The sequence below is a fragment of the Telluria mixta genome (assembly GCF_029223865.1).
GTDB lineage: Bacteria > Pseudomonadota > Gammaproteobacteria > Burkholderiales > Burkholderiaceae_D > Telluria > Telluria mixta.
Genome location: NZ_CP119520.1, coordinates 5,199,175 through 5,429,860, shown reverse-complemented (window position 1 = coordinate 5,429,860; position 230,686 = coordinate 5,199,175). Strand labels below are relative to the sequence as shown.

Below are 230,686 nucleotides of genomic sequence, written 5' to 3'. Positions count from 1 at the left end.
CAACGTGCTGCGCGGCTGCCGCGCCTGGGCCAACACGGACGACGGCTATGACTTCATCAACGCCGGCTCCGTCGTCACCGTGGAGAACTCGTGGGCCTGGCGCCACGGCTATTATCCGGGCACGACGACCTCGATCCCGGCGGGGAACGGCAACGGCTTCAAGGTCGGCGGCTTCGGCGGCGCATACCAGGCGAACGCGCCGCAGCACATCGCGCGCTTCAACGTCGCGTTCAACAACAAGGCGTCCGGCTTCTATGCGAACCACCATCCGGCCGCGAGCTACTTCTACAACAATACGGGCGTGAACAACCGGCCGGACTTCAACATGCTGGGCGTCGATGCCTCCGGCGCGGCCGTCGCACAGGGCATCCTGCGCAACAACCTCGCGTGGCAGGGCACGCTGGTATCGAACGTGGCCGGCGCGGACGTCGCCAACAACAGCTGGAACCTCGCGAACGTCTCCGTCACGAGCGCGGATTTCCAGGGCACGTCGCTCGATGGCTGGGACGCGCCGCGCCTGCCGGACGGCAGCCTGCCGCAGTTGCCGCACTTGAGGCTCGCAGCCGGCAGCGACCTGCTGGACAAGGGCGTGAACGTGGGCCTGCCCTACTCGGGCGCGGCGCCGGACCTGGGCGCGTTCGAAGGCAGCGCACCCGTCACGCTGTTCGCGGACGCGGGACCGAGCATGAAGGTGGTGCAGTCGGGCCTCACGCTGAACCGCACGACGCAGCAGATGAGCGGCACGATCGCGTTCACGAACCAGTCGACCACGACGTATGACGGCGTGCTGATGCTGCGGCTCGACGCGCTGTCCGACGGTGTCGCCCTGGCGAACCGCAGCGGCAGCCAGGGCGGTGCGCCCACGCTTACCTTGAGCTCGACACGCCTCGCGCCGGGCCAGACGGTGACGTTCCCGCTCGTGTTTACGAATCCTTCCCGCGTGGCCATCGGCTACACGCCACGCCTGTTCGCGGGGCAGCCATGAAGCGCCTGTTCGGTATCCTGGCCCTGCTGTTCGCGTGCGCCACGGCCAGCGCCGGTCCGGGTTATCACGTGGTCGTCGACACGCAGGCTTACGCCGGCCAGTCCGGCTACCTGGATTTCCTGATCCTCGGCCAGGCAGCGGCGAGCCCCCTGCACGCGACGCTGTCCGGGTTCTCGGGCATCGTGGACGATGGCGGCGGCGCGGCCATCTTTCTCGGCGACGTAGGCGGATCCATTGCGACCGGCGTCGTGCTGGGCAACGCCGAAGGCTGGAACGAGTTCGGGCAGTGGACGCGCTTCGGCGGGCACCTCGTGTTCGACGTGTCGTTCGACATCGACCCGCAGCCCGGTGCAGGCAGCACGCTCGAACTCGCATTGCTGGATCGCGACCTGAACTACCTGCAAGCGGCCGGCGATGCGATCGCATTCGCCACGCTGCCCGGCCAGGACCCCGTGGTAACGCACACGGACGCCGTGCGCCTGCCCGAAGCGCCGGCCCCGGCCCTGTGCCTGACGGGCCTCGCGCTGCTCGGGCTGGCGCGGCGCCGCCGGGCGTGATTCGGCGCGCCCACTGGCCAACGGGACGGGAACGCTGTTAGCATGGCGGCACGCGGGCTTGCCCCGTGCCGCTTTTCCCTTCCCGTATCAACGACTACAAATGACGAAACCATTCAAACGCATCCTGTTCACCGGCGCCGCCGGTAACCTGGGCCGCCGCCTGCGCGAGCGCCTGCACGAATTCGCCGACATCGTACGGCTGTCCGACGTGGCCGACTTCGGCCCCGCCGCGCCGCACGAGGAAATCGTCCTGTGCGACCTGGGCGACCGCGACGCCGTCATGCGCATGTGCGAAGGCGTCGACGCCATCCTGCACTTCGGCGGCATCTCCACCGAAGAGGAATGGGCGCCGATCATGCAGGCCAACATCCTCGGCATGGTCAACCTGTACGAGGCCGTGCACAAGCTGGGCATCCGCCGCGTCGTCTTCGCCAGCACGAACCACACGATGGGTATGTACAGGACGACGGACCTCGTCGACGCCACGATGCCCCCGCGTGCGGACGGCTATTACGGCGTATCGAAAGTGTTCGGCGAAACGCTGTCGCGCTATTACTGGGACCGATTCGGCGTGGAGACCGTGTGCATCCGCATCGGCTACTGCTGGCCGGAGGCGACCAACTACCGCCAGATGGTCACCTGGCTGTCGCTCGACGACCTGATCCAGCTGCTGCACCGCTCGCTGACGACGCCGCGCGTGGGCCACACGATCACGTTCGGCATCTCGAACAACGAGGGCCGCTGGTGGGACGACCGCCATGCATCGTTCCTGCGCTACAAGCCGAAGGACAGCTCGCAGCAGTTCGCGGACAAGCTCCCGGCAGAAGTCCAGTATCCGCCCGCGGATGACATCACGACGTTCTACCAGGGTGGCGTGTTCCTGCACAATGGACCGAAATACCGGCCATAACACGCCCGATATCGCGCATCGGCACGTCGGATGTCGTCTGACGTCCGATGTCGCCCGGCGTAGTGCCAGGTTTTTTTGCAAACTTGTCCGACAAGTGAGTCCGCAGGGCTATAATCGTGTCCTGGACCCACTGTATACAACGCCCGCATGAACTCGCCGACCGCCCTGCTGCCCGCCCGTAAAAAATACCGCAACCTCGCCCAGGGCGTCGTGGAAGAACTGAGCGCGCGCATCCGCCGCTCCGAATTCAACCCGGGCGACAAGCTGCCGCCGGAAGCGGCCATCATGGAGGAATACGGCGTGAGCCGCACCGTGGTGCGCGAGGCGATCTCGCAGCTGCAGGCGGGGGGCCTCGTGCAGACCCGCCACGGCATCGGCACCTTCGTGCTGGAACCGCCCGCGACCACGCTCGGCATCGGCACGGACAGCGTGGTGACGGTGCGCGACGTGCTCGCGATCCTCGAACTGCGCATCAGCATGGAAACGGAAGCCGCGTGGCTGGCGGCGTCGCGCCGCACCGACGAACAGGTGGCGCAGATGGGCGAAGCGCTGGGAGAGATGCAGCGCGCCCTCGAGAACGGCCGCACCTCGGTCGAAGCCGACGTGCGCTTCCACCAGCTCATCGCGGAAGCGACGGACAACCGCTATTTCGTCGAGCTGCTGGGCCAACTGGGCAGCGCGATCATCCCGCGCGCCCGCCTCAACACGCCCGGCCTGGGCGAAGACAAGCCGGCCGACTACCTCGAGCGCGTGAACCGCGAGCACGAGGACATCTATAAAGCGATCCTGCGGCGCGACCCGGAAGCGGCCCGCGCCGCGATGCGCACGCACCTCTCGAACAGCCGCGAACGGCTGCGGGAAGCGCAACAGCGGCTGCAGGACAAGCCGCGCGCCTGATCAGCGGTACTGCAGCGCCACGACTTGCGCGGTACGGCGCGGCTTGCCGGCCAGCGCCGGCCGGGCGCCATGTGCCGCAGCCGCACCCGGTGCCCGCTCCAGCGTGAAGATGCCGACGGCCTGCAGCAGCGCCTGCGCCTGTTCCTTCAGGCTTTCCGCCGCCGCCGCGGCCTCTTCGACGAGCGCCGCGTTCTGCTGCGTGATGCCGTCCATCTGGTGCACGGCGCTGCTCACTTCCGCGATGCCGTGACCCTGCTCCGCGCTGGCGCGGGCGATGTCGCCGAGGATGCCGGACACCTGGCGGATCGCATCCATGATCTCGTCCATCGTGCTGCCCGCTTCGTCGACGAGATGGCTGCCCGTCTCCACGCTGTGCACCGACGCGTTGATCAGGTCCTTGATCTCCCTCGCCGCGCCGGCGCTGCGCTGGGCCAGCGCGCGCACTTCCGCCGCCACCACCGCGAAGCCGCGGCCCTGTTCCCCGGCCCGCGCCGCTTCCACGGCGGCGTTCAGCGCCAGGATATTGGTCTGGAAGGCGATGCTGTCGATGACGCCGATGATGTCGGCGATGCGCGCCGAGCCGTCCTTGATTCGCGCCATCGTCGACACCACCTGGGCCATCACGTCGCCGCCCTTGCCGGCCACGGTCGACGCGTGCGCCGCCAGTTGATTCGCGTTCTGCGCGTTGGCCGCGTTGCGCTGGACGGTCCCGGTCAGCGTCTCCATCGCGCTGGCGCTTTCCTCCAGCGACCCGGCCTGCGCCTCCGTGCGCGCCGACAGGTCGGCATTGCCCGTCGCGATTTCATCCGTCGCCGTCGCCATGTTTTCCGTGCTCGTGCGGATCTTGGCCAGCATGTCGTGCAGATTGCCGTTGATGGTGGCGATGGCTTTCATCAGGCGGCCCACCTCGTCGTCGAATTCGACGGCGACTTCACCCGACAGGTCGCCGGCGGCGATCCGGTCGGCCGCAACGACAGCCTTGTTCAGGCTGCGCATGATGTAGCGGTAGACCAGGTACAGTGCGGCGGTCGTCGACACGAGCGACAGCACCATCAGCGCGATGGCGGCGGTCATCGCCGTGCCGGTGGCCTGGTGGGCGTCGGCGACAGCGGCGCCGGTGCGCTCGTCCAGCAGGCGCAGGAAGTCGTTCAGCGGCACCATGATGCGCGCCTTGTTCCGGTGGTACGCGGCGTCGTGCATGATCGAACGGGCGAATTCCGGATTCGGTTCATCCTTGCGCGTAAAACCGCCATGGCCGTCATCGAACAGGCCCTTCAAGGCGTTCATCGCGGCGACTTCCGTCTTGACGAGGGCGTCGGACACATCCTGCGCTTCCTTCAGCTTGGCGAATTCCTGCTCGCTGAAGCCGGCCTTGCGCATCAGTTCCTGCAGCGGGACGGCCTGGCTGCCCGCCGGCGGCACGGCGACGCCGCCCGCGGCGAGGTCCCAGTAGATGCGCTCGTAGTGCTCGGGCCGAGGCTTGGTGCCGTTGCGGATGGCGAGGATGTCCTGGTATTGCTGTTCGTAGCGGCTGTCGCCCGTGACGACGTACGTGCGGGCGAGGCGCGTGAGGTCGTCGGAACTCTGGCGCAGTTCGTCGGCCAGCAGGTAAGACCGGTAGCGCGCGTCGCTCGCCTCCGTCGCGCGGCTTTGCGCGACCGACACGCGCTGCAGCGCGACGAGCATGAGGCCGGCCATGAGCAGGGTCAGGGCCAGCAGGGTGATGAATGTTTGTTTGATTGTAAGATACCGCATGGTTGTCTCCTCCTCGACACTTACAATCTATCCAAATCTCACCCGACAAAACAGTCGGAATGCATAATATTCGGAAATATGTTTTTTATGCGCAACATTCATTGAATATGAGAAACGTCGTTCCCGCGGAAGCGGGAACCCATACAAAAGCGATCGGGATGCTCAGCATGGGTTCCCGCCTGCGCGGGAACGACGTGGGCTGTTAGAAGGCCATGCGCACACCCGCACGGTACGTGCGGCCGATCACGTCGTACAGCGCCGGATTGATGCCGATACTGAGGTTCGTCTGCGGCACCAGCACCGGACCGCGGTCGGCCAGGTTGTCGATCTTGAAGTACAACATCGAGTCCTTCGCGAAGGTGTACGTTGCGCCGAAGTCGATGTACGTGGCACCCGGGAGGTGGTTGTCGTAGATCGTCGGATGCGCAGCGGTCGGCAGCGGGCAGTTGGCCTGGCATTCGATGAACTCGTTGCTGAACACACCGGCGCTGACCCAGCGCTCCGTCAGGCTGAGACCCAGCTTGCCGTTCTCCCACGACTGGGTCACCAGCGCCTTCCACTTCGGCGTGCTGCCCGCCATGTTGCCCGCGCCCTCGCTCGGCGTCGTGCCCGGCACGCCCGGGTCGGACACCGAGTGGATCGTCCGCGTGGCCATGCCGCGCAACGTGAAGGTACCCGGCAGGCCGTAGTCGCGCAGGTTCGTGCGGTAGGCCGTCTCGATGTCGACGCCGCGCGTGTGCAGCGACGCGAAGTTGAAGCTCTGCGCCAGCACGTAGTTCGTGCCGGCCGGACCGTTGATCGACACGGCGCTGCACACGTTCTGGTAGCCCGCGTAGCACAGGTCGACCTCCTGCTGGGGGCCCAGCGAGTTGATCACGTTCTTGACCTTGATGTCGTAGTAGTCGACCGACAGGTTGAAGCCGCGCGCCCAGCTGGGTTGCGAGAGCACGATGCCGAACGAATTGTTGCGGGCGACTTCGGGCTTCAGGTCCGGATTGCCCACGTTGCGCTGCTGGATCTGGATCGATGAACCCTGGTTGTTGTTGACCGCCTGGTTCGTCACCGTCATCGCGGCGTACAGTTCGGACAGGTTAGGCGCGCGCACGTCCTTGGAGCTGACGGCGCGCAGGCGCAGGCCGTCGACCGGCGTCTTCCACGTCGCGCCGATCTTCCAGGCGCTGGCGTGGCCGGCCGTGCTGTACTTCTCTTCGCGGTCGGCGATGTTCAGGTTCGCTTCGCCCCACGTGGCCGACTTCAGGAACGGGATGTTGAATTCGAGGTAAGCCTCCTTCACGTTGAATGCGCCGCGGCCGTTGTGGTAATTCCCCGCGAACCAGTTGTCGCCGCCCGTCGACAGGGTCGTGTCGAGCGGATAGCTCGGGGCATAGCGCGACTGCAGGTCCACGCCGGCGCCGTACGGATCGCCGTACACCGAGTACTCCTCGCGGCGCCATTCGAGACCGGTTGCCATCGAGATCGGCCCGGCCCAGCCTTCCATCACGTCCCCGTGGACGTTGGCGCTGACGACGTTCTGGCTCGAATCCGTGTGCTGCATCGGTCCGTTCTGCGGCGCGATGTACGACCAGCCGGCCATGTTGATCGGCACGTCGCCGAGGATGTTGATCGGCTGGCAGCCGTTCGCGCGCGCGCTGGCGTCGCGGCAGACGATGTTGCCGCTGGCGTCGCGCACGGCGTCGATCGCGTAGTTGTAGCGGCGGTTCAGGGTGATGTCCTGCACGTGGATCACGGTCGTGTTCTCGCCGTGCTCCGCGTACGCGTCATACGACCAGTCCTTGCCGAACAGGTTGAACCGGCCGTCCGCGCCGACGACGAAGCGGCGCTGCGTGCGGGTCGGGTGCACGGAGATATTGGCCGGGAATTCCGCGTTCGCGGTACCGACCTGCATCACGCCGGTCGGATAGCCGGACGCGCAGTCGGCCGCGATGGACGCCGGCAGGTACGCATTGTCGCACCGGATGTTGAGGTTGGCCTGCTTGGCCGCGCCCGGGTTCGGCGAGAACACGGATTTCACCTGCGCCCAGTTGCCGGTCACGTAGATCTCGTTGTCCGCGTCGATATCCCACGACACACGCGTGTAGCCGACCTGGCGCTTGAAGTTCATCGCGAGGTTCGTGCCCGCGCCGACACTCCCCGACAGGTCCCCGCCGACGCAGAAGTTGCCGACGCAATCGGTCCCGTACTGGAACGGGTACGGGGCGCCGCCCGGACCGAAGGCCGTGCCCTTCAGCGGACCGTTCGTGATCAGGCCATACTTCGCATACTGGATGTGCTGCGCGTGCTGGATGCTTTTATAGCGCGGGGCGCCCGCGGCCTGCATCGCCTTCGTCGATTCCTGCAGCGCCGGGTTCTTGTACCAGTCGCGGCCGTTCGCGCCGACTTCGCCGAAGCCCGGCGAATCGATACCGTTCTCCTTCGTGAACTCGCCGCTCGCCGTCACGTGCAGGCGGTCGTTCATGAACCCCTTGCCCCACGCGGCCTGCAGGGTGCCGTTCTTGTCGTCGTGGTACTGCGTCATGCCGCCTTCGGCATTGAACTTGAATCCGCTGAATTTTTTGTCGGTGATGAAGTTTACGACGCCGCCCACCGCATCGGAACCGTACGACGCCGACGCGCCGCCCGTCACGACGTCGACGCGTTTGACCAGCAGTTGCGGGAACTGGCTGACGTCCGTGACACCCGTGACGTTCGCGCCGACGACGCGCTGGCCGTCCAGCAGGGTCAGGGTGCGGATCGTGCCGAGGCCGCGCAGCGACAGCGACGACAGGCCCTGCACGCCGCTCGACGTACTGTACGTGAACGTCGTGCGGCCCGTGCTGCCCTGCAGCGCGGGCAGTTCGGCCAGCGTGTTGAACAGGTTCGGCTTGGCGGATTTCGCCAGGTCGTCGGCCGTCAGGGTCGTCGTGGGCGTCGGCTGGCTGAAGCCGCGCGCGGCGATGCGCGAGCCAGAGACGACAACGGTATTCACGCCGTCCTGCGGGGCCGGGGTCGCGGCGGGTGCGGGTGCCGGTGCGGGTGCCGGTGCGGGTGCGGACGCGGGATCGGCGGGTGTGGTGGTGGTCTCCTGGGCGTGGCCAGGAAGGGCAAGGACGCCGCAGGCACTGGCGACGGCGAGGTGGATCAGGGTCTTGCGAAACTGCGTTGGCATGTTGTCTCCGTTTTTGTTTTATCGGGGTGGTCCGGTGGCGAACCGCGATGCCCGGCTGGTGCTCTCTTCACCTCATCCCGGTCCGCTGCCTCTGCTCTACGCGGTGGTAACGCTATCTGTTACCGCTATCATTGCGTAAAATGCATTTTGAACCGCATCGTAAATATGCGTCCAATAACTTTTTTCAATCGCTCGATGTCAAAACCGGTATCAGCCTGTATGCAGCCCCGGCAATTTTGTGCTTGCCCTTTTGACGGCTCACTTGTACGATGACTGACAATTGTTGCCACACTATCGCGCCTGCGCGTCCTTCCCTGGAGACCCAATGAATCCGCAAGAACTCAAGCAAGTCATGTCGTCCGGCCTGCTGTCCTTCCCCATCACCGATTTCGACGCCGAAGGCAACTTCCGCAAAAGCACCTACATCGAACGCCTGGAATGGCTGGCCCCGTACGGCGCCACCGCCCTGTTCGCGGCCGGCGGCACCGGTGAATTCTTCTCGCTGACGCATGACGAGTACTCGCAGGTGATCAAGACCGCTGTCGACACGTGCGCCGGCAAGGTGCCCATCCTCGCCGGTGCCGGCGGCCCGACGCGCGCGGCGATCGCGTTCGCCCAGGAAGCCGAGCGCCTCGGCGCGAAAGGCATCCTGCTGCTGCCGCATTACCTGACGGAAGCGAGCCAGGACGGCCTCGTCGCGCACGTGGAACAAGTCTGCAAATCGGTCAAGATCGGCGTCGTGGTGTACAACCGCGCGCAGTGCCGCCTCACGCCGGACTCGCTGGAAAAGCTGGCCGACCGCTGCCCGAACCTGATCGGCTTCAAGGACGGCATCGGCGACATCGAGCTGATGGTGTCGATCTGGCGCCGCATGGGCGACCGCTTCAGCTACCTCGGCGGCCTGCCGACCGCGGAAGTGTATGCCGCGGCGTATAAGGCGCTGGGCGTGCCGGTGTACTCATCGGCCGTGTTCAACTTCATGCCGAAGCTCGCGATGGAGTTCTACCACGCGATCGCGAAGGACGATCACGCGACGACCAACCGCCTGCTCGACGAATTCTTCCTGCCCTACCTGGCGATCCGCAACCGCAAGGCCGGCTACGCCGTGTCGATCGTGAAGGCGGGCGCACGCCTCGTCGGCCACGACGGCGGCCCGGTGCGCGCACCGCTGACCGACCTGACGGACGAAGAATCCGACATGCTGCACAAGCTGATCGTCGCCCAGGGCGGCCAATAAGAAAGGAACGACAATGACGATTCAAGGTGAAATGATCATCGGCCGCCGCGTGGTGCGCGGCGGCGCCGGCACCACGCGCGCCTTCAACCCGGCTACCCGTACGCAGATGGAACCGGAATTCGGCCTCGCGACGGAAGACGACGTCGTCGCCGCGTGCACGCTGGCCGAACAGGCATTCGACACGTACCGCAACCTGCCGCTGGAACTGCGCGCCCGCTTCCTGGAGACGATCGCCGACCGCATCATGGATATCGGCCCGGCGCTGATCGAGCGCGCTTCCGCCGAATCGGGCCTGCCGACGGCGCGCCTGGAAGGCGAGCGCGGTCGCACGTGCAACCAGCTGCGCCTGTTCGCCAAGGTGGTGCGCGACGGGTACTTCCTCGAAGCGACGCTGGATTCCGCCCTGCCCCAGCGCACGCCGCCCCGTTCGGACCTGCGCATGCGCAAGATCCCGCTGGGCCCCGTCGCCGTGTTCGGCGCGTCGAACTTCCCGCTCGCCTTCTCCGTCGCCGGCGGCGACACCGCGTCCGCGCTGGCGGCCGGCTGCCCGGTCGTCGTGAAGGCGCACAGCGCCCACCTCGGCACGTCGGAACTGGTCGGCAAGGCGGTGCGCCAGGCCGCCGAGGATTGCGGCATGCCGGACGGCGTGTTCTCGATGCTGATCGGCGAAGGCCGCGTGGCCGGCCAGGCGCTGGCCGCGCATCCGGGCATCAAGGCCGTCGGTTTCACCGGGTCGCGCCAGGGCGGACTCGCCCTCGTCCGCACGGCAAACGCACGCAAGGAACCGATCCCCGTCTATGCCGAAATGAGCAGCATCAATCCGGTGTTCATGCTGCCGGGCGCTCTCGCCGCGGGCGGCGCGAAGCTGGCCGGCGCGTTCGTCGATTCGCTCACCCTGGGCGTGGGCCAGTTCTGCACGAACCCGGGCCTCGTCATCGCCCTGGCCGGCAATGACCTCGACGCCTTCCGCGCGTCCGCCGCCGAAGCGCTGGCGGCCAAGGGCGCCGGCACGATGCTCACCGCGGGCATCCACCAGGCGTACGTGGACGCCGTCGGCCGCCGCACGGGCATCGAAGGCGTGCAACTGGTCGGCCAGGGCAGCGCCGAAGGCAACGGCTGCGCCGCGCAGGCCGCGCTGTACGCGTGCGACGCCGCCACGTACATCGCCAGCCCGGCGCTGGACGAAGAGATCTTCGGGCCGGCCTCGCTGGTCGTCGCCTGCCGCGACGAAGCGGAGATGCTGGCAGTGGCGCGTCACCTGGAAGGCCAGCTGACGGCAACCGTGCACGCCACGGCGGCCGACCGCGAACTGGCCGGCAGCCTGCTGCCGACCCTGGAGCGCAAGGCCGGCCGCGTGCTGTTCAACGGTTTCCCGACCGGCGTCGAAGTGTCGCACGCGATGGTGCACGGCGGCCCGTTCCCGGCCACGTCGGACAGCCGCTCGACATCCGTCGGCGCCACCGCCATCGAGCGCTTCCTGCGCCCCGTGTGCTACCAGGACGTGCCGGCCGAGCTGCTGCCGGAAGCCCTGCGCGACGACAATCCGCTGGGTCTCGCGCGCCTGGTCGACGGCACGCTGCAGCTCGCGAAATGATCAGCATGTAGACCGCAGTAACCTACGGGCGGCTGGTACGATGTGCCGGCCGCCCGCAACGGCCGGAGGAGACGCCGGCCAAGCGATCGTCAGCAAAAACCATAGACAAGGCCTGACCATGACCCGCAATCGCACCGGCGACGCCGCAGTCGCCAGCCCCGCCGCCCGCCCCGCCGGCGGCAACTACCGGTGGACCATCTGCGCGCTGCTGTTCTTCGCCACCACCGTCAACTATCTCGACCGCCAGGTGCTGAGCCTTCTCGCGCCGTCGCTGTCGAAGGAATTCGGCTGGTCCAACACGGACTACGCCAACATCGCCGCCGCGTTCCAGTTCGTATATGCGATCGCGCTGCTGTTCGCGGGCCGCATCGTCGACCGCCTGGGCACCAAGACCGCGTACATCCTCGCCATCGTCGTGTGGTCCGCCGGCGCTGTAGCCCATGCGTATTCGATTGAACTCGGTAACGGCCTGAAGTCGCTGCTCGGTCTCGCCGTGCCGGCCTCCGTCATCGGCTTCATCGTCGCGCGCACGATTCTCGCGATCGGCGAAGCGGGCAACTTCCCGGCCGCGATCCGCGCCACGGCCGAATACTTTCCCAAGTCCGAGCGCTCGTTCGCCACGGGCATCTTCAATTCCGGCGCCAACATCGGCGCGATCCTGGCGCCGCTGACGGTGCCGGTGCTCGCCGCCATCTGGGGCTGGCAGGCCGCCTTCATCTGGATCGGCGCCGTGGGCTTCCTGTGGGTCGTGTTCTGGGCCTTCCTGTTCGACGAGCCGGATCGTCAGCGCCGCCTGTCGCGCCAGGAGCTCGAGTACATCCGCAGCGACGACGCCGCCACCGCCGCAGCCGGGTGCGCCGTCGTCCCGGCCGGCCCGGCCCCGAGCTGGCGCACGCTGCTCGGCCTGCGCCAGACGTGGGCCTTCGTCGTCGGCAAATTCATGACGGACGGCGTGTGGTGGTTCTTCCTGTTCTGGCTCCCGAAATACCTGACCGATAAATACGGCATGGCGACGTCGGACCTGGTCCTGCCGCTGGCCGTCCTGTACAGCATGACGATGTTCGGCAGCATCGGCGGCGGCGCACTGCCGTCGCGCTTCATGCGCCGCGGCGATGCCCCGTACGACAGCCGCATGAAGGCGATGCTCTTCATTGCCTTCTTCCCGCTCGTCGTCCTGCTGGCGCAGCCGCTGGGCCACCTGGGCTACTGGGTGCCCGTGATCCTGATCGGCATCGGCGCGTCCGCCCACCAGGCGTGGTCGTGCAACGTGCTGACGATCACGTCGGACCTGTTCCCGCGCCATTGCGTCGCTTCCGTCGTCGGCATCGGCGGCCTGGCGGGCGGCATCGGCGGCGTGCTCGTGACCAAGATCGGCGGCAAGCTGTTCGACTACTACGGCGCGCAGGGCCAGATCCAGACGGGCTACATGATCATGTTCGCGTTCTGCGCGCTGGCCTACCTGGCCGCATGGGGCATCATGAAGGTACTCGTGCCGACGCAGGACATGGCACGCCTGCCGGAGGAGCTGGCGCATGCCTGAAGCAATCGTCGAAAGCGTCCATGGCGTCAGCTGCGCCGTGGGCGAGAGCCCCGTCTGGCACGCGGAGGAACAGGCCTGGTACTGGGTCGACATCCCCGCCCGCCGCATCTGGCGCCTGGACCATGCGTCCGGCGCGGCGCGGCACTGGACGGCCGCGGAGATGGTCGCCTGCATCGCGCCGCGCGCACGGGGCGGCCTGATCGCCGGGATGGAGACGGGCATCTTCGCCGTCGAGCTGCTGGGCGACGGCACGGTGCGGGCGGAACGCCTGGCTGCGCCGGCCGAACTGGCGCCCGGCATGCGCTTCAACGACGGCCGCACCGACCGCCAGGGCCGCTTCTGGAGCGGCACGATGTGGATGGACATGGCGGCCGCGCTGCCGATCGGACGGCTGTACCGCTACGACGGTGCCGGCCTGTCGGCGCCGCTCGTCTCCGGCCTCGTCACGCAGAACGGCCTCGCGTGGTCGCCCGACGGCCGCACGATGTACCTGTCGGATTCGCACCCGACGCGCCGGCGCGTGTGGACGTTCGACTACGACGTCGACGCGGGGGTACCGCACAACCGGCGCCTGTTCGTCGACATGGCCGCGTACGCCGGACGTCCCGACGGCGCGGCGATGGACAGCGACGGCTGTTACTGGGTCGCGGGCAACGATGGCGCCAGCCTGTTGCGCTTCACGCCGGCCGGGAAGCTGGATCGCGAACTGAAGCTGCCGGTGGCGAAGCCGTCGATGCCTTGCTTTGGCGGGCCTCGGCTTGATACCTTGCTGATCACGTCGATCGTGCAGCCGGGGCGTGAGGATCATTCGTTGGCGGGGGCGGTGTTGATGGTACGGCCTGGGGTGACTGGGGTGCCGGAGATCCCATTTGCTGGTTGAACGCGTGGACGGGGAACCCGTCCACCCTACGCCGGGGCGTCTCGCACAATCGGTTAGTTGCAGATGACCGACGCCTGCACGGATGGCCGCGATGCGGTATCGTGTTTGTATGAACGACATCCATTTCTACGAACCGCGCGCCGGCCACGGTCTGCCGCACGATCCCTTCAATGCCATCGTCGGCCCCCGCCCCATCGGCTGGATTTCCACGAAAAGCCGCGCCGGCACCCTGAACCTCGCGCCGTACAGCTTCTTCAACGCGTTCAACTACACGCCCCCGATCGTGGGGTTCGCCAGCATCGGCTACAAGGACACCGTCCGCAACGTCGAGGAAACGGGACAGTTCTGCTGGAACCTGGCCACGCGCGCCCTCGCCGACCGCATGAACGCCACCTGCGCGATGGTGCCGCCCGAGGTCGACGAGTTCGCGCTGGCCGGCCTCACGCCCGTCGCGTCGCGCCTCGTGGACGTGCCGCGCGTGCTCGAAACCCCGGTCTCGTTCGAATGCAAACTCACCCAGCTCATCCGGCTGCAGGACGCGGACGGACAGCCGGCGCCGAGCTGGCTCGTGCTGGGCGAAGTCGTCGGCGTGCACATCGCCCGCGCCCTGCTCCGGGACGGTGTTTACGACACGGCGCACGCGGGCCACATCCTGCGCGGCGGCGGGCCGGCCGACTATTTCGAGGTCGGTCCGGACCAACTGTTCCGGATGTTCAGGCCACAGTGATATACGTAATATCTGGCGAAGTAAGCAACATCGCCCGCGATCACGTATGATCGCGTATCGCCGTGGACACGGCGCCCCCGACCGCGCCCGCGCCAGGAGCGCGCGCACAGCCCCGGCCACCACGCCGTCCGGGCACTGGAGGCGCACCACCACCGCTGCCGGATCGAAGCGCAGCGGATATCCCGGCATGCCTCCCCGCATGGTCCCTGCCGTGCGCCGGATGGCCGCAACGAATCCATAACATCGTCCGCGCAAAGCGGCATAGGAGAAATCATGAGTACCGAAAGCAGCCTGAACGAGGCTAAAGACACCCAGTTGCGCGCCGACGCGCTCGAGTACCACCGCAGTCCGGCACGCGGGAAGATCGAGGTCGTCGCCACGAAACCCCTGTCGAACCAGCGCGACCTGTCGCTTGCCTATTCGCCCGGCGTCGCCTACGCCTGCGAGGAAATCGCCGCGGACCCCGCCACCGCCGCCGATTACACCTCGCGTGGCAACCTGGTTGCCGTGATCTCGAACGGCACCGCGGTGCTCGGCCTGGGCAACATCGGCCCGCTGGCATCGAAGCCCGTCATGGAAGGCAAAGGCTGCCTGTTCAAGAAATTTGCCGGCGTCGACGTGTTCGACCTGGAACTGGCCGAAAACGATCCCGATAAACTGGTCGATGCGATCGCGATGCTGGAGCCGACCGTCGGCGGCATCAACCTGGAAGACATCAAGGCGCCCGAATGCTTCTACATCGAGAAGAAGCTGCGCGAGCGCATGAACATCCCCGTCTTCCACGACGACCAGCACGGCACCGCGATCATCTCGAGCGCGGCACTCCTCAACGCACTGAAAGTCGTCGGCAAGGACATCGGCCAGGTGAAACTGGTGGCGTCCGGCGCCGGCGCGGCGGCCATCGCCTGCCTCGACATGATGGTGAGCCTGGGCGTGAAACAGCAAAACGTCTACGTTGCCGACTCGAAGGGCGTGATCTGGCAGGGCCGCGAAGCGAACATGGAAGCGAACAAGGCCCGCTACGCGCAGGCGACGGACGCGCGCACGCTGGCGGACATCGTCAACAAGGCCGACGTGTTCCTCGGCTGCTCGACCGCCGGCGTGCTGACCGCCGACATGGTGAAAACGATGGCCGACCGCCCCATCATCCTGGCGCTCGCGAACCCGGAACCGGAAATCCGTCCGGAAGTGGCGAAGGCCGCGCGTCCGGACTGCATCATCGCGACGGGCCGTTCGGACTATCCGAACCAGGTCAACAACGTGCTGTGCTTCCCGTACATCTTCCGCGGCGCGCTCGATTGCGGCGCCACCCGCATCACGGAAGAGATGAAGCTCGCCTGCGTGAGCGCGATCGCCGACCTGGCCGAAGCGGAAGCCAATGACGCCGTCGCCGCCGCCTACGCCGGCCAGGACCTGAACTTCGGCCCCGACTACATCATCCCGAAACCGTTCGACCCGCGCCTCATCGCCGCCATCGCACCCGCCGTTGCCAAGGCCGCGGAAGCGTCGGGCGTCGCCACGCGTCCGATCGCGGACATGGACGCCTACCGCGACAAGCTGGGCGAGATGATCTACCACACCGGCTTCTTCATGAAGCCCGTGTTCGCGAAGGCCAAGGCCGCGCCGAAGCGCGTCGCGTTCGCGGACGGCAGCGAGCCGCGCGTGCTGCGCGCCGTGCAGACCGTCGTCGACGAAGGCATCGCCAAGCCCGTGCTGATCGGCCACGCGGGCGACGTCGAGAAGGCCATCAAGCAGTCCGGCCTGCGCCTGAAGGCGGGCGTCGACTACACGCTCGTGGAAGCGGAAGGCGACACGACGTTGCAAGGCGCGCGCCTGCTGAACGCGGGCCAGGTCGACTCGCTCATCTGCGGCATGACGGGCAGCTATGACAGCCACCTGGCGCACGTGAAGAACGAGATCGGCCTCGCGCCGGGCGCCGACGTGCTGGCCGCGATGAACGCGCTCGTGCTGGACAAGATGACCCTGTTCATCACCGACACGTACGTCAACGACAACCCGTCGGCCCAGGAACTGGCGGCGATCACGAAGCTGGCCGCGCAGGAGATGCGCCACTTCGGCCTGGAGCCGAAAGCGGCCCTCGTGTCGCACTCGATCTTCGGTTCGTCGCAGCGCCCGTCCGCGCAGCGCATGCGCGACGCGCGCGCCCTGCTCGCCTCGAGCGCGCCGGAGCTGCCCGTGCTGGGCGAAGTCCATGGCGATGCCGCGCTGTCGGAAGACATCCGCCGCATTTATCAGTCGAAGGACGATTTCGGCGGCAGCGCCAACCTGCTCGTGATGCCGTCGCTGGATGCCGCCAACATCCTGTTCAACGTGCTGAAGGTCACCTCGGGCAAGGGCGTGACGGTGGGCCCGATCCTGCTGGGCGCGGCGAAGTCCGTGCACATCCTCAGCCCCAGCGCGACCGTGCGCCGCATCGTCAACATGACGGCACTCGCTGTGGCCGAGGCATGACCTTCGCGCCGACCGGCAAGCTGCGCGCCGCGATCAACCTCGGCAACCCGATCCTCGCGCATGCCGTGGGTGAAGGCGGCGCGGGGGGCGTGTCTGTCGACCTCGCTCGCGAATTCGCACGGCGGCTCGGCGTGGACCTGGACCTCGTCGTCGTCGACACGGCCGGCAAGTCGGTGGATGCCGTCGCGAGCGAACGCGCGGACATCGGGTTCTTCGCCATCGATCCCGCGCGCGGCGCCGACATCGCGTTCACGGCGCCGTACGTGCTGATCGAGGGCAGCTACCTCGTGAAGGACGATTCGCCCATCCGCGCCAACGGGGACGTCGACCAGGCGGCGCACCGCGTCGTCGTCGGCAAGGGCAGCGCGTACGATTTGTTCCTGACCCGGGAACTCCGGCAGGCGCAGATCGTGCGCGCGCCCTCCTCGCCCGCCGTCGTCCCCACCTTCCTCGAGCAAGGCGCGGATGTCGCGGCGGGCGTGCGCCAGCAGCTGGAAGCGGACGCGCGCGGTAAGCCCGGCCTGCGCCTGCTGGACGGCCGCTTCATGGTCATCCGCCAGGCGATGGGCGTGCCGAAATCGCGCGGCGACGCTGCCGCCGCGTTGCTTACCGCATTCGTCGAAGAGATGAAGGCGAGCGGCTTCGTGGCGGACGCGCTGAAGCGCCACGGGATCGAAGGCGCATCCGTCGCCCCGCCGGGGTGATTCTTTGCTAAGCTGTCGGGCTGAAACCGATTTCACACCCAGCCCGACAGCATATGCCCACTCCAACGAAAACCGCCACGGCGCTCGCCCGCTCTTGCTCACTCTTCTGCGCCCTCACGGCCGCAGCACAAGCAGCCGACATCCCCATCCACACCCTCGACAACGGCAGCGTACGCGCGACCGTCACCGACGCCATCGGCGGCCGGCTGCTGTCGTTCGCGCTGGCGGGCCAACCCAGCTTCCTGAAGGCCGACCTCGCGGCCGGCGATCCGCATGCGGCTGTCGGCGCGACGACGGACAACGTCGGCTGGCTCGGCCACGAGATCTGGGTCGGCCCGCAGAAGGAATGGTGGTCGCACCAGGACGTGAACCCGTCACGCGCCGGTCTGCCGTGGCCGCCCGATCCGTGGCTGAGCCTCGCCCGCTACAAGGTGGAGGACAAGCGCCCGGACGCCGTCACGCTCGCGAGCCCGGCCAGCCCCGTGAACGGCCTGCAGCTGGTGAAACGCTACAGCCTCGTGCCGGGCAAGCCGCACAGCCTGCGCCTGGACGTGGACGCGGCCAACACGCGTGCGAAGCAGGTGGCGTGGGACATCTGGTTCAACACGCGCACCCACGGCGACACGCGCGTCTACGTGCCCGTCGCGCGCCGCGAGGACGTGCGCCAGCAGGCCATCGAGCCGAAACCGGACATGGTGCCGCTGACGTGGACCCTGGCCGACGGCCTGTTCTCGCTGGACGCCTACCCGGCGGGTAAAGGCAAGCCGCACCGCAACGGCAAGATGCTGCTGCAGCCGTCCGCCGGCTGGATGGCGGGCTTTTACAAGGGCCAGGTGCTGGTGATCCAGTTCGCGCACCAGCCGCGTACGGCCATCCATCCGGACCAGGGCCAGATCGAGCTGTACAACGACTGGCAACCGGAGGCGCCGGAACAGGGATTGATGGAGATGGAGGTGCACGCGCCGTACGTGACGCTGGCGCCGGGCCGGCACATGCAGGCGTCCGAGCAGTGGACGCTGCTGCCCTACGGCGGGCCGGATACGCGCGCGGCGCAGGTGGCGTTCCTGCGGGCGCATGCGAAGGAGTTGGGGCTGGAGGGCCTGTAGCCCGCAGCCCAAGAACGTCGCCCCCGCCTTCGCGGGGGCGACGGTTCATGCGTTACCTGCTACGTACTTAGAAGCTGTAACGCATCTTGGCCGTATAACGCGGACCCGACACGAACCACGCGCGGCCCATGAAGCCGGTGCTCTGCTGCATGAGCTGGCGAGCCTTGGAGTCGGTCAGGTTCTGCGCTTCCAGGCCGATCGACAGGCGGTCCGACACGTTGTAGAAGATCGAGCCGTCCAGCTGGCCATAACCGTCCGCCCACGTCGGCAGCGCCCAGGCCACGTTGTGCTGGCCGAAGGTCGGGCTGGCCGGGTTGCTGTCGGTGCCGTCGCCGCCGTTGGTGCCGTTGACGTTCACGTTCTGCAGGTTCTTCGAACGCCAGTTCCAGGCCAGGCGCGCCGAGATCTTGCCCTGGTCGTACATCAGGGCCAGGTTGTACGACTGGCGCGACAGGCCGATCAGCGGCAGGTCGTTGAACGTGGTGCCGTTCGTGTCGCAGCCGTTCAGGTTCAGGTTGAAGTTCGCCGCCGAGTTGCTGCCCGTGCAGTACACGGAGTGGACCGGCTGGTGCAGCGACGTCTTGCTGTCGACGTACGTGTAGTTCGCCTGGACGCCGAAGCCCGACAGCCAGCCCGGCAGGAAGTCGAAGTACTGCTGGAACGCGATCTCCGCGCCGCGTGCATGGCCGTCCGCGCCGTTCACCGGGCCCGTCGTCGTGAAGGTGTACGACTTGCCGGTGCTGTCCGCGAGGTCGTAACCGTACGACTGCTTGATGATGACGTCCTTCAGCTGCTTGTTGAACACGCCGAACGTCAACGAGCCCGTCTTCGCGAAGTACCATTCCGCCGTCAGGTCGACCTGGTGCGAACGGACCGGACGCAGGTTCGGGTTGCCGGTGCCGGTACCTGTGTAGGTCACCAGGCCGCTGGAATTGTCCACGTTCTGCGACAGCGTCGTGTAGCCCTGCAGGTCGCTGAAGTCGGGACGCGAGATGCCGGTCGACAGGCCCATGCGGAACTGCAGCGCGTCGCTGGCCTTCATGCGCAGGTTCAGGCTGGGCAGCACGTTGTTGTAGCTGTTGCTGAAATCCTGCTTCTTGGAGAACGCCGCGAATTGCGGGATGCCGGCGCCGGTCGACGTGCTCGGGGTGAACACGGTGTAGCCGTGCGCCGTCATGTCGGTCTTCACGTAGCGCAGGCCGATGTTGCCGTCGACCGGGTACTTCAGGTCGTCGAAGCCGAAGCGCAGCTGCGAGTACAGTGCACCGGTCTTCTCCTTCTGTTCGTTCACGCCGGCCGGGTCGGTCCCGAACGTGGCCGGGTTCCACGACGTGCAGTTATTGGTGCCGTTGTTGCACAACATGTTCGGATACGTGTGCAGCTGCGCATACGTGCCCGGATAGCCGGTGGTCAGCGCCACGGCCGGGAACACCAGTGCCGGTACCGACGTGTTGTTGTTGAAGAAGTTGTTGAACGAGTGGACCTGCACCTGGTTGTTGAAGCGCGGATCGCCCAGGTAGGCGAGGCTCGACAGCGTGTTGGTCGGGCCGACCTGCCACGTCTGCGTGATGGCCGCCCAGTTGTAGCTCGGGTTCGAGTTCTCGTTGCGGGAATCGCGGTCCGTCAGGCGGATGCCGAAGCGGATGTCGCGCAGCACCGGGTGGTCGAAGTCGTACTTCGCGTCCGTGCGCCATGCCCATTCGCCGGCCTTGCTGCGGTCCTGGTGTTCCATCGTGAACGCCCAGTAGTAATTGTTGGGGTTCGCGAGGTAGGCGCGGTCGGCATCCGTGAACGACAGGGTCGGCACGTCGCCGCGCAGGTCGATCGTCTCGCTGGGCATCTGCACGCCGGTGGCGACCGTCGAGTCGAAGCTGCTGGTTGTGGCGCGGATGCGCTGCAGGTCCGTGCTGATGGTCCAGCGGTCGTTCGGGCGCCAGCGCACGTTCCACGAAACGTCCGTCGTTTCCGACGTGCGGTCAGCCGAGCGCGTGTCGCCGCCGAAGTTGATGCCGCCGTCCTGCGGATCGGTCAGCGTGCCGGTCAGCAGCGCGCCCTTCGAATTGAACGTCGCATCCTTGCTGACCTGGATGTTGTAGGGGCTCGACTGGGCGAAGATCGCCTGCTCGTCCCAGTGCATCTTGTAGCGCGACTTGAAGAACGTCAGCGAGGAGCTCAGCGAGTTATCCTTCTTCCACTGCAGCGCGCCGTACGCACCCTTGCGCTTGCGGTCGAACTCCAGCGTACGCCATTGCGAGCCCTTCGGCACCCATACGGTCTTGCCGGCCACGACGTCATTGCGCGGATAGTACGGCTCGACCTGGAACGCATCGGTGCGGGTGCCGCTTTCCGAATACGCCAAATCGACGAGGGCGCCGATCTCGCCGAAGCCCGTCTTCCAGCGGTCCGAGAACATGAACGAGCCGGACGGCTGGCGCTTGCCCCGCTTCAGTTCGGAATACGTGTCTTCCAGCGACACGGCCATCTTGCGGCCCTTGAAGTCGAACGGCATCGCCGTGCGCAGATTCACGAGACCGCCGACGGCGCCCTCGATCTGTTCTGCCGACGGGTTCTTGTAGACGTCGACGCCGGCCATCAGCTCGGGCGGCACGTCTTCGAAGTTGAGCGAGCGGCCGCCGTTCGCGGAGAACGAGTCGCGGCCATTCAGTTCCGAACGGACGTAGGACAGGCCGCGCACGTTCACGCCCGAACCTTCGACCGAATAGTGTTCCGGGTCGCCTTTCGACATCGTGCGGTCGATCGTCACGCCGACCACGCGCTGCAGCACTTCCGTCACCGAACGGTCCGGCAGCTTGCCGATGTCGTCGGCGACGATCGAATCGACGATCTCGTCGGAATTCTGCTTGATTTTCTGTGCGGACTGCAGCGCGGCGCGCTGGCCCGTCACGACGACGACGCTGGAACCGGAAGCGTTCTGGCCTGCTTCGGTCTGCGCCAGCGCATAACCGCTGGCGAGCAGTGCGATCTGGCCGGCTGCCACGGCGATCGCGGTTCTCTTGAATCGAATCATGGTGTCTCCTGTGCTCTGTGTTTGATGCTCCGCTTCCACGACGGAGCTGGTTGCAACTGCAATGAAAACGGTCGCCCTGCGGCGGCCGCGAAACTATGACGAGTTACGCTGCGGGGTAACGCGGCGATGCCAGAACGACGGCTGGAACGGACCGGCAAATCGCGGTCGGATCGGAATGAATGAGGACGGCTGATGAGGTCGGCATTTTTGTCTCCACGCTTTATTTATTGCGTTGGCGATGTAGTCGTTATGGTCATGTAATCGTTTTCATGAGTGTAGATATTTTGAGTGATTTTTGTCAAACCCCATAACATCACTGTTGCACGCTAACATCGAAGGTATTCATTATTTACAAAAAAGTATGCTGAAAATCGATAGCTCAGCAATTCGTCCGATATCCGCAACAGGCACGGCAGCCGGACACGGCCATATCGAATTACGCACTACTGGACAATTGATTAGGACATATCCGGTATGACAGGCATAACCCGGCACGGGCGCCGTCGACGCACATTCCGGCCAGGTCGCCATGGCGCGGATGCAAGCAGATCGGCACGGGATCCATGATGTTCGACACACGTATGTACAAAGGGTATCGTAGGTAGCGCTATCAGAGAAGTAGCCGCCCGCTTGAAAACCTACGATCCGCCCATGAATCTCTTTTATGCAATGGGCCCGATTCAGCGCTATCATTTGGTAGCGCAATCAATTAAATCCTTAAATGACTCATGAAAAGATTGGGCCACTACCATTACGCATCGGTAATCAAATGCAGTGGTATCTTGTCGCTATCCGGCACAGCATTTAGAGTCCATAACATTTATTTCGATACCGCGATTCAATTCAAAATATGGATCGCCATTAAAGACATGACGGATTTTCAGAAGTTCCAGAAACGTATTCGCCGCGGCGCCCGATCCGGCCGCCGGGAGACCGCATGAACGCGCCGGTCGCACCACCCAAGCGAACCCGGCGCACGAAGGGCGGCCTCACGCTGGTCGACGTGGCGCGCGTGGCCGGCGTGGCGCCGATCACGGTGTCGCGCGTGCTGAATTCGCCGGAGAAGGTATCGCCCGACCTCGTGCAGAAAGTGCGCGCCGCGATCGAACGGACGGGTTACGTGCCGAACCTGCTGGCAGGCAGCCTGGCGTCGACGAAGAGCCGCATGGTCGCGGCGATCCTGCCGACGATCGCGGGCTCCGTGTTCATCGATACGGTCCAGGCGTTGACGGAGAACCTCGCCGCCGCCGGCTACCAGCTGATCCTGGGCCAGTCGGGCTACGAAAATTCGCGCGAGGACGAGCTGCTGGAAGCGATCATCGGGCGCCGCCCGGACGGCATCGTCCTCGCCGGCATCATGCGCTCGGAGCAGGGACGGCGCCGGCTGCAGGCGAGCGCCATCCCGCTGGTCGAAACATGGGACCTGACGCCCACGCCGGCCGACATGCTCGTCGGTTTTTCGCACGAAGACATCGGCCAGGCGGTGGCCGAATTCCTGTACCAGCGCGGACGGCGCCGCGTGGGCGTGATCAGCGCGTCGGACGAACGCGCCCAGCGCCGCAACCGCGCGTTCCTGCAGGCCGCCGTGCGGCTGGACATGCAGGGGGCGGACGGCAAGATCCCGTTCCACACGATCTCCGCACCGGGCACGGCGGCAGGCGGACGCGCGGGCCTGCGCGCGCTGCTGGCGGACCATCCCGACCTCGACGCCGTGTTCTGCAGCTCGGACATGGTCGCGCTCGGCGTGCTCACGGAAGCGCACAAGCTCGGCATCGACATTCCGGGCCGGCTGGCCGTCGTCGGCCTCGGCGACCAGCCATTCGCCGCCGAGACGTATCCCGCCCTCACGACGGTCCACCTGGACGGCCGCAAGATGGGCCAGATCGCGGCGCAGTTCATCATCGACCGCATCGCGGGCACGCCCATCCCCGAGGTCGTGCGCAATATCGGCTTCACCATCGTCGAGCGCGAGAGCGCCTGATAATTCGGGGTCAGAGCACTTTTTGGCGCACTGGCTCCGAAGCATTTTCCCGTCTCCTTCCGCCCCCGCTGCCCGTCATCCGCGCGCCATCGCCTGCGCGCTCTCCAATCCGTCCAGACATTGATCAGAAATGTGCTCTGACCCCGAACTTGCAGCCCGCAGGCCAAAAAAAGGGCGCCACGCGGGCGCCCTGAAGTGATATCGAGAGTAAGTAAGTCGAGGCCGTGCTGATGGCCACCACGCCACCGCACGAGCCACCATCGTAACGCGCCGCAGCATGCCGCGCCCATCATTTATTCGCCATTTGCTATCGGTTTTTGATATAGGCGACGGGGCCCTACCAACCCGCCAGACCCCATTCCCGGCACGGTCGCCCGCCCGGTGTACAATCCTCTGTTCCAGGAACACCTGCACGGCCGCAATCCGCGCCACTGCCGGGTTCCCGATACCGATCGTGCATCCACTACGAGCTGACATGGCCACCACCGGGACACCACAACGCCGCCAGGCGGACCGCGACCGCAGCGCCCGACGCGCGCGGACGGCCGTTGGTGCGCCCCCGCTGACGCCATCCCCCACGGCGCCGCTACCCGGCCACAAGCCGGTACGCCTGGCGCCCACCAGCCGCACGCATGCCGCCCCGACCCGCGGGAGCTGCGCCGCGCAATCGTACCGCCCTGCCCGGCCCGGCCGCATTCCCGCCGGGAGCCGGCAACCACCTCAACTTCCTAGATCCAGAACAACATGCAGACCCACTCGACAGAAGCAGACAACGGCCTCCCCCTCGACATGATCATCTTCGGCGGCATGGGCGACCTTGCCATGCGCAAGCTGCTGCCGGCCCTGTACATGGCCTTCCTGCACGGCAATCTGCCGCCGACGACACGCATCCTGTCCACCGGCCGCCAGGACTTCACCCGCGAAGCCTATCTCGCCCACATCGAAGCGAACTCGCGCTCGTTCATCGCAGCCAGCAACTTCAACGAGAAGACCTGGGACGGCTTCCTCAAACTGCTCGAGTACGTCCGCCTGGACGTGCAGGCCGCACCCGACTTCTCGGCCCTCGCGCAAGCGTCGCGTGCCGGCGCCCAGCGCGTGTTCTACCTGTCGACGGCACCGTCGCTGTTCACGACCATCTGCGACAAGCTGGCCGCGAGCAACCTCGTCGATGCCAATGCCCGTGTCGTGCTGGAAAAGCCGCTGGGCACGGACCTCGCGTCCGCGATCGCCATCAACGAGGACGTCGGCCGCCATTTCGCCGAATCGCAGATCTATCGCATCGACCACTACCTGGGCAAGGAAACCGTGCAGAACCTGATGGTGCTGCGCTTCGGTAATTCGATCCTGGAACCGCTGTGGCGCGCGCCGAACATTTCCAGCGTGCAGATCACCGTGGCCGAGGAAGTGGGCGTCGGCAGCCGCGCCGGCTTCTACGACGGCGCCGGCGCGATGCGCGACATGGTCCAGAACCACCTGCTGCAACTGCTGTGCATCGTCGCGATGGAACCGCCGACCTCGCTGTCGCCGGACGCCGTGCGCGACGAAAAGCTGAAAGTGCTGCGCTCGCTGCGCCGCCTGTCGCTGGCCGACATCGCGCGCGACACCATCCGCGGCCAGTACATCCGCGGTGTGTCCGGCAACCAGGAAGTGCCCGGCTACCACGAAGAGAAGAATGTCCCGCAGGAGAGCAAGACGGAAACGTTCGTCGCCCTGCGCGCGTTCATCGACACGTGGCGCTGGTCCAAGGTGCCGTTCTACCTGCGCACCGGCAAGCGCATGGCGCGCCGCTCGTCGAAGATCGTCGTCGAGTTCGCCAATCCGCCGTTCCCGCTGTTCCCGCAGACCGCCGGCGCCGTCGCCAACCGCCTCGTCATCGAGTTGCAGCCGGAAGAAGCGATCAAGCTGCAGATCATGGCCAAGCAGCCCGGCAGCGGCATGGAGATGCAGCAGGTCGCGCTGAACCTCGACCTGCAGTCGGCATTCCAGCAGCGCCGTGCGGAAGCGTACGAACGCCTGCTGATCGACGTCGTGCGCGGCCGCCTGACCCACTTCATGCGCCGCGACGAGCTGGAAGCGGCATGGGAATGGGCCGACCCGATCATCGAAGGCTGGCAGACTCTGGACGAGAAGCCGCATCCGTACGCGGCCGGCTCGTGGGGTCCGGCGGAGTCGTTCGCGCTGCTCGCGCGCGACGGCCACAGCTGGGTCGAGTAGGAGTGTCCGGCGGCGGACGGTGCGCCGCCGCCTGTTTTAATCGTGCACAATGGCCTGCTGGCATCGTGCACGCGTCCGCGCAGTTTCATGCTTAATACTGCGCAAACGGTCGCCACGTTCTCCATGAACACGATTGGAGACAGGTGGCAAGTGGCGTAGAGTGCGATGTCTCTCAACTCTGACCTCGGACGAATCGCCATGCAGGCAAGCAACTGGAACACCGCCATGAGCGCGCTGGGCGCACTGGCCCTGAAGGACATGGACCGCCGCCGCAAGGCGCGCGGCGAGATGCTGGAACGCGTGGGCTACGGCCCGCAGCAGACGCCGTCGACGGTCCTCTACACGGAACCCGGCCTGAACGTGCGCCGCTACGGCGCCCCGGCCGACATCACCCCGAACGGCGGCCCGGCCGTGCTGATCGTGCCGGCCCCCATCAAGCGCCCCTACATCTGGGACCTGGCGCCCGAAGTCAGCGTCGTGCGGCGCTTCCTGGAGCATGGCTACCGCGTCTACCTGGCCGAATGGCTCGCGCTGCCGGACACGCACGACCACTTCGGCCTGGACGACTACGGCGATCACCTGCTGGCCGCCTGCCGCCGCGCCATCGCGGCCGACGGCGGGCCGGACCAGGTGGTCGTCGCGGGCCACTCGCTGGGCGGCATCCTGGCCGCGATCCACAGCTGCCTGCACCCGGAGGCCGTGCGCGCGACGATCCTGCTGGAATCGCCGCTGCACTTCACGCCGGCATCGAGCTGCTTCGCGCGCCTGATCGACGCGACGCCGCACGCCCGCCCGATCGCCGACACGTTCCGCCAGGTGCCCGGGGTCTTCCTCAACATGATGAGCGCGATGGCCGAGCCCCAGGCGTTCCAGTGGGAGCGCTGGACGGACCGCATGCTGTCGATGACGGACCCGCAGGCCCTCGTCACGCACATGCGCGTGGAGCGGTGGACGCACGACGAGTTCCCGCTGCCGGGCCGGCTGTTCACGGAGATCGTGGAATCGCTGTACCGGCACGACGCCTTCATGCAGGGCAAGCTCACGCTCGGCAACCGCACGATCGGCCCGAGCGACCTCACGTCGCCGCTGCTGTCCGTCGTCGACCCGCGCAGCAAGCTGATTCCGCCGGACGCGCTGGTGCCGTTCCACGAAGCGACGGCCAGCCCGCGCAAGCAACTCCTGCACTACGAGGGCGACGTAGGCGTCAATCTGCAGCACGTGGGCGTGCTCGTGGGGCGCAGCGCGCATGCGCGCCTCTGGCCCCGGATCTTCGACTGGCTCGACGGGAAGGACGTTCCCGCCGCCTGACTCTAGAGATCCAGGACCAGCAGCGGCGAACGGGCACGCGAACAGCACGGCGCGAACTGGTCGTTGGCCGCCCGCTCCTCGTCGGTCAGGTACAGGTCGCGGTGGTCCGGCTCGCCGGCCAGCACGCGCGTAAGGCAGGTGCCGCAGACGCCTTCCTCGCACGAATAGGGGATGTCCACACCCTGCTCGGCCAGCACCTTGAGCACCGTCCGGCCCGCCGGGATCGTCACGACCTTGCCGCTCGACGCCAGCTGCACGTCGAACGGCCGGTCGTCGCCGGTGTCGACTGCCGCTGCGCCGAAATATTCGGCGTGCAGCTGCGGCGCCGGCCAGCCGTGTGCCCGTGCGCTGTCCAGCACGTGGTCGATGAAGCCCTGCGGGCCGCACACGTACAGGTGCGTGTCGGGTGCCGGCGCCGCCAGCAGCGCGGCCAGGTCGAGCCGCTGGTCTTCCGCGCCGCTGTCGTAATGCAGGTGAACTTGCCCGGCGAACCTGCTGGCGCCGAGGCGTTCGACGAACGCGGCGCGCTCAGGTGCCCGCGCACAGTAATGCATCTCGAACGCCGCCCCGTTGTCCGCCAGCGTCTCGGACATGGCCAGGATCGGCGTAACGCCGATGCCGCCCGCCAGCAGCAGCGACCGCGCTGCGTCGACCAGCGGAAAATGGTTCTTCGGTGCGCCGATGGTCAGCACCGTGCCGGCATCGACGTCGTCATGCATGGCTTGCGAACCGCCGCGCGACGCCGCGTCGCGCAGCACGGCGATGACGTAGCGGTGCGTTTCGCCGGGCGCATTACACAGCGAATACTGGCGCACGAGACCGTTCGGCAGGTGGACGTCGACATGGGCGCCCGCCGCGAACGAAGGCAGCGGGGCACCATCGGCACGCACCAGTTCGTAGCTGCAGATGCCTTCCGCTTCCCGGGTCTTGCGCGCTACGCGCACTTCGAAAGTGCTCATGCCGCGGCCTCCACGGCAGCTTCGCGCGCCAGCCAGGCATCGATGATGCGGCGCGATTGCACGCCGCCCGCGTCGATGTTGAGCATCAGGAGCTTGCGCTCCGGATGGCGCAGCAGGTTCTGCTGCTGCAGTTCGAGCATGGCGCGGTCTTCGCTGAAGATCTTGCCCTGCCCTTCGCGGATGGCCCGGGTCAGCGCCTCGTCCTGCGGCTTGAAATTGCGCGCCATGCCCCAGAAGTACCAGTGCGAGGTTTCCGTCTCCGGCGTGATGAAGTCGACCACGATGGAGGACGCCTTGTGCGCCGGATCGGCATGGTAACCGCCCTTGCCCGCATGGGCGACGCCGACCTCGATCATCACGTGGCTCGGCGCGCTGAAGCGGCAGATCTGCCAGCGGTCGACCGGCACGTCGTCCGCCAGACCGTTGCCGCGCAAGGCGGCCTGCCAGAACGGCGGCGGCATGATGTTCTCCATGAAGCGGCTCGTCACCACCTGTTCGCCTTCGACCTTCGTCGTGACAGGCGCCTCGTCGATTTCCTTCTGGCCGATGCTCGAGGCATGCACGTACGTCTCGTGCGTCAGGTCCATCAGGTTGTCGATCATGAGGCGGTAATCGCAGCCGATGTGATACAGCCCGCCGCCATAGGCCCACTCCGGATTGTCCGCCCACTCGAGATGGTGGATCGCGGCCGGATCGGCCAGTGCCTTGTCGCCCGGCCAGACCCAGATGAAGCCGTAGCGCTCCTCGACCGCATAGCTGCGGATGCAGGGAAAGCCGCGCACGCGCTGGCCCGGCATGCTGGCGGCCTTGCCGTCGCAGCCCATCTGCAGGCCGTGGTAGCCGCACACCAGGTGGCCGTCGCGCACGAGCCCCAGCGACAGCGGCGCGCCCCGGTGCGGGCAAAAATCCTCGACCGCGGCGACCTTGCCCTGCTCGCCACGGTAGAACACGATCTTCTCGCCGCAGACCTGGCGGCCCAGGGGTTTGCCATCAATTTCGTCGGGGGTGCAGGCCACGTACCACGCATTCTTCGGGAACATCGTTTGTCTCCTGTCGTTTAATATTCAGTGCACTGAATGTCGGGAAAGTATCGCGCGCATCCATGGCGAAGTAAACTGGTGTCCCGACTATTTCGATGGTGCGCCGCACCACAAGCAGACTCACATGCCAAGCACGCTCGACCTGTACCAACACCCCGGCCACCTGCTGCGCCGGGCCCAGCAGATCTCGGTGTCGCTCTTCCATGACGAAATGGGAGGGGAACTGACGCCGGTCCAGTATGCGATCCTGAGCCGGCTGGCCGAGCATCCCGGCATCGACCAGGTCTCGCTGGCGGGACTGGCCGCGATCGACACCTCGACCGGCGCGACGGTGTGCGCACGCCTCGAAGAAAAAGGACTATTGGAACGCAAGGTGATTCCGCACAACCGGCGCCAGCGCGCGCTGACCATCACACCAGCGGGCACGCGCCTGCTGGCCGCGCTGGAGCCCGGCGCCCAGCGCCTGCGCGACCGGCTGCTGGCCCCGCTGAGTGCGCGCGAACAGGACGTGTTCATGGGCCTGCTGGCCAAGCTCGTCAACGGCAACAACGACCAGAGCCGCGCGCCGCTGGCACTGCCCGACGCAGCGGGCGACAAATAGCACGGAGGGGGCGTCAAGCCTCGACGCGCTCGATCGCGAGCGCGATCCCCTGCCCCACGCCGATGCACATCGTGCACAGGGCAAAGCGGCCGCCGGTGCGCTCCAGCTGGTAGGTGGCCGCGGTGACGAGCCGCGCGCCGCTCATCCCGAGCGGATGCCCGAGGGCGATCGCGCCGCCGTTCGGATTCACGCGCGAGTCGTCGTCGCGCAGGCCCAGCAACCGCAGCACGGCGAGGCCCTGCGATGCGAACGCCTCGTTCAGCTCGATCACGTCGAACTGGTCCAGCGTCATGCCCGTCTGTGCCAGCAGCTTCTGCACGGCTGGTGCGGGGCCGATCCCCATCACGCGCGGCGCCACGCCGGCCGTCGCCATGCCGACGATGCGGGCGCGCGGCGTCAAGCCGTATTGCGTCGCCGCCTCCGCATTCGCCAGCAGCAGCGCGCACGCGCCGTCGTTCACGCCCGACGCATTGCCGGCCGTGACCGTACCGTCCGGCCGCACGACCGGCTTCAGCTTCGCCAGCGTCTCCAGGCTCGTCTCGCGCGGGTGCTCGTCCTTCGCGAAACGCAGCGGATCACCTTTCTTTTGAGGGATCAGTACCGGCACGATCTCCTGCTCGAACGTCCCGTCCTGCTGCGCGCGGGCCGCCTTCGCCTGGCTCGCCAGCGCGAACGCGTCCTGGTCGGCGCGCGAGATCTTGTAATCGTCCGCCACGTTCTCCGCCGTCTCCGGCATCGCATCCGTGCCGTACAGCTTGTGCATCAGCGGATTCGGGAAGCGCCAGCCGATCGTCGTGTCGTAGATGTTCGCGCTGCGGGAAAACGCGGACTCCGCCTTGCCCATCACGAACGGGGCGCGCGTCATCGACTCCACGCCGCCCGCGATCATCAGGCGCGCTTCTCCGCTCTTGATGGCGCGGGCGGCGCTGCCGACGGCGTCCAGTCCCGAGCCGCACAAGCGGTTGATGGTGGATCCCGGCACTTCATGCGGCAGGCCGGCCAGCAGCGCGGCCATGCGCGCGACGTTGCGGTTATCCTCGCCGGCCTGGTTGGCGCAGCCGTAGATCACGTCGTCGATCGCGGACCAGTCGACGTCCGGATTGCGGCGCATGAGTTCGCGGATGGGAATGGCGCCCAGGTCGTCCGCGCGCACGTCCTTCAACGCGCCGCCATAGCGGCCGATGGGGGTGCGGATGGCATCGACGATGAATGCGTCGGTCATGTTCGTTCTCCTTTTTTATTCGGTGGGCGCCAGCAGCGGCGCGGCGGTCACGGCCTGCAGGTCGGCCAGCGTGAGGCCGGGCGCCATTTCGCGCACGCGCAGGCCCTGCGGCGTGACGTCCAGCACGGCCAGGTCAGTGTAGATGCGGCTGACGCAGCCAATGCCCGTCAGCGGATACGTGCAGCGCTCGACGATCTTGCTTTCGCCCGTCTTGGTCTGGTGTTCCATCATGACGAACACCTGCTTGGCGCCGATCGCGAGGTCCATCGCGCCGCCGACCGCGGGAATCGCGTCCGGCGCGCCCGTGTGCCAGTTGGCGAGATCGCCCGTGTGCGATACCTGGAAGGCGCCCAGCACGCAGATGTCCAGGTGCCCGCCGCGCATCATCGCGAACGAGTCCGCGTGGTGGAAATAGGCGCCGCCCATCAGCAGGGTCACCGGCTGCTTGCCCGCGTTGATCAGGTCCTCGTCCTCTTCGCCCGGCGCGGGCGCGGGGCCCATGCCCAGCAGGCCGTTCTCGCTGTGCAGGAAGATTTCCTTTTCCGGCGGCAGGTAGTTCGCGACCTTCGTCGGCAGGCCGATGCCCAGGTTGACGTAGGCTCCTTCCGGGATGTCCTGGGCGACGCGCGCGGCCATCTGGTCGCGGGAATAACGACTGGTACTCATGCTGCCTCCTTGACGACGCGCTGGACGAAGATGCCGGGGGTGACGATCGCTTCCGGATCGAGCTCGCCGAGCGGCACGATCTCGGCGACTTGCGCGATGGTGGTCTTCGCGGCCATGGCCATGATCGGGCCGAAGTTGCGCGCCGTCTTGCGGTACACGAGGTTGCCCCAGCGGTCGCCCCGCAGCGCCTTGATCAGCGCGAAGTCGGCGTGGATCGGCGTCTCGAATACATAGTTGCGGCCATTGATCACGCGGGTCTCCTTGCCCTCGGCCAGCAGGGTGCCGTAGCCGGTGGGCGTGAAAAAGCCGCCGATGCCGGCGCCGGCCGCACGGATGCGCTCGGCCAGGTTGCCCTGCGGCGTCAGTTCCAGCTCGATTTCGCCGGCGCGGTACAGCGCGTCGAAATGCCAGGAATCGGCCTGGCGCGGGAACGAGCACACGATCTTCCTCACGCGCTTTTCCTTGATGAGGGCGGCCAGGCCCGTGTCGCCGTTACCGGCATTGTTGTTCACGATGGTCAGCTCGCGCGCGCCGTGCGCGATCAGCGCGTCGATGAGGGCGGACGGCATGCCGGCGTTGCCGAAGCCACCGATCATGACGGTGGCGCCGTCGTGGATGTCGGCCACGGCCTGCTGCAGCGAGTCACAGGTTTTGTCGATCATGGGTTGTCACCTTGGTCAATTTTGTGCGATTATCGAACACATGCTCGTCTACCGCACAAAAAGTGTACGCCCGGGCCGCGCCGCGCGTCAAGCGCTTCCTGCCGACCCATCCCCATCGATTAGAATTCCGCCATGCCATCCACATCCGACACCCCAGCCGCCCCGCGCACGATCGCGGAAGACATCGACGCCCTCGCCGATCCCGACTTCATGACGTCGCTGGCACGCGGTCTCGCCGTGCTGCGTGCGTTCGCCGACTCGCGCAAGCCGCAGACCATCGCCCAGATCAGCCTGCAGACGGGCATCCCGCGCGCGGCCGTGCGCCGCTGCCTGCACACGCTGCGGCAGCTCGGCTACGTCGACGCGGAACTGAACAATTTCAGCCTCAGGCCGAAGGTGCTGACCTTGGGGTATTCGTATTTGTCGTCGACGCCGCTGACGGCCGCCGCGCAGCCGTGCCTGAACGGCGTCAGCAAGGCGCTGGGCGAATCGAGCTCGCTCGCCGTGCTGGAGGAAGACCAGGTGCTGTACGTGGCGCGCGCGGCGACGTCGCGCGTGATGTCGGTGTCGCTGTCCGCCGGCAGCCGCCTGCCCGCGTATTGCAGCTCGCTGGGCCGCGTGCTGCTGGCGCACCTGCCGCAGGACGAGCTGGAGGCCTACCTCACGCGCACCACCTTGACACCCATGACGGAACGCACGGTGACGGACAAGGACAGCCTGCGCGCGATCCTCGCGCAGGTGCGGCGCGACGGCTATGCCGTCAATAACGAGGAACTGGAGCTGGGATTGCGCTCGATCGCCGTGCCCGTGCGCGGCGCGTCGGGCCGGGTGCTGGCGGCGCTGAACGTGGGTGCGCACGCGGCGCGCGTGACGCCGGAGCGCATGGTGGAAGAGTTCCTGCCCGTGCTGCGCCAGGGCGCGCAGGAACTCGCGATGCTGCTGCCCTGAAGGGCGTCAGAAGCCGTCGACGGCCGCCGCGTAATGCGTGACGACGGGCGCGCCGTCGAAGCAGTGGCCGACGAGGCGGCGCCATTCCTGGAAATCGTCGCTCTCGCGGAAGTGGACCATGTGGTCCTCGACCGTGTTCCAGTCCACGAGCAGGCGGTAGGCGCGCGGATTCTCCACGCCCCGCTGCAGGCGCATGCTTGTACAGCCGCGGGCCCGCTGGAACAGCGGCGCGGCGGCGCGCACGCCCGCTTCGAATTGTTCTTCCATGCCGGCCTTGACGAGGATTTCGGCGCTTTCGACGACCATGTGCTTCCTTTCGATGGGAGTTGGGGTGACGACGATTATGCCACCCCGCGCGCCGTCTCGATGGCGTTGAAGCTGAACGGCGCCATCGGCAGCTCGGCATTGGTCGGCAGGCCGCGCGCGACTTCCAGCATCACGCCGCGCAGCCAGATGTGGCACGGGTCGTTTTCCTGGAAGCGGTGCCATTGCAGGCATTCCGCCAGCGGCGGCAGGTCGTACGGCAGCGGCAGCACGCGGATCGGCAGCCGGCGCGCGCACGCGAGCGCGAGGCGCGTGTGCATGGTCGCGACGAGGTCCGTGCCGACGAGTGCCGTCGCCATGCTGTAGAAATCGCTGGTGATCACGCGGATGCGGCGCTTGACGCCTTGCGCCTGCAGCAGCAGCTCTTCCATCGTCGGCGAGCGCGGCCGGCCCAGCATCGGCGCGATATGCGACAGGCGCTCGTACGTCGCGGCGTCGAGGACGTCGCCCACCTGCGTATTCCCCTCCCAGATCACGGTGCAGTAATGGTCTTCGAACAGCGTGCGCTGCGGGTGCTCGGGGTCGAGGAAATGGCGCGGGATGATGAGGAAGTCGTTCTCGCCGCGGCGCAGCTTTTCCGCCGCGTCGTCCGCGAGCGGCACCAGTTCCAGCGTCATGTTGGGCGCGTCGCGCAGCACGCGCGCCACCACCTGGTTCAGGAACACCTCGGTCGCGTAGTCGGACACCATGATCTTCATGCAGCGCGTTTCACGTGCCGGATCGAACGTCACGCGGATGCCCACCGTCGCGTGCACGTGCAGGATCAGGTCGCGCACGGGGCCGACGAGCTGGCGGCCCAGCACCGTCAGCTCCATGTTGCGGCCGACGGCGGCCAGTAGATCGTCTTCGAAGAATTCGCGCAGGCGCGCCAGCATGCCGCTCATGGCGGACTGGCTGACGTTCACGCGCGCCGCCGCGCGGGTGATGTTCTGTTCCTCCAGCAGCGCGTCGAGCGCCAGCAGCAGGTTCAGGTCCAGGCGGTTGAAACGCATCGATTGTCTCCTTGTTATCGTATGGCCCGTGTGGCCTTCGTATCCTTTACTTTAGGGAGTTTTCATGCGGCTGTCACGCACGAAGGCCAGCAGGGGCGCCGCCAGCGCGTCGTCGCCGCTGTTGATCGCATGGACCTGGCTCAGGTGGTTGTGGTTCGCGACGACCCCGATGCGCGGCTGGAAACCGTGGCGCGTGACGAGCCGCGCGAACAACTCCCCGGCCTGCGCCTGCATCTGGACCGGGTCCAGTTCCGCGTACGTGATCGCGAGCGGGAACGGCGCGGCGTCGATAAGTTCCACGGTCGACATCGCGCGGTAGCTCGCGAAATCCGTGCCGAAGTAGGCCTCATTGCGCGGATCCGGCGTCGCGATGCCCAGCTGCGCGCGTGCCAGGAATTCCAGCTCCGCGTTGTAAACGCCCGACGCGAGGAACGCGCCCGCGATGTTCAGGCCCTCGGGCGGATGGAAACGGGAGACGAGCGTCGCGGCCGCCACGTGCGCCGCGCCCGCCGATTCGCCCGCGAGCACGATGTGGTCCGGATCGCCGCCGTGCGCCGCCACGTTGGCGCGTGTCCACGCCAGTACCGACGACACGTCCTCGGCCCCGGCCGGCCACCGGTGCTTCGGGCCGAGACGGTAATTCGGCAGCACGGCCACCACGCCATGCCGCGAAAAATAATGGCCGACGGCTGCGCGATCGGCCTTGTCGCCGCGGATGAAGCCCCCGCCGTGCAGGAACACGACGACGGGCGCCGGTCCCGTCGCGCCGGCCGCAGCGTACACGTCCAGCCGGTGGCGTTCGTCGTCCCCGTAGGCGATGTCGCGCAGCGGTTCCGCGCCGCGCGGCATGTCGGCCAGCAGCGGCGCGTACAGGGCCTTCGCGGCCGGCGGGTCGATCACGGGGCCCGCGGCGCGGACCGCGCGCAGGATCTCCATATGCTTGTCGCTCAACGTCATCCGTACTCCTTACAGCGCGGCCAGCGCCGGATCCTTGTGGAAGCGCCCATCCTTCATGATGGCGCGCAGGCGCTTGCGGTCCTGCAGGATCGTCACATCCTGCGTCGGATCGCCGTCGACGAGCAGCAGGTCGGCGAGGAAGCCCTGCTTCACCTGCCCCAGCTCGTCGCCCATACCCATCAGCTCACCGCCCAGCAGGGTGGCGGCGGACAGCGCTTCTTCCGGCGTATAGCCCAGCAGGTTCACGAACAGTTCCAGGTCGCGCGCGTTGCGGCCGTTCGGGTTGAACGGGAAGCCGTAGTCGCCGCCCGGCAGCACGCGCAGGCCGCGCCGGCGCAGTTCCGGCACCAGCTTCCTCTGCAGGTCCAGCACTTCCGCCGCGCTCTTCTTCATGTGGCTCATGTCGAAGTGCGGGGGCGGGGCCGCGTCCAGCGTGGCCTGGATGATGCCGATGGCGGGCGCGATGAACACGTCGTCGCGGCGCGCTTCCAGCATGTCCAGCGCTTCCTCGTCCGCGTACGTGCAGTGGTACAGCACGCGGAAGCCCGCGCGCAGCCCCATCTTGACGGCGTCGGACGCCTGCGCATGGCACGCGAGCCACACGCCGGATTCGCGCGCCTGCTCGCCGGCCGCATCGGCCTCTTCCTGCGTGTACATCAGCTGCTGCGACGCGCCCGGCTTCAGCGCGTCCTCGCCGGACAGCAGGAATTTCACCGACTTGGCGCCAATCGCCGCGCAATCCTTCACGAAGGCGCGCACGGCATCCGGGCCGCGGCCATGCTCGGCCACCTTGCCCGGATCGAGTTCCTCGATGGTCGGCGGTTCGCGCTCGATCGACGACGCGACGAGGCGCGGCCCCGGCATGCCGCCGCTCGTGATGAAGGTGTTCAGCACCGTCTCGACGGACTTGGACAGCGCGCCGGCCGAATAGGCGCTCGTGAAGCCGTGGTCGAGCAGGATGCGCGCGTTGCGGGCCGTCGTCAGCACGAGGTCTTCCGGCGGCAGCGCCATGCCGGGCACGAAGCGCTCGACGGAGCTGGGCCACGACAGATGCGCATGCGCTTCGACGAGGCCCGGCATCAAGGTGCCGTTCCTGCCGTCGATGACGCGGTCGCCGGCCAGCGCCGTGATACCGCGCGTGCCGTCCGCCACCTCGGCGATGCGGTTGCCTTCCACGCGCACCGCGCCGATCCCCGGGCGCATCTGGCTGCCGTCGAAGATCCTTACGTTTTCAAAAATGATACCGCCCACGTTGTGTCTCCCTGTTGTTCACATCAGATAGGCTCAGCTTATCGGCTGAAGTGGTCCGACCAAAGCCTATTTTGGCGATACCTGCTATCGCCGGTTCAAGCGGTAATGCCGTTCGCCTGCGCGATCTTTCCGAGCACGCGCGCGCTCGGTTTCACCGTGCGCTTCATCGTCGTACGGTCGACGCCGATCAGCCCATAGTGCGGGCCGTAGCCGAAGATCCACTCGAAGTTGTCGAGCAGAGACCAGTGGATGTAGCTCTTCACTGGGATACCGTCCTTGAGGCAGTTCGCGACGCCGGCCACTGCGGTCCGGATGTAGGCGATGCGTTGCGTGTCGTCGTCCGTCGACATGCCGTTTTCCGTCACGTAGATCGGCACTTTCACATGTTGCGCCGTGTAGCGGATCGTCGCCTCCAGCGCCTGCGGGTAGTACTCCATGTGCGCCGACGTGAACGTCGCATCCTTGGGCGGCGGCCGCACGCCGTCGGGCCCGATCAATTCGCGCGTATAGGTCTGCACGCCGATGAAGTCTCCGTGTTCGGCGATCGCGCGGAACCACGGCTCGTACGCGATCGCGCGCTTGCGGTCGCGCATTGCCTCGCCGCCGTCGACGGCCTGGTCGTCCGCGATGGCGATCGAAAAGCCGACCGGCAATGCGGGGCGCACGGCCTTGATGGCCTGGTAGCCCGCGGCATGCGCGCGCAGCAAACCCGCCTCGATCTTCGCGAAGTCGCCGAAGATCCACGATGACCACTTGCCCGTGCCCGCCAGCTGCCCCGCCTTCGCCAGCATCTCCTTCATGCGCGGGTTGTCGGCCATGCCGGACAGCGGGCCGGGAATGCCGAACAACAGGCGCGGCAGGTTCGGTTCGTTGAACGTCGTCGCAACATCGATCAGGTCGCCCAGGTGGCGCGCGACCTTGTCGCAATAGCGGGCGTACAGCTGCGCCGAACCGTCCGCTTCCCAGCCGCCGCGCGCCGCGAACCATGCGGGCGTGACGAAGTGGTTGAAGCTCACCATCGCCTTCACGCGATGCTTGCGGCAGGACAGCAGCACGTCGCGGTAATGCTCCAGCGCCGCCACCGAGAACATGCCTTCGACGGGTTCCACGCGCGCCCACTCGATCGAAAAGCGGAACGTGTTCAGGCCCAGCGACGCCAGCGTCCCGATATCCTGGTCGTACAGCCGGTAATGGTCGACGCCGGCGCCCGACGGTTCCTTGAATTCCGTCGGCTGGATGTTTTCCAGCAGCCACGCGTCGCTCGCGACGTTGTCGCCTTCGGCCTGGTGGCCCGCGATGGCGGCGCCCCACAGGAAGCCTTTGGGGAACGTTCCCCGCGAGGCTGCGGCATGCGCGGCGGCCGGCAGCAGCGCGGCGCCGGCGAGTGCCGTGCCCAGTCCCAGCAAGGTACGGCGGCGTGCATCGTGATTCATGTTGTCTCCTTTGTTATGTGTTAATGCAGTGTGTTCGCCAGGCCGGCCACGAGGTCGTACAGTGCAGGCCCGCTGTCGGCCACGCCATAGACGTAGTGATCGGGCCTGACGATGGCCGCATGGCAGCCGTGGCGCGTGAACCAGCTGGCCAGCACGCCGTCCAGTTCATCCGCCTGCATGCGGTGTGGCCCGCTCGAGAACCCGGCGGCATCGGACGGGATGCTGATCAACATCCCCAGGCGCTCCGCCAGAACCAGAAGGCCAGGCGGCAGCTGCGCCGTGCGCAAGTCCGTCACGATGCGCCAGCCGGTACCGGCCAGCTCGTCCAGCAGCGCCGCGCCGGCGGGTCCGTTCACGCGCGGCTGCGGGAACAGCGTGCCGGTGCCGGCGCGCCCGCCGGACGCCAGCAGCCCTTCCATCAGCGGCGGGATGATGTCCTGGCGCGGCACGGTGCGAATGGTGCCGCCCGCCGCGTCGATCAGGGCGGCGTCGCGGGCCTGCGCGCGGGCGGGATCGCGCTCGCAGATGACGGCGCCGATTTCCTTGATGCGCGTGGTGAGCCGGCGCACGTGCTCGCGCCGCTCCGCCGTGTAGGTGTCGAGCAGGCTGTCCGGCGCTTCACCGCCGAGCACCGCGCGCAGCTTCCACGTGAGGTTGACGACGTCGCGCACGCCCTGGCACATGCCCTGCCCCAGGAACGGCGGCTGCTGGTGCGCGGCGTCGCCCGCGATGAACACGCGGCCCACGCGCCATTCACGTGCGACGAGCGCGTGGAAGCGGTAGCTGGCCTGGCGCCACAGGGTCGCGTCCTCGGGGCCGATCCACCGCTGCAGCACGCTCCACGCGCCCTCTTCCGTCGCCATGTAAGCGGGATCCTCGCCCGGCAGCAGCGAGATCTCCCAGCGCCGGTGGTTGCCCGGACCGATCACGTACGTGCACGGACGCCGGGGTTCGCAATATTGAACGCTGGTTGCCGGCAGCTTGGCCAGGCCCTTCTCGTTGACCTGCACGTCCACGACGAGCCACGGCTCGTCGAATTCCAGGTCTTCCAGGGTGATGCCGACGGCGTCGCGCACGGCGCTCGATGCGCCGTCGCAGCCGATCACGTAGCGGGCGCGCACCGAACCCTCGTCGAAGTGGACGGTGGCCCCGTCCGCATCCTGCTCGACGCCGGTGAAACGCCGGCCCAGGACGACGTCGACGGCCGGCAGCCCCTGCACGTGGCGCCGCAGTGCCGCTTCCACGGGCGGCTGCGTGAAGACCATCGACGGCGTATGGCCCAGCGGGTAAGGCGGTTCGACGGTGGCGAGACGCTTGATCAGGCGCCCGTCGGCGCCGTAGTACTCGGACGGCGTGAACGGTTCGCAGTGCGGCGACACTGCATCCGCGAGGCCCAGGTTCTGGAACACGCGCATGATCTCGTGGTCGAGGGCGATGGCGCGCGGCTTCGGGTAGACCTCGTGGGTGCGGTCGACGACGAGCGTGCGCACGCCGGCCTGCCCCAGCAACGCGGCCGCGACGGCGCCGGACGGGCCGAAACCGACGACGACGACGTCATAGTCGCCGTTCATGGCTGCTCGTCCTCGATCGTGTTGACGAGCAGGCCGACGCCTTCGATCTCGACCTCGATCGTGTCCCCGGCCTTCATCCACACCGGCGGCGTGCGCGACTGGCCGACACCGGCCGGGGTGCCCATCGCGATCACATCGCCCGGCTCCAGCGTCAGGCATTCGGTCAGCAGCGCGATGGTCTCGGCCACGTCCCAGATCATGTCCTTCGTGTTCGCATCCTGCATGACCCGGCCGTTCAGGCGCGACCGGATAGCCAGGCCCGCGCCGCCGGCCGGCAGTTCGTCGGCGGACACCAGCACGGGGCCCAGCGCGCCCGTGCGGTCGAAGTTCTTCCCGATGGTCCACTGCGGCGTGCGTTTCTGGTAATCGCGCACGGAGATGTCGTTGAAGCACGCATAGCCGAACACGTAGTCCAGCGCATCCTCGCGCTTGACGTGGCGCGCGCGCTTGCCGATGACGACGGCGAGTTCGGCTTCGTAGTCGAATTTTTCCGACACGCGCGGGCGCGGCGACGCTTCGCCGTGCGCCAGCAACGACGTCGTCCCGCGCAGGAAGAACCACGGGTACACGGGCTTCTCGCGGCCGCTCTCGGCGGCGTGGTCGTAGTAGTTCAGGCCCAGGCACACGGTCTTGCCGGGTTCCGGCACGACGGGCGCCAGCGCGACGGCGGCGAGCAGCTGGCGTTCGGCATTGGCGTCGAGCGCGCGGCGGCCCGCCGCGACGAGGTCCACGCCGCCCGCCAGTGCGGCGCGCACGTCGGCCGGGACGTCCGGCACGGCACGGTTGATATCGACGATGTGGTCGCCGTCGACGACGGCCAGGCGGTTTTCTTTACCGTTGCGGTAGGTGACGAATTTCACTGCTGCTCCTTATTGTTCGATGAAACGGATGGTTTTCTGCGCCTGCTTGATGCGGTCCGACGGCGGCTGCGACACGCCCCACTGGTCGAAGCGGCCCGGCGGCCACTGCCAGTCGGACGGCCCGCCGACCTTGTACGTGTCGTCCACCTGCAGCACGTCGGCCGTGTATTCGATGACGAAATCGTCCGGTCCCACGAAGTAGGCAAAGACGTTGTTGCCGGGGCCGTGGCGGCCGACGCCCCATTCGATGGGCCAGCCGGCGTCGCGCATGCGGCCGGCACCGCGCATCACGGCGTCCAGGTCCGGCATGACGAAGGCGATGTGGTTCAGCGTGTCCGCATTGCTGTCCGCGAGCGCGATGCTGTGGTGGTCGCTGTTGCAGCGCATGAAGGCCATGATCTTCGTGCGGTCCGACAGGCGGAACCCGAGCGCCTCCTCGAAGAAGCGCTGCGCGACCGCCACGTCGGCGCTGTTGAACACGACGTGCGTAATGCGGCTCGGCGCGTCCACGTGCGCGCTTTCCGCGTGGCGTACGTCGCCGTGCACGAAGCGAAGGACACGTCCTTGCGGGTCGGCGATCGTGACGGCCGTGCCGCCGCCCGGCTCGTCGACGTCGAATGGACCGGCCAGCACGCGGCCGCCGGCACCCGGCGTGCGCGCCGCGATGGCATCGAGATCGGCACGCTCCGCCACGCTGAACGTGACGTTGCGGACATCGGGCCTGGCACTGCGGTGCAGCGCGAGAATATGGTGAAACTGGCCGGCGCCGCGCAGGTAGACGGCATCCTGCGTCTTCGCGACGGTCTGCAAATGCCAGGTATCGTTGTAGAAGCGCTCGGCGGCGTCGAGGTCGGTGACGCCGATGGCGATGCTGCGCAGCTGGCCGGCGGGGGATGCGGGCATGTTGACTCCTTGTTAAAGCCCGAGGAAACGGGCCGCGTTATGGGTGACGAGTTGCGCGCGTACGTCCGCATCGGCGACGGCCGCGGCGATGCTGTCGACGGGGCGCGCGTCGTGGAAGGCGAACGGGTAATCCGTGCCGATCATCAGTTGCGACGCGCCGAAGCGGTCGATCAGGTGCCGCAACGTCGGCGCGTCGAACACGAGCGTGTCGTAGAACAGCTTGCGCGCCTGCGCCGACGGGCTCTCCGGCATCGCGTCGCGCAGCGCCGGGAACACCTGGCGCGCCTGTTCCAGGCGCGGCAGCAGCGCCGCGAGCGTGCCGCCGCCGTGGCTGAACGCCATTTTCAGATCCGGATGGCGGCCGATCAGGTTCGAGGTCAGCACGGAAGCGGCGGCCAGGCCCACGTCGGTCGGATATGCCAGCGCTGGCAGCAGCTTGTCCGGACCGACGAGACGGTCGGCGCCGGCCGGTTTCAGCGCATGCACGAACACGGCGACGCCCTTCCCGGCGCAGGCCGCGAAGAACGGCGCGAATTCCGGGCTGCCGATCGCCTTGCCGTTGATGTTGCTGCCCACTTCGATGGCCTTGAAGCCCAGCTTGTCCGCGACGTGGTCCAGTTCCGCCAGCGCGAGGTCCAGGTCCTGCAGCGGCACGGCGCCCATGCCGACGAGGCGTCCGCCGGACAGCGCGGCCATGTTCGCGATCTGCTCGTTCATGTAGCGCAGCAGCTGGGAGGCCGCCTGCGGCTCCATCCAGTACGACAGCAATTCCGGCATCGGCGAGATCGCCTGCACGGCCAGTCCCATCGGGTCCATGTCCTCGATGCGGCGGCTGGCGCTCCAGGCGCGCTCGGACACGGTGCGGTACACGCTGCCCTGGATGACGACGTGCCGGTGGCACGCGTGAGCGGGTGCCATGGCCGGCCAGTCAGGCGGCAGGCGGTTGCCGACGTAGCGCGGCAGGTCGTGCGGGATCACGTGGGCATGCACGTCGATCCCGCACGCGCAGCCGGGGGTGTGCGCGACGCTCATGCGGCCACCAGTCCCGCCGCGTTCACGCCCGCCGCGCAGATCGCCTCGTCCTGGGCACCCGTGCCGCCGCTGGCGCCGACGGCGCCCAGCAAGGTGCCATCCGCCGCGCGGATCGCAACCGCGCCGGCCTGCGGGATGAATTTTCCCTGGCTGGACGAGGCCAGCGCATTGAAGAACACGGGATTGTCCTGCGCGCGCTGGTGCAGCACGCGGCTGGCGACGCCCATGCCGGCGGCGGCATAAGCCTTGCCGATGGCGATGTCGACACGCAGCGGCGTGGCGCCGTCCTCGCGCTGCAGGGCGACCGTGTGGCCGGACGCGTCCAGCACGGCAACGGCCACGGGCGGCAAGCCGTCGGCGCGCGCGGCCGCGAGCGCCGCAGCGAGGATCGCGCTTGCCTGCGCCAGGGTGAGTGGATTGGATGGGTTCATGTTGCCTCCTTCAGGGATGGGTGGGCGCGGCGCGCCACGAGGGCGAAGCACAGCGTGGCGCCGAAGCCGACCAGCACGGCCAGCGCCGCCTGGCCGCCGAAGCCGGCCCGCATGGCGACGGCGCCGGCCAGTGCGGGACCGATCGCGGAACCGGTCATCATCATCGCGGGCGTCGAGGCCAGCGCGCGGCCGCTCGGGTCCAGCCGGGCGATCAGGCCGAATAAAAAGGTGTGGGTGAAGATCAGCACGGCCGGGTAGACGGCACCGGCCAGCGCATACGGCAGGAAGTCGCCGGACAGCGTGACCACCAGCGCCAGCGCGGCCTGCAGCGGCGCCGCGACGAGCGCCACCCGCAAGGGATTCAGGCGTTTCTGCAGCATGCCGGCGATGGCGGCCGGCAGCAGGTTGACGAGGCCGCATACGACGAGCAGGCCGTTCACCTTGTCCTGGCCGAAGCCGCGCAGCACGCCGATGCGGTCCAGCATGCTGAACGTGAGCGCCTGGTTCAGCGCCATGCACGCGACGCCGAGGATCGCGCACCAGGCGGCGCGCGGCAACGGCGCCGCCACCTGGGCGCGACCGCTTGTCACAACCTGTGGAAAACCGACAGCACACGCCAGCGCCGCCGCGCCCATCAGGCCCGCGAACACGAGGAACAGCGTCGGCCCGCCATGTGCCGCGACGGCCGGCGGCACGGCGCCATAGAAGATCACGGCGCCGATACCCAGCGCCGTCCCGGCCATGGCGAAGAGGCGGTGCGGATTGGCGCTGCGCCCGATGGTGCCGTGGGCGACCGACAGCGCGGTGCCCGTCGCGAGGCCCGCCACCACGTGCAGCGCGGCCAGCGCGCCGAAACCGGCGACGCGCGACGCGCCGAGGAACGCCAGCGCCGCCACGGCATAGCCGCCGAACGCGCAGGCCGCGCGAGGCAGCCTGTTATAGAGCGGCGCCGCCACGAGGCTCGCGCCGACGGCGCCCAGCAGGAATGCGGTGACGATCATGCCGGCGTGTTCCAGGTCGAAGCCGTAGTGCTGGGCGAGCGTGCCCACCCAGACGGGCAGCGCGACCAGGTCGACCATGCCGGCGAAATGGCAAAGCATGAGCGTGGCGCGGCCGCGGCCCGCCTCGGGGGTGATGTGCATGGGATGTCTCCTCGCGTTTTTTTGTGTGAAAACGATAGCAGCGCACCCCGCCAACCCGAAGGCCAGAGTTTCGATAGGACGTATCAGCGAATCCGATCGATCAGCCGCCTGATCATCACCCGCGAACGCAGATAGCAGGTATCACGGAATACGGCTTTGGGATGCCCGACGTGCGTCCCTATACTCGATTCGCCTGAACACAACAGGCCGGCAGGTGACCGGCCCACACTAGGAGACAATATGCACGCACCCCGCACCCCGTCGGCGATCGGTTCGCTCACGATCCTGTCCATGAGCCTCGCCGCGATCTGGAACCCGGCTTCCGCCCAAACCGGCGACAGCGGCGCCAGCCCTGAAGCAGCCGCCAGGATCGAGAAAGGCATCGAGACCGTCGTCGTCACCGCGCAAAAGCGCAGCCAGAGCATCAAGGAAGTCCCCGTCGCCATCACGGTCGTCAACGCCGCGCAGCTGGAGCGCGCCGGCGTCAAGGACATCGGCGACCTCGCCAGGACGGCGGCCTCGCTGGAATTCGGCGACCAGTCGGCCGGCGGCGCCGGCGGCAGCGCGTCGATCCGCGGCATCGGCACCGCCGTGTTCACCCTGTCGGCCGAGAGCTCGGTCGGTGTCGTCGTCGACGGCGTGCCGCTGGGCGCCACCGCGAGCGGCCTGATGCTGGACATGGCCCGCGTCGAAGTGCTGCGCGGACCGCAGGGCACCCTGTTCGGCAAGAACGCGTCCGCCGGTGTGCTGAACATGGCCACGCAGGCGCCGATCATCGGCGACCATGGCGGCAACGTGCAGGTGGAATTCAAGGGCGACCACGGCGCGGCCGTGCGCGCCACGGGCAACATCCCGCTGAACGACATCTCGGCGCTGCGCATCTCCGGCATCGCGGAGCGCAACAAGGGTGTCTACCACAACGTGCTGACCGACGAGGACAGCGTCACGGACAATGGCGGCGCGCGCATCCGCTACCTGCTCAAGCCGAACCGCGACGTGGCCGTCAACCTGATCGCGGACGCGTCCAACACGCGCAGCGAGAACGCCGTGTTCTTCGCGCCGTCCGTCGCCTACGCCACCAACACGGCGGGCAACCACCAGCCGGCGGCGGAATTCGCGTCCTGCGGCGTGACCGTCTCGAAGACGAACAACCAGGTCTGCTCGGACGGCGACGAACTCACGCGCGCGAAGGTGCGCGGCTTCTCCGGGCAGGTCGACTGGACGCTGGCCGGCGGGAATACCCTGACGTCGATTACGGCCTACCGCACGCGCAAGCAGGGCCCGGAGAGCGTCAACATCGGCATGTCGACGACGTACGACAAGGTCTCCAACCACGATCCGTACAAGAACGCGCGCCAGGTCTCGCAAGAGCTTCGTATCGCCTCGCCGGGCAAGCAGACGCTCGACTACGTGGCGGGCCTGTTCTATGCGGATTCGACCAACGACAAGAACGCCAACGTGCTGATCGAGCCGAATCCCGTGCTGCCCTCGCCGCCCGTGCCCCGCTCGATCGCCACCAACAACCTGCAGCATGCGAGCCTGACGACGAAGGCGCTGTTCGGCCAGGCCACGTACCGCCTCACCGATGCCACCAGCGCCATCGCCGGCCTGCGCTACACCCGCGACAGCGTGTCGTCCAGTTTCACGCAGAGCAGCGTCGTGAGCTTCGCCGGCTTCGCGCTCCCCGCCACCGTCAAGTCGGCCAGCGGCAGCGCGAGCGAGTCCAACGTATCCGGCAAGCTGGGGCTGCAGCACACGCTGTCGAAGGATGCGAACCTCTACGCCACCGTCAGCCGCGGCTACAAGGGGCCGCAGATCGACAACGACACGCCGGTCAACCAGGCCAGCGCCTCCGGCACCTTCGCCGGTTATATCGTCAAGCCGGAACTGCCGACGAGCGTGGAGATCGGCGCCAAGATGTCGTTCCTGAACCGTCGCCTGGACGTCGACGTGGCCGCGTTCCACACGAAGATCAAGGACTTCCAGGAGCAGAACTGCACCTTGACCGCCGTCGGCGCGCTGTCCTGCATCCCGCTGAACGTGCCGAACGTGACGAGCAAGGGCATCGAGGCCGACATCCGCGCGCGGCCGCTGCCGGAACTGCAGCTGGGCCTGTCCGTCGCGATGATCCTCGACACCGCGTACCCGGTCGGCTTCACCTTCGACAACGAGAACGTCGGCGGCCAGCGCCTCCTGTACTCGCCGCGCAACAAGGCGACCTTGAACGGCGACTACAGCTGGACGCTGCCGGGCGATTATGAACTCAAGCTGGGCGGCGACATCGTCTACAAGAGCCGCGTCCGTTACTGCAACTCGCTCGATCCGGAATGCAGCTTCGGCGGCCACACGGTCGGCTCGCTGCGACTCGCGCTGCGTTCGCCGGACGACCGCTGGGGCGTCGAACTGTACGACCGCAACCTGGGCGACAAGCGCGTGCCGAACGCCATCATCTACCCGCTGCCCGGCAAGGGCGCCGGTTCCGGCTTCGCCTACAGCCTCGGCGAGAACTCGTTCCGCCGCATCGGCGTGACCCTGGACTACCGGTTCTGAGCATGGCGGCACACATCCACACCGTGCGCCGCGTCGCCCTGGCCGCTGCCCTCGCCTGCCTGTCCGTCCCGGCCTGGGCGGCCGACCCGGTCGCCGCGGGGTTCGACAGCCCGCCGAACAGCGCCCGCCCCCGCGTCTGGTGGCACTGGCTGAACGGGAACATCACGAAGGACGGTATCGAGAAGGACATTGCCTGGATGGCGCGGTCGGGCCTCGGCGGCTTGCAGAACTTCGACGCCGAGATGATGACGCCGCAACTGGTGCCCAAGCGGCTGCCCTACATGAGCGCCGACTGGGCTGACGCGTTCCGCCACGCCGCGCGGCTGGCGGAACGGCATGGGCTGGAATTCGGCATCGCGGCCTCGCCCGGCTGGAGCGAGACGGGCGGGCCGTGGGTGCCGCCGGAAGACGGCATGAAGAAGCTCGTGTGGAGCGAAACGACCGTCGCGGGCGGCCAGCCGGTCGCGTTGCCCGCCGCGCCGCGCACGACGGGACCGTTCCAGGACCTGTTCGTCCAGCCGGACATCATGGGCCAGCGCCCCGCCCCGGACAAGCTCGCGCGCGCCGGCGGCGACATCGCCGTCTTCGCCTATCCCATGAAGGCGGCCGCGCTGCCGCTGCCTGCGGTCCGCGCCGGCGGAATGGCCATCGAGGCGCACAAGCTGGCAAAGGCGGGCGAGGACACCGTCGACCTGCCCGCACCGACGGCCGACCATCCGGTCGTCATCACGCTGGATTATCCGGCCCCGCAGACCATCCGCGCCGCGACGATCTTCGCGCCGGGCGCCGCTTCCATGTTCGACGGCGCCGCGTACCAGTCCGTGCTCGAAGCGAGCGACGACGGCGCGGCGTGGCGCAAGGTGGCGGACCTGCCGCTGGCGCTGGTGCCGGCCAGCGCCGGCTTCGCGCCGGTGACCGCGGCGCACTTCCGCGTCGTCGTCAGCGCGAAGCCGGCCACGCCGAATCCCCAGTTCATGCCCGTGCCGGGCGCGGACACGGGGCCGTTCGGGTCCATCGGCCAGGCCAAGGGTCTGAAACTCGCGCACCTTGTCCTGTCGGCCGAACCCAGGGTCAACCAGTTCGAAACGAAGGCCGGCTTCGCGACGGCCGACGATTACTATGCGCTCGACGCCGGCACCGATCCGGGCGAATCCGGTGTCGATCCGGCCGCCATCGTCGACCTGACCGACAAGCTGCGCCCCGACGGCACGCTCGCCTGGACGCCCCCGGCCGGCACGTGGAAGCTCGTACGTCTCGGCTGGTCGTTGACGGGCACGGAAAACCATCCGGCCACGCCGGAAGCGACCGGCCTGGAAGTCGACAAGTACGACGGTGCCGCGGTGCGCCGCTACCTGCAAACGTATCTGTCGAAGTACGAACGGGCGGCCAGCAAGGACCTCGTGGGCGCGCATGGCGTGCGCGCGCTCGTCACGGACAGCATCGAAGTGGGCTCGTCGAACTGGACCCCGCGCCTGCTCGAGCAGTTCCGGCGCCTGCGCGGCTATGACGCCCGGCCGTGGCTGCCCGCGCTGACCGGCGTCGTGATCGGCAACCGCGCCCGCACGGACGCCTTTCTTTACGACTGGCGCCGCACGCTCGCCGACCTGCTGGCCGGCGAACACTATGGCACCGTGGCGGCGGTGGCGCGCGAACACGGCCTGAAGGTGTACGGGGAAGCGCTGGAGAGTTCCAGGGTGACGCTCGGCGACGACATGGCGATGCGCAGCCACGCGACCGTGCCGATGGCGGCGATGTGGACGTACCGCCCGGAATTCGGCCCCAACCCGACCGCCATCGCGGACATGCGCGGGGCGGCGTCCGTCGCGCACGCCTACGGACAGAACCTCGTCGCGGCGGAATCCATGACGAGCGCGATGGCCCCGTGGGCGTTCGCGCCATCCGATCTGCGCCCGATGATCGACACGGAATTCGCCAGCGGCATCAACCTGCCGGTGATTCACACGTCGGTCCACCAGCCGCTGGACGACGACAGGAAACCCGGGCTGTCGCTGGCGATCTTCGGCCAGTACTTCAACCGCAACGAGACGTGGGCCGGCATGGCGCGGCCGTGGGTCGACTACATGGCACGCAGCAGCTGGATGCTGCAGCAGGGCCGCTTCTACGCCGACGTCGCCTATTTCTATGGCGAGGAAGCGCCGCTCGTCGCGCTTTACAAACGCGGCCAGCCGGCGGATGCGCCGCGCCGCCATGCCTACGACTTCGTCAACGCGGACGCCCTGCAGCAGATGCTGTCCGTCAAGGACGGGGACCTCGTCGCGGCCAGCGGCGCGCGCTACAGGGTGCTGTATCTGGGCGGGTCGAGCGTGCGCATGACCCTGGCGACCTTGCGCCGACTGCATGCGCTGGCCGCGCAGGGCGCGACCATCGTCGGGCCGGCGCCCGTCGCCACGCCCGCCCTGGCCGACGATCCGGCCGCATTCGCGGCACTCGTCAGGACGATGTGGAGCGGCGCGGCCGTCACGAAGGTCGGCAAGGGGCGCGTCATCGCGGGCCGCGACGTGGAGGCCGCGCTCGCGCAGGTGGGCCAGGCGCCGGACGTCGCCTACGACGGCGCCGCACTGCCGTTCGTGCACCGGCGCCTGGCGGATGGCGATGTCTATTTCATCGCCAACCATACCGGCAAGGCGGTCCGCACCGACGCGCGCTTCAACGTGCGCGGCAAGACGGCCGAGTTCTGGCATGCGGACACCGGCCGCGCCGGGCCGGCAACCTACCGCACGGACAAATCCGGCACGGTCGTCCCGCTGGCACTGGACGCGAACGAGTCCGTGTTCGTCGTGTTCCGCCGCCCGGCCACGGCGAAAGCGGTCACGGTGCCCACGCCGGCGTGGTCGCCGGTCGCCACGCTCGACGGCGCCTGGACGATCCGCTTCGACGGCCTCGCGGCACCGGCCGCCATCGAGAACGGACGTCCGGGCTCGCTCGCGGACAGCACGGACCCGCGCATCAAGTACTTCTCCGGCGCGAGTCTCTATCGCACGACGTTCGCGCTGCCTGGCGGCGTGAAGCCGGGCGCCGCGCTGAAGCTGGATCTCGGCCGGGTGGGCGACGTGGCCGAAGTCCTCGTCAACGGCAAGCCGGCCGGCGTCGCGTGGAAGCCGCCCTACGAAGTCGACATCGGCAAGCTCGTATCCGCCGGCGCGAACACTGTCGAGGTACGGGTCGCGAACCTGTGGGTGAACCGGCTGATCGGCGACGCGCAGCCGGGTGCCACGAAGGTCACGTTCACCGCCGCGCCCACGTACAAGGCGGATGCGCCGCTGCGGCCGTCCGGCCTGATCGGTCCCGTCACGCTGAAGGTGCGCCAGTGAGGCGGCGGCATCTGCTGGGCTGTCTCGCCGCGCTGCCCGTCGCCCATGCGCTGGGCCGCCCGCCGGACGGCATCGTCCAGCGCCCGCTGTCGCGCGTGATCGTCGACAACGACTTCGCCGGCGATCCGGATGGACTCGTCGCGCTGGCGCACCAGCTGCTGGCGCCCGCGACGCGCACGGTGCTCGTCACGACCTCCCCGCTCGATGCGAAGCTGGCGGCGCTGGCAGGACTCGATCCCGGCCGGTCGGCGGCAACCGGCGCGCGCCTGGCCGGCGACCTGCTGCGCCATTGGCCGGCCGGCGCCAGGCCGCCCATCGTCGCGGGCGCTGGCGACGCCGCGGCGGGTGCGATCGTCGCCGAAGCGCTGCGCGACGATCCCCTGCCCCTCGTGCTCACCTGCGGCGGGCCGCTGACGAACGTCGCCGCCGCGCTGCGCCTGCGTCCGGACATCGCCAGGCGCATGCGGCTCGTGTGGATCGGTGGTTCGACCGGCGGCGGCGCCGAGTACAACCTGGACACCGATTCCGCCGCGGCCCGCTTCGTCTTCGAGGACACGCAGATCCCCATCCTGCAGATCCCGCAGGAAGAATACCGGCGCTTCCAGGTCTCGGTCGCGGAACTGGACACCGGTTTTCGTTCCATCTCGCCGCTGTCCGGCTGGCTGGTCGACCAGTACCGCCACCTGCCGCCATTCGTGCAGCCGGGCGGCACGCTGACGTTCGGCGACAGCCCGCTCGTCACCGCGACCGCCTTCGACCCGGCGGCGACGCCGTTCACGGTGCGCGAGGTCAACCGACGCGAGGTCCGCATGGCGCACTCGCTCGATCCGCGCCTGAACTACGCCGACTTCATGGCGCTGCTGCGCATCCACGCGCGGCACCGCGCCCGATAACCTGCAACGAGGAGACGACATGCATTTTCCCCCACTGCTGCGGTCCGCCTGGGCGGCGGCCATCCTGCTGTCCGGCCCCGGCGCGCACGCCGATGACGCGGCCCGCAAGTCCGGATTCGAGGAGTTTGCCCGCCTGGCGCAGGCCAATCCACCGCGCCCCGCGGCGGCGCCGGCGATCAAGCCGATCCCGTTGTCGGCCGAAGGCACCCGTGCGACCGACACCTGGGAGACCATGTTCGGCCAGACGACCCTGCGCAACGTGACGCAGCCGGCGCTGTATCCGGTCCTGCCGGCAGCCGGGAAGGCCAACGGCACGGCGGTCGTCATCGCTCCCGGTGGCGCGTTCCTCAGCCTGTCGTTCGACAGCGAGGGCCTGCTGGTCGCGCGCTACCTGGCCGAACGGGGCATCACGTGCTTCGTGCTCGCGTACCGGCTCGAACCGACGCCCGCCGATCCCCACGCCTTCCTGCAGAAGGTCGGCGCGCGCTTCGGCGGCGCGGCGGCGCGCCCGCGCACGCGCACGGACCTGAACGAAAGCCCGGCCGTGCTGCAGGCGCAGGAAGACGGGCTGGCGGCGATGCGCTACGTGCGCGCCCATGCCGCCGGCCTGCGCATCGATCCGCGCCGCATCGGCTTCATCGGCTTTTCGGCCGGCGGCATCACGGCGATGAACGTGGCCACCGCGTACGATCCGGCAAGCCGCCCGGACTTCATCGGCGTGATCTACGGCGCCGCACCGGAGCGCCCGGTCCCGCGGGACGCGCCGCCGGCTTTCGTCGCGCTGGCGGCCGACGACGCGCTGATGGGACGCGCCGGCGTGCCGATCTTCGAAGACTGGCGCGCGGCCGGGAAGCCGGTCGAGCTGCACGTGTACGCGGCCGGCGACCACGGTTTCGGCATGCGCAAGACGGGAACCAGCGCCGACAACTGGATCGGGCATTTCGTCCAGTGGATGCGCGCGTCGGAACTGGTACCGCAGTGACGGCCGCCCCACCCCGGCTGCGCGCCGTCGTGCTGGCGGCCCTGCTTGCCTGCACCGTACTGCCCAGCGCGGGCCGCGCGGCGGCGGCCGGCGCGGTGCGCCGCACGACGCCCCTGCTCGCCGACTGGCGCTTCGTGCAGGACGACGCGCTGGCCGACGACGCCGCGCTCGCCGCGTCCGGCACGGACTGGCAACCCGTGGCCCTGCCGCATACATGGAACGCCCGCGACGCCGCGAGCACGGCGCAGACCGGGCCGGACAGCACACCGTACAAGCGCGGACGCGGCTGGTACCGGCTCGAGTTCGACCATGCCGGTGTGCCCGCGAACGCGTGGCTGCAATTCGACGGCGCCGCCATCGTGGCCGACGCCTGGCTGAACGGCCGCTACCTGGGCCGCCACCGCGGCGCGTTCACGGCGTTCCGCTTCGACGTCACCGGCAAGCTCGCCGCCGGCAGGAACGTCCTGCTCGTCAAGGTCGACAACAGCGCGCCCGTGCACGGCGACGATCCGACCGCGGTGGCGCCGCTGGGCGGCGACTTCAACATCTCGGGCGGCCTGTATCGTGGCGTCGCGCTGATCGAGACGCCGGCGCGCACCCACCTGGCGCTCGGCGACCACGGCGCGAGCGGCGTGGTCGCCGAGACGGTCGCGCTGCGCCCCGGCCGGGCCACGCTGCGGGTCCGGGCCACTGTCGAAAACGTGTCGGACGCCGGCACGGTGCGCGCGGCGCTGATCGACGCGGCCGGCCGCACCGTCGCGTCGGGCCGCCGTCCCGTGCGCGTGTCCGGCGCGGGCGCGGCGCGCGCGCAACTGGCGCTCGACGTCGCTCGCCCGCGCCCCTGGCAAGGCACGGACGATCCCTACCTGTACCGCCTCCGCGTGGACCTGCTCGACCGCAACGGGCGCGTGATCGACCGGGTCGAACAGCCGTTCGGGATCCGCACATTCCGCTTCGACGCACGGGCCGGCCTGTTCCTGAACGGCCGTCACCTGCGGCTCCACGGCGTCAACCTGCACCAGGACTGGCAGGACAAGGCATGGGCCATCGGGCCGCGCGAGATCGACGCGTCGCTGGCCATCGCGCGCGAGATGGGCGCCAACGCCGTGCGCCTCGCGCACTATCCGCACGCCGCCCATGCCTATGACGAGGCGGACCGGCTGGGCCTCGTCGTCTGGTCGGAACTGCCGTTCGTCGAACGCAGCCTCACGCCGGCCGATTGCAAGGCCGGTGCCGCGATCCCGCCGGCCTTCCTCGACAACCTCGACGACCAGCTGCGCGAGATGATCCGCCAGCAGGTCAACCATCCGGGCATCGCCATGTGGTCGATCGCCAACGAGGTGGCGATGGGCGGGACGTGCCGCGGTACCGACACCGTGACGCCGGTTTTGCACCGACTGCATGCGCTCGCGAAGCGGGAAGACCCCGGCCGGCCGACGACGCTCGCCGATTTCAACGAGGATTATCCGGTCGTCGGACCGATGTTTCCGGTGCTCCCGACGGGCGGCATCACGGACATCTGGGCCGTGAACCGCTACCACCTGTGGTATTACCCCGGCGGCGGCGACGCGTTCGGCGCGGCACTCGACCGCTTCCACGCCAAATATCCCGCGCAACCGCTCGGCGTGTCCGAATACGGCGCCGGCGCCGCCCTGACCCAGCAGACCGATAACCCGCTCGGCGGCCTCGTGGGCAGCATGGACATGCACGGCCGCGCACGCACCGTCCACCAGCCCGAGGGGTACGCGAATCACGTGCACGAACAGGTCTACGCGGCGCTCGCGCAGCGCGACTACCTGTGGGGCACGTTCGTCTGGTCCATGTTCGATTTCGGCTCCGGCACGCGCCACGAGGGCGACATCGGCGGGACGAACACCAAGGGCCTCGTCACATTCGACCGTGCGACCCGCAAGGATCCGTTCTACTTCTACAAGGCCAACTGGAGCGACGCTCCCGTCACGTACATTACCGGACGGCGCTACACGGCGCGGGCATATCGCGTCACGGACGTGCGTGTGTACTCGAACGCGGATACGGTGCGCCTGACGTTGAACGGCCGCGACATCGGCGTGCGCAGCGCCGCGGCATGTCCACTGCGCACCTGCGTATTCCCGGGGGTCGTGCTCGCCGAGGGCGCGAACCGCATCGAGGCGCGCGGCACGCACGGGACGCACACCGTGACGGATACCGTCGCCTGGACGCTCGCGCCGGACAACGCGCGCAACGTCTACCTGGCCGCCGGACAGGTCGCCACCGGCCTGGTGTCGAAGGATGGCCACCGTTATGGTTCGGACAATTACTTCGTCGGCGGCCAGGGTACGCCGCTGGAGCTGGACTCGCCGTACGGCACGCGCTTCGGGGTCCGTGTCGCCAACGTGACCGATCCGGCCGACGCGGCACTGTGGGCGGCCGTACGGCACGGCACGTTCGGCTACCGCATCCCGCTCGACGACGGCCGCTACCGGGTGACGCTGGGCTTCCTCGACCCGGACCGGAATGCGCAGCCGGGTACGCGCCGCTTCCGTGTCGACGCGAACGGCGTGACGCGCATCGACGACCTGGACATCGTGGCGGCGGCCGGCGCACCCGCCACCGCGCTCGTGCGCAGCTTCGAGGTCGACGTCGCGGACGGCAGCCTGCGCCTGGATTTCGTACCCCAGGCCGGCGAAGCCGTCCTGTCGAACCTCGTCGTCGAGCGGCTGTGAAAGCGGCTCAGAAGGCGCCGACGTAGTTTTCCGCCAGCGCCGTCGACAGCGCGCGCGAGTTGACGACGTTCTCGAGCTCCGCGCGCTGCACTTCGCGCTGGAACGGCGACGCGTCCGCGAACGTGTGCAGCATGCTCGTCATCCACCACGAGAAGTACTCGGCGCGCCAGATGCGTTTCAGCGCGTCGTCCGTGTAGCGGTCCAGCAGCTCGCTGCTGCCGCGGCGGTAGAAAGCGTCCAGGCCCGCGGCCAGCAGGCGCACGTCGGACACGGCGAGATTCATGCCCTTGGCGCCGGTCGGCGGCACGATGTGGGCGGCGTCGCCGGCCAGGAACAGGCGGCCAGACTGCATCGGCGTCGACACGAAGCTGCGCATCGCCACGATGTTCTTCTGGAAGATCTTCCCTTCCGTGACCTGCCAGCCGTCGCGGTTTTCCAGGCGCGCATGCAGCTCGGCCCAGATGCGGTCGTCCGACCAGTTGTCGACATTGTCCTTCGGATCGCACTGGAAGTACATGCGCTGGACGGTCGGCGAGCGCGTGCTGACGAGGGCGAAGCCCCGTTCGTGGCGCGCATAGATCAGTTCCGGCGCGGACGGCGGCGCCTCGACGAGGATGCCGAACCAGCCGAACGGGTACACGCGCTGGTAATCCTTGCGGCCCTCCTGCGGCAGCGACGGACGCGTCACGCCGTGGAAGCCGTCGCAGCCGGCGATGAAGTCGGCGTCGATGCGCAGTGCGTCGCCGTCGCGCGTGAACGTGACGTACGGGTGCTCCGTGTCGACGCCGTGCAGCGCCACGTCGCGCACGCCGAACAGCATCTGCGCGCCGGCCTCCGTGCGGGCCGCGACGAGGTCCTTGATGACTTCGTGCTGGGCGTAGACGGTGATCGCCTTGCCCGTCAGTTCCGTGAGGTCGATGCGGTGGCGGCGGCCGTCGAACGCGAGCTCGAAGCCGTGGTGCAGCGCGCCCTCGGCGCGCATGCGGGCGCCGACGCCCGTCTCGTTGAGGATGTCCATCGTGCCCTGCTCCAGCACGCCGGCGCGGATCGTCGATTCGATCTCGTCGCGGGTGCGGGTTTCGAGCACGACCGATTCGATGCCCTGCAGGTGCAGCAGGTGGGAAAGCAACAGTCCGGCCGGGCCGGCGCCGATGATGGCGACCTGGGTGCGCATATTCGTCTCCTTGTAAAAAAATTCTTGTCGACGTCCATGCTAGTGGCGTGCGGCCGGGTTTAGAATGGATGAAGTTATCGATTCCTTGTACTTTTTTGACATGGACACTTTCCCTCGCTTCGCCCTGTACGGCGAGCAGACGCCGGCGGAAGCCGTGCACGTCGAGCTGATCGAGACACGCAGCCGCCTGCACGACTGGCATATCGAACGCCACACGCACCCGGGCCTGTTCCAGGTACTTTTTCTACTGAAGGGCAGCGTGCGCGCCGTCATCGAGGAAACCGTGTGGGAACGTAAAGGCCCGGTCGCCATCACCGTGCACCCGTCCGTCGTGCACGGGTTCGACTTCGCGGAAGGCGCGCAAGGGTATGTGCTGACAGTGGACCAGAACGTGCTGTTCGCCACGCCCGACCACCATGGCGAGCTGTTCGCGCCGCTGTTCGTCGAACCGCTGGCGCTCGCGCTGGCGCGCCAGCCGCGCGCGCGCATCGAGTCGCTGCTGCGCAACATGGTCGAGGAAGCGGCCTGGCCCCAGCAGGGCAATGCGCTGATGCTGGAATGGCTGGCCCGCAGCGTGCTGTTGCTGCTGGCGCGCACGCATGCGGAACAGAGCGCCGCGAGCGCATCGGGCCACGGCGAGTTCCGCCTGTTCGCGGCGTTCCGCGCAGCCGTCGAACAGCATTACAAGGATGGCGCGCCGGTCGCGCACTACGCCGGCCTGCTGCGCGTGACACCCGTGCGGCTGAACCGCCTGTGCCTGAAGCTGGCCGGCAAGTCGGCATTCGATATCGTGCAGGACCGGCTGATGCTGGAAGCGTGCCGCAAGCTGACGTACGCCCCGTCGAGCGTGGCCAGCATCGCGTACGAACTGGGCTTCCAGGACCCCGCGTACTTCAGCCGCGCGTTCAAGCGGCACGCGGGGGTCACGCCGAAGGAATATCGCGAGCGCCGTCAGAAGTGATGGCGCAGGCCGGCCATGAAGCCGTTCTGGGTCTTGCCGGCACCCACGCTGCCGCCGGCGTCGAGCGGCACGGCGGCCGTGCCGTCGTTCGCCATGCGGCCAACGCCCGTGTACACGTAGGTCCGCTTGGACAGCGCATACGTCAGCCTGGCCGCGAGCATCGTCACGTCCGCATCCGCGTGCTTCGTGACGCGCTTCGCCCACTGGCCGTCCACGGTGAACGCGCCGAACGGGTAGCTGGCACCAAGGTAGTACAGGTCCGATTCCGTCCTGCCCGTGGCGGCCTTCGTGTCGCGGTCGATGACGCCGGCGCCTACCTTGACTGCGCCCAGCATCGCGTAGCCGTTCAGGGTCGTGCGCGTGTCCGTGTTCGCGCTGCTCGTCAGGCCCCCGCCGCGCCCGTGTTGCCGTGCATGCGGTCGTACGACGTGGTCACGCCCCACGCCTTCGTCTCGTAGCCGATCAGGCCCGTGTACTGGCGGCACGCCTGCGCATTGCCCGCGACCTCGCCCGCGCAATTCGTGGCCGCCGGCCCGCCCGCGCTGGAGGCGTCGCGTCCGAGGCTGTACGTGGCGCCGACGACGACGGGACCGAACTGGCCCATGTAGCCGATGGCATTGTCGCTGCGCGCGTTGGGCAGGTACGGGTCGATGCTGCCGAGGGCGAACAGGCTGGGGCCCAGCACGTCCGCCTTCTGCGGCGCGATGTACGTCATGTTCAGCTGGCGCCCCAGGGTCAGCGTGCCCCACGCGCCCTTGAGACCGACCTGGGCCTGGCGGCCGAACAGGCGGTTGCCCTGCCCCGTCATGCCCGTGTCGAGCGACAGGCCGTTTTCCAGCACGAAGAAGGCTTGCAAGCCGTTGCCGAGGTCCTCGGTGCCGCGAAAGCCGATGCGCGACGGCAATTCGCCCGTCAGGGAATTCATCTTCGTCGCCGAGTGGCCGGCGGCGTCGACGTTCGTCAGGTACGACAGGCTTGTGTCGACGACGCCATAGATCTGCACGGTCGTCTGGCAGAAGGCGGCCGGCGCGGCGAATGCGCAGGCCACGGCGGCGATGGGAAGGTATTTCATGTTGTCTCCTCGTTGGGGTTATCGTTATTGGCAGGTGAAGTTCGCGGCCTGCTCCACGTCGCCGGATCCTTTGTACTTTGCGACCTTCGGATAGGCGCACAGCGGCCGCGTGCGGGTCGGCGACCAGGAGGCCGGCACGTCCGCGTTGACGCCGCCCGGATTGCCCGCGCCGCGTGCGCTGGCCTGCAGCACGTCCGGCGCCTGGCCTTGCTCGACCCAGGCGACCAGCGGCGTCAGTGCGTCGAACTGGTCGGTCGCCGGGCCGCCGGCGCAGTGGTTCATGCCCGGGATGCGGAAGAAGCGGGCGAAATTCGAAGAGTCGCCGCCGTTCGCCTTGCGCAGCGCGTCGTACCAGGCCGTCGTGTCGTCGCTGGAAAAGATCGGATCGCTGGTGCCGTGGTAGACGAGCATCCTGGCGCCGCGGTTCTTCAGTGCCGCGAGATTGGCCGGATCGGGCGGCAGCATGAACGACAGCGCGGATTCCGGGTACGTGGCACTGGTGGCACCCACGCGCGCGAGCATCGTGTCGAGGTTGCCGTTCAGCGCGAACGCGGTGCCGTCGAACGTGGCCGGATTCTCGGGCGGGACGGACCAGATCAGGCCCACCGCGCCGGCGTCGCGCGTCAGCGGCGAGCTGAATTTCCAGCTCGCCCAGCCATCGGTCGCCAGGCCCGCGTCCCACGGGAAGCTCGCGTAGATCTTCGTGCCGGTCTCCGTCTTTGCGCCGGCGAACAGTCCCGCGATGCCCGTCTTCTGGGCGGCCGTCAGGCAGGTGCCGTCGCGGGCGCCGCCGCAGGTCGTCACGTCGCGCGCGATGTCGAATGCGGCCTGGCAGGCGCCCGTGTCCTGCACGAGACCATCCGCCGCGCCGTCCAGCGCGTCGCATTTCGCCAGCACGGCATTCGACACGAGCTTGCGTTCGGCCGGCGTGAAGCCGGACCCGAGGTCGCCCGGCGTGCTCGCGAGCCCGGCATACGCCTTGCCGCCGGCGATGTTGGCAATGGCGGCCAGCGGCAGGCGGAAGCCGGGATCGCCGACGAGGAAGCCGTCGTACTGGTCGGCATAGCGCGCCGCCGCGACCATCGTATGGCGGCCGCCGTTCGAGCAGCCGCCGATGTATGAGCGGTCCGGCGCCTTGCCGTACGCGGTGCGGATCACGGCCTTGGCCATCGGCGTGAGCTTGCCGACGGCCTGGTAGCCATAATCCAGGCGCGCCTGCGGATCGATGCCGAAGTCCGGCGTCGGGCTGGCGTGGCCCGCATCCGAACTGAGGACGGCGAAACCCTGGTTCAGCGCATTGTCGAGCGGGCCGCCGCCGCCGACCGGTCCCGTGGCCGGGACGACGCTGCCATCGACGCCGCCGTTGGCCTGGTAAAAGAAGCGGCCGTTCCAGGCCACGGGCAAGCGCATCTCGAAGCCGATGGCGTAGGCCTTGCCGTCCGCGCCCGTGCGGCGCAGCATTTCGCCCTTGACCTGGCAATGGGCGGGCACGGGCTTGCCGCCCACGGTGAGCACGCCGGCCGCGACGGGATTGGCCGCCGTGATCGTCGTGTCGGGGTACGCGATGCGGGTCGCGAGTTCCGCGCAGGCCGTCAGCGTGGCGCCCGTCGCCTGCGAAAGTTGCGGCAGCACCTGTGCCGCCGGCTGGGTGGTGTCGTGGCCAGTGCCGCAGCCGGCCATTCCGAGGACGGCGAATGCGGCCGCAGTGTGATGTCGGTTCATCGTGTGCTCCTGGAGAGTCGAAACATGAGGACGAGCGTGTCCGGCACAGCCCGGGACCGGGCTGCGCGCTACGGACGAATCAAGGTTGGATCAGTGCGTGCCGAGTACCTGCGCGCCGCGTGCCGCTTCCGGGTCGGCCCGGCGCGACAGCTTCCATGCGCACAGCGACGCGATGACGAGGCCCGGGGCTGCCGACAGCATCACGCCCGCCGCACCGGCCCCCAGCGCCAGCACCTGGCCGGCCACGAGCGGTCCGGCGATGGCGCCGAGGCGGCCGACGGAGATCGACGCACCCACGCCGGTGGCGCGGATCGGCGTCCCGTACAGCGCGGGCGCGCGGGCATACAGCACGGCCTGGGCGCCGACGGCGCAATAGCCGGCCGCGAACCCGGCAGCCATCGTCAGGCCGAAGCTGCCCGACAGGCCCAGGCCCGCCAACGCCAGCAGCATGCCCGCATACGCGATTCCGACGGCCAGGCCGGAACGGTCGCGGTCCACGAGGCGCCCGCTCAGCACGGAGCCCGTCGCACCGCCGATGTTGAAGAGGATTTGCACGACGCCGGCCTGCGGCCGCGTGTAGCCCTGCCCGATCAGCAGCGACGGCAGCCAGTTGAGCAGCATGTACAGGACGGTGAGCGTGAAGAAGCATGCGACCCACAGCAGCAAGGTCGAACCGAGGGCGCTGCCCGCGAACAGCGCGCCGATGCGGCGGTCGGCCGACGCGTGGGTCGTGGCCTGGTGGCGGAAGCTGGCGGACTCCTTCAGCAGCAGGACGAGGACCAGTGCGACGGCGATCGGCACGAGGCCGCCGACGTAGAAGATCGTGCGCCAGCCGGTCTCGAACTTGACCATGCCGATGACGGACGCGATGGCGCCGCCCAGCGGCACGCCGCAATACGTCAGGCTGACGGCCGTGCTGCGCATGGCGGGATCGGCCGCCTCGGACGTCAGCGCGATCAGCAGCGGCAGCGCGGCGCCGAGGCCGAGCCCCGTGAACACGCGCGCCGCCAGCAAACTGTTGTAATCCCACGCATGCGCGGTGGCGAACGAGAATACACCGAACAGCAGCACGGCGCCGACGAGCACGCGCTTGCGCCCGATGCGGTCCGCGAGCCAGCCGCCCACGAAGGCACCCGGCAGCAGGCCGACGAGGCCCGCGCTGAACACCCAGCCCATCAGCGCGGGCGCCAGTTTGAATTCGGCGCCGATACCCGGCGCGGCGATGCCGGTCGACTGCAGGTCCAGCCCTTCCAGTAATGCGGTGATAAAGCACAGCGCGATCGTCGCCGCACCGCGCGGCAGATTGCCTCGGTGTGTCATGTGTGTCTCCTCTGAAGCGATTTATGGTTGTGTTAGTCGCTGGTGGGTCCTCGGGTCGTCAGGTCGTCGTGCGCGTCCCTCCCTCGTCGGCGCGGATCGCCAGGTCCGCACGGTCCGCGTACAAATCGTCGACCAGCCCGGCGCGGCGCGCCAGCACGGCCGCCTGGTTGATCGAGCCCTTGTCGGTCAGCTCGCGCTGGTCGATCGACGGCGGTTCCGCCAGCGGCAGCAAGCGTTCGATACGCGTCGACGAACCGCTCGCGCCCGCATTCAGGTCGCGCAGCAGGCGCGCGAACATGGCCCGTACCGGCGGGCTGGCCAGCACCCGTGCGGCATCCGCGTCCGCCGGCAGGCCGGCCAGCACGCGGCAGTGCTCCATGCGCGGGAACACGAGCAGGCCGACGGTCGCGCGGTTCAGGCCCGTCACCACGGCATCCATCACGTACGGCGCGCCCTGGCTGATGACGCGCGCCCGCAGCGGCCCGACGCTGACGAACGTCCCCGTGGACAGCTTGAAGTCTTCCGCGATGCGGCCGTCGAACACGAACCCGAGCTCCGGCCGCGCCGGATCGTAGAAGCGCAGCGCGTCGCCCGTGCGGTAGTAGCCGTCCGCGTCGAACGCTTCCGCCGTCAGGCCCGGCGCGCGCCAGTAGCCCGGCATCACGTGCGGGCCGGCGAAGCAGGCTTCGAACTTGTCGCCCGCCGGCACCAGCTTCACCCGGCAGCCCGGCGCCGGCACGCCGACATAGCCGGCCCGCACGACGTCGCCCGTGCCGAACGTGCACGACGGCGACGTCTCCGTCATGCCGAGTCCCGTCATGATGCGGATCGATTCGCCGCAGTGCGCCAGGGCGACGGCGTCGAGCCGGTCCCATGCCGCCTGCGACAGGCCCGCGCCCGCGCACAGGAACAGTTTTACGCGCGAGAAGAACGTCGTGCGCAGGTCCGCGTCGCGTTCCAGCGCGTCCGTCAGCATCTCGAACCCTTTCGGGACGTTGAAGTAGACGGTGGGCGCGATCTCGCGCAGGTTGTCCAGCGTCTGGCCGAATTCCTTCGGCGTCGGCTTGCCGTCATCCAGGTACAGGGTGCCGCCGTTGTACAGCGCGAGGCCGACGTTGTGGCTGCCGCCGAAGCAGTGATTCCACGGCAGCCAGTCGACCAGCACGGGCGGCGCCTCCCCGCAAAAGGGAAAGGTCTGCAGCAGCATCTGCTGGTTGGCGACCAGCATGCCGTGCGTGGTGACGACCGCCTTCGGCTTCTTCGTCGAGCCGGACGTGAACAGGAACTTCAGGATCGTGTCCGGGCCGACGGCGTCGTTGACCGCATCGACGTCGCGCACGGGCGTGTCGAGCAGGCTGGCGAACGAGGTCGCGGCACGTCCGGCATACTCGCCGGCGCCCACGATCAGCTCCGCATCGGGCGGCAGCACGGCATACAGCGCGGGCGCGAAGGCGCGCGCATCCGCGACGTAGACGGCGCCAGGCGTCAGCTGCCCGACCAGGTCGCGCAACTTGCCGTAGTCGGTGGCGACGAGCGAATACGCGGGCGAGACCGGCGCGAACGGGATGCCCGCGTATGCGGCGCCCAGCGCCAGCTGGTAGTGTTCCAGGTCGTTCCCGGACAGGATCGCAAGCGGCCGCTCGGCCGACAGGCCCCGGTCCAGCAGCGCCTGGCCGATGTGGCGCGCGCGGCGCAGCATGTCCGCGTAGCCGATGCGGATCCAGTCGCCGTCCGCCCCGCGCCGGGCGACGAGTGTGCGCCCGGGATGCGCGGCCGCGCCGCTCACGAGGCGGTCCGTCCAGCGGCGCGGCAACGGGCCGAGCGGCGTGACGGCGTCGACGTGCCACGCGTCGCCGTCACGCCACGCGCGGATCTCGGGATTCCCGAGGAGGACGGGCCGGCGCCCTCCTTCCGGTTGCATGTGGTGCATGCGGGTCTCCTCAGATCGGGTAGTGGCGCGGGCCGGTCTGCACGGTGATCCAGCGCAGGTCCGTAAATTCCGCGATGGCCGCCTTGCTGCCGAAGCGCCCGTAGCCGCTGCCCTTCACACCGCCGAACGGCATCTGCGCCTCGTCGTGCACGGTCGGACCGTTGATGTGGCAGATACCGGATTCGATGCGTTGCGCGACGGCCATGGCGCGGCCGATGTCGCGCGAGAACACGGCCGCGGACAGGCCGTATTCGCTGTCGTTGGCGAGCCGGATCGCCTCCTCGTCCGTGTCGAACCGCAGGATGGAGACGATCGGGCCGAACGATTCTTCCTGGTAGACGCGCATGGCGGGCGTGACGCCGTCCACGATGGCCGGCTGCAGCACGTTGCCTTCCAGGCCGCCCGTCTGGATGACGGTCGCGCCCCGTTCGCGCGCATCCGCCAGCATCGCGTCCACGCGGCGCGCGGCGGCCGGGTCGATCATGCCGGCCAGCGGCGCATCGGAGTGTCCGGCGCGCAGCGTGGCCGTCTTCGCGGCCAGCTTCTCGATGAAGCCTGAAGCGATCTTGCGGTCGACGATGATGCGGTCGGCCGACATGCAGATCTGTCCCTGGTTGAAGAACGCGCTGAACGCGGCGGCATCGACGGCCGCGTCGAGGTCGGCGTCGTCCAGCACGACGACGGGGTTCTTCCCGCCGAGTTCCAGCAGCACGGGTTTCAGGTGTTCGGCCGCGAGCTTCGCGATGATGCGGCCCACGCGCGTGGATCCGGTGAAGTTGATGCGCCGGACGGCAGGATGCGCGACGAGGCGTTCCACGACCTGCGGCGCGTCGTCCGGCGCGTTCGAGATGAAGTTGACGACACCGGGCGGGAAGCCGGCGTCCACGAATGCCTGCGCGATCAGGCGGTGCACGGCCGGGCACAGCTCGGACGCCTTCAGGATCACCGTATTGCCGCAGGCGAGCGGCATGGCGACGGCGCGCGTGCCGAGGATCACGGGTGCATTCCACGGCGCGATGCCGACGACGACGCCGCACGGCTGGCGCACGCCCATCGCCAGCGAGCCCGGGACGTCGGATGGGATGACTTCGCCGGCGATCTGGGTCGTCATGGATGCCGCTTCGCGCAGCATGTTGGCGGCGAGCGTCACGTTGAACTGGTACCAGACGGGCGCGCCGCCCGCTTCCCGGATTGCGGCATCGACGATGCGCGGACGCAGCGCTTCCATCGCGTCGGCCGCGCCGAGCAGCAAGGCGCGGCGGGCGCCCGGCTGCAGGGCGGACCACGCCGGGAACGCATCCCGCGCCGCGGCGACGGCCGCATCGACGTCGTCGAGGGTCGCGGCGGCGGCGCGGGTGGCGACGGCACCGGTGGCCGGATCGCGCCGCTCGTACGCGGCGCCGTTCGATGCCGGGCGGGCCTGCCCGGCGATCAGCAGATCTGTGTCGAACATCAGAGGTCTCCTTTGTTGTCTCTGATTGAAGAGGCTGGGGGCCGATCGCGTCTTATGCGCGCTTGTAGCTCTGCAGGCCCGGCTTGATCGTCTTGTCGTCCAGGAACTGCTTCAAGCCTTCCTTGCGGCCCTTTTCCGGGTCGCGGTAATTGGACTGGTCGGTCTTGGCGTACAGGTAATCCTCGTTCTGGTCCCACGTCAGCTCGCGGCAGCGCTTGAAGCCCTGCTTAGCGTAGCGCAGCACGACCGGGTTCTTTTCCAGCAGATTCTGCGCCAGTTTCGTCACTTCTTCACGCAGCTGCGCCTTCGGCACCGCCTTGTTGACGAGGCCCATTTCGGCGGCCTGGGCGCCCGTGAACGTCTCGCCCGTCATGATGTAGTACAGCGCCTGGCGGTGGCCCATCGTGTCGGCGACGGCCTTCGACACCAGGTTGCCCGGCGGGATGCCCCAGTTCACTTCCGACAGGCCGAACACGGCGTCCTCGGCGGCAATGGCGAGGTCGCAGGCGACGAGCGGCGAGAACGCGCCGCCGAAGCACCAGCCGTTCACCATCGCGATCGTCGACTTGCTGTACATGCGCAGCAGCTTCCACTGCCATTGCGAGCAGTCGCGGCGGATGCGTTCCTGCGTGATCTCGGGCTTGCCGTCCGTCTCGCGGAAGTACTCCTTCAGGTCCATGCCGGCAGTCCAGGCGTCGCCGGCGCCCGTCAGGACGATCACCTCGGCGTCGTCGTCCAGCTCCAGCGTTTCCAGCACGTCGATCATCTCGCGGTTCAGCGTCGGGCTCATCGCATTGCGCTTTTCCGGACGGTTCAGGGTAATCCAGCCGATACGGTTCTCGACGTCGACCTTCACGGTCTCCCAACGGCCTTCGTATTTGGACATACAATGTCTCCTAATGTGTGTGGAAGTTATCAGGTAGCCTGATATGAGGCTTATACTAGACCTGCCTGCACGCTTTGACAAGAAAAATTTTCATGCCCTCGAAAAAACCCATCGCGGCCGCTGCGGCCGACAACAAGCCCTCGGGCCTCGCATACATCGTGGGGCGGCTCGACCACGTCCTCAACAAGCGCCTGCGCGACGGCCTCGCGCCGCTGGGCATGACGGTGCCCCATTACACGGCGCTGTCCGTGTTCCGCGTGCTCGGCACGCTGTCCAACGCCCAGCTGGCGGAACGCACGATGATGTCGCCGCAATCGGCGAACGAAATGGTGAAGGCGATGGAGGCGAAGGGATGGATCGCGCGCACGCCCGATCCGGACCACGGCCGCATCATCCGCATCAGCCTGACGGACGACGGCGAGGCCGTGCTGGCGCGCTGCGACGAGGCGGTAAAGCAGGTCGAGGAGACCATGTTCCCGGACCTCACGCAGGACGAGCGCACGTGGCTGCACGCGCAGCTGCGCGGCGCCGTGAAGGCGCTGAACCTGCCCGGGATCTGACTCGCCCTACAGCAAGGCGTTGAGCTCGACCTGGTATTTGATGAGGGTCGGCAGGCAGCGCTCGACCATCTGCTCCACGCTCATGCGGCCCGCGTGCACGCTGATGTTCATCGCGGCCACGACGTCGCCGCGGAAGTTCCTGACGGGCACCGCGATCGTGCGCAGCCCCAGCTCCAGTTCCTGGTCGACGACCGCATAGCCCCGCTCGCGGGCGCGCGCGATTTCCTCGCCGAGCCGCGCGCGGTCGACGATCGTGTGCGAGGTGATGGGCTCCGGCACGGCGCGCGCGAGGAAGCGCCCGGCCTCGTCCGGCGGCAGGCTCGCGAGCAGCATGCGCCCGTTCGCCGTGCAGTACGCGGGCACGCGCGTGCCCGGCTGCAGCGTGGCCGAAATCAGCTGGCCCGCGCTGACGGCCGCCACGCACACGAGATCGTCGTGGTCCAGCACCCCGACGGACGCCGCCTCGCCCAGCGCGTACGCGAGCCGGTACAGCAGCGGTTGGGCGATGCGCGGCAGCCGCGCCGAGTGCAGGTACGACTGCCCGAGGCGCAGGATCTTGGGCGTCAGGGTGAACTGCCTGTTCTCGTGCCGCATGTAGCCGAGCGCCGTCAGCGTCAGCAGATAGCGCCGGGCGGCCGCGCGCGTGAGGCCGGTGCGCTCGGCCACCTCGGCGATCGTCAGGCGCGACCGCTCCTGGTCGAATGCCTCGATCACTTGCAGGCCCTTGTCGAGGCCCGCGACCATGTCGCGTTTTGCGGGTTCCTGGTCCATCGTTCAGAAATTTGCGAATTTGTGCGAGTATCGCACAGAATGTGCGAATAGCGGAAACGGGTCGACATGGCCGTCTTGTGGCGCCGCGGTCGTTTTTCTACGATGGATCGGCTCGCACAACCTTCCGACATCAGGAGACAACGTGAAATTCGACGACGTGCAACCCGGCGTGTGGCCGGAGCTCATCTACCCCGCCTATAAATCGACCGTCAAGCGCGGCCCGCTGCAGCCGGCGCTGCGCATCGAGGCGCCGGTCGCCACCAGCCGCAACATCGATCCCGCGCCGCGCATCCTCCTCCCGCACGATACGGACCTGACGCGCCGCGGCCAAGGCGCGCCGCTGGGCGAAAAGATCGTCGTGACGGGCCGTGTCGTCGACGAGGACGGCAAGCCGGTGCGCAATTCGCTGATCGAGGTGTGGCAGGCCAACTCCGCCGGCCGCTACTGGCACCAGCGCGACAACCACGACGCCCCGCTCGACCCGAACTTCTTCGGCTTCGGCAAGATGATGACGGACGACGACGGCCGTTACCGCTTCGTCTCCATCAAGCCGGGCCCGTACCCGTGGAAGAACCACGACAAGGCGTGGCGCCCGGCGCACATCCACTTCTCGCTGTTCGGGAACGTGTATGCGCAGCGCCTCGTCACGCAGATGTACTTCCCGAGCGACCCGCTGTTCCCGTACGACCCGATCTTCAACAGCATCCCGGACGAGGCGGCGCGCCAGCGCCTCGTTTCGCGCTTCTCGCTCGACCACACGGTGGGCGACGAGATGCTGGGCTACGAATTCGACATCGTCCTGCGCGGCCGCGGCGCCACGCCGTTCGGACTCTGAAAGGAACCAACCATGAGCAAGATCACGACCTCGCAGACCATCGGCCCGTTCTCGCACGAAGGCTGGCAATGGGCGGTAGATTTCTGCGCCGCCGGGCGCCTGGAGACGAACGCGCCGACCATCGTGCTGCACGGCGTCCTGTACGACGGCGACGGCAACCCGATCGACGATGCGCAGATCGAAGCGTGGCTGCCGGAGGCGGCGGCCGCTGAAAGCGCCCAGGAGATCCCGGGCTTCCGCCGCACGCCGACCGGCAAGGCCGGTGAATTCAGCCTGCGGCTGTCGGTCCCCCGCGTCCCGTGGGCGAACCGGTGGCCTACGTGACCGTGTTCGCGCGCGGTCTCACGAAGCACCAGTTCACGGCCGTGTTCCTGGAGGACGATGCGACGCTGGCGGAATCGGCTATTCTGGCGCAGGTACCGGCCGAACGGCGCGATACGCTCATCGCCCGCAAGGATGGCGACGGCACGTATCGGTGGAATATCTGGATGCAGACCGAGAAGGAAACCGTCTTCTTCGATTACCGCTGACACGGGAACACACCTTGGCGATATCACTCTTCGACACCCTGTTGAGCACCCCCGACATGATCGCCGCGTTCGACGACGCGGCGCTGATCCAGGCCATGCTCGACTTCGAAGCGGCGCTGGCGGGCGCGCAGGCCGACGAAGGCCTGCTGCCGCGCCACGCCGCGCAGGCCATCGCGGCCGCGTGCCGGGCCGACCGCTTCGACATCCCTGCCCTCGTCACGGCCGGCCGCCGCTCCGGCACGCTGGCCGTGCCGCTCGTGAAGGAACTCACGCGCCTCGTGGCCGCGACGGACAGCGAGGCATCGACCCTCGTCCACTGGGGCAGCACGAGCCAGGACGTGCAGGACAGCGCGATGGTGCTCGTCACGCGCGCGGCGCTGCGCCTGCTCGACGCCGACCTGGCCACCTTGTGCGGCCACCTGCAAAAGCTGGGCGAGGCCCACCTCGCTACGCCCGTGCTGGCGCGCACCCTGCTGCAGCCGGCCCAGGTGACGGGCTTCGGCTTCAAGGTCGCGGGCTGGCTCGCGCCGCTCGTGCGTGCGCGTGCGCGCCTGCGCGAGGCGGCCGCCGGCGCGCTGCAATTGCAATTGGGCGGCGCTGTCGGCACGCTGGCCGTGATGGGAGAGCGCGGTCCCGCCGTCGCGCACCGCGTGGCGCAACTGCTGGACCTGAAGACGCCGGCCGCCACGTGGCACACGCAGCGCGACGAATGGGTGCGCCTCGGCCTGGAAGTCGCACTGCTGACCGGTAGCCTCGGCAAGATCGCGGCGGACCTCGCGCTGATGGCGCAGGGCGAAGTGGGAGAACTGGCGGAACCGGCGGGCGGCGGCCGCGGCGGCTCGTCGGCGATGCCGCACAAGCGCAACCCCGTGTCGTCGATGATCGCGCTGGCCGCGGCCACGCGCACGCCGCAGCATGCGGCCACGCTGCTCGCCGCGATGGGCCAGCAGCACGAGCGCGGTCTCGGCAACTGGCAGGCGGAGCTGGCCGAGTGGCCCACGTTGTTCCTGTCTGCCCACGGCGCCCTGCGCGCACTGAACGATGCGTTCGCCGGCCTCACGGTGGACACGGCCCGCATGCGCGCCAACATCGACGCGCTGCAGGGTCTCGTCGCGGCCGAGGCGCTGTCGATCCGGCTCGCGGGCGCCATCGGCCGTCCCGCCGCGCACGCGGCCGTCGAGAAGATGACGCAGGCCGCCGTCGCCGAGGGCCGCCACCTGCGCGACGTCGCCCGGGACGCCATCACTGCCGATCCGGCGCTGGCGTCGCTCGACATCGGGCAGCTGGACACCCTTTTCGACCCCGTCGCCGCTACCGAACCCGCACAACGCCTGGCCCGCGAACGCCTGGCCGCACTCAAGAAAGATTCAGCATGAGCTTCGATCCCTCAACCACGACCTCCTGCGCGGCCTGGACCAGCGCCGCGCCGTCCTAGGCGGCGCCTGGGTCGAGCGTTCGCTCGCGAACGCCAACACCTTCACCGCCGACTTCCAGAATTTCATCACGCGCTATGCGTGGCACGACATCTGGGACCGTCCGGGCCTGCCGCGCAAGACCCGCCGCACGATCGTCCTCGCGATCACCATCGCCCTCGGCCGCTGGGAAGAATACGAACTGCACGTGCGCGCGGCGCTGCTGGGCGACGCCGACAGCCGCCTCACGCCGGACGAGTTGAAGGAAGTGCTGATGCAGTCCGCGATCTACGCGGGCGTGCCCGCCGCGAACACGGCGTTCGCGCACGCGGCGGCGATCCTGCGCGAGGTCGGTCCGCAGATCGGCTACACGCTGGAGCCCGCATCGCCGCTGGATGCCGTGCACCCGGGCGTGGGCCGCGCCGGCCGCACGGACAGCCTCCCCGCCCTGCACTACAGCGTGCGCGCACCGCGAAACGGCAAGCGCCCCCGCCACACGGTCGTGCTGAGCCACGCGCTCGGCTGCGACCTGACGATGTGGGATGGCCTCGCCAACCTGCTGGCCGCCGATTGCCGCGTGATCGCCTACGACCACCGCGGCCACGGCAGTTCCGACGCGCCCGCGGGTCCATACGCGATGGCCGACCTCGCGGACGACGCGGCCCGTATGTTGCGCGACCTGGACACCGGTCCGGTCGTCTGGATCGGCCTGTCGATGGGCGGCATGGTGGGCCAGGAGCTGGCGCTGCGCCATCCGTCGCTCGTCGGCGCGCTCGTGCTGGCGCATACGACGTCCGGCTATCCCGACGCGGCGCGCGACGTCTGGCAACAGCGCATCGCGACGGTACGGGAACGCGGTATCGAAGCGATCGCGGACGCCGTGATGGGCCGCTACTTCCACGACGCGTTTCGCGCCGCGCATCCGGCCACCGTCGCCCGCTTCCGCCAGCGCCTCGTCACGACGGATGCGCAAGGCTACATCGGCTGCTGCGCGGCCGTGGGCGGCATCGACACGACGGCGCGCCTGGGACAGGTCGCCGCGCCCACGCTCGTGCTGGCCGGTGAACTGGACCAAGGCACGCCCGTCGACATGGCGCGCACGCTGGCGGCGGGGATCCCGAGTGCGCAGCTGCAGGTGCTCGCCGGCGCGTCGCACCTGGGCGCCGTGGAACAGCCGGACGCCTTCGCCGCCGCGGTGACGGCATTCGTCGGGATGTTGTAAAAATATAACGTAGGACTATACTGAATCATTCCCGTCCGATGGCCAATCGGTACGCACATGACTCAGTGGCTCTCCCGTTCGACCAGGTTCGGTTACGTCCTGGTCACTCTCCTGGTGGTGGCGACAGCCATCCTGCTGGTCTGGCAGCAGTTCGGGATGACGCGCACCCTCGAGATCTCCCCGCAGCATCCGCACGGCGCCAGAGTGACGGACGACCGCGACAATACACGCGGCAACGGCGGGAACGGCAATTCGGTCGCATCGCTGACCGTCACGAAGGATGCGTTCATCATGCGCTGCTACCTGGGCGCCGCCGCACCCTACCCGTTCTGCAAGCTGCAATTCCTGATGGGCGATCCGGTCAAGGGCATCGACATGTCCGGCTACGACACGATCGCGTTCGACCTGCGGTATACGGGCCGGGGCTGGCATGTCCTCAAGCTCCACCTGATGAATTTCGAACCGGAGTTTTCCACGCTGGAGGACTGGAATTCGCAGCGGTTCAACGAGTTGCTGATCAACGTACCCGCCCAGCCCCAATTCACGGCGCCGATGAATGCCGTACGCACCGCGGACTGGTGGCACTTCTCGCGCCAGATTCCGCTGTCCAAGAGCTATGTCCGCCTCGATCATGTCACGACTGTCGAATTGGCGACGGACAACTACCACGACACGGGGCAAGTCGTCACGGTTGAACTTCGGAAGATCGAATTTCGCGGCAAATGGATATCGCGGGCAACGCTGATGGGTTGGCTGGTGTTCGTGTGGATCGTGTGCGGCGTCATCGGCCTGTCGCTGGGTCTGCTGCACTACCGCTCCGACCTCCAAGCCAACAAGACACGCGTGGAGCAACTGGCCGCCATCGACCGCGAACGCAAGGAAGCCGAGGCGGCCCGTGAGACGGCGCTGGCGGAGGCCGTCGCCCTGGCGCGCCAGCGCAGCCAGTTCCTCGCGCAGATGAGCCACGAACTGCGCACGCCGCTCAACGCCATCATCGGCTATGCCGACCTGCTGGGACGCGACCGCGACCACCTGACCGAACGGCTCGCCGCCGGCCTGGCGACCATCCACGAAAGCGGCCAGCACCTGCTCACGCTGATCAACGACATCCTCGACCTGGCGCGGGTCGAAGCCGGCAAGATGGTGCTGCACCCGGCCGCCGTGCATCTCGAGACGTTCCTGCAGGTCCTGGCGAACATCATGCGGGTCAAGGCGGAAGAGAAAGGCCTGGGATTCAGCTACGAGCTCGCCCCCGGCCTGCCGGCCGCGGTGACGATCGACGAGACGCGTTTGCGCCAGGTGCTGCTCAACCTGCTGGGCAATGCGGTGAAGTTCACCGACACCGGCAAGGTCTCGCTGCGGGTGCTGCCCGCCGCATCGCCTAGCGCGCCGGACAGCGCGCGGCTGCGCTTCGAAGTGGCCGACAGCGGCATCGGCATGAGCACGCAAGAGATCGGGCGCCTCTTCCAGCCCTTCGAACAGGTGGCGGCGACGCAGCGGCGCGAGGGCGGCACGGGGCTGGGCCTGGCCATCAGCCAGCAACTGGTGCAGCTCATGGGCGGCCGGATCGACGTCGTCAGCGAGCCCGGCAAGGGGAGCACGTTCTCGTTCGAGATCGACGTGCCGGTGGCCGCCGCCGCGCCGGTGCTCGCGGCACCGCACGAGACCCTGAAAGGCTACGAGGGCGAGCGCAAGCGGCTGCTGGTCGTGGACGACGTGCCCCAGAACCGCGCGATGCTGCTGGACCTGCTGCAGGAGACCGGGTTCATCGTCGCCGCCGCCGCGAACGGGCTCGAATGCCTGGTCCTGCTCGACAGCTTCAAGCCGGACCTGATCCTGATGGACGTCATGATGCCGGTGATGGACGGGAACGAGACGACGCGGCAGATACGCCATATGCCGGGCTGGGACAACGTCCCGATCATCGCGGTGACCGCGAGCGCCAGTCCGGATGACGAACGCAGGAGCCGCGATGCCGGTGCCAGCGCCTTCCTTGCCAAGCCGGTCGACCACGACCTCCTGCTGCGCACGATCGGCAGGCTGCTGGCGCTGCAATGGACCACGGGACTGCCGGCACCGGAGGGCGGCGAGGAAGCCGCCATGGCCGTGCCGCCGGCCGACGAGATCGAGGCGCTGTGGCAGCTGGCGCAGATCGGCAGCATGCGCGAGATCCGCGAACGGGCCGCCTACCTGCGCGGGCTCGATCCGGCCTATGCGCCGTTCGCGAACCGCCTGGACACGCTGGCGCAGGGCTACCACTCGAAGCAGCTGGCGGCCTTCGTGGCGCGCTTCCGGACCGGGGACGCGGCCCGGCGGCAGGACGATTTCCAGTCGATGCGAACATGACTCCGTGGCTCTCCCGTGCGACCAGGATCGCTTACGCCCTGGTCATCCTCCTGGTGCTGGCGACCCCGGTCCTGCTGGTCTGGCAGCACTACGGCATGACGCGCACCCTCGAGATCTCCCCGCAGCATCCGTACGACGCGGTCGTGACCGACGACCGCGTCATGCCGCGCGGGAACCCGGCGCCGGGCAATTCGGTCGCGTCGCTGGCCGTCACGAAGGATGCGTACATCCTGCGTTGCCAGATGGGGACGGCCGCGAGGTATCCGAATTGCGCGATCCAGTTCCGGCTGGGCGACCCGGGCAAGGGCATCGACATGTCCGGGTACGACACGGTCACGCTCGACGTGCGCTATACGGGGCACGGCCGGCATGTCCTCAAGCTTCACCTGCTGAATTTCGAACCGGAGTTCGACGCGCCGGGCCAGTGGGATGCGCAGCGCTTCAACGAGGTGCTGATCGATATTCCGGCCCGGTCCGAAGTCACGATCCCGATGCATGCCTTGCGCACCGCGGACTGGTGGCACTTCGCGCGCCGGATCCCCCTGTCCAAGAGCTATGTCCGTGTCGACCATGTCACGACCGTGGAACTGCAGGCGGACGACGCCAGCGCCGCCGGTCACGCGATCACGGTCGAAGTCCGCAAGATCGAGTTCCGCGGAAAATGGATCTCCCGGACGACCATGCTGGGCTGGCTGATGGCCGCATGGACAGGCTGCGGCATGCTCGGGCTGTCGCTGGGTTTGCTGCACTTCCGCGCCGGCCTGCAAGCCAGCAGGACGCGCCTGGAACAGCTGGCGGCCATCGACCGCGAACGCAAGGAAGCCGCGGCCGCGCGCGAGACGGCGCTGCGAGAGGCCGTCGCCCTAGCGCGCCAGCGCAGCCAGTTCCTCGCGCAGATGAGCCACGAACTGCGTACCCCGCTCAACGCCATCATCGGCTATGCCCAGCTGCTGGGACGCGACCGCGACGGCCTGACCGAACGGCAGTCCTCCGGCCTGGCGACCATCCGCGAGAGCGGCCAGCACCTGCTCACGCTGATCAACGACATCCTCGACCTGGCACGGGTCGAAGCGGGCAGGATGGTGCTGCATCCGGCCGCCGTCCATCTCGACACGTTTCTGCAGGTGCTGGCCAACATCATGCGCGTCAAGGCCGAGGAAAAAGGCCTCGCATTCAGCTGTGAGCTTGCCCCCGGCCTGCCGTCCGCAGTGACGGTTGACGAGACACGCTTGCGCCAGGTGCTGCTCAATTTGCTGGGCAATGCGGTGAAGTTTACCGACACCGGCAGGGTCTCGCTGCGGATGCTGCCGGCTGCGCCCTCCAGTGCGCCGGACAGCGCGCGGGTGCGCTTCGAAGTGGCCGACACCGGCATCGGCATGGGCGCCCAACAGCTGGCGCGCATCTTCCAGCCGTTCGAACAGGTGGCGACGGCACAGCGGCGCGAGGGCGGCACGGGCCTGGGCCTGGCCATCAGCCAGCAACTGGTGCACCTCATGGGCGGCCATATCGACGTCGTCAGCGCGCCCGGCAAGGGGAGCACGTTCTCGTTCGAGATCGACGTGCCGGTCGCAGCCGCCGCGCCGGCCGCCGCGGTAGCGCACGAGACGCTGCTAGGCTACGAGGGCGAGCGCAAGCGGCTGCTGGTCGTGGACGACGTGCCGCAGAACCGCGCCATGATGCTGGACCTGCTGCAGGAAACGGGATTCATCGTCGCCGCGGCATCGAACGGACTCGAATGCCTGGTCCTGCTCGACAGCTTCAAGCCGGATCTGATCCTGATGGACGTCATGATGCCGGTGATGGACGGGAACGAGACGACGCGGCAGATACGCCATATGCCGGGCTGGGGCGACGTTCCGATCCTCGCTGTGACCGCCAGCGCCAGTCCGGATGACGAACGCAGGAGCCGCGACGCCGGTGCCAGCGCCTTCCTCCCCAAGCCGGTCGACCACGACGTCCTGCTGCGCACCATCGGCAGGCTGCTGGCGCTGCGTTGGACCACGGAACTGCCGGCGCCGGAGGGCGGCGAGGAAGCCGCCATGGCCGTCCCGCCGGCCGACGAGATCGAAACGCTCTGGCAGTTGGCGCAGATCGGCAACATGCGCGAGATCCGCGCGCGGGCCGCCTACCTGCGCGGGCTCGATCCGGCATACGGGCCGTTCGCGCACCGCCTCGATACGCTCGCGCAGGGCTACCATTCGAAGCAACTGGTCGCCTTCGTGGCGCGATTCCGGAGCGATTCCGAAAAAGTACTAGACGACCGGTCGGTTTAGGGTTACAGTGGACCCATGAACACGGCAAACACGACGCCCTCCTCCGACGTACGCTCGCACATCCTCGCGACCGGCCAACGCATCATGGCCGGCAAGGGTTACTCGGCGGTGGGCCTGAACGAGATCCTCACGACGGCCGGCGTGCCGAAGGGATCGTTCTATCACTACTTCAGTTCGAAAGACGCGTACGGCGAAGCAATGCTCGAGCGTTATTTTGAGGATTACCTGGCCGAGCTCGACGGCACGCTAAGTCAACCCGGCCTGACGGCGGCGCAGCGGCTCATGAATTACTGGCAGTCCTGGCAGGCGTCGCAGTCGTTCGAGCAGTGCCAGGGCAAGTGCCTGGCCGTGAAGCTGGGCGCGGAAGTGGCCGACCTGTCCGAGGCCATGCGGCTCGTCCTGCGGCGCGGCACGGAAGCGATCGTCGACCGGCTCGCGCAGGCACTGGCCGAGGGGATCGCGGATGGGTCGTTGACCGTCGATGGCGAACCGCAGAATGTGGCAGGCAGTTTGTACCAATTGTGGCTGGGCGCCAGCGTGATGGCCAAGATCGAGCGGTCGCTTCGACCTTTCGAAACGGCGCTGGCGGCGACCCGGCAGATGCTTCATCTTGCCCCTTGAAACGGGCATTTTTTTAACCCAGGTCTAGACGACTGGTCTACTGGCAATCTCAACCGAAGGGACACATCATGAAAGTGCTGATCGTACTGACCTCGCACGACCAACTGGGCAACACGGGCCGCAAGACCGGCTTCTGGCTCGAGGAACTGGCCGCCCCTACTATGCGTTCAAGGACGCGGGCGCCGAGATCGTGCTGGCCTCGCCCAAGGGCGGACGCCCGCCGCTGGATCCGAAGAGCAACGAGCCGGACTTCCAGACCGACCTCACCCGCCGTTTCGAAGCGGACGCCGGTGCCATGGCGCAGCTCGCCGCCACGGTGCCCCTGCACCAGGTGAAGCAGGCCGATTTCGACACGGTGTTCTATCCCGGCGGCCACGGCCCGCTGTGGGATCTGGCGGAAGACAGCAACTCGATTGCCCTGATCGAGTCGTTCGTGGCCGCCGGCAAGCCCGTCGCGCTGGTCTGCCACGCGCCGGGCGTCCTGCGCCATGTCCGCACGCCGGCCGGACGGCCGCTCGTCGAAGGCAAGCAGGTGACGGGCTTTACCAACAGCGAGGAGGCGGCCGTCGGGCTGACCGACGTCGTGCCCTTCCTCGTCGAGGACGAGCTGAAAGCCAGGGGCGGCGTGTTTTCGCGCGGTCCTGACTGGAGTTCGTACGTCGTGCGCGACGGCCTGCTGATCACGGGCCAGAACCCGGGATCGTCCGCCGAGACGGCGGCGGCGCTGATGGCCCGCTTGCAGGGGTGATGGTCAGGCGCGCACGACCCGCTGGTCGATGACGCCGAACGGCGCATCGCCCGCCGCGCCGCGCGCGCGCATGCGCACCCGGTCGCCGAAGCGCATGAATTGCGTGCGCGGTTCGCCGTGGTCGATGATCTCGATGACGCGGCGCTCCGCGATACAGGCCGAGCCCGCGGCACGGTCCGCATTCGACACGGTGCCCGAGCCGACGATCGTGCCGGCGCCCAGCCTGCGCGTGCGTGCCGCATGCTCGACGAGTTCGCCGAAGCCGAAATTCATCTCGCGGCCGTTCGGGTGACCGAACGCCTGTCCGTTCCATTCGACGTCGAGGTCCAGATGCACGCGGCCATCCCGCCACGCGTCCCCAAGCTCGTCCGGCGTGACCGCCACGGGCGCGAAGCTCGTCGACGGCTTCGCCTGCAGGAAGCCGAAGCCGCTTTTCATCTCGCGCGGGCCCAGCGCGCGCAGGCTCCAGTCGTTCAGCTGCACGACGAGGCGCACGGCCGCCAGCGCCTGCGCGGGCGTGGCGCCCATCGGCACCTGGTCGACGATGACGCCGAACTCGCCCTCGAAGTCGATGCCCAGCGCCTCGTCCGGCAGCGGGACGTCCTCGTGCGGGCCGAGGAAATCGTCGGACGCGCCCTGGCACATCACGGGAATCGTGTCGAAGTCAGGGATCGGCGGCGTGTTGAACGCCCGCTCCATCAGGCGGCCGTGGTTCAGGAATGCCGATGCGTCGCACCACTGGAAGGTGCGCGGCAGCGGCGCCATGCACTGCGCGGCATCGAACTCGAATGCGTCGGCCGCGCGGCCGCCGTTCAGCGCGTCGGACAGCGCCTGCAGGCTCGGCGCCGCGTCTGCCCAGCGCTCCAGTGCCGCCAGCAGGTTCGGGGCGACGTCCGCCGCCGCCACCGCATGGCGCAGGTCGCGCGACACGACGAGCAGGCGGCCGTCGGTCGAGCTGTCCCGGTAGGTTGCCAGTTTCATACGGCCTCCTTCAACGGCGCGGCAACGCGAGCAGCGCGTCGTCGACGATGGCCACGGCGCGCGTCCAGCCGGCCGACCCCGCGCGCACCTTGTGCGGGAAGCACGAGACATAGAAACCGTGGCCCGGCAGCGCTTCCAGGTTGTGCAGCTTCTCGAGGTGGCAGTAGCCGATGTCGCGGCCGGCCTTGTGCCCTTCCCAGATCAGCGACACGTCGCCCGTTTCCGCGATCTTCTTCGCCGTGTACGAGAACGGCGCATCCCAGCTCCACGCGTCCGTGCCGGTCAGGCGCACGCCGCGCTCCAGCAGGTACATCGTCGCCTCGTAGCCCATGCCGCAGCCAGCCGACACGAAGTCGTTGTGGCCGTAGCGGCTACCGGCGCGCGTGTTGACCATGACGATGTCCAGCGGTTGCAGGTCGTGTCCGATGCGCTTCAGTTCCGCTTCCACATCCGCCGCGGTGGCGACGTAACCGTCCGGGAAGTGGCGGAAATCCAGCTTTACGCCGGGCTGGAAGCACCACTCCAGCGGCACCTCGTCGATGGTGATCGATTTTTTCTTCTCGCCCGTCTTCGCATCCATGGTCGAGTGGAAGCGGTAAGGCGCGTCCAGGTGCGTGCCGCTGTGGGTCGTCATCGTGACCCACTCGGCCGCCGCAGCTTCGCCGTCCGGGTAGTCCGCCGGCGTCGTGCCGGGGATCATGGCCATGAATTCGTGCAGCGTGTCCTGGTGCTTCTGGTACGTGATCTTCGGCGCCAGCGGCGGCGGATCGGACAGGGGTTCGTTCTCGAGATAGATCGACAGGTCGATGAATTGACGGGTCATGGTGTCTCCTCAGATGGGTGCTGCGAGCGCCGCCAGCGTCGCGCGCATGATGCGGGCATGTTCTTCCTTGTCACCGCCGGCGATCTCGATCTCGCCCAGGCGGATCGAATTCTGCACGACCATGCGGCAGCGCTCCCATCGCCGCGCGAGGTAACGGTCCAGCGCCTGGTCGACGCTGCCGGCATTGGCTAGTTCGTCGGCCAGCACGAGCGCGTCCTCGATGCCGATGCAGGCGCCTGACGCCATGTGCGGCGTCGTCGCGTGCACGGTATCGCCGATCAGCACCACGCGTCCCTTGTACCACGGGGTCGGCATCAGCAGGGTTTCCAGCGGGCGGTAGATGATCTGCGAGTCCTCGTTCAGCGCCTCGCGCACGCGCTGCAGGCGCGGGTCGGGGAACGGCGCCAGCAGCGCTTTCACGCGCGCCAGGAATTCGGCCGGGTCGATGTAGTCGTTCGTCGCGCGGTCTTCCGTCACGAACAAGTACATCTCGTCCTTCGACACCGGATTCAGGCCCGGCTTGATCTTCGGGCCCAGCCACATCATGGTGCCGTTGATGTCGGCGGGACGCGGCAGTACCGCGCGCCACACGCCCTGGCCGGTGTACTGCGGCGCCGGCGCATCCGGGAACACGGCCTCGCGCACTTTCGAATACAGGCCGTCGGCACCGATTACGAGGTCGTAGCGGGATGTAGTGCCGTCGGTGAACGTGACGTCGACGCCGCCCGCATCCTGCTCCATGCGCGTAAAGGTACAGCCCAGGCGGACATTGGCGCCGGATACGCGGGTGGCATCGGCCAGGATGCGCGCCAGCGCCGGCCGCATGATGGCGCCGTTGCCCGGCACGTCCGGCCCCGCGAGGCGCGGCGTCGGCAGCTCGGCGACCTTCTGGCCGGTCGGGATGTGGATCTCGACGCCGTCGGACGCGGCGCCCTCGGCCAGGAACGCGTCGATGACGCCCAGCTGCACGAGCGCGCGCATCGTCGCGCCGCCCAGGCTGATGCCCGCGCCGTACGAACGCCAGCCGGGGTCGATCTCGACCAGGTCGACGGCGATGTCGCGCTTGCGCAATTCGATGGCGGCGGCCATGCCGGAAAAACCGCCGCCGATGATGAGTACCTTGTTTACGGGTGCTGCCATGTCATGTCTCCTCGTCGCCGCTGGGGCGAATCTCGATGTCGTTCGTTTTCTGGACGGTCAGTGTCGTTCGCCGGCACCAGGCGCACCCGGCGGCGGCCCGCCAGGCGCCCACTTATCCCGCTGCTGGAACAGGAACAGCTGCGACGCATCGGCGCCCGCGGGCACGGCGCGTGCCGTCCACGTGTCGTCGTGCAGGTCCATGTCGGCGTCGTACTCCACGTGGCAGCCGAGCGGACTGTTGAAGTACCAGAACCAGTTCGAGCCCATCTTATGACGGCCCGGTCCCCAGAACGACTGGTAGCCCTTGTTCACGAAGCGCGTGCCGGCCTGCAGTACCTCGTTCGGTCCGCCCATGTGGAACGTGAAGTGCTCGCAGCCTTTCATGAACGGCGGCGTCTGGATCAGGAACAGCGTATGGTGGTCGTCCGTGCCGGCGGGCTTCAGGAACGGTCCCGCGCCCAGCAGCCGGTCGGTGCAGGCGAAGCCGAGGCGTTCCACGTAGAAGGCCTCCGCCTTCGCGGTATCGGGCACGTAGTACACGACGTGCGACAACGTGCGCGGGCGCGCCGGGGCGTTCTCGTCGACGGCCGTGTGATTGACGGGACGGTTGGGCGCGCCGGGTGCATTGATCGCTTCGGCCGGCAGGTCGAGCGGACGGCGCACCGTCACCTGGAAGCCGAGCACGAAGCCCATGTCGTCCACGCTCTCGATGCTGCCGTCGGGGAGCGGGCGCACGTCGCGGTCGCGTGCCAGCTCGGTGGCAATGGCGTCCAGCGCCTGCCGGTCCGCCACGCCATAGATCGTCTTGCGCAGCATGTTGGCCGTCCCGAGGCCGGGAGGCAGTAACGTATCGTCCTTGTGCGCGAGGATGATCGCGGTGCCGTCGAGCGCCTCGAAGCGTCCATCGCCGGCGTGCCTCAGGCCATAGTCAGTCAGGTACAGTGCGCAGGCTTCGAGGTCGTCGACGCCGAAGACCAGCGCGTCGGGTCCGATGATGTTCATGGTTGTCTCTCTTTGTCGTTAGGTTGTCGTTGTACAGGGCGGTACGGCCGCCCGGCCGTGAAGATTTTCAGCCCGCACCTGGGGCTGCGCGGCAGCGATGGCAAGCACCTCATGGCCCTGCGCACATCAGTAAAATCGATTCGAGGACCGCCTGTCTGGCCATGGGCGCCGCCGGTTCAGGATTCCCGCCTCGCGCGAATGCTTCGCTGCCGGGCTTACCTCAGCGCGTACCCGTGGCCGCGTCGGCCTGCGGCGCGGATTTGCCGCGCACGAGCAGGAACAGGAGCACGATGACGCCGGACAGCACCCCGAACACGAGGAACGCCGCCTGCAGGCCGCCGACCCGGGCCTGTACGAGCTTCACCGCCACCGGCGACAGGAACTGCGACACGAAGAACGCGCTGGTCCACAGGCCCATGCCGCGACCCCGATGCTGGAATGCGTACTGGCTTTGCACCCAGTTGATCAGCGCCGGCACGATGATGCCGTTGGCGACTTGCTGGAAGAACGCGAACACGAGCGCGATCTCGAAGCCCGGCGCCAGGCCGATGCCGGACAGGCCGACGCAGTAGCACGCCAGCACCAGCAGGATCTGCGCGGACGGGCCGAAGCGCGTCGTCAAGATGAACAGGACCGAGCCGACGGGCACCCCCATGCTCGGGATTGACATGGCCATGCCGATCGACTTCGGATCGTGGACGCCCATTTCGCTCAACAGCACCGAGAAGTTGATAACCTGCACAAAATAAATGATCCCCAGCAGCGCCGTGATACCGCACGTCAGCCCGGCCGTCGACCACGGGAAACCCGCGCGCAGCGCCGCGGTGCCGGTGCCCGCCCCAGCGTCGCCCGGCCGCGCATGCGCCAGCGGTTCGTACAGGTACAACCACCCCGTGACCAGGATCGGCAGCGCCAGCACGTACACGAGGAACGGGTATTGCCAGCCCTGCGCGGCCAGGAAGCCGGAACAGAAGATGACGGCCGACCCCATGAATGCGCCGGTGAGCCCCTGGATCATTAGCCAGCGTGCCCGTGCACGGCCTTCGAAATAGTCGGCCATCAGCGTGTTCGTCACGGTCAGCACGGCCGCCTCGCCGATGCCGATCACGACGCGGCTGGCCACGACGACCCAGAAGCTGTCGACCAGGAACGGGATCAATCCGCCCAGGGCGTAGACCGCGAACGCGCCGAGGAGCAGGTTGCGGCGGCCGAAGCGGTCCGTCAGCACGCCGGCGAGCGGCGCGAACAGTGCGATGCATGCGGAAGGCGCCGTGATCAGGAGAGGCACCATGATCTCGGGATTGCCGACGTCATGAAAGTGCGCGAGCAGCGTGGGCAGCGTAGGCGCGAGGGCCACGATGGCCATCACGGGCAGGAAACCGGCGAATACCAGGATCCAGCCCTGGCGCCAGTCGGCCTGGCGGGCAGCGGGTTTGTTCATTTATGATTCCTAGAGTCGATACAAGCGGTTAGTGGCGGATGCCTTGGAGCGTCACCGGACCGATCAGGCCGGACGGGCGCAGCCTGGCGTCGGCCTTGTACGTCGGTTCGGACGTCCAGGTGACCTTGTCCTTCACGGCCGGATCGGCGTCGCGGATAAGGCGGTTGATCCACAGGTTCGCCACGCGCACCTCGAGGTCGTTGCGGCCCGGTTTCACGAACGGTCCGATCTCGACCCGGTACGGCGCATGCCACGCGTAGCCGGCGAGTTCGCCGTTGACGCGGACTTCGGCAACTTCGCGCACGTCGCCCAGGACCAGCGTCAGCGGCTGTCCCGCCGTCCAAGCGCGCGGCGCCTCGAACGTCTTCGCATAGGTCGCTATTCCGGAAAAATACTTCACGCCGGGATCGGTGGACTGGTCGAGCGCCGCCAGCGCCGGCATGACGATGCCCGAAGGCGCGCCCCGGCCTTCCTGGAAGCGCACGGTCCACGGCCCGTCCAGCGCCAGCAGCGACGCGCGGGCCGGCGCCTTCACCGTCACCGCGTCGGCGGCGGCCGGCTTGCGGAACACGACGTGCACGGATTCCTCCGCATCGAGCACGAGTGGCACGATCGTGACGCCGTCGACGATGCGATAGCTCGCGTCTTCGAACGTGCCGGTCTCGGCGTGCCAAAGCTCCGGCGCCTTGCCCGTGACGCGGAAGTGCGCCTCTATCGTCTCCTTGCGGTTGTTGCGGTTCACGAGGAAGTAGCTGTCGCCGTCGTCGAGCCTGCGGTGCACGAACGGGATGTCCGCCCCCTCCCCGCCGCCGGTGAAGCGAAAATCCGCGCTGATGCCGAGCGTCCTCAGTGCCTGGTCGATGTCGGACCCGGCGATCACGCGTCCCTTGCCGACCGCGGTCACTGCGGCGCCGGACCACAGCCGCGCGGCCAGCGCGTCGAAGGCGGATGCGTCGTCCGCCAGGCCCGGCGAGCCGGTGGGTTTCATCCCGATGACCGTCGCGCCGCCTTCCGCCAGCGCGGCGATGCGGCGCAAGGCGGCCAGCGACATGCGCGACGATGAGCCGCCGAGATACAGCACCTTGTAGCGCGCACCGGACGGCGCCACGAGGTCGCCGCCATCGTTGGCCAGGCGGCCGACGAGGGCATCGTAGTTCACGAAGTCGTAGGCGTTGGCGGTCGGAGCGTTGCGGACCGGCTCCGCGCCATACAGGCCGGTCAGCGGCGCTTCTTCACCGTAGAAATACGCGACGTCCGCGTAGTTGCGGCCCTGCTGCAGCATGAACGCGTTGCGCGACAGGTAATCGACCCACGGCTTCGCCAGCTCGGCCCAGCTCTCGTGACGGTTGAAGAATTGCCCGATGCCGCCCAGCGACAGGCCCGGCACCCTCGCGTCGCCGGGCACGTGCACGGACGTGTGGATGACCGGGCGGTTGACGCCGAGCGCGAACTCGAGGTCGGCGATCCGCTTCAGATCGGCCGGCCCGAACGCCCACGGCGCCATGTTGGCCGTCATCGATTCCGCCGCGACGATGTTCTGGCCGTAGACGTGGGCGACCGACGCGGCGCCCTTGATGTCGGCCAGGTAGCTGGCCTGCGGTCCGGCCGCGCGGTCGAACGTCCACATCGCCGCCATCGGGAAGTCCGCATGGCTGCGCATCGCCATGTCGTCGCCGAGGGTCGGACGATGGCTTTCCAGCGCCTCCCCGTAGACCTGCAGGCCATGCGCGTGCGCGACCCGCGCGACAGTGCCGTAGTACTCGCTCGAGATCAGGTCGGCGAGGGTGCGCCGGAAATCGTACAGGAATTTGTCGGAGGCGTCGCGGTCTCCGATGATGACGCCGCCGAGCGTGGGCAGCCACGGCGTCGGATCGTAGCCGCGCAGGCGCTTGAACTGGTCGATCAGCTTCGGCGTCCAGTTGGCGGCGCCCACTTCGATGGAGTCGGTCAGGATGGCGCGCACGCCCCGCTTGCCGAGCAGGTCGGCGCCCGTCGCATCGCGGTAATTCCCGAGGTAGTGTTCCAGGTAGCGGACGTTGGCGCCGGCGTCGAACTTGTCGGTTTCCAGTCCCGTCGCCTCCGGCGGCGCAGGGTGGTTCGTCGTGCCGAGCAGCGAATAGCCGATGCGGAGAATCTTCCAGGTGCCCGGCGGCGGCGTCCAGTGCAGGGTGCCGTCCGCACGCAGCCTGCCGGTCAGGTCCACGACCGCTTTCGGATCGGCCCCTGCGGCGCCGTCCGCGACTCGAGACAGCGCGTAATAGTCCGGCACGAGCGCGAAGCCGGCCTTGGCCTCGTACCGGTCGATGCGCGGCTCCGCCGACAGTTCGAGGATACCGACCGTGATCGGTTTGGCGAGTTGACGCCCGATCATCTTGCCGAACACATCCTCCATGGCCAGGCCCTTGTCCGGCCCAGCACCGCCGGGCCCGCCGTCGAGCGCGGGCTTGAGGACGATGCGGAAGTGGCGCGCCGTGACGGCCGGGAAGCCGATGGTCGTCGGCACGTCGGCCAGCGGCACCGGCCCGACAGCCTGCCACGTGTTGCCGTCCTGGCTCGCTTCGAACTGCGCCGCCAGCAGCGCGCCGAGCGGCGGAATCGCGGCGCCTGGCATGTGCAAGGTCAACGTGCGCACGGTGACCGGGACCGGATAGGCCAGCCTTAGCTCGGGCACCTTGCCGCTGATGACGGACGGCAGGCGCACGCCGGCGATCGCCGCCGTGCCCGCCCTCGTGTCGCCGGCGATGGCACGGCCTTCGCCGTCGGTCAAGACGGGCGTGGGCAGTCGCGCCGGGCGCGCCACCGGAACGGCGAGGACGGCGATGTCGCGATAGTAATCCGGCCCCGGGACGACGGCCGCCTGCATGATCAGGTCGGACAAATCGGGCTGCTTCGCGATGGACTGGAATGGCCCGGCGACCGCGGGCGGCCGCGCCAGCTTCACGCGCGCCGGCTTGCCGCCGACGACGAGCGTGTCGCTCCACACGACCTTTTTCAGCGCATCGTCCGGCTTGACCCAGGGGCCGCCCGTTTCGGACCAGCCGGGGGACGACGCGATGGCGAGTTCGAGCCCGTGCCGGTCGGCTTCGCCCGCGGCGAAGCGGAACGCCGCCTTCCATTCCGGCGTCATGTAGGCCAGGCGCTTCTCGACCATGACCGGCGTGGACAGGTCGATGTCGAAGTTCTGCAGTCCGCCGATGCCGACCTGCTTCATCCAGGCCATGTCCTTGGCGATGCCGTCTCGCGTGATGTTACCGTTCATCCAGTGCCACCAGACGCGCGGACGCGCCGCATTCGGTGGATCCTGGAAGCCGCTGGCCAGTTGCGCCGCCGGCGGTACCGGCGCCGCGGGCGCGGACGCCGCGATGCCGAGCGCGGCGCACAGTACGCCCGATCGAATCCTAAACTTGTGAATCACGTCTCCTCCGTGGGTACGCCTTGATGGCATTTAATCGTCGATTAAATATATCACGACAATCGGCGTCGAGAAAACAGGCTTGGGCAGACTTTCCCGCAAAATTTCTGGGCCCTCTTTTCCCATCGACGCCGCACGCACGGGCCGCCGCCGATATTTTGCTTTCATTTTCGGCTCATTCCATGCTAGAGTTTGCGATCTAATCGGCGATTAGCAAACGGAACGGGGCCGTATCCGCAGCGCGCGGCCGGGTCGTCCACATGACATTCTTTTGGAGATTGCAATGAAGCTCGTTCGGTATGGCGCGGTGGGACAAGAAAAACCTGGTCTGGTCGACCGGGACGGCAGGATCAGGGACCTGTCCGCGCACGTGCCCGACATCGGCGGCGAGTGGCTCGCGCCGGCGAGGCTCGCGACACTGGCCGCCATTCCGGTGGACTCGCTGCCGCCGGTCGACAATGTCGAACGCCTGGGCACGCCGTTCGCCGGCACGCGCCAGTTCGTCGCCATCGGCCTGAATTATTCCGACCATGCTGCCGAGACGGGACAGGCGACGCCCACCGAGCCGATCGTCTTCACCAAGGCGGTATCGTGCCTGCAAGGTCCGGACGACGACGTACGCAAGCCCCGTGATTCGACCAAGATGGATTGGGAAGTCGAGCTCGGCGTGGTGATCGGCCGGCGCGCCTCCTATGTGTCGGAAGAAGAGGCCCTGGATTACGTGGCCGGCTACGTCGTGTGCGACGACCTGTCCGAACGCGCCTTTCAGCTGGAGCGCCTGGGCAGCTGGGACAAGGGCAAGGGGTGTCCGACCTTCGGGCCGGTCGGTCCCTGGCTCGTCACGGCCGACGAGGTGGGCGATCCGCAGGACCTGCGCATGTGGCTCGACGTGAACGGCAAGCGCATGCAGGACGGGAACACGCGCACGATGATCTTTTCCTGTGCCTACCTCGTCAGCTACGTCAGCCAGTTCATGGAACTGCAGCCGGGGGACATCATCACGACCGGCACGCCGCCCGGTGTCGGCATGGGCCAGAAACCTCCAGTCTTCTTGAACGAAGGCGATGTGATCGAACTTGGCATCGACAAGCTCGGCACGCAAAAGCACACCGTGCGTGCCTGGAACCACGGGAAGTGACGCCATGACGGTCCGCCTGCATGATAAAACCTGCTTCGTCACCGGGGGCGCACAGGGTATCGGCCGCGCCATTGCCGAACGCTTCGCCCTCGAAGGCGCCACGGTCATCGCGGCCGACCTGCGCTTCGGCGCGGACGTGCCGGAGACCGCCGGCATCACGCTGCTGCAACTGGACGTCACGAACCCCGAGGCCGTCGCGTCCGCCGCCGCGGCCCATCCGGAGGTGTCGGTCCTCGTCAACTGCGTCGGCTACGTCGCGACTGGCAACCTGCTCGACTGCAGCCTCGCGGAATTCGACCGCAGCATGGATATCAACGTGCGCTCGATGGTGCTGACAACCCGTGCCTTCCTGCCCGGCATGCTGACACGCGGACGTGGTTCGATCATCAATATCGCGTCGGTCGTATCCACCGTCATGACGGCGCCGGACCGCTTCGCCTACGCGACCAGCAAGGCGGCCGTCATCGGCCTGACATCGTCGATCGCGCGCGACTTTGTCACACGCGGCATCCGCTGCAATGCGATCAGTCCGGGCACAGTGGACAGTCCGTCGCTGCACCAGCGCTTCGCCGCGACCGGGGATGTCGCCGCAGCGCGCTCCGCCTTCGTCGCACGCCAGCCGATGGGGCGCCTGGGCCAACCCGAGGAAATCGCCGCGACGGCGGTCCTGCTGGGGTCGGATGAAGCAACGTTCATGACCGGCAGCAATATTATCATCGATGGAGGAATGAGCTTATGAAGCGATCACTCGCGATCGTCACCGGCGGCAGCACGGGCATCGGCAAGCATCTGGTCGGCGCGCTGGCCCGCGCGGGCTATGCGGTGGCGTTCAGCTACCGCACCAGCCCCGACGCCGCGCGCGCCACCGCCGCTGCGCTGGAACAGGAAGGCTTGCCAGTGCTGGCCATGCAGTGCGACGTCGGCGTCAAGGCCGACGTCGAGCGCTTCGCCGCCGAGGCTGTCGTATGGGCCGGCATCGCGCCGCAATTACTGGTAAACAACGCCGGCATCCAGACCTGGTCACCCCTGCTCGACCTGCCCGAGGAGCGATGGGACGACGTGATCCGCACCAACCTGAAGGGTTGCTTCCTCAACACGCAGGTTATCGGCGGGATGATGGCCGCGGCAGGCCGTGGCGGCGCCATCGTCAACATCGGCTCCGGATGCAACAAGCTGGCGTTTCCGAACCTGGTCGACTACACGGCGTCGAAAGGCGGGATCGAACAGTTCACCAAGTCGGCCGCGGTGGAACTGGGGCAGTACGGGATTCGCGTAAATGGTGTGGCGCCCGGCGCGATCATCACCGACCGCACGGCGGAAGAGGCGCCCGACTATGCGGCGACCTGGGCGCCGATCACGCCGCTGGGGCGCGTCGGCACGCCCGAGGATGTCGCCGGCGCGGTGCTGTTCTTCGCCAGCGAAGCGGCGCGCTTCGTGACCGGCCAGACACTTTGGGTCGACGGCGGCGTGTTCTCGCGCGCGCCCTGGCCGTATTCCTGACCGCCGCGTTACGGCGCCAGGGCCGACACGACCAATCGGTCCACGACGGCTTCGGCGATGTCGACGGTCGGCACCGCGCCCGGCTCCGTAGGGTGGAGGACGCCCTTCTTGCGCATCGACGCGAAGCCGTAGATCGCCGACCAGAACGTGATGACGCGCACTTCGGCTTCCGCGTCGGGTATATCGGGCAGCGCAGCCTGGATGGGGCGCTTCAGGGCCTGGTGCCCCATCACCTGAAACTTCAGCAGCTCGGGATCGAGCACCGGCATCGTCAGCTCGCTCTCGTACATCAGGTCCACAAGACGGGGGTTCTCTTCCACGAACCGGATGAAGGCCATGCCCATGCGCTTGAGCTTGCGCGCGGCATTCTGGTTCGCGTCCGCGATCGCGGCCGTCGCCGTCATCAGCTCATGAAACCCTTCGATCGCAATCGCGAGCAGGAACGAACGCCGGTCCGGGAAGTGATGGTAAGGCGCCCCCGGGGAGACGCCGACCTGCTGGGCGAGCGTACGGATCGAGAGGCCAATGTGGCCGTTCATTTCGATGTACTCGCGCCCGGCGACCAGCAGGTCTCCACGCAGATTCTCCTTGTGATACGGTTTTGCCTTGCTCATGTCATTCAATCCACGTACTCGGTTCATCCGGTGCGACCGGAAACGACAAGGCGGCGCTGCCGTGGTCGGTAACGCCGCCTTCGATATCTTGCCACTATACCGAAAACCCGGCGTCAAGTGGCGGATGACTTGTTCAGGGGAGCACGATCGTGCCCAGCCGCTCGTCCCGGACGAAGCTGGGCTGGAACTCGGGCGGGAAGTACGGCGAGCGCACCCGCGCGCAAACCGCGATGCGGTGGATGCCTGGCGTCAGGCCGCCCGGCTTGCGTACGACGACCGTTCCCCATTCGAACAATTCCCAGCGTACGTCCGCCGCCTCGCGCAGTTCGGCCAGGTTGAACGTCTGGTCGCGCAGGCGGATCAGATTCTGTTCGTAGGGGAAAGTTTCGCCATCGACGGTCACGTCGACGCCGTCGAAGAGGGACATGCGCATGCCGCGGTAGTTCGGCAGGCGGATGCGCACCTCGAACCCCTCGCGCGCGCCCTCGGGGCCGACGTTGCGGAAGCCCGAGCTTTGAATGAACTTGTGTTCGACCATATGAATGCCTTTAAATGTCGTGTCTTGCAGGGTTGCCGGGATCAGGCCAGGCGGCCTTCGTCGAAATCCTTCTCGAGCTGGCGGATGATCACGTGCTGGCGGCGCACCTGGTCGATCGCCACCCACGGATCGCGCCGGCCTTCGTACTCGCTCGACAGGTAGCCGTCATAGCCTGCGCGCTTCAGCGCCGAGATCACCTTGGGCCACGGGATGTTCTCGTCTTCCAGGTTGTCATTGATCTTGTGGAACTTCGCCTGCACGAACACCACATACTTGGCGATGTCCAAAAACTCTTCCGGGTTGACCTTGATGCCGTCAAGGAACGCCAGCGCGGTCTTGCGCATTTCCGGGGTTTCCTGCGGCCAGAACGGCAGCGGACGGTCCTGGAAGATGCCGGTGTCGATCAGCAGGCCGAAATTCTTCGTGCCCGTGCGCTCGATGAACTCGATGTACGCGTCGACCACCGGATGCTTGATCGGGGTCGGCGAGTGGATTTCCGGGCAGATGACGATGCCGTACTTGTGCGCGAGGTCGAGCACGCGTTCCACCGCGGGCTCCCAGATCGGATCCGGCACCAGGTCCGACGTGACGACACCGAATTTCGGGCGCAGGAACTTGAACCCCAGCAGATGCGCCAGGTTCAGGTCGCGCTCCAGTTCCGCGGCCCCCTCCTCCACCGTCAGGTTGCGCGACAACCGCAGCTTGGTGTCGACCCACGAGCACATGTTGGTGGGTTCGAGCTTGTGCTTCTCCAGCAGCTGGAACCACTTGTCGACCCACTGCGTGGTCGGGCGCGGATAGCCCGTGACATGAGTCTCGCCCAGGATCTCGATGCCGGTCGCGCCGGTATCGGCCACGTGATCGAAGCCGTCCTCGACGTTCATGACACTGCCGAAGTCGTCGGTAAAGCTGTACAGCGACACGCCGTACTTGAATTTTCCTGCCATGTTTATCCCCTTGTTTTATACCTGCCGGGCCATTCTAATCGATGATTAGTTTGCCCGCAAGGACGTTGCTGCAACAGCTGAAAGCGATTACAGCTTGCGCCAACAGTGCAGGTTCCATAAGATGAAGCATCTGATCGTTGATCAGATAGAAAGCCATTCGTGCAACCATAACAAGGAGACTTCATGAACCCCAATCACCCGGGCCGGCGCACCGTGCTCGCGGGCTGCGCGCTGATGCTGCCCGCGGCCGCCTTCGCCCAGAACGCCACGCAGGCCGGCATCCAGGAAGTGATCGTGACGGCGAACCGCGTCGAGACGTCGGCGCAGAAGACGTCGGTCGCGCTGACGATCTATACCGGCGACCAGCTGGCCGACAAGGGCGTCGCGTCCGTGAACGCGCTGGCGCTGATCGACCCCAGCGTCAACGTGACGACGTCGACCGGCGCGGCGTGGGTCGCGATCCGCGGCGTGGCCTCGACCGACACGACGCAGATCGGCGACCCGTCGGTGCCGATTGCGCGCGACGGCTTCTATACGAACCGGTCGTACACGATCCAGAGCTCGATGTACGACCTGGCGCGCGTCGAAGTGCTCAAGGGCCCGCAGGGCACGCTGAACGGCCGCAACTCGACCGGTGGCCTGGTGAGCATCATCACCAACCGCCCGGAGTTCAAGTCGAATGCGGGACAGGTCAATGCCGAGGTGGGCAACTACAACGCGTTCATTGTCGACGGCGCCTATAACATCGCGCTGTCGGATACGGCGGCGCTTCGCTTCTCCGGCATGCACCGCAAGCACCGCGGCTACCGCGAGGTCACGGGCATCGACGAGCGCGGCGACGACGAGGACATCAATTCCGGCCGGGTGCAGGTCGCGTTCAAGCCGACACCGGCGCTGAACCTGTGGCTCTCCTACCAGCACGACGACATCGACGACGTCGGCGACGTGGCCCTGAATACCTCGGCCATCGGCGACCGTCCGGCATCGTTCGGCGACGCCCGCTCCTTCCCGGGCCAGGCGTCCACGTACACCCGCCTGAAGGACGACCGGGTGCGCTGGGAGGCCCGGCTGGACAGCCTGCCCGGCGGCCTGTCGCTGGTGTACGCCGGCGGCCGGGACGAGGTCGACTACCACCACGCGCTGGACGCCACCGGCACCCTCTATCCGGCCACCGGCCAGTTCCTCGTCAACGAGCATCCCGTGACCTGGAACCATGAGGTGCGCGTCTCGAATTCCATCAAGAGCCGCCTGTTCTTCCAGGGCGGCCTGTTCTACTACAGCGAGGACAACGGGATTCAGAACGGCCTGCTCAACCTCGAGATGACGGGGCCGTTCGCGCCGGGCGGACCGCTCGCGGCGCTGGGCACCGCCGGCCGCTACGGCGTCTATTTCGACCACAATATCAAGACCACGTCGAAGGCCGTGTTCGGCCAGGCCGCGTATGCGCTGGCGGACGCGCTGAAGCTCAGCGTCGGCCTGCGCAAGACCTGGGACACAAAGGACCGCACGGGCCTCAACCGGACCGACGTGCAGGCCGTCGGCAGCCCGTTCGCCCCGGCCACGATCCTGACGTCGTCGGCACAGGGCCGGTACAGCGAGGCGGAGCCGACGTATCACATCGGCCTCGACTACACGCCGACGCCGACCACGCTGCTCTACGCCAAGCACGACCGCGGCTACAAGTCGGGCGGCTTCAATTCCAACGGCACGGGCCCGTCGGTTCCCTACGCGCCGGAAAAGCTCAGCGCCTACGAGATCGGGACGAAGAACCGCTTCATGGCAAACCGCCTGCAGTTCAACGCGGCCGCCTTCTCGTTCGACTACCGCGGCTACCAGGCGTCGCAGTTCTCGTCGGCCCTCGGCGGCGGCGCAGGCATCTTCAACGTCGGCAATGCGAAGATCCACGGCGCGGAAGCGCAGCTCCTGACCCTGTTCGGCGACGGCGGCCGCATCGACGTCAACGGCACTTGGCTGCGCACGAAATTCGGCAACGGCATCGTCGTCAACGACGGCGGCGGGTCGCCGCACGACATCAGCGGCAAGCGCCTGCCGAACGCGCCGACCCTGTCCGTGTCGGCCGGCCTGGAATATGGCTGGGATGTGAGCGGCGGCCGCATCACGCCGCGCCTGGATGTGAAATACACGTCGGACTACTACTTCTCCGCCTTCAACAACCCGGACGAGATCAGCAAGGCATACGTGACAGGCAACGCCACCCTGACGTATGAACCCAATGCCGGCCATTGGCAGATCCAGGCGTTCATACGCAATCTCGCGGACAAGGTCGTGCTGGCGAACGGCGTCCAGAATTACCTGTCGGGCGTGAACTCCTACCAGTTCCAGCCGCCGCGCACGTTCGGCCTGCGCGGCACCTACCGCTTCTGATCCGGCACGCGGGAGCATCGTTCGCGATGCTCCCTCCTTCCTACAGCATACCTGCCTTCAGCTGCGCCACCGCATGGTCGCAGGCCCGCGCGGTCAGCGCCATGTAGGTCAACGACGGGTTCTGGCAGGCCGATGAACTCATCTGCGCACCGTCCGTCACGAACAGGTTCGGGACGTCGTGCGCCTGGCTCCAGCGGTTCAGCACCGACGTCGCCGGATCGTCGCCCATGCGCGCGCCGCCCATCTCGTGGATCGCGGTGCCGGCCCTCCCGGGCTGCGCGAAGCCGGCCACGACGATGCCGCCCGACGCCGTCAGCATCTCCTTCGCATCGACGTGCGCCTGGGCGATGGCCGCATGCTCCTCTTTCCCGAACGCGAATTCGATGCCCAGCTGGGGGGTGCCATACTTGTCGGTCCGCGTCTTGTCGAGATACAGGCGGTTCGACGCGCGCGGCAAGCAGTCGGCATACGCGATCAGAACGCATTCCCACGGCCCGACCTGGCGCAGCGACTGCTTGAAACCGGCACCGATGCCGCCCATGCCCCTGCCTCTCGTCCATGCGGCCTGCAGGGCGCCGCCCTGGAACGAATAGCCGCGCGTATGGCCGGTCCCGTCGGGATCGTCGAGATTGCGGTAGCGCGCGATGACGATGCCGGTCGGCCGGTTGCCGAACGTCGTGTGCTGCTCGAACCCTGGCATCATCGCGACGGCGGCGAGCGCGTTCGGGTGATCCATGATGTGGGTGCCGAGCACGCCGCTGGAATTCGCCAGGCCGTGCGGCATCGCATCCGATGCGGAATTCAACAGCAGGTGGACCGAATTGAAGGCACCGGCGTTCAGGAAGACGAGCCGCGCCGACGCGCGCCGGCGCGTCCCGGTCGCCGTATCGATCCAGCGCACGCCCGTCGCCCGCTTGGTCGCCGGGTCGTAGTCGACCGCGTCGACCTGCGCATCGGTGACCAGGGTCAGCCGCCCGGTCTTGCGCGCCGCCGGCAGGGTGCTGGATTGCGTGGAAAAATACGCGCCGTAGCTGCAGCCGCGCGCGCAGATCGACCGGTTCTGGCAGGCGGCGCGGCCCTCGTCGTCCTTCGATTGCGTCAGGTTGGCCGTCCGTCCGATCGTGAGGCAGCGTTCCGGCCAGCGCGCGCGGATGCGCTCGCGCAGGGCGCGCTCGACGGCGTTCAGCTGCATCGCCGGCTGGAAGCGACCATCCGGCAGCTGGGGCAGGCCTTCCGCCGCGCCGGACACGCCGATGAACTCCTCCACCTTGTCGTACCATGGCGCCAGGTCGCGGTAGCGGATCGGCCAGTCGGTGCCATGGCCGTCGCGCCGGTTGGCGTCGAAGTCGTAGTCCGACCAGCGATAGGCCTGGCGTCCCCACGTCAGCGAGCGTCCGCCGAGCTGGTAGCCGCGCAGCCAGGCGAACTCCGTGCCCTCGTCCGTCGTGTAGGGGTGCTCGCGGTCGTTGACGAAGTGATGCTGCGTGTACTCGTTGAAGAGGCGCGCCTGCATCTGCGTCGGGTAGTCCGCGCGATACCGGCGCATGTCGCCGAGCCCGCGCAGCGGCATTTCCCAGGGCGCCTTCATCTCCGTCTTGTAATCCTCCCGGTGGCGGATCTCGCGCCCCCGTTCGATCAGCAGGACCTTCAGGCCCGCCTCCGTCAATTCCTTGGCCGCCCAGCCGCCGGTGATGCCCGACCCGACGACGATCGCATCGAATTCCTTGTCTCCCATTCTTGCCCTCTCATGTCAACCAAAGTCGATCGCGTTCCAGTCGCTCGACCAGCCGATCTCTCCCGGTTTCAGCGGCAGGTCGGGGTCGAAACGCCCGGGCGTGAACGCATATCGTAGTTCGTGCGTCGCACCGGCCTGCGATGTGTAATAGCCGGTCAGGATCAGCCCCTTGATTGCGTGCCAGGGAGACGGCGGCGCAGACCCGTGCCGCGCCGGATACGCCTCGGCATCCAGCGCCGCCAGCGTAGCCGCGCGCACGCGTGACGGCTTGCCGAGCCAGGCGCCGCCGGCACGCCGGTCGAGCTCGTCCTGCAGCCACTCGGCGTCGCCCGGCGCTCCGTGCCCGTAGGCGAGCGCGAGGAGCACGAAGTCGCCGACGCCGGCGTCACCCGCGCCCGGCGTGCCGGTGCGGGGAATGACGAGCTGGCAAACCTCGCGCATCATGGCGCGCCCGCGCGCCGGCGGACGGGCCGTGCCGGCTGCCAGCGCCGGAGCACCGGTCAGCGTGGCCAGCAGGGCCAGGGCGCGGCCGAAGTCGCGCCGACTCCAATGGCGTTCCGCGCTCATGCCTTGATGCCCATGACTCTGGCGTTCAGCGCGCGGTCGGCACCTGCGGCCGCGAAGTCGTCGAACACGCGTTCCGTCACGCGGATGATGTGCTTCCCGATGAACGGCGCGCCTTCCGCGGCGCCCTGCTCCGGGTGCTTGAGCGCGCATTCCCATTCCAGCACGGCCCAGCCGGGGAAGTCGTATTCGGCCATCTTCGAGAAGATCGCCGCGAAATCGACATCGCCGTCGCCCAGCGAGCGGAAGCGGCCGGGACGGTCGACCCACGACTGGTAGCCCCCGTACACGCCGGACCGGCCCGACGGCCGGTACTCGGCATCCTTCACGTGGAAGCACTTGATGCGCTCGTGGTAGATGTCGATGAACGCGAGGTAGTCCAGCTGCTGCAGCACGAAGTGGCTCGGGTCGTACAGGATGTTGGCGCGCGCGTGGTTGCCCATGCGGTCGAGGAAGCGTTCGAACGTCACGCCGTCGTGCAGGTCCTCGCCCGGGTGGATCTCGTAGGCGACGTCGACGCCGTGCTCGTCGAACACGTCGAGGATCGGCTTCCAACGCCGCGCCAGCTCGTCGAACGCATCCTCGATCAGGCCGGCCGGACGCGCGGGCCACGGGTAGGCATAGGGCCAGGCGAGCGCGCCGGAAAAGCTGGCGTGGGCCGTCAGGCCGAGCCGGCGGCTCGCCCGGGCGGCAAGCTTCATCTGGTCCACTGCCCAGGCCTGGCGCGCGTCCCGATTGCCCCTCACGGCCGGCGGCGCGAAGCCGTCGAACTGTTCGTCATAGGCCGGATGGACGGCCACGAGCTGCCCCTGCAGGTGGGTGGACAGCTCGGTGATGGACAAGCCCTTGTCCGCGAGGCGGCCCTTGACGTCGTCGCAGTAGGCCTGGCTTTCCGCGGCCGTCCTGAGGTCGAACAGGCGGCCGTCCCACGTGGGCAGCTGCAGGCCCTTGTAGCCGAGGCCCGCGGCCCAGTCGGCGATGGTGTCGAGATTGTTGTACGGGGTGGCGTCGCCGGCGAATTGCGCGAGGAAGATGCCCGGGCCCTTGATCGTTTTCATGCTTGTCTCCTCAGATGTCGAGTTTCACCCAGCCGGATCCGTTCCGGCTGGCGGCGACGGCGGTGGCGATGAATGCCATGCCGCGCACGCCGGTGTCGATGCCGGGCAGCAGCGGCGCGGCCTCGCCGCGCAGGATCGCGGCGAAGTCGCGGTACAGGTTGGCGAATGCTTCCAGATAGCCTTCCGGATGGCCCGGCGGCGTGCGCGTGCGCGCCCGCGCGTCCGGACCGAGGCCGGCGCCGCTTGCGTGGACGATCTCCGTGCGGCCGTCGATGGTGTCGATGGCGAGGGTGTTCGGCCGCTCCTGGCGCCAGCGCAGTCCCCCCTTGTCGCCGTACACGCGGATGCGCAGGCCGTTCAGTTCGCCGACCTCGATCTGGCTCGCGAGCAGCACGCCACGCGCGCCGTTATCGAAGCGCAGCAGGACCGAACAGTCGTCGTCGAGCACCCGGCCGGCGCCGACCACGCCCAGGTCCGCGAACAGTTCGGTGACCTTCAGGCCGGTGATGAATTCCGCCAGCTGGAAGGCATGCGTGCCGATGTCGCCAATGCAGCCGCCCTCCCCACTGCGCGCGGGATCGACGCGCCACTCGGCCTGCTTGCCGCTGGCTGCGCCCGCGAGCCAGCCCTGCGGATACTCGACCACGACCTTGCGCACCTTGCCGAGCGCGCCGGCCACCACGCGCGCACGCGCCTCGCGCACGAGTGGATAACCGGAATAGGTGTGCGTCAGCCCGTACGGCAGTCCGGATGCGCGCACCAGGCGCGCCAGTTCCAGCGCCTCCTCGTACGTCGCGGTGGCGGGCTTGTCGCTCATGACGGGGAGCCCCGCAGCCAGCGCGGCGCGCGCGGCCGGCAGGTGATGGTGGTTCGGCGTGACGATGGCGACGAAGTCGATGCCATCCTCACGCGCCCGCTCCCCGTCCAGCATCGCCGCGACGTCGGTATACGCCCGCGCCGGATCGATGCGGTAATCCATGCCGGCCCGCCGGCTACGCTGCGGGTCGCTGGAAAACGCGCCCGCCACCAATTCGATCTCGCGGTCAAGTTCCGCCGCGATCCGGTGCACCGGACCGATGAACGAGCCCGGCCCGCCGCCAATCATTCCCATCCGCAAACGTCGCATGTCCCCTCCCTTTATCTAACCACTGATTAGTTAACGGATGCTAGAACACGTCCCCGGCGATGTCAATCGATCCGTTGCTTGACAAGAAATCCGGTCCAATCTAATCTGTGATTAGTTTAAATCACCCGAGAGGAAACGCATGTCGTTCGAACCTGTCAGAGTCGGCGTCATCGGTGTCGGCGACATCAGCGGCGTCTACCTGAACGCCATCAGCCGTTCGCCGGCACTCGCATTGCGCGCGGTCGCGGCGCGCAGCATGCAGCGCGCCGCGACCGCCGGTCGGCGCCACGGCGTCCCGGGCGTGACCGTGGACGCCCTGCTGGCCGACGACGGCATCGAAGTGGTCGTCAACCTGACGCCGTCCGACCAACATGAAACCCTGAACCGCCGGATCGTCGCCGCAGGCAAGCACCTGTATTCGGAAAAGCCGTTTGCGCTGTCGTCCCGGGTCGCGACGGAACTGGTGCAAGACGCCGGACGCAGGAACGTACGCATCGGCAGCGCGCCGGACACGTTCTTTGGCGGCGCACACCAGGCCGCGCGTGCGCTGGTCGACCAGGGTGCCATCGGCACGCCCGTATTCGGGCACGCCTTCGTAGGCCTGCCGGGGCTGGAACATTTCCACCCCAATCCGGCCCAGTTCTACCGTCCCGGCGGGGAACCACCATACGACATCGGCCCCTATTTCATCACGCAGTGGATCAACCTGCTCGGCCCCGTCCGCCAGGTATTCGCCTCAGCCGGCGCGGGTGCCGCGCAACGCACGATCCGACGCGGTCCGCTCCACGGCACGTCGTTTCCGGTGGACGTCCCGACGACCTTCAACGCCGTGCTCGAGTTCGACGCCGCCTCCGTGGCACTGACGCTCTCGCTCGACGTCGCGGCCCCGACACTGCGGCCAGGCGAGTTGTACGGCTCGGGCGGCACGCTCGCCTTGGCCGATCCCATCTTCTTCAGCGGCGAACCCGCCCTGTTCCAGCCCGACCAGGGACGTACAGTGTGTGCCATCGCGGACCGGCCATTCTCCACACCCAACCGACTCAACCACATGGGCCGGCCGGTCGCGGACTACCGCGGCGTCGGCCTCGTCGACCTCGCCATCGCGCTGCGCCACGGGAGCGCCCACCGCACGGCGCCCGACCTGATCGTCCACGCCGTCGAAGTCATGGAAGCCCTGGTGACGTCGGGGCGCGAGAAACGGGCCGTGCCGCTACATACATCATGCGCCCGTCCGGCGCCGCTCGACCGCGAACGCGACGCCCTGCTCATCGACATGACGCCCTCTCCGTTCGACCCCGACGCCCTGGCGGACAAGGGCGGACACGCATTGCAGGAACATTGAGCGGCAATTCGCCGCCGCCATCCACACCCACCACACCACAACAGGAGACATGCATGAAAAGTCGTATGACGCTGCTGGCGTTCGCCCTGGTCGCTACCTTGCCGGGCCTCGCCGGCGCCGGCGGACAGATGCCGGACGGCTCGACGCCGGAACAGAAAGCGATCGTCGCCGGCGATCCGCCATTCCATGCCGCGAAGCTGACGCTGGAAAACGTGCCCACCCGTTCGACGACCCCGCGGGCGCTGTTCAACGGCCGCAATCTGCAGGGCTGGGACAGCTGGCTGGGCTACAAGAACTATGCAGACACCTATAACCCGGCGGCGAAGGACAAGCCGATCGGCCTGAACCATGACACGACGCACGTGTTCGGCGTCGTGACCGAGGATGGTGCGCCGGCGCTGTTCTCGAGCGGGAAGATCTGGGGCGCGCTGATCACAAAGGAAAGCTTCAAGAACTATCACCTGCAACTGCAGTTCAAATGGGGCAAGAACAACTGGGTGCCGAACCGTCCCCGCAACAACGGCATCCTCTACCATGCGCACGGCCGCTATGGCGCCTTCTTCGGCACGTGGATGCAGTCGGTCGAATTCGAGATCATGCCGCACTCGACCGGGATGCTGCTGGCCGTCGGCGACGCGAACGGCGGGCGCTCCTTCACCGACGTCAACTGGAACGTCAACGCCGATATCGACGTCGGCCGCGACGATGCGATCCCCTATCCCTACCGTCGCTTCATGCCAGGCGGAAAACGCGTATCGATCCAGGTGCCGGCGTTTAACGTCGAGGCGGCGTCCGATGCGGAAAAGCCGCTCGGCGAGTGGAACACGCTGGATCTCTACGTCTACGGCGACGAGTCCGTCCATGTGGTGAACGGCGTGCCGGTGATGGTCGCGCACAATCTCAGGACGACCGACGGACCGGGCAAGCCGGTGCGCCCACTGACTGAAGGCCGCATCCAACTGCAGTCGGAAGGCGCCGAAACCTACTTCCGCAACATCACGATCGAACCGATCGACCACCTCCCGCAAGTCCGCGCGCAGCAGGACTGAGCGTGCCCCGTGCCGGACCTGGCGCAGCGTCCGGCACGGGTTGTTCGCTATCTTCGCATCCATCCACTCTGCCAGGACACGCAAGATGACCAGCACACACACCCGCCGATTCCGCTCCCAGAACTGGTTCGACAACGAGGAGCGCATCGACATGACCGCGCTGTACCTCGAACGATTCATGAACTACGGGATCACGCCGGAAGAGCTTCGCTCCGGCAAGCCGATCATCGGCATCGCCCAGAGCGGCAGCGATATCTCGCCATGCAACCGGATCCACCTGGAGCTGGCGCAGCGCGTGCGCGCCGGCATCCGCGACGCCGGCGGCATCCCGCTGGAATTCCCGCTGCATCCGATCTTCGAAAATTGCCGCCGTCCCACCGCCGCGATCGACCGCAACTTGGCCTACCTGGGCCTGGTCGAGATCCTGCACGGCTACCCGATCGACGCCGTCGTGCTCACGACGGGATGCGACAAGACAACGCCGGCGCAGCTGATGGCCGCCGCCACCGTCGACATTCCGGCCATCGTCCTCTCCGCCGGCCCGATGCTGGACGGCTGGCTCGACGGCGAGCTGGTCGGCTCCGGTGCAGCGATCTGGAAAGCGCGCAAGCAGCTGGCCTCGGGCACGATCGACAACGAGAAATTCCTGCAGATCGCGGCCGCATCGGCGCCGTCGGCCGGCCATTGCAATACGATGGGCACGGCGTCGACGATGAATGCCCTGGCGGAAGCGCTGGGCATGTCGCTGACCGGCTGCGCGGCGATTCCGGCGCCCTACCGCGAACGGGGCCAGATGGCGTACGAGACAGGCCGGCGCATCGTCGGCATGGCGCACGAGGACCTGCGGCCGTCACGGATCCTCACGCGCGACGCCTTTCTCGATGCGATCGTCGTCAATGCCGCGATCGGCGGCTCGACGAACGCGCAGCCGCACATCATGGCGATGGCGCGCCATGCCGGCGTCGAGATTTCCCCCGACGACTGGATGCGCCACGGCCACGACGTGCCGCTGCTGTTGAACATGCAGCCTTCGGGCGAATACCTGGGCGAACGCTTCCATCGCGCCGGCGGCGTGCCGGCCGTGATGTGGGAGCTGGAACACGTCGGCAAGCTGCACAGCGACCGCCCGACCGTCACCGGCCGCAGCATGCGCGCCAACCTGCAAGGCCGCGCGACCTGCGACTGCAACGTCATCCGCCCCTATGACAGGCCGCTGCGCGAGGCGGCCGGTTTCCTGGTCCTGAAGGGCAACCTGTTCGACTTCGCGATCATGAAGACGAGCGTGATCTCGGACCAGTTCCGCCAGCGCTACCTGCAGCGCCCGGGCCGGGAAAACGTGTTCGAATGCCGAGCGATCGTGTTCGACGGCTCCGACGACTATCACGCGCGCATCAACGATCCGGCGCTGGACATCGACGAGGATTGCATGCTCGTGATCCGCGGCGCGGGCCCCGTCGGCTGGCCCGGCTCGGCCGAAGTCGTCAACATGCAGCCGCCCGACGCGCTGCTGCGGCGCGGCATCCAGAACCTGCCCACGCTGGGCGACGGGCGGCAGTCGGGGACGTCGGACAGTCCGTCGATCCTGAATGCCTCGCCGGAAAGCGCGGTCGGTGGCGGACTCGCCTGGCTGCGCACCGGCGACATCATCCGCGTGGACCTGAACGAAGGCACGTGCGACGCCCTTGTCGGCGCCGACGTGATCGCGGCGCGCAAGGCGGAAGGCTTCCCGGCCGTCCCGCCGAGCCAGACGCCGTGGCAGGAGCTGTACCGGGCCACGGTCGGCCAGCTCGAGACCGGTGCATGCATGGAACTCGCGCTGCCGTACCGCGGCGTCGCGGCCAGGATGCCGCGGCACAACCACTGACAGAGAGGAAGCGGGCGGCCCGGGTCTGCCGCTTGTTTCCTGTCGACGATAACGGGCTTCCTGAACAGGATCTATCGACGGATTGATGCGTGCGGCCGCAGGTCGCAGTCATCGACGCCACCGATACCTAGTATTTACAAAATCCATAGCGGATCCGCCCGGACCGTGTACATAATCGATCCAACAAGAATTACGTTGGAGACCAATATGATCATACTCAAAGGACTTGTCGCCGCCGGCGTCGTCTCCGGACTCATGGTCTTGATGAGCGGCTCAGGATCGTCGAGCGGCACCGGCGCCGCTCCCCACTATCCGGACGCGAGCCTGCCGACCCTGTTTGAACCCATGCGGCATTAGACTTTCACGGTCGTGCCCCCTTGGGTCGTTAGGCGGGTTACCGAAGTAACACGAACACAGCGCAAAAAAAAGCCGGTGCGGACGCGCAAGCGCCATGCACCGGTGAAGGGACACGGTCGAACTCAGTCGCGCACGACGCGCTGTTCGATGACGCCGAACGGCGCATCGCCATCGGCACCGCGCGCACACATGCGCACCCGGTCGCCGAATCGCATGAAGCCCGTCCTGGGTTCGCCATGGTCGATGATCTCGACGACGCGGCGCTCGGCAATGCAAGCCGAGCCCACGGCGCGGTCCGCATTCGACACGGTGCCTGAACCGACGATGGTGCCCGCGCCCAGCTTGCGCGTGCGCGCCGCGTGCGCGACCAAGTCCCCGAAGCCGAAATTCATCTCGCGCCCATTCGGATGACCGAACGCGGTGCCGTTCCACTCGACCTGCAAGTCCAGGTGCACGCGGCCGTCGCGCCACGCGTCGCCCAGCTCGTCCGGCGTGACGGCGACGGGCGCGAAGCTCGTCGACGGTTTCGCCTGCAGGAAGCCGAAGCCGCTTTTCATCTCACGCGGGCCCAGGGCGCGCAGGCTCCAGTCGTTCAGTTGCACGACCAGGCGCACGGCCGCCAGCGCCTGCGCCGGCGTCGCGCCCATGGGCACCCGGTCGACGACGACGCCGAACTCGCCCTCGAAGTCGATGCCCAGCGCTTCGTCCGGCAGCGGCACGTCCTCGCGCGGACCGAGGAAATCGTCGGACGCGCCCTGGTACATCACGGGAATCGTCTCGAAGTCGGGGATCGGCGGCGTGTTGAACGCGCGCTCCATCAGGCGGCCGTGATTGAGGAATGCCGACGCGTCGCACCACTGGAAGGTGCGCGGGAGCGGCGCCATGCACTGCGCCGGGTCGAAGTCGAACGCGCCGGCCGCGCGGCCGTCGTTCAGCGCGTCGGCCAGCGCCTGCAGGCGCGGCGCGACATCGGCCCAGCGTTCGAGCGCGGTCAGCAGGTTCGGCGCGACGGCCGTCGCATCCACGGCGTGGCGCAGGTCGCGCGACACGACGAGCAGTCGACCATCGGGCGAACCGTCGCGGTAGGTGGCAAATTTCATCCCACCCTCCTTACTTGCGCGGCAACGCGAGCAGCGCGTCGTCGACGATGGCCACGGCACGCGTCCAGCCCGCGGAGCCCCCTCGCACCTTGTGCGGAAAGCACGACACATAGAAACCGCGACCCGGCAGGGCTTCGAGGTTGTGCAGCTTCTCCAGGTGACAGTAGCCGATGTCGCGCCCGGCCTTGTGGCCTTCCCAGATCAGCGACACGTCGCCCGTCTCGGCGATCTTCTTGGCCGTGTACGAGAACGGCGCATCCCAGCTCCACGCGTCCGTGCCGGTCAGGCGCACGCCACGCTCCAGCAAATACATCGTCGCCTCGTAGCCCATGCCGCAGCCGGCCGACACGAAGTCGTTGTGGCCGTAGCGGCTGCCTGCACGCGTGTTGACCATGACGATGTCCAACGGCTGCAGGTCGTGGCCGATGCGCTTCAGCTCCGCTTCCACGTCGGCGGCCGTGGCCACGTAGCCATCCGGGAAGTGGCGGAAATCCAGCTTCACGCCGGGCTGGAAGCACCATTCCAGCGGCACCTCGTCGATGGTGATCGATTTCTTCTTCTCGCCCGTCTTCGCGTCCATCGTCGAGTGGAAGTGGTAAGGGGCGTCCAGGTGCGTGCCGCTGTGGGTCGTCATCGTGACCCACTCGGCCGCCGCAGCTTCGCCGTCCGGGTAGTCCGCCGGCGTGGTGCCGGGGATCATGGCCATGAATTCGTGCAGCGTGTCCTGGTGCTTCTGGTACGTGATCTTCGGCGCCAGCGGCGGCGGATCGGACAGGGGTTCGTTCTCGAGATAGATCGACAGGTCGATGAATTGGCGGGTCATGGTGTCTCCTCAGATGGGTGCTGCGAGCGCCGCCAGCGTCGCGCGCATGATGCGGGCATGTTCTTCCTTGTCACCGCCGGCGATTTCGATCTCGCCCAGGCGGCTCGAGTTCTGCACGACCATGCGGCAACGCTCCCAGCGCCGCGCCAGGTAACGGTCCAGCGCCTGGTCGACGCTGCCGGCGCGCGCGAGTTCGTCGGCCAGCACGAGCGCGTCCTCGATGCCGATGCAGGCGCCGGAAGCCATGTGCGGCGTCGTCGCGTGCACGGTGTCGCCGATCAGGACGACGCGGCCCTTGTACCAGGGGCTCGGCATCAGCAGGCTTTCCAGCGGGCGGTAGATGATCTGCGAGTCCTCGTTCAGCGCCTCGCGCACGCGCTGCAGGCGCGGGTCGGGGAATGGTGCGAGCAGCGCTTTCACGCGCGCCAGGAACTCGGCCGGGTCGATGTAGTCGTTCGTCGCGCGGTCTTCCGTCACGAACAGATACATCTCGTCCTTCGACACCGGATTCAGGCCCGGCTTGATCTTCGGGCCCAGCCACATCATGGTGCCGTTGATGTCGGCGGGACGCGGCAGCACGGCGCGCCACACGCCCTGGCCGGTGTACTGCGGCTTCGGCGCGTCCGGGAACACCGCTTCGCGCACCTTCGAATACAGGCCGTCGGCCCCGATCACGAGGTCGTAGCGGGATGTAGTGCCGTCGGTGAACGTGACGTCGACGCCGCCCGCGTCCTGCTCGATCCGCGTGAACGTGGTGCCCAACCGCACATTGGCACCCGACGCGCGCGTGGCATCCGCCAGGATGCGCGCCAGCACGGGGCGCATGACGGCGCCGTTGCCGGGAACGTCGGGACCGGCCAGGCGCGGCGTCGGCAGTTCCGCGACCTTCTGGCCGGTCGGGATGTGGATTTCGACGCCGTCGGACGCGGCGCCCTCGGCCAGGAAGGCATCGATGACGCCCAGTTGCACGAGCGCGCGCATGGTCGCGCCGCCCAGGCTGATGCCGGCGCCGTACGAGCGCCAGCCCGGGTCGATCTCGACCACGTCGACGTCGATGTCCTGCTTGCGCAGCTGGATCGCGGCGGCCATCCCGGAAAAGCCGCCGCCGATGATCAGAACCTTCTTGACTGGCACTGCCATGTCATGTCTCCTCTTCGCCTTCCAGGCGAATGTTGATGTTTCCCGCCGCCGTGACGGTCAGTTCGACGGGTTGCAGCCGCTGGCCCAGGCAGGGCCCCAGCGTGCAGACACCCGTCTCGATGTCGAATTGTGCACCGTGCGCCGCGCACACGATGCGGTCGCGCGCGGCGTTCAGGTACGCGTCCTTGCGCCAGGCCATCGGCGTGCCGCCGTGATGCGGACAGGCGTCGCGCCAGCCATGGATCGTAGCACCCCGGCGCACCAGCAGCACCGTGTCCTGGCCGGTCCGGCCGGGATCGAAGCCGCGCGATGCGCCGTCCGCGAGATCGTCGAGCCGGCACAGGAACACGTCAGTGCCTTTCGCCGGCACCCGCGGCACCCGGCGGCGGACCGCCCGGCGCCCATTTATCACGTTGCTGGAACAGGAACAGTTGCGACGCGTCGGCGCTCATCGGGATCGCACGCGCGGTCCACGCCTCGTCGTGCAGGTCCATGTCGGCGTCGTACTCGACGTGGCAGCCGAGCGGGCTGTTGAAGTACCAGAACCAGTTCGAGCCCATCTTGTGCCGGCCCGGGCCCCAGAACGACTGGTAACCCTTGTTCACGAAGCGCGTGCCGGCCTGCAGGACTTCCGTCGGGCCGCCCATGTGGAACGTGAAGTGCTCGCAACCCTTCATGAACGGCGGCGTCTGGATCATGAACAGCGTGTGGTGGTCATCCGTGCCGGCCGGCTTCAGGAACGGGCCGGCGCCCAGCAGGCGGTCGGTGCAGCGGAAGCCCAGCCGCTCGACATAGAAGGCTTCCGCCCTGGCGGCATCGGGCACGAAGTACACGACGTGCGACAGGGTGCGGGGCAGCGCCGGCGCGTTCTCGTCGACGGCCGTGTGGTTCACGGGACGGTTCGGGGCGCCCGGCGCGTTCACCGCCTCGGCCGGCAGGCCGATCGGGCGCCGCACGGTCACCTGGAAACCGAGCACGAAGCCCATGTCGTCCACCGCCTCGATGCTCCCGTCGGCCAGCGCGCGCACGTCGCGGTCGCGTGCCAGCTCGGCGGCGATGGCGTCCAGCGACTGCTGGTCGGCCACGCCGTAGATCGTCTTGCGCAGCATGCTGGCGGTGCCGAGCGGCGCGGGCAATGCCGCGTCGTCCTTGTGCGCCAGGACGATCGCGGTGCCGTCGAGCGCCTCGAAGCGCCCGTTGCCGACGTGCGTCAGGCCGTAGTCGGTCAGGTACAGTGCGCAGGCTTCGACGTCGTCGACGCCGAAGACCAGCGCGTCGGGTCCAATGATATTCATGTGTGTCTCTCTGTCGTATCCAAGGTTCAGAGGGCGGTGCGGCCGCCCAGGTTTTCGGCCACCCAGTCGGCGATGTAGGCGCCGGCGTTGGCCGAGTTGTCGAAGCTGGAGTGCTGCACGCCGCCTTCCCGCTCCGTGAACACCTTCAGCTCGCGCTTCGGGCTGTTCACCAGTTGTTCGTAGGTGCGCTCGGCCCACTGCAGCGGGATCTGCGAATCCTTCTGGCCGTGCGTGACGAGGAACGGCACCTTGATGCGGTCCAGGATGCCGTCCAGGTGGACGTTTTCCGCGATGCGCATGAAGTCGTCCATGTCCTTGGCGCCCCACACCCAGCGCACGTGTTCCCAGTAGTGCGGCACGGGGAAGCTGCCTTCCTTCGCGAGCCGTTTCTTCTGCACGTCGCACCAGTCGTGGTTCGCGCCCCACACGACGCCCAGCGCGAAGCGCGGCTCGAACGCCACGGCGCGCGGGCAGTAGTAGCCGCCCAGCGAGACGCCTTCCAGGCCGATGCGCCGGGAGTCTACGTCGGCCCGCGTCTCCAGCCAGTCCACCACCTTGCTGGCCCAGCGCTCGCTGTCGTAGACGGCGTGCATGCCGTGCAGGCGCAGCGCCTCGCCGGTGCCCGGCTGGTCGATGACGAGCGAGGAGACGCCGCGCTTCGCCAGCCAGGCCGGCAGGCCGACGCGGTATTTCATCTCCTTGGTCGAGTCGAGGCCATTGACCTGGACGAGGATCGGCGCGGGACCGTCGACGTTTTCCGCGCGGACCAGCAGGCCGGAGATGACGCCGTCGCCGTACGGGATCTCGACGCGCTCGCAGTTCTCGCCGGACAGCTTCACGCCGCGCGCGAACAGGTCGAGAAACCGGCGATAAAGCTCGACGCGCCCCGGGGCGCCATGGGCCTGCAGGCGTTCGGCCGTCAGCAGGTAGATCGCGGCACGGCTGTACTTGTCGCCGGCGGAGATCAGGCGGCCGCGCGCCTCGTCCTCTTCCGCCAGGACGCACAGCTTGTCGGCCATGTTGGACCAGGTCTCGCGGAACGCCTTCGTCCCGGCGGCGTCGGGCTGCTTCGCCGCTTCCTGCAGCGGGGCGCACATCGCTTCGATCTCGCCGATGCGGGCGCCCATCTCGATCGCCAGGTCGACGGAGAGGTTCCAGACGTAATTGGTTGGGAAATACTTGAACATGTTGAATGCTTGGTTGATTGATCGGGGCCGGCCATCCGTGCCGTTTCTGATGCGGCGATGGTTACTGTACGGACCCGGGGATGGATGAGTAAAATGGATTTTTCCCATACGAGCTATCCATGGCATGAATACGATTTCGCGACGGATAAACGGGAAAAGCGGCGGGGCGGCAATCGCCGCCCCGCCGTGAGAAAACACGCCGGACGGCGTGCCAGGAGGGAATCAGGTACCGGACGTAAGCGCGGTCCAGGCACCGCCGGCGAAGCCGGAAGCCTGCACCGCTTCGATGAACTCGACGGCGCGCAGGCCGTCTTCGATGGTCGGGAATTCGACGTCCGGCGGCGCCGGACGACCGTCACGCGCGGCAAGCAGGTGGGCCGCCACCTCGCCGTACAGCGCGGCGAAGGCTTCCAGGTACCCTTCCGGGTGGCCGCCGGGGATGCGGCTCACGCGCGCCGCGGCCTCGTTGGCGGCGGCCGTGCCGCGCCTGACGATCCGCGTGGGTTCGCCGAGCGGCGTCCATAACAGGTCGTCCGGCGTCTCCTGCGCCCACTGGAGGCTGCCCCGGCTGCCGTACACGCCGATGCGCAGGTCGTTGGCATGGCCCGGCGCCACCTGGCTGGCCCACAGCATGCCGCGCGCCCCGCCGCCGTAGCGCAGCAGTACCTGCACGTCGTCGTCGACGGCGCGCCCCGGCACGAAGCTGTTCAGCTGCGCCGCGAGCGCTTCCACGGGCTGGCCGACGATGGTATCGGCCAGCTGCCACGCGTGCGTGCCGATGTCGCCGATCGCGCCGCCGCCCGCCCGCGCGGGGTCGGTGCGCCAGGCGGCCTGCTTCTGGCCATCCTGCTCGATCGGCTCCGCCAGCCAGTCCTGCGCATACCGCACGTTGACGACGCGGATCTCGCCCAGCAGCCCGTCGCGCACCATCTTGCGCGCGTGGCGCACCATCGGGTACGCGGAATAATTGTGCGTCACCGCGAAGAGACGTCCCCGTTCGCGTGCGAGGTCGCGCAGCATGCGGGCGTCCGCGCTGTTCGTGGTCACCGGCTTGTCGCAGATGACGTGGATGCCGGCCTCGAGGAACGCGCGTGCGACCGGCGCGTGCATGTGGTTCGGCGTGACGATGCTGACGGCCTCGATGCCGTCGGTACGCGCGGCTTCGGCCCGCGCCATCTCCGCGTAATCCGCATACACGCGGTCGGGCGCGAGGCCCAGCGCGAGGCCGGAACGGCGCGCCGCGTCCGGCCGCGAGGACAGCGCGCCGGCGACGAGTTCGAAGCGGTCGTCGAGCCGGGCGGCGATGCGGTGCACGGCGCCGATGAAGGCGCCCTCGCCGCCGCCCACCATGCCGAGCCGGATCCGGCCCGGGAAGTTCGAATCGTTCATGGTCGCCTCACAGCCTGCCGGCCTTGATTTGCGCGACGGCGTAGTCGACCGCGCGCACCGTCAGCGCCATGAACGTCAGCGACGGATTCACGTTGCTGGCTGACGCCATCGCCGCGCCGTCGGTGACGAACAGGTTCGGCACGCCATGCACCTGGTTGTGGGCGTTCAGCACCGACTCCATCGGGTCGTTGCCCATGCGCGCCCCGCCCTGCACGTGCACGGTGACGCCCGGCGTCGCGCCGACGCGCAGCGACATCACGCCCTGGGCGCCGGCCGCTTCCAGCATCTTCTTCGCTTCCTGCGTCGCGTCGAGCGCCATCTTTTCCTCGTTCTCGCCGCGCGCCACGTCGAAGCGCAGCTGCGGCAATCCGAAGCGGTCGCGCGCCGTGGGGTCGAGCGTGATGCGGTTCTCGCGCCGCGGCAGCGACTCGATGAACCCGCCTAGGAACACGACCCACGGGCCCGGATTCGCGAGGCGCTTCTTGTAGTCGGCGCCGAAATCGTCGCCGTCGCCGGCCATGTCCGCCCAGCCCATGCGCATCGAACCGCCCTGCATGATGTAGCCGCGGTCGAAGTCGATGCCTTCGTCGCGCACGCCCTTCAGGTTGCGAAAGCGCGGCATGTAGATGCCGTTCGCGCGGCGACCATAGTAATAGCGGTCCATCATGCCGGGGATCACGCCGAAGGCGGCGGCATTGTCGTGGTCGCAGATGTAGCGGCCCAGCACCTCGCCCTTGTTGCCCAGGCCGTGCGGGTTGCGCTTGTCAGCCGACTGCATCAGGATCTGCACGCTCGCCTCGGTGCCCGCGTTCAGGAACACGATGCGCGACGTATAGATCCTGCGCTTGCCGGTCGCGGCGTCGATCACTTCCACGCCGCTCGCCTTGCCCGTCTTCGGGTCGGTCACGATGCGGTGGACGACGGTGTCCGTCTTCACGGTCAGCAGGCCCGTCTTCTGCGCGTCGGGCAGCGTCGCTGACAGCGACGAGAAATAGGCGCCGAAGGAACAGCCGCGGCTGCAGATATTGCGATAGTTGCACGGACCGCGGCCATTGTGCTCGCGCGTCAGGTTCACCGTGCGGCCCACGGTGAGGTAGCGTTCCGGCCACTTGGCGCGGATTACCTCGCGCAAGTGTTTTTCCGGCGCGGTCAGCTCCATCGGCGGCAGCAGTTCCATGTCGGGGAAGTGCGCGAGGCCGAGGTTCTCGCCCGAGCAACCGATGTATTTCTCGACCTTGCTGTACCACGGGGCGATGTCCTTGTAGCGGATCGGCCAGTCGCTGCCGTGGCCATCGCGCTTGTTCGCTTCGAAGTCGAGATCCGACCAGCGGTACACCTGGCGGCCCCACAGCGTCGAACGGCCGCCCAGGATGCTGGAGCGGATCCACGCGTACGGCTTGGACTGCACGTACGGGTTCTCGCTGTCCTTGACCCAGTAGTCCTTGTTACTCCACTGGAACTGGCCGAACGGCTGGTTGGACTGCACCGGGTAGTCGCGCGCCATCTCGTCGCGGTCGAGCGCGCCGCGGTTCGGCGCGTCCCACGGGGTCACGAACTCGGTCTTGTAGCCTTTCTGGTGTTCCAGCGCGCGGCCGCGTTCGAGCACCAGCACCTTCATGCCGCGCTGCGTCAGTTCCTTGGCCGCCATGCCGCCCGTGATGCCGGAGCCGATCACGATCGCATCGAATTCGTAACTCATATCTGAATCTGCCTGTTCCAGGTTTTGGTGTCGACGTCCGCGTCCCAGCGTCCCGGCACCGGCACGTAGGCCAGTTCGCCGTTGACGCCCGCTTCCGACGTGAAGTAGCCGAGCGTGACGAGGTCGCGCATCTTGAAGAAGAACGGTGCCGTGGGGTCGGCGAGGCGGGCGTCCATCCCGTGCGAGCGCTGCTGGTAGCTGCCCGCCGCCTTGCGCGCGGGTGCAAGCAAGGCGCCCTGCTGCGCCGGCGTGCAGGCGGCGAAGCCGCGGCCGTGCGCGGCCTGCGCGGCGCTCTCCAGCGCGGCCAGGCCGTCGACGACGGTCTTGCGCTCGGCTGGCACCAGCCAGTGCGCATACATGTCGGCCACGAAGGCGGGCACGCCCGCCTGGATCGCGCCCGGCGTGTCGGTCTGCGGGATGATCAGTTCGCACAGCGCGGCGAGGCGCTCCTTGTGCGCGGCCGGGAACGGTTCCGGCTGCGCGCCGTCGTCCGGGCGGCTGCCCGCCGCCTTGGCCAGCTGCACCGCCAGCGTCTCGCCGCTCCAGTAGGCGGCGCCGGCAGCGGCGGCGATCCGCTTGAGCAGGGTTCTTCGGTCCATCTTGTCTCCTTAGGTCAGGCCGAGCATGCGGCGGATCTGCTGCGGGTCGGTGGCGCCGCCCGCGAAATCGTCGAATGCCTTGTCGGTCACCCTGATGATGTGGTCTCGGATGAAGGGCGCGCCTTCGCGGGCGCCCTGTTCGGGGTGCTTCAGGCAGCACTCCCATTCCAGCACGGCCCATCCCTTGAAGCCGTACTGCGCGAACTTGGAAAAGATCGCCTTGAAATCGATCTGGCCGTCGCCCAGCGAGCGGAACCTGCCGGCGCGGTCGACCCACGGCTGGTAGCCCGAATACACGCCCTGCCGGCCGCTCGGCCGGAATTCCGCGTCCTTCACGTGCATGACCTTGATGCGGTCATGGTACAGGTCGATGAACTCCAGGTAGTCGAGCTGCTGCAGCAGGAAGTGCGACGGATCGTAGGCGATGTTCAGGCGCGGATGATGGTCGACGCGCTCCAGCAGCATCTCGAACGTGGCGCCGTCGAACAGGTCCTCGCCGGGATGCAGCTCGAACGCGACGTCGACGCCCTGCTCGTCGCAGGCGTCGAGGATCGGGCGCCAGCGCCGCGCCAGCTCGTCGAAGGCCGTCTCGACCAGCCCCGCCGGGCGCTGCGGCCACGGGTACAGGAACGGCCACGCCAGCGCGCCGGGAAAACTGATCGTGGCCGAGAGGCCCAGGTTGCGCGACGCCTTTGCCGCCAGCAGCATCTGCCCGACCGCCCACTCCTGGCGCGCCGCGGGCCGGCCGCGCAGGGCCGCCGGCGCGAACACGTCGAACGCCTCGTCGTAGACCGGATGCACGGCCACCAGCTGCCCCTGCAGGTGGGTGCTCAGCTCCGTGATCTCCACGCCGTTGACGCGCGCGATGCCCGCGATCTCGTCGCAATAATCCTTGCTGGCCGCCGCCTTCTCGAGATCGAACAGGCGCGCGTCGTTCGACGGCACCTGCACGCCGCGGTAGCCGAGCGACGCGGCCCATTTCGTGATCGCGTCCCAGGAATTGAACGGCGCGGCGTCGCCGGCGAACTGCGCCAGGAAGATCGCCGGGCCCTTGATGGTGGTCGCCATGAGGGTCCGTCTCCGTCAGGCCGCGATGGTTTCGGTGCGTTTGCAGGTCGTCACCGGGCTCCACGGCAGGTACGAGATGCGCAGCTGCACGCCGACCTCCACCTCGTGGGCGCCCGCGGCCAGGCCGCCGGCCTGCACGACCGACACGTCGGCCACTTCGCCGAATTCCCAGCGCTCGGCCGTGTTTTCTTCCAGCTGGTCCAGCGTGAAGGTCTTGCCGCGCACCGAGAAGCGCACCTGGTCGCGCGGCACCGCGGCGCCGTCGACCTTGACCGCGATGTCCTCGACCACGGACAGCGGCTGACCGCGATAATAAGGCAGGCGCACGCCGAGGGCGAAACCGCCGTTGTCCAGGTTGCGCAGGCTGTCCGGGTAGATGATGTGTTTGTCGTACATGTGGTTTCTCCTTATTCCGTCTCGCCCAGCAGGCGCGCGAACATCTGCTGCTGCCGTTTCACCTGTTCGCGGCCATCGACCTCGAACGCGTCCTCGATGTGGCGCTGGCCCTCGTATTCGCTGGACAGGTGGCCCGTGTAGCCGCCCTCGATCAGGACCGGGATGATCTCGTCGTAGGGAATCGACGGCTCGCGGCCGGTGTCGTCGATCTCGTAGAACTTGGCGTGGATGTGGAAGATCCACGGCATGAATTCGAGCATGCGGCGCGGATTGCTCCAGATATTGTGGCGCAGCGTCTCCGCCATCTGCAGGTCGACCGGATTTGCACCCATCTTGCGGACGTCCATCAGCACGTAGTCCGGCAGGACGCGCGCCTTGTGCGCTTCCAGGATGAATTCCACGATCTTCGGCGTCGCGCCCATGCGCAGGAAACGGTCGCGGAACACCGGCGGGTAGTCCTTGATGTACATGCCCATGTCCGGGATGTAGCCGACGTGGTCGGAGCCCGTGGCGCGCGTCAGTTCGGTGTAGCGCAGGATCCAGGGATGGTCGAAATGGAACGGCGAATGCACCTCGATGCCCATGTGGATGTCGAGTTCCTCGGCCAGCGGCACGCACGCGACGACCACTTCCGGCGGCGTGTTGACGATGACGCGCATCGTCTTGCAGCCCAGGCGGTGCGCGAAGCGCAGGTCGCGCTGCAGCGACGCGACCATCTCGTCGAAGTTCAGCTTGCGGTGCTTGTACAGCTTCGTGTCGAGGAACATGTCGTGGCACTGGGCGTACGCGCCGTGCTTCTCGATCGACGCAAAGAAGCCGTCGATCTCGGCCTGCGGCACGTCCGGGAAGTTCGTGAACGACTGTTCGCTGACGACCTCGATGCCGCGCGCGCCGAGGCCGGCCGCGTGGGCGATGCAATCGTCGAGGGTCATCTTGCGCAGGAAGGTCTCGTACTGGTACGAGTACAGCGACACGCCGCGCTTGATGCTGTGGGTTGGATTCATGTTGACCCTTGTTGTGGTGGTGACGAAAAGTGATTCAGATGCGTGCGGAGACCGCGGGCGTCCTTGCCCGGCCCCGCATGATCAGGGTGAGGATGACGCCGATCCCGGCGATCACCCCGAATACGACGAACGCGCCCTGCAGCCCGCCGGCCATGCCGCGCACGACGTTGACGACGGCCGGGGACACGAACTGCGCAGCGAAGAAGGAACTGGCCCACCAGCCCATGCCGCGGCCGCGGTGCTCGAACGAGAAGCTGCTTTGCGCGAAGGCGACCAGCGCGGGCACGATGATGCCGTTGGCGAGCTGCTGCACGAAGGCGAACGCCAGCGCCACCTTGTAGTCCGGCGCGAGGCCGATGCCGCCCAGGCCGATGCAGTAGCCGAGGAAGACGAGCGCGATCTGGTTCGGCACGCCGTAGCGGGTGGTGGCGCGGAAGATCACGGCGCCGATCGGCACGCCCAGGCTGGGGATCGCCATCGCCAAACCGATCGATTGCGGGTCCTGCACGCCCAGGTCCTTCAGCAGCACGGAAAAGTGAATGACCTGGACGTAGTAGATCGTCGACAGCAGGACGGTCACGCCGCACACGAGCAGCGCCACCTTGTATGGGAACGGCAGGGCCGCTGCCGGCGCGGCGGCACCCGGCTGCGTGCGGACGCGCGGCTGGGGCTCATACAGGTAGAAGATGCTGGCGGCCAGGATGGGAAAGGCGATGCCGTACACGGCGAAGGGCCATTGCCAGCCCTTCGCGGCCAGGAAGCCCGAACAGGCGATCGTCACCGTACCGAGGATCGAGCCCATGAGGCCCTGCAGCATCAGCCAGCGGTGCCGCGCCTTTTCCTCGAAATAGTCGGCGAGCAGCGTATTCGAGACGGTCAGCACCGCCGCCTCGCCCAGGCCGATCACGACCCGGCCGGCGACCACGGCCCAGAAACTGTCGATGAAAAACGGGATGAAGCCACCGATGCCGTAGACCGCCATCGCCCACAGCATCAGGTTGCGCCGGCCGAAGCGGTCGGTGACGACGCCGGCGAGGGGCGCAAACAGCGCGATGCAGGCGCTGGGCGCCGTGATCAGGAGAGGCACCATCAACTGCGGGTTGCCGACGTCGCGGAAATGCGCGAGCAAGGTGGGCAGCGTCGGCGCCAGCGCGATGATCGCCATCACGGGCAGGAAGCCGGACATTACGAGGATCCAACCCTGGCGCCAGTCGGCCTGGCGGTGGTCCGGTTGATCGGTAGGCATGCGTGTCTCCAAGGCGTTCGTGCGGTCGTTGCCGCGACGTTTTTTCATTTAGGAAAGAATACGACCCGGCCATGATAAGTTCTTTCCCGGGTTTTTCCCGCTTTGCCCGCCGTTGATTTTATGAATAGGACGCATCCAAAACTTGAATACCTCTGCGGCCCCAGCTGTTGAGGTTTTTTCGCTATATTAGGAAAGCGCTTTCCCAAACACTTTATAAAAGAACATCGCATGTCCGAGAAACGCCCCCTAGCGGCGCTCCCCTCCAACGGCAAGGCCATTTCGATCAGCGCGGTCGCCGAGCAGGCCGGCGTGTCGATCGCCACCGTGTCGCGCGTCATCAATGCAAGCAAGCCGGTGAGCGCCGACACCCGCGAACGCGTCGAGGCGGCGGTCGCGGCGCTCGGCTACCGTGCCAATGCGTTCGCACGCAGCCTGACGCGGGGAGAAAGCCGGCTGTTGCTCGTCCTGGTGCCCGATTTCGCCAATCCGTTCTACTCGGAGACCGTCAAGGGCGTGGCCTCGGTCGTCCGGCGCCACGGCTACAACATCGTGCTGGCCGGGGCGCCTGACGCGCTCGCCCCCGACACGGGCGCGCCGGACGCGCTGTACAGCCGCCTGGTCGACGGCGTCATCAGCCTGGCCAGCCTGCACGACCTGCAGCCCGCGATCCGGGACATGCCCGACCTGCCGTGGGTGGCGTGTTCGGAATTCGTCGAGGACGGCGGCATGCCGCATGCGAGCATCGACCACGGCCAGGCGGCGCTCGACGCCGTGCAATACCTGATCAACCGCGGCCACCGCCGTATCGCCCTGCTGGGCGCCGACGAGTCCTATGTGTGGGCACGCCAGCGCCACGCGGGCTACGAGGCCGCCCTCAAGCGCGCGGGCATTCCGCTCGACGCGCAACTGGTGCGCGTCGCGCGCGGTACCGACTACAGCCTGGGCATGGAAGCCGCCGGCGCGCTGCTGGCACTGGAATCGCCGCCGACCGCGGTGTTCGCGGTGTCCGACACGCTCGCGATCGGCGCCATCAAGGCCTTCCGCCGCGCGGGCCGCCGGGTGCCGGACGACATCGCCGTGGTCGGCTTCGACAATATCCCGCTGGCCCAGGTGTTCGAACCGGCCCTGACGACGATCGCGCAGCCGATGTTCGAGCTCGGCGCCGCGGCCGCCAGGCTGCTGCTCGAACGCCTCGCCGGCGGCCATCCCCGCTCGTTGACGCTCCAGCATGCGCTGGTCGTGCGCGAGTCGGCCTGACAGGAGAATGAATGCGCTTCAATAAACTGGACCTGAACCTGCTGGTGGTCCTGAATGCCCTGCTCACCGAACGCAGCATCAGCCGCGCCGCCGAGAAGATCCACCTGAGCCAGCCGGCCACCAGCAACGCGCTGTCGCGCCTGCGCGATTATTTCGAGGACGAGCTGCTGGTGAGTTCCGGCCGCCAGCTGCTGCTCACGCCCCGCGCCGAATCCCTGATCGAGCCCGTGCGCGAAGTGCTGATGCGGATCGACTCGACCATCGCCGCCCAGCCGGAATTCGACCCGGCCAGCGAGAGCCGCGACTTCACCCTGCTGGCGTCGGATTTCACGATGACGGTGCTGATCCCGCCGCTGCTCGAAACGCTGTTCAAGGAAGCGCCGGGCCTGCGCATCCACATCCGCACGCAGAACGACCGGCCGGACGAGGTGCTGGAACAGGGCAAGGCCGACTTCCTCATCATCCCGTCGCAATTCCTGTCGAAGAACCATCCGTCGGTCGCGCTGTTCGAAGAAGACTACGTGTGCGTCACCTGGGAAGGTAATACCCGCGTGCGCGAGCGCCTGCTGCTCGACGACTTCCTGAGCAGCGGCCACGTGACCGCGAATTTCTCCGGCGAGCGCCAGAGCACGACCTTCGACAGCTGGTTCATGGACAGTTTCGAACTGACCCGGCGCGTGGAAGTGACGGCGCCGTCGATGGCCGCCCTGCCCGCCATGGTGATCGGCACCGACCGCATCGCCACCGTGCACCGCCGCATCGCCGAACGCGCGCAGACCTACCTGCCCGTGCGGCTGTGGGAACCGCCGCTGAAGATCCCGCGTCTGGTGCAGACGCTGCAGTGGCACAAATACAAGAACAACGATGCCGCCACCCTCTGGTTGCGCCAGCGCCTGATCGACGTCGCCGCGCGCATCTAGACACTCAGGAGACAACATGCGCTACCCATTGTTGCCGCGCCTCGCGGCAGGCACCGTCACGGCCATCGTCGCCGCGACCGCGGCTGCCCAGCCCCCGCTGACCACCCGTACCGTCCCGCTCATCCAGGTGGACGGCCTGCAATTCCGCGACTTGAACCGCAATGGAAAGCTCGACACGTACGAGGACTGGCGGCTGCCCGCGCGCACCCGGGCCGACGCGCTCGTGGCCGCGCTGACGCTGGAGGAAAAGGCCGGCGTCATGATGCACGGGAACCTGCCCGTCAGCGCCGACGGCGGCCGGGCCGACCTCGCCGCGGCGCGCCCGCTGGTGCTGGAACGCCACGTCAACGCCTTCGTCAGCCGCCAGCATGGCGACGCCGGCACGCTCGCGGCCGACCACAACCGCCTGCAAGCGCTCGCGGAAGAATCGCGCCTCGCCATCCCGGTGTCGCTCAGCACCGACCCGCGCAACCATTTCCAGTACACGGTCGGGCAAAGCGTCGCCGCCGCCGGGTTTTCCCAATGGCCAGAACCGCTCGGCCTGGCGGCGATCGACGATCCGGCGCTGACCCGCCGCTTCGCCGACGTCGTGCGCCAGGAGTACCTGGCCACCGGCTTCACCGTCGCGCTGTCGCCGCAAGCGGACCTGGCGAGCGAACCGCGCTGGCCGCGCGTGTTCTCGACCTTCGGCGAGGATGCCGCGATCGCAATGCGGCACGTGGAGGCCAGCGTCGCGGGCCTGCAGGATGGCGCGACGGGTCTCCACGACGGCAGCGTCGTCGCCGTCGTCAAGCACTGGGCCGGCTACGGCGCGGCGAAGGACGGGTGGGACAGCCACAACCCGTACGGCAAGTTCATGACCTTCCCCGGCGCGAACTTCGCCTACCACCTGCTGCCGTTCGACGGCGCGTTCAAGGCGCGCGTGGCGAGCGTGATGCCGACCTATTCGATGCCGGACGGCCGGGTCGACGCCGGCGGTGTCATGCCCAACCTCGCGCTCGACCCGGTCGGCGGCGGCTACAGCCGCGCGCTGCTGACCGACCTGCTGCGCGAACGAAAAGGGTTCGAGGGCGTGGTACTCAGCGACTGGGCGATCACCGCCGATTGCGCCGGCCCGTGCGCCGACGGCGCACCCGACGGCGTCACACCGCTCGCCTTTTTCCCGCAATTCGGCACGCCGTGGGGTGTCGAACACTTGGGCAAGCGCGCACGCTTCGTGAAAGCAGTCGCCGCCGGCGTCGACCAGTTCGGCGGCACCGAGGAGTCTTCGTACCTCGTCGACGCCGTGCGCGCGAGCGAGCTGCCCGTCGCGCGGATCGACGCGTCGGTCGCCCGCATCCTGCGGCAGAAATTCGAGCAGGGCCTGTTCGAGCATCCGTTCGTGGACGAGGCCCGCGCCGGCACGGTGGTCGGCAGCCCCGGGTTCCGCGCCCAGGGCCTGGATGCGCAACGCCGGTCGCTGATCCTGCTGCAGAACAAGGGCAAGCTGCTGCCGCTGGCGGGCAATGGGCGCAAGGTCTGGCTGCACGGCGTCGCGCCCGCCGTCGCGGCGCGCTACGGTTTCACGGTCGTGGCGACGCCGGAACAGGCCGACCTCGCGATCGTGCGCGCCGCCACGCCGTCCGAGATGCTGCACCCGCGTTACATCTTCGGGCTGCTGCAGCACGAGGGCACGCTGGCCTATGCCGACGGCAATCCCGACTACGACGCCATCCAGCGCGCGGCGGCCCACGTCCCGACCGTCGTCACCGTCAATCTCGAGCGTGCCGCGATCCTGACGAATGTCGTCGACAAGGCCGGCGCCGTGCTGGCCAACTTCGGCGTCAGCGACGAAGCCCTGCTCGACGTCCTGACCGGCAAGGCCAACCCGCGGGGCCGCCTGCCCCTCGAACTCCCGTCGTCCATGGCCGCCGTGGCGCGCCAGCGTCCCGACCTGCCGCACGACAGCGACGCGCCGCTGTTCCCGTTCGGCTTCGGACTGTCGTACTGATCACTTTTCACCTAGATAACCGATGAACGTTTCCCCTTCCGCCGCCTCCCACGAATCCGCGTTCGCGGCCGCCGCCGGCTTCAGTCCACGCCGCCGCACCGCCGCCCTGATCGCCGTCGCCTGCGCCTTCGTGATGGACCTCCTCGACACCACCATCGTCAACGTCGCCGTCCCGTCGATCGGCCACAGCCTCTCGGCCAGCACGGCCGCGCTGGAATGGGTGATCGCGGGCTATTCGGTCGCCTTCGCCGTGCTGCTGATCCTCGGCGGCCGCATGGGCGACAGCCACGGCTACCGCCGCATGTTCCTGCTCGGCGTCGCGCTGTTCACGCTGACGTCCTTGCTGTGCGGACTGGCGCCCAGCGTCGGCGTGCTCGAAGCGGGCCGCCTGCTGCAGGGCGCCAGCGCGGCACTCATGGTGCCGCAGGTGATGGCGCTCGTGCAGGTGATGTATCCACCCGATCTGCGCTACCGCGTGTACGCCGTGTTCGGCTTCCTGGGCGGGATCTCGGCCGCGCTCGGGCCGATCGTCGGCGGGCTGCTGATCGACGCCGACTGGTTTGGCCTGGGCTGGCGCCTCGCGTTCCTGATCAATCTGCCGGTAGGCGCGGCCAGCCTGGCGGCGGGCCTCCTGCTGCTGCCGAAAGGACGCGGCCTCCACCCGGTCGCGCTGGACCTGAAAGGCGCCTTGCTGTCGGTGCTGCTGCTGTTCGCGATCCTGCTGCCGCTGATCGAAGGCCCGGCCCGCGGCTGGCCGCTGTGGGCGGCCGCCACGCTCGCCGCCGCCCTGCCCCTCGCCTGGCTTACGTGGCGCTACCTGGGCTGGCGCGAACGCCGGCACGGCCACGCGCTGGTGCCGCCCGCGCTCCTCAAGAGGCGCCGGGTCGCACTCGGCCTGCTGTGCGGGCTGTGCCTGCAACCCGTCGTGCCGGGCTATCTGCTGGTGATGACCTTCGTGCTGCAAGGTGGTCGAGGGCTGTCGGCGTCGCAGATGGCCTATGCCTGCGCGCCGATCGCGTTCGGGGCCATGCTCGGCATCAGCCTGCTCGGCCCCTTGCTGCACCGTCGCCTCGGGGTGTACGCGCTGCTGCCCGGCGCCGCCGCGCAGCTGGCCAGCGTGCTCCTGATCGGCTGGGCGATCGGCCAGCCGGCGCTGCCGCTGTGGGCGCTGGTGCTGGGCCAGCTGGCGATGGGTGTCGGCCTGGGCCTCGTCGGACCGCCGCTGTCGAACGCGACCCTCGCCGACGTACCGCTGGCGGAAGCCGGCGCGGCTTCCGGCCTGCTGAGCGCCGTCCAGCAACTGGCGGGCGCGCTCGGCGTGGCCTTGGCGGGGCTACTGTTCTTCCATGGCGGACCGGCCGTCGACCTCGGCCGCGCCTACGACTACGTGGCCGCCTATCGGGCCGTGCTGCCGCTGTTCGCCGGGCTGCTGGTCGGCGGTGCGGTCGTGTGCGTCAGCCTGGCGCGCAGCCGGGCGGAGCGCCCGGTCTGACTCAGGAAAACTTCAAGGCGCCGGACGGTATGCGAACCCGTCGAAGTCGGCCGGCGCCATGTCCGCCTTGCCGTTCGTAGTGGCATAGAGGCCGATGTAGACGCCAGTGAAGCCGCCCGCCGTGACCGAACTCAGGTAGCGCGTATCCGCCTCGCCTATGCCGGTCCAGGCGCCGCTGCCCTGGCGAACCGCGAACGTGTACCGGTCCTTGTTGCCGCCAACGCGCAAGCTGACGGGCCCATTTGCCAGCGCCACCGTTCGCAGTACCGTACCGATCAGCCCCAGCCGGATGCGCAGCACGGCCACCCGCTGCCCGCCCTGGCGCGTCACGGCCAGCACATAGTGGTGCCTGTCGTCCTTGAACAGCGTGAGACCGGCCTCCTCGCCGTCGGCGCCCGGCGCGAAGTCGAGCGTGGTACCGGCTTCAAAATCGAAATGCTGCTGGCGGCGCCCTACGAACGTCACGCCGTCGACGTCGGCCAGCGTGGCGCCCGTACCGTGCAGGCGCAGGTGGCCGGGCCGTTCCGCCAGCGAATAGCGGTCGGTACGCGGGTTGTGCAGGTAGTTCCACTCGTAGCCGAGGCGCTTGCCGGAAAAGTCCTCGGCACGCGGCGCAACCTGCTTCAGGACGGGTCCCGGCAATGAAGGCGCTTCCATCCGCTCGCTCACCGTGCCGTTGCCGTTGACGACGGGCCAGGCGTCCTTGTCCCAGCGGACCGGCGCGAGGAAGGTCTCGCGGCCGAGGATCTGGTGGTCGTCGTGCTGGCGGAACGCGTGCGCCACCATGAACCATGCCCCGTCCTGCGTCTGCACCAGGTCGCCGTGCCCGAGGCCCTGGATGGCGCTGGTCTCCGCATTCATGTCGGCATGGGTCATGATGGGATTGCCCGGATCACCCATGTAGGGGCCGTCGATGCGGCGGCTGCGCGCGATGGTTTCCTTGTGGCCGAACTGCGTGCCGCCTTCCGCGATCATCAGGTAGTACCAGCCGTCCTTCTTGTACAGGTGGGGTCCCTCGGGATAGCGGCCGCCGGTGCCGGCCCACACGTTCCTCGGGGTCGTCAGCAGCTTGCCGGTTTGGATGTCGATCTGCGCCAGGTGGATGCCCTCGTGGATATTCGGTCCCCAGTTCACGGTCGACGTCACGTACACCTTGCCGTCGTCGTCGAAGAACAGGCTGGGGTCGATGCCCGGCATGTCGATCCAGACGGGGTCGGACCAAGGCCCGCGCGGGTCGGTGGCGGTCACATAGAAATTCCCCTTGTCCGTGATGTTCGTCGTGATCATGTAGTACACGCCGTCATGGCAGCGCAAGGTCGGCGCGAAGATGCCGAGCGTGACGCCCGATTTCTGCAGCGGGACCTGCTCCGGCCGCGTCAGCACGTGGCCGATCTGTTCCCAGTTGACGAGGTTCGTGCTGTGGAAGATGGGCACGCCCGGGAAATAGCCGAAGCTGCTGTGGACCATGTAGTAGTCCTTGCCGGCCCGGCAGACGCTGGGGTCGGAATAGAAGCCCGGCAGCACGGGGTTCTGGTAGGTGACCTGCGCGCCGGCCATTGTGGCAGTGCACAGGGACGCGGCGAGGACGAGCTTCGCGAGCTCGCCGGCGGTGTGTCTAGATATTGTCATCATCGTGATAATGAAAGGAGGTAAAAAAAAGCGCCGGCATTCCGGGCCGGCGCTGCGCGAGTCAGGATACAGCGTTCAGAGCGAATTGCGTTTCGCGATCGCCCCAGCACCGCGGCGCTGGGCTTGGGCGTACGCTTGAAGGTCGTGCGGTCCAGCGTACACAGGCCGAAGCGCGGCCCGTAGCCGAACACCCACTCGTAGTTGTCGATCAGCGACCAGTGCATGTAGCCGAGCACCGGCACACCGTCGTCGATCGCGCGCTTGAGTTCCGCGAGCGCCGCCGGGATCAGGCGCTGGCGCTTGCGGTCGTCGGCCGAGTTCACGCCGTGCTCGGTGACCATCACCGGCACACGCGTGACCTCGTGCGCGTACCGGACCACGTCGGCGAGGGACGGCGGATAGATCTCCGCGCCCGCGTCGTTCGTCTCCGCACCTTTCGGCGCCGGCAGGCGGCCCTTGTCGTCCCAGATCGTGCGTTCGTAGTTCTGCACGCCGATGAAGTCGTCGCCGCGCGCCGCTTCCAGCCAGGCGCGATACAGCTTGTCGCGCATCGCGCCGCGCAGGCTGTTCTCGCCCGCGGCCTGGTCGTCGATGATCGCCAGGCTGACGCCGACCGGCAGGTCCGGCCGCACCGCCTTGATCGCATCGCACCCCGCCTTGTGGCCGGCCAGCAGGTGCTTCTGCACGACCTGCGGATCGGCGACGTACAGCGGATTACCCGGCAGGAAGCGCGCCACGCCATGCGCCCGCGCGGCCGCCTCCTGCATCGTGCGGTCGTCGCCCAGCAGGCGCTTGCCGATGTCGCCCGGCAGCACGAGGTCGAGCACGCCCGTCAGGTTCGGTTCGTTCAGCGTGGTCGCGTAGCCGATGCCGGCCGCCAGATGGCGCGCGGCGCGTTCGCAGTAGCGGGCGAACAGCGCGGGCGCCTCCGGATTCGACCACCCGCCCTGCGCCGCGAACCAGACCGGCGTGGTGAAGTGGTTGAACGTCACCACCGGCACAAGGCCGCGGGCCCGGCAGCCGGCGATCATCGCCTTGTAATGGTCCAGCATGGCGACCGAGAACTCGCCCTTGGCCGGTTCGATGCGCCCCCACTCCAGGCTGAAGCGGTAGCTGTTCAGGCCCAGGCTCTTCACCAGGTCCATGTCGACTGGCCAGAGGGCGAAGCTGTTGGCGGCATCGCCCGACGGTTCCATGTAGACGGTCGGACGGGCGTGCTCCATCGCCCAGACGTCGCTGCCGACGTTGTTGCCCTCGACCTGGTAGGCGGCCGTTGCGGCGCCCCACAGGAAGCCCTTCGGGAAGCGTGGCCTGGGCACGGCTTGCGCGCCCGCGGCGCCGGAAGTTACCGCGCCGGCGGTCGCTGCTGCGACGGCGCCAAGGAAAGTTCGGCGATCTAGCATAGGGTAGTCTTTATTTGTAGTGAATCGGAACGGATGGTTCGGGCATGCGACTATCGGCTCGCCGGGCGTGCTTGTGCGAGCAAGCCGCGCATGGCCAGCCAATGGTAGAACGTGTCGAGCCAGCCGTCACTGGTCTTGTCCTTGATGCCCATCCCGAACCCGTGTTCGTCATCCGAAAACAGATGTAATTCGATCGGCTTGCCGGCGGCCAGATAGCTTTCGACCAGGGGTAGGCGCGCGCCTTTCAACAGGAAGTCCTGTTGACCGATCGCGACGAACATCGGCGGTGCATTGCCGGGCACGACGAGCGGTTCCATGTTCGGGTAGATCGGCGCGGCGAAGGCAGGCACGTCCTCGCCGCCCCTGGCGACGAGCGTGCGTGTCAGGAAGCCGCCCGCGGAAAATCCCATGAAGCCGACGCGGGCGGCATCGATCCCGTATTGGCCGGCGTGACGGCGCACGTGGCGCAACGCAGCCAGGCCGTCGGCTGCCGCTTCCGGTGGCGTATCCTCGGGCAGGGAGAAGCTGGCTTTCCCTCCTCGCAGCACGCGCTCCAGTTCCACCTTGAACTGGCTTTCGTCGGCAGGCGTCGCATTCAGCCGGTATTTCAGGACGAACGCGGCAACGCCACGCGCGGCAAGCCAGCGCGCGACCTGGCAGCCTTCCTTGTCGATCGCGAGGCCGAAAAAACCGCCTCCGGGGGCGACGATGACAGCCGCGCCCGTGGCGGTGCCGGGCGCCGGAAGGACCGGCGTCAGCGTAGGCCGACTGACGTTGCGGACCATGAGCGTCTGCGCGTCGTAACCCCAGCTTTCGGGAGCGCGGTTCGCTGCCGCAGGTGCCGGCAGATCCACGCCCGGCAGGTCGCAGACCTTGGGTACCGCGGCGCGCACGGGATTCCCGAGAAGCGCCAGCGGCAGGAGCAGGTAGCAAACATGTCGCAACATCGATGTTTTCCTCGTCACGTTCCAGGTCGGTAGTGCAGCTTAGAAGTCGTAGCGCACGCGCACACCGAAGGTACGCGGCGGCTGGAACTGGATCGTGTTCACCTGGCCCGTGTAGTTGTGCTGCGCGTTCGCGAGCACGTCTCGATCGGTCAGGTTATTGGCATACGCCTGGTATTCCCAGTTGCTGCCCTCGTGGCGGTATTTCAGCAGCGCGTTCAGCGTGGTGTACGACCCCTGGCGCTCGTCCGGGTTGTTGAACACGGAGTAGAAGTACTCGGTCGAATACTTGGCCGACAGGCGGGCCGTCAGTTCGCCGCCGGCGACGTCGAAGCCGCGTTGCACGCCCGCCGTCAGCACGAACGACGGGGCGTTCGGCAGGCGGTGGCCGCCGATGTCGTGCGGCTGCGCCGGGCTGGCGCCGTCGCTGACGATGATGCCCTCGCCGAACTTCGTGTTCAGCAGCGTGGCGTTGACGTCGAAGCGCGCGACATCGGGCACCGTCGCCACCAGTTCCGTCTCCAGGCCCTTGATGGTGGCCTTGCCAACGTTGAACACGCCCGTGCCGCTGCTCAGCGCGTCGGAGGCCTGCGATGCCTGGTAATTCTGGTAATCCATGTAGAACAGTGATGCGTTGAACTTCAGCTGGCGGTTCCAGAACTGGTTCTTGCTGCCGACTTCGAACGACTTGACCGTCTCGGCCGCATACGGGAGCGACGCCGCGCTGCCGTTCGAGTTGAAGCCGCCCGACTTGTAGCCGGTCGCGTATTTCGTGTACAGGAAGTTCTGCGGCGTGAGCGTATAGTCCAGGCCCACCTGCCAGGTCGGCTTCGATTCCTTCACGTGGCCGTCGCCCGGCACGGTGAACGCGGGTACCGGAATGAACGGGCTGGCCAGCGCGCCCAGCAGCAGGCGCGACTGCCCGACACGTTCCTTCTCGTCGCGCGAGTAGCGGGCGCCGACGGTCAGCTTCAGGTCCGGCGTGATGTTCCAGCCCACCTGCGAGAACAAGCCCTGCGTCTTGGTGCGGATGACGTAGTCGAACTTGATGCCGTAGGTGTTCGAGAAATCGATGGGGATGCCCGGATTCATCGCCAGGTTGAACACGCCGCTGTCGATCAGGTTCCGTTCCGTGAAGTAGAAGTAGCCGGCCTGAGCGGTGACACGGCCCTTGAGCGGCGTCGAGATGCGGACTTCGTGGTTGCGCGTATCCGGCTGTTCGCTCTGGATGAACTGGCGCGTGGCCGGATAGGCCGGGCCGGTGGCGTCGGTCCTGTGGTGATACTCCTGCGAATCGTAGCCGCCGGCATACGTCAGCGTCAGGTCCCACGGCAGGCGGTCGTAGCTGAATTCCCAGCGGGTGCGGTGGCCGTCGATCTTGGTCAGGACCGGCGCGTAGCCTGGGAACGTCCTGGCGTCGCCAATGGGCGCCATCGAACCGAGGGCCATGGTCTTGGCCACGTCGCCGACGGCATCGGTCTTGTCCTTCTGGTACGACAGCAGTCCCTGGAAGCCGGCGAACGGCTGGAACGCCACCTGCAGGCGACCCGACTTGTTGCCTTCGTCGTCGCCGCGCAGGTTCACGCCTGTCACGTTGCGGTAGCCCGTGTGGTGACGCTCGACGCCGGAGAAGCGCAGCTGCACCTTGTCGCTGACCGGCACGTTCACCGCGCCTTCCAGGTTGACGGTGTTGTAGTTGCCCACGTCCGCGCTCACGTAGCCTCCGAACTCCTCGCGGGGCTTGGCGGTGATGATATTGATCAGGCCGCCGGTCGAGTTACGCCCGAACAGCGTGCCTTGCGGGCCTTTCAGCACCTCGATGCGCTCGACGTCGTACATCGACGACGCGATACCGAACGAGCGGTTGGTAAAGAAGCCGTCGCGGCCGATCGGCACGGCCGGGTCGCCGGTCTCGGTGGTGTCGGTCGACGCGATGCCGCGCACGGCGACGTAGGCGGCACCGTTGTTGCTGGTGACGTTGACGCTGGAATCGATGGCCTGCAGTGCCTGTACGTTGCTCACGCCGGCGTCAGCCAGCGCCGCGCCGTTGTAGACGTTCAGCGCCACCGCCGTGGTCTGGGCATTCGTGCGGACGCGGTTCGCGGTCACGACCACGATGTTGGCGTCGGCCTTGGGCGCGGCTTCGGCCTTCTTGCCGTCCGCGGGGCGGCGTCGGCGGGCTGCGGCGCGACCTGCGCGAAAGCCGTGTTGGCGGACATCAGCAGCGCACCGCTGGCCAGCAGGCATTCCAGGATTCGTTTGTATTGCATGTCATCTCCAATAGCGTCCCGGCGGGACGGCGTTTCTCGTTATATGGTGCCGTTCAGGCATCGTCGAACCGGTGCTCGACGACACGGCAGCGAAGCGTTTGTGTAAAGAAGCATATCCGCAGGCAAGTCTCTCGGCTCGTGATTTTATTTATAGGTGCTATCCAAAGCGTGAATGCATAGCGCCAGTGCGCACGCCATTCCATGGGCGCAGGCCCGGGCAGCGGCCGCCGGAGCCATCGGTCGGACGAATGGCCGGGTATCGCGAATCAGCGTTGGCTTGGGTCCATGTTGCATGCCTATAATCGGCCGACCCTACTTTCCTCCTCCCGCCATGCGCCTCAAGTCCATCTGCCTGCTGTTCGCTTCCCTGCCCTGCGTCCATGCCGCCCCGCTGTTCACTGGCTTCGTCTCTCCGCCCGACACGGCGCGCCCGCGCACGTGGTGGCACTGGATGGACGGGAACGTCAGCCCGGACGGCATCCGCCAGGATCTCGCATGGATGAAGCGCGTCGGCCTGGGCGGCCTGCAGCAGATCGATGCGAGCCTGCAGACGCCGCGCGTGGTGCGGGAGCGCGTCGTCTACGGCAGCGCGGCCTGGCAGGCGAACATGCGCCTGGCGGCCGCCGAGGCGGAGCGGCTCGGCCTCGAATTCGGCATTGCCAGCTCGCCGGGTTGGAGCCTGACCGGTGGGCCGTGGGTACGACCGGAACAGGCGATGAAGAAGATCGTATGGAGCGAAACGGCCGTCGAAGGCGGCACTGTGGCGCCGCCGCCACAGTCACCCCCATCCGTCGCCGGACCGTTCCAGGATCTCTCTACCGGCGTCCAGCCCGCGCCGGCGTGGTACCGCGACATCGCTGTGCTCGCACTGCCGGCCGAGGCGCCCGCGCCGCGCGCACGCCGCGTGCGCACGCGCGAAGGCGCGGACGTCGGCCTGCAATTGTCCGACGGACGCATAGCTGATTCGGTGCAACTGGCGCCGGACGCCGATCGCCGCGCCTGGATCGACCTCGACTACGGCCAGCCGGCCACGTTCCGCGCCCTGACGCTGGCCCTGCCCGCACCGCACGGCTTCGGCGCGCCACCGCCGCCAGAGGTGGTCCTGCAGGCCAGCGAGGATGGCGAACGCTATACCGACGTCGCGCCCGTCGCACTGTCCACCGCCCCGCGCCAGACCGTGGATTTCGCGCCCCGCACCGCGCGCTGGTGGCGCGTGCTGCTCAAGGCCGGAGCCGAGGGCGGCGCCCCGCCGGCGGCGCCGGGCGTGCTGCTGCCACCGTTCGGCCAGCCCGCGCGCAGCTATCCCGTTGCCGAAGTTACGCTTCACACCGAGCCGCGCGTGCACCGTGTGGAGGAAAAGGCCGGCTTCGCGGCCGCCAGCGACTACTACGCGCTCGACACGCCGGCGGATGCGCGCGGCGTGCCGCTGCGCGACGTCATCGACCTGACGTCCCGCCTGCGCCCGGACGGGACGCTGGACTGGACCGCGCCGCCTGGGCGCTGGACCGTGCTGCGCTTCGGCTACAGCCTGACGGGCAAGGAAAACGCGCCGGCGCCGGCCGAAGGCACCGGCCTCGAAGTCGACAAGCTGAACGCCGGCCACGTCGCGCGCTACATGGACACCTACCTCGGACGGGTGCGCGCGGCGGTCGGCCCGGACCTGCTGGGCCGGCGCGGCGTGCGCGCGCTGCTGAACGACAGCATCGAATCCGGGTTCCAGAACTGGACCGACGGCATGCAGGATGCCTTCGCGGCGCGGCGCGGCTACTCTCCCATTCCCTGGCTCCCGGTGCTGACGGGCCGCATCGTCGGCGACGGCGCCGCCAGCGACCGCTTCCTGTGGGACCTGCGCCGCACCATCGCCGACCTGTACGCGGACGGTCACTACGCGACCGTCGCGCGGGGCGCGCACGCGGCCGACCTCACCGTCTATGGCGAGGCACTGGAAGACAATCGCCCCCAGCTGGGCGACGACCTGGATCTGCGCGCCCACGCCGACGTGCCGATGGGCGCGATGTGGACCGTGCCGCACGGCGGGCAGCCGCGTCCCACGTTCGTGGCAGACCTGCAGGGCGCGGCCTCGGTGGCCCACGTCCGGGGCCGCACCTTCGTGGCGGCCGAATCGATGACCGCATTCGGCCAACCCTGGGGCTTCGCGCCGCGCGACCTCAAGAAGACCGCGGACATCGAGTTCGCCCTCGGCGTCAACCGCATCGTGATCCATACGTCCGCGCACCAGCCGCAGGACGGCGTCACGCCCGGCATGACCCTGGCCCCGTTCCTCGGCCAGTATTTTTCGCGCCACGAGACTTGGGCCGACGTGGCATCGCCATGGATCGACTATTTGGCGCGCACATCGTTCATGCTGCAACAGGGCCGCAACGTGGCCGACGTCGCCTACTTCTACGGCGAGGAAGCGCCAATCACGGGACTGTTCGGGGCGACGCCGAACCGCGACGTGCCGGCCGGTTACGGCTTCGACTACGTGAATCCGGACGTACTGCAGCAACAGCTGCGCGTCGTAGACGGCCAACTCGCCAGCTGCGGCGGCGCACGCTACCGCGTGCTCTACCTGGGCGGTTCGAGCGACCGCATGACCGTCGCGACACTGCGCCGGATCGCCGCACTCGCGCGCGCCGGCGCGACCGTGGTCGGGAAGCGGCCGGCCGGGTCGCCGAGCCTGGCCGATTCTCCGTCCGAATTCGCCCGCCTCGCCGACCAGTTATGGGGAAGCACACCGGCCACGCGCCGCGTGGGCCTGGGCACCGTTGTCGGCACCGGCGACTTGCAGGACGCACTGACGCGCACGAAGGCGCCGCCTGCGCTGCGGCTTGACGGCCGCGCGGACGGCGTGATGACGCTGCAGCGCCATACACCGACCCATGAAGTGTACTTCGTGGCCAACACCGGCGACGCCGCGCGCGAGGTCGACGCACTGTTCCGCGATGGCCGCGGCGCGCCCGAGATCTGGCACCCGGACAGCGCCTGCGTCGCCACGACCCGCCATGCGCGCGGCCCCGACGGGATCCGCGTACCGCTGCGCCTGGACGCCGGCGAGTCGCTGTTCGTGGTTTTCCCACGCGGCGGCGCCACGCCCGGTCTGCAGGACGGCGCCGCCGCGTTGGCGCCGTGGATGCCGCTGGACGGCGGCTGGCGCCTCGCCTTCCAGCCAGGCCGGGGCGCGCCGGAACAGGCTCTCGAACTCGACCGGCTCGCTCCCTGGAATACGAGCGACATCCCGGGCGTGCGCTATTTCTCGGGGACGGCGACCTACCGCAAGACCTTCCGCGTGGACGGGCCCATGCCGGCGCGCGCGATCCTCGACCTGGGCGACGTGCGCGACCTGGCCCGGGTCAGCGTGAACGGCCGGCCAGTGGGCATCGCGTGGAAACCGCCGTACCGCTTCGACCTGCGCAACCATCTGCGGCCGGGCGACAACCAGCTCGACGTCGAGGTGACGAATCTATGGGTCAACCGCCTGATCGGCGACGCGCAGCCGGGGGCCGCCAGCGTTACCCAGGCGAGCGGGATCTACGCCGCCAATGCGCCGTTGCGTGACTCCGGGATGCTGGGGCCGGTGCGGCTGATGACCGCGCCGATGTCCGGCTGCGTGGACGGCGTCGCGCGGTAATCGGCGTGCGCATCGGCCGGCGCGGCGTGGCGCAGCAGCGAGCGCAGCCACACGTGCGCCGGCTCGTGCTGGTTCGATGGGTGCCATTGCATGCACTCGACGATCGCCGGAATCGCGAGCGGCGGCTCGAGCACGCGGATCGGATAATGCCGCGCGAGCTGCAGCGCGAGCCTGTGCTGCAGCGTGGCGATGCGGCGGGTGTCGACGACGAATTGCGGCAGCATGTGGAAGGTGGCACACACGACTTCGATGCGGCGGGACAGGCCGATGCTCTTGAAGTGCGCTTCTTCGAAGGCGACTTCGTGATGCGAGCCGAACGACGTGGCCGCGTGGCCGAGGCGCAGGTAGTCGTCCTGGCCGAGCGTCTCGCCCACCTCCGTATTGCCGTCCCAGACGATGCAGCTGAAGCGGTCCGGGAACAGCGCCTCGTACGGGTGGGTGCGCGACAGATAGCGCTCCGGCATCAGCAGCACGTCGATCTCGCCACGTTCCATGCGGACCATCGCATGCTCGTTGGGAGGCAGAATTTCCAGCGTCACGCCGGGTGCCACGTCGGCGATCCGTGCGCCCAGGCCGGTCAGCACGACGGCGCTGACGTAGTCCGACGCCACCACCCGGAAATGGCGGCAGGCCGCTTCGGGCCGGAATTCCGCCGCCGTCTCGACGGTCCGCTCGATCCTGAGGAGGATGTCGCGCACCGGTTCCATCAGGGACAGCGCCAGGGGCGTCGGCACCATGCGGCGGCCCGACTGCACGAGCAGGTCGTCGCCGAAGTACTCGCGCAGCCGCGCCAGGATGCCGCTCGCTGCCGACTGGCTGAGGCACAGGCGGCGCGCGGCGCGCGTGATGTTGCATTCCGCGAGCAGCACGTCCAGCCCGATCAAGAGGTTCAGGTCGAGGCGGTTGAACCGCATGCTCTGGACGTTCATGATCGCTTTGTCACCGCCTGGCGGGCCGCGCATGCGGCACGACCGGACCATCGACCAGGCCGAGCGCCCATTCGATGGCCGTCGCATACATCCGCGCGATGTCGGGGTCCTTGTACGCTTCGCGGGTGTGGCCGAGAGTGGACGCGAACACCCGCCCCGTTCCGTATGTTTTGATCCAGGCCACCGGGAGGTCCCGGTCCGGGGGCGCGTCGTCGCCGACATCCTCGACCGTCGTGTCGTCGATGCGCAGCAGGACGTCGATGTCGGACCGCGTCCAGTTGCGCAAGGTGTACAACTCGTCCTGCTTGCCGAACCGTCGAGGGAGCTGCCGCGTCGGCGCGGCATCGGGCCCTTCGTTCAACAGCGTGAAAGACCGGATCGGATGCTCCACCGTGTTGTACGGATGGCCCACCTGCTCGGCGCCGATCATGTCGAGATAGTCGCGCCACTGGTGGTTCGCATCGATCCCGGCGTGCATGACGACGAGGCCTTTGCCGGCGCGGACGAAGTCCAGCAGCGCGCGCTTCTGGTCCGGCGCAAGTTCCCATTCGCCGTCAGCGCTTGCGATCACGACGGCGTCGAAGTCGCGCAGTCCCTTCGGCTGGAAACCCGCGTTCATCGGTACGCCGCCGCGGTCGGCGACGAGCGTGAAATCGGTGCGCAGCTCGGCATCCCACGCTCCGGTCGCTTCACCCCAGGCGTACACGCTGGCCATCGCCGTCGGGATCGAATCGTGCTGGAACTTGCGCGCGCCGCCAAGCACGAGGACGTGCTTGCGCGCCGGCGTACGCGGACCAGTTTTCAGGTTTGCGAAATAATGTTCGAGGGACTCGCCCGGCGCGGGGCCCGGCCCCGGCAGTTTGCGCACGGACGGCCCGGCCCAGGTGCCCTTGAACACGCCGGATGGGGCCGAGCCCTCCGGCGCGCCGGCGGCGTGCAGCGACAGCAGCGCCAGGGAGATACCGATGCACCAGGCACGACGCGTCCGCATGGCCGTCACCCGCGTTTAAAAATAGGGATGCGGGTTGCGCGCCTGCGCATTGGGATCGATGACCTGGAAGGCATCCCAATGCTCGACGATCCGGCCGTCCCGCAACCGGAACAGCTCGACGACGGCGGCGCTCATGCCGTTGCCCAGGCTGCCCCGAAAGTGGACCGTGGCCATGTCCCCGTCGACAACAACGTGCTTGACGTCGAAGCGGGCGGCCGGATGCTTCAGCAGGCCTTCGATCTCCGCGATCGCCGCCTCCCTGCCGTCGGCAATGTTCGGATTATGCTGCACGAGGTCCGGCGCGACATACGCCTCGTAAGCCTTGCGCACCTGCTTCTGGACATACGCGGTGTCGACGAAGGCGCGCATGAGGGCGCGGTTGGCATCGGTCGCATCGGCGGCGTGCGCCTGCGGCGCGCACAGCGCGGCGGCGGCCAGCGCGGCGGCGAGCTTGTTCTGGTAACGCATGGGACTCCTTGTGATTGCACGAAGGCGAAGTGCGTGCTCAATCGGCGGCCGGTTCGGACTCCGCATCGCGGCCCGCCACGACCCACTCGATCCAGGCGCATGGCGGGTAAGCGCCGAACAGCAGCGCGGCGCAGAACGTCGCGATGCCGCCGGCAAGGACGGTCATGTGCAGCATGGCCGCCTACACGCCCGGCTGCGCATGCACGGCGCGCCCCGCGCGCACGCGCAGCAGGCACGCAACGACGGCGCAGGCGGCTGAAATGAGGCCAAAGGCCAGGAACGCGCCCTGTAAGTTGCCGACCGACCCGCGCATCAGGTTGACGACGGCGGGCGACAGGAACTGGGCCGCGAAGAAGGAGCTCGCCCACCAGCCCATGCCGCGACCGCGGTGCTCGAACGAGAACTTGCTCTGGGCCCAGGAGATCAGTGCGGGGACGATGATGCCGTTGGCCAGCTGCTGGATGAACGCGAACGCGAGCGCGACCTGGTAGTCCGGCGCCAGGCCGATGCCGGACAGGCCGATCGCATAGCCGAGGAAGACGAGGCCGATCTGGGCACCGGCGCCGTAGCGCGTCGTCAGCTTGAACACGATCGCGCCAAGCGGCACGCCGATGCTCGGGATGGCCATGGACAGGCCGATCTTTTGCGGATCGGCGACGCCCAGCTCCTTCAGCAGCACGGAGAAGTTGATGACCTGGACGTAGTAAATCGTCGAGAGCAGCACGGTCACGCCCGCGACCATGAAGGCGATCGCGTACGGGAACGGCGACGCCGTGCTGGCCTGCCCCGGATGCCCCTGCTTGCGGCGCGGCTCGGGCTCGAACAGGAACGCAAGGCTCGCCAGCAGGATCGGCAGCGCGACGGCATACACGAGGAAAGGCCACTGCCAACCCTGCGCCGCCAGGAAGCCCGAGCTGGCGATCGTCAGGGTGCCGAGCACCGAGCCGACCACGCCCTGCAGCATGAGCCAGCGGTGGCGCGCCTCTTCTTCGAAATAGTCGGCCAGCAGCGTGTTCACGACGGTCAGCACGCCGGCTTCGCCGATCCCGATCACGACCCGCCCCGCCACCACGGCCCAGAAGTTATCGATTGCGAACGGGACCAGGCCGCCGGCGGCGTAGAAGGCCATCGACCACAGCAGCAACGGACGGCGCCCGAAGCGGTCGGCAATGGCGCCGGCGCCCGGTGCCAGCAGTGCGATGCAGGCGCTGGGGGCGGTGATCAGGAGGGGGACCATCAAGGCCGGGTTCGGCACGTCACGGAAATGGCCCAGCAGCGTGGGCAACGTCGGCGCGAGCGCGATGATGGCCATCACCGGCAGGAAGCCGGAGATCACGAGGATCCAGCCCTGGCGCCAGTCCGCCTCGCGTTTAACGGTAGAAACGGCGGAAGCGGGCCGCCGCGTGGAAGTGCTGCGCATCGTGTAAGTCTCCTTGTCATTGCTGCGGCGAAGCGCCGCCCCTGTCTTGCGCAGGTTCTAGAACCAGAATTATCATAATTATTTTTGGCGGTTTACCCAAGCAAAATATGAAGGGTCACCGCTGATTCGCTGAATAGCTGGTATCGACGCGCCGGATACCGGACAGGCGCCGTCGCCGCTCAGCGCGCCGGGACGAACTGCAGGTAGGCGAGCATCATGTCGCTCAGGTCTTCCAGCAACTCGTTCCAGCGGCTGGCATCACCCAGGCCGCCAACGCTGTCGAGGCCGAGAAAGCGTGCCTGGGATGCGTAGATCAGCGTCATGCTCGCTTCGATCGCGCGCGCCGGTTTCGGATGGCGTATCTCGCGTCCGCACGCCTCGACCAGCCGGCTGAACTTGGCGTGGTTTTCCTGGGCCGACTTGCGCCCGGCCGTCGCGATCACCTCATCGGCGGAGCTGCGCAGCATGAAGGAGCGCAGGACGGCGGCGTTTTCCTTCAGCAGCTTGCCGAGCCCGCCGACGACGGCGGGAACGACTTCGGCCAGCCCATGCGCGCTGGTGGCGATACGCTGCGCCTCCTCGGTGAACTGCTCGCCGAGGCGCGCCAGGAATTGCACCTGGACCGCCCGCAGCAACTCATCCTTGCCGGTCACACGGCCGTACAGCGCGCCGGTGGAGACCCCTGCCCGCTGGCAGATCTCGGCCAGCGTGATCTGGTCGTACGGACGCTCCCGCAACGACTCGATGGTCGCCTCGATGATGCGTTCGAACGATTGGCGGCTGCGCCCCTGCTTGGGCGCGCGCGCGTGGGAAGTGGCGCTCTGCATGGATGTCGACGTACTGAAGGAATGACAGGATTCTAACGGAATCCCGTCCGTGGGCGGAAAATTCAAAACGACAATTCCGGTTTTTTATTCCTCCGTGCAAACACACTGGACGGGTTCACGACCTGCTCCGCCAGCACCTTCAGGCTGGCCGCCACCTGGGCGTCCAGGCACTGGCCCTGCGCGTCGAACAGCTTGACGCCGGCCGTGTTCAGCGTCACACCGAGCGGCGTCGGCCAGCCGCGCAGCGCGTGGACGATCGAGCGCATCGCACCGAGCGTCGTGTTGCAGCCCTGCCAGCCGGCGGCGGTGACGATGCAGCCGACCGGCATGCCGTCGAGGTACACGCGCTCGTCGCCACGCAGGTCTTCCAGCAGGTCGATGGCATTCTTGACGAGGCCCGAGACGCCGCCGTGGTAGCCCGGCGACGCGAAGATGACAGCGTCCGCGCGGCGCACGGCGTCGACGATGGCGCGCTGTGCGGGGCTGCGTTCGCGCACTTCGGGCGAGAACACGTCGAGCGTGCTGAGGGCCTCGCCGCCGAACAGCTGCGTTTCCGCGCCGAGGTCCTCGGCGTACTGCAGTGCCGTGCGCAGCGCGCTTTCCGTGCTGGAGCCGGGGCGGGTCGTGCCGCCGATGCCGACGATGAAGGGACGGTCGGCGAGATGGGTATCGATGGCATTCATGGTGATCTCCTGTTCAATGGGTGTTGACTTGTACGGCGAACGGCAGGTCGGCGCTGGAGCGGCCCACCAGCAGGTCGACGGGGCCCGGCAGGTCGGTCCAGCCGCCCTGCCACGTTTGCAGTCGGCGGCGGTCGATGGCGATGCGCACGGTGCGGCTTTCGCTCGGCGCCAGATGGACTTTCTCGAAGCCGACGAGCGTCAATTCGGGCACCGTGCGGTACACCTGTACGACTTCCGCGCCTTCGCGGGCGCCGGTGTTGCGCACGTCGACGCTCACGGTCCAGCCGTCCGGGCTGTTTGCTTCGACCGCAGCACCGTCCAGCGCGAACGTCGTGTAGCCGAAGCCGGCACCGAACGCCTGGCGCGGTGCGATGCCGCTCGTCGCGAGGCCGCGATAACCGACTCGCACGCCCTCTTCGTAACGCAGGTCGCCGTTAGCATCCGGCTGCAGCGACAGCGCCGGGTAATCCGCGTCCTCGCGGGCGATGGTGACGGGCATGCGGCCTCCCGGCTCGCGGTCGCCCGCCAGCACCTGCGCCAGTGCGCGGCCGAATTCCTCGCCCGGGTACCAGCAATGCAGGACGGCCCGTGCGCCCTCTTCCCAGCGCGTGTCGAACGCGTGGCCCACGTTCGTGACGACGACGGTATTCGGGTTCGCCGCGCACACCCGCTCGATCAGGTCGACCTGCTCGGCCGGCAGGCGCGTGTCGCTGCGATCCTTGCTTTCCACGCTGGCGTCCGACGTCTCGCCGACGACCAGCACGACGGCATCCGCCGCGCGGGCGGAGTCGACGGCGCGGGCCAGCATCGCCTCGTTGCTGTCCGGGCCGCGCAGGCCGTACCACAGGCCCTGGCAGCGGGCCGGCGTGTAGCGCAGCTCGGCGACGACGGTCACGACCTGGCCGGCGCGCAAGTCGACCGTGACGCTGTCGGCATCGCCGCTCTTCAGCCTGCCCATCACATCGCCGGGCGCCAGTTGTTCGTCGCGGCGGAACACTTCCAGGCCATCGACGACCAGGCGCAGCGCGCCCGTGCCGCCGATGTAGAACCGGTGCGGACCGTCGACGGTAGCCGTGACGATGCCGCTCGCGCGCGTGGCCGCGGCCTGCTGCAGCGCGCCGGCCGCGTGTACGCCGTGGAACCACGTCAGCGAGTTCGTGTCGCGTGTCTCGCTCAGCAGCGGGCTGCCCGCGCAGTCGGGATTGTCGAAGTATTCGAGCGTCATGCCGCGCGTGCAGCCGTCGACATCGCGCGCGGGCCGAGCAGGCATGCGCGGCAGCTTCGGCTGCGGATCGACGCCCGGCTCGTACGCGACGATCGCATCGCCGCAGCGGGCGCGCAGCGCGTCCAGCGGCAGCAGCGCATCCGGCCGCACGGCGATCTTGGCGAACGTGCCGCCCTGGAAGCACGGCGCGCTCGCGTTCGGGCCAAGCACCGCGATGCGCGGGAACCGCGCGGGGTCCAGCGGCAGCATGGCATCGTCGTTGCGCACGAGCGTGAAGCCGGCGGCGGCCGCTTCCACGAGCAGCGCACTGGCGTCGTCCGCCGGCAGCGGCGCGTCCTTGTCCTTGCCGAAGCGGCGCGCCGTGGCTGCCACGCGCTCGGCCGCGTCGCGCACACGTTCAAGCTCGACCTGACCTTCCGCGACCGCGCCCGCGCTCTTCGCGCCGAGGAAGCGAGCGGGGCCCGGCATCTCGAGGTCGAGGCCACCGTTCAGCGACGGCACCGTCGAATGCGTACCGAACCAGTCGCTCATGAACACGCCGTCGAATTTCCATTCGCCTTTCGCGACGTCGCGCACGACCTTGCCCGCTTCCGCGCACCACGCACCGTTGACCTTGTTGTACGCGGTGAGCATCCCTGCGCAACCGGCTTGCGCGGCCATCTCGAACGGGGCGAGGTAGACTTCGCGCAAGGTGCGCTCGTCGACGACGGCGTTCATCGAATCGCGCGCCGTCTCGCTGTCGTTGCACACGAGGTGTTTCGCGATGGCGCCAGTGCCGACGGACTGGCAGCCCTGGATCCACGCCGCGCCGAGCTGCCCGCACAGCAACGGGTCTTCGGAAAAGTACTCGAACGCGCGCCCGGCCAGCGGGCTGCGTGCGAGGTTCAGGTTCGGCGCGAGCATCAGGTCCACCTTGCGGCGGATCGCCTCGCCGCCGACGAGGCGTCCGACTCGCTGCACGAGTTCCCGATCCCAGCTGGCGCCCAGCGCGACGGGCGCAGGCGTCAGCAGCGACACGTCGCGCTCGTCCACGCGCGGGCCCGCCACGCCCATCGGGCCGTCCGCCATCGCCAGCGAAGGAATGCCCGCGTGCGGGATGGCGGCCGTGGACCACATCGACGCGCCCGCCGTCAGCGTCGCCATCTCGTCCAGGGTCAAGGTCGTGTCGTTCATTGGAATGCCGGGATCACGTGTTGCGCCAGCAGGCGCAGGGTCTGGTCCGCGTAGGCCAGGCGCTGTTCCGTGAGCGGACCGGTGACGGTGCCGCACAGGATGTTGCCGATGCCGACCTGCTGGTAGGCGCGCAGCTTGTCGATGACGGTGGCCGGGCTGCCGTACAGGCACCACGTGGCCATCCATTCCTCCGTCAGCGCGGCGCCCGTGCGGTCCGTCTTTTTGTTCGCGTCGTCGGCTTCGGCCTTGGCGTTGAACGCCGCCTCGCGGTCGATCGCTTCCTGGTACGACGTCAGGATCTCCAGCACTTCCTTGCGTGCCTGCTCGTCGGTCTCGGCCAGGTGGACGCACTGGTAGCTGTGCGTCGTCCACGACAGCGCGTCGGCCACGGTCTGTTCGTCATGGCCGGCGGCCAGCAGCTGTTCGTGGTATTTGCCGAAGTATTTCTTCACGTGCGTGAGCGGTTCCAGGCCGCCGATCTGCGGCGGCGTGAACGCGGGGATGAACGCGGGCCAGCCGTTGACGGCGGCGCGCGTGATGCTCGCATCCTTCATCGCCACCGGCATCAGGCGCGCATGCTTCGGACCATAGGCGCTCGGGGCGATCCGCTGCAGCACGCGGCCCTTATGAAAACCATCCAGCTCGATCGCATCGTCTTCGATTTTCTTGTTCCACAGCGCTTCCGCGGCCGCCAGGTTTTCCTCGGCGATGCGGCCGGCGTCCTTGTAGTTCACGCCGAAGCCGATCATCTCTTCCGGCGTCGTACCGGAACCCACGCCCACCAGCAGCTTGCCCTTCGTGAGGTGGTCGAGGATGTTGATGCGCTCGACGAAACGCACCGGGTGGTGCAGCGGCACGGTCGTGACGGAGAAGCCGAAGTGCATGTCCGGCAGCTTGGCGGCCAGATACGACGCGAACATGTAGCTGTCGCTGGCAATCGCCATGTAGCCGTTGAAGTGGTGGTCCGGCAGGAAGATGGCATCGAAGCCGAGCTCGCCCGCCAGCACGGCGTGGCGCTCCAGGTCGACGATCAGTTGGCGGTCGGCGTCCGGCGTCATGGTGCGGGCGTTGAGGAAGACGGAAAAGCGCATACAAGTCCCTTCTGGGTGGTGTCGAGGATAAATCAGAATCGTAATTATGATTATGGTAGTCACGGATATTCGCGGCGTCAATCTCTTTTATTCACCAACTTGTTGGCTACGCAGCAGCCAGGTGTTGCAAAAACCGCATATCGTTAGAACCTTCGCCTGGATATGGATATATCAACATATTCGTTCTGCATCGGCCCTTCCCTTCGTAAGATGCCCCGACTCATCCATTACGAAAGGGACGCCATGACCGCCACCGCGACGCGCCGCCAGGCCCGCCTCCATCAACGACAGCAACAGGCACGCCGCCTGCAAACCTGCGCCCTGCTGGCCCTGTGCATGCTGCCGATGGCGGCGGCCTTCGCCGCGCCCAGCGTGTTCCCGACGGGCGTCACCCGCTACGAACCGCAGAAGGCATGGAACGGCTACGTGCTGTTCTCGGGCCAGGACAAGAAAACGCATCTGATCGACATGAACGGCAACGAGGTGCACCAGTGGGCGCAGGAAGGCTTCCCGCCCGTGCTGGTGGATCCCGCCAAGGTGGGCGGCGCGCGCGGCCGCGTACTGCTGCAACTGGCGCAACTGCCGGGCGTGCAGACCGCCGGGAATGGCCTCGGCAATACCGCGATCGGCGAGCTGGATTGGGACGGCAAGGTCGTCTGGCGCTGGGGTGCGGCCGCGCAGACCGCATACGGCGGCGCCGACACGAACACGAACGCGGCCCCCGGCGGCGCCGCGAAGCAGCACCACGACTGGGAGCGCCTCGCCAACGGCAACACGCTCGTGCTGGCGAATCTCGTCCATGAAGTGAAAGGCTTCGAGGCGGCGCAAGTGCTGGACGACGTGCTGTACGAAGTCGACCCGCAAGGCAAGATCGTGTGGCGCTGGACGGCGTCCGACCACCTCGAGGAATTCGGCTTTTCGAAAGCCGCGCTGGACCAGCTTCGCACTGCCGCGCCGCGCGAAGGCGCCAAGGCGGTCGACTACCTGCACACGAACAGCGCCCGTGCACTCGGCCCGAACAAATGGTTCGACCAGGGCGACGCGCGCTTCGCGCCGGACAATGTGATCATCAGTTCGCGCCAGGCGAACATCGTCGCCATCATCGACAAAAAGACCGGCAAGGTCGTGTGGCGCCTCGGCCCCGATTTCGCGCCGACGGGCGGCAAGCTGCCGCGTCCCGTCGACCAGCTGATCGGCCAGCACGACCCGCACCTGATCGCACCCGGCCTGCCCGGCGCCGGCAATTTGATCGTGTTCGACAACCAGGGCGAGGCCGGCTACCCGATCGTCAGCCCCGGCATCTTCCCGCACTCGCGCGTACTGGAGATCGACCCGGTCAAGAAAGAGATCGTGTGGGAGTACACGGCCGTGAACTCCAACCAGACACAGTGGAGCTTCTACAGCGCCTTCATCAGCAGCGCGCGCCGCCTGCCGAACGGGAACACCCTCGTCGACGAAGGCATGAACGGCCGCGTGTTCCAGATTACGCCGCAGGGCGAGATCGTGTGGGAATACGTCAGCCCGTTCTACGGCGACTCCGCGGTGGGCGGCAGCGGACGCACGGTGCGCACGAACTGGGTCTATCGCGCCCAGCCGGTGCCGTACGACTGGGTCCCGGCCGGTACGCCGCGCAGCGAGCGGCCGCTCGACACCGTCGCCAGCACGCGCTAATCCCTTTCATTTTTTCGTAACACCTGCGGCGCGTTCCCCCGCGCGCCGCAGCGGCTTCGCTCATCCAGCTTTTTATAACGTCAAGGAGAACTACGTGTTTTACGCATCCGCAGCACACCAGAGGACCAGGCGCCACGGCGCGCCGGCCGTTTCACGCACCACCATCGCGGCGGCGGCCATGATGATGTGCGCCGGATGCGTGTGGGCGCAGGAGAATGGGCCGAATGCGGCCGTCGCGCCTGTGCTGATCGCTGCTGCCGATGTGGGCCCCGATCCCGCCGCCACGCAACCGCTGTCCGAGACGATCCAGACCGTGCTCGTCTCCACCCGCCGCCGCGTGGAAAGCTCGCAAAGCGTGCCGACGCCGATGACGGTGCTGAACGGCGACGAGCTGGAAGCCAACCGCGTCTACCGCGCGCAGGACCTGCAGCAGCTGCTGCCCAGCACGACGATCAACTACGTCCACGCCCGCCAGATGAGTTTTGCCGTGCGCGGTCTCGGCAACAACCCGGCCAGCGACGGCCTGGAAGGCAGCGTGGGCCTGTACCTCGACAACGTCTACCTCGCCCGCCCCGGCATGGCCGCGTTCGACGCGCTCGACATCGAACAGCTCGAACTGCTGCGCGGCCCGCAGGGCACGCTGTTCGGCAAGAACACGACGGCCGGTGTCGTGAACATCTCGTCGCGCAAGCCGACGCAGAACGTTGAATCGCAGGCGGAAATCTCGGCCGGCAGCTTCGGCTACGTGCAGGGCAAGCTGGTGCTGAATCGTCCCGTGACCGACAACCTGGCGGCGCGCCTGTCCGTGTACCGCACGCAGGACGACGGCTACATCCGCAACCGCTACAACGGCACCCGCGTCCAGGGCGGCCTGCGCCAAGGCCTGCGCGCCCAGGCTCTGTACGAGCCGACCAAGGACTTCAGCCTGCGCGTGATCGCCGACTACAACGAGGAAGACTCGAACAACGGCACGCTAATCTTCTACAATGCGGGCGCCACCGGCAAGTATCTCGCGCAGGCGGCCCTCGTCGGCGCGCATCCGGTGACGAATCCGGAAGACCGCGCGGTGACCCTCGACAACGGCTCGCACGTGAACGTGCACCAGGGCGGCGTGTCGGCGGAAGCCAACTGGAATCTCGCCAACGCCAGCCGCATCACGTCCATCAGTGCCTGGCGCACCTGGAACTTCGTGCCGCACAATGACGACGGCCTCGACGTGCCGGTGACCTTGAACGTGGGCCAGTCCGCGAAGCACCGCCAGTTCACGCAGGAGCTGCGCTGGGCCAGCGCGCCCGGCGCGGTCGACACGGTCGCAGGTGCCTACTATTACTACCAGGAGCTGGAGAACAACGCGTTCACCGTCAACGGTCCCCTCGCCGACCGCTTCAACGGCAATCCCGCCGGCGCCTGGAACGACGTCACCAGCAACTCGCCGGGCACGCTGCGCGTGAACAGCTATGCCCTGTTCGGCCAGGCCACGTGGCATGCGACGGACCGCTGGGATCTGACGGCCGGCCTGCGCGGCACGTACGAGGACAAGCGCGTGCGCGTGATCCGTTACGCGCCGGTCGGCCCCGCCGTCACGGGCCCCGCCCTCACCGTGCGCAACGCCCGCTACGGCGCCTACGATTCCGGCCCCCTCGCGCTGCACCAGTCCAGCCCCAGCGCGCTGCTGTCCGCCGGCTATAAAGCGTGGGACGACGTGCTGCTGTACGCCAGCCTGTCGCATGGCGAGAAGTCCGGCGGCATCAACCTGCAGGTGCCCGGTGCGGCCGGCGCGGCGTCGCTGCTGGTGGGCGCCGAACGCGCCAACGCGGCGGAACTGGGCGTGAAAAGCACGCTGCTGAACCGCCGCCTGCAGCTGAATGCCAACCTGTTCGCGACCGTGGTCCACGGTTACCAGAGCAATGCCTACGACCCGACGACACGCACGTCGTACCTGACGAACGCCGGCGACGTGCGCACCCGCGGCATCGAACTGGAAGCCCTCGCGATCCCCGTGCGCACGCTGCACATCCAGGCCAACGTGTCGTTCAACGACCCACGCTACCTCACGTACAAGAACGCGCCGTGCGCACCGGAAGTGAATGCCGTGTCGTGCGACCTGTCCGGCCGCGACGCCCTCGTGAATGCACCGCGCCGCACGGCGAACATCGGCGCGCGCTGGGAGCATCCTTTGAACGACACGTGGCGTGCGTACGTGAACGGCAACGTGTCGTACCGCTCGTCGACGTACGGCACGCTGGACGCGTCGAAGTATTCGCGCATCCCGGCGTACGGCCTCGCGAACCTGTCGGCCGGCGTGCGCTCGAACGGCGAGCACGCATGGGACGTGCAGCTGTGGGCCCGCAACCTGTTCGACCGCCAGTACTACACGAGCATGTGGAACGGCACGTTCGGCTCGTACAACGCCGTCATCGGCACGCCGCGCACGATCGGCGCGACGGCCCGTCTCGACTTCTGAGTTATTAAGCAAGGAACCATCATGAGCAAAACCGACCAGAAACGCCGCGCCGTCATCAAAGGCCTGCCCGCCCTCGCCCTCGCCCCGCAGGCGCTGCTTGCGGCCGACCGCAAGGACCAGCAGCCGAACATCGTCTTCATCCTCGCGGACGATTTGGGCTACGCCGACCTGAGCGTCTACGGCAACACGGATTTCGCCACGCCGAATCTCGACCGCCTGGCGGCGCAGGGCGTGCGCTTCACGCAGGCCTACGCCAATTCCGCCGTGTGCTCGGCCACGCGCTTCGGCCTGATCACGGGCCGCTACCAGTACCGCCTGCGCGGCGGGCTGGAAGAACCGATCGCCGGGCCGTCGAAGAGCATCGGCCTGCCGCCGCAGCATCCGACCCTGCCGTCGCTGCTGAAGAAGGCGGGCTATCGCACCGCGCTGTTCGGCAAGTGGCACCTGGGTTACCTGCCCGTGTTCGGCCCCCTCAAGAGCGGCTACGACGTCTTCTTCGGCAACTACGGCGGCGCCATCGACTACTTCACGCACAAGCCGGGCGTCGGCCCGGACGTGCCGGAAGATCTGTACGAAGGCGAAGTCCCCGTGCACAAGGTCGGCTATTACACCGACCTGATCGCGGAGCATGCCACCGACTACATCGGCCAACAGGATGGGAAACAGCCGTTCTTCCTGTCCCTGCACTTCACCGCGCCGCACTGGCCATGGGAAGGTCCGGGCGACGAAGCCGTGTCGCGCCAGATCGGCAACATCTTCCACTACGACGGCGGCGACCTGGTCACGTACGGCAAGATGGTGACGGGGCTGGACACCGCGATCGGCCGCGTGCTCGACGCGCTGCAGCGCAAGGGCCTGGCCGACAACACGATCGTCGTCTTCACGAGCGACAACGGCGGCGAACGCTTCTCGAAGACGTGGCCGTTCAGCGGCCAGAAGACGGAACTGCTGGAAGGCGGCATCCGCGTGCCCGCGATCGTCCGGTGGCCGCGCCGCCTCGGTGCCGGCAGGACCACGGAGCAGGTCGCGATCAGCATGGACTGGCTCCCGACCCTGCTCGCGGCCGCCGGCGGCGCGCCCGATCCGGCCTACCCGCCCGACGGCCAGAACCTGCTGCCCGTGCTGACGGGCCAGCGCACGCCCGGCGAGCGAACGCTGTTCTGGCGCTACAAGGCGAACGCCCAGCGCGCCGTCCGTTCCGGCAACTGGAAATACCTGCGCATCAACGGCAACGAGTTCCTGTTCGACGTGACGGTCGACCAGCGCGAGCGCGCCAACCTGGCGCAACGCCATCCGGACGTGTTCAACAGGCTGAAAGGAGAATGGGAGAGCTGGAGCGCCAGCATGCTGCCGATCACCCCGGACGTGCGCACGCACGGCGTGAACGGGAAGATGCAGGCCGACCGCTACCACGCGGAGGGCACGGACTGACCCCTGTCACTCCTGGGCCGCGTCGTCCTTGTCGTCGCGGCCCAACAGCTCACTGGTCCATTCCTGCCACGTGCATTTGGGGCAGCGCCACCACAGCAGGATCAGGAAAAATGTCGCGCAACCGCCCGCCAGCACGACCGCGTGCAAGGCGAGATCCGGTTCGAGGCCGTAGAGTAAATCCAGCATGGCGCACCTACCTTCCCGGCGGAATCATTCATGGCGATACCGCATGATTCCAATGTAGACCAAGCCGGCGGTCGTGTCCAGCGCGCTTCAGATGGGTTTTAAAAACAGGCCGATGGTGAGTGCAATGCCGATGCAGACGATGGCCACCCGCAACGCTTTCTCGTTCACGCGGTGCAGCGCCCACGCGCCCAGCAGCCCGCCGACGATGGCGCCCGCCGCCAGCACGCCGCATTGCAGCCAGTGCAGGTCGGGCGACGTCAGGAACAGCACGACGGCCGACGCGTTCATCACCCCGGCGAGCACGTTCTTGGTGGCGCCCGCGTTGCGCGCCGCGAGTCCCGCCATCGTCAGCGCGGCCAGCATCAGGATGCCGATGCCGCCGCCGAAATAGCCGCCGTAGACGGCGATCAGGAATTGCGCGCACGCCGTCGCCACGGGCCCCAGGTGCACGGCGCCCGCCGCGCCGGGCTTGCGGAAGAAGCTCCCCCACGTGAAGACGGCCGTCGCGAACAGCACGAGCCACGGTACGAGCCGCGCGAACACCGCGGGCGACGTGTGCAGCAACAGCAACCCGCCCGCCGCGCCGCCGGCGATACTCAGGACGAACAGCACCCAGAACGGCAGTCCGCCCGCGCCGGTGACCAGCTTGCGCCCGGCGTACCCGGACGTGATCTGCGCGGGGAACAGCGCGACGGTCGACGTGATGTTGGCGGCAAGCGGCGACATGCCGGACACGATCAGCGCGGGCAAGGTGACGAACGAGCCCCCGCCCGCCAGCGCGTTCTGCACGCCGGCCCACAGCCCGGCCAGGAAGACGAGCAGCAGCATCATGGCGCCGCTCCGTATTGACGGACGATGGCTGGGCGGTGTGGTGTCGGCATGGCGCGGCGCTGAGCTGGAGGAAGCTCATCTTACACCGCGCCCGCCGGCGTCGTCAGTGGCCGCCCTTCTCGCCATTCTTGTGACCGTGGTCGCCGCCCTTGTCCGGGCCGTGGGGCGGCGCCGCGTGCGGCTTCGGTGCCGGTTGCGGATGCGGCGCGGGCTTCGGTGCCGCCGGCGCCGGCGGCTGCGGTCGCGGTGCCGGCTGCGGATGGGGTGCAGCCTGCGGACGCGGTGCGGCCTGGGGCGCCGCATGCGGCGCCGGCTGCGGACGCTGTGCCGGTGGCGGATGCGGCACGGCGTGCGCCGGCGCCTGCGGGCGGGCGGCCGGCTGAGGATGCGGCGCCTGCATCGCCACCCGTTGCGGCGCGGGCGCGCGCGGCCCGTCATGCGCCACCGGTTGCGGTGCCGGACCGTGCGACGGCGCGCCATGCCGCACTGCCTGCTGCGGATCCCCGCCATGCGCCGGACGAGGCGCCTGCGGTTGCGCCATCATGCCATGTGCGGCGACCCGCGGCTCGTCCGCAGGCCTGTCCCGGCCGGATCGTGGCGGCTGCGGACGGCCCGCCTCCGCGGCCGTCGCGCCGGCGCCGGTGCCGCCACGCGCGGCCAGTCGTGCGGTGTCCTGCGGACCGTGCGCCGTCTGCGGTCCATGGCCAACCGGCGGCATGCCGGGCCGCCCGCCTTGCGCGACCTGGTGACCGGCCGGCGCGACGCCGGGCATGGGTCCACGCGCCGGCTGCGGCGTCACGGGCTTGCCGATCGCGGGCCGCAGCACGCGCAGCGGCACCGGTCCGTGCACGGCCACACGGCCATCCGGACGCGCCGCAGCCGGACCGGGCCCGTGGTCGAACGCGCGCCCCGGCAACGCCCGCGTCACGGCGACGCGCTGCAGCACAGGCCCCGGCGGCAGACGGCCGGCCGGCGGCGTGCCGATCCGGCTTTGCGGCAGCGGCCGCGCTTGCGGCCCGGCCAGTACGGGCGCGGCGCGCGCCACGCCGGGCGGCAGCAGCAAGCCGGCGCGCGCGGTCGGCGCGGCCTGCGCGAACTGCTGCGCGGGCATCGCCACGATCGCCCCGGGCACGTTGCGGTTCCGGTAGGTGATGTTCGTGATGTTGTTGACGATGGTCGTCTGGCGGATCACGGTATTGGTCACGTTGACGTTCGTGATGTACGTCGGGCTCGCGCGGTACGACGGCCGGTACGGCTCGTGCGGCGCGAGCGGGAACCAGCCGACGCCCGGATCGGAGCGGCCACCGACCGCCAGCACGGTCCCGACGAACGCGACCAGCGCGGGCGCATAGACTGGCTGCGCACGCGGCGGCGCCGGGACCCAGGCCCACGTGTCCGGCGTGCGGATCCAGCGGCCGTAGTGCGACACGGCGTAACCGTAGGGCTGGTCGTCGATCCACGTCCAGCCCCACGGATCGATCCACGCCCAGTGCCCCGCGTGATACGGCGCCCAGTTGCGGGGCGCGCGGTCGGGCACCCACACGGTGCCGTAGTCGGGGACGGTGCGCCAGCTGCCGTAGTCGTCGAGATCTTCCGCGCCGACGACGCCCTGCGGCACGTAGCGGCGCGCGATGGCGCGCTCGTAGCGCTGGTCGCGCGCCAGTGCCCAGCGGTCGAAGTCGTCCGGCGGGGCGGGCGGCAGCAGCACGTAGTCGTTCAGGTCCTGGCCGCCGAAGCGGTAGCCCTGCCCCGGCGCGAGCGCCAACGACGTACCGTCGCCGTACACGTCGCCGGCGCCGTTCAGCACCGTCACGTCCGTCGTGCTGCCGTCCGGCGCGACGGCGAGGCGGTAATCGCCGGGCTGGCGCGCGACGAAGGCGAGATTCGGCGTGTCCACCTCGACCGTCTCGCCGGGCGCCAGGCGGCGGACGTGCAGGTCGACGCGGCCCTGCGACACCTGCAGCTGGGTCGTGCGATCGTCGGCCGCGAGGACCGTCAGCAACGTCCCCGCATCCATGCGCGCGATGGCGGCGCCGAACTGGGCTTCGTCGCGCCCGCCCGCATCCGTCCACAGGCGGTCGCCCGCGACGAGGGGCCGGTTGAGCGGCGCCTGCGCCCAGTCAGGGCTGCCTGCCGGCGAAAAACTGACGGGACCGGCGAGATACGCGATACGGCCCACGCGCGCGGGCGGGTCCTGCATCTGCGCGGACGCGGTGGCGGCGGCGACCGCCACCGCGAAGGCAACGGCCGGCCGGAGGATGTTCGAAGCGCTCATGATCGTCGATGGAACTGGGAATGATGCCCGATCATAGTCCCGGCGCTTCGCGCGCACGGTACGCTGTCACACCGTGTTACAGAAGTTGCATTGATAAGCTGTGATTCGGTTCAGCGCACGAGGGCCGGATAAGTGAACGCGACGAAGTGGACGGCGTTGAGCGCGAAGTGCGTGAGGATCGCGCCTTCGATGCGTCCGGAACGTAGATAGGCGGCTGCGTAGCCAAATCCCGCCAGCGTGGCGAACAGCACGAGCATCGGGCCGCCGGCCGCGTGCGCGAGCCCGAACAGCAAAGTCGATACGACCACCGCGACCGCCACGCCGTAACGCCTTCCCGCCATGCCGCGTGCGAGGCCTGCGAGCAGGACGCCGCGGAAGAACGCCTCCTCCGTCACGCACGTGATCAGCAGGTTATTCACGAGGAACCAGGGCGTCGTCGGCAGCCATTTCAAGTCCGGCCGCACGACGCCCAGCAGGACGCCGGCCCGAGGACGACGACGAGCGTCGCCGCCAGCACGGGCAGCGTGCGGCGCAGCATCGGCAGCCAGCCGGCACGCGCGCGGATCGGTGCGCAGAACACGCCCATCAGCACGATGCCGGCAATGGCCTTGTCGAAGTTCGCGTACAGCGTGAACGGCGGCGCGCCGGCCGACACCTGCAGATGGTCGACCAGCACGGGATTATGGAAGCCCGGCAGCCGATGCAGCGCCAGCAGCAGCGCGCACACGCCCGTCAGCACGAGCAGCGGGATGCGCACCCAGGCGCGGTCGCCCGTGCGCGCGCCAAGCGCCAGCGCGAGATAGCCCGCGGTGACGGCGACACCGCGCCAGTCCAGCACACCCGTCGCGAGGCCGGCCACACACGCCACCAGCAACCCGGCGCACCAGGCCCAGTCGCGGTTGCCGCGCACGGCCGGCGCCGGGATCCACAAAGCCAGTACGGCCAGCGCCAGCGCGCCGAACGCCAGCGACGGATCGGGAGCGACCGGCATCGTCAAGCGTGCGAACGTTTGTGCATCTGCTTGTGCATGCGGCGCAGGCTGAGCCACACGAGGCCAGCGACGACGGGCACCAGCGCCCCCGTGAGCATGTCCGGATTGACTGGGATGCCGAGGCTCTTGAGACCCTTGCCGGCATACCCGAGCAGGCCGACCACGTAGTACGAGATCGCCGCCACCGACAGTCCCTCGACGGCCTGCTGCAGCCGCAGTTGCTGGGCGGCGCGACGGTCCATCGATTGCAGGATTTGCCGGTTCTGGTTTTCCTGGACGATGGAGACGCGCGTACGCAGCAGGTCGTTGACGTTGGCGATGCGGCGCGCCAGCGCTTCCTGGCGGGCGGCCGTCGACTCGCACGTGTTCATCGCGGGCGTGAGGCGGCGGTCCATGAATTCCTCGACGGTCGGCACGCCTTCGATGCGGGCTTCGCGCAGTTCCTCGATGCGCGCCTTCACGAGGCGGTAATACGCCTTCGATGCGGAGAAGCGGTAGCCGTTGTCGAGCGAGAGCTTTTCCAGGCGCGCCGCGAGCTTCGTGATCTGTGCCAGCAGGTCCTGGTCTCCCGCGACGGCCTCGCCGGAGACCATGCGCTCGGCCAGGGTCGCCAGTTCGGCCTCGATGTCGTCCAGCGCCGCGGATACCGTGCGCGCTGCCGGCAGGCCGAGGAGCGCCATCATGCGGTAGGTGTCGATCTCCAGCACGCGCTGCGCGAGGCGGCCGGCCTGCTGCGCGCGCATCTCGACGTCGCGCAGCACGAAGCGCGAAAAGCCGTCGGACTGGATCGCGAAATCGGTCCAGACTTCACCGCCCTGCATCACACGCGAGCCGACCAGGTTATTGCTGGCGAAGCCGTCCTGCAGTGCGGCCGGATCGGCCGCGCCCCGCTCCAGCAGCACGTGCGCGGCGGACATCAGGCGGCCGTGCAGCCCGAGAATCCACGCCTGCGGCAGGTGCGCGAGCGGCATGCGCGCGAACGCCTCCGCAATCGGCAGTCCGGGTGCGATCTTTTCCGTGAACGTGTAGGTCGCGAACTCCGTGTGGCGTTCCCACTTCAGGCGGAAGCGGCCGAAGTCGTGATAGAAGTGGTTGGCCGTCACGTTCGGCGCGGCGACGCCGAAATGGCCGCACAGCGCGGCCAGCAGCGCGTGCTGGTTGGGACCGTGCTCGCTGCGCGATCCGGACTCGCTGGCGCGGTACACGGCCAGGTGGGTGATGGCTTCGGGCGCTTCCAGCCGGAGGAAGGGACGCGAATGTATTTCGGCGGCCAGCGGAATGCGCTGGGCGTGGCTCAGGCTCGGGTAAGCGGTGGTCATGATTTGTTCGTCGGCTCGGCAATATTTCTCATTGTACATGTGTATGCACAGCGCCGGAACGGCGTCGCCCCATCCTTGGCCGAATAAAGTTCAGCGGGTGACAAAATCGCCAACGCAGTCAGCCCAAATGACCGTTTTGGTCCGACCACTTGCAACATTATCCCGACCAAACTAAGATGCGATCTTGGCAATCGCCTCCACATTTTCCTGGACTGACACAATGAGAAAAATGCCCGCGCCACCCGATGCGATTGCGACCGAGCCGCGACTGTATCGCGTGGTGTCGAGCCGGATCGAAGCGCTGATCCGGGAAGAGAACATCAAGCCGGGGGAACGCCTGCCCGCCGAGCGTGACCTGGCCACGAAGCTGGGCGTCTCGCGCACGTCGCTGCGCGAAGCGCTGATTGCGCTGGAACTGGGCGGCGTCGTCGAAGTGCGGGGTGGCTCCGGCGTGTACGTCAGCGAACAGGCAGCGCCGAAGACGGCCCGGCCGGCCGCGGGTCCCGGTCCGTTCGAAGTGCTGGCCGCGCGCCGCGTGATCGAAGTCGAAGTCGCGGCGCTGGCCGCGAAGAACGCGACGCCGGCGGCCGTCGACGCGATCCTCGTCGCCGTCGAACAGATGGAGCAGAACCAGGACAACCAGGGCGAGAACGAATCGGCCGACCGCGATTTCCACCTCGCGATCGCGCGCGCGGCCGGCAACAGCGCCCTCGTGGGCGTGATCGAATACCTGTGGGCCCAGCGCGGCAGCCTGTGGCACAAGCTGACGGAGCACTTCCAGACCGAGGAACTGCGCCAGCTGACCCTCCTCGACCACCGCGCGATCCTCGCCGCCATCGCTTCGCACGACGTGGCAGGCGCGCGCTCGGCCATGCGCGCGCACCTCGACCGCGTGACGCGCACGTTCTCGCGCGGGTAAGCAATGGATATCTGGGTCGACGCCGACGCCTGCCCCGCCGTCATCAAGGACATCCTGTTCCGCGTGGCCGACCGCGTGCAATTGAACGTGACGCTGGTGGCGAACCAGTTGATCCGCGTGCCCGGCTCGCGCTTCATCCGCGCGCTGCAGGTACCTGCGGGTGCCGATGCGGCCGATGCGGAAATCGTCGCGCGCGTACAGCCCGGCGACATCGTCGTGACGGGCGACATTCCCCTCGCCGCCCTCGTGCTGGACAAGGGCGGCATGCCCCTCAATCCGCGCGGCGAGTGGTACACCAGGGACACCATCGCGCAACAACTCACGATGCGGGCGTTCATGGACGAATTGCGCAGCAGCGGCGTCGACACGGGCGGGCCGGCTGCGTTCAGCCAGGCGGACCGGCAACGGTTCGCGAATGCGCTCGATCGCGAACTGGCGAAACGCGCCAGGCCCGGCTCATAGGAAGCCGAACAGCTTCTTGCCCGCGTTCGGACGGCGCGGATCGATCATGTCGCCGATGTGCTTTTTATCGAAGCGCTCAAGCAGTTTCTCGGCCCCGGCGCGCAGCTTCAGCGCCAGTTCCTCCTTGTAGAGCGGTACGATCGCGAAGAACGCGATCTCCTTGTCGGCGTCGATGCGCAGCCGGTGGAATTCGTCCGGCACGCTGATCGACGGGAGCAGGATGCAGCCGTCGAACCGCACGTCTTCCGCATACGGCTCCGCCGGATCGCCGTTCGGCACCGTATGCCCCCAGCCGAGCCACGTCCCGTACTTGTGCGGCAGCCGGGCCATCGTCTTGACCAAGCGGACCGGCCAGTACCAGCGCTCGTCCTCGAACGATTCCTTGTCCAGCTTCCAGTCCGGCGGGAGCGTGATCATCAACTCCGCGTGGCGGGGGACGTCGGCGTCCGGCGGCGTTGACATCGGCAGATCGCTCATGCCGGACGTGACGAGCCGGATGAACGGGTATGCCTCCGTCGGCTTCACGATGTGCACGTCGATGTGCACCGTGTCGGAGACCAGTTCGTGGAACACGCAGTCGACGGGCCCGAGATGCCGGTCGATGTGGTCCGAAATCTGCTGCAGGCAGATCTCGCCCTGCGGCGGCGCCCACGGCGTGCTCGCCGTGTGGTGGTAGATCGGATCGCCGTGCAAGGACACGACGTTGCTGGCTCGGTATGCGCTCATCGCGGCCCCCTCGAATGCTGACCCGACGAGTCTAGCAGCGCCGGGGGCGCGAAAATACGCGCTTTTCCACTACGCGGACACTTCCGCCTGCCGCAGCGTGCCGACCGCCTGCGCCACCGACGACGCGTGCGCGCACATCGTCTCCGCCGCATCGGCGCTCTGCTCGACCAGCTCGGCCGTCTGCCGCGTCGTCAGTTCGATCTCGCGGATCGAATCGCGCACCTGCTCGATGCCGTCGCGCTGTTCCTGGCTCGCGCCCGAGATCGCGGTCATGATGTCGGCCACGCGCTGGACCGAGCCGACGATCTGGTGCATCGCCTGCCCCGCCTCGTCCACGAGCCGGCCGCCCGCGTCCACGCGCACGACGGAGTCGCCGATCAGCTGCCGGACTTCCTTCGCCGCCTGCGCGCTGCGCTGGGCGAGGCTGCGGACTTCGCCCGCCACGACGGCGAAGCCGCGCCCCTGCTCCCCCGCGCGCGCCGCTTCGACGGCCGCGTTGAGCGCGAGGATGTTGGTCTGGAAGGCGATGCCGTCGATGACGTTGACGATGTCCTGCACTTCGCGCGAACTGGAACGGATCGATTCCATCGTCTGCACGACATCCGCGACCACGTCGCCACCCTTCACGGCCAGCGCCGATGCCGACGCCACCAGTTCGTCGGCCAGCGCCGCGTGATCGACGTTGCGCTTGACGGTGGCCGTCAGGTGGTCCACCGCGACGGCCGCCTGCTCCAGCCGCGTGGCCTGCGCCGCGGCCCGCGCGGACAGGTCGGCGCTGCCCGCCGCCACGGCGCTTGACGTCCGCGTGATCAGGTCCATGTCGCGCGCCACCTGGTCCGCGCTGCTGCGCATCGCCCGCAGCGTGTCGTGCAGCGTGCCCGCGCTCGCGGCGACGGCCGTCGTCTCGCGCTGCAGCCGGACCGCAAGGTATGACAGCACGGCCGCCTCGACGACGACGTACAGGGCGTGCAGCAGCACGATGCCGATGCCGGGGTGCGTGAAGCACATCGTCGGATAGCCCCACGCCTGCAGGTAGTTGAACGTGAGGTGGTGGACGGCGGCCGTCGCGGCGGCGGCGATGATCACGCGCCAGTCCTGGTAGCAGACCAGGAAGGCGAGCAGCACGAAGATCCCGAAATGCAGTTCCGTCATGCCGTGCGCCTGGTGGATGTTCAGCGCGCAGAACAGCATCAGCGCGACGGCCACGGACAGCCGCGTGGCCAGCCGCCCGGGCGCGGCCAGGATCAGCGCGCTCGGCACGAGGGCGAGCGGCAGGCCGGCGGCGAACGCCAGCGTCAGGGAGTCGTACACGAGCGCCAGCGCCAGCGACGTGGCGAAGAGCGCCCACAGGACGGCGAGGAACAGCCTGTCGGCGTTGTTGGCATGGTTGGCAGCGGGGCCGGATGAGATGGGATGCATTTTTGTGAATTCCCTATTTATTTACCCGTAACACATTGATTTTCCACGTCTATTTGCGTGGTAGCGTTTGATGATATTGGGAAATTTCCATTAAATTCTCGCCAATTGTCACAACACCTCGACCCCGTTCCGAATGTGTGCCGCTTTCCCTCATCAATATGCGGAAAAACAACAAGACCGGCCGGCAGCCCGCGTTTAGCCTTGAAGACATGAAAACAATCTCGATCATCGACTCCCACACCGGCGGCGAACCCACGCGGCTCATCGTGGACGGCGGCCCCGGCCTGGGCAACGGCCCCCTGTCCGGGCGCCTCGCGCGCATGCGCGACGGGCACGACCACATCCGCACGGGCACCGTGTGCGAACCGCGCGGCTCGGACGTCCTCGTCGGCGCGCTGCTGTGCGAACCCCATGCGCCGGACTGCGTGGCGGGCGTCATCTTTTTCAATAACGTCGGGTACCTGGGCATGTGCGGGCACGGCACGATCGGCCTCGTCGTGTCGCTGGCCCACCTCGGACGCATCGGGGCGGGACGGCACTGCATCGATACGCCCGTCGGCGTCGTGACGGCCGAACTGCACGCGGACGGTGCCGTCAGCATCGAGAACGTCCCGTCGTACCGGGCGCGCAAGGATATCGGCGTCGACGTGCCGGGTTACGGCACCGTGCGGGGCGACGTGGCCTGGGGCGGCAACTGGTTCTTCCTCGTCGAGCGGCATGCGTTCGACGTCGCCCCCGCGAACATCCCGGCGCTGACGGCGTTCGCGCAGGCCGTCATGGCCGCGCTGGCCGCACAGGGCATCAGCGGCGATGGCGGCGCGCCCATCGACCACGTCGAACTGTTCGCCCCGTCGCAGACGGCGGACAGCCGCAACTTCGTGCTCTGCCCCGGCAAGGCATACGACCGCTCGCCCTGCGGCACGGGCACCAGCGCGAAGCTGGCCTGCCTGGCGGCGGACGGCAAACTGGCGGAAGGCGCCGTGTGGCGCCAGGAGAGCATCATCGGCAGCGTGTTCGAAGGCAGCTGGCGCCGCGATGGCGACGCCGTCGCGCCGACGATCCGCGGCACGGCCTGGGTCAGCGCCGAATCGACCCTGCTGTTCGACGACAGCGATCCGTTCGCATGGGGCATCCCGGCTTAGGATTTTTTCATCTGCAACCCATCTGAAGCCCATAAGCGCTCGGGCTCATGCCCACGTACGACTTGAATTGCCGGCTGAACGCGCTGTGGTCCGTGTAGCCGCATTCGTACGCGATCTCCGCGATCTTCGCGCCGGGATTCTGCTCGATCAGGGTGCGCGCGGCCGTCAGCCGGCATTGCACGAGCAACTGCCGCGGCGAGTGCTGGAACACTTTCTGGAACAGCCGCTCCACGCGCGACAGCGACAACCCCGCTTCTTCCGCCAGCGCCTTGAGCGAGATGTTGTCCCGGTAGTTCTCGCTGATGTGCTGCGCGATCCGGGCGATTTGCCGGTACGCCGGGTGCAGGTCGTCGAGCAGGCCCAGGTCCTGCGACGTGCCGATCAGGCCGACCACGGCGCCATCCTTGCCGAACAGCGGAATCTTCTTCGTGATGCACCATCCGCGGCTGCGGCCGGGGTAGATGTGCAGTTCGAGCTGTTTGTCGATCGCCGTGCCGCTGGCGATGACCTGCCGGTCCTGCGCGAGATACGTCTCCGCCAGCGCGCGCGGGAACAGTTCCAGCGCCGTCTTGCCGAGCACATCCGTCTTGTGCCGAACTCCGCAACGCCGCACCATCGTACGGTTGATGCTCAGATAGCGGCCGTCCCGGTCCTTGACGAAGAATGCGACGTCGCCGAGCGCGTCGAAGATCGCCTCGACGGCCTGCATGCCGATGGTGTCGATGGCCTGGATGGTGGTGTGGTCGATCATGATGTCCTCCAGGACGCCAATATAGGCGCGTTGGACCCGCATGGCAAACGGCGGCCGGGCATTGTGCCGATTTCGGCCTGCCCGACGCCACCTTCACGCAAGACCCCGGCGGCAAACAGGCCTAGCATGGATACTTTCAAAAGGAGACAAACCCATGTGGAAAGGTGTTCTTCCCGCCGTCACCACCAAGTTCAACGAGGACGGCTCGCTCGACCATGACGAAATGCTGCGCTGCTTCGGCATCCAGATGGACGCCGGCGTGGATGGCCTTATCGCCTGCGGCTCGCTCGGCGAGGGCCCGATGCTGTCGCACGACGAGAGGATTGCCGTCCTCAAGCTGTGCAAGGAAGCGGCCGGCAACAAGCCCGCGCTGCTGACCGTCGCCGAAGCGGCCACGAAGGATGCGTGCGCGCTGGCGCAAAAGGCGGCCAGGGCGGGCGCGGACGGCCTGATGGTAGTCCCGAGCACGATCTACCACACGGACCCGCGCGAGACGGTGGCGACCCTGCGCGCCATCGCGCAGGCGGGCGACCTGCCGATCATGATCTATTCGAACCGCCTGGCTTACCGCGTCGACGTGACCGTCGAGATCATGGAAGAGCTGGCGGACGACGCGCGCTTCGTCGCCGTCAAGGAATCGTCGGACGACATCCGCCGCAGCACCGACATCATCAACCGTTTCGGCGACCGCTTCGACCTGCTGACCGGCGTCGACAACCTCGCATTCGAAGCGCTCATGGTCGGCGCGCAGGGCTGGGTGGCCGGCGTGGGCCTCGCCTTCCCGGAAGAGACGGTGGCGATCTGGCGCCTCGTGCAGACCAGGCGCCATGACGAAGCGCTGCGCATCTACCGCTGGTTCCGCCCGCTGCTGGACCTGGACGTCTCGACCTACCTCGTCCAGAACATCAAGCTCGCGGAAGCCATCGCCATCGGTTCGAACGAACGCGTGCGCGCACCGCGCCTGCCGCTCGCCGGCGCGCGCCGCGAAGCGGTGGAGCAGACGATCCGCGCCGCCATCGCCAACCGCCCGCAGTTGCCCATTCTGCCCGTGCTGGCGTGAAGCATCCGGACGTGATCGTCGTCGGCGCCGGCATCGTCGGTGCCGCCTGCGCGGCGGAACTGCAGGCGCTCGGGCGCGACGTGCTGCTCGTCGACGGGGGCGTCCCCGGCGGCGGCGTGACGGCGGCCGGCATGGGCCACCTCGTCGCGCTCGACGAGACGGACGACGAACTCGACCTGTGCCTGCTGTCGCTGGCGCGCTGGGACGCGTACCTGTCCACCCGGACGGACCTCGCGGAACACGTCCGCTGCGGCACGCTGTGGGTCGCCGAGGACGATGCGCAGATGGCCCATGCGCGCGTGCGCGCCCAACGGCTGGGCCGGCGCGGTTGGGATGCCGTCGAACTGTCCGGCGACGCGCTTGCGCGCATGGAACCCGCACTGCGTGCCGGCCTCGCGGGCGCCGTGCGCGTCGTGCGCGACGGCGTCGTGTACCCGCCCGCCGTCGCGCGCGACCTGGCCGACACGCTCGTCGCGCTGGGCGGGCAGACGCGGTTCGGCACCGCCGTCGCCCGCATCGACGATGGTGCGATCACGCTCGCCTCCGGTGAACGCATCGCCGCGGGCGACGTCGTCGCCGCCGCGGGGACGGCCGTGACGCGGCTGCTGCCCGACATTCCCGTCTTCCCGCGCAAGGGCCATCTCGCCATCACGGCCCGCACCCCGCGCCGCCTGTCGCACCAGGTCGTGAGCATGGGGTATGGGCAGACGGCAGCGGGGAGCGACGCCCTCGCCGTCGCCGCGAACGTCCAGCCGCGCATCACGGGACAATGGCTGATCGGGTCGTGCCGCCAGGACGGCATCCGGCATGCCGACGTCGACCCGCGCGTGCTCGCCCAGGTGCTGCGCTCCGCCATTGCGCTGCTGCCCTGCCTGGCCGACATGAAGATCATCCGCAGCTGGACCGGCATGCGCCCTGCCACGTACGACGGGCGTCCCGTCATCGGACGTCACCCGGCATTGCCGCACGTGTGGGTCGCCGCGGGCCACGAGGGCCTCGGGGTCACGACGGCATTCGGCACCGCGCAACTGCTGGCGGACCTGATGCTGGACCGCCCCGCTTCCATCGCCGCCATCCCCTATTCACCGTCGAGGTTCGCCCATGTCCCCGCCTGATCTCTCGAGCCGCGTAGTGGTCGACGGCGTCGCCGTCGACGTCCCGCGCGGCGTCACCGTCGTTGCCGCGCTCGTCGCCGCCAATTCGCTGTGTACGCGGCGCTCCGTCACGGGCCAGCGCCGGTTCGCCTTCTGCGGCATCGGCCAGTGCCAGGAATGCCGCGTGACCGTCGACGGCTGCGCCAACCAGCTGGCGTGCGGGACGATCTGCGCGGACGGCATGACCATCGCCACGGGAGGCGACTGGTGAAGACCCTCGTACACATCGTCGGCAGCGGCCCGGCCGGACTGTCCGCGGCGCGGACGGCCCTCGATGCCGGCGCAAGGATCTGCCTGATCGACGATAATCATGCCCCGGGCGGCCAGATCTGGCGCGGCGGGCCGGCGCGCTGGACCGATGCCCGCGCACGCGACGCCTGGAACCTGCTCCGCGGCCACCCGGACTGCACCGTCATGCAGGATGCCCAGGTCATCGGCTGCGGAGGCTCCCGCACGCTGCTCGTGGAAACGGGCGGGCGTGGCGTCCCCGTCCCGTTCGAGCGGCTGGTCCTCTGTTCGGGCAGCCGCGAGCTGTCGCTGCCGTTCCCCGGCTGGACGCTGCCCGGCGTCACGGGTGCAGGCGGGCTGCAGGCGCTGATCAAGGGCGGCATGCCGGTGTGCGGGCGCCGCGTCGTCATCGCCGGCACGGGCCCGCTGCTGCTGGCGACGGCGTCGACGGCGCTGCGCGCGGGCGCGCACGTCGCGGCCATCGTCGAACACCAGCCGTGGTCGCGCCTGTCGGCGTTCGGCTTCGGGCTGCTGTCGCGGCACGGGAGGAAATTCCTGCAGGCGGCGTCGCTGTTCGCCGAGTTGCGCGGCATTCCGTACGTGACGGGCGCGCGGCTCGTCGAGGCGCAGGGCGAGGATGTGCTGCGCGGGGTCGTCGTCCGGACCGGCGACAGGGACATCGACTATGCCTGCGACTTTCTCGCGGCAGGCTTCGGCCTCGTGCCGAACACGGACCTCGCGCGGGCGCTCGGCTGCGAGATCGTCGACGGCGCCATTCACGTCGACGACGGACAGCGGACGAGCCGCGCGGACATCTGGGCCGCCGGAGAATGCACCGGCATCGGCGGCGTCGACAAGGCGGTCGCCGAGGGGCGCATCGCTGCGCTCGACGCGCTGGGCCTGCCCCCGTCGGGGCGCGACCTGCCGCTGCGGCGCGCGTCGCACGCATTCGCGGCGCTGCTGGCCCGCACCTTCGCGCCGGGCGCGTCGCTGCGCGCAATGTGCGGCCCGGAGACGATCGTGTGCCGCTGCGAGGACGTGACGAGGGCGCGCCTGCTGCCGCACCGCGACTGGCGCGAAGCGAAACTGGCGACGCGCGTCGGCATGGGCCCCTGCCAGGGCAAGACCTGCGGCGCGGCGTGCGCCTTCCTGTTCGGGTGGTCCCACGAGGATGCCCGGATACCGATCATGCCCGCGACCGCGCGGGCGCTGTCAGACTTTGCAAAACAAGGAGAAGCATGAACATGGGTGGCACCGACAAACAGGCCGCACTCGATGCGTTGACCGACATGACCCCGGGCGCCGTGCCCATCACGCTGGCCGAGCACCGGGCGCGCATCGCACGCGCGCAGGAATTCATGGCGGCGCAGGGCATCGCCGCCGTCTACCTCAACGCCGGCAGCAACCTGACGTATTTCACGGGCACGAAGTGGAGCCCCAGCGAACGCATGGTGGGCGCCATCCTGCCGGCCGACGGCGACCTGGTGTACATCGCGCCAGCGTTCGAGGAAAGCACGATCCGCGACTTCATGGTCGTGGAGGGCGACATCGCCGTCTGGGACGAACACGAACAACCCGCCGCGCGGCTGCGCGCCGTGCTGGAAGAACGCGGCATCGCGGCCGGCAGCGTGCTCGCCATCGACGACAGCACGCCGCTGTTCCTGTTCGACGCGATCCGCGCCGCTACCGATGGCTACATCTTGCGGAATGCCCATCCGGTGACGTCGCACTGCCGCAGCCGCAAGTCGGATGCGGAAATCGCCCTGATCCAGCGCGCGATGGACATGACCATGGCCGTGCACGTGGCGGCGGCGGCTATCCTCCACGAAGGCATCACGACGAAGGAAGTCGAGGAATTCATCCACCTCGCGCACCGCAAGGTCGGCGCAAGCGGCTCGTACTTCTGCATCGTACTGTTCGGCGAAGCGACCGCCTACCCGCACGGCGTCAGCTATGTGCAGACGCTGAAGAAGGGCGACACGGTGCTGATCGACACGGGCTGCAAGGTCCACAACTACATCTCCGACATCACGCGCACGTACGTGTTCGGCGAACCGTCCGAGCGCCAGCGCTTCGTGTGGAACGCGGAAAAGGCGGCGCAGCGGGCGGCATTCGACGCGGCGCAACCGGGCGTGCCGTGCGAAGAGGTGGACAAGGCCGCGCGCCGCTCGCTCGAGGCAAACGGCTTCGGCCCCGGCTACAAGCTGCCCGGCCTGCCGCACCGCACGGGCCACGGCATCGGTCTCGACATCCACGAAGGCCCCTACCTCGTCGGCGGCGAAACCCGGGCGCTGGAACCGGGCATGTGCTTCTCGAACGAGCCGATGATCTGCGTGCCGGGCGAATTCGGCGTCCGTTTGGAAGACCATTTCTACATGACGGCGAACGGACCGAAATGGTTCACGCAGCCGGCTGAGAACCTGGAGAATCCGTTCGCGGCGGGATGACATGGAGGGCGCCTGGCAAAACCTTTCGACGTGCCCTCGACAGACGAACAGGATGCCGGTCGAGGTTGCGAGATCGTCGATACGCGGCCGCCCGCCTTGCGAAGATCGGCGATGAGCCGGTAGACGAGGTGCAAAAATGCGCCGAAGGTCTTCCGGCAGAATTTTTCGGGCCATGGCGTCAGTCCGTTTGCGAACACGGTCGCAATCTTAGGGCCAGGACTAAGGTGGTGTACGTCCGCGATCGACCCATTGCAGACATACTGCAATCTTCAAGTTAAGGGAAAATGCGACCTAGCATCCTGTATCTGGACAGATGACGCGGAAAGAGCGCAGGTTGTCGTACCGGAACGTTACGATCCAAAGTACGGCTATGACGAGCCAAATGTACAACGAATTCAATCGCCCTGTTTGCCGTACTCGTTTAATGATCTCGGATAGCGAAATCAAGTTAAAGACCAGGTAGGCCAGCAGCACGGGGAGCATCAGAAAAAACCAATAAAACGCATCCCCCGGTCCGCCTGGTAGTCCTTCATCATCCGGAATTGTCCAAACATCTGAGCCTAACCGCAGATACGTTGCCATACCGATCAAGTTGAGTACGACCCAGATCGGTGCACGTCGGAAGTAAAGAGTCATGTCATAACCTTGGGTTAGATACGACCAATTTCATCAGCCCTAACGTCCGCTCTTGGCCGAACCCGGCCGTTCGGTTCAGCATAGCAGGTTGCCGTCGAGGAAAAGTCACGGAGTGTAACCACCGGCCGGCACCGATCCATTGCGGACCTTCACCGTGCGCCATTCAACGTGCGGTTGTTCTGTTACTTTTGCGGCACTTCTGCCGCATGTACTCCACGCCGCCATACGCCATAGAAGACTAGTGCACCGACTAGACCGTGCACGCCAAACAGCAAAACGCTCTCGGCATAGGTAAGCCAAGCATACGATGTCGGCACTCCATTAACATACATGTCTACGTACCTTCCGTGCCAATTTTGACCGGACGAATATCCCTCAAGCGTACGTGGCCAAGACAGCGCCGCGGGTAGCATACCCAAGAGGATGCCGGCAATTGATAGCGAAGTCCAGTTAAGATAAGCGAATTTCCGGAGCAGTAAAAACGTAGGAATTCCTAGCAGAAGAACAGCCGCTGCAGCGACTACGACCACCGAAGCCAAAACTAGCCCCAGCCCATACATTGGGGTCGAAGAAGCAAAATAGTCCGGAGCAATACGTACAAAGAAGACCACCGGTTGAACCGCCACTGCAGCGATGAATGGTAGTAATAAGCGCATATATGATGGGCATGCTGCCCGGCTAGCTTAACAATCGGTGTTGTGGTCCCTTATGGTCGATCTGCCCACGCCTGAATGTCCGCTCGTGACCGATCTCGGCCGCTTCTGCAATGGCACATAATCAGTCCCTGCTCTTGATTTCATACACAACGATCTTTCCGGCCGCATCCCGAAGAGTGAGCTTGTTGCCAGTTACTTTGATTAGCGCATCACCTTCACTTGGCGCATAGCCCGTCTTGAGACGATTATTTTCGATTTTCCAAACCGTCAACGGACCAGTACAGGTGTCTTTGAAGCAGCTGGTGATTGCCAGGTTACCGCCTTTGCCGAAATACAGATCCGAAGAACGGTCCTTGTCCTTCGGACTGACTAATTGAAGGTGGGCACCTTCCAAATGGACTGAGGACCACGACAGTTCTTTCGTTGCATCGGCAGCGGATGCGTTCAGGCCTGGTATGAGGATGGCGAGGACGATGGAACGGCTGATGTTTCGCAATTTGGCACCTGAGGTTATATGGATACGTCTGGATTTGGATGTTGTAGGCCGTGCAGCTCAGCATAGCAGCTGACGGACGCGAAAAAAGTCACGAACGGTCACGACTGGCGGAAATCGGCCCGCATTATTCCCGATCCAGGGAAATGATCCGTGCAACCGAAGCCCGCTGGGCAGGCTTGTCATTTTCGGGGCTCACAGCCGCGGACGGAGATACTCACGCAAAAAACCGTCCGTCGCCTCCACCGTCGGCGCCAGCCACGGATCGAACAGCCAAAAACTGTGGGGCGTGTCGGGCACGGGCACGACCCGGTTCGGCACGCCCAGCCTCCGCAGCTTCTCGGCCATCTCTTCCCGCCCCAGGCTGAAACGCCGCTGCGCACTGACGATGAACAGGATCGGCGGCGTGGTTGTCTTGACGTGATACAGCGGCGACGCGTCGCGCCACAGCGCCGCCTTCTCCGCATAACGGCCGCCGAACCAGGCGCCGGCGGATGACGGCTGTTTGGCCGGATCGTCCTCGTACTTGCGCGCTTCCTCCGACGTGAAATCCGACAGGCCGTCGATGTTCACGATCGCCTGCACGTCGCTCGACACAGGCCCGCCGTCCGGATCGAAGTGTGGCTCGCCGTTCGTCACGCCCGTCAGCGCCGCGATCTGGCCGCCGGCCGAGCCGCCCGCGATGGCGATGCGGCCCGGATCAATGCCGTACTCGCCCGCATGCGCCCGCACCCAGCGCACGGCGGCCTTCGCGTCGTGGATCGCCGCCGGATACGGTGCTTCCGGCGACAACCGATAGCTGATGGTGGCGGCCACATAGCCCCGTTCGGCCATGCGGATCGCCATCGGCGCGAAGTTCGCGCGCACGCCCGTACGCCAGCCGCCGCCGTGCACGAACACGATGGCCGGGCGGGGCGCCGTGGTGCCCGCCACGGGCAGGTACAAGTCCAGCTTCAGGTCATGGGCGCCACGACGCACGTAGGTCACGTCCGCCACGGCGCGCACGGTCCGCGGCACGGTGCGGCTCGCGATGCGGATGAACGGGTACTTCGGGACCAGCTTCGCGTACGTCGTCTCGGCCGTGTAGCTCTCGGGCGCCGGCGCTTGCGCAGGCTGCGCCGCGCATGCGGCCAGCAGAAAACCCACACCCATCCAACATATCGCCCTGCGCATCCCCGCCTCCGTCTCCTCGTCGGAATTCGAGTATGCCACCGAAAAACACATCCCGGCTAGTCCACCTTGCAAAAGTGGCCAGACCAACCTAGAATGGTCTGGCCAAATAAAGGACAGACCATTCAATGAGTCGTCCATCATATAAAAACGACCGGAGACTACACGGTGCCGCCAACCAGATTGCTCGCCATCCTGGCCGCTTTCGCGTGCCTTGCCGCCCCTGCGCATGCAGAGGGCCCCTATCGCAACCCCGACAACAAGAACCCGGACGACACGGCCGAAGGCACGTATCCGGTGCCGTACAAGAAGCCGGTCGCCGCCGAGATCGCGGCGTCGCTGCAGCGCATCCGCGGCTACGTCGACAGCCAGACGCCGACGCGCGTCGTGCACAAGGGCAGCGGCGCGCCCGTCACGGATTTCCGCACGCCGGTCGCGGACGCCGTCGTCGACAAGGGCGACGCCGACTTCGGCCTGCAGGCCTATGAAATGGGCGTGGTGCACGCCGGCCTGCTGAAAGCCACTGCCGCCACCGGCGACAAGAGCTATACCGCCCTCACGCAGCGCCACCTGCAGTTCTTCGCCGACCGCCTGCCGTATTTCCGCGAGCAGGAACAGCGCTTCCACCTCGAGCGCAGCAACAGCTTCGCCCACTTCCTCGACCCGCGCGCGCTCGACGACGCCGGCTCGATGTGCGCCGCGATGATGCGCGCGCGCCAGGCCGGCATCGGCCCCGATCTCTCCGCGCAGATCAAGGTGTGCGGCGACTGGGTGGCGAAGCGCCAGTTCCGCCTGCCGGACGGCACCCTCGCGCGCCAGCGCCCGCAGGCCGTGTCGCTGTGGGCCGACGATATGTACATGGGGATCCCCGCGCTGGCGGAACTGGGCCGCATGACGGGCTCCCGCGCGTACTTCGACGACGCCGTGAAGAACATCCTGCAGATGACGGACTACATGTTCGATCCGCAGCGCAACCTGTACACGCACGGCTGGAACGCGACCAACCCGGACGCGCCGCGCTTCTACTGGGCGCGCGCGAACGGCTGGGCCGTGCTGGCCATGTCGGACGTCCTCGACGTGCTGCCGAAGGACCACCCGGGCTATCCAAAGGTGATGGCGCAGCTGAAAAAAACGCTGCGCGGCATCGCCGAGCGGCAGTCCGGCGCGGGACTGTGGCACCAGATGGTCGACCGCGACGATTCCTACCTCGAGACGTCGGCCAGCGCCATGTTCGTCTACGTGCTCGCGCACGCCGTCAACGAAGGCTGGATCAGTGCGACGACGTACGGCTCGATCGCGCAGGCCGGCTGGAACGCGCTGTCCGCGCGCATCGATGCCCAGGGCCGCGTGGAAGGCACGTGCGTGCAGACGACGTTCGCGAGCGACCAGGTCTATTACTACAACCGGCCCACCAGCACGACGGCGATGCACGGGTATGGTCCGATGCTGCTGGCTGGCGCCGAGATGATCCGGCTGCTGAACAACCCGGCGGTCGACATCCAGTTCCGCGTCCGCACGTATCACTACGTGCCGAAGGGCGGCGGGCAGACCAGCTACCGCGAACATCCCTGATCCGGCACCAATGAAAGCCCCGACCATGCAAGCGAAAACCCTGTTTTGCGCCGCAGGCCTCGTGCTGTGCGCGAGCGCCGGCGCAGCAGACCGTCTGACGGTCACCGTGACCCACGACCTCGACGCGGCGCGTCCGTCCGAGACGATCGTCATCCCGTGGCAGGACGTGAACGCCGCGCTGCCCGGCGCGCTGATCCAGCACCTCGTCGTGAAGGATGGCGCCGGCCGCGTACTGCCCTATCAGGTGACGAATGTGGCGCCGCTGGCCAAGGACCCGCAAGGCGTCGGTGCCGCGTACGGCGAACTGCTGTTCCAGCACGACTTCAAACCCGGCGAAAAGACGGCGACGTTCGTCGTCGAAAAGAGCGACGCGCTCACGCCGCCGTTTGCACCGAAGGCGTTCGCGCGCTACGTGCCGGAGCGCCTGGACGACTTCGCGTGGGAGAACGACGTGATCGGCCACCGCACGTACGGCCCCGCCCTCGCCGCGCCGGCGCCGCCGGGCAGCGGCAAGGAAGTGCTGGAGACGAGCGGCCTCGATATCTGGTTCAAGCGCGTGGATTACCCGATCGTCGACCGCTGGTACAACAAGGGCCACGACCACTACCACAAGGACGAGGGCGAAGGCATGGACATGTACAACGTCGGCCGCTCGCGCGGCGCCGGCGGAACGGGCGTGTGGGACGGCGGACGCCTTTACACCAGCAGCAACTGGGCCGGCTGGAAGGTGCTGGCCAATGGGCCGATCCGCGCCGTGTTCGAATTGTCGTACGCCGCTTGGAATGCAGCCGGCACCCAGGTCACGGAAACCAAGCGCTTCACGGTCGACGCGGGCCGCCAGCTGGACCGGATCGACAGCACGTTCACCTTCTCCGGACCTGCCGCGCTGACGGTGGCCGTGGGCCTGAACAAGACGCCGTCGGACAAGAAACAGGAGCCGCGCATCGCGCTCGTGAAGGATGAGAAGAACCATGCGCTGCTGCAGTGGGTCGAGCAGGCGTCGAACGGTGCGTTCGGCACCGCCGTCGTGCTGCCCGCGTCCACCGGCTTTGCCGAGGACGCGCTCAACGACCTCGTACTGGCCCGCGTGGAATCGGGCAAGCCGCTGCGCTACTGGGTCGGCGCCGCGTGGGACCGCGCCGGACGCATCACGTCCAAAGCGGCGTGGCAGGCGTACGTCGCCGCCGAAGCCCAACGCGCCGCGCACCCGGTACGCATCGCGCTGAAAGCCGGCGCAAACTGAGATCAGTCATCATATGTGTTGCTTTCTCAGCACATCCTCATCATAATCTGGTCTGGCCACATTGATCTTGTGGTCAGACCAATCTAGAATGATTCCATCAAAGAGCCCCACGCTGGACGTGCGGGTTCGACCTTGCCAGGCTGGTTTTGTAAGAAGCAATCATCGGCGCCCATCCCCCGTGGACGCCGACACGTCATCGACATAAAAACAGGAGACAGCTTCATGAAATACCCCCGCAGCACCCCGCCCCGCCATTTCGTCATGTCCTCGATCGCGCTCGCGGTCCTCTCCCTCGCCCAGCAGGCGCAGGCCCAGCAGACCGACGCACCGGTCCAGCGCGTGGAAGTCACCGGCTCCAGCATCAAGCGCCTGGCCGCCGAGGAAGCCCTGCCCGTCACGACCATCAAGGCCGAGGAACTCGTCAAGCAGGGCATGACCACGCTGGCCGACGTGATGATGGCGCTGCCGCAGTCGGCGTCGCTGCAGCCGTCGAATGCCGGCTCGGGCACCAACATCAACCTGCGCGGCCTGGGCGTGAACCGCACCCTCGTGCTGCTGAACGGCCGCCGCCTCGCCAACGAAGCCATCGCCGACGGCTACGCCAACCTCGACGTCATCCCGATCAGCGCGCTGCAACGCGTCGAGATCCTGCGCGACGGCGCGTCGTCGATCTATGGGTCGGACGCGATCGGCGGCGTCGTCAACTTCATCACCAAGCGCGAAGTCGAGGGCGGCAACGTCACCGTGCAGCTCGTGCAGCCGCAGCGCCACGGCGGCGGCGACGAGCAGCGCATCCAGGCCACGTTCGGCAAGGGCAACCTGGAACGCGACGGCTGGAACGTCTACGGCACCATCGACTTCCACCAGCGCAGCCGCCTCGCGCTGTCGGACCGCACCGGCTTCGTCCCGGACGACGCTGCGATGGCCGCCATCGGCCTGCCCAGGACCACCGCCAGCGGCGGCTACGCCACGCCCGCCAACTTCACGAGCTCCGCCAACAAGAGCGCGGCGAATCCGTACTACGCGAGCGGCTGCCTGAATCCGTATTCGATCCAGGGCGGGAAGAACACCTGCATCCTGAACGACGCCAACTATGGCACCGCGCTGCACCCGAACAAGCAGCTGACGATGTATGCCAAGGCGACGAAGAAGATCGACGCCGACAACACCGTCACCGTGGAATACACGCGCGGCGACGAATCCATCTTCGGCTACAAGAATCCGACCCAGGCACTGGCCGTGGGCTCCCGCGCCGCGATCCTGCCGTCGACCAGCAAGTGGTACCCGGGCAAGAGCGGCGGCGTGCCCGCCGTCGCCGGCATCACGAACCAGCCGCTGACCGTCTCGTGGGCGGTGGCCGACTTCGGCCCGGCCGTCACGCGCGACAACCAGATCAACCAGCGCCTGCTGCTGTCCGCCGACGGCCACCTGGGCAACTGGGACTACAAGGCCGGCATGACCTACGGCCTGTCGCTGCGCAAGGGCTACTATAAATCCGGCTACTTCTCGGGTACGGGCCTGCTGGACGGCCTGGCGAACGGCACCCTGAATCCGTTCGGCCTGCAGGACCAGGCCGGCCGCGACTACCTCGAATCCATCGCCGCCGACGGCATGCAGAACCGCAGCTCGAAGAGCGCGTACTACGGCTTCGACGGCACGGTCAGCCGCTCGCTGATGGCCCTGCCCGGCGGCGACCTCGCGTTCGCGCTGGGCGCCGACCTGCACCGCGACACCAACGAAGACACGAAGCTGGCGCAGGCCGCCGACATCACGTATGCCAAGAGCGTGCCCGCGCACGGCGAAAGCGCGCGCAACGTGGCCGGCATCTACACCGAGATCGACGCGCCCGTCACCAAGACCCTGGACCTGAATGCCGCCCTGCGCGTCGACAAGTACAGCGACGTCGGGTCGACCGTCACGCCGAAGATCAGCTTCCGCTGGCAGCCGGTGAAGAGCGTCATGTTCCGCGGTTCGTTCAACACGGGCTTCCGCGCGCCGACCCTGTTCGACCGCTACGGCTACCGCACGACCGTCGCCAACACGACAACGGCCGGCCGCTGGGACGATCCGGTCCTGTGCCCGGGCCCGACGCCGGCGATCCCCGGCAGCGGCACGGCCGTCGCCGGCGCCAACGCGGCCGACGTCTGCAACGCGAAGCTGAACAAGCTGACCGGCTCGAACAACACGCTGCAGCCGGAACGCTCGAAGGGCGGCACGCTGGGTGTCGTCTTCGAACCGGCCCGCAACTTCACGGCGTCGCTCGACTACTGGCAGGTCAACATGAAGGACATGCTGGCCAACCTGCCGGAGAACGTCTACTTCACGAACTACGCCGACTACAAGAACCTGTTCGTGCGTAACGCCGACGGCTCGCTCGCCTACATCAACAACACGACGATGAACCTGGGCGGCCAGATCGCCGGCGGCGTCGACGTGTCGGCCAACTGGGAAATCGCGCGCAACAGCTACGGCACGTTCGGCGCCGCGATCGACGGTACGTACCTGACGCGCTTCGACAACCAGCTCGTGCCGGGCGGTCCGTGGATGTCCAACGTCGGGCAGTTCGGCTGGGCCAGCAACGGCACCACGTCCAGCTTCCCGATCATCACGTTCAAATGGAAGCACAACCTGCGCCTGTCGTGGCAGAGCGGCGACTACGCGGCCCAGCTGACGAACAACTTCAACAGCAAATACCGCGACGCCAACACGGCCGTCACGTCGCAGTACTACCGCGACATCCCGTCGTTCTCGACCTGGAACCTGACCGGCTCGATCCGCGTGCAGAAACAGGTGCGCATCACGGCCGGCGTCACGAACCTGTTCGACAAGGCGCCGCCGATCACCAACAACACGATCTACAGCAGCGGCTACCTGAGCAGCGTCTCGAATCCGGTCGGCCGCTCGTGGAACCTGCGCGTCAGCTACGACTTCGAGTGATCGCGATGCGCACGGTACTGTTGAAACGTATCGTCCTGGCCGGGCTTGTCCTGGCCGGCCAGGCCGGCGCCGCCGAGGCGCCGATCCGCGTAATCCTCGTCGGCGATTCGACGATGGCGAGCAAGAGCGGCTACGGCGACGCCTTGTGCGCCCGCTTCACGCCCGAGGTTTCCTGCGTCAATCTCGCGCGCGGCGGCCGCAGCACCGGCAGCTTCCGTGCGGAGGGCCGCTGGGACGAGGTCCAGCGCATGCTGAAGGACGGCGCGTCGTTCAAGGCCACGTACGTGCTCGTGCAGTTCGGCCACAACGACCAGCCGGGCAAGCCGGGCCGGTCCACCGACCTCGTCACCCAGTTCCCCGTCAACATGGCGCGCTATGCGCAGGAGACGCGGGACCTGGGCGGCGTGCCGGTGCTCGTCACCCCGCTCACCCGGCGCACGTTCAAGGGCGCGTATCTCGGCAACGACCTGGCGCCGTGGGCCGAGGCGACCCGCCGCGCGGCCGCGCAGGAACATGCCGTGCTGCTGGACTTGAACAAGGACAGCGTGGCCGCCGTCCAGGCCATGGGCCAGGACGAGGCGGATACGCTGGCCGTCGTGCCCCGTCCGCCGGGCTACGGCCTGCCGGTCGACCCCAACAAGGTCGAACCGGCCGGCGCCGCGAAGACGGCCTTCGACCGGACGCACCTCGGCGCCAAAGGGGCGGACTTTTTCGCGCGCATGGTCGAGCGCGAGCTGGTGGCCGCAAGGCCGGAGACGGCTGTTTATTTCAAGGACGGGGGCAAGCCTTGAGGCGTCTCGCTGGCCTCGCGTGCATGCTCGCTTCCGTGGGCGCGCACGCGCAGGACACACGCACCGTGCGCGAACCCGTCGTCCCGCCAGCCTGCGCGGTCCTGATCGGCGAGACCACGAACACGGGACGCGACGACGCCGCGCGCATCCAGGCCGCCATCGACAAGTGCGCGCCCGGGCACGCCGTGGTGCTCGCCGCCAGCAACGACAAGCGCAGCTTCGTGGCCGGCCCGCTGCAGCTGCGCGACGGCGTCACCCTGCTCGTCGACAAAGGCGCGACGCTGTACGCCAGCACGGACCCGCGCCTGTTCGACCGCGGTGCGGGCACGTGCGGCACGAACGATGCGTCGGGCCGCGGCTGCCGTCCCTTCATCACGCTGGACGGCGTGCGCGGTGCCGGCATCATGGGCAGCGGCATCATCGATGGCCAGGGTGGACAGCGCATCGCCGGCAAGGAAGAGACGTGGTGGCAGATCGCCCGCCGCGCGCAAAAGGAAAAGACCCGGCAAAACGTGCCGCGCCTGATCCAGGCCGACCAGGCGCGCGACGTCACGCTCTACCGCATCACCCTCAAGAATTCGCCGAACTTCCACGTCACGCTGAACAACGTGGACGGCTTCACCGCGTGGGGCGTCACGATCGACACCCCGCACGACGCGCGCAACACGGACGGCATCGACCCGATCTCGTCGCGCAACGTCACCATTGCGCACAGCATCATCCGCACCGGCGACGACAACGTCGCCATCAAGGCCGGCGCCGCCGGGCCGACGGAGAACGTATCGATCGTGCTCAACCGCTTCTACAGCGGCCACGGCATGTCCATCGGCAGCGAGACGAACGGCGGCGTGCGTCGCGTGCTCGTCGAGAACCTGACGATGGACGGTACGACGTCCGGCCTGCGCATCAAGAGCAACGACATGCGCGGCGGACGGGTGGACGGCATCGTCTACCGCGATGTCTGCCTGCGCGGCATCCGCTCGCCCATCGAGATCACGACGCATTACGAACAGCCCGCGCAGCCGGGTGCCCTCGTCCCCGACTATGCCGGCATCCGCATGGAGCGGGTGCGCAGCACGACGCCGGGACGCATCCTGCTGCAGGGGTACGACGAGGCGCATCCGCTGGCGCTGGACTTGAAGGACGTGGCCATCGCGGCCGGGTCGGACGTGAAGCAGGAGCATGCACGCGTGCAAGGCGGGTTCGGTACGGCGCCCGATTGCACGGACCGGTTCCTGCCTTTTCCGGAGCAGGCAGTCCGGAATCCGCGGCCCCAGCTGACGCCGGCCCTGGCCGCCGACTACGACTACCGCACGGTATTGCGCTACGTGGGACCGGTCGGCAACGAACGCGTGGACCCGTGGGATCCGCTCGCCGACCCGCTCGCGACCGGCGCGCCGCTGCGTGCCGACTACACGGTCGATGCACATGCAGCCGCCGACGGCACGACGCGTTTCGCCACCGTGCAGGCCGCGGTCGACCACGCCGTGGCGACGGGCGGCACGCGCCGTATCGTCATCCGCATCGCCCCGGGTACGTACCAGGAACTCGTCTACGTGCCGCCGGGCGCACCGCCGATCACGCTGGATGGCGGCGGCGCCGACCCGCAGGCCGTGCGCATCAGTGCAGCGCTCGATGCGTCGACGACGGGCGCCGCGTACCGCGACCGCTACGCCGCTGCGTTCGAACACGCGGCGCCCGGCGTGCGCTCGATGTACGACGCGCTGAAGGATTTACCTGCCCTGCAGACGACGGGCTCCGCCACCGTCTGGGTGCGCGCCGACGGTTTCCAGGCCCGCAACCTGACGATCGAGAACGCGTACAACCGCGACGGTGGAGTCACGCATGCGGAGTGCAAAGGCGACAACTGCCCCGACACGACGGGCGGCAGCCGCGTGCATCACCAGGCCGTCGCGCTGCGCGTCGACGGCGCGGACAAGGCACAGTTCGAGCGCGTACGCCTGCTCGGCCTGCAGGACACGCTGTTCCTCAGTTCGAAGGACGGCACGGAAACGGTGCGCAGCTTCTTCCACGATACGCATATCGAAGGCGACGTCGACTTCATCTTCGGCGACACCATCGCCTTCTTCAAGGATTGCGACATCCACGCCATCGATGGCCGCGCCGCGTCCTACGTCGCGGCGCCGGACACGAACCGCCGCGCCAGATATGGCTTCGTGTTCGACGGCTGCCGCTTCACGAGCGATGCGCCGGGCCCGGCCCGCACGCAGTTCTACTTCGCGCGCCAGTGGTTTCATAACGAACGCTGCACACCGTACGGCTTCGTCCCCGTCGACGGCTACACGTGCCGGCTGGGCGATATCGACGTCTACAAGGCACCGAACGGCACGATCCGCAAGCGCACGCTGGAGACGGTCGGCAAGGCCGTGATCCTGCGCTCGCGCATCGGCCCGCATTTCGAGAAGACGACGCCGTGGTCGGAATGGAACCGCAACGGCACGCTGGCGCACCGTCCGGCGCAATTCAGCTCGGACGATTACTGGGACAACCTGGCCGGCACGCCGTTCCCGCCGTCAGGCCCACGGCCCGCCCCTGCCGACATCTATCTCGCCGAATACGACAACACCAATGAGTGACGGAGACACCATGAAGCAATCATTCGACGCCCGCCGCGGCTTTCTGAAGACGGCCGCCATCGCGGGCCTCGCACTGTCCGGCCCCGCGCGCACGCTGGCTGCGGCAGGCGATCCGTGGCAGGCCGCAGCAAGCATCGCGCGCCGCCTCGCCAACCCGGTCAAGTTCCGCAAGGCCGACTACGTCGTCACCGACTTCGGCGCCGCACCGTGCAAGCTCGTGCCCGTGAAAGCGTGGGTATCGTTCGAGGACCAGGCGGACTTGCCGACGCCCGCGCCGGGTTCGAAGGACTGCTATGCCGCGATCCGTGCCGCCATCGAGAAATGCCACGCCGAGGGCGGCGGCCGCGTCGTGATCCCGAAAGGCGACTGGTATTGCGCCGGCCCCATCGTGCTGCTGTCGAACGTGAACGTGCACCTCGCGAGCGGCGCGCACGTCTACTTCAGCAACGATCCGGCCGACTATGCGAAATACGGCGACGTCGACTGCGGCCCGAACGGCAAGCTGGTCGTGTCGCGCTGGCAGAGCAACGACTGCCTGAACTTCTCGGCCATGATTTATGCGCACAACCAGGACAACATCGCCCTCACCGGCGACGACTGGACGGCGATCCTCGACGGCCAGGGCGGTGTGCCGTTCCCCGGCCGCGCCGACTGCTGGTGGACGTGGAAGGGCAAGAACGCGACCATCAACTCCGTCGCCCAGGACAAGTCGCCGAATTATGTGCCCGGCAAGCTGGCGCAGAACCAGGTCAACGAATTGAATCCGAAGTCGCTGGCCGACGTGGCACCGGGGCTGCCGGAAGAAAAACGCCGGCTGATCCAGGGCGAAGGCGACAAGTGGCGCGCGGACGACGCGTACCTGCCGGCGCTGTCGGAAGCGGGCGTGCCTTTGGCGAAGCGCGTGTTCGGCCTGGGCCACTACCTGCGTCCGCCGATGATCCAGCTGATCGGGTGCACCAACGTGCTGCTGGAAGGCTACCAGGTGATCCACACGCCGTTCTGGCAGCACCACCCGGTCGCATGCCGCAACCTCACCATCCGCAAGGTCCACGCGAACAGCCTGGGGCCGAACAGCGACGGCTTCGATCCGGAAGCATGCGACACGGTGCTGGTGGAAGGCTGCCAGTTCAACACGGGCGACGACTGCATCGCCATCAAGGCCGGCAAGAACCTCGACACGCAATACGGCCCGTCGCAGAACATCGTCATCCAGAACTGCACGATGCAGAGCGGCCACGGCGCCGTCACGCTGGGCAGCGAGATGGCGGGCGGCATCCAGAACGTGTACGCGCAGGACCTCGTGTTCGAGAACATGAACTGGGCGACGAATCCGCTGAACACGGCCATCCGCCTGAAGACGAACATGAACCGCGGCGGCTTCCTCCGCAATTTTTATGTCCGCAACGTGAGCATCCCGAACGGCGTGCAGACGTCCCCGTCTTTCTATGCGTCGCTGCCCGGATCGCCGATCGCGTCCCGGACGGTGGCCACGGCCGCCGGCGCCGTCGTCACGTTCGACTGCGACTACACGCCGCGCGCGGACAACGTGCGCGTGCGCCCGCCCGAGGTGCGCAACGTGCATATCTCGAAGGTCAAGGTGGGCAACGTGAAGACGAAGGACGGGTCCCTGGCGTCGTGCTTCCAGGCGTTCGTCGTCCTCGGGCCGGTAGCGTCCGACTACAACGGACCATCGCCGGCGCCGGCCGTGCTGCCCGTGCGCGACGTGACGATCACGGACTGCGACTTCGGCACGCCCGTCAATGCGGCGCAGCCCTGGTACACCTATAACGTGCGGGGGCTGAAGCTGGCGAACGTGAAGATCGGCGGGAAGCGGTACGACACGACCTTGTCGGCTTAACCGTCGTTCCCGCGAAAGCGGGAACCCATGCTGAATCTCCGAATTCGGATGCCATTCGCCGTGAGCGCCGTCGCATAATTCTGAAGCTCAGTATGGATTCCCGCGTACGCGGGAATGACGGTACGCTAATGCCCTACAATGCCGTCACCTCTGGCTTGCATGGGATGGATGATGGCGACACCGGCGTTCAACTACGGCTCCGACGTGACGGGGCTGGTCTGGGGCTTCCTGATGGGGAGTGTCGCGCCGGCGGGCTCCATCGACGCGAAGGAAGCCGAGGCCTGGTTGCGCGCCCCCGTCCCCGGACAGTTCGTCTGGCTGCACTTCAACCTCTCGAATGCAGCCAGCGAGCGCTGGCTGCACGCCCACGCCGGCCTGCCCGACGAATTCTACGAGACGCTGCACCAGGGCTCGCGCTCGACCCGCATCGAGGTCGCGGACGATGCCCTGATCGCCGTCGTCAACGACGTCCTGCATAATTTTTCGGTCGACACGGCCGAGATCTCCACCCTGTGGGTCCACGTGACCCCGCACGGCGTGATCACCGCCCGGCGCAAGCCGCTCGAATCCATCGAACGCCTGCGCCAGGACGTGCTGGGCGGCGCGCCGTTGCGCTCGTCCGTCGAGTTGCTCGTCCATTTGCTGCGCGACCAGGCCGACGTCCTCGTCAACATCGTGCGCGATGCCGTTGCACGCGTCGACACCGCCGAGGACCAGTTGCTGGCCGGCCGCCTCACGCGCCGGCGCGAAGACCTGGGCGCGCTGCGCCGGGTGCTCGTCCGGCTGCAGCGGCTGCTCGCGCCCGAACCGGCCGCCCTCTTCCGCCTGCTGCAGCGTCCCCCGCCTGGGTGGCGCCGGAAGACCGCCAGGAACTGCGCCAGTCGACGGAAGAGTTCACGGTCGTGCTGTCCGACCTCGCCGCGCTGCAGGAACGGATCAAGCTGCTGCAGGAAGAGATCGCGGCCCGGGTCAACGAGGACAACAACCGCAGCCTGTTCCTGCTGACCATCGTGACGGTGATGGCCCTTCCGATCAACCTGATCGCCGGCCTGCTGGGCATGAACGTGGGCGGCGTGCCGCTGTCCCAGCATCCGCATGGCTTCTGGCTCGTGCTGGGTTTCACGGCGCTCGTCACGGGTGCCATCGCCTGGATGTTGCTACGATTGCAACGACCGCGTTGACCTAACATGTCTTTACCATAGCAAAACAAGATACGAGCCCCCGCATTGGGTATAACTCGTTTCGTGCCATCACGTTAAGCTTCTTGCCTCAGGAAAAGCCCGCACGCCAGTGCAGCCGTGCGCGGCGCGACCGACGGTAGAATGGCCCCAGACACCGGCGCCAGCCTCTGCTTCCACCGGTACGCGTGCCGCGCCGCCCGGCCGTGGCTTTTCGAGCATCCTATTTCCGAATCGCAGAAGAAGACCATGTTCAATCCATCCGACCATCCGCACCGCCGTTACAACCCGCTGCAAGGCGACTGGGTCCTCGTGTCCCCGCACCGCGCCAAGCGTCCGTGGCAGGGACAGCAGGAAGCCGTCGACCGCTCGGCCAAGCCGTCGCACGACCCGACCTGCTACCTGTGCCCGGGCAATACCCGCGTCAACGGCGAAAAGAACCCCGACTACACGGGCACCTATGTGTTCGAGAACGACTTCGCCGCGCTGATGCCCGACACCCCGGAAGCCGGGACGGGCGCCGACCCGCTGTTCCAGTCGATGAGCGCGCGCGGCACGAGCCGCGTGATCTGCTTCTCGCCGGACCACGCGAAGTCGCTGCCGCAGCTGTCGCTGCCGGCGCTGGAAGGCGTCATCGACACGTGGTGTGAACAGGCCGCCGAACTGGGCGCCAAATACCGCTGGGTCCAGGTGTTCGAGAACAAGGGCGCCGTGATGGGCTGCTCGAATCCGCACCCGCACGGCCAGATCTGGGCCACGAGCTACGTGCCGAACCTGCCGGCCGCGGAAGACCGCCAGCAGAAGGCCTACCACGCGGAACAGGGTCGCCGCCTGCTGCTGGACGTGGCCGAACGCGAGATCGCGGCAGCCGAGCGCGTCGTCGTGCAGACCGAGCACTGGGTCGCCATCGTCCCGTACTGGGCCGCGTGGCCGTTCGAGACGCTCGTCCTGCCCCGCTTCGCCGTGCGCCGCCTGGAAGAGCTGCAGCCGGCCCAGCGCGCCGACCTGGCCGTGCTGCTGAAACGCCTGACGACCCGCTACGACAACCTGTTCCAGACCTCGTTTCCGTATTCGATGGGCTGGCACGGTGCCCCGTACGGCATCCCCGATGAGGAAGCCGAAGGCTGGCAGCTGCACGCCCACTTCTACCCGCCGCTGCTGCGCTCCGCGTCGGTGCGCAAGTTCATGGTCGGCTTCGAGATGCTGGCCGAAGCCCAGCGCGACCTGACCCCGGAACAGGCGGCCGACCGCCTGCGCGCGCAATCCGAAGTGCACTACCTCGACACCGAATCCACTCAAACGACCTGACATGCAAGATAACCGCCTCTCCCGTACTGCCGCCGCTTTCGAAACCGCGTTCGGCGCCGCTCCCACGCTGTTCGTCCAGGCCCCGGGCCGCGTCAACCTGATCGGCGAACACACGGATTACAACGACGGCCTCGTGCTGCCCTGCGCCATCGACTACCGCACCGCCATCGCCGCGAAACCGCGCAGCGACCGCAAGGTGCGCGTCGTGGCGGCCGACTACGGCGACGCATTCGACGAATACGACCTCGACGCCCCCATCGACCGCGTGAGCCAGCCGATGTGGGCCAACTACGTGCGCGGCGTCGTCGAGCAGTTCGTGAAGCGCGGCCTGCCCGTCCAGGGCATGGACATGGCCATCGCGGGCGACGTGCCGCAGGGTGCGGGCCTGTCGTCGTCGGCATCGCTGTCGGTCGCCGTGGGTCGCCTGTTCGCCACGCTGCCCGGCTTCGAGGCGCTGTCGCCGATCGACATCGCGCTGATCGCGCAGGCGTCGGAAAACGACTTCGTCGGCACCAAGTGCGGCAACATGGACCAGATCAGTTCCGCCTGCGGCGTCGAAGGCCACGCGCTAATGATCGACTGCCGCTCGCTGGAGGTGAAGCCCGTGCCGGTCCCGGACAACGCCGCCATCATGATCTTCAACTCGAACGTGACGCGCGGCCTCGTCGACAGCGCCTACAACGTACGCCGCGAGCAGTGCGAAGCGGCCGCCCGCCACTTCGGCATTCCCGCCCTGCGCGACCTCGACCTGGCCACGCTGGAAGCCCGTGCGGCCGAACTGGACCCGGTCGTGCTGCGCCGCGCACGCCACGTGGTGACGGAAGACGACCGCGTGCTGGCCGCCGCCGGCGCGCTGGAATCCGGCAACCTGGAACGCCTCGGCGAACTGATGGCGGCATCGCACGCATCGATGCGCGACGATTTCGAGATCACCGTGCCTGCGATCGACAACCTCGTCGACATCGTCAAGAACGTGATCGGTACGCAGGGCGGCGTGCGCATGACGGGCGGCGGCTTCGGCGGCTGCGTGGTGGCCGTCGTGCCGCATGCGCTGGTCGACGCGGCCCGTGCCGCCGTCGAGCGCGAATACCGCTCGCCGGACGGCAAGCCGGCCACGATCTACGTGTGCAAGCCGGCCGCGGGCGCCGGTAAAGTCACCCCATGACGTACGAGGCGGCGGCCGGACGCTATGGCAGCATGCCTTATCCGCACTGCGGCCGCAGCGGCCTGCGGCTGTCCGCCGTGTCGCTGGGGTTGTGGCACAACTTCGGCGGACTGGATGACTTCGAACGCCAGCGCGAGATCGTGCGCACGGCGTTCGACCACGGCGTCACGTGCTACGACCTCGCCAACAACTACGGCCCGCCGCCCGGATCGGCCGAGGAAAACTTCGGCCGCATCCTCGCCCGGGACCTGAAGCCGTACCGCGACGAGATCGTCGTGTGCACGAAGGCCGGCTACACGATGTGGCCCGGCCCGTACGGCGACTGGGGCAGCCGCAAATACCTCGTCGCGAGCCTGGACCAGAGCCTGAAGCGCATGGGCCTGGACTACGTCGACATCTTTTATCACCACCGCCCCGATCCCGACACCCCGCTCGAGGAAACGATGGCGGCGCTGGATTACATCGTGCGCAGCGGGCGCGCGCTGTACGCGGGCATCTCGAACTACAACGGCGAACGCACGGCCGCCGCGGCGGCGGAACTGCGCCGCCTGGGCACGCCGTTCGTCATCCACCAGATGCGCTACAACATGCTCGTGCGCCAGCCCGAGACGGACCTGTTCCCCGTGCTGGAGCGGGAAGGCGTCGGCGGCATCGCCTTTTCTCCGCTGGCACAGGGCCTGCTGACGGACCGCTACCTCGGCGGCGCGCTGCCGGCCGATTCGCGCGCGGCCGGCAAGGTCGGCTTCCTGAAGCCGGAACACATCACGCCGGAGCGCCTGCGCATCATCGAGGCACTGAACCAGGTCGCCGAGACGGGCGGCCGCACGCTCGCGCAGCTCGCGCTCGGGTGGGTGCGGCGCCAGCCTTCGATTGCCTCGGTGCTGATCGGCGCCAGCAGGCCGCAGCAGGTGCTGGACGCGGTGCGGGCAGTGGAAATGGCGCCGCTGGCGGGCGACGAGATCGCGGCGGTCGAGGCGATCCTGGCCTCGCAGTAGAAAAAACGGCGCGCCGTCCCCTGGAACGGACGCGCCGGCGGTAACGACAGGACGGCACCGCCGCACCGTCCCGATCTCCTGAAAGCGGTGCGCGGGCGGCTAGTGGAACGTGAAGCCGCCGTCGACGTTGACGGATTGCCCGGTCACGTTCTCCATCGTGGCGAGAAAGAGCGCCATGCGGCCCATGTCCCCGGGCGTCTGCGCGCGGCCCTGCGGGATGAGCGTGAGCTGGTGACGCGCCCAGGAATCCTCCACCGACTCCCCCTCCTTCTTCCACTCGTCGGCGAGGCGATCCCACATATAGGTACGCACGACGCCGGGACAGATGGCATTGACCGTGATGCCCTCCTGCGCCACTTCCTTGGCCAGCGCGTTCGTGAATCCCACCACCGCGAATTTCGACGCGCTGTAGTGGGCCAGATTGGGAAAGCCTTCCTTGCCCGCGATCGACGCGACGTTGATGATGCGGCCCCACCCCTGCCTGCGCATCGGCGCCAGCGCGGCCCGGCAGCCGAGGAAGGTGCCCTTGGCGTTGACGTCCATGACGACGTCCCAGTCCTTCTCCGTCAGGTCCGCCACCGGGCGGATGTTGATGACCCCTGCGCAGTTGACGAGGATGCCCAGCGCGCCGAACGCCGCGACGGCCTCGTCGACCATGCCCTGTACCTGCGCGGCGTCGGTGACGTCCACGCGCCGGGTGAGCGCGCGCCGGCCCAGCGCCCTGACTTCGCCGGCCGTCTCCTGCATGGCATCTTCCAGCAGGTCGGCAATCAGCACGTCGGCGCCGGCCCGCGCGAGCTCCAGTACGATGCCCTTGCCGATACCGCGCGCACCGCCTGTCACGATGGCCGCGCGGCCGGCCAGGGGAAGTGAATTCGTCATCTCCGTCTCCTCATTGTTGGTTGGTCCCGAACGATGTTGCCGCCGGGCTGAACGCAACTAGCGTGCCAGTACGTCCGCAGATGGGATATCTGGGAGAAAACGAGGAATGGAGGGCCGCGTGTGCGACACGTGTCGCAGCACCATCCGTATCGCGTCCGACAGGTGTTTCGGCGGGCGCCTCAGCGCCAGTTTCTCAGCACCAGTTCTTATCGGGCTTCATGTCGAGCCGGTGCGCCGCATCGATCACGTCCTGCAGTTCCACGGGGTCGCTGAACGGATCCTCGTCCAGTGCGGTGACCCGGTTCAGCTCCTTCTGCCAGCGCCGCAGCTCGTCGACGCAGGCCTGGTCGGGCACCCGTTCCAGGTCGCCGTCCTTCGGGACGAGGTCGTGTATGCCGTTGTGCACCCACTCGCCGGTATGCCAGTCCGGCATGTCGATACCCGGGAACAGGCAGATGCCCTGCAGGTCCATCCCGCGCCGCACGGCCGCCAGCGATTCGCACATCACGTCGTGCAGCCAGCTCGCGCGTCCGCGACCGAGGCCGCTCGTCTCGCCGATGATCATCGGCCGCCGGTAGCGTTGCCACACTGTTTCCAGCATGTCGCACAGGGGCGCGATGCGGTCGTCGTCCGGGGCCAGCGGCGCGTGCGGGCCGTGCTCGCGGTATTCCATCTGCCCGAACGAATACGAATTCGCGCCGACGATGTCCAGCACGTCGGGTGCGCCGCCGAATTCGGGATGCTCGCGGCCGTACAGGATGTCCCAGGCGAGGAAGGTGTCGACTTCCGTTTCATGGCGTGCAGCCTCGACCTGGTCGGGACGGTCGCGCGGCGCCACGACGCGCACCAGCGGATCCACGTGCACCATGCGCGCCTCGGGATCGACTTCCCGGATCGCTTTCACGCCCGCGATCGCGGCGCGGCACAGCGCCAGACGCAGGCGCATCCGGTCGTCACGCGTGCAGCGATACGGCGCCGCCCAGCCCCACTCGCCGGCGCAAAACGAAAAGAAGGTGATCTCATTGATGGGCGTGAAGAAGTGCGGGCCGCGCACCTTCGGCACGACGTATTCGGCGGCCGCGCGGCAGTAGCTTGCAAACCGGTCCGCGAACGCGTCGTCGCAGGGATCCAGATCGTCCGGGTAGCCGTAGTGGCACAGGTCCCAGATGGGAATGACCTTGGATGCATTCATCGCGGCGATGTACGGGTCGAGGCCCGAAAAATCGTAGCGCCCGCCCTGGTCGACCAGCGGCCACGGGATGCCTTCGCGGGCGACGGCGATGCCGAGACGGGCCAGTCGTTGGTAGTCTTCGGCGGCGTGGCGGTCGTGGCCCGTTTCCGCCACCAGGTTGCGGCGCACGCGCTCCTTTCCCCACAGGAAGGTGGAGCACTCGAAACCGGACAGGAAGAAGGTGGGAAAGATGCCGGGACGTTGGGTCACATGCGACTCCATGGGTATTCGGGCGGAGCCGAGTATAGCCCGGACGCGCAGATGCGCCGTGCACGCTTGCCGCGCGGACACGCGACAATGACGGTCGCCATCTTACAACAAGGGCCCGCTAATCCTTTCGAATTTACGGGATCCGACATCGTTTTATTACCGTTTAGCAATCTTTCACTTTATACTCCGCATTGTTTGATTACTAAAACATAATGCTGGAGAGAAGGTATGGCAGATACGATCAAGGTGAACACGGCACCAACATTCACGGTGCGCGATGGGCGGTTGACCACCGGGTTTACCGCGACATCCACCGACCGGCCCCGGCAAATCGCTCTGCAGCAGGACGGTAAAATCCTCGTGGGCGGCGCCAGCGACGGCAACCTCGCGCTGGCCCGCTACAACGTGGACGGCAGCCTGGATACGTCGTTCAGCGGCGACGGCAAGTTGACGGCCAAGCTGGGGACCGCCACCTATATCTCTACCGTCAACGTCGCGCCCCAGGCCGACGGCAAGATCCTCGTCACCGGACTCACCGGCACCGGATTCACGATTTCCCGCTACCTGTCGAACGGCGACCTGGACACGACGTTCGGCACGAATGGAACGTTTGTACAGGAATCGCGTGCGTGGACCGACGCCTATTACGCCTCGAGCATGTCCGTGCTGCCAACGGGCAAGGTCATGATTGCTTACGTCGTCTACGGGACGCAGCGGGATACGGGACTCATCCGCTACAACGCCAACGGCACGATCGACACGAGCTTCGATACCGACGGCAAAGTCACCTTCGACACCGGCGCCACCGAATACACGCAAAAAGCTCTCGTGCAGCCGGATGGAAAAATCCTGTTGAACATCGCTGATGTCAGCTATCCATCGTCCAAGTACACGCTGGTCCGCATGAACGCGAACGGCACGCTCGACACCGGCTTCAGCGGCGACGGCAAGCTGCCGGTCGTGGCGGGGACGGGAACGGTCGGGCTGACCGAGGCGATGGCCTTGCAGGCGGACGGCAAGATCCTCGTCGGCGGCAGCGTCTATACGCAGAACACGAATTCCATGCTGCTGATCCGCTACAACGCGGACGGCAGCCTGGACACGAGCTTCAACAGTACGGGGACCGTGACGTTGCGCTCGGACGTCGGCGTTCCCTACTCGGCTGCGGCGATCGCGGTGCAGAAGGACGGCAAGATCCTCGCGGTCGGCAACGCGCCGACGGACGACACGGCCAGCCACATCGTCGTCGTCCGTCTGCTGTCCAACGGCACCCTGGACCAGACGTTCGGCAACAAGGGCATGGCGGATGCGCCGATCTCGCGCGTGACCGGGAACAGCGGCGTACAGGCCTCGGGCCTGACGATCCAGCCCGACGGCAAGATCCTCGTGATGGGCGACGACGGCAGCAGCGGCAGTGATTTCGTCGTCATCCGCTACAACGCGGACGGCAGTCTCGACCAGACGTTCTCGCCACCCGCCAACACGCTCGACGGACAATCGACCTTCCGGGAGCCCTACTACTATGCTTACGCGACCCCGACGGTCCTGGACGGCGACGTCCAGATTTTCGATGCCGAACTGGCCGCGGCCAACAGTTACGGCGGCGCCAGTCTGACCCTCAAGCGCCACGAAGGGGCCAACGCCGACGACGTCTTTGCCGCCAAAGAGAACGGCACCTTGTCGACGCTGACGTCCGGCACCTATTTTTCGGTCGACGGCGTGACGATCGGCAGGGTGACGGCCAACGGCGCCGGCACGCTGACCCTGACATTCGCGTCGAACGCGACGCAGGCGCTCGTCAACAAGACGATGCAGCAGATCGCCTACGCGAACCTGTCGGACGCGCCGCCGGACAAGGTGCAGATCGACTGGACGTTCAGCGACGGCAACACGGGCACCCAGGGCACCGGTGGCACCCTCAAGGCCACAGGCAGCACGACGGTGACGATCATCGGCACGAACGACATCCCGCAAGTCAACCAGGTGCTGCCGAACCAGAAGATCGCCACCGGCGTCGCCTTCAGTTACGTCATCCCGGCCAACGCCTTCGTCGATCCGGATCACGATGTGCTGGCCTACAACATCGTGATGTCGGACGGCAGCGGACTGCCGCCGTGGCTCTCGTTCAATGCCGCCACGCGCACGCTGTCCGGCACGCCGGACGCGCTGGACACGGGCACGCTGACGATCCGCGTGATCGCCAGGGACGGCAGCGGTTCCACCGCGTCGAGCGACTTCACCCTGAACGTCGAAGCCTCGTCCAACCACGTCGACGGCACAGCCGGCGCCGACACGCTCGCGGGCTCGGGCGGCGACGACGTGCTGCAGGGTTATGCCGGCAACGACACGCTCGACGGCAAGGCCGGCGCGGACATGATGGCGGGCGGCGACGGCAACGACCTCTATTACGTGGACAACGCGAGCGACACCGTCAGCGAAACGGCCACGGGCGGCACCGACACGGTCTACAGCACGCTGGCCCACTACCAGCTCGCGCCGAACGTGGAGTATGGCCGCGTGCTGACGGCCGGCGCAGGCAACCTGACCGGCAACGAGCTCGCGAACATCCTGTACGCAGGCAATGGCGACAACGTGCTCGACGGCGGACTCGGCAACGATACCGCGTCCTATGCCTACGCCGCGGCCGGCGTCACCGTGACCCTGAGCACGACGCAGGCCCAGGCCACCGACGGGTCCGGTACCGACACGCTGCGCAACATCGAGAACCTGGCGGGCAGCCGGTTCGACGACAACCTCACGGGCGACCTGGGGCACAATGTCCTGAACGGCGGCGCTGGTGCCGACGTGATGATCGGCGGGAACGGTTTGGACACCTATGTCGTCGACAACGTGGGCGACTTCGTGCGCGAGACCAATGCCGACGCGGTGACGGGCGGCATCGACACCGTCAACGCATCGATCAGCTACACGCTCGGCGCCAACGTGGAAAACCTCGCGCTCACGGGCGCCAATCCGGTCGACGGCACGGGTAACGCACTGGCGAACAAGCTTACCGGCAATAGCGGCAACAACGTCCTGAACGGCGGCGCCGGTGCCGACACGATGGCGGGCGGCCTCGGCAGCGATACGTACTATGTCGACAACGCCGCCGACGTCGTCACGGAATCGGCCGACAGCACGCTCGGCGGCACGGACACCGTCATCTCGACCGTGACGCGCACCCTTGGCGATTATCAGGAAAACCTGGTGCTGAGCGGCACCGCCGCCATCAACGGCAACGGCAATTCCCTGGCCAATACGATCACGGGCAATGCGGCGGCGAACGTGCTCAACGGCGGCACCGGCGCCGACAAGATGTCGGGCGGGCTCGGCAGCGATACCTATTATGTCGACAATGCGGGCGACACGATCGTCGAATCGAGCGACGTGACGTTCGGCGGCGTCGACACGGTCGTGTCCACCGTGTCTTTCACCCTGGGCAATTACCTGGAAAACTTGACCCTGAGCGGCACGGCCGCCATCAACGGCACCGGCAATGCGCTGGCTAACAAGATCATCGGCAACGGCGCGGCGAATACCCTCGTCGGCGGCGACGGTGCCGACACGCTGGTCGGCGGCGGGGGCAAGGACGTGCTCACCGGCGGCAGCGGCAGCGACGTGTTCGTGTTCAATGCGGCCTCCGAGTCGGGCACCACGAGCGCGAGCTGGGACGTGATCAGCGACCTGGTGCGCGGCCAGGACAAGATCGACCTGCGCGGCATCGATGCCAACACGGCCACGACCGCGAACGATGCGTTCACCACGTTCATCGCCGGCACGGCCGCGTTCACGGCCGCCGGTCAGCTGAAGTTCCTGAACGGTGTCCTGTACGGGAACACGGATGGAGATGCCGACGCGGAATTCGCCATCCAGCTGACCGGCATCACACAGCTCACCACAGCCGACGTCATGCCTTGACGCGGCGCGCGAACCAGGTGGCGAGCGCGGAGCCCGACAGGTTGTGCCACACGCTGAACAAGGCGCTCGGCACGGCCGCCAGCGGGCTGAAATGCGCGGCCGCCAGCGCTGCGCCGAGGCCGGAGTTCTGCATGCCGGTCTCGAACATCACCGCCTTGCGCTTGGCGAGATCCATGCCGAACAGCCGCGCGAACAGATAGCCGAGCGCGAAGCCGAGCAGGTTGTGCAGGATGACGGCGGCGAACATCAAGAGGCCATTCGTCAGCAGCTTGCTCTGGTTCAGGGCGACGATGATCGCGATGATCAGCACGATCGCCACCGTGGACACGAGCGGCAGCGCCTTCACGCTGGCCGCGGCCTGGCGGCGGAACAGCGTCTTGGCGACGATGCCCAGCGCGATCGGCAGGATCACGACCTGCACGATGTCCATGAACAGCGACGCCGTATTAATGTGCATCCACGCGCCCGCCAGCAGCGACACGAGCGCCGGCGTGGCGAACGGGGCGATCAGGGTGGACACCGCGCCGATCGACACGCCCAGCGCCACGTCGCCGCGCGACAGGAACGTCATCACATTCGACGCGGTGCCGCTCGGGCAGCAGCCGACGAGGATCACGCCGACCGCGATCTCGGGCGGCAGGCGCAGCGCGATGGCCAGCACGTACGCGATGCCGGGCATGATGAGGTAGTGGCCGACGACGCCGATCGCGACGTCCTTCGGCCGCCGGAACACGTCGCGAAAATCTTCCGTCGACAAGGTCAGGCCCATGCCGAACATGACGATGCCCAGCAGCGGCGCGATCCAGCCTTTATAACCCACGAACAGCTGCGGCGCGAAGAATCCGAGGGCGGCGAACAGGAGCACCCACAACGAGAAGGTCTTGCCGACGAAGGCACTGGCTTTTTCGATGGCGTTCACGCGGGGGTTCTCCTGGTCTGATGAGACCGACATTATATGTCCGCCGCCCTCACCTTCGGCCGGTGCGTGGCGACTGGAATCGCGTTAGCATCTCCCCATCATGACCGACACTTCCCTGATCCGCCTGCCGATCGGCACCCATGACGGCGTCGTGTTCGACGTCGTCGCCTGGGGCCCGGCGCACGCCGACGTCGACTTCAGCGTCGCCTGCATGTTCGAGCATGAACTCGGCGGCGGGATGGCCGGCGGGCTGCTCGCGCTGGACCAGGCGCTCGGCGGCCGGTTGTCGCGCCTGCGCGCAGCGGGCGCGTTCCGCGCGCAGCCGCTGGAGACCCTGCTCATCACGTCGCCGCCGCCCGCCGTGGTGCCGCGCGCCGTGCTGGTGATCGGGATGGGAGATCCGGCGCTGCTGGACGGCGACATGCTGCGGCGCGCCTGCCGCGTCGCGCTGCGCGAGGCGATCCGCTACGGCGCCGTGTCGATGGCGTTCGCGCCCAGCGTGCTCGATGCCGGGCGCACGGACAATGCGGCGCTCGACATGCAGAACGTCATGCTAACCGGGATGCTGGGCGCGCTGCGGGCCGAACACATGCTGGCGCAGGCCGGCCTCGCGGCGGCGCCGTCGCTGCGGCATTGCACGTTCGATGTCGGGGCGCCCCGCGCGCAGGCAGCGGGGCGCGCGTTCGCGGAGGCGTTCGTCAGGCTGACTGCCGGTCCATCCAGCGGCGATAGCGCCGGGTCCTGACCGTCGTGTCGATCTGCTGTTCCAGGAAGGCGCACAGCGGAGTGACGGCCGGATTGGGTCCCCTGCCGCGACTCAGCCTGCGCAACTGGTGCTTGACCATCGCCATGTAGGCGATCGACGCGAGCACCTTGTTCTTCCACGTGATCGGCCGCAGCACGGGTGCGCTGGGCGCCCCCGCCTGCCACGCGCGCGGCAGATCGGGGTTCAGCGCCAGCGCCGTGCCGATGCCCACCATGTCGATGCCGCTGTCCAGCACCTGTTCGGCCACCGGCAAGCGGCGTATGCCGCCCGTCACCATGATCGGCATCGTGGCGACGGATGCGATGTCCCGTGCGAATTCAAGAAAATAAGCTTCGCGCGCCAGCGTCCGGCCGTCGCGGGCCTGCCCGTGCATCGCCGGGGCCTCGTAACTGCCGCCGGAAAGCTCGAGGAGGTCGATCTGCAACGGGTTCAGCATGGCCACCACCGCCCTGGCGTCGTCCGCACTGAAGCCGCCGCGCTGGAAATCCGCGGAGTTGAGCTTGACCGATACACTGAACGCGGGATCGACGCGCTCCCGCACCTCTCGAACGACCTCCAGCAGCAGGCGCGCCCGGTTTTCGATCGTGCCGCCCCAGCGATCCGTGCGCCTGTTCGTGATGGGCGACAGGAACTGGCTGATCAGGTAGCCGTGCGCCGCATGGATCTGGACGTCATCGAAGCCGGACGCTTGCGCCAGCATCGCGGTGTCCACGAAACGGCGCTTGACGTCGAGGATGCCGACCTCCGTCATGGCTTTCGGTGCCGTGAATTGTCTGGAAAATCTGCCCAGGTCCAGCGCCACGGCCGACGGCGCGACCGTTTCCTGTCCCAGGGCAGCAGGCATCTGGCGGCCGGGATGATTGATCTGCATCCAGACCTGCGCGCCGTGGCGCCGTGCGGACTGCGCCCACCGTTCGAACCGCGCCCGATGCCGCCCGGATTCCAGCACGACGCCTCCCGGCCCCGTCATGGCCCGGCGGTCGACCATGACGTTCCCCGTGATCATCAGGCCGACGCCCCCCTCAGCCCACGTGCCGTAGAGGCGGATCAGTTCGTCGGACGGCGCATGATCGGCATCCGCCAGGTTTTCTTCCATGGCGGCCTTGGCGAAGCGGTTGGGAAGCGAAGTGCCATTCGGCAGGGTCAACGGGGTAAATGGGCTCATTCGAGGCTCCCTGGTTACGATGGTTGGGATCGTAAGCTTCAAGTCGGCTTGAAGGTCAAGAGGAAAAACGCGATATCTTCGGCCCATTGACATTCAAGTTAACTTCAACGTTAAAGTAGGAGGCACCACGTCACCCGGGAACGACACATGAAAATTGGCGAACTTGCAAAACGCACCGGACTGTCCACGTCCGCCATCCGTTTTTACGAATCCAAAGGGCTGCTGAAAGCGGTCGACCGTTCATCGAACAACTATCGCGACTACCCGCCCGAGGCGGTCGCGCTGCTTGCGATCATCGGCAACGCCCAGCAGACCGGATTCACGCTCGATGAAATCAGGAGTATTACTCTAGGCGAACTAAACGTGACTGAACGTGTCCAATCGTGATCATGGAAAAGACGATGGGCACAGGCGAGGCCGCCAGACTACTGGGAATCACGGTCAAGACGCCGCAGAGGTTGGAGTGCGAGGGCCGGCTCGTCCCGGTTGCCCGCACCGCCAGCAACCGCCGCCGTCACACCGAGAGTCAGTTGCGCGCGGCCCCGGAGAACGACCATGCTGCTGGCGCACCGGATCAGGATTGACGCGACAGCGGCCCAGTGCGACTATTTCGCGCGGGCGGCCGGCACCGCCCGCCGGGTCTGGAACTGGGCGCTCGCCGAGTGGAACCGTCAGGCAGACTGCGGGCTGCGACCAAACGCGATGGCACTCAAGAAGGCGTTCAATCGCATCAAGTATTCGGATCCCGACTGGCTCGACGCCGACGGCAAGCCATGGCTGCGCGCCATCCACCGCGACGCGCACGCCCAGCCGTTCGCCAACCTCGCGAAGGCGTGGAGCCGTTACACCGAGCAGCGACGCGCCGGCCAGCCGGCGCACGCGCCGCGCTTCAAGAAGAAGGGCCGCTCGGCCGAGAGTTTTTATCTCGCGAACGACAAGTTCCGGCTCGAGGGACGCAGCGCCGTGCTGCCGAAGGTGGGCCGCGTCGCGCTGCGCGAAGCGCTGCGCTGGGCCGGCAAGATCATGGGCGCAAGTGTCTCGCGCGAAGCCAGCCACTGGTATCTGGCGGTTCAGGTCGACGTGCCGGACCACCTGGCCCGGCGGCGCCGCACAGGTGACGCCGTCACCGGCGTCGACTTGGGCTTGACCAGTGCGGCCACGCTGTCCAGCGGCGAGAAGATCCCAGCGCCACGGCCGTTGAAGGCGGCGCTGCGGCGCCTGCGCATCCGCTCGCGCCGGCAGTCGCGCAAGGTCGAGGCGGCCAAGGCCGCGGCCGGGATCGTCGGCCGTATCGCCAAGGGTACGCGCCTGTCGGCGTCGAAGAACCGGACCAAGGGCGCGCTGGCGCTGGCGCGGCTGCAGGCGCGCATCGCGCGCGTGCGCAGGGATTTCACCCATAAGCTCACGACCCGGCTGTGCCGCGAGAATCAGGCGCTGGCGATCGAAGACCTGAATGTGCGCGGGATGCTGGCCAACGCGCGCCTGGCGCGCGCGATCGCCGATGTCGGCTTTTACGAATTCCGACGCCAGCTGACGTACAAGTCAGGGCGCTACGGTACGCAAATCGTGCTGGCGGACCGCTGGTACCCGTCCAGCAAACTTTGTTCGGGCTGCGGTACCCGCAATGGAGGGTTGGCGCTGGGCGACCGGACGTGGACCTGCGCCGGTTGCGGCGTGTGGCACGACCGCGACGTGAACGCGGCCATCAACTTGCAACGGCTCGCCACCGGCGCCCTCGCGGCGCGCACGGCGCTACCCGAGGCGAGCCAGGCGGTAACGCGTGGCACTGCCGCCGGCCGGGCGCCGGCGGGAGGCGGGGAAGTCACGCCTGTCAGGCACGAGTACGGTCAACAGGACGTCTCGGGGCAGGAAGAGAACGCTGTGCACATTTGCACACGTAATCGATAGCAGCATCCTGCCCGCGGACGCCGCCGGCTGGCAGCATGACGAATTGATGGCCACCCTGCACAGGAAGCTGGCCGATATCGAAGCGATGGAACGCCGGCTGGCGGCGAACAAGATGCACCTGCTGTCGCTGATCGACCTGATCGAGTCGAGGCCGGAAGGCATGGGATGCCAGGACAACGCCGCGCGCGTGCTGGACCAGGTGAAACTGCAAACCCGCGGATGAGCGCTTGACCTTCAATCCGGCTTCGACGCTGGCAACCCTCCCCGGCCGCCAGCCCTGGCCGCTAAACCCGTAGCGCCAGGTCCGCCACCAGCACCAGCCCGAGCCCGAACGCCACCGCCTTCCAGAACAGCAGCGGATTCCGTTCGATCAGCGGCGTCCGCGTGCGCTGCGCAAATGCGCTGTTCGGATGGTGCAGGTCGTAGACGAATTCGGCGACGTCCTCGTAGCGCCGGCGCGGGTCGATCTGCAGCGCCTTGCGCAGGGCCGCGTCCACCCACGCCGGGATCGCCGGATCGTGCTCGCGCGCGGACGTGTACGCGAGCCGGCGCTGTGCCGCCCGTCCGGCCGCGCAGGGGATCTCCACGCCATACGGCAGTTCGCCCGTCAGCATGAAGTACGTGAGCACGCCCAGCGCGAACACGTCCGAGCGCACGGTCCCGCGCTCGCCGAGGAAGTACTCGGGCGCGGCGTACAGCGCGGCGCCCTGCAGGGTCCAGTCCGCGTCATGCGGCGACATCTCGACGACGCCGGCCACGCTCACCGACCCGAAGTCGATGATGCGCGCGTTGCCGTCCGCATCGATCATGACGTTTTCCGGCCGCACGTCCTGGTGCAGCATCTCGAGCCGGTGCAATGCGCGCAGGCCCTTCGCCACCTGGTCGACAATGCGGCGCACTGCGTCCAGGCCGGGACGCGGCTGGCTGCGCAGCCATTGCGCCAGGGTGACGCCCTCGATGTATTCGGTCGCCACATAGACGTGGCTGCGGCGCCGCGCCGGCGAGGCCGGTTTCACGACATGCGGACTGCGCACGCGCCCCATGATCCATTCCTCCATCACGAACCGCTCCATGTAGGCGCGGTCGCCGGCAAGGTCGATCGAGGGGGTCTTGAGGATGACGTGCGCACCGCTGTCCGGGTCCTCGGCGAGGTAGACGTGGCTGCGGCTGCTGCCGTGTACTTCGCGCACGATGCGGTAGCCGTCGAGTTCCGCGCGCGGCGCCAGCAGCGGCGGCAGCGGCAGGCCCGCCATCTGGCGCAGCAGTTCGGACGCCTCGCGTGCCTGCAGCGATTCGATCCGGACCAGTTGCACGGTGAGGTTGTCGGCGCTGCCGTTGGCGAGCGCGCGCTCCACGAGACGGCACGCGGCCGCGTCCAGGTCGGGCGCGTCCTGCAGCGCGGCGTGCACGTCGGCGCCCGACACATGCTCGTACACGCCGTCCGTCGCCAGCATGAACAGGTCGCCCGCCTCCAGCGCCACGGCGCGGTAGTCGATTTCGATCCGGTCCTGCACGCCCAGCGCGCGGCTCAGGTAACTGCGTTCGGGCGACACCCACACGCGGTGGTCGGTCGTCAGCTGTTCCAGGCTGGCACCCTTCCCGCCCGCGTGGACGCGGTAGATGCGCGCGTCGCCGACGTGGAACAGGTGCGCCGTGTTCGACTTGATGACGAGCGCGGAGAACGTGCAGACGTGGCCGCAGTCCTGGTCGGCGCGGTCCTGGCCCTGCCGCGTTTGGGCATACAGCCAGGCGTTGACGGCGGCGAGCACGCGCTCGGCCGACGTCCTGACCGACCATGCGTCGGCCGTGGCGTAGTAATCGTCGAGGAAGGCCGCGACAGCGGTGGCGCTGGCGATGTGGCTGACGGCGCTGCTGCTGATGCCGTCGGCCAGCGCGAGCGCCGCGCCCTTCGTCGAGGCGAGCGGCGCGCGCGGCATCACCATGCCGTGGCAATCCTGGTTGACGGCCTTGCGGCCGCGGTCCGTATGCTGGCCGACGGACAGCGTCAATGGCTGCGACATGAACCGCCGGCCCGCGTCGTATGGTTTAGTTGAACGAACGCTTCGGCGCCGTCTTCACGTGCGTCGAGTACAGCGTGAGTCCCGTGAATGCGAGGCCGCCGACGAGGTTCCCCAGCACGGTCGGGATCTCGTTCCAGATCAGGTAGTCGAGGAACGTGAAGTGCGCGCCCGTCAGGATCCCGAACGGGAACAGGAACATGTTCACGACCGAGTGTTCGAAGGCCATCGCGAAGAACAGCATCACCGGCATCCACATGGCGATGACCTTGCCGCCGACGGTCGTCGAGATCATGGCGCCGACGACGCCCGTCGACACCATCCAGTTGCACAGCATGCCGCGGATGAACAGGGTGAGCATGCCGGCGAAGCCGTATTCCGCATAGCCGAGCGTGCGCTTCTCGCCGATCGTGCCGATGGTCTTGGCCAGCACGCCGCCGTCCGTGTGGAAGCCGAACGTGAAGATATACGCCATCAGGAACGCCACGGTGAACGCGCCGAGGAAGTTACCGGTGAAGACGATACCCCAGTGCTTGATCACGCGCGGCAGCGTGACACCGGGCCGCTTGTCGATCAGCGCGAGGGGCGTCAGGACGAACACGCCGGTGAGCAGGTCGAAGCCGAGCAGGTACAGCATGCAGAAGCCGACCGGGAACAGCAGCGCGCCGATCAGCGGCACACCGGTGGCCACCGAACAGCTGACGGCGAACACCGCCGACAGGGCAAGGATGGCGCCGGCCATGTAAGCGCGGATCAGCGCATCGCGCGTGGACATGTAGATCTTGGATTCGCCCGCGTCGACCATCTTGGTCACGAATTCTGAAGGCACCAGGTACGCCATGAAACTTCTCCCTAGGGGCCGCCCGTGAGGCGGCGTGATTGATCGGTGATCCGGCGTCGGTTGCGCCGTCATGGGGAGTTATGCAAGAAGCGGGCCTGCATCGGCGCGGGGCGATTCTCACGGGCTCGCGCACCGCGATCGTGCCGGCGCTGCCTGCTGGTGCAGCGGCGCACCATTTTTGGCGAGGCCGCTCACGCGCGTGCACAGGAACGATGCGGGCCGGCCGGCGTGGTGCGCGCTGTTCTTGCGGCCTGCACCGGTCAGGCGCCGAACCACACCGCGCATGCCGCGCGCAGGCCCGCCGCGCCGCCGTCGCCCGTCCACGCCACGTGGCCATCCGGCCGCACGAGCACCGCAGCGGGCAGCGGCACCGGGCCAACGACCGGCAGTTCGCAGACGCCATCGAACGCCGCGTCGACCCGTTTCACGCGGTCGTCGGCATATGTCGCGGCGAAGTTCAGCAGCACCGGCCGCGCATCGTGCAGCAGCGCGTAGACGCGGGTCGGCCCGGCGGCCGTCACGATATCCAGGTCCGGCATGCGCCGGCCGAGCAGCGGGTGACCGGCGCCCAGGTCGTAGCGGATGTCCAGGCCGGCGATCATCGCGCCGAAACGCTTGCGCGGTTCGTCCATCGCGAGCATCTCCGCGACGAATTCGCCCAGCACGGGCGTGCGGTCGTCCGGGCGCCGCAGCACACCCTGCGCGATCGTGTTGCGCAGCACGCGCGCGGCGGCGGGATGACGCTCGGCCTGGTAGGTATCGAGCAGCGACGCCGGCGAGATACCCTTCACGACCTGCGCCAGCTTCCACCCGAGGTTGACGGCATCCTGCACGCCGAGATTGAGACCCTGCCCGCCCAGCGGCGGATGGATGTGCGCCGCGTCGCCGGCCAGCAGGATGCGGTCCTTGCGATAGCGGTCCGCCTGGCGCACGGCATCGCTGAAGCGGGACAGCCACGTGGGCGAATGGACGCCGAAATCGGTCCCGTAGACGGTTTTCAGGCCCGCGGCGAGTTCGTCGAGCGTCGGCTCGCCGGCCGCCTGCGGATCGCGTCCCGCCAGCACCACGCCGACCGTCTCGCCATCCTCCATCAAGGACATCGCATGGCGGCCGGACGCATCCTCGTGGAAGCAGGGCACCGGCGTATCACGCATTTTCACTTCGGCGATGAGCCAGCTCGTGGTCGCGTCCCAGCCCGGGAAGCCGATGCCGGCCAGCTTGCGGATGCGGCTCCGGCCGCCGTCGCAGCCGACCAGCCAGCGGGCACGCATGCGCGCGCCCTGCGTCGTCGTGACGTCGACGCCGCTGTCGTCGCCGGCGATGTCTTCCACTTCCAGGTCGCGATGGATCCGCACATTCAGTTCGCCGGCCCATGCCGCGAGCAGCCGTTCGGTCTTTTCCTGCGGCAGGGCGAGCAGGTAATTGTGACGGGTCGGGACATCGCTAATGTCGAGGGCGGCGTGAAAACTGACCCGCGGGTGCGTCTTGCCCGCGGCCAGAAAGCGATCGACGATGCCGCGCTGGTCGAGCAGCTCGAGCGTGCGCGCATGGAGGCCGCCCGCCCGTCCGCCGACGCGGGCCTGCACCGGCTTGCGCTCGACGATGGCCGCGTCCACGCCCGCGAGCGCCAGTTCGGCGGCCAGCATCAGGCCCGTGGGGCCGGCGCCGACGATGATGATGTCATGGTCGATGGTTTGCATCCGCCCCCTATTTATTGAATAAGATACGCACGGCTTTCCATCCAACGAACGGCCCCGCCAGCACGCCGACCAGGCCTGCGAGAAGCGTCGCGATAAAGCGATACTGAGGACCGTCCGGCACATATCGAATTCCGGGCAGCGCCAGCCACGTCAAATAGACCGCGGCGAGCGCCCAGAGAACAGTGACCACCGCCCAACACAGTACCTTAGTCAACAGACTCATCTTTTATCCAGGATTATCGGGCGACGGCCCGGTTCGGCGACTACCATTATTTTTTTAACGAGTATTCGATGACGAATGCATGCTCGACTTCACCATCCTCCCTCGTCGGCAAAGGCGAAGACTTCCAGATGCCTTTTTGAACCGCGAGGTCGAAGTCGGGAATGCCGCTACTCGCAGTGCGATCGACCGACATGACTTCGCCGGTGGGCAGCATCAGCACCCGATACACGACCCTGGGGTTGCCAACCTGGTTCGACCTGTCGTCATAGGTGACGTTTGCCCGAATTTTTTTAACGACGCGAATCACATAGGCACTGTCCGCGGCCGTGAAAGGCGTCCCTCGCGGGCGGTCGCTTGCGGTTTGCGCGACCGCGCCATGAAAGGCCGCCAGGCTCCATGACAGCACGAAAAGCCGCTTCATCATTTTAATCCGGCCGCCGGCGCTGTCGATGTCACGATCGTTTGTCCGCATCCGGATCTCCGTGCTTGGTCAATTCGAGTTCGAGAAGAATATCCGTCAGGGCCGCGGGCGACAAGCGGGGAATGTCATGCGCGCAGTCGATGCGGTGGGTACGCCACGTGGGATCGGCGCGCAAGCGCTCGTTCAGCTCGACGAACGGGTTTCCCTCCCAGCCGGTCGCGGCGACGTGATTTTTCGTGCAGACCCGTTGCCACGCGCCCGTCAGCCGGATCGCCTGGACCAACGTCGCGGGGGATGCGGCCGGCAGCGCGCATCGAGATGGGGCGAGGGTGCGCAGGCCAGACCGTCGGCCGCCGCGCCGGCGATGAAGGAGTCGCGGTAGCGCTGGGTCGTGAGAGACCACACGGAGTCGCCATCGTCCGGTACGAAGGCGTCCACGAACACGAGCGCCGCGACGCGGGACGACAGGCGGTCGGCTGCGCCCGCGATGACCATGCCGCCATAGGAGTGGCCGGCCAGGATCACGGGCGCATCGGGCGTATCGACCGCTTCGATCGCGGCGACGACGTCGGCGATGTGGCGCTCCAGGTTCACGCCCGCCGCCGGTCCGCCGTCCAGGCCGGACAAGGTCAGGGCGTCGACGCCGTGCCCCGCCGCCGTCAATCGGCGCGCGACCGCGTCGTATGCCCAGCCACCGTGGCAGCCGCCCGGCACCAGGATATATGTGGCCATCGGAGTCCTCCTTGCCTTCGCGCCTGTGCGCGGGCCGACAGATACACCCAAAAAAAAACGGCGCGCCGCCCGAAGGCAAGCGCGCCGGTGGCAACAACGGGCCGGCACCGCCGTGCCGCCCCGTCCTACTCGTAAATCAGAAGTGGTACTCCGCCTTGACCATCGGCGTGCTGGCCGAGGCGCCCGGCACGCGCTTGCTGTCGTTGCCGAACTTGTTGTGCCAGTATTGATAGGCGACGCCGGCGCGGAAGGTCTTCGGCTTGGCGCCCAGCAGCGGGCCCAGGTCGTACAGCAGCTGCATGTCGATGTTCGTTTCCGGCGCCGTCTGGTTGCCGAATTCGTCCTTGCCCTTGGCCGCGATCCAGTTCGCGAAGCCTTCCCACGACCAGCCCGAGGCGCCGATCGGGAACGCCCACACGGCGCCCAGCATCGGGTGCGTGTCGTAGCGGTAGCGCGAGACGCTGGTCTGCGTGAATTCATTGTTCGGCGCGTTGCTCTCCCACAGGCCGTAAATACCCACGTTCAGCAGGCCGGGCACCTTGAAGGCCAGCGTCGGGCCGACGACCAGCATGCGCTTCTTCGAGTTGTAGCCGGCATCGTCCTTCGTGTTGGCGTCGAAGCCGAGCGTCAGGCCGACGTCGCTCACGGGACCGTAGGCGAATTCCTTGCCGCTCACCTTGCCCAGCGAGATCGTGTTGCGGTACACGAGATAGAACTCCTGCGCGCCCGAGCTGGCGCCCGGCGCCGACGGATCGGTCTTGTTCGACAACAGGACGTCCAGGTTGAAGAAGTTCGTGCCGTAGGCATAACCGCTCACGTGGTTGATGTCGATGATGTCCTTGCGGATTTCGCTGGCGTTGAACGGCTCGCGGAAACGGCTGCCGGTACGGTAGCCGATCGACGTGTCGCTCCATTCGGCGGCCTGGACGGACGTTGCCGCGCACGCGCACAGCGCCATGGTCAGGACGGTTTTTTTCATGCTTTGCTCCCTTGGGCGATAGTTGGATGGTTGTTGGTGGCGCCCGCATCTCCATGGCTTTCTGCCGGGATGTCGCGGGTACCGTTGAAGAAGAGGTTCAGTGCGACCGCGGCGACGGCGGTCAGCAGGATGCCCGACTCCAGCAACGGATGCAGGCTGTGGGCCATCTGTTGGGCCCAGCGGGGTGCCACCAGCGGGATCAGGCCGAAGCCGATCGACAGGGCGACAATATACAGGTTGTAGCGGTTGTTCCGGAAGTCCACGCGCGTCAGGATGCGGATGCCTGCTGCGGCAACCATACCGAACATGACAAGACCCGCGCCGCCCAGCACGAACTGGGGGATCGCTTCGACGAGCGCCGCCATCTTCGGCAGCATGCCCAGCACGATCATGATGATGCCGCCGGCCACGCACACCCAGCGGCTCTTGACGCCCGTGACGGCCACGAGGCCGACGTTCTGCGAAAAGCTGGTGTGCGGGAAGGTGTTCAGCAGGCCGCCGATCAGGGTGCCCAGGCCGTCCGTGCGCAGGCCGGCGGCCATCTGTTTCCGGTCCAGGTCCTTGCCCGTCAGTTCCGACAGCGCCAGGAACATGCCGGCCGACTCGATCATCACGACGATCATGACGACGGCGAACGTGACGATCATGACCAGGTCGAACGTGGGCGCGCCGAACGCCAGCGGCGTCACGAGCTGGAACCAGGCGGCCTTGCCGACCTTGTCGAAGTTCATCTCGCCCAGGGCGAACGTGACGACGCAGCCGGCCACGATGCCCAGCAGGACCGAGATATTGGCCAGGAAGCCCCGGCAGAACCGGACGAGGCACAGCACGACGGCCAGCACGAACGCGGCGATGCCCAGGTGGTCCAGCGCGCCGTAGTTCGGGTTCGGCGTCATCGGCACCGGGCCGGCCAGCTTCAGCGCCGGCGCCTCCGCACCCGGCGGCAGCGCGGCCGCAGCCTGCGCGGCACTGGCGCGGGCGGCATCGACCATCGCGGCCAGCTTCGCCGTGTCGACGCTCTGCGCCGTGCTTTCCGGACCGCCCATCGCCCAGCCGACGCCGACGCGCATCAGGGTCACCCCGATGATCAGGATGATGGTGCCGGTGACGACGGGCGGGAAGAACCGCAGCAGCCGGCTCATGAGCGGCGCGAGCAGCAGCGCCACGGCGCCGGCGCCGATACCGGCACCGAAGATCGCACGGGCCCCGTCGACGCCGGGGACCGCGTTCGCGATGGCGACCATCGGGCCGACGGCCGCGAAGGTCACGCCCATCATCACGGGCAGGCGGATGCCGAACCACGATGTCAGGCCAAGGGATTGAATGAGTGTCACGATACCGCAGCAGAACAGGTCGGCCGAGATCAGCATGCTGACCTGTTCTGGCGGGAGTTTCAGTGCGCGTCCCACGATGAGGGGGACGGCGATGGCGCCGGCGTACATGACGAGGACGTGCTGCAACCCGAGCGCACCGAGGCGCGCGAGCGGCAGCCGTTCGTCCACCGGATGGCGGGACGGCTGGGTCATGCTTTTGTCTCCTAAATGTTTTTATGAACTGCGTGTACTGCGTTCGAAACTATAAGAAGCATGCCGCCCGCCACGCGCCGGCTGCCTGGGCCGGGCGCGCGAGCGTGTCCGCCGGCCCGCTGTGGGGGCCGCCGGACAGGTTACAACGGGTTAGTTGGTCGGGGCGCCCTCTTCGTACCAGCGCTTGATGAGATTGCGCTCGTCCGGCGTGATCTGGGTGGCGTTATTCAGGGGCATCTGCTTGGTCACGACGGCCTGCTGGTACATCTGCTGGGCGTGACGCTTGATGGCGTCGGGCGAATCGAACGAGATGCCCTTGCTCGGCATGGCGGCCGAGTGGCACATCGCGCAACGCTGGGCGACGACGCCTTTCACCTGGTCGAAGCTGACGTTCTGCGCGGTGGCACCGGCGGCTGCGGCACTATTCACAGGTGCAGCGGATGCGATGACCGGCAGGTCCGCCTCGGGTTTCGGGGTCAGATAGACGACGAGACCGAGCATGGCGGCCACGCCGAAACCGGCGAATTCCCACGGCACGCGCTTGCCGTGCACCAGCGCCTTGTGGCGGGCGACGAAGCTCTGGCGGATCAGGGCGCCGGTCAGCATCATGAGGACCAGCACGACCCAGTTATGTTCGCCCGAGTACAGCCAGCCGTAGTGGTTGGACAGCATCGCGAACAGCACCGGCAGCGTGAAATACGTGTTGTGGACGCTGCGCTGCTTGGCGCGCCAGCCGTAGATCGGGTCGACCGGCTGGCCGGCCTTCAGTTGCGCGACGACCTTGCGCTGGCCCGGGATGATCCAGAAGAACACGTTGGCGCTCATCGACGTGGCCAGCATGGCGCCGACCAGCAGGAAGGCGGCGCGGCCGGCATACAGCTGGCACGCGAGCCAGGAGGCGAACACGACGAACACGAAGATGATGGCGCCGACGATGGCGTCGCCGTTCTTCTTGCGGCCGAACGTGCGGCAGATGGTGTCGTAGACGAGCCAGAACGCGACGAGGAAGCCCAGCGCGGTGCCGACGGCGGCACCGGCCGTCCAGTCGTGCACCTGCTTGTCGACCATGAAGGTGCCGGCATTGAACAGATACAGGACGGTGAACAGGCCGAAACCGGACAGCCACGTGGCGTAGCTCTCCCAGTAGAACCAGTGCAGGCCCTCGGGCATGGCTTTCGGGGCGACGAGGTATTTCTGCGGATGGTAGAAGCCACCGCCGTGCACGGCCCACAGCTCGCCGTCGACGCCTTTTTCGACGAGGTCGGGCGACGTCGGCTTGGTCAGCGAGTTATCGAGGAAGACGAAGTAGAACGATGCGCCGATCCAGGCGATCGCGGTAATGACGTGGGTCCAGCGCAACAGCAAGTTCACCCAGTCGAGCAAATAGGATTCCATGAGAGCCTCAAATACAAAGGAAGCATGGCGCAAACGACGCACCAGGCTGTCCCATCACCACAGCGGGCTCTGTGAGGGGCAAATCATCGCAACCACCGGCGTCGGGCTGGGCCCGGGTGCCGATGTGCTCCGCGGCGACACAACAACTGTATACGATCTTTTTGAAAAAGGGTATGACTTTATGAGAAAAACAACGCTCCGTGCTTACGAGCCACGATAAGTGGAGTACGACCACGGGCTGACGAGCAGCGGCACGTGGTAATGACCTGCCGCGTCGGCGATGCCGAATTCGAGCGGCACGACGTCGAGGAAGGCCGGCTCGGGCAGGTTCACGCCCTTCTCGCGGAAGTACGCCGCCACACTGAACGTGAGACGGTAGCGGCCGACGGCCATCGTCTCAGCGTTCAGCAGCGGACCGCCGTCGTTGCGGCCGTCATTATTGAGTGTGAGCGTCTTGATCGTGCGCGCGCTGCCGTTATTGTCGAGCGCTTCGAGCGTGACGCGCATGCCGGCGGCCGGGCAGCCGTTCATCGTGTCGAGCACGTGGGTGCTGAGGTGTCCCATCTGATTTCCTTTCTTGTTGATTGAAGTAAAAAATTGCATACACTTTGTGTTTTCTTTTTTTTGAAAAGTGTATACACTTCAAACACGATGTCAATCACTTATTGTCCCGAGCGACCATGAACCGAGCCCGCCAACCCCTGAAGATCGTCCCGCTGACCAGCGACATCCATGATACGCCCGCGTCCGCGCCGTCCGGCAGCGCCACGCAGCGCATCGTGGATTCCATCACCACGGCGATCGCCGAGCGCCGCCTGATGCCGGGCACGAAGCTGTCCGAACAGAAGATCGGCGACATCTTCAAGGTGTCGCGCACCGTCGTGCGCCAGGCATTCAACCAGCTGTCGCGCGACCGCCTCGTCGTGCTGGAGCCGGCACGCGGCGCGTTCGTCGCCACGCCGACGGCCGAGGAAGCGAACGACGTGTTCGAAGTGCGCGCCATCCTCGAGACGGCCGTGACGAAGCAGCTGTGCGCGACGATCACGGACGCCCAGGTCAAGCAGCTGCGCGACCACCTGGAGCTGGAACGCGCGGCCGTCAACAACGCCGAGATTCCCGGCCGAACCCGCCTGCTGGGCGACTTCCACCTCGTGCTGGCGCAGATGCTCGGCAACCAGGTGCTCGTGCAGATGCTTTCGGAACTCCTGACGCGCTCCTCGCTGATCGCGCTGATGCGCCAGTCGTCGCACTCGGCGGAAGAATCCCTGGACGAGCACGTGGCCATTGTCGACGCCTTCGAAAAGCGCGACGTCAAGGCGGCCGTGCGCCTCGTCTCGAAACACCTGGCCAACGTCCAGCACAACCTGCACCTCGATCCGCAGCGCGTGGACCTGGCCGACATCCTCCACCCATGATCAAAAGACACCATCATGACCCAGCACTATCCACGTGACCTCGCCGGCTATGGCCGCGAGCAGCCGTACGCCGACTGGCCGGGCCGCGCCCGCGTCGCCGTGCAGTTCGTCCTGAACTATGAGGAAGGCGGCGAGAACAGCGTTCTGCACGGCGACGCCGGCAGCGAGCAATTCCTGTCCGAGATGTTCAACCCGGCCTCGTTCCCCGCCCGCCACCTATCGATGGAAAGCATCTATGAATACGGCTCGCGCGTGGGCGTCTGGCGCATCCTGCGCGAATTCGAGAAGCGCGGCCTGCCGCTGACAATCTTCGGCGTCGGCATGGCCCTCGATCGCAGCCCGGACGTGACGGCCGCGTTCAAGGAACTGGGCCACGAGATCGCATGCCATGGCCACCGCTGGATCAGCTACCAGAACGTCGACGAAGCGACGGAGCGTGCGGACATGGCGCGCGGCATGGAAGCCATCGAACGCCTGACGGGCGAGCGCGCGCTGGGCTGGTACACGGGCCGCGACAGCCCCAACACGCGCCGCCTCGTCGCCGACTACGGCGGCTTCGAATACGACAGCGATTATTACGGCGACGACCTGCCGTTCTGGCTGAAGGTCCGCAAGACCGACGGCACGCAGGCCCCGCAACTGGTCGTGCCGTACACGCTGGACACGAACGACATGCGCTTCGCGCTGCCGCAAGGCTTCTCGCACGGCGACCCGTTCCTCGCCTACCTGCGCGACGCGTTCGACGTGCACTACCAGGAAGGCGGCGAGCGCCCGTCCGTCCTGAACATCGGCATGCACTGCCGCCTTCTGGGCCGCCCGGGACGCTTCCGCGCGCTGCAGCGCTTCCTGGACTACATCGAACAGCACGACCGCGTGTGGGTCGCGCGCCGCATCGACATCGCGCGCCACTGGAAGAGCGTGCATCCCTACAACCCCGACACCGCATTCGCGTGGGAGTAAGAACAATGTTAACCCTGGAGACACTCAACGCCGCCGACGAAGCGGGCTTCACTGTCCTGCTGGACGGCGTCTACGAACACTCGCCCTGGATCGCGGCACGCGCCTGGGCCAAGCGCCCGTTCGCCACCCTGGCGCAACTGAAGCGCGGCCTCGTGGAAGCCGTGCGCGACGCATCGCGCGACGAACAACTGGGCCTGATCCGCGCCCACCCGGAGCTCGCGGGCAAGGCAATGGTCAGCAAGACGCTGACGGCCGAATCAACGAATGAACAGAACAAGGCCGGCCTGACGAATTGCACGCCGGAGGAATTCGCGACGATCCAGAAGCTGAACGCGGACTACAACGCGAAGTTCGGCTTCCCGTTCATCCTCGCCGTGCGCGGCCCGCGCGGCCTGGGCCTGCAGAAGGCGGAGATCATCGCCACGTTCGCGCGCCGCCTGGCCAACGGCCCGGACTTCGAATTCGCCGAAGCGCTGCGCAACATCCACCGCATCGCCGAGATCCGCCTGGACGACAAGTTCGACCAGCACCCGGTCCTCGGCAACCTCGTGTGGGACTGGCACGAGCAGCTGGCCGCCCACAGCGAACCCGGTTACGCCGAGCGCGGAGAGCTCTGCGTGACGTATTTGACGGATGCGCACCGCGCGGCCGCCGCCCAGCTGGCAACCTGGATGCGCGAAGACTGCGGCTTCGACGACGTCACCATCGACGCCGTCGGCAACGTGGTCGGCATCTATCACGGCGCCGATCCTTCTGCGAAACGCCTGCTGACCGGTTCGCACTACGACACCGTGCGCAACGGCGGCAAGTACGACGGCCGCCTGGGCATCCTCGTGCCGATGGCCTGCGTGCGCGAACTGCACCGCCAGGGCAAGCGCCTGTCCTACGGCATCGAAGTCATCGGATTCGCGGAAGAGGAAGGCCAGCGTTATAAAGCCGTGTTCCTCGGGTCGGGCGCCCTGTGCGGCGGTTTCGACACCAACTGGCTCGACCAGAAGGATGCGGACGGCGTCACGATGCGCGATGCGATCGCGCATGCGGGCCTGAACGTGGACGACATCGCGGCGCTGAAACGCGACCCGTCGAAGTATCTCGGCTTCGTCGAGACGCACATCGAACAGGGTCCGGTGCTGAACGATCTCGACCTGCCGCTGGGCGTCGTCACGTCGATCAACGGCAGCGTGCGTTTCGTCGGCGAGATCGTCGGCGTCGCCAGCCATGCCGGCACCACGCCGATGACGATGCGCCGCGACGCTGCGGCAGCAGCCGCCGAACTGGTGCTGTTCGCCGAGAAGCGCGGCGGTGCCGTGCCGGACCTCGTCGCCACCGTCGGCATGCTGGAAGTGCCGAACGGCTCGATCAACGTCGTGCCGGGCCGCGCGAAATTCTCTCTGGACGTGCGCGCCACGACGAACGAGGTGCGCGACGCTGCCGCCAATGACATCGTGGCCGAACTGGCCGCGATCTGCGCCCGCCGCGGCCTCCAGTTCTCGCTGGAGGAAACGATGCGCGCCGCCGCCGCGCCATGCGCGACCGAATGGCGCCAGCGCTGGGAACGCGCCGTCGAGACGCTCGGCCTGCCCGTCTTCCGCATGCCCAGCGGCGCCGGCCACGACGCGATGAAGATCCACGACATCCTGCCGCAGGCCATGCTGTTCCTGCGCGGGCTGAACGCCGGCATCAGCCACAACCCGCTCGAATCCATCACCAACGACGACACCGAACTCTGCGTCCAGGCTTTCCAAACCCTTCTCGACCAACTCGCCACGGAATTCTGACATGACCACGACCGATAAAACCGCCGCCCCCTACGAGGCCCTCGACGCCTGGATCGACGCCCATTTCGACGAGGAGGTGCGCTTCCTGCAGGAGCTCGTGCGCGTGCCGACCGACACCCCGCCGGGCAACAACGCGCCCCACGCCGAGCGCGCCGCCGACCTGCTGAAGGACTTCGGCTTCGAGGCCGAGAAGCATTCGGTGCCGGCACCGACCGTCAAGGCGGCCGGCCTGGAGACGATCACGAACCTGATCGTGCGCCGCAAATACGGCCCGGGCCGCACCGTCGCGATGAACGCGCACGGCGACGTGGTGCCGCCGGGAGAAGGCTGGACGCATGACCCGTACGGCGGCGAAGTCGTCGACGGCCAGCTGTTCGGCCGCGCCGCCGCCGTCAGCAAGTGCGATTTCGCCACCTTCACGTTCGCGGCGCGCGCCCTGGAAGCGCTGGGCGCCCCGTTGAAGGGCGGCGTCGAACTGTACTTCACGTACGACGAAGAATTCGGCGGAGAGCTCGGCCCGGGCTGGCTGCTGCAGCAAGGTCTCGTCAAGCCGGACCTGCTGATCGCGGCAGGCTTCAGCTACCAGGTCGTCACGGCGCATAATGGCTGCCTGCAGATGGAAGTGACGGTCAACGGCAAGATGGGCCACGCGGCCGTGCCGGAAACCGGCGTCGACGCGCTCCAGGCCGCGACCCGCATCCTCGTCGCGCTGTACGACCAGAACACGCAGTACAAGAAGGTCAAGAGCCAGGTCAAGGGCATCAACCACCCGTACCTGAACGTGGGCCTGATCGAAGGCGGCACCAACACGAACGTCGTGCCGGGCAAGGTCGTGCTGAAGCTCGACCGCCGCATGATCCCGGAAGAGAACCCGGCGGAAGTCGAAGCGACGATCCGCAAGGTGATCCAGGACGCCGTCGCCGACAGCGCGGGCATCACCATCGAGATCAAGCGCATGCTGCTGGCGAACGCCCTGCAACCGCTGGACGGCAACCGGCCGCTGGTCGACGCGCTGTCGCGCCATGCGACCAATGTGTTCGGCGAAGAGATCGGCGCGGCCGGCACGCCGCTGTACACGGACGCGCGCCTGTTCGGCGAAGCCGGTGTCCCGGCCGTGCTGTACGGCTGCGGTCCGCGCACGGTCGGCGAGAGCAACGCCAAGCGTGCCGACGAGCACATCGACCTGGAAGACCTGCGCCGCGCGACCAAGGTCGTCGCGCGTACGCTGTTCGACCTGCTCGACTGACCCTTCATCGTTTCGTCGACATCGTAGGGTGGACGGCTCCGCCGTCCACGCGTTCAGCGGATGCCGGCACGGACGCGACCTATCCGATAGCGCCTCTCACCGCGTGGACGGCGAGCCGTCCACCCTACCCGCGAGCAAACGTTTGCAGGTATTTCGCCGGTATCTCAACGGGCACCACGTTCCCCATCAACGTGGCCACGATCAGCCCCGCGACGACGACACCAACGGCCGAGAATCCCGCAACGACCGCCCTCCCCCGCCGCAGCGCACACCCCAGATGCACGAACAGCGCGGCCACCGCCAGAAAATAGTACGGCACGAAGAACAGCACGGACGGCCACACGTGCAACCCGGCCGCCGCGAAGTAAAAGTTCGTATCGAGCCCACCCGCGCGCCCGGCCAGCACGGCCACGACGTGGATCGCGAGGAACAGCGCCACATACGCGCCGGATGCAGCCTGCAGCCAGGGAAGCACCCCGCGCCGCCGCTGCCGCCCCGCCCACAGCATGCGCAGGCCGCTGGCCGCCTGCAGCACCACGCACAGCAGCAGGACGGCTTCCACGACCGGCTGCCGGTATACGCGGCGGGCGGCGTCCATGACGCGCACGTGCGACTCGACGCCGGCCAGCGCCGCCAGGTGGTTCGCGACGTGGACGGCGACGAAGACCGCGAGGAGCGCACCGCCGGCCCGGTGCAGACGACGCGGCGCGATCATTCGGTGCGCGCGGTCAGCCGCAGCGTCAGCGGCGTCTCGGGCCTCAAGGTGATGTTGAAGACAGGCTTCGGCGGCGTCATCCCGGCCGGCACGTCCACCGCGTACCGCTGCAGGAACATCGCGGCCAGCAAGGTCATCTCCGCCAGCGCGAGATGCTGGCCCAGGCACACGCGCGGTCCCGTCCCGAACGGCATGAAGGCACCGCGCGGGATAGTCGGCGCGCCGGGCGCGAACCGCTCGGGGCGGAACGCCTGCGGCTCCGGGAACCAGCGCGCGTCGTGGTGCATCAGTTGCAGCGGTATGCCGAACATCGTCCGCGCCGGCAGCTGCCAGCCGCCCAGCGTGATCGGCCGCACCGACCGGCGCGAGATCAGCACGGGCGCGGCGGGATACAGGCGCAAGGTTTCCTGCAACGTGCGGCCCAGGTAGTCCAGCGCGGGCAGGTCGGCGGCCGTCGGGCTCCTCCCCTGCAGGACGGCGTCGACCTCCGCGCGCGCGGCCGCCTGCGCGGACGGGTTCGCGGCCATGCACCACGACCACCACGTCAGGGTCGCGGCCGTCGTCTCGTGGCCCGCCAGGAACGCCGTCATGCACTCGTCGCGCACGGCCTTCACGGGCCAGGCCGCGGGGTCCTCGATGTGCAGCGCCAGCAGGCGGGTGAGCAGGTCCTGCGGCCAGTCGGCCCGCGGCATCGCCATGCGCGCCCGCACGTGGCCGTCGATCAGCCGGTCGAGCGTGGCGAGCGCGCGGCGCTTCTTCGCCTTCCACGGCATCCAGTCGGGCCAGCTCCTGGGCCAATACATCTCGGCACTCCCCGCGACGCTCGCCTGGTGCACGGCCCATTCGGCATCGCGCGTGTCGGCCGTCACCCCGCTGGAAAACGTCATCCGCATGATCACGTCCATGCCCAGCGACGTGAAGGCGCTCTCGATCGGCCACGCGTCGGCATACTGCGGCCACTGCGCGTACGCGGCGTCCGCGGCTGCTGCGATCGCGGGCAGGAAAGCCTGCACGGCCTTTGGCGTGAACGCGGGCTGCAGCGCGTGGCGCTTCGTGCGCCAGGCGGCGCCTTCGGACGTGAGGGTGCTGTGGCCATGCAGTTGCGCGAACACGTCGATGGCGCGCTCCCAGCGGACCAGCGCGTCGTGATGGTCGACGAGCAGTTCGCGCACCCGTTCCGGGTCGGTGACGATGATCTGGTGCTCGGGCCACATCCGCAGGTGCACCATGCCGCCGTACGCGTCGCGCCAGGCGGACAGCGCACCGAGCAGGTCGCGCGACATCGCGCGCAGGAAGCGCCAGCCCGTCAGGCCGGACGGCGGTCCGGGAGGCCAGGTGCCGGGTGGATGGGATGCCGGGGGCGTGTCCGCCGCGCCGGCGTGGAAGGGGCAGGAGGGGGGCGTAGTCGTTTTCATGCCTGCATTGTCGGCCGGGTGCGCGGCGCAGTATTGAACGGAAACGACATGCCGGCGGGTCGTTATACTGCCGGGATCGACGTTAATCGTTAAACCCGAAGAAGCATCGCCACGTGTTCCATGTGTTGGCAGGCGGCGTGCGGTCAAGCGTTCTCGGGAAAGTCATCGTCCACCACCGTCGCCGTCGTTCAATCCATCGCCATCGCCACTTGAACCGTCATTCCCTCCACGGGGCCGATGCGAATCGCCCCATGGATCGCGATCCCGCTCCGTTCGAGGTTCCCGGTGTGTCGGTCTTTCCCTGTGCTTTCGATCGTCGGGTGCGGCATTGCCAAACTACGGCCGTGTACGTCCGCTTTCGACTGTGGATTCAACTGGTGAACGCAACACTCTAAGACGTATGGAGGAGTGTTCACATGAAGCAGAGGCCACGCATCTATTACACGGACAGCCAAAAGGCACTGATGTGGGAACGATGGAGGAAAGGCGATTCGCTTCAAAAGATTGCCCAGATGTTCGACCGCAGCCACTCGTCAGTTGATAGGATTTTGGCGGAGACTGGCGGCATATGTCCAGCAAAACGATGTCGATCCCCACTAGCGCTAACGCTGGCTGAACGCGAGGAGATATCGCGTGCAGTCGTGGCTGGCCAGTCGATCCGGTCCATCGCTTTCAAGCTCGGGCGAGCACCGTCGACAGTCAGTCGCGAGATCAAGCGCAACGGTGGCCTGGATGGCTACCGGGCCGCTCAAGCCGACCAACGTGCTTGGGATCGAGCCCAACGTCCCAAACCATGTAAGCTCGTCACGAATCCAAAGCTGGCAGGTGTCATCGCCAGCAAGCTGCAAGTCCAATGGTCGCCGGAGCAGATTGCTGGTTGGCTCAAGCAGACATACCCGAGTGACGAGGATTATCACGTGTCACACGAAACGATCTACCGCAGCCTCTACATTCAGGCCCGCGGTGCACTGAAAAAGGAGCTGCTGGCGCACTTGCGACGTACCCGGGACATGCGTCGGTCGCGCCATCACACGCAAAAGACAGGTGACCACGGCAGGATTACTGACACCGTTTCGATCAGCGAACGTCCTGCTACTGTCGAAGATCGCGCGATACCTGGACACTGGGAGGGCGACCTGCTCTTCGGCAGCCACAACAGCCAGATCGCTACACTCGTCGAGCGCCAGACTCGCTATGTGATGCTCGTGAAGGTGGCCGGCAAAGACACCGAGTCGGTGGTCAATGCGCTCGTCATGAACGCGCGAAAACTACCTCAGGAGCTGTATAAATCGCTGACGTGGGATCGAGGCAAAGAGATGGCTGACCACAAGCGCTTTACCCTGGATACCCATATCCAAGTCTATTTCTGCGATCCCCATCATCCTTGGCAACGTGGATCGAACGAAAATACCAATGGGCTGCTACGACAATATTTTCCGAAAGGACTGGACCTCTCTACGTACTCCCAGGAGAATCTAGACGAGGTAGCGAGGCTGCTGAACGAGCGGCCACGAAAGACGCTCAACTACGAAACGCCAGCACAGCGGTTCAACCAATGTGTTGCGAGCACCGATTGAATGCGCAACTCATCGCAGACTTTCACATTGGCGTACGCCGTATCTATCAATCTCCTTTCTTTTTACGGCTAAGCAACGACAAGCTGGCCGCCGCCAAACCACTAAACAAACCAACGAACAGTGCGCGCGCCCAGTCGAATTGGTGGCCGTCACTGAAAAAGCCTGTGACAAAGTTAGTGCCTAGCGCCGTTCCAAGACCAAAACCGACAAAGTAATTCATAACGCTTCCTTTTCTGCGATCGATACAGCAACCGTCCGGTTCTTGCTCATAGTGGTCCGCCGGCTGGGACCGCGTCCGCCCCATACCGGACGGTCGCATGCCGAGAATCTTGCTTACCTAGGTCCTTTTTGTCGCCGCATAATCGAAAAGCACTCGACGTACATGCTCGAAGAAAGGTAGATAGTCTCGGAGCGGTGTGTCAAATGGCATGGCCACTCGCTCATCAATCAGCTTTCGGACCTCAAGCTCTGGATAGTCAGCTAAATCGTCGAGCACCTTAATCATTGACGCCCGAGCGGCGGAGCTAAAGCTAGTCACATCCTCGCGCATGGTCAATTCGATGATACTGCTCCAATCGGTGGGATCATTGATGTCCAAGTCGCTCACCGCGTTGCACGTAGTCTCGTTGAGGTATTCAATATCGAGATACTTCAACCAAGACATAAAATCTTCAGAATCTTTTCTCATGTTCTCGAATTAACGCACGACTGCTGAAACAGAAGATGGGCAACGATTTGCATCTGAATTCGCCAGACGTCCGCTACTGGCCGATCTCGGCCGTTCAATGTAGGGCAGCTGTCGACGCTTTGCTGTCCTTCGACTTTTGCTGATACGGTGTAGGGAGATTGCCAAGCGACAGGGGAACACCATCTCTGGATTGTGCGGTTTCCTCTTGCTTTAAGGGGCCAAAGAAAAACGCGCGACAGTCTAGATGCAGTTGCTCTCGATCTCTAGCATCTACTTCGGACTCAGTCTCGAGTAACACTTGTGCATAGATCGTCGACTTGCGCAAGCGGCGAAGAAAGTCGGTATTTTCGGTCCCAAGGCTTTCCGTGGCTTTCTTGTGGTATTGCTCGGCGCGGACTGGGTCAATTTCGGCACACTTCTTCTCGAAAACTTCAAACGTTGCTATGAACGATGCCGACGCCTCGTCAATACAGCCGCCTTTGATACGGCATTGCGAAGTTGCGTCGGAAAATGGTGCGACCGCCGCGAGCGAAACTACGAGAGCAAATTTATAAAGGGGCCTTACCGTATCTTTTGTTCTCATCATTCTTTCACTGGTTGACGGTCCGCTTCTGGCCGCTCTCGGCCCCTCGTTGTATGGCCGCATCCGACTGCGCATTCAAATGGGCAAGGACTTTACTGCCTGGGTAGTGGTCTCTACACGGGTAAGCACGGCGGTAATACTCATTCCAATAACTTGTTACACGCCGTCCGAACGTTGCAAGGTAATCCGAGTTTTGTCTTACAAACTCAGCAATGGAAGAACTATCGCGGTCCACGATGCCTTCAGCAACCTCGTCCGCGATCTCAACAACATATTCTCCTGCGAGTTGAACGATGTAAGGGAATACCCAACATGCCTCGCTGCGCAGTAAGTACCTAAGGCATTGCTGACGTAAATAGCCGTCGTAGTGCCGCGTTCCCAGGCACGCCAGCACAAGTTTTTTGATGCCGTAGGAGGTGTGCAGCCTCAACCGTAGCAATTCACGATTGTAATAGAGACGATAGGGAATCTGTAGGGTTTCGTGATCGATTTTGACCATGAACACCTCAGATGGGACATGTATTTCTGTGCACGCGAGCAAAGCTGCGACATTGCGCACTAGCGGTCGCAAGTAGGACGGAAATCCCGCTGACTCATCGCATCTGGTTTCGCATATAGTGGTAAACACGAAATTTCCTAGTGTTGATGGGTACCGGTCGCGGCTACTGAACGACTGGTTCTGGCCGATCTCGGCCGGTCGAGTTAGCATAGCATGTCGCCGGAGCGGAAAGTTCACGGACTGCCACGACAGACCGGGCCCGATTCAAAGGAGCCGTCGGTTAACGAGTGTCCATGCCGAACCGGGGCCAGACCGATTGCCCCATAATCCAGCGCATGAATCGAAAAATCGTGACGATCCAGACGGTCTTGGCAATCCTCGTCGATTAAAGATGGTCCTTAGGGTTGACTCACTTGACGAAACATCGCGTCCTTTGAGCAGCAGAAATTCAGCGCGTTCACGCCGGCCTCGATTTAGACGAATAACGGGTCGAACAACAATCATGACCGTTCCAGCCGCTTTAACGCAAGTCAATTGATGAAGAAATGAAATGGGCTCCGCAAGCGTGCAATGCTAGCTTTGCGCCAAAATAAATCCGGTTTCGGCTTGCCCGAAAAGCTACTCCTTGCGCGGAGGAGGTGGAGGAATTTTCCATTTCGCAAACTTAATTTCAATTAGTTTATCAACAAGCTCCTCCTTAGACTTGAAATCTTTGTATTTTTCGAAAAACTGAGTTGGATTGGAGATACCAAAGGCTATCGCCAACGCGATTTGGTTCTTCACGGGCAAGCCGGGCAGCCCTTGAATCGCCGCGTCCTGCAAAAGATACAAAAATTGCGATGCCAATTCCATCGCGGCCGGTGTCTGATATTTAAAATATAAGATGTTTAGCTCATTCCGAACGCCTTCTATGTTTGTGGCAGTCATTGTAGGGCTTGGCTCTAACGACTCCAAATAAACCTTGGCATTAAACAAATCTGATTGCATATTTAGATATGAATAAGCAGAAGCCCCCGCATCAATCGCTGGTTTAAACATACTAAAGATAGACCAAGCGGTATCAGAAAGAGAAGCCAACCGCCTTCTTTTGATGTCTTCTTCGAATCCACTTGTAAGAATGGCGTTTATCTCCTGCACTGCCAACATTGAAAAGTTTTGGGCTGGCTCAGCACACGACTTAGCGCAACCTAAGAAAATATTCGCTGAGGTATTCCATTCCGTTTTGTTGGGATCGTTGGAAAGTTTTTCCTGCAAAGCTTGCCGCGCCTGAAGAAACTTTTCCAAGTCAGCGGCCGCCCGCAATTTTCGCGAGGCTTCCGTATCTGGAACATCAAAAGTTTGACCATAAGAAATTGACACGTTGCAATCTTTTCCTGGCTCTTTCTGTGCTACGTCACAAATTGTTGTAGCCACAGCTTTTCCAACCGCGTCAATAGGCGTCAATATGATGTTACGAACTTCGTGGGCAAGATGCTCTAATTTCAAACCGATTTTTTTCCCCCATTGATAAGTCATCTCAGTGCTGGTTACGGTACAACTTAGCTCATCGTCTTTTGTAATGGTCACTACTCCGCTTCTCCGCTGGGGATCCCAGCAGTAGTAGGGACTTTTGTGTTTCCAGGCAAATGGCCCCGTTTGCGATACGGAATGTCGGAAGGTCCAGCCATTTTCCGAATATTTGCACTCTATTATGCTCTGCTGATACGTCTCATCAGAGTATCCAAGTATACCGTACTCCGAAAGCCCCCTAATTTTGCTCAGATTTGTAGTCGAGACAGGGGGCGCAGCGTAGGTACACTCACTCCGGTCTCCGTTGTCATAAACTGTTAAGATTGTTCCGTCCATCAGGCTAGACGACCACGTTGTACCTCTCCACATGACCCTTGAATTGAACCAATCACCTTTTAGCGCCCCGTCCTTCGCTACTCCAACAAAAGTACGGGTCGGAAAATTAGTGTTTCCGCTGTATTGGTTTATAAGTATTGGTCCATTTGTTGGTGATCCATTAGAAAACATTTCAAGCAGAACCAAACTGGATCCATAAAGATGCGTGACAAGTCCGTCCAGTTTCCAGTCATGAAAGTTGCCTTTCAACGTGCGAGTTGCAGTTTCTATTCGACCCGGCCCGTTTGCCCTTCCGTTGACGAAGTTCCCAATAAATCGGAACTGAACCCTTTGATCCCCTAGGAAATTAGAAACCGCTTGGTCGGGATCAATTTTAAGAAGTGCGGCATCGGTACGAACTCGTTCCACAACTGTTTCTGCCATCGCACGAACCGCAAGATCTCTACTCATTAGTTGGGCATTAATCTCATTTGCTGAACTTTTTATGACGAAATATCCATCAAGTGTTCCGAAACCCGAAGCTTTCCCGTTTTCCCACTCCCCTCTGTATTGTTTGAGGCTTATTTTCACAGCAGCATTGTTCAAGGCGCGGAGGCTTGTATCCGGGGCAAAAACCAATGACTGGTACCCCGACAATGATCTCGTCGGGTTAGCTACTTGGTCAACTTCGATCGCCATAACATAGGGCGAGATAAAAAACAGGAAAAGGACAATGTTGGCCATATTAAATCTTAGCAATAGTTTGCACACTTGATTGAAATGCTGCGAAAAAAAATAGCGCAAATTCGAGGCGACGGGCTCAAGTCACTCCGTACAAGCTGCGTAGGGGTGCTCATTGCGAATGTGTGCCTCGGCCCCGCTTCACCGTTAGCGTTTGCCGCGTGTCCCACGTTGCGGACATCGGAGTAGCCGTCGGGTTGTGGCCGATGTCGGACGGTCGAGCTACCATAGCAGGTTGTCGAGGCGAAAAGGTCACGGACTGCCACGACCGGTAGGAACCTACCCAAACCGGACGGTCAGACAATGCGTTAAACCAAGTTACTGCTCCTCTCGCGGCCCGATCCCCGTACCTGTCTCCACCAGACGTGAATTCGGAATCCATCCTGTCACAGCGTTTGCTTTTGCATCCCAGTAAGTGACCTCCGTGTAGCCCTCCACGTCGAAATAAGCCTGGACTATATCGTTCGGAATAACGAACGTTGCCTTTAGCCGGCAAGATGCGTCTGGAGCCGCGTAAAAATAAGCACGGCCCCGACCGATCACCTTTCGGCCAGACATGTAGCCAGGGATGAGTGCTTTCTCTTTGTCGGCTTTTCGCGCCAACTCGGAGCAAGATTTGGTTGTTCCAGCAATGGCAGTAAATGGCTTGAATATCAAGAGCAAGAAAAAAATGCAACCGCGAGTGATACTTTTATCGTATCCGTGCAGAAATTGTGAAAATTGAGGAGCGAGCGACCGCTTTTGGCCGGTTGCGGTCCTTGCTGAGTGACCGCAACCGACCCAGGCTGTGTAAAAACATAGGTCCAGGTAAACGGAACCGGTCCAGTAAACGTTGAGCCAGTATCTCATCAATACGGATGCGACATGAAGCGCTTTATCGAAGGCGAGGATCGAGGACAAGGTACGCTGCTGCCCGAGCTCTTGGACGACTACGTGGCTGAGGACAATCCAGTACGTGTGGTCGATGTTTTCGTGGAGGAGTTGGACCTTGCCGGCCTTGGTTTCAAACGTGTGCAACCTGCGAAAACAGGCCGGCCCGCTTACCACCCGGCCGTGCTCCTCAAGCTCTACATTTACGGCTATCTCAATCGCATCCAGTCGAGCCGGCGGCTCGAGCGGGAAGCCCAGCGCAATGTCGAATTGATGTGGCTGACGCAGCGCTTAAGACCCGACTTCAAGACGATAGCGAACTTCCGCAAGGACAACGGCAAGGCCATTCGCAACGTCTGCCGTCAGTTCGTTGTGGTGTGCCAGCAGTTGGATCTGTTTTCGGATGCAGTGGTGGCCATTGATGGCAGCAAGTTCAAGGCCGTCAACAGCAGCGACCGCAATTTCACCGATGCCAAGCTCAAGCGCAGGATGCAGGAGATCGAGGCCAACATCACTCGCTACCTGGCGGAACTCGACACGGCCGACCGGCCGGAGCCGACCGCCAAACAAGCGAAAAATATCCGCCTCAACGACAAGATTGCGGCGTTGAAGGAGCAGATGGTCAAGCTCAAAGAAATTGAAGCGAAGCTGGTAGAAACAGGCGAAACGCAGATTTCACTCACTGATCCGGACGCCCGCTCGATGATGACGCGAGGCAGCGGTATCGTCGGCTACAACGTGCAGACCGCGGTCGACGCCAAGCATCATTTTTTGATCGTTGAGCACGATGTCACGAACAACGGCAGCGATCGAGACCAATTGTCTGGCATGGCCAAGAAGGCCCGGACTGCGATCGGGGCCACGACAATGACCGCCATCGCTGATCGTGGTTATTTCAACGGTAAAGAAATCCTGGCTTGCCATGAAGCCGGCATTAACGCCCTGGTACCGAAAACGAAGACGTCAAATGCCAAGTTCGACGGCAGGTTCGACAAGGCCGATTTCATCTACGACGCACAGAAGGACGAATATCGCTGTCCGGCGAACCAAGCGCTGATCTGGCGTTTTGCGACCGTCGAGCATGGTATGACGAACCATCGATATTGGAGCTCCAACTGCAAAGGCTGCGCGCTGAAGGACAGGTGCACACCGAGTCAGCAACGCCGAGTGACCCGCTGGGAGCATCAAGACCTGCTCGACGAAATGCAGGCACGCCTCGACGCCAATCCCGACGCGATGCGACTGCGGCGCTCCTCGGTAGAGCACCCGTACGGCACGATAAAGTCGTGGATGGGTGCCACGCACTTCCTGACGAAAGGACTGGAATGCGTGAAGACCGAGATGAGCCTGCACGTGCTCGCCTATAACTTCGGACGCTTAATGAAGCTGCTGGGCGTGACGGCAATGCTCAGTGTCATCAGGGCGTATGCCTTGATTTTGACGACACATGAGCTCCTGACGGTACTCTTCCTCCACACTTCGCCAAACGTATCGCGCAGAGACAACGGCCTGCTACAAGGCCATCCCGTGCTCCACAATTAACCGTGACCCAACGCAGAGGCCCCAAGTTCGGTGTTCATGTTTTTACACAGCCTGGACCCGAAGCGGACGCACAGCTTCCTACCTATTGCAGGGATGCCTTCCACTTTTCAAGCCGGCGCAGCATGATCTGGCCGAGCTCAGAAGGTTGTCGCAACAACGATTCTCGCAACGGTCCCTCGCAATTCAGATCGGTCGATTCAACCCCGTGAACAATGCTCCAAAAGACTCCAGCACCATCATCCTCGGGAAATCGTTCAAAAACGCGAACCCCGGCAGACAAGCTATAGATACATCCCCCTGCCAAAGTTCCGCTAGGAGCGTGTCTAACTCGCGCCGGTCGCCTGCAGGGCTAGGCTTAAACTGGTCGATTTCCAAGAGAATTTCGTTTTGCGGACGGCTCATCGTTAGTCTTTTGCAGAGTTACAAGGGCGACAAGTGGATTCATTAAACGTCCGCTCTTGGCCGAACTCGGCCGTTTGCTTAAGCACAGCATGTTGCCGAAGCGAAAAAGTCTTGGACGGTCACGACCGGCCATAACCGATCCAAAGCGGAAATTTGTATTTACGAAGTCGCTGACTTGTCTATCGGTTGACTAGGCCTAACTGGCATAGAACCGTGATTCCAACGAAGTAGCCACTCGTAAGTTTCTCCGTTTGCCGCTTTGATCTCAAGTGCCAACGTCCACCCTAAAGCAATGAACCGCTCTGCTTGTGTTGCACTGTGGGTTTTCGCCATTAAGGCTTCCTTCGTCATCGCCGCCTGTCCTTTTGAATTGAGCTTTGAGTAAGCTTGAGGGCAAGGTCCGCTCATGGCCGGTCCCAGCCGTTGATTGCGCGACAGCAGCCGACCTAAAACGGACAGTCGAGAACTGTTTTGCGTGTTACGTTCCGTCCGCCCGTCGGCTGAACTCGGCCGGTCAACTCAGGATAGCATGTTGCCGACGTGGAAAAATCACGGAGTGTCACGACAGGCGGGAGCCGGCCCAGAGCAGGCGTGAACCGATCAGTTAGTCTGTTCCCCTGACAGAAATGATTGCGGTGAGCGGGCAAACATCGCCGCAGGGGATTTAGCGAGAGCGGTAGCCACTGAGCTGCAGTCGGGTTGAAGCACCGTCCCGGTTGCGGGATCGAAAAGTCGGCTACTGAGCTCACAAACAAAGGTGCATACAGCATTGAGGTCTGCTTCAGATGCTGACGCGTTAAGGCGAACGCGTATCTCTACCTCGTCTGCTTCGTTGAATATGAAGTCAATACGAGTGCTGTTTTCGCTCCCAAACACTACCCAGTCATCCCCCATCAACCAGGGATCGTCCAGTGAGCCTACCAAGGTTCGTTGCGCGCTCAGCGTTGACGCAGTAGGAAATTGAGGAAGATCCCAACCACCATCCATTGACAGCAGAAGAGTCTTCCCTTCACCAACAACGAACAAATCGTATTGCCAGACCGCCATCGGATATCCTCAGTAGGTCCGACGCCCGAATCCATCTTCTCGTTATGCTGGACATTCCGAACATTGACCGGATATGCACGACTATCCGACCACAGGACAGATTACATGATTACCGAACCATTTACCCATTGCACCTGGCACAACAAACCGCCGATATACCGAATCGACAACGGCACGCTGCACGTCGTCACCGGAGAGAACACGGATTTCTGGCGGATCACGAACTATGGCTTCATCCGCGACAACGGCCACTTCTTCGGCGCGCCCGCTACCGACGGGTTCACAGCACAGGTGCGCGTACGCGCGGCGTTCTCCGAACTGTACGACCAGGCCGGTCTCATGGTCCGCATCGACGAGCAGCGCTGGATCAAGGCGGGCGTCGAGTTCTCGGACGGCCAGGCGCTGCTCAGCACCGTGCTGACGAACGGGACGTCCGACTGGGCCGTCGCGCCCGCCCCTTCGTTCGGCGACAGTTTCTGGCTGCGCGTGACGGTCGACGTCGGCGTCATCCGCGTCCAGTACTCGGCGGACGGCAACACCTGGCCGATGCTGCGCCTGGCGCCCTTCCCGGCTGCGCCACGGTATCTCGTGGGGCCGATGTGCTGCACGCCCCAGCGCGCCGGGCTGGAAGTGTCCTTCAGCGAGTTCGCACTGGGGCCGGCCCTCGGCAAGGACCTGCACGACCTCAGCTGACTAGCGCGGGAACATCAGCCGCAACAGGTCGTCCGCCACCGCTTCCAGCTGGCCGACGTCGCGGTACACGCGCTCCAGCACGACCATGCCACGTGTCGTCGTCGTGATGAGGCGCGCGGCCGCGGCGGGCGGCAGCGCGAGCCGACCGGCGGCGTCGGGCTGCGCCAGGCGGTCTGCCAGCGCCCCCTGCACGTCGTCCAGCAGGCCGCGCAATGCGGCGCGGATCGCGTCGTCCATCGCCGTCTCGTCCGTCGCGGTCTTGGTCGTCAGGCAGCCGCGCGTCACCTCATCGTCGTCGACGGCCGTGATGGTCTCGATCGCGAACCGCAGATAGCGCCGCAGCGCTTCCTCGGCCGAAGGCGCGTCCAGGGCCGAGCGCAAGCTCGCGAGGAACCACGTCCGGTAACGCCCGAACACGCGCAGGAACAGCGCCTGCTTGTCGCCGTACGCGTGGTACAGCGAACCGCGCAGGACACCGGTCGCCTGGGCGACGTCCTGCATGGACGTGGCGCCGAAACCGCGCCGCCAGAACAGCAGCATGGCGCGGTCGAGCACCTCGTCTTCATCGAATTGTTTTGTGCCTGCCATGCCCCGATTATCGGCATCCTTGACAGCCCTGTCAAGTTTGACTAACCTGTCAAACATGAGCCACCCACAAGGATCCAGCATGGACACCACCCTCGACCGCGCCGCTGCCACGCGCGCCATCCTCGCCGGCCTGTGCGCCAGCCTGGTCGGCATCGGCCTCGCACGCTTCGCCTACACGCCCCTGATCCCGCCGCTGATCGAGGCGCACTGGTTCGCCGCGCAGGACGTCGTGTTCCTCGGCGCGGCCAACCTCGTCGGCTACCTGGCGGGTGCGCTGGCTGGCCGGCCGCTGGCCGCACGCCTGGGCAGCCGCCGCACCCTGCAGCTGATGATGGCACTCGCCTCGCTCGCGTTCTTCGCCTGCGCCCTGCCCCTGTCCGTCGCCTGGTTCTTCGGCTGGCGCTTCCTGTCGGGCCTCTCGGGCGGCATCATCATGGTGCTGGCCGCGCTGAGCATCCTCCCGCAGGTGCCGGCGGAGCGCCGCGGCGTGGCCAGCGGCGCGATCTTCCTGGGACTCGGCCTCGGCATCGCGGCGTCCGGCACCGTCGTCCCGCTGCTGCTGAACGAGGGTCTGGCCGCCACGTGGGCCGGCCTCGGTGTACTGTCGCTGCTGCTCACCGTCGTCAGCTGGCGCTGGTGGCCGCAAGCGTCGGCCGCCGCACCCGCGGCAGGCGGCGGCCGCGCACCGGCGCATGCCGGCTTCGCGCTGAAGCTGATCTATGCACAGTACGCGCTGAAGGCCGTCGGCCTCGTGCCGATGATGGTGTTCCTCGTCGACTACGTGGCCCGCGGCCTGCACATGGGCACGCACACGGCGGCACTGTTCTGGGTCGTCTACGGCCTCGGCGCGACGGCCGGGCCGATGCTGTACGGCGTGCTGGGCGACCGCTTCGGCATCGGCACCGCCACGCGCATCGCGCTGGCCCTGCAGATCCTCGCTGCGACCGTGCTGGTGCTCGCGCACGGCCTCGCCGGCCTGCTCGCGGCCACGTTCGTCATCGGCACCTACCCGCCCGGCATCGTGCCACTGACCCTCGGCCGCATCCGCCACACGCTGCCGCAGGACGTACCGGCGCAAGGTGCGGCGTGGAGCCGCGCGACGACGATCTTCGCGCTGTTCCAGGCGCTCGCCGGCTATGCGTATTCCTGGATCTTCGCGGCGACCGGGGGCGACCACCGCGTGTTGATGGAGATCGGGGCCGCCGCTCTCGCCGTCGCGCTGGTGTCCGATTTGCTGCTGGCGCGCGCGGCGTGGGCGGCGGTGCCCACGCAGGCAACGGCACGCTAGCCCGGGCGGCCGTCGAGCCGAACGGTCAGGCGGCCCGCTTCTCGCAGGCGCGCAAGTCCAGCGGCGGCACGCCCGCCGGCCGCGCGAGGTAAAAACCCTGCACGTGGCCGATGCCGAGCTCGCGCACCTTCGCGAGCTCGCCTTCCGTCTCGACGCCCTCCGCGATCACCCGCGTGCCGCAGGCGCGCGCGATGTCGCGGATCGCGGCCAGGAAAGCCTGCCGCACCGGGTCGCGGTCGATGCCGCGCACGAACACCATGTCGATTTTGACCCAGTCCGGGCGCAGTTCGAGCCACAGGCGCAGCGATGCGTACCCGGCCCCCAGGTCGTCGATCGCGAGCGTGAAGCCGTGGCGGCCGAGCCGGCGTGCCACCCGGCGCAGGCGGGCATGGTCGCCCACCGCCTGTTCCTCGGTGAGCTCGATCGCGACGCGGCTGCCGTCGATGCCGAGGCCGGCCAGTTCGCCGATGAGCGCCCGGGGCGCGAGCAGGGTCGCCGCGCTGGTGTTGGCGAACAGCTTGCCCGGCAACGCCAGCGCCGCGAAACGCGACCAGATCGTGCGCAGGCAGGCCCGTTCCACTTCCGCCTGGCGGCCGGCGGCGCGCGCGGCGGCGAACAGCGCCGCCGGCATCTCGAGCGCGGAGCCGGCCGGGCCCCGGATCAGGCCTTCGTACCCGACGATGTCGAGGTCGCGGCTGGCGGCGATCGGCTGGAACACGGCCTGCAGGCCCCCGTCGCGCAGGATGTCGTCAAGGGAGTCGTGGGTCATGGAATGTCCGTGGAGTGAAAGAATGCATAGCCCGCGCCGCCGGCATGCTTGGCGCGGTACATGGCCGTGTCGGCGTGACGGATCAGGGTGCGCGCATCCTCGCCGTCGTCGGGGAAGACGCTGACGCCGATGCTGCACGCGGCGGCGGCCGGCGCGCGCACGACGCGGTCGAGGATGGCCGCGATGTCGGCGCGCGTGGCGACGTCGGACAGCACGATCACGAATTCGTCGCCGCCGATGCGCGCGACCAGGTCCTCGCCGCGCACCTGGGCCCTGAGCTGGCGCGCCAGGTCGACCAGGGCCAGGTCGCCCGCTTCGTGGCCCCCGGTGTCGTTGATCTGTTTGAGCTTGTCCATGTCGACGAACGCGACGCCCACGCGCAGGCCGCTGGCACGCGCGGCACGCAGGGCGCCGTCCAGGTGGGGCTGCAGGCCGGCCCGGTTGGGCAGGCCCGTCATGGCATCGTGCGTGGCCAGGTAACGGATGCGGCGCTCCGCGCGCTTCCGCTCCGTGATGTCTTCCACCATCGCGATGAAGTATTGGGGTGTACCGTCGGCGTCGCGCGCGAGCGAGCTGTTGACGCTGACCCAGACCGGCGCCCCATCCTTCCCGACGTAGCGCTTTTCGCGCGTCGTATAGGGGATCTCGCCGTCGAGCAGGCGCCGGTATGCGATCGCGTCGTTGCCGCTGTCGTCGGGGTGGGTCGTCTGCTGCACCGTCATGGCCAGCAGCTCGGCTTCGGTGTAGCCGACGAAGGCCGCGAGCCTGGCGTTCACACGGCGCCAGCGGCCGTCCAGCGACACATGGGCGAGGCCGATCGCGGCCTGGTTGAATGTGATGCCGCAACGGGTGCTGGCCGCGCCCAGTTCGCTGGCCGTGCGCATCCGCGCGCTCGCGTCGCGCAGCGCCACGACGAGCAGGTCGCGCCCGGCCACGCGCGCCCGGGTGGCGCGCAGCGCGACCGGCACCTCGATGCCATTGGCGCGCACATAGTGATAGGCGCCATCCTCCGGCGGCGCCAGCAGCAGCGCGGCGGGCGTCGGCGTGCTGCCGTCCTCGGTGCGCAGACGGCGGCAGATGGCGTCGAAGCCGATGCCCGGCAACGCGCCGTCGAGGTCGAGCATGACGAGCGCCGGGGCGTTGATCTGGCGGACCCGCCAGTTCTTCGCATCGACCACCACGACGCCCTCGGCGATGCCGTCGAGTGCCGCGCGGGCGGTCGCGATCTCGTCCTCCAGTCGGGCAAGCCGCCCCGCCCCATCGGAAGCAATGGCTGAGCTTGAAAAAATTGCTACGGATGATGTCGACATGGTATGTTCATTGAGCTGAATCAAAAAAAGCCACGATGAGGATTATTGGTCACCTCGCCGTCATAAAACAGATGCAGTTGCGACGCGTTTTTCCATATCAGATGCAGATTGAAGGGTTCCAATGAAGCGTTACGAGCTCCTGGCGGAAGAGATCGCCACGTCGATCAGGAGCGGCATGCTGGACGTCGGCGACCGCCTGCCGTCGGTACGCCAGATCAGCACGAGCCGGGGCGTGTCGGTGTCGACCGTGTTCGAAGCCTATTACCTGCTGGAGGCGCGGGGCCTGATCCGCGCGCGCGAACGGTCGGGCTATTACGTAACCGCAGGCAACACCAGCCTGCCGCCCGAGCCGGTCATCCACAGCAACTGCTGTACCGGCGCGCTGCCGGTGCGCATCAATGACCTGGTGTTTTCGATCTTGGAATCGGTCAAGTCGCGCGCCGTCGTGCCGCTGGCCTCGGCGTTCCCCAGCCCGCTGCTGTATCCGCTGCCGCGCCTGGCCCGCTCGCTGGCACGTGGAGCGGAAACGATGGACCCGTGGTCCACGGTGGACGACATCACGCCCGGCAGCGCCACGCTGCGCCGCCAGATCGCGACGCGCTACATGGCCGACGGGACGCTGGTGCAGCCGGACGACGTCGTCATCACGAACGGCGCGCTGGAAGCGCTCAACCTGTGCCTGCAGGCAGTGACGCAGCCCGGCGATGCCGTGATCGTCGAATCGCCGACGTTCTATGGCGCCCTGCAAGCGCTGGAAAACCTGGGACTGCGCGCGATCGAGGTACCGTCCTGCCCGCGCGACGGCATCTGCCTCGACCGCCTGGCCCAGGCCCTGGCGGCGGACAGGCCAGCCGCGTGCTGGATCATGACGAACTTCCAGAACCCGCTCGGCAGCCTGATGCCCGACGAGAAGAAGCGCGCCCTTGTCGACCTGCTGGCCTCGCAGGGCGTCCCGCTGATCGAGGACGACGTGTACGGCGAACTGTATTTCGGACCGCGCCGCCCTCCGCCGGCCAAGGCCTTCGACCAGGAAGGGCTCGTGCTGCACTGTTCCTCGTTCTCGAAATGCCTCGCCCCCGGCTACCGCCTGGGATGGGCCCTGCCGGGCCGGTTCCGCGACCAGGTGGCGCGCCTGAAGCTGATGCGCACGCTGGCGGTCGCGGCGCCGGTGCAGGAAGGCCTGTCCGACTACCTCGCACGGGGCGGCTACGACCGCCACCTGCGCCAACTGCGCCACACGCTGGCACTGCAGCAAACCGCGATGTCCTGCGCCGTGCAGCGCCATTTCCCGCCCGGGACCAGGGCGAGCCGGCCGGAAGGCGGCTACTTCCTCTGGGTGGAGTTTCCGGCGGGGGTCGACGCACTGCTGCTGCAGCGGGAAGCCTGCCTGCGTAACATCAGCGTGGCGCCGGGCCCGATGTTTTCCGCGCGGGGCGAGTTCCGCAACTGCGTCCGCTTGAACTTCGGCCACCACTGGGATGCGAAGGTCGAGGCGGCGATCGCCACGCTGGGCGTCCTGGCTGCGGCGCAGCTGGGCAATCCGCGGCCGGCGCCCGCGATCGAGGAGCCGGGCCTGTCGGCGCTGGGCGTATGACGCCACCCTGCCCCGACCGGCTCGCGCGTGCGCCGCGTGCGGCACCCGACGGCCCGCCGACCGACTGGCTGCGCCTGCCGCCGGCATCGTTGCAGGGCGCGCTGGTCGCCGTCGTCGGGCGCGACGTCCGCAGCGTGACCATGAACGACGTCCAGCGCCTGTCGCACTTCCCGTCGTCGCCGCTCGTGTCGCTGTCCTGGTACCACGACATCGACGCGGGCGAGGTCCGCATGGAAGATGGGATTGCCGTGTGGCGGCCGTTCGGCACGGCGTGCGTGGTCGCCGGCACGCAGGCGCATCCCACTACGACGTGGGCGCCGACAACAGGCCGAGGGTGCATGGCCCTGTTCCACGCGGATGCCGCGCGGGCGCTGTTCGGCCTCGATCTCGCGCGCGTGCAGGACCTCTTCCTGCCCGCCGCCGACGTCATGGGCAGCGAGTGGGCGCCGCTGTGGGACGCATTGCTCGCCAGCCGCGACGAGGACATCGTCGACGTGTTCGAATTCCACCTCGCGCGCCGCTGGCAGGCGCTGCGCGGCCGCGATACGGACCAGCCCTCGCTGCGCCAGCTCGGGCGCCACTGGGTCGAGCGCCTCGCGTGGCAGGCGCATGAATGGCGGCGCGAACACAGCCCGCGCCAGGTCGAGCGCCGCATCAAGTCGTTCAGCGGCCGCTCGCTGCGCGAATGGCAGTCCATCGTGCGCACGGAAGGCCTGTTCTTCGCGGCGCGCGACCGCCACGAGGCCGGCCGGCCCTTCGACTGGGCCACCATGGCGCTGGACGAAGGCTTCGCCGACCAGGCCCACATGACGCGCGTCGCGCGGCGCATCACAGGCTTCACGCCGGCGGAGTTCGCGCGCCGCTTTGTCGAGGACGAGTCGTTCTGGATATACCGGCTGTGGGTGTGAGCTTTCAGTCGAAAGTGTAGCGCACGCCGACACGTATTGTGCGCGGCGCGCCGGGCGCCTGGAACGTCGAGTGCACGCGATCCTGCGCGGCGAGAGCGCCGGCGGCATCGAAACCGGTCGTGCCGAGCTGCGACGCCGTCGAGTAGCGGCGGTCGAACAGGTTGTCCACCTGGGCGAAGACACGCAGGCGCGGCGTCGTCTGGAATGCCGTTCCGAGGTCGAAGACGGCATGGCCGGGCGTGGCACCCTGGCCCAGGTACCCAACGCCGTCCGGGCGGTGCCGGCCATTCTCGTTACCGCGCGCGGGCGAGTCCGACACGGCAATCACGCCCAGCTCCGCCGACCACGCAGGCGTGACCTGCCATTCCGCGCGCGCCTTGAACACATGGCGCGGTATCAGGGGGATGCGGTCGCCGGGCCGGATGACGATATTGCCGTCGGCGCCCGCGCTGCTGTTGCCCTCCCCGCCCACCGTCTCGCCGCTCGCGAACGTGGCGTGCAGATACGTGTAGTGGGCCGACACGGTCACGGTCCCGGCGCGGCCCTCGACGCCCAGCTCGATGCCCTGGCGCCGCGTCTTGCCGAAGTTGCGGAAGTAACCGAAGCCCGCCGCGTCGTCCGCCACGAACAGGATGTCGTCGTCGTTCGTCGCGCGGAACACGCCGGCGTTCCAGTGCACCCGCCCGACCGTCCCGCGCACGCCCGCTTCCCACGTGCGCGTGACGACCTGCTTCAACGGCGGATCGCCCGCCATCGCGTTCGGCAGCTTGCACGGATTGGCCGGATCGGCGCAGCCCAGTTCCACGGCCGTCGGCGTGCGGCTGCCTTCGTCGTAGCCGGCATACGCGTTGAACCTGCGCGACGGCGACCAGGTGATGCCGAGCGCCGGATTGAAGCGGCCATAGCGATGATCGCCGTCGAGCGAACCGCTGCCGCCGCCCGGATTGACGCGGTCGCGGTTGTGGACGGCCGTCCGGTTGTAGCGGCCGGACAAGGTCACGTGCAGGTCGTGGCGCACGTCAAACGTGTCGGTCGCGAAGACGCTCCATGTGCGCGTGCGGCCGACGAGGTCCACGGCCATGTCGTCGTCGACGGCGTCCACCGGTGTGACGCTGCGGTCCGGATTCAGGTCGCCGTATTGCGCGCCCTGGCGGAAGTCCGCGCGGCTCGCGTCGTACCCCGCGCCGACCGTCAGCCTGCCGGCGAATTCGGCCTGGCCGCCCAGGCCATGATTCGTCTGCGTACTTGCGGTGCGGTTGACGATGGCAGCGAACGGCCCATCGTCATCGTCGTTCAAATCCCCGTTGAACGTGGTCGTGCGGATGTGACGGTAATAGGCGTTCCCCGACAACAGCACGTCGTCCGCGACCTTGCGGCTGCCGGTCAGGTTGAGCAGCAAGGCGCGGTTGCGCGTCACGTCCGGTTTCGTGTAGACGCTGGCGTAATCCCGGTCGAGCAGCCGCTGCTCCTGCAGGCCGTTGCCCGTGAGGCGGCTGCCGGCCAGTGCGGCACTGAAGGCGACGTCCGAGACGCCGTCGTGCCAGCCCACCTTGCCGAACAGCTGGCCGAGGCGCGTGGGCGAGTCGTCGCGCCACCCGCCGTCGCGGAATGCCGTGCCCGTGGCGTACCAGTGCAGCCCGCGGCCGTCGTGGCGGCCGTGCTCGAACACGGCTTCGACGCGGCCATGGCTGCCCGCCTGCGCCTGTACGGCGCTGCCCGGATCGTGCAGGCCATCCTTCGTGCGGACGGCCAGCGCGCCACCCAGCGTGTTCAGGCCGAACAGCGGGTTCGAACCCGGCATCAACGCAAGGGTCGCGATGGCAGCGCGCGGGATCAGGTCCCAGCTGACGACGTCGCCGAACGGCTGGTTCATGCGCACGCCGTCCACGTAGACGGACAACCCCTGCGGCGTGCCGAGCAGCGGCGACGCCGTGAAGCCCCGGTAGCTGACGTCCGGCTGGAACGGATTGCCCTGGATCTCGTTGACGAACACGCTGCCCAGGCGGCGGTTGAGCGCGTCCGGCAACGTGGCGGCGCCCGGGTCGTTCATGTCCTCGCCGTCGAGTGCCTGCACGTTCGCGGAAATCCGGTCGCGCGCGACACCGGGGCCCTGCAGCGGCGTCGTGCCGACGACTTCCACGATGGCGGGCGCCGGTTCGGCCGCGGCGATGCCGTGCCAGAGCGCCGCGATGGCGGCGGCGAGTGCGATCCTGGTCATATCGATGTCTCCTCGTGTTGTCTTTTGCACGAACTATTCCAGCGGCGCCGCGGCGGCGACAGGGAAAAAATCCCGACTGGTATGGAAGTTGCGTACACACAGGCAAACAACATTCAGGAGAGGACCATGGACTTGCGCCGCCGTCTGATCGGCTCGCTGGGCCTGCTGTTGGGCAGCCTGCTGGCCATGACCACGCTGATACAACTGTATTCGCTCCGCAGCGACATCCGTGCCGAGGTGGACGCTTCCACGCGCCTGGTCAACGTGCTCGCGGCGGCCGGCAATACCGGCGCGGACGACGCCGGCGCCGTACGCACCCTGCTCGCCGGCGCCGGCCTGCGCCACCTGAGCATTCGCACGGCGGACGAACCGCCACCGCAAAACGCCGCGAATCCGCTCCCCGCGTGGCTGGGTTTCGCCCCGCCGGACCGCAGCGAACGGGCAATCCGCATCGGCGGCCAGCTGCTCTACATCGCGCCGAATCCCGCGTCGGAAATCGGCGAGCGCCTGCACGACACTGTGCAAATCTGGATCACCCTGTTGTTCTTTTCCGGTACAACCCTGGCCGTGACGTGGTGGTGCGCTGACCGTGCGCTGTCCCCGGTGCGGGCGCTGGAGGCGGGCCTGCACCGCCTGGCGCGCGGCGAACCCGATCCCGCGCTGCCCGCGTTCGCCCTGCGCGAATTCCGCCGCGTGGCCGACGCCATCGCCCACCTCGCGCGCACGCTGGCGGACGCGCGCGGCGCGCAGCACGCGCTGGCGCGCCAGCTGATCACGGTGCAGGAAGACGAACGGCGCGTGCTGGCGCGCGAGCTGCACGACGAGATGGGCCAGACACTGACGGCGCTGAACGTCACGGCAACCCACATCGCGCGCCACGCGAATGTGCTGACGCGCGCCGCGGTGGCGGAATGCGCGACGGACCTGCGGCGCGACGTCCGCACGTGCAGCGAGCAGTTGCGCGCGATGCTCAAGACGCTGCGGCCGCACGGCCTGCACACGGCCGGCCTCGCGCAGACCTTGCGCGAACTGGTGCTGGGCTGGCGCACGCGCCACACGGACATCGACTTCGAACTCGACCTGCCCACGCAGCTGCCGGACGTCGGCGAGCTGTTGTCGCTGACGGTCTACCGCGTCGTGCAGGAAGCCGTCACGAACGTCGTGCGCCACAGCGGCGCGTCGCTGTGCGTCGTGCGGCTCGCCGTACGCAGCGGCGGTCTCGTGCTGGAAGTGCGCGACGACGGCCGCGGCCTGCCCGCCGACGGCGCGACGTGGCACGGGGGCCTGCTCGGGATCACGGAACGCATCGCCATGGCGGGCGGCCAGCTGCGGCTCGTGGCCGGTCCGGCGGGCGGCCTGCGCCTGCTGGCCACGCTGCCGCTGCCGGCCACGCAATCGGTGGAGGTGCCGGCATGATCCGCATCGTCCTCGTCGACGACCACGCCGTCGTGCGCAGCGGCTACCGCCGGCTCCTGTGCGCCGAACCCGATTTCGCCGTCGTCGGCGAAGCGGCCAGCGCGCCGGAAGCCAATGCGCTCGTCCAGCAGGTCCGGCCGGACGTCGCCATCGTCGACCTCAGCCTGAAAGGAAGCAGCGGCCTGGAAGCCATCGCCGGGATGCGCGCCCGCCAGCCGGGCCTGCGGGTGCTCGTGCTGTCGATGCACGACAGCGCCGGCCACGTCGCCCAGGCGTTGAAGGCCGGCGCGCACGGCTATCTCACCAAGCGCAGCGAGCCGGAAGAACTCATCGCCGGCATCCGCGCCGTGCTGCATGGGACGCGCGTGCTGTCGTCGGACGTGGCGGCGGCCGCGGCGCCGGCACCGCTGGACGGCCTGACGCCGCGCGAGTTCGACATGCTGCGCCTGCTCGTGCACGGCGAATCCGTACAGGCCATCGCGGCCCAGCTCACGGTCAGCCCGAAGACGGTGCTGAACACCCTCACGTCCGTGCGCCAGAAACTGGGGCGGACAATGATTTCCGATTGATGCACCTGGCGGCGCGGCTGGGGATCGTGGAATTCGGCGCCGCCGCTATGCCGTGAAGACGCGGTTCAGCTCCGCCGCCGGCAGCGCCTGGTCCGCATAGCTGAAAGTGCCCTGCTCCAGCACCTCGCGCGCGTCGCGCACGAGCGCCCCGTACGCGGCGCGCGCGAGCGACGCGCCCAGGCTCACGCGCGTGACGCCCAGCGCCGCCAGGTCTGCCACGCTCAACCCCAGGCCCGGCGCGCCGGCCATGAAGTTCACGGGCCGGTCGACGGCGCGCACAACGGCCGCGATGTCTTCCTTTCGCGCGATGCCCGGCGCGAACAGCACGTCGGCACCCGCTTCCTGGTAAGCCTGCAGGCGGCGGATGGTGTCGGCGAGGTCCGGACGGCCGACGCGGAAGTTTTCCGCGCGCGCCGTCAGCATGAATTTGAAGGGGAGTCTGCGGGCCGCCTCCACGGCCGCGCGGATGCGGTCCGTGGCGAGGCCGATGTCGTACAGCGGCTGTCCGGGGTCGTCGGTCGCGTCCTCGATGGAGCCGCCGACGATGCCCGTCGCCGCCGCCTCGACGATCGTGCGGGCCGCGTCTTCCGGCGCATCGCCGAAGCCGGACTGCAGGTCGGCGGACAGCGGCAGGTCCGTCGCCGCGGCCAGTTCGGCCAGGTGCGGCAGCATCTCCGCGATGGTGATGGCCGGATCCGTCTTCGCCTTCGAAAACGCGAAGCCGGCGCTGGTGCCCGCCAGCGCCTGGTAGCCCAGATGCTGCAGCAGCTTCGCCGATCCCGCGTCCCACGGGTTCGGGATGACGAAGCAGTTGCCGCGGCGGTGCAGGTCGACGAACGCCTGCGCTTTTTCCAGCTGGGTCTTCATGCGTTTCTCCTGAGTGGACAAAACGCTACGTTACCAGATCATCACACAGCCGGTTCTTCGCCCACGCGCACGACATGCAGCAGGTTCGTGCGGCCCGGACGCCCGGACGGGAAGCCGGCCACCACGACGACGTCGTCGCCCGCGTCCGCCAGGCCGTGGAAGCGTGCGGCCGCGACGCCGTCCGCCACCATGCGGTCGAAGCCTTCCGCTTCCTCGAACGGCACCGGGTGCACGCCCCACACGAGCGCCAGCCTGCGCGCGATGGCCGTCTTCGGCGTCAGCGCGAGGATGGGCGCGACAGGACGCTCGCGGCTCGCGCGCAGGCATGTCGCGCCGCTCGCGGTGTACGTCACGGTGGCGGCGGGCGCGAGAAGGTTCGTCACGCGGCGCAGCGCGCAGCAGATGGCGTCCGCCGTCGTCTTGTCGGCCGGCTTGTGGCTCGCATCGAGGCCTTCACGCCAGCGCGGGTCCTGCTCCACTTCGCGGATCACGTTGTCCATCACGGCCACGGATTGCACCGGGTACTGGCCGGATGCGGATTCGGCCGACAGCATGACGGCGTCCGCGCCTTCGTAGATGGCGGTGGCCACGTCCGACACTTCCGCCCGCGTGGGCACCGGCGCGGCCGTCATCGATTCCAGCATCTGCGTGGCGACGACGACCGGGCGGCCGGCCGCGCGCGCCGCATGCACGATGCGACGCTGCAGCACCGGCACCTGTTGCGGCGGGAGTTCCACGCCCAGATCGCCCCGCGCGACCATGATGCCGTCGGAAAGCTGCACGATGCCGTCCAGCGCGTCGATCGCGGCCGGCTTTTCCAGCTTGGCCATGATCCACGCACGGTCGCCGATCAGGCTCCTCGCCTCGACGATGTCCTCGGGGCGCTGCACGAACGACAGCGCGACCCAGTCCACGCCCAGTTCCAGGCCGAATGCGAGGTCGGCGCGGTCCTTGGGGGTCAGCGGCGAGATCGGCAGCACCACGCCGGGCACGTTGACGCCCTTGCGGTCGGACAGCGCGCCGCCGGCCATCACGGTCGTCTCGGCGAAGTCGGGACCGCAGGCGTCCACGCGCAGGCGCAGCTTCCCGTCGTCCAGCAGCAGGTCGGTGCCGGGGCGCAGCGCGGCGAAGATCTCCGGATGCGGCATGCCGGCGCGGGTGGCGTCGCCGTCAAGCGCGTCGAGGTCGAGGCGGAAGCGGCTGCCCGTTTCGAGCATGGCTTTGCCGCCGGCCATGCGGCCTACGCGCAGCTTCGGTCCCTGCAAGTCCATCAGCACGCCGATGGGCCGGCCGATGTCGCGCTCGACGCTGCGGATGATGTTGTAGCGCGCGGCGTGGTCGTCGTGGCTGCCGTGACTGAAGTTGAGGCGGAAGACGTCGGCGCCGGCCAGTGCCAGCGCGTAGATTTGATCGGGGGTGGAACTGGAGGGGCCGAGGGTGGCCAGGATGCGGGCACGACGTTGGCGTAGCATGGGTTAATCCTTAAAAAAAACGGGTACGCCGCCGCCGCGGCGCACCCGCTAAAGGGAAGTCTTTCTTTCGCGGGCGCGGTCAGGCCACGTAGATCGCGCGGAAGTCGTTCACGTTGGTCAGCGTG

186 protein-coding genes and 6 pseudogenes (2 of these 192 running past the window's edge) are annotated in these 230,686 nt (G+C 67.2%); 84 read left to right on the top strand and 108 right to left on the bottom strand.

What is annotated here, in order from left to right; translation table 11 throughout:
* The 4 genes from P0M04_RS24000 to P0M04_RS23985 all read left to right on the top strand — a co-directional run.
* On the top strand, positions 1–985 hold the 3' portion of the coding sequence (locus P0M04_RS24000) for a right-handed parallel beta-helix repeat-containing protein (protein WP_259449271.1). 668 nt of this gene lie to the left of the window's left edge; 985 of the gene's 1,653 nt are visible here — the last part of the coding sequence; the start codon falls outside the window, past its left edge; its stop codon occupies positions 983–985.
* Positions 982–1,542 (top strand): NF038129 family PEP-CTERM protein, encoded by a 561-nt coding sequence (locus P0M04_RS23995; RefSeq protein WP_259449272.1) that lies wholly within the window; start codon positions 982–984, stop codon positions 1,540–1,542. Before P0M04_RS24000 ends, P0M04_RS23995 begins: the two co-directional genes overlap by 4 nt.
* A 100-nt stretch (positions 1,543–1,642) precedes the next feature.
* On the top strand, positions 1,643–2,452 hold the full coding sequence (locus P0M04_RS23990) for an NAD-dependent epimerase/dehydratase family protein (RefSeq protein ID WP_259449273.1): 810 nt from the start codon (positions 1,643–1,645) through the stop codon (positions 2,450–2,452).
* Positions 2,453–2,599: 147 nt separating this feature from the next.
* Positions 2,600–3,349, top strand: a complete 750-nt coding sequence (locus tag P0M04_RS23985; protein ID WP_259449274.1) for a FadR/GntR family transcriptional regulator — start codon at positions 2,600–2,602, stop codon at positions 3,347–3,349.
* Here the strand turns inward: P0M04_RS23985 and P0M04_RS23980 are convergent, their stop codons facing one another.
* Together P0M04_RS23980 and P0M04_RS23975 are read right to left on the bottom strand one after the other, a co-directional pair.
* On the bottom strand, positions 3,350–5,104 hold the full coding sequence (locus tag P0M04_RS23980) for a methyl-accepting chemotaxis protein (protein ID WP_259449275.1): 1,755 nt from the start codon (positions 5,102–5,104) through the stop codon (positions 3,350–3,352).
* 202 nt (positions 5,105–5,306) lie between these two features.
* Positions 5,307–8,270, bottom strand: coding sequence for a TonB-dependent receptor plug domain-containing protein (locus P0M04_RS23975; RefSeq protein ID WP_259449276.1), 2,964 nt, complete (start codon positions 8,268–8,270; stop codon positions 5,307–5,309).
* Positions 8,271–8,595: 325 nt separating this feature from the next.
* Here P0M04_RS23975 and kdgD point away from each other — a divergent pair, with 325 nt between their 5' ends.
* The 8 genes from kdgD (at position 8,596) to P0M04_RS23935 (ending at position 18,530) form a co-directional block, all read left to right on the top strand.
* Positions 8,596–9,507: a 5-dehydro-4-deoxyglucarate dehydratase gene (kdgD, locus tag P0M04_RS23970; RefSeq protein WP_259449277.1), complete on the top strand. Its 912-nt coding sequence runs from the start codon at positions 8,596–8,598 to the stop codon at positions 9,505–9,507.
* 13 nt (positions 9,508–9,520) lie between these two features.
* Positions 9,521–11,101: an aldehyde dehydrogenase (NADP(+)) gene (locus tag P0M04_RS23965; RefSeq protein ID WP_259449278.1), complete on the top strand. Its 1,581-nt coding sequence runs from the start codon at positions 9,521–9,523 to the stop codon at positions 11,099–11,101.
* A 118-nt stretch (positions 11,102–11,219) separates the two neighbouring features.
* On the top strand, positions 11,220–12,641 hold the full coding sequence (locus tag P0M04_RS23960; protein WP_259449279.1) for an MFS transporter: 1,422 nt from the start codon (positions 11,220–11,222) through the stop codon (positions 12,639–12,641).
* Complete coding sequence (locus tag P0M04_RS23955; RefSeq protein ID WP_259449280.1) at positions 12,634–13,521, top strand: SMP-30/gluconolactonase/LRE family protein; 888 nt, start codon at positions 12,634–12,636, stop codon at positions 13,519–13,521. The genes P0M04_RS23960 and P0M04_RS23955 overlap by 8 nt, the downstream gene beginning before the upstream one ends.
* Positions 13,522–13,630: 109 nt before the next feature.
* A complete protein-coding gene (locus P0M04_RS23950; RefSeq protein WP_259449281.1) occupies positions 13,631–14,248 on the top strand; it encodes a flavin reductase family protein in 618 nt (205 codons plus the stop codon).
* A 273-nt stretch (positions 14,249–14,521) separates the two neighbouring features.
* Positions 14,522–16,720, top strand: coding sequence for an NADP-dependent malic enzyme (locus P0M04_RS23945; RefSeq protein WP_259449282.1), 2,199 nt, complete (start codon positions 14,522–14,524; stop codon positions 16,718–16,720).
* Entirely contained in the window at positions 16,717–17,424 is a 708-nt protein-coding gene (locus tag P0M04_RS23940) for an ABC transporter substrate-binding protein (protein ID WP_259449283.1), read from the top strand. The genes P0M04_RS23945 and P0M04_RS23940 overlap by 4 nt, the downstream gene beginning before the upstream one ends.
* Positions 17,425–17,477: 53 nt before the next feature.
* A complete protein-coding gene (locus P0M04_RS23935; RefSeq protein WP_259449284.1) occupies positions 17,478–18,530 on the top strand; it encodes a DUF4380 domain-containing protein in 1,053 nt (350 codons plus the stop codon).
* A 67-nt stretch (positions 18,531–18,597) separates the two neighbouring features.
* On the opposite strand, the gene P0M04_RS23930 is transcribed toward P0M04_RS23935, so the two are convergent.
* Positions 18,598–21,558, bottom strand: coding sequence for a TonB-dependent receptor (locus P0M04_RS23930; RefSeq protein WP_259449285.1), 2,961 nt, complete (start codon positions 21,556–21,558; stop codon positions 18,598–18,600).
* Between the two features lie 937 nt (positions 21,559–22,495).
* Between P0M04_RS23930 and P0M04_RS23925 the strand changes: the two genes are divergently transcribed.
* The 3 genes from P0M04_RS23925 to P0M04_RS23915 all read left to right on the top strand — a co-directional run bounded on the left by P0M04_RS23925 (position 22,496) and on the right by P0M04_RS23915 (position 27,061).
* On the top strand, positions 22,496–23,539 hold the full coding sequence (locus P0M04_RS23925) for a LacI family DNA-binding transcriptional regulator (protein WP_259449286.1): 1,044 nt from the start codon (positions 22,496–22,498) through the stop codon (positions 23,537–23,539).
* Positions 23,540–24,283: 744 nt separating this feature from the next.
* On the top strand, positions 24,284–25,753 hold the full coding sequence (zwf, locus tag P0M04_RS23920; protein ID WP_259449287.1) for a glucose-6-phosphate dehydrogenase: 1,470 nt from the start codon (positions 24,284–24,286) through the stop codon (positions 25,751–25,753).
* Between the two features lie 165 nt (positions 25,754–25,918).
* Complete coding sequence (locus P0M04_RS23915; RefSeq protein ID WP_259449288.1) at positions 25,919–27,061, top strand: alpha/beta fold hydrolase; 1,143 nt, start codon at positions 25,919–25,921, stop codon at positions 27,059–27,061.
* Positions 27,062–27,063: 2 nt separating this feature from the next.
* Here P0M04_RS23915 and P0M04_RS23910 read toward each other — a convergent pair whose 3' ends face one another.
* Positions 27,064–28,020, bottom strand: coding sequence for a PDR/VanB family oxidoreductase (locus tag P0M04_RS23910; RefSeq protein ID WP_259449289.1), 957 nt, complete (start codon positions 28,018–28,020; stop codon positions 27,064–27,066).
* Complete coding sequence (locus P0M04_RS23905; protein WP_259449290.1) at positions 28,017–29,060, bottom strand: Rieske 2Fe-2S domain-containing protein; 1,044 nt, start codon at positions 29,058–29,060, stop codon at positions 28,017–28,019. The genes P0M04_RS23910 and P0M04_RS23905 overlap by 4 nt, the downstream gene beginning before the upstream one ends.
* 124 nt (positions 29,061–29,184) lie before the next feature.
* On the opposite strand from P0M04_RS23905, the gene P0M04_RS23900 reads away from it, so the two are divergent.
* On the top strand, positions 29,185–29,661 hold the full coding sequence (locus P0M04_RS23900; RefSeq protein WP_259449291.1) for a MarR family winged helix-turn-helix transcriptional regulator: 477 nt from the start codon (positions 29,185–29,187) through the stop codon (positions 29,659–29,661).
* Between the two features lie 13 nt (positions 29,662–29,674).
* Here P0M04_RS23900 and pcaF read toward each other — a convergent pair whose 3' ends face one another.
* The 3 genes from pcaF to P0M04_RS23885 are packed head-to-tail and all read right to left on the bottom strand — an operon-like array spanning position 29,675 to position 32,211.
* Positions 29,675–30,883, bottom strand: coding sequence for a 3-oxoadipyl-CoA thiolase (pcaF, locus tag P0M04_RS23895; RefSeq protein WP_259449292.1), 1,209 nt, complete (start codon positions 30,881–30,883; stop codon positions 29,675–29,677).
* A gap of 15 nt (positions 30,884–30,898) precedes the next feature.
* Positions 30,899–31,549, bottom strand: coding sequence for a CoA transferase subunit B (locus P0M04_RS23890; RefSeq protein WP_259449293.1), 651 nt, complete (start codon positions 31,547–31,549; stop codon positions 30,899–30,901).
* Positions 31,546–32,211, bottom strand: a complete 666-nt coding sequence (locus tag P0M04_RS23885; protein ID WP_259449294.1) for a 3-oxoacid CoA-transferase subunit A — start codon at positions 32,209–32,211, stop codon at positions 31,546–31,548. Before P0M04_RS23885 ends, P0M04_RS23890 begins: the two co-directional genes overlap by 4 nt.
* Positions 32,212–32,343: 132 nt before the next feature.
* Between P0M04_RS23885 and P0M04_RS23880 the strand changes: the two genes are divergently transcribed.
* Positions 32,344–33,159 carry an IclR family transcriptional regulator domain-containing protein gene (locus tag P0M04_RS23880; protein WP_259449295.1) on the top strand — a complete coding sequence of 272 codons (816 nt, stop codon included), beginning with the start codon at positions 32,344–32,346 and terminating at the stop codon, positions 33,157–33,159.
* A gap of 6 nt (positions 33,160–33,165) precedes the next feature.
* Here the strand turns inward: P0M04_RS23880 and P0M04_RS23875 are convergent, their stop codons facing one another.
* The 11 genes from P0M04_RS23875 to P0M04_RS23825 all read right to left on the bottom strand — a co-directional run bounded on the left by P0M04_RS23875 (position 33,166) and on the right by P0M04_RS23825 (position 44,055).
* The gene (locus P0M04_RS23875) at positions 33,166–33,465 is read right to left on the bottom strand and encodes an antibiotic biosynthesis monooxygenase family protein (protein ID WP_259449296.1); all 300 of its coding nucleotides are present in this window, start codon (positions 33,463–33,465) and stop codon (positions 33,166–33,168) included.
* Between the two features lie 35 nt (positions 33,466–33,500).
* Positions 33,501–34,475 (bottom strand): LysR substrate-binding domain-containing protein, encoded by a 975-nt coding sequence (locus tag P0M04_RS23870; protein ID WP_259449297.1) that lies wholly within the window; start codon positions 34,473–34,475, stop codon positions 33,501–33,503.
* 51 nt (positions 34,476–34,526) lie between these two features.
* Entirely contained in the window at positions 34,527–35,432 is a 906-nt protein-coding gene (locus P0M04_RS23865; protein WP_259449298.1) for an alpha/beta hydrolase fold domain-containing protein, read from the bottom strand.
* Positions 35,433–35,441: 9 nt separating this feature from the next.
* Positions 35,442–36,683, bottom strand: coding sequence for an amidohydrolase family protein (locus P0M04_RS23860; protein WP_259449299.1), 1,242 nt, complete (start codon positions 36,681–36,683; stop codon positions 35,442–35,444).
* Positions 36,684–36,778: 95 nt separating this feature from the next.
* Positions 36,779–38,116, bottom strand: coding sequence for a glycoside hydrolase family 1 protein (locus P0M04_RS23855; RefSeq protein ID WP_259449300.1), 1,338 nt, complete (start codon positions 38,114–38,116; stop codon positions 36,779–36,781).
* A gap of 20 nt (positions 38,117–38,136) precedes the next feature.
* Positions 38,137–39,687, bottom strand: a complete 1,551-nt coding sequence (gene mhpA, locus P0M04_RS23850; RefSeq protein WP_259449301.1) for a bifunctional 3-(3-hydroxy-phenyl)propionate/3-hydroxycinnamic acid hydroxylase MhpA — start codon at positions 39,685–39,687, stop codon at positions 38,137–38,139.
* Positions 39,684–40,547, bottom strand: a complete 864-nt coding sequence (locus P0M04_RS23845; RefSeq protein ID WP_259449302.1) for a fumarylacetoacetate hydrolase family protein — start codon at positions 40,545–40,547, stop codon at positions 39,684–39,686. The genes mhpA and P0M04_RS23845 overlap by 4 nt, the downstream gene beginning before the upstream one ends.
* 9 nt (positions 40,548–40,556) lie before the next feature.
* Positions 40,557–41,450, bottom strand: a complete 894-nt coding sequence (locus P0M04_RS23840; RefSeq protein WP_259449303.1) for a VOC family protein — start codon at positions 41,448–41,450, stop codon at positions 40,557–40,559.
* 12 nt (positions 41,451–41,462) lie between these two features.
* Positions 41,463–42,482 carry an amidohydrolase family protein gene (locus P0M04_RS23835; protein WP_259449304.1) on the bottom strand — a complete coding sequence of 340 codons (1,020 nt, stop codon included), beginning with the start codon at positions 42,480–42,482 and terminating at the stop codon, positions 41,463–41,465.
* A complete protein-coding gene (locus tag P0M04_RS23830; RefSeq protein WP_259449305.1) occupies positions 42,479–42,913 on the bottom strand; it encodes a GlcG/HbpS family heme-binding protein in 435 nt (144 codons plus the stop codon). Before P0M04_RS23830 ends, P0M04_RS23835 begins: the two co-directional genes overlap by 4 nt.
* The gene (locus P0M04_RS23825; protein ID WP_259449306.1) at positions 42,910–44,055 is read right to left on the bottom strand and encodes an MFS transporter; all 1,146 of its coding nucleotides are present in this window, start codon (positions 44,053–44,055) and stop codon (positions 42,910–42,912) included. Before P0M04_RS23825 ends, P0M04_RS23830 begins: the two co-directional genes overlap by 4 nt.
* A 240-nt stretch (positions 44,056–44,295) precedes the next feature.
* Between P0M04_RS23825 and P0M04_RS23820 the strand changes: the two genes are divergently transcribed.
* From P0M04_RS23820 to P0M04_RS23800, 5 genes are read left to right on the top strand one after another with little or no spacing between them, the layout of a single operon-like run.
* Complete coding sequence (locus tag P0M04_RS23820; RefSeq protein WP_259449307.1) at positions 44,296–46,605, top strand: TonB-dependent receptor; 2,310 nt, start codon at positions 44,296–44,298, stop codon at positions 46,603–46,605.
* A 2-nt stretch (positions 46,606–46,607) separates the two neighbouring features.
* On the top strand, positions 46,608–49,937 hold the full coding sequence (locus P0M04_RS23815) for a glycosyl hydrolase (RefSeq protein WP_259449308.1): 3,330 nt from the start codon (positions 46,608–46,610) through the stop codon (positions 49,935–49,937).
* The gene (locus tag P0M04_RS23810; RefSeq protein ID WP_259449309.1) at positions 49,934–50,830 is read left to right on the top strand and encodes a nucleoside hydrolase; all 897 of its coding nucleotides are present in this window, start codon (positions 49,934–49,936) and stop codon (positions 50,828–50,830) included. Before P0M04_RS23815 ends, P0M04_RS23810 begins: the two co-directional genes overlap by 4 nt.
* A 19-nt stretch (positions 50,831–50,849) precedes the next feature.
* A complete protein-coding gene (locus P0M04_RS23805; RefSeq protein ID WP_259449310.1) occupies positions 50,850–51,812 on the top strand; it encodes an alpha/beta hydrolase in 963 nt (320 codons plus the stop codon).
* Complete coding sequence (locus P0M04_RS23800; RefSeq protein WP_259449311.1) at positions 51,809–54,517, top strand: glycoside hydrolase family 2 TIM barrel-domain containing protein; 2,709 nt, start codon at positions 51,809–51,811, stop codon at positions 54,515–54,517. Before P0M04_RS23805 ends, P0M04_RS23800 begins: the two co-directional genes overlap by 4 nt.
* Before the next feature lie 7 nt (positions 54,518–54,524).
* On the opposite strand, the gene P0M04_RS23795 is transcribed toward P0M04_RS23800, so the two are convergent.
* On the bottom strand, positions 54,525–55,691 hold the full coding sequence (locus P0M04_RS23795; protein ID WP_259449312.1) for a 4-hydroxybenzoate 3-monooxygenase: 1,167 nt from the start codon (positions 55,689–55,691) through the stop codon (positions 54,525–54,527).
* 100 nt (positions 55,692–55,791) lie between these two features.
* On the opposite strand from P0M04_RS23795, the gene P0M04_RS23790 reads away from it, so the two are divergent.
* Positions 55,792–56,652 carry a helix-turn-helix domain-containing protein gene (locus tag P0M04_RS23790; RefSeq protein ID WP_259449313.1) on the top strand — a complete coding sequence of 287 codons (861 nt, stop codon included), beginning with the start codon at positions 55,792–55,794 and terminating at the stop codon, positions 56,650–56,652.
* On the opposite strand, the pseudogene P0M04_RS23785 reads toward P0M04_RS23790, so the two are convergent.
* The 6 genes and pseudogenes from P0M04_RS23785 to P0M04_RS23760 form a co-directional block, all read right to left on the bottom strand.
* A pseudogene (locus P0M04_RS23785) lies at positions 56,643–57,724 on the bottom strand (porin). The gene P0M04_RS23790 and the pseudogene P0M04_RS23785 sit on opposite strands and share 10 nt — an antisense overlap.
* Positions 57,725–57,748: 24 nt before the next feature.
* On the bottom strand, positions 57,749–59,446 hold the full coding sequence (locus tag P0M04_RS23780) for a tannase/feruloyl esterase family alpha/beta hydrolase (RefSeq protein ID WP_371877302.1): 1,698 nt from the start codon (positions 59,444–59,446) through the stop codon (positions 57,749–57,751).
* Positions 59,447–59,536: 90 nt separating this feature from the next.
* Entirely contained in the window at positions 59,537–60,766 is a 1,230-nt protein-coding gene (mhpT, locus tag P0M04_RS23775; RefSeq protein WP_259449315.1) for a 3-(3-hydroxy-phenyl)propionate transporter MhpT, read from the bottom strand.
* A 58-nt stretch (positions 60,767–60,824) separates the two neighbouring features.
* Positions 60,825–62,696: a feruloyl-CoA synthase gene (locus tag P0M04_RS23770; protein WP_371877303.1), complete on the bottom strand. Its 1,872-nt coding sequence runs from the start codon at positions 62,694–62,696 to the stop codon at positions 60,825–60,827.
* A 10-nt stretch (positions 62,697–62,706) separates the two neighbouring features.
* Positions 62,707–64,149, bottom strand: a complete 1,443-nt coding sequence (locus P0M04_RS23765) for an aldehyde dehydrogenase (protein ID WP_259449316.1) — start codon at positions 64,147–64,149, stop codon at positions 62,707–62,709.
* A 52-nt stretch (positions 64,150–64,201) separates the two neighbouring features.
* A complete protein-coding gene (locus tag P0M04_RS23760; protein ID WP_036227953.1) occupies positions 64,202–65,035 on the bottom strand; it encodes a p-hydroxycinnamoyl CoA hydratase/lyase in 834 nt (277 codons plus the stop codon).
* 92 nt (positions 65,036–65,127) lie between these two features.
* Between P0M04_RS23760 and P0M04_RS23755 the strand changes: the two genes are divergently transcribed.
* The gene (locus tag P0M04_RS23755) at positions 65,128–65,595 is read left to right on the top strand and encodes a MarR family winged helix-turn-helix transcriptional regulator (protein WP_259449317.1); all 468 of its coding nucleotides are present in this window, start codon (positions 65,128–65,130) and stop codon (positions 65,593–65,595) included.
* A gap of 6 nt (positions 65,596–65,601) precedes the next feature.
* On the opposite strand, the gene P0M04_RS23750 is transcribed toward P0M04_RS23755, so the two are convergent.
* On the bottom strand, positions 65,602–66,366 hold the full coding sequence (locus P0M04_RS23750) for an IclR family transcriptional regulator domain-containing protein (RefSeq protein ID WP_259449318.1): 765 nt from the start codon (positions 66,364–66,366) through the stop codon (positions 65,602–65,604).
* A 142-nt stretch (positions 66,367–66,508) separates the two neighbouring features.
* On the opposite strand from P0M04_RS23750, the gene pcaH reads away from it, so the two are divergent.
* The 9 genes and pseudogenes from pcaH (at position 66,509) to P0M04_RS23710 (ending at position 76,353) form a co-directional block, all read left to right on the top strand.
* Positions 66,509–67,201: a protocatechuate 3,4-dioxygenase subunit beta gene (pcaH, locus tag P0M04_RS23745; protein ID WP_259449319.1), complete on the top strand. Its 693-nt coding sequence runs from the start codon at positions 66,509–66,511 to the stop codon at positions 67,199–67,201.
* A gap of 12 nt (positions 67,202–67,213) precedes the next feature.
* Positions 67,214–67,525, top strand: coding sequence for a peptidase associated/transthyretin-like domain-containing protein (locus tag P0M04_RS32810; RefSeq protein WP_307734310.1), 312 nt, complete (start codon positions 67,214–67,216; stop codon positions 67,523–67,525).
* On the top strand, positions 67,513–67,731 hold the full coding sequence (locus P0M04_RS32805; protein ID WP_307734309.1) for a peptidase associated/transthyretin-like domain-containing protein: 219 nt from the start codon (positions 67,513–67,515) through the stop codon (positions 67,729–67,731). The genes P0M04_RS32810 and P0M04_RS32805 overlap by 13 nt, the downstream gene beginning before the upstream one ends.
* A gap of 14 nt (positions 67,732–67,745) precedes the next feature.
* Entirely contained in the window at positions 67,746–69,107 is a 1,362-nt protein-coding gene (gene pcaB, locus P0M04_RS23735) for a 3-carboxy-cis,cis-muconate cycloisomerase (RefSeq protein WP_259449321.1), read from the top strand.
* Positions 69,104–70,365: pseudogene (pcaCD, locus tag P0M04_RS23730) on the top strand (bifunctional 4-carboxymuconolactone decarboxylase/3-oxoadipate enol-lactonase PcaCD). The gene pcaB and the pseudogene pcaCD overlap by 4 nt, the downstream one beginning before the upstream one ends.
* Positions 70,366–70,422: 57 nt before the next feature.
* On the top strand, positions 70,423–72,711 hold the full coding sequence (locus P0M04_RS23725; RefSeq protein ID WP_259449323.1) for an ATP-binding protein: 2,289 nt from the start codon (positions 70,423–70,425) through the stop codon (positions 72,709–72,711).
* Complete coding sequence (locus tag P0M04_RS23720) at positions 72,708–74,984, top strand: ATP-binding protein (protein ID WP_259449324.1); 2,277 nt, start codon at positions 72,708–72,710, stop codon at positions 74,982–74,984. Before P0M04_RS23725 ends, P0M04_RS23720 begins: the two co-directional genes overlap by 4 nt.
* Positions 74,985–74,999: 15 nt before the next feature.
* On the top strand, positions 75,000–75,605 hold the full coding sequence (locus tag P0M04_RS23715; protein WP_259449325.1) for a TetR/AcrR family transcriptional regulator: 606 nt from the start codon (positions 75,000–75,002) through the stop codon (positions 75,603–75,605).
* A 68-nt stretch (positions 75,606–75,673) separates the two neighbouring features.
* Positions 75,674–76,353: pseudogene (locus tag P0M04_RS23710) on the top strand (type 1 glutamine amidotransferase domain-containing protein).
* 3 nt (positions 76,354–76,356) lie between these two features.
* Here the strand turns inward: P0M04_RS23710 and P0M04_RS23705 are convergent.
* The 6 genes from P0M04_RS23705 to P0M04_RS23680 all read right to left on the bottom strand — a co-directional run bounded on the left by P0M04_RS23705 (position 76,357) and on the right by P0M04_RS23680 (position 85,155).
* On the bottom strand, positions 76,357–77,334 hold the full coding sequence (locus P0M04_RS23705; protein ID WP_259449327.1) for a fumarylacetoacetate hydrolase family protein: 978 nt from the start codon (positions 77,332–77,334) through the stop codon (positions 76,357–76,359).
* A 10-nt stretch (positions 77,335–77,344) separates the two neighbouring features.
* Positions 77,345–78,157, bottom strand: a complete 813-nt coding sequence (locus tag P0M04_RS23700) for a cyclase family protein (protein ID WP_259449328.1) — start codon at positions 78,155–78,157, stop codon at positions 77,345–77,347.
* Between the two features lie 9 nt (positions 78,158–78,166).
* Complete coding sequence (locus P0M04_RS23695; protein WP_259449329.1) at positions 78,167–79,297, bottom strand: FAD-dependent oxidoreductase; 1,131 nt, start codon at positions 79,295–79,297, stop codon at positions 78,167–78,169.
* 57 nt (positions 79,298–79,354) lie between these two features.
* The gene (locus P0M04_RS23690) at positions 79,355–80,299 is read right to left on the bottom strand and encodes a VOC family protein (protein ID WP_259449330.1); all 945 of its coding nucleotides are present in this window, start codon (positions 80,297–80,299) and stop codon (positions 79,355–79,357) included.
* Positions 80,300–80,519: 220 nt separating this feature from the next.
* Entirely contained in the window at positions 80,520–81,740 is a 1,221-nt protein-coding gene (locus tag P0M04_RS23685) for an MFS transporter (protein WP_259449331.1), read from the bottom strand.
* 28 nt (positions 81,741–81,768) lie between these two features.
* The gene (locus tag P0M04_RS23680) at positions 81,769–85,155 is read right to left on the bottom strand and encodes a glycosyl hydrolase (protein ID WP_259449332.1); all 3,387 of its coding nucleotides are present in this window, start codon (positions 85,153–85,155) and stop codon (positions 81,769–81,771) included.
* Between the two features lie 280 nt (positions 85,156–85,435).
* Here P0M04_RS23680 and P0M04_RS23675 point away from each other — a divergent pair, with 280 nt between their 5' ends.
* Genes P0M04_RS23675 through P0M04_RS23665 form a run of 3 tightly spaced genes read left to right on the top strand, consistent with a single transcriptional unit; the run spans position 85,436 to position 87,790 of the window.
* A complete protein-coding gene (locus tag P0M04_RS23675) occupies positions 85,436–86,290 on the top strand; it encodes a fumarylacetoacetate hydrolase family protein (RefSeq protein ID WP_259449333.1) in 855 nt (284 codons plus the stop codon).
* 4 nt (positions 86,291–86,294) lie between these two features.
* Entirely contained in the window at positions 86,295–87,029 is a 735-nt protein-coding gene (locus tag P0M04_RS23670) for an SDR family oxidoreductase (protein ID WP_259449334.1), read from the top strand.
* Positions 87,026–87,790, top strand: coding sequence for an SDR family NAD(P)-dependent oxidoreductase (locus P0M04_RS23665; protein WP_259449335.1), 765 nt, complete (start codon positions 87,026–87,028; stop codon positions 87,788–87,790). The genes P0M04_RS23670 and P0M04_RS23665 overlap by 4 nt, the downstream gene beginning before the upstream one ends.
* A gap of 8 nt (positions 87,791–87,798) precedes the next feature.
* Here the strand turns inward: P0M04_RS23665 and P0M04_RS23660 are convergent, their stop codons facing one another.
* The 3 genes from P0M04_RS23660 to P0M04_RS23650 all read right to left on the bottom strand — a co-directional run bounded on the left by P0M04_RS23660 (position 87,799) and on the right by P0M04_RS23650 (position 89,889).
* Positions 87,799–88,404 (bottom strand): TetR/AcrR family transcriptional regulator, encoded by a 606-nt coding sequence (locus tag P0M04_RS23660; RefSeq protein ID WP_259449336.1) that lies wholly within the window; start codon positions 88,402–88,404, stop codon positions 87,799–87,801.
* Between the two features lie 133 nt (positions 88,405–88,537).
* Complete coding sequence (locus tag P0M04_RS23655) at positions 88,538–88,942, bottom strand: C-glycoside deglycosidase beta subunit domain-containing protein (RefSeq protein WP_259449337.1); 405 nt, start codon at positions 88,940–88,942, stop codon at positions 88,538–88,540.
* Between the two features lie 41 nt (positions 88,943–88,983).
* Positions 88,984–89,889, bottom strand: a complete 906-nt coding sequence (locus P0M04_RS23650; RefSeq protein WP_259449338.1) for a sugar phosphate isomerase/epimerase family protein — start codon at positions 89,887–89,889, stop codon at positions 88,984–88,986.
* Positions 89,890–90,072: 183 nt separating this feature from the next.
* Between P0M04_RS23650 and P0M04_RS23645 the strand changes: the two genes are divergently transcribed.
* A complete protein-coding gene (locus P0M04_RS23645) occupies positions 90,073–92,274 on the top strand; it encodes a TonB-dependent receptor (RefSeq protein WP_259449339.1) in 2,202 nt (733 codons plus the stop codon).
* A gap of 40 nt (positions 92,275–92,314) precedes the next feature.
* Here the strand turns inward: P0M04_RS23645 and P0M04_RS23640 are convergent, their stop codons facing one another.
* Genes P0M04_RS23640 through P0M04_RS23625 form a run of 4 tightly spaced genes read right to left on the bottom strand, consistent with a single transcriptional unit; the run spans position 92,315 to position 96,757 of the window.
* On the bottom strand, positions 92,315–94,009 hold the full coding sequence (locus P0M04_RS23640; protein ID WP_259449340.1) for a GMC oxidoreductase: 1,695 nt from the start codon (positions 94,007–94,009) through the stop codon (positions 92,315–92,317).
* Between the two features lie 15 nt (positions 94,010–94,024).
* Complete coding sequence (locus P0M04_RS23635) at positions 94,025–94,576, bottom strand: gluconate 2-dehydrogenase subunit 3 family protein (protein ID WP_259449341.1); 552 nt, start codon at positions 94,574–94,576, stop codon at positions 94,025–94,027.
* Positions 94,573–95,631, bottom strand: coding sequence for a sugar phosphate isomerase/epimerase family protein (locus P0M04_RS23630; protein WP_259449342.1), 1,059 nt, complete (start codon positions 95,629–95,631; stop codon positions 94,573–94,575). The genes P0M04_RS23635 and P0M04_RS23630 overlap by 4 nt, the downstream gene beginning before the upstream one ends.
* A 10-nt stretch (positions 95,632–95,641) precedes the next feature.
* Positions 95,642–96,757, bottom strand: coding sequence for a Gfo/Idh/MocA family protein (locus P0M04_RS23625; RefSeq protein WP_259449343.1), 1,116 nt, complete (start codon positions 96,755–96,757; stop codon positions 95,642–95,644).
* 139 nt (positions 96,758–96,896) lie between these two features.
* On the opposite strand from P0M04_RS23625, the gene P0M04_RS23620 reads away from it, so the two are divergent.
* The 4 genes from P0M04_RS23620 (at position 96,897) to P0M04_RS23605 (ending at position 101,369) form a co-directional block, all read left to right on the top strand.
* Entirely contained in the window at positions 96,897–98,099 is a 1,203-nt protein-coding gene (locus P0M04_RS23620) for a Gfo/Idh/MocA family protein (protein WP_259449344.1), read from the top strand.
* A 53-nt stretch (positions 98,100–98,152) separates the two neighbouring features.
* Positions 98,153–99,148, top strand: coding sequence for a 3-keto-disaccharide hydrolase (locus tag P0M04_RS23615; RefSeq protein WP_259449345.1), 996 nt, complete (start codon positions 98,153–98,155; stop codon positions 99,146–99,148).
* An 85-nt stretch (positions 99,149–99,233) separates the two neighbouring features.
* Complete coding sequence (locus P0M04_RS23610; RefSeq protein WP_259449346.1) at positions 99,234–101,012, top strand: IlvD/Edd family dehydratase; 1,779 nt, start codon at positions 99,234–99,236, stop codon at positions 101,010–101,012.
* 207 nt (positions 101,013–101,219) lie between these two features.
* Positions 101,220–101,369 (top strand): hypothetical protein, encoded by a 150-nt coding sequence (locus tag P0M04_RS23605; RefSeq protein WP_259449347.1) that lies wholly within the window; start codon positions 101,220–101,222, stop codon positions 101,367–101,369.
* Positions 101,370–101,491: 122 nt separating this feature from the next.
* Here P0M04_RS23605 and P0M04_RS23600 read toward each other — a convergent pair whose 3' ends face one another.
* The 13 genes from P0M04_RS23600 to P0M04_RS23540 all read right to left on the bottom strand — a co-directional run bounded on the left by P0M04_RS23600 (position 101,492) and on the right by P0M04_RS23540 (position 114,315).
* The gene (locus P0M04_RS23600) at positions 101,492–102,469 is read right to left on the bottom strand and encodes a fumarylacetoacetate hydrolase family protein (RefSeq protein ID WP_259449348.1); all 978 of its coding nucleotides are present in this window, start codon (positions 102,467–102,469) and stop codon (positions 101,492–101,494) included.
* Positions 102,470–102,479: 10 nt separating this feature from the next.
* Positions 102,480–103,292: a cyclase family protein gene (locus tag P0M04_RS23595; RefSeq protein WP_259449349.1), complete on the bottom strand. Its 813-nt coding sequence runs from the start codon at positions 103,290–103,292 to the stop codon at positions 102,480–102,482.
* A 9-nt stretch (positions 103,293–103,301) separates the two neighbouring features.
* Entirely contained in the window at positions 103,302–104,432 is a 1,131-nt protein-coding gene (locus P0M04_RS23590; RefSeq protein WP_259449350.1) for an FAD-dependent oxidoreductase, read from the bottom strand.
* Between the two features lies 1 nt (position 104,433).
* Positions 104,434–104,802, bottom strand: coding sequence for a Rieske (2Fe-2S) protein (locus P0M04_RS23585; protein ID WP_259449351.1), 369 nt, complete (start codon positions 104,800–104,802; stop codon positions 104,434–104,436).
* On the bottom strand, positions 104,783–105,727 hold the full coding sequence (locus P0M04_RS23580; protein ID WP_259449352.1) for a VOC family protein: 945 nt from the start codon (positions 105,725–105,727) through the stop codon (positions 104,783–104,785). The genes P0M04_RS23585 and P0M04_RS23580 overlap by 20 nt, the downstream gene beginning before the upstream one ends.
* Positions 105,728–105,753: 26 nt before the next feature.
* Positions 105,754–106,914 carry an alpha/beta hydrolase family protein gene (locus P0M04_RS23575; protein ID WP_259449353.1) on the bottom strand — a complete coding sequence of 387 codons (1,161 nt, stop codon included), beginning with the start codon at positions 106,912–106,914 and terminating at the stop codon, positions 105,754–105,756.
* Between the two features lie 222 nt (positions 106,915–107,136).
* The gene (locus P0M04_RS23570; RefSeq protein ID WP_259449354.1) at positions 107,137–108,303 is read right to left on the bottom strand and encodes a Gfo/Idh/MocA family protein; all 1,167 of its coding nucleotides are present in this window, start codon (positions 108,301–108,303) and stop codon (positions 107,137–107,139) included.
* 7 nt (positions 108,304–108,310) lie between these two features.
* Positions 108,311–110,002 (bottom strand): FAD-dependent oxidoreductase, encoded by a 1,692-nt coding sequence (locus tag P0M04_RS23565; RefSeq protein WP_259449355.1) that lies wholly within the window; start codon positions 110,000–110,002, stop codon positions 108,311–108,313.
* The gene (locus tag P0M04_RS23560; protein WP_259449356.1) at positions 109,999–110,601 is read right to left on the bottom strand and encodes a gluconate 2-dehydrogenase subunit 3 family protein; all 603 of its coding nucleotides are present in this window, start codon (positions 110,599–110,601) and stop codon (positions 109,999–110,001) included. The genes P0M04_RS23565 and P0M04_RS23560 overlap by 4 nt, the downstream gene beginning before the upstream one ends.
* 9 nt (positions 110,602–110,610) lie before the next feature.
* On the bottom strand, positions 110,611–111,669 hold the full coding sequence (locus tag P0M04_RS23555; RefSeq protein WP_259449357.1) for a sugar phosphate isomerase/epimerase family protein: 1,059 nt from the start codon (positions 111,667–111,669) through the stop codon (positions 110,611–110,613).
* A 15-nt stretch (positions 111,670–111,684) separates the two neighbouring features.
* Entirely contained in the window at positions 111,685–112,065 is a 381-nt protein-coding gene (locus tag P0M04_RS23550; RefSeq protein ID WP_259449358.1) for a C-glycoside deglycosidase beta subunit domain-containing protein, read from the bottom strand.
* Between the two features lie 11 nt (positions 112,066–112,076).
* The gene (locus P0M04_RS23545; protein ID WP_259449359.1) at positions 112,077–113,069 is read right to left on the bottom strand and encodes a sugar phosphate isomerase/epimerase family protein; all 993 of its coding nucleotides are present in this window, start codon (positions 113,067–113,069) and stop codon (positions 112,077–112,079) included.
* 34 nt (positions 113,070–113,103) lie between these two features.
* A complete protein-coding gene (locus P0M04_RS23540; RefSeq protein ID WP_259449360.1) occupies positions 113,104–114,315 on the bottom strand; it encodes an MFS transporter in 1,212 nt (403 codons plus the stop codon).
* 228 nt (positions 114,316–114,543) lie between these two features.
* Between P0M04_RS23540 and P0M04_RS23535 the strand changes: the two genes are divergently transcribed.
* From P0M04_RS23535 to P0M04_RS23520, 4 genes are read left to right on the top strand one after another with little or no spacing between them, the layout of a single operon-like run.
* The gene (locus tag P0M04_RS23535; protein ID WP_259449361.1) at positions 114,544–115,572 is read left to right on the top strand and encodes a LacI family DNA-binding transcriptional regulator; all 1,029 of its coding nucleotides are present in this window, start codon (positions 114,544–114,546) and stop codon (positions 115,570–115,572) included.
* An 11-nt stretch (positions 115,573–115,583) separates the two neighbouring features.
* Complete coding sequence (locus tag P0M04_RS23530) at positions 115,584–116,492, top strand: LysR family transcriptional regulator (RefSeq protein WP_259449362.1); 909 nt, start codon at positions 115,584–115,586, stop codon at positions 116,490–116,492.
* Positions 116,493–116,508: 16 nt separating this feature from the next.
* Positions 116,509–118,482 (top strand): glycoside hydrolase family 3 protein, encoded by a 1,974-nt coding sequence (locus P0M04_RS23525; RefSeq protein WP_259449363.1) that lies wholly within the window; start codon positions 116,509–116,511, stop codon positions 118,480–118,482.
* 22 nt (positions 118,483–118,504) lie between these two features.
* Positions 118,505–119,974 (top strand): MFS transporter, encoded by a 1,470-nt coding sequence (locus tag P0M04_RS23520; protein ID WP_259449364.1) that lies wholly within the window; start codon positions 118,505–118,507, stop codon positions 119,972–119,974.
* A 12-nt stretch (positions 119,975–119,986) separates the two neighbouring features.
* Here the strand turns inward: P0M04_RS23520 and P0M04_RS23515 are convergent, their stop codons facing one another.
* The 5 genes from P0M04_RS23515 to P0M04_RS23495 are packed head-to-tail and all read right to left on the bottom strand — an operon-like array spanning position 119,987 to position 126,220.
* Positions 119,987–121,603: a glycoside hydrolase family 43 protein gene (locus P0M04_RS23515; protein WP_259449365.1), complete on the bottom strand. Its 1,617-nt coding sequence runs from the start codon at positions 121,601–121,603 to the stop codon at positions 119,987–119,989.
* Positions 121,603–123,006 carry a glycoside hydrolase family 1 protein gene (locus P0M04_RS23510; protein ID WP_281042086.1) on the bottom strand — a complete coding sequence of 468 codons (1,404 nt, stop codon included), beginning with the start codon at positions 123,004–123,006 and terminating at the stop codon, positions 121,603–121,605. The genes P0M04_RS23515 and P0M04_RS23510 overlap by 1 nt, the downstream gene beginning before the upstream one ends.
* Positions 123,007–123,056: 50 nt before the next feature.
* Positions 123,057–123,953: an alpha/beta hydrolase gene (locus tag P0M04_RS23505; RefSeq protein WP_259449367.1), complete on the bottom strand. Its 897-nt coding sequence runs from the start codon at positions 123,951–123,953 to the stop codon at positions 123,057–123,059.
* 39 nt (positions 123,954–123,992) lie between these two features.
* Complete coding sequence (locus P0M04_RS23500) at positions 123,993–126,059, bottom strand: TonB-dependent receptor (protein WP_281042085.1); 2,067 nt, start codon at positions 126,057–126,059, stop codon at positions 123,993–123,995.
* Positions 126,056–126,220: a hypothetical protein gene (locus P0M04_RS23495; protein WP_281042084.1), complete on the bottom strand. Its 165-nt coding sequence runs from the start codon at positions 126,218–126,220 to the stop codon at positions 126,056–126,058. The genes P0M04_RS23500 and P0M04_RS23495 overlap by 4 nt, the downstream gene beginning before the upstream one ends.
* Before the next feature lie 331 nt (positions 126,221–126,551).
* On the opposite strand from P0M04_RS23495, the gene P0M04_RS23490 reads away from it, so the two are divergent.
* Entirely contained in the window at positions 126,552–129,851 is a 3,300-nt protein-coding gene (locus P0M04_RS23490; protein WP_259449369.1) for a glycosyl hydrolase, read from the top strand.
* Here the strand turns inward: P0M04_RS23490 and P0M04_RS23485 are convergent.
* The 9 genes from P0M04_RS23485 to P0M04_RS23445 form a co-directional block, all read right to left on the bottom strand.
* Positions 129,752–130,780 (bottom strand): LysR family transcriptional regulator, encoded by a 1,029-nt coding sequence (locus P0M04_RS23485; RefSeq protein ID WP_259449370.1) that lies wholly within the window; start codon positions 130,778–130,780, stop codon positions 129,752–129,754. The genes P0M04_RS23490 and P0M04_RS23485 overlap by 100 nt on opposite strands.
* 10 nt (positions 130,781–130,790) lie before the next feature.
* On the bottom strand, positions 130,791–131,771 hold the full coding sequence (locus P0M04_RS23480) for a ThuA domain-containing protein (protein ID WP_259449371.1): 981 nt from the start codon (positions 131,769–131,771) through the stop codon (positions 130,791–130,793).
* 15 nt (positions 131,772–131,786) lie between these two features.
* On the bottom strand, positions 131,787–132,239 hold the full coding sequence (locus P0M04_RS23475; protein ID WP_259449372.1) for a nuclear transport factor 2 family protein: 453 nt from the start codon (positions 132,237–132,239) through the stop codon (positions 131,787–131,789).
* A gap of 37 nt (positions 132,240–132,276) precedes the next feature.
* Complete coding sequence (locus P0M04_RS23470; RefSeq protein ID WP_259449373.1) at positions 132,277–132,414, bottom strand: hypothetical protein; 138 nt, start codon at positions 132,412–132,414, stop codon at positions 132,277–132,279.
* 6 nt (positions 132,415–132,420) lie between these two features.
* Entirely contained in the window at positions 132,421–133,659 is a 1,239-nt protein-coding gene (locus P0M04_RS23465) for an MFS transporter (protein WP_259449374.1), read from the bottom strand.
* A 179-nt stretch (positions 133,660–133,838) separates the two neighbouring features.
* On the bottom strand, positions 133,839–134,486 hold the full coding sequence (locus P0M04_RS23460; RefSeq protein WP_259449375.1) for a TetR/AcrR family transcriptional regulator: 648 nt from the start codon (positions 134,484–134,486) through the stop codon (positions 133,839–133,841).
* A gap of 62 nt (positions 134,487–134,548) precedes the next feature.
* Entirely contained in the window at positions 134,549–135,169 is a 621-nt protein-coding gene (locus P0M04_RS23455) for an NADPH-dependent FMN reductase (protein ID WP_259449376.1), read from the bottom strand.
* 13 nt (positions 135,170–135,182) lie between these two features.
* Positions 135,183–137,567: a beta-glucosidase gene (locus P0M04_RS23450; RefSeq protein ID WP_259449377.1), complete on the bottom strand. Its 2,385-nt coding sequence runs from the start codon at positions 137,565–137,567 to the stop codon at positions 135,183–135,185.
* Positions 137,564–138,658, bottom strand: coding sequence for an LLM class flavin-dependent oxidoreductase (locus P0M04_RS23445; protein ID WP_259449378.1), 1,095 nt, complete (start codon positions 138,656–138,658; stop codon positions 137,564–137,566). The genes P0M04_RS23450 and P0M04_RS23445 overlap by 4 nt, the downstream gene beginning before the upstream one ends.
* Before the next feature lie 243 nt (positions 138,659–138,901).
* Between P0M04_RS23445 and P0M04_RS23440 the strand changes: the two genes are divergently transcribed.
* The 3 genes from P0M04_RS23440 (at position 138,902) to P0M04_RS23430 (ending at position 144,224) form a co-directional block, all read left to right on the top strand.
* Positions 138,902–140,329, top strand: coding sequence for an arylsulfotransferase family protein (locus P0M04_RS23440; RefSeq protein ID WP_259449379.1), 1,428 nt, complete (start codon positions 138,902–138,904; stop codon positions 140,327–140,329).
* Between the two features lie 94 nt (positions 140,330–140,423).
* A complete protein-coding gene (locus P0M04_RS23435; RefSeq protein ID WP_259449380.1) occupies positions 140,424–142,793 on the top strand; it encodes a TonB-dependent receptor in 2,370 nt (789 codons plus the stop codon).
* A gap of 21 nt (positions 142,794–142,814) precedes the next feature.
* Complete coding sequence (locus tag P0M04_RS23430; RefSeq protein WP_259449381.1) at positions 142,815–144,224, top strand: sulfatase family protein; 1,410 nt, start codon at positions 142,815–142,817, stop codon at positions 144,222–144,224.
* Positions 144,225–144,230: 6 nt separating this feature from the next.
* On the opposite strand, the gene P0M04_RS23425 is transcribed toward P0M04_RS23430, so the two are convergent.
* The 6 genes from P0M04_RS23425 to P0M04_RS23400 all read right to left on the bottom strand — a co-directional run bounded on the left by P0M04_RS23425 (position 144,231) and on the right by P0M04_RS23400 (position 149,826).
* Complete coding sequence (locus P0M04_RS23425; protein WP_259449382.1) at positions 144,231–144,410, bottom strand: hypothetical protein; 180 nt, start codon at positions 144,408–144,410, stop codon at positions 144,231–144,233.
* Positions 144,411–144,497: 87 nt separating this feature from the next.
* Positions 144,498–145,238, bottom strand: coding sequence for a sulfite exporter TauE/SafE family protein (locus P0M04_RS23420; RefSeq protein ID WP_259449651.1), 741 nt, complete (start codon positions 145,236–145,238; stop codon positions 144,498–144,500).
* Positions 145,239–145,344: 106 nt separating this feature from the next.
* On the bottom strand, positions 145,345–147,516 hold the full coding sequence (locus P0M04_RS23415) for a DUF6600 domain-containing protein (RefSeq protein ID WP_259449383.1): 2,172 nt from the start codon (positions 147,514–147,516) through the stop codon (positions 145,345–145,347).
* 110 nt (positions 147,517–147,626) lie between these two features.
* A complete protein-coding gene (locus P0M04_RS23410; protein ID WP_281042083.1) occupies positions 147,627–147,968 on the bottom strand; it encodes a CPBP family intramembrane glutamic endopeptidase in 342 nt (113 codons plus the stop codon).
* Positions 147,965–148,507 carry a hypothetical protein gene (locus tag P0M04_RS23405; RefSeq protein ID WP_281042082.1) on the bottom strand — a complete coding sequence of 181 codons (543 nt, stop codon included), beginning with the start codon at positions 148,505–148,507 and terminating at the stop codon, positions 147,965–147,967. Before P0M04_RS23405 ends, P0M04_RS23410 begins: the two co-directional genes overlap by 4 nt.
* A gap of 2 nt (positions 148,508–148,509) precedes the next feature.
* Positions 148,510–149,826, bottom strand: a complete 1,317-nt coding sequence (locus P0M04_RS23400) for a DUF3422 family protein (protein WP_259449385.1) — start codon at positions 149,824–149,826, stop codon at positions 148,510–148,512.
* 229 nt (positions 149,827–150,055) lie between these two features.
* On the opposite strand from P0M04_RS23400, the gene P0M04_RS23395 reads away from it, so the two are divergent.
* Both P0M04_RS23395 and P0M04_RS23390 read left to right on the top strand, forming a co-directional pair.
* Positions 150,056–150,745: a FadR/GntR family transcriptional regulator gene (locus P0M04_RS23395; protein WP_259449386.1), complete on the top strand. Its 690-nt coding sequence runs from the start codon at positions 150,056–150,058 to the stop codon at positions 150,743–150,745.
* 3 nt (positions 150,746–150,748) lie between these two features.
* The gene (locus P0M04_RS23390) at positions 150,749–151,207 is read left to right on the top strand and encodes a YaiI/YqxD family protein (protein ID WP_259449387.1); all 459 of its coding nucleotides are present in this window, start codon (positions 150,749–150,751) and stop codon (positions 151,205–151,207) included.
* On the opposite strand, the gene P0M04_RS23385 is transcribed toward P0M04_RS23390, so the two are convergent.
* Together P0M04_RS23385 and P0M04_RS23380 are read right to left on the bottom strand one after the other, a co-directional pair.
* Positions 151,202–151,933: a suppressor of fused domain protein gene (locus tag P0M04_RS23385; protein WP_259449388.1), complete on the bottom strand. Its 732-nt coding sequence runs from the start codon at positions 151,931–151,933 to the stop codon at positions 151,202–151,204. The genes P0M04_RS23390 and P0M04_RS23385 overlap by 6 nt on opposite strands.
* Before the next feature lie 69 nt (positions 151,934–152,002).
* A complete protein-coding gene (locus P0M04_RS23380; protein ID WP_281042081.1) occupies positions 152,003–153,352 on the bottom strand; it encodes a methyl-accepting chemotaxis protein in 1,350 nt (449 codons plus the stop codon).
* Positions 153,353–153,561: 209 nt separating this feature from the next.
* Between P0M04_RS23380 and P0M04_RS23375 the strand changes: the two genes are divergently transcribed.
* Positions 153,562–154,494, top strand: a complete 933-nt coding sequence (locus P0M04_RS23375) for a 4-hydroxyproline epimerase (protein ID WP_281042080.1) — start codon at positions 153,562–153,564, stop codon at positions 154,492–154,494.
* 7 nt (positions 154,495–154,501) lie between these two features.
* Here P0M04_RS23375 and P0M04_RS23370 read toward each other — a convergent pair whose 3' ends face one another.
* The gene (locus tag P0M04_RS23370) at positions 154,502–155,245 is read right to left on the bottom strand and encodes an AraC family transcriptional regulator (RefSeq protein WP_259449389.1); all 744 of its coding nucleotides are present in this window, start codon (positions 155,243–155,245) and stop codon (positions 154,502–154,504) included.
* Between the two features lie 154 nt (positions 155,246–155,399).
* Between P0M04_RS23370 and P0M04_RS23365 the strand changes: the two genes are divergently transcribed.
* From P0M04_RS23365 to P0M04_RS23345, 5 genes are read left to right on the top strand one after another with little or no spacing between them, the layout of a single operon-like run.
* A complete protein-coding gene (locus P0M04_RS23365; protein WP_259449390.1) occupies positions 155,400–156,305 on the top strand; it encodes a dihydrodipicolinate synthase family protein in 906 nt (301 codons plus the stop codon).
* The gene (locus tag P0M04_RS23360; RefSeq protein ID WP_259449391.1) at positions 156,302–157,420 is read left to right on the top strand and encodes an NAD(P)/FAD-dependent oxidoreductase; all 1,119 of its coding nucleotides are present in this window, start codon (positions 156,302–156,304) and stop codon (positions 157,418–157,420) included. Before P0M04_RS23365 ends, P0M04_RS23360 begins: the two co-directional genes overlap by 4 nt.
* Entirely contained in the window at positions 157,407–157,670 is a 264-nt protein-coding gene (locus P0M04_RS23355; RefSeq protein WP_259449392.1) for a 2Fe-2S iron-sulfur cluster-binding protein, read from the top strand. The genes P0M04_RS23360 and P0M04_RS23355 overlap by 14 nt, the downstream gene beginning before the upstream one ends.
* Positions 157,667–158,929, top strand: coding sequence for an FAD-dependent oxidoreductase (locus P0M04_RS23350; protein WP_259449393.1), 1,263 nt, complete (start codon positions 157,667–157,669; stop codon positions 158,927–158,929). The genes P0M04_RS23355 and P0M04_RS23350 overlap by 4 nt, the downstream gene beginning before the upstream one ends.
* Entirely contained in the window at positions 158,926–160,134 is a 1,209-nt protein-coding gene (locus tag P0M04_RS23345; protein WP_259449394.1) for a M24 family metallopeptidase, read from the top strand. The genes P0M04_RS23350 and P0M04_RS23345 overlap by 4 nt, the downstream gene beginning before the upstream one ends.
* A 1,413-nt stretch (positions 160,135–161,547) precedes the next feature.
* On the opposite strand, the gene P0M04_RS23340 is transcribed toward P0M04_RS23345, so the two are convergent.
* Both P0M04_RS23340 and P0M04_RS23335 read right to left on the bottom strand, forming a co-directional pair.
* Positions 161,548–161,922, bottom strand: a complete 375-nt coding sequence (locus P0M04_RS23340; RefSeq protein WP_259449395.1) for a hypothetical protein — start codon at positions 161,920–161,922, stop codon at positions 161,548–161,550.
* A 192-nt stretch (positions 161,923–162,114) separates the two neighbouring features.
* Positions 162,115–163,071 carry an alpha/beta hydrolase gene (locus P0M04_RS23335; RefSeq protein ID WP_259449396.1) on the bottom strand — a complete coding sequence of 319 codons (957 nt, stop codon included), beginning with the start codon at positions 163,069–163,071 and terminating at the stop codon, positions 162,115–162,117.
* Positions 163,072–163,257: 186 nt separating this feature from the next.
* Here P0M04_RS23335 and P0M04_RS23330 point away from each other — a divergent pair, with 186 nt between their 5' ends.
* From P0M04_RS23330 to P0M04_RS23285, 10 genes and pseudogenes are all read left to right on the top strand, one after another.
* Complete coding sequence (locus P0M04_RS23330; RefSeq protein ID WP_259449397.1) at positions 163,258–164,661, top strand: glycoside hydrolase family 88/105 protein; 1,404 nt, start codon at positions 163,258–163,260, stop codon at positions 164,659–164,661.
* Between the two features lie 25 nt (positions 164,662–164,686).
* Complete coding sequence (locus P0M04_RS23325) at positions 164,687–165,904, top strand: BT3233 family polysaccharide utilization protein (RefSeq protein WP_259449398.1); 1,218 nt, start codon at positions 164,687–164,689, stop codon at positions 165,902–165,904.
* A gap of 222 nt (positions 165,905–166,126) precedes the next feature.
* Positions 166,127–168,841, top strand: coding sequence for a TonB-dependent receptor (locus tag P0M04_RS23320; RefSeq protein WP_259449399.1), 2,715 nt, complete (start codon positions 166,127–166,129; stop codon positions 168,839–168,841).
* 5 nt (positions 168,842–168,846) lie between these two features.
* Complete coding sequence (locus P0M04_RS23315; protein WP_259449400.1) at positions 168,847–169,632, top strand: rhamnogalacturonan acetylesterase; 786 nt, start codon at positions 168,847–168,849, stop codon at positions 169,630–169,632.
* Positions 169,629–172,229 carry a pectinesterase family protein gene (locus P0M04_RS23310; protein ID WP_259449401.1) on the top strand — a complete coding sequence of 867 codons (2,601 nt, stop codon included), beginning with the start codon at positions 169,629–169,631 and terminating at the stop codon, positions 172,227–172,229. Before P0M04_RS23315 ends, P0M04_RS23310 begins: the two co-directional genes overlap by 4 nt.
* 10 nt (positions 172,230–172,239) lie before the next feature.
* Positions 172,240–174,087 (top strand): glycoside hydrolase family 28 protein, encoded by a 1,848-nt coding sequence (locus P0M04_RS23305; protein WP_259449402.1) that lies wholly within the window; start codon positions 172,240–172,242, stop codon positions 174,085–174,087.
* Between the two features lie 138 nt (positions 174,088–174,225).
* A pseudogene (locus P0M04_RS23300) lies at positions 174,226–175,268 on the top strand (transporter).
* Positions 175,269–175,514: 246 nt separating this feature from the next.
* Positions 175,515–176,573: a UDP-glucose--hexose-1-phosphate uridylyltransferase gene (locus P0M04_RS23295; RefSeq protein WP_259449404.1), complete on the top strand. Its 1,059-nt coding sequence runs from the start codon at positions 175,515–175,517 to the stop codon at positions 176,571–176,573.
* Between the two features lies 1 nt (position 176,574).
* Positions 176,575–177,738, top strand: coding sequence for a galactokinase (gene galK, locus P0M04_RS23290; RefSeq protein WP_259449405.1), 1,164 nt, complete (start codon positions 176,575–176,577; stop codon positions 177,736–177,738).
* A complete protein-coding gene (locus P0M04_RS23285) occupies positions 177,735–178,733 on the top strand; it encodes an aldo/keto reductase (protein ID WP_259449406.1) in 999 nt (332 codons plus the stop codon). The genes galK and P0M04_RS23285 overlap by 4 nt, the downstream gene beginning before the upstream one ends.
* Before the next feature lie 99 nt (positions 178,734–178,832).
* Here P0M04_RS23285 and P0M04_RS23280 read toward each other — a convergent pair whose 3' ends face one another.
* The gene (locus P0M04_RS23280) at positions 178,833–179,615 is read right to left on the bottom strand and encodes an SDR family NAD(P)-dependent oxidoreductase (protein WP_259449407.1); all 783 of its coding nucleotides are present in this window, start codon (positions 179,613–179,615) and stop codon (positions 178,833–178,835) included.
* Positions 179,616–179,808: 193 nt separating this feature from the next.
* Entirely contained in the window at positions 179,809–181,056 is a 1,248-nt protein-coding gene (locus P0M04_RS23275; RefSeq protein ID WP_259449408.1) for a glycoside hydrolase family 1 protein, read from the bottom strand.
* Positions 181,057–181,284: 228 nt separating this feature from the next.
* Between P0M04_RS23275 and P0M04_RS23270 the strand changes: the two genes are divergently transcribed.
* Positions 181,285–184,974 carry a putative Ig domain-containing protein gene (locus tag P0M04_RS23270; RefSeq protein WP_259449409.1) on the top strand — a complete coding sequence of 1,230 codons (3,690 nt, stop codon included), beginning with the start codon at positions 181,285–181,287 and terminating at the stop codon, positions 184,972–184,974.
* On the opposite strand, the gene P0M04_RS23265 is transcribed toward P0M04_RS23270, so the two are convergent.
* The gene (locus P0M04_RS23265; RefSeq protein WP_259449410.1) at positions 184,964–185,893 is read right to left on the bottom strand and encodes a bile acid:sodium symporter family protein; all 930 of its coding nucleotides are present in this window, start codon (positions 185,891–185,893) and stop codon (positions 184,964–184,966) included. The genes P0M04_RS23270 and P0M04_RS23265 overlap by 11 nt on opposite strands.
* Before the next feature lie 100 nt (positions 185,894–185,993).
* On the opposite strand from P0M04_RS23265, the gene P0M04_RS23260 reads away from it, so the two are divergent.
* Positions 185,994–186,638 (top strand): M17 family peptidase N-terminal domain-containing protein, encoded by a 645-nt coding sequence (locus P0M04_RS23260; protein WP_259449411.1) that lies wholly within the window; start codon positions 185,994–185,996, stop codon positions 186,636–186,638.
* Here P0M04_RS23260 and P0M04_RS23255 read toward each other — a convergent pair.
* Positions 186,592–187,824, bottom strand: a complete 1,233-nt coding sequence (locus P0M04_RS23255) for an NADH:flavin oxidoreductase/NADH oxidase family protein (RefSeq protein ID WP_259449412.1) — start codon at positions 187,822–187,824, stop codon at positions 186,592–186,594. The genes P0M04_RS23260 and P0M04_RS23255 overlap by 47 nt on opposite strands.
* 147 nt (positions 187,825–187,971) lie before the next feature.
* Here P0M04_RS23255 and P0M04_RS23250 point away from each other — a divergent pair.
* The 3 genes and pseudogenes from P0M04_RS23250 to P0M04_RS23240 form a co-directional block, all read left to right on the top strand.
* Positions 187,972–188,169: pseudogene (locus P0M04_RS23250) on the top strand (MerR family transcriptional regulator); the annotation flags it as partial.
* 210 nt (positions 188,170–188,379) lie between these two features.
* Positions 188,380–189,732, top strand: coding sequence for an RNA-guided endonuclease InsQ/TnpB family protein (locus tag P0M04_RS23245; protein WP_259449413.1), 1,353 nt, complete (start codon positions 188,380–188,382; stop codon positions 189,730–189,732).
* 46 nt (positions 189,733–189,778) lie between these two features.
* Positions 189,779–189,955, top strand: coding sequence for a MerR family transcriptional regulator (locus P0M04_RS23240; RefSeq protein WP_259449414.1), 177 nt, complete (start codon positions 189,779–189,781; stop codon positions 189,953–189,955).
* Between the two features lie 61 nt (positions 189,956–190,016).
* Here the strand turns inward: P0M04_RS23240 and P0M04_RS23235 are convergent, their stop codons facing one another.
* The 11 genes from P0M04_RS23235 to uraH form a co-directional block, all read right to left on the bottom strand.
* Positions 190,017–191,753, bottom strand: a complete 1,737-nt coding sequence (locus P0M04_RS23235) for a bifunctional protein-serine/threonine kinase/phosphatase (protein WP_259449415.1) — start codon at positions 191,751–191,753, stop codon at positions 190,017–190,019.
* A gap of 25 nt (positions 191,754–191,778) precedes the next feature.
* Positions 191,779–192,591 (bottom strand): formate/nitrite transporter family protein, encoded by an 813-nt coding sequence (locus tag P0M04_RS23230; protein WP_259449416.1) that lies wholly within the window; start codon positions 192,589–192,591, stop codon positions 191,779–191,781.
* Positions 192,592–192,851: 260 nt separating this feature from the next.
* A complete protein-coding gene (locus P0M04_RS23225; protein WP_259449417.1) occupies positions 192,852–194,291 on the bottom strand; it encodes an FAD-dependent monooxygenase in 1,440 nt (479 codons plus the stop codon).
* Between the two features lie 7 nt (positions 194,292–194,298).
* Entirely contained in the window at positions 194,299–194,514 is a 216-nt protein-coding gene (locus tag P0M04_RS23220; RefSeq protein WP_259449418.1) for a hypothetical protein, read from the bottom strand.
* A gap of 46 nt (positions 194,515–194,560) precedes the next feature.
* Positions 194,561–194,986, bottom strand: a complete 426-nt coding sequence (locus tag P0M04_RS23215; RefSeq protein ID WP_259449419.1) for a TonB C-terminal domain-containing protein — start codon at positions 194,984–194,986, stop codon at positions 194,561–194,563.
* Entirely contained in the window at positions 194,967–195,218 is a 252-nt protein-coding gene (locus tag P0M04_RS23210; RefSeq protein ID WP_281042079.1) for a hypothetical protein, read from the bottom strand. Before P0M04_RS23210 ends, P0M04_RS23215 begins: the two co-directional genes overlap by 20 nt.
* A complete protein-coding gene (locus P0M04_RS23205; RefSeq protein WP_281042078.1) occupies positions 195,197–195,667 on the bottom strand; it encodes an alpha/beta hydrolase in 471 nt (156 codons plus the stop codon). The genes P0M04_RS23210 and P0M04_RS23205 overlap by 22 nt, the downstream gene beginning before the upstream one ends.
* Before the next feature lie 136 nt (positions 195,668–195,803).
* On the bottom strand, positions 195,804–196,646 hold the full coding sequence (locus tag P0M04_RS23200; RefSeq protein WP_259449421.1) for an outer envelope protein: 843 nt from the start codon (positions 196,644–196,646) through the stop codon (positions 195,804–195,806).
* On the bottom strand, positions 196,643–198,172 hold the full coding sequence (locus P0M04_RS23195; protein ID WP_259449422.1) for a nucleobase:cation symporter-2 family protein: 1,530 nt from the start codon (positions 198,170–198,172) through the stop codon (positions 196,643–196,645). Before P0M04_RS23195 ends, P0M04_RS23200 begins: the two co-directional genes overlap by 4 nt.
* A gap of 150 nt (positions 198,173–198,322) precedes the next feature.
* Positions 198,323–199,567, bottom strand: coding sequence for a urate hydroxylase PuuD (locus P0M04_RS23190; RefSeq protein ID WP_259449423.1), 1,245 nt, complete (start codon positions 199,565–199,567; stop codon positions 198,323–198,325).
* 204 nt (positions 199,568–199,771) lie between these two features.
* Positions 199,772–200,131, bottom strand: coding sequence for a hydroxyisourate hydrolase (gene uraH, locus P0M04_RS23185; RefSeq protein WP_259449424.1), 360 nt, complete (start codon positions 200,129–200,131; stop codon positions 199,772–199,774).
* Between the two features lie 116 nt (positions 200,132–200,247).
* On the opposite strand from uraH, the gene P0M04_RS23180 reads away from it, so the two are divergent.
* The 4 genes from P0M04_RS23180 to P0M04_RS23165 are packed head-to-tail and all read left to right on the top strand — an operon-like array spanning position 200,248 to position 204,966.
* Positions 200,248–200,982 carry a GntR family transcriptional regulator gene (locus tag P0M04_RS23180; RefSeq protein ID WP_259449425.1) on the top strand — a complete coding sequence of 245 codons (735 nt, stop codon included), beginning with the start codon at positions 200,248–200,250 and terminating at the stop codon, positions 200,980–200,982.
* 15 nt (positions 200,983–200,997) lie between these two features.
* Positions 200,998–201,942, top strand: a complete 945-nt coding sequence (gene puuE / locus P0M04_RS23175) for an allantoinase PuuE (RefSeq protein WP_259449426.1) — start codon at positions 200,998–201,000, stop codon at positions 201,940–201,942.
* A gap of 5 nt (positions 201,943–201,947) precedes the next feature.
* Positions 201,948–203,720 (top strand): 2-oxo-4-hydroxy-4-carboxy-5-ureidoimidazoline decarboxylase, encoded by a 1,773-nt coding sequence (gene uraD, locus P0M04_RS23170; protein WP_259449427.1) that lies wholly within the window; start codon positions 201,948–201,950, stop codon positions 203,718–203,720.
* 1 nt (position 203,721) lies between these two features.
* Entirely contained in the window at positions 203,722–204,966 is a 1,245-nt protein-coding gene (locus P0M04_RS23165; protein ID WP_259449428.1) for a M20 family metallopeptidase, read from the top strand.
* A 124-nt stretch (positions 204,967–205,090) separates the two neighbouring features.
* On the opposite strand, the gene P0M04_RS23160 is transcribed toward P0M04_RS23165, so the two are convergent.
* Together P0M04_RS23160 and P0M04_RS23155 are read right to left on the bottom strand one after the other, a co-directional pair.
* The gene (locus P0M04_RS23160; protein WP_259449429.1) at positions 205,091–205,681 is read right to left on the bottom strand and encodes a hypothetical protein; all 591 of its coding nucleotides are present in this window, start codon (positions 205,679–205,681) and stop codon (positions 205,091–205,093) included.
* On the bottom strand, positions 205,678–207,096 hold the full coding sequence (locus tag P0M04_RS23155) for a cytochrome P450 (RefSeq protein WP_259449430.1): 1,419 nt from the start codon (positions 207,094–207,096) through the stop codon (positions 205,678–205,680). The genes P0M04_RS23160 and P0M04_RS23155 overlap by 4 nt, the downstream gene beginning before the upstream one ends.
* Before the next feature lie 416 nt (positions 207,097–207,512).
* Here P0M04_RS23155 and P0M04_RS23150 point away from each other — a divergent pair, with 416 nt between their 5' ends.
* Positions 207,513–208,673 (top strand): IS30 family transposase, encoded by a 1,161-nt coding sequence (locus P0M04_RS23150; RefSeq protein ID WP_259449431.1) that lies wholly within the window; start codon positions 207,513–207,515, stop codon positions 208,671–208,673.
* Positions 208,674–208,719: 46 nt separating this feature from the next.
* Here the strand turns inward: P0M04_RS23150 and P0M04_RS23145 are convergent, their stop codons facing one another.
* From P0M04_RS23145 to P0M04_RS23125, 5 genes are all read right to left on the bottom strand, one after another.
* A complete protein-coding gene (locus tag P0M04_RS23145) occupies positions 208,720–208,893 on the bottom strand; it encodes a hypothetical protein (protein ID WP_259449432.1) in 174 nt (57 codons plus the stop codon).
* 117 nt (positions 208,894–209,010) lie between these two features.
* The gene (locus P0M04_RS23140) at positions 209,011–209,361 is read right to left on the bottom strand and encodes a hypothetical protein (protein WP_259449433.1); all 351 of its coding nucleotides are present in this window, start codon (positions 209,359–209,361) and stop codon (positions 209,011–209,013) included.
* A gap of 94 nt (positions 209,362–209,455) precedes the next feature.
* Positions 209,456–209,947 carry a hypothetical protein gene (locus P0M04_RS23135; protein ID WP_259449434.1) on the bottom strand — a complete coding sequence of 164 codons (492 nt, stop codon included), beginning with the start codon at positions 209,945–209,947 and terminating at the stop codon, positions 209,456–209,458.
* Positions 209,948–209,951: 4 nt separating this feature from the next.
* Positions 209,952–210,443 carry a hypothetical protein gene (locus P0M04_RS23130; protein WP_259449435.1) on the bottom strand — a complete coding sequence of 164 codons (492 nt, stop codon included), beginning with the start codon at positions 210,441–210,443 and terminating at the stop codon, positions 209,952–209,954.
* 618 nt (positions 210,444–211,061) lie between these two features.
* The gene (locus tag P0M04_RS23125) at positions 211,062–213,011 is read right to left on the bottom strand and encodes a hypothetical protein (RefSeq protein WP_259449436.1); all 1,950 of its coding nucleotides are present in this window, start codon (positions 213,009–213,011) and stop codon (positions 211,062–211,064) included.
* Between the two features lie 861 nt (positions 213,012–213,872).
* Here P0M04_RS23125 and P0M04_RS23120 point away from each other — a divergent pair.
* Positions 213,873–215,303, top strand: a pseudogene (locus tag P0M04_RS23120) (IS1182 family transposase); the annotation flags it as partial.
* Positions 215,304–216,422: 1,119 nt separating this feature from the next.
* Here P0M04_RS23120 and P0M04_RS23115 read toward each other — a convergent pair.
* On the bottom strand, positions 216,423–216,869 hold the full coding sequence (locus tag P0M04_RS23115) for a hypothetical protein (RefSeq protein ID WP_259449438.1): 447 nt from the start codon (positions 216,867–216,869) through the stop codon (positions 216,423–216,425).
* A 105-nt stretch (positions 216,870–216,974) separates the two neighbouring features.
* Here P0M04_RS23115 and P0M04_RS23110 point away from each other — a divergent pair, with 105 nt between their 5' ends.
* On the top strand, positions 216,975–217,562 hold the full coding sequence (locus tag P0M04_RS23110; RefSeq protein WP_259449439.1) for a DUF1349 domain-containing protein: 588 nt from the start codon (positions 216,975–216,977) through the stop codon (positions 217,560–217,562).
* On the opposite strand, the gene P0M04_RS23105 is transcribed toward P0M04_RS23110, so the two are convergent.
* Positions 217,563–218,150, bottom strand: coding sequence for a TetR/AcrR family transcriptional regulator (locus tag P0M04_RS23105; RefSeq protein ID WP_259449440.1), 588 nt, complete (start codon positions 218,148–218,150; stop codon positions 217,563–217,565).
* Between the two features lie 79 nt (positions 218,151–218,229).
* On the opposite strand from P0M04_RS23105, the gene P0M04_RS23100 reads away from it, so the two are divergent.
* Positions 218,230–219,438, top strand: coding sequence for a YbfB/YjiJ family MFS transporter (locus tag P0M04_RS23100; protein WP_259449441.1), 1,209 nt, complete (start codon positions 218,230–218,232; stop codon positions 219,436–219,438).
* A 25-nt stretch (positions 219,439–219,463) separates the two neighbouring features.
* Here the strand turns inward: P0M04_RS23100 and P0M04_RS23095 are convergent, their stop codons facing one another.
* Positions 219,464–220,207, bottom strand: a complete 744-nt coding sequence (locus P0M04_RS23095; RefSeq protein ID WP_259449442.1) for an EAL domain-containing protein — start codon at positions 220,205–220,207, stop codon at positions 219,464–219,466.
* Positions 220,204–221,517 (bottom strand): diguanylate cyclase domain-containing protein, encoded by a 1,314-nt coding sequence (locus tag P0M04_RS23090; RefSeq protein WP_259449443.1) that lies wholly within the window; start codon positions 221,515–221,517, stop codon positions 220,204–220,206. Before P0M04_RS23090 ends, P0M04_RS23095 begins: the two co-directional genes overlap by 4 nt.
* Before the next feature lie 121 nt (positions 221,518–221,638).
* Between P0M04_RS23090 and P0M04_RS23085 the strand changes: the two genes are divergently transcribed.
* A complete protein-coding gene (locus P0M04_RS23085) occupies positions 221,639–223,111 on the top strand; it encodes an aminotransferase-like domain-containing protein (RefSeq protein ID WP_259449444.1) in 1,473 nt (490 codons plus the stop codon).
* Positions 223,108–224,019 (top strand): helix-turn-helix transcriptional regulator, encoded by a 912-nt coding sequence (locus tag P0M04_RS23080; RefSeq protein ID WP_259449445.1) that lies wholly within the window; start codon positions 223,108–223,110, stop codon positions 224,017–224,019. Before P0M04_RS23085 ends, P0M04_RS23080 begins: the two co-directional genes overlap by 4 nt.
* 4 nt (positions 224,020–224,023) lie before the next feature.
* Here the strand turns inward: P0M04_RS23080 and P0M04_RS23075 are convergent, their stop codons facing one another.
* Positions 224,024–226,237, bottom strand: coding sequence for a TonB-dependent receptor (locus P0M04_RS23075; RefSeq protein ID WP_259449446.1), 2,214 nt, complete (start codon positions 226,235–226,237; stop codon positions 224,024–224,026).
* A 126-nt stretch (positions 226,238–226,363) separates the two neighbouring features.
* Here P0M04_RS23075 and P0M04_RS23070 point away from each other — a divergent pair, with 126 nt between their 5' ends.
* Both P0M04_RS23070 and P0M04_RS23065 read left to right on the top strand, forming a co-directional pair.
* The gene (locus P0M04_RS23070; protein WP_259449447.1) at positions 226,364–227,653 is read left to right on the top strand and encodes a sensor histidine kinase; all 1,290 of its coding nucleotides are present in this window, start codon (positions 226,364–226,366) and stop codon (positions 227,651–227,653) included.
* Positions 227,650–228,222: a response regulator transcription factor gene (locus P0M04_RS23065; protein WP_281042077.1), complete on the top strand. Its 573-nt coding sequence runs from the start codon at positions 227,650–227,652 to the stop codon at positions 228,220–228,222. The genes P0M04_RS23070 and P0M04_RS23065 overlap by 4 nt, the downstream gene beginning before the upstream one ends.
* A gap of 45 nt (positions 228,223–228,267) precedes the next feature.
* On the opposite strand, the gene P0M04_RS23060 is transcribed toward P0M04_RS23065, so the two are convergent.
* The 3 genes from P0M04_RS23060 to P0M04_RS23050 form a co-directional block, all read right to left on the bottom strand.
* Positions 228,268–229,089, bottom strand: coding sequence for an isocitrate lyase/PEP mutase family protein (locus tag P0M04_RS23060; protein WP_259449449.1), 822 nt, complete (start codon positions 229,087–229,089; stop codon positions 228,268–228,270).
* A 41-nt stretch (positions 229,090–229,130) separates the two neighbouring features.
* Positions 229,131–230,561 (bottom strand): pyruvate kinase, encoded by a 1,431-nt coding sequence (gene pyk, locus P0M04_RS23055; RefSeq protein ID WP_259449450.1) that lies wholly within the window; start codon positions 230,559–230,561, stop codon positions 229,131–229,133.
* 79 nt (positions 230,562–230,640) lie between these two features.
* A protein-coding gene (locus P0M04_RS23050) for a glycerate kinase type-2 family protein (protein WP_259449451.1) crosses the window boundary here: on the bottom strand, positions 230,641–230,686 show its end. Its footprint extends 1,220 nt past the window's final position; 46 of the gene's 1,266 nt are visible here — the last part of the coding sequence; the start codon falls outside the window, past its right edge — the gene reads right to left on this strand; its stop codon occupies positions 230,641–230,643.

Excerpts from the sequence above, each read along its gene's own strand:
- P0M04_RS23995 (WP_259449272.1), top strand. The coding sequence starts at position 982 with ATGAAGCGCCTGTTCGGTATCCTGGCCCTGCTGTTCGCGTGCGCCACG.
- P0M04_RS23990 (WP_259449273.1), top strand. The coding sequence starts at position 1,643 with ATGACGAAACCATTCAAACGCATCCTGTTCACCGGCGCCGCCGGTAAC.
- P0M04_RS23985 (WP_259449274.1), top strand. The coding sequence starts at position 2,600 with ATGAACTCGCCGACCGCCCTGCTGCCCGCCCGTAAAAAATACCGCAAC.
- P0M04_RS23980 (WP_259449275.1), bottom strand. The coding sequence starts at position 5,104 with ATGCGGTATCTTACAATCAAACAAACATTCATCACCCTGCTGGCCCTG.
- P0M04_RS23975 (WP_259449276.1), bottom strand. The coding sequence starts at position 8,270 with ATGCCAACGCAGTTTCGCAAGACCCTGATCCACCTCGCCGTCGCCAGT.
- kdgD (WP_259449277.1), top strand. The coding sequence starts at position 8,596 with ATGAATCCGCAAGAACTCAAGCAAGTCATGTCGTCCGGCCTGCTGTCC.
- P0M04_RS23965 (WP_259449278.1), top strand. The coding sequence starts at position 9,521 with ATGACGATTCAAGGTGAAATGATCATCGGCCGCCGCGTGGTGCGCGGC.
- P0M04_RS23960 (WP_259449279.1), top strand. The coding sequence starts at position 11,220 with ATGACCCGCAATCGCACCGGCGACGCCGCAGTCGCCAGCCCCGCCGCC.
- P0M04_RS23955 (WP_259449280.1), top strand. The coding sequence starts at position 12,634 with ATGCCTGAAGCAATCGTCGAAAGCGTCCATGGCGTCAGCTGCGCCGTG.
- P0M04_RS23950 (WP_259449281.1), top strand. The coding sequence starts at position 13,631 with ATGAACGACATCCATTTCTACGAACCGCGCGCCGGCCACGGTCTGCCG.
- P0M04_RS23945 (WP_259449282.1), top strand. The coding sequence starts at position 14,522 with ATGAGTACCGAAAGCAGCCTGAACGAGGCTAAAGACACCCAGTTGCGC.
- P0M04_RS23940 (WP_259449283.1), top strand. The coding sequence starts at position 16,717 with ATGACCTTCGCGCCGACCGGCAAGCTGCGCGCCGCGATCAACCTCGGC.
- P0M04_RS23935 (WP_259449284.1), top strand. The coding sequence starts at position 17,478 with ATGCCCACTCCAACGAAAACCGCCACGGCGCTCGCCCGCTCTTGCTCA.
- P0M04_RS23930 (WP_259449285.1), bottom strand. The coding sequence starts at position 21,558 with ATGATTCGATTCAAGAGAACCGCGATCGCCGTGGCAGCCGGCCAGATC.
- P0M04_RS23925 (WP_259449286.1), top strand. The coding sequence starts at position 22,496 with ATGAACGCGCCGGTCGCACCACCCAAGCGAACCCGGCGCACGAAGGGC.
- zwf (WP_259449287.1), top strand. The coding sequence starts at position 24,284 with ATGCAGACCCACTCGACAGAAGCAGACAACGGCCTCCCCCTCGACATG.
- P0M04_RS23915 (WP_259449288.1), top strand. The coding sequence starts at position 25,919 with ATGTCTCTCAACTCTGACCTCGGACGAATCGCCATGCAGGCAAGCAAC.
- P0M04_RS23910 (WP_259449289.1), bottom strand. The coding sequence starts at position 28,020 with ATGAGCACTTTCGAAGTGCGCGTAGCGCGCAAGACCCGGGAAGCGGAA.
- P0M04_RS23905 (WP_259449290.1), bottom strand. The coding sequence starts at position 29,060 with ATGTTCCCGAAGAATGCGTGGTACGTGGCCTGCACCCCCGACGAAATT.
- P0M04_RS23900 (WP_259449291.1), top strand. The coding sequence starts at position 29,185 with ATGCCAAGCACGCTCGACCTGTACCAACACCCCGGCCACCTGCTGCGC.
- pcaF (WP_259449292.1), bottom strand. The coding sequence starts at position 30,883 with ATGACCGACGCATTCATCGTCGATGCCATCCGCACCCCCATCGGCCGC.
- P0M04_RS23890 (WP_259449293.1), bottom strand. The coding sequence starts at position 31,549 with ATGAGTACCAGTCGTTATTCCCGCGACCAGATGGCCGCGCGCGTCGCC.
- P0M04_RS23885 (WP_259449294.1), bottom strand. The coding sequence starts at position 32,211 with ATGATCGACAAAACCTGTGACTCGCTGCAGCAGGCCGTGGCCGACATC.
- P0M04_RS23880 (WP_259449295.1), top strand. The coding sequence starts at position 32,344 with ATGCCATCCACATCCGACACCCCAGCCGCCCCGCGCACGATCGCGGAA.
- P0M04_RS23875 (WP_259449296.1), bottom strand. The coding sequence starts at position 33,465 with ATGGTCGTCGAAAGCGCCGAAATCCTCGTCAAGGCCGGCATGGAAGAA.
- P0M04_RS23870 (WP_259449297.1), bottom strand. The coding sequence starts at position 34,475 with ATGCGTTTCAACCGCCTGGACCTGAACCTGCTGCTGGCGCTCGACGCG.
- P0M04_RS23865 (WP_259449298.1), bottom strand. The coding sequence starts at position 35,432 with ATGACGTTGAGCGACAAGCATATGGAGATCCTGCGCGCGGTCCGCGCC.
- P0M04_RS23855 (WP_259449300.1), bottom strand. The coding sequence starts at position 38,116 with ATGAATCACGATGCACGCCGCCGTACCTTGCTGGGACTGGGCACGGCA.
- mhpA (WP_259449301.1), bottom strand. The coding sequence starts at position 39,687 with ATGAACGGCGACTATGACGTCGTCGTCGTCGGTTTCGGCCCGTCCGGC.
- P0M04_RS23840 (WP_259449303.1), bottom strand. The coding sequence starts at position 41,450 with ATGCCCGCATCCCCCGCCGGCCAGCTGCGCAGCATCGCCATCGGCGTC.
- P0M04_RS23835 (WP_259449304.1), bottom strand. The coding sequence starts at position 42,482 with ATGAGCGTCGCGCACACCCCCGGCTGCGCGTGCGGGATCGACGTGCAT.
- P0M04_RS23830 (WP_259449305.1), bottom strand. The coding sequence starts at position 42,913 with ATGAACCCATCCAATCCACTCACCCTGGCGCAGGCAAGCGCGATCCTC.
- P0M04_RS23825 (WP_259449306.1), bottom strand. The coding sequence starts at position 44,055 with ATGCACATCACCCCCGAGGCGGGCCGCGGCCGCGCCACGCTCATGCTT.
- P0M04_RS23820 (WP_259449307.1), top strand. The coding sequence starts at position 44,296 with ATGCACGCACCCCGCACCCCGTCGGCGATCGGTTCGCTCACGATCCTG.
- P0M04_RS23815 (WP_259449308.1), top strand. The coding sequence starts at position 46,608 with ATGGCGGCACACATCCACACCGTGCGCCGCGTCGCCCTGGCCGCTGCC.
- P0M04_RS23805 (WP_259449310.1), top strand. The coding sequence starts at position 50,850 with ATGCATTTTCCCCCACTGCTGCGGTCCGCCTGGGCGGCGGCCATCCTG.
- P0M04_RS23795 (WP_259449312.1), bottom strand. The coding sequence starts at position 55,691 with ATGCGCACCCAGGTCGCCATCATCGGCGCCGGCCCGGCCGGACTGTTG.
- P0M04_RS23790 (WP_259449313.1), top strand. The coding sequence starts at position 55,792 with ATGGACACTTTCCCTCGCTTCGCCCTGTACGGCGAGCAGACGCCGGCG.
- P0M04_RS23780 (WP_371877302.1), bottom strand. The coding sequence starts at position 59,446 with ATGAACCGACATCACACTGCGGCCGCATTCGCCGTCCTCGGAATGGCC.
- mhpT (WP_259449315.1), bottom strand. The coding sequence starts at position 60,766 with ATGACACACCGAGGCAATCTGCCGCGCGGTGCGGCGACGATCGCGCTG.
- P0M04_RS23770 (WP_371877303.1), bottom strand. The coding sequence starts at position 62,696 with ATGCACCACATGCAACCGGAAGGAGGGCGCCGGCCCGTCCTCCTCGGG.
- P0M04_RS23765 (WP_259449316.1), bottom strand. The coding sequence starts at position 64,149 with ATGTTCGACACAGATCTGCTGATCGCCGGGCAGGCCCGCCCGGCATCG.
- P0M04_RS23760 (WP_036227953.1), bottom strand. The coding sequence starts at position 65,035 with ATGTCCAAATACGAAGGCCGTTGGGAGACCGTGAAGGTCGACGTCGAG.
- P0M04_RS23755 (WP_259449317.1), top strand. The coding sequence starts at position 65,128 with ATGCCCTCGAAAAAACCCATCGCGGCCGCTGCGGCCGACAACAAGCCC.
- P0M04_RS23750 (WP_259449318.1), bottom strand. The coding sequence starts at position 66,366 with ATGGACCAGGAACCCGCAAAACGCGACATGGTCGCGGGCCTCGACAAG.
- P0M04_RS32810 (WP_307734310.1), top strand. The coding sequence starts at position 67,214 with ATGAGCAAGATCACGACCTCGCAGACCATCGGCCCGTTCTCGCACGAA.
- P0M04_RS23725 (WP_259449323.1), top strand. The coding sequence starts at position 70,423 with ATGACTCAGTGGCTCTCCCGTTCGACCAGGTTCGGTTACGTCCTGGTC.
- P0M04_RS23720 (WP_259449324.1), top strand. The coding sequence starts at position 72,708 with ATGACTCCGTGGCTCTCCCGTGCGACCAGGATCGCTTACGCCCTGGTC.
- P0M04_RS23715 (WP_259449325.1), top strand. The coding sequence starts at position 75,000 with ATGAACACGGCAAACACGACGCCCTCCTCCGACGTACGCTCGCACATC.
- P0M04_RS23705 (WP_259449327.1), bottom strand. The coding sequence starts at position 77,334 with ATGAAACTGGCAACCTACCGGGACAGCTCGACCGACGGCCGCCTGCTC.
- P0M04_RS23700 (WP_259449328.1), bottom strand. The coding sequence starts at position 78,157 with ATGACCCGTCAATTCATCGACCTGTCGATCTATCTCGAGAACGAACCC.
- P0M04_RS23695 (WP_259449329.1), bottom strand. The coding sequence starts at position 79,297 with ATGGCAGCACCCGTAAACAAGGTACTCATCATCGGCGGCGGTTTTTCC.
- P0M04_RS23690 (WP_259449330.1), bottom strand. The coding sequence starts at position 80,299 with ATGAACATCATCGGACCCGACGCGCTGGTCTTCGGCGTCGACGACCTC.
- P0M04_RS23685 (WP_259449331.1), bottom strand. The coding sequence starts at position 81,740 with ATGAACAAACCCGCTGCCCGCCAGGCCGACTGGCGCCAGGGCTGGATC.
- P0M04_RS23675 (WP_259449333.1), top strand. The coding sequence starts at position 85,436 with ATGAAGCTCGTTCGGTATGGCGCGGTGGGACAAGAAAAACCTGGTCTG.
- P0M04_RS23670 (WP_259449334.1), top strand. The coding sequence starts at position 86,295 with ATGACGGTCCGCCTGCATGATAAAACCTGCTTCGTCACCGGGGGCGCA.
- P0M04_RS23665 (WP_259449335.1), top strand. The coding sequence starts at position 87,026 with ATGAAGCGATCACTCGCGATCGTCACCGGCGGCAGCACGGGCATCGGC.
- P0M04_RS23660 (WP_259449336.1), bottom strand. The coding sequence starts at position 88,404 with ATGAGCAAGGCAAAACCGTATCACAAGGAGAATCTGCGTGGAGACCTG.
- P0M04_RS23655 (WP_259449337.1), bottom strand. The coding sequence starts at position 88,942 with ATGGTCGAACACAAGTTCATTCAAAGCTCGGGCTTCCGCAACGTCGGC.
- P0M04_RS23650 (WP_259449338.1), bottom strand. The coding sequence starts at position 89,889 with ATGGCAGGAAAATTCAAGTACGGCGTGTCGCTGTACAGCTTTACCGAC.
- P0M04_RS23645 (WP_259449339.1), top strand. The coding sequence starts at position 90,073 with ATGAACCCCAATCACCCGGGCCGGCGCACCGTGCTCGCGGGCTGCGCG.
- P0M04_RS23640 (WP_259449340.1), bottom strand. The coding sequence starts at position 94,009 with ATGGGAGACAAGGAATTCGATGCGATCGTCGTCGGGTCGGGCATCACC.
- P0M04_RS23635 (WP_259449341.1), bottom strand. The coding sequence starts at position 94,576 with ATGAGCGCGGAACGCCATTGGAGTCGGCGCGACTTCGGCCGCGCCCTG.
- P0M04_RS23630 (WP_259449342.1), bottom strand. The coding sequence starts at position 95,631 with ATGAAAACGATCAAGGGCCCGGGCATCTTCCTCGCGCAATTCGCCGGC.
- P0M04_RS23625 (WP_259449343.1), bottom strand. The coding sequence starts at position 96,757 with ATGCGACGTTTGCGGATGGGAATGATTGGCGGCGGGCCGGGCTCGTTC.
- P0M04_RS23620 (WP_259449344.1), top strand. The coding sequence starts at position 96,897 with ATGTCGTTCGAACCTGTCAGAGTCGGCGTCATCGGTGTCGGCGACATC.
- P0M04_RS23615 (WP_259449345.1), top strand. The coding sequence starts at position 98,153 with ATGAAAAGTCGTATGACGCTGCTGGCGTTCGCCCTGGTCGCTACCTTG.
- P0M04_RS23610 (WP_259449346.1), top strand. The coding sequence starts at position 99,234 with ATGACCAGCACACACACCCGCCGATTCCGCTCCCAGAACTGGTTCGAC.
- P0M04_RS23605 (WP_259449347.1), top strand. The coding sequence starts at position 101,220 with ATGATCATACTCAAAGGACTTGTCGCCGCCGGCGTCGTCTCCGGACTC.
- P0M04_RS23600 (WP_259449348.1), bottom strand. The coding sequence starts at position 102,469 with ATGAAATTTGCCACCTACCGCGACGGTTCGCCCGATGGTCGACTGCTC.
- P0M04_RS23595 (WP_259449349.1), bottom strand. The coding sequence starts at position 103,292 with ATGACCCGCCAATTCATCGACCTGTCGATCTATCTCGAGAACGAACCC.
- P0M04_RS23590 (WP_259449350.1), bottom strand. The coding sequence starts at position 104,432 with ATGGCAGTGCCAGTCAAGAAGGTTCTGATCATCGGCGGCGGCTTTTCC.
- P0M04_RS23580 (WP_259449352.1), bottom strand. The coding sequence starts at position 105,727 with ATGAATATCATTGGACCCGACGCGCTGGTCTTCGGCGTCGACGACGTC.
- P0M04_RS23575 (WP_259449353.1), bottom strand. The coding sequence starts at position 106,914 with ATGTTCAAGTATTTCCCAACCAATTACGTCTGGAACCTCTCCGTCGAC.
- P0M04_RS23570 (WP_259449354.1), bottom strand. The coding sequence starts at position 108,303 with ATGAACGATTCGAACTTCCCGGGCCGGATCCGGCTCGGCATGGTGGGC.
- P0M04_RS23565 (WP_259449355.1), bottom strand. The coding sequence starts at position 110,002 with ATGAGTTACGAATTCGATGCGATCGTGATCGGCTCCGGCATCACGGGC.
- P0M04_RS23560 (WP_259449356.1), bottom strand. The coding sequence starts at position 110,601 with ATGGACCGAAGAACCCTGCTCAAGCGGATCGCCGCCGCTGCCGGCGCC.
- P0M04_RS23555 (WP_259449357.1), bottom strand. The coding sequence starts at position 111,669 with ATGGCGACCACCATCAAGGGCCCGGCGATCTTCCTGGCGCAGTTCGCC.
- P0M04_RS23550 (WP_259449358.1), bottom strand. The coding sequence starts at position 112,065 with ATGTACGACAAACACATCATCTACCCGGACAGCCTGCGCAACCTGGAC.
- P0M04_RS23545 (WP_259449359.1), bottom strand. The coding sequence starts at position 113,069 with ATGAATCCAACCCACAGCATCAAGCGCGGCGTGTCGCTGTACTCGTAC.
- P0M04_RS23540 (WP_259449360.1), bottom strand. The coding sequence starts at position 114,315 with ATGCCTACCGATCAACCGGACCACCGCCAGGCCGACTGGCGCCAGGGT.
- P0M04_RS23535 (WP_259449361.1), top strand. The coding sequence starts at position 114,544 with ATGTCCGAGAAACGCCCCCTAGCGGCGCTCCCCTCCAACGGCAAGGCC.
- P0M04_RS23530 (WP_259449362.1), top strand. The coding sequence starts at position 115,584 with ATGCGCTTCAATAAACTGGACCTGAACCTGCTGGTGGTCCTGAATGCC.
- P0M04_RS23525 (WP_259449363.1), top strand. The coding sequence starts at position 116,509 with ATGCGCTACCCATTGTTGCCGCGCCTCGCGGCAGGCACCGTCACGGCC.
- P0M04_RS23520 (WP_259449364.1), top strand. The coding sequence starts at position 118,505 with ATGAACGTTTCCCCTTCCGCCGCCTCCCACGAATCCGCGTTCGCGGCC.
- P0M04_RS23515 (WP_259449365.1), bottom strand. The coding sequence starts at position 121,603 with ATGACAATATCTAGACACACCGCCGGCGAGCTCGCGAAGCTCGTCCTC.
- P0M04_RS23510 (WP_281042086.1), bottom strand. The coding sequence starts at position 123,006 with ATGCTAGATCGCCGAACTTTCCTTGGCGCCGTCGCAGCAGCGACCGCC.
- P0M04_RS23505 (WP_259449367.1), bottom strand. The coding sequence starts at position 123,953 with ATGTTGCGACATGTTTGCTACCTGCTCCTGCCGCTGGCGCTTCTCGGG.
- P0M04_RS23495 (WP_281042084.1), bottom strand. The coding sequence starts at position 126,220 with ATGCAATACAAACGAATCCTGGAATGCCTGCTGGCCAGCGGTGCGCTG.
- P0M04_RS23490 (WP_259449369.1), top strand. The coding sequence starts at position 126,552 with ATGCGCCTCAAGTCCATCTGCCTGCTGTTCGCTTCCCTGCCCTGCGTC.
- P0M04_RS23485 (WP_259449370.1), bottom strand. The coding sequence starts at position 130,780 with ATGAACGTCCAGAGCATGCGGTTCAACCGCCTCGACCTGAACCTCTTG.
- P0M04_RS23480 (WP_259449371.1), bottom strand. The coding sequence starts at position 131,771 with ATGCGGACGCGTCGTGCCTGGTGCATCGGTATCTCCCTGGCGCTGCTG.
- P0M04_RS23475 (WP_259449372.1), bottom strand. The coding sequence starts at position 132,239 with ATGCGTTACCAGAACAAGCTCGCCGCCGCGCTGGCCGCCGCCGCGCTG.
- P0M04_RS23470 (WP_259449373.1), bottom strand. The coding sequence starts at position 132,414 with ATGCTGCACATGACCGTCCTTGCCGGCGGCATCGCGACGTTCTGCGCC.
- P0M04_RS23465 (WP_259449374.1), bottom strand. The coding sequence starts at position 133,659 with ATGCGCAGCACTTCCACGCGGCGGCCCGCTTCCGCCGTTTCTACCGTT.
- P0M04_RS23460 (WP_259449375.1), bottom strand. The coding sequence starts at position 134,486 with ATGCAGAGCGCCACTTCCCACGCGCGCGCGCCCAAGCAGGGGCGCAGC.
- P0M04_RS23455 (WP_259449376.1), bottom strand. The coding sequence starts at position 135,169 with ATGAATGCCATCGATACCCATCTCGCCGACCGTCCCTTCATCGTCGGC.
- P0M04_RS23450 (WP_259449377.1), bottom strand. The coding sequence starts at position 137,567 with ATGAACGACACGACCTTGACCCTGGACGAGATGGCGACGCTGACGGCG.
- P0M04_RS23445 (WP_259449378.1), bottom strand. The coding sequence starts at position 138,658 with ATGCGCTTTTCCGTCTTCCTCAACGCCCGCACCATGACGCCGGACGCC.
- P0M04_RS23440 (WP_259449379.1), top strand. The coding sequence starts at position 138,902 with ATGACCGCCACCGCGACGCGCCGCCAGGCCCGCCTCCATCAACGACAG.
- P0M04_RS23430 (WP_259449381.1), top strand. The coding sequence starts at position 142,815 with ATGAGCAAAACCGACCAGAAACGCCGCGCCGTCATCAAAGGCCTGCCC.
- P0M04_RS23425 (WP_259449382.1), bottom strand. The coding sequence starts at position 144,410 with ATGCTGGATTTACTCTACGGCCTCGAACCGGATCTCGCCTTGCACGCG.
- P0M04_RS23420 (WP_259449651.1), bottom strand. The coding sequence starts at position 145,238 with ATGCTGCTGCTCGTCTTCCTGGCCGGGCTGTGGGCCGGCGTGCAGAAC.
- P0M04_RS23415 (WP_259449383.1), bottom strand. The coding sequence starts at position 147,516 with ATGAGCGCTTCGAACATCCTCCGGCCGGCCGTTGCCTTCGCGGTGGCG.
- P0M04_RS23405 (WP_281042082.1), bottom strand. The coding sequence starts at position 148,507 with ATGCCGGTCGCTCCCGATCCGTCGCTGGCGTTCGGCGCGCTGGCGCTG.
- P0M04_RS23400 (WP_259449385.1), bottom strand. The coding sequence starts at position 149,826 with ATGACCACCGCTTACCCGAGCCTGAGCCACGCCCAGCGCATTCCGCTG.
- P0M04_RS23395 (WP_259449386.1), top strand. The coding sequence starts at position 150,056 with ATGCCCGCGCCACCCGATGCGATTGCGACCGAGCCGCGACTGTATCGC.
- P0M04_RS23390 (WP_259449387.1), top strand. The coding sequence starts at position 150,749 with ATGGATATCTGGGTCGACGCCGACGCCTGCCCCGCCGTCATCAAGGAC.
- P0M04_RS23385 (WP_259449388.1), bottom strand. The coding sequence starts at position 151,933 with ATGAGCGCATACCGAGCCAGCAACGTCGTGTCCTTGCACGGCGATCCG.
- P0M04_RS23380 (WP_281042081.1), bottom strand. The coding sequence starts at position 153,352 with ATGCATCCCATCTCATCCGGCCCCGCTGCCAACCATGCCAACAACGCC.
- P0M04_RS23375 (WP_281042080.1), top strand. The coding sequence starts at position 153,562 with ATGAAAACAATCTCGATCATCGACTCCCACACCGGCGGCGAACCCACG.
- P0M04_RS23370 (WP_259449389.1), bottom strand. The coding sequence starts at position 155,245 with ATGATCGACCACACCACCATCCAGGCCATCGACACCATCGGCATGCAG.
- P0M04_RS23365 (WP_259449390.1), top strand. The coding sequence starts at position 155,400 with ATGTGGAAAGGTGTTCTTCCCGCCGTCACCACCAAGTTCAACGAGGAC.
- P0M04_RS23355 (WP_259449392.1), top strand. The coding sequence starts at position 157,407 with ATGTCCCCGCCTGATCTCTCGAGCCGCGTAGTGGTCGACGGCGTCGCC.
- P0M04_RS23345 (WP_259449394.1), top strand. The coding sequence starts at position 158,926 with ATGAACATGGGTGGCACCGACAAACAGGCCGCACTCGATGCGTTGACC.
- P0M04_RS23335 (WP_259449396.1), bottom strand. The coding sequence starts at position 163,071 with ATGGGTGTGGGTTTTCTGCTGGCCGCATGCGCGGCGCAGCCTGCGCAA.
- P0M04_RS23325 (WP_259449398.1), top strand. The coding sequence starts at position 164,687 with ATGCAAGCGAAAACCCTGTTTTGCGCCGCAGGCCTCGTGCTGTGCGCG.
- P0M04_RS23320 (WP_259449399.1), top strand. The coding sequence starts at position 166,127 with ATGAAATACCCCCGCAGCACCCCGCCCCGCCATTTCGTCATGTCCTCG.
- P0M04_RS23315 (WP_259449400.1), top strand. The coding sequence starts at position 168,847 with ATGCGCACGGTACTGTTGAAACGTATCGTCCTGGCCGGGCTTGTCCTG.
- P0M04_RS23305 (WP_259449402.1), top strand. The coding sequence starts at position 172,240 with ATGAAGCAATCATTCGACGCCCGCCGCGGCTTTCTGAAGACGGCCGCC.
- P0M04_RS23295 (WP_259449404.1), top strand. The coding sequence starts at position 175,515 with ATGTTCAATCCATCCGACCATCCGCACCGCCGTTACAACCCGCTGCAA.
- galK (WP_259449405.1), top strand. The coding sequence starts at position 176,575 with ATGCAAGATAACCGCCTCTCCCGTACTGCCGCCGCTTTCGAAACCGCG.
- P0M04_RS23285 (WP_259449406.1), top strand. The coding sequence starts at position 177,735 with ATGACGTACGAGGCGGCGGCCGGACGCTATGGCAGCATGCCTTATCCG.
- P0M04_RS23280 (WP_259449407.1), bottom strand. The coding sequence starts at position 179,615 with ATGACGAATTCACTTCCCCTGGCCGGCCGCGCGGCCATCGTGACAGGC.
- P0M04_RS23270 (WP_259449409.1), top strand. The coding sequence starts at position 181,285 with ATGGCAGATACGATCAAGGTGAACACGGCACCAACATTCACGGTGCGC.
- P0M04_RS23260 (WP_259449411.1), top strand. The coding sequence starts at position 185,994 with ATGACCGACACTTCCCTGATCCGCCTGCCGATCGGCACCCATGACGGC.
- P0M04_RS23255 (WP_259449412.1), bottom strand. The coding sequence starts at position 187,824 with ATGAGCCCATTTACCCCGTTGACCCTGCCGAATGGCACTTCGCTTCCC.
- P0M04_RS23245 (WP_259449413.1), top strand. The coding sequence starts at position 188,380 with ATGCTGCTGGCGCACCGGATCAGGATTGACGCGACAGCGGCCCAGTGC.
- P0M04_RS23240 (WP_259449414.1), top strand. The coding sequence starts at position 189,779 with ATGGCCACCCTGCACAGGAAGCTGGCCGATATCGAAGCGATGGAACGC.
- P0M04_RS23235 (WP_259449415.1), bottom strand. The coding sequence starts at position 191,753 with ATGTCGCAGCCATTGACGCTGTCCGTCGGCCAGCATACGGACCGCGGC.
- P0M04_RS23230 (WP_259449416.1), bottom strand. The coding sequence starts at position 192,591 with ATGGCGTACCTGGTGCCTTCAGAATTCGTGACCAAGATGGTCGACGCG.
- P0M04_RS23225 (WP_259449417.1), bottom strand. The coding sequence starts at position 194,291 with ATGCAAACCATCGACCATGACATCATCATCGTCGGCGCCGGCCCCACG.
- P0M04_RS23220 (WP_259449418.1), bottom strand. The coding sequence starts at position 194,514 with ATGAGTCTGTTGACTAAGGTACTGTGTTGGGCGGTGGTCACTGTTCTC.
- P0M04_RS23215 (WP_259449419.1), bottom strand. The coding sequence starts at position 194,986 with ATGCGGACAAACGATCGTGACATCGACAGCGCCGGCGGCCGGATTAAA.
- P0M04_RS23205 (WP_281042078.1), bottom strand. The coding sequence starts at position 195,667 with ATGGCCACATATATCCTGGTGCCGGGCGGCTGCCACGGTGGCTGGGCA.
- P0M04_RS23200 (WP_259449421.1), bottom strand. The coding sequence starts at position 196,646 with ATGAAAAAAACCGTCCTGACCATGGCGCTGTGCGCGTGCGCGGCAACG.
- P0M04_RS23195 (WP_259449422.1), bottom strand. The coding sequence starts at position 198,172 with ATGACCCAGCCGTCCCGCCATCCGGTGGACGAACGGCTGCCGCTCGCG.
- P0M04_RS23190 (WP_259449423.1), bottom strand. The coding sequence starts at position 199,567 with ATGGAATCCTATTTGCTCGACTGGGTGAACTTGCTGTTGCGCTGGACC.
- uraH (WP_259449424.1), bottom strand. The coding sequence starts at position 200,131 with ATGGGACACCTCAGCACCCACGTGCTCGACACGATGAACGGCTGCCCG.
- P0M04_RS23180 (WP_259449425.1), top strand. The coding sequence starts at position 200,248 with ATGAACCGAGCCCGCCAACCCCTGAAGATCGTCCCGCTGACCAGCGAC.
- puuE (WP_259449426.1), top strand. The coding sequence starts at position 200,998 with ATGACCCAGCACTATCCACGTGACCTCGCCGGCTATGGCCGCGAGCAG.
- uraD (WP_259449427.1), top strand. The coding sequence starts at position 201,948 with ATGTTAACCCTGGAGACACTCAACGCCGCCGACGAAGCGGGCTTCACT.
- P0M04_RS23165 (WP_259449428.1), top strand. The coding sequence starts at position 203,722 with ATGACCACGACCGATAAAACCGCCGCCCCCTACGAGGCCCTCGACGCC.
- P0M04_RS23160 (WP_259449429.1), bottom strand. The coding sequence starts at position 205,681 with ATGATCGCGCCGCGTCGTCTGCACCGGGCCGGCGGTGCGCTCCTCGCG.
- P0M04_RS23155 (WP_259449430.1), bottom strand. The coding sequence starts at position 207,096 with ATGAAAACGACTACGCCCCCCTCCTGCCCCTTCCACGCCGGCGCGGCG.
- P0M04_RS23150 (WP_259449431.1), top strand. The coding sequence starts at position 207,513 with ATGAAGCAGAGGCCACGCATCTATTACACGGACAGCCAAAAGGCACTG.
- P0M04_RS23145 (WP_259449432.1), bottom strand. The coding sequence starts at position 208,893 with ATGAATTACTTTGTCGGTTTTGGTCTTGGAACGGCGCTAGGCACTAAC.
- P0M04_RS23140 (WP_259449433.1), bottom strand. The coding sequence starts at position 209,361 with ATGAGAAAAGATTCTGAAGATTTTATGTCTTGGTTGAAGTATCTCGAT.
- P0M04_RS23135 (WP_259449434.1), bottom strand. The coding sequence starts at position 209,947 with ATGATGAGAACAAAAGATACGGTAAGGCCCCTTTATAAATTTGCTCTC.
- P0M04_RS23130 (WP_259449435.1), bottom strand. The coding sequence starts at position 210,443 with ATGGTCAAAATCGATCACGAAACCCTACAGATTCCCTATCGTCTCTAT.
- P0M04_RS23125 (WP_259449436.1), bottom strand. The coding sequence starts at position 213,011 with ATGGCCAACATTGTCCTTTTCCTGTTTTTTATCTCGCCCTATGTTATG.
- P0M04_RS23115 (WP_259449438.1), bottom strand. The coding sequence starts at position 216,869 with ATGGCGGTCTGGCAATACGATTTGTTCGTTGTTGGTGAAGGGAAGACT.
- P0M04_RS23110 (WP_259449439.1), top strand. The coding sequence starts at position 216,975 with ATGATTACCGAACCATTTACCCATTGCACCTGGCACAACAAACCGCCG.
- P0M04_RS23105 (WP_259449440.1), bottom strand. The coding sequence starts at position 218,150 with ATGGCAGGCACAAAACAATTCGATGAAGACGAGGTGCTCGACCGCGCC.
- P0M04_RS23100 (WP_259449441.1), top strand. The coding sequence starts at position 218,230 with ATGGACACCACCCTCGACCGCGCCGCTGCCACGCGCGCCATCCTCGCC.
- P0M04_RS23095 (WP_259449442.1), bottom strand. The coding sequence starts at position 220,207 with ATGACCCACGACTCCCTTGACGACATCCTGCGCGACGGGGGCCTGCAG.
- P0M04_RS23090 (WP_259449443.1), bottom strand. The coding sequence starts at position 221,517 with ATGTCGACATCATCCGTAGCAATTTTTTCAAGCTCAGCCATTGCTTCC.
- P0M04_RS23085 (WP_259449444.1), top strand. The coding sequence starts at position 221,639 with ATGAAGCGTTACGAGCTCCTGGCGGAAGAGATCGCCACGTCGATCAGG.
- P0M04_RS23080 (WP_259449445.1), top strand. The coding sequence starts at position 223,108 with ATGACGCCACCCTGCCCCGACCGGCTCGCGCGTGCGCCGCGTGCGGCA.
- P0M04_RS23075 (WP_259449446.1), bottom strand. The coding sequence starts at position 226,237 with ATGACCAGGATCGCACTCGCCGCCGCCATCGCGGCGCTCTGGCACGGC.
- P0M04_RS23070 (WP_259449447.1), top strand. The coding sequence starts at position 226,364 with ATGGACTTGCGCCGCCGTCTGATCGGCTCGCTGGGCCTGCTGTTGGGC.
- P0M04_RS23065 (WP_281042077.1), top strand. The coding sequence starts at position 227,650 with ATGATCCGCATCGTCCTCGTCGACGACCACGCCGTCGTGCGCAGCGGC.
- P0M04_RS23060 (WP_259449449.1), bottom strand. The coding sequence starts at position 229,089 with ATGAAGACCCAGCTGGAAAAAGCGCAGGCGTTCGTCGACCTGCACCGC.
- pyk (WP_259449450.1), bottom strand. The coding sequence starts at position 230,561 with ATGCTACGCCAACGTCGTGCCCGCATCCTGGCCACCCTCGGCCCCTCC.